Here is a 227185-nt window from a genome sequence, read left to right as displayed (position 1 = left end):
GGCAAGCTGCCTGTCACACCCGCGCTCTACTCTCTCCTGCGTTTACTGATCCGCTTCGGGAGAACTCCATGAGCAAGACCCTCGCCTTCGCCGCCCAGGCGCCACATACCCCGCTGGCCCCGGTGGAAATCCAGCGCCGCGCCGTCGGCCCGGACGATGTAGCCATCGACATTCTCTACTGCGGCGTCTGCCACTCCGATCTGCACACCGCGCGCAACGAGTGGAACAACACCCTCTACCCCTCGGTGCCGGGCCACGAGATCGTCGGCAAGGTCACGGCCGTCGGTAGCAACGTCACCAAATTCAAGGTCGGCGACGTTGCCGGCGTCGGCTGCATGGTCGACAGCTGCCGGCATTGCGCCTCCTGCGGCGAGAGCCTGGAGCAGTACTGCGAGAGCGGCTTCACCGGCACCTACAACGGTCCGGTGTTCGGCGGCGAGAACACCTTTGGTGGCTATTCCCAGCACATCGTGGTCGACCAACGCTTCGTCCTGCGCATCAGCCATACCGACAGCGCCCAGCTGGCCGCCGTAGCACCGCTGCTGTGCGCCGGCATCACTACCTATTCGCCGCTGCGCCAGTGGAATGTCGGCCCGGGGCAGAAGGTCGGCATCGTCGGCCTGGGTGGGCTCGGCCACATGGGCGTGAAGATCGCCGCAGCCATGGGCGCCCGCGTGGTGCTGTTCACCACCTCGCCGAACAAGCGCGAGGACGCCCTGCGCCTGGGCGCCAGCGAAGTGGTGGTGTCGAAGAATGCCGAGGAAATGGCCGCCCATGCCGGCAGCTTCGACTTCATCCTCAACACCGTGGCCGCACCGCACGACCTCAACCCCTTCCTCAACCTGCTCAAGCGCGACGCCACCCTGTGCCTGGTCGGCGCGCCGGACTCGCCGCACCCGCCGGCGGATGTGTTCGGGCTGATTTTCAAGCGCCGCCGCATCGCCGGCTCGCTGATCGGCGGCATCGCCGAGACCCAGGAGATGCTCGACTTCTGCGCCGCGCACAACATCGTCTCGGACATCGAGATGATCCCCATGCAGTCGATCAACCAGGCCTACGAGCGCATGCTCAAGAGCGATGTGAAGTACCGCTTCGTGATCGATATGGCCAAGCTCGGCCAATAACCTCACGCGCATGGAAAAGCCCGCCGATTGGCGGGCTTTTTTCTGGCCACTCAGACCAGCAGCAGGCCGATGGGGATCAACACCACTATCACGGCGACCAGGAACAGCAGCGAGATGCCAAAGGCCCGCCAGTTGGACAGGAACGGGCCACCGTGCCCCGCCACCGCATCGCCGAACAGGTTCTTGGCGTAGTAGTGCATGGTGAAGACCTGCGCGACAGTCATGCCGACGCCGCCAGCGCCCTCCGGCAGCCAGTAACCGACCAGCATGAACGCCACGAAGATACCGAGGCCCATGCCCCAGGCGCTGCGCACCTGCTCGCCGCGGCCAAAGGCGCGCAGGTTGTGGGCGATGATGAAGGCACCGGCCAGCGGCGTACCGAAGAAGGTCGCGATACCGACGGCGCTCATCCGGTAGAGCGCGCCGACGACGAGGTTCTCGCCGGCGAGCAACTCGGCATCGGGCGCGCGATAGGGATTGTCGTGATTGGCTTCCATGCGCATAGCTCCGGATCAGTGGGGGTCGAGGTAGAACGTATCGGCGTCCAGGTTGGCCGGGAAGCGCTGCCGATAGGCCGCCAGTTCGCAGGCCGACAGGCGCACGCGGAACACGCCGGCGGCATCGCCTGGTGCCAGCAGGGCTTCGCCCTGGAAGTCCAGCACCTGGCTGTCGCCACTGTAGGGATGGCCATTGCCGTCGCTGCCGATGCGGTTCACCGCGGCCACGTAGCACAGGTTCTCGATGGCCCGCGCCGGCAGCAGGCGGTTCCAGTGGTGGCGGCGCGAGCCCGGCCAGTTGGCGGTATAGAGCAGCAGATCAGTGTTCTGCGGGTCGCGGCTCCACACCGGGAAGCGCAGGTCGTAGCAGATCAGCGGACGCACCTGCCAACCCTTCACTTCCAGCAGTACCTGCTCCTCGCCGGCGCTGTAGTGCTTGTGCTCGCCGGCCATGCGGAACAGGTGACGCTTGTCGTAGTGGGCAAGCGAACCATCCGGGCGCGCCCACAGCAGGCGATTGCGGTAGCTGCCATCGGCGGCCTGGATGATCAGGCTGCCGGTGACTACCGCACCGATACGTTGGGCCTGCTCGCGCAGCCAGACCGTGGTCGGGCCATTCTCGGGCTCGGCCAGCTCGGCCGAGTGCATGGAGAAGCCGGTGCTGAACATTTCCGGCAGCACCACTAGGTCGGCGCCACGCGCCTGTTCCAGTAGCGGCTCGAAGCGCGCGCGGTTGGCAGCAGCGTCGTGCCAGTCCAGCTCGCTCTGGATCAGCGCCAGTTCGAGGTCGGGCAGCTGGCTCAAATCGCGCATAGTTTTTCCGCTGCCAGGCGCAGCGTCTCCTCGCGTTTGGCGAAGCAGAAGCGCACCAGGCGCATCTCGCTCGGGGCCTGCTGGTAGAACACCGACACCGGGATCGCCGCCACGCCGTGCTCGCGGGTCAGCCATTCGGCCATGGCCACGTCGTCCAGGTCCGGGCGGATCGCCGAGTAGTCGGCCAGCTGGAAGTAGGTGCCGGGCGCACGGGTAAAGCGGAAGCGCGAATCGGCCAGCAGATCGCAGAACAGGTCGCGCTTGGCCTGGTAGAAGGCCGGCAGCTCCTCGACGTGCTCGGGATTGGATGCCATGAAATCAGCCAGGGCGTGCTGCAGGGGGGTCACGCCGCAGAAGTTCACGTACTGGTGGATCTTGCGCAGCTCGGCGGTCAACGCCGGCGGCGCCACCACGTAGCCGGTCTTCCAGCCGGTGACGTGGTAGGTCTTGCCGAACGAGCTGACAACGAAGGCCCGCGTGTACAGCTCCTCGTGGGCCAGCACGCTGGCGTGGCGGGCGCCATCGAAGATCAGGTGCTCGTAGACCTCGTCGCTGATGATGTGGATATCGCGGCCGCGGATCAGCGCCGCCAGTTGGTCGAGGTCGGCCCGGCTAAGCAGCGCGCCACTGGGGTTGTGCGGCGAGTTGATGAAGATCAGGCGGGTACGTTCGGTGATGGTGTCAGCCAGGCGCTGCCAGTCCACGGCGAAGTCCGGCAGGGCCAGCGGCACATGCACGCAGCGGCCGCCGGCCAGCTCCACCGAGGGCTCGTAGCTGTCGTAGCAGGGGTCGAGGACGATGGCTTCGTCGCCCGGATGGATCAGCGCCTGCACCGCGCAGAAGATCGCTTCGGTAGCGCCGGGGGTGATGGTGATCTCGCTGTCGGCATCGCGCTGCACGCCGTAGCTGCGCGCGATCTTGGCCGCCACCTGCTGGCGCAGGCTCGGTAGGCCGGTCATCGGCGAGTACTGGTTGCGCCCCTCCAGCACATGGCGGGCCACGGCCTCACGCAGGGCCTGCGGGCCGTCGAAGTCGGGGAACCCCTGGGACAGGTTGATGGCGCCGACTTCCGCGGCGAGCTGGGACATGCGGGTGAAGATGGTGGTGCCGACATTGGGCAGCTTGCTGGCGAGCATCGGGACTTCCTGCTGGCATGGTGCGAGCCGCGAGGATAGCCGATGGCCCGCTCAGGATGCAGCAGCGGCACCAATGAAAAAGGCGCAGGTGCCGAAGCTGCTGCGCCTTTGTCTGGAACGCGCGTGAATCAGCGCTTCTTGTCCTTGCGCTTCTTCTCGGCCTTCTTGTGGTGGCTCATCAGGCGTTTCTTGCGGTTCACCTGGCGCTCGGTGAGCTTGTTCTTCTTGCCCTCGTAGGGGTTCTCGCCGCCTTTGTATTCGATGCGGATCGGCGTACCGACCAGCTTGAGCACGCGGCGGTAGGTGTTTTCCAGGTAGCGTGTGTAGGTCTTCGGTACCGAATCCACCTGGTTGCCGTGGATCACGATCAGCGGCGGGTTGGCACCACCGAGGTGGGCATAGCGCAGCTTGATGCGGCGGCCGTTGACGGTCGGCGGCTGGTGCTCCTGCACGCAGTCCTCGAGGATCTGCGTCAGGCGGTTGGTCGGCCAGCGGGTGACGGCAGCCTTGAAGGCGGTCTGTACCGACTTGTACAGGTGGCCGACGCCGGTGCCGTGCTTGGCGGAGATGAAGTGGATGTCCGCCCAGTCGACGAACATCAACCGGCGCTCCAGCTCGGTCTTTACGTAGTCCTTCTCGCCCTGCTCCATGCCGTCCCATTTGTTAAGGGCGATGACTAGCGCGCGGCCGGTCTCCAGCACGAAGCCGAGCAGGTTGAGGTCGTGTTCGACCACGCCCTCGCGGGCGTCCATCACGAAGACCACCACGTTGGCGTCCTGGATGGCCTGCAGGGTCTTGACCACCGAGAACTTCTCGACGGCCTCGAAGATCTTGCCGCGGCGGCGCACGCCGGCGGTGTCGATCAGGGTGTACTTCTCTTCATCGCGCTCGAACGGGATGTAGATGCTGTCGCGGGTGGTGCCGGCCTGGTCATAGACGATGACCCGCTCTTCGCCGAGCATGCGGTTGACCAGGGTCGACTTGCCGACGTTGGGGCGGCCGATGATGGCGATCTTGATGCCATCCTTCTCGCTCGGGCCAGGGATGCGCTTGGCTTCCTGGCCCTCGGCAACCACTTCTTCGACCTGGGGCTCCGCGCCCTCCTCGCCTTCGACCGGCTCTGGCTCGCCATCGTCACGCGGGAAGATGCCCAGCGCGGCTTCCAGCATCTGGCTGACGCCACGGCCGTGGGCAGCGGCGATCGGCATGGCGTCGCCCAGGCCCAGCGGGCTGAACTCGGCGCGAGCGATGTCCGGGTCGACGGTATCGACCTTGTTGGCGATCAGGAAGCGGCGCTTGTTCCGCTTGCGCAGGTGCTCGGCGATCATCTGGTCGGCAGCGGTCATGCCCGCGCGCGAGTCGACCATGAACAGCACGGCATCGGCTTCCTCGATGGCCTGCAGCGACTGCTCGGCCATCTTCGCATCGATGCCCTCCTCGTCGCCGGAGATGCCGCCGGTATCGATGACGATGTAGGTGCGCCCCTGCCACTTGGCCTCGCCGTACTGGCGATCACGGGTCAGGCCCGCGTATTCGGCCACGATGGCGTCGCGGGTCTTGGTCAGGCGGTTGAACAGCGTCGACTTGCCGACGTTGGGGCGGCCCACCAGGGCGATAACCGGAACCATTGGCTCCTCCTCAAAAACACAAAGGCCGCTGCCGTCGAGCGGCAGCGGCCGGACATTGCAGAACAGCTTAGCGGATGGTCAGACCAACCAGCTTACCGCTGTTGCCGTAGGCGTAGATCCAGTCACCGATCACCAGCGGGCGAACACGCACGCCGTCGCCGTCGATCTTCTCGCGACCGACGAAGTGACCGTCCACCTGGCTCAGCAGGTGCAGGTAGCCCTCGAAGTCACCGACCGCCACGTAGCTGGAGAACACCTCCGGCGCGGACAGCTGGCGGCGCAGCAGGGCATCGTTGTTCCACAGCGCGGAGTTGGAGCGCTCGTCGACGCTCTCCACGGCACCGTTGGCCTGGCTCACGTAGACGTTGCCGAAGCCCTGGGCCAGGCCCACGTAGCTGGAGGCATCACGGTTCCACAGCGGACGGCCGCTCTCGGCGTCGATCGCCGCGACCTTGCCCTGGTAGGAAACCACGTACAGGGTGCCACCGGAGAGCAGCAGGTTGCCGTCGATGTCGACCACGCGCTCCAGCTCGGAACGACCCTGCGGCACGGCCACGCGCTGTTCCCAGACCGGAATGCCGCGGCTGGCGTCCAGCGCCAGGACCTTGCCGGAAGACAGGCCAGCCATTACCAGGCGGTTGGTCATCACTGGGCTACTGGTACCACGCAGGGTCAACACGGCCGGGCTGTTCTCGTAGATCCAGCGCTGGGCGCCAGTCACGGCGTCGAAGCCGATCAGGCGGTCGTCCTGGGTCTGCACTACCACCACGTCACCGTTGGTGGCCGGGGCGGACAGCACTTCGCTGGTAACACGGGCGCGCCACTTCTCTTCGCCAGTGCTGGCGTCGAGGGCAATCACTTCACCTTTCAGGGTGCCGACCAGCACCAGGCCGTAGCCGGCGCCGACACCGCCGGATACCGGCAGGTCGAGATCCACTTCCCAGAACTTGTCGCCGGTCAGGCGATCCACTGCAACCACTTCGCCATCGGCGGCGGCGGCGTACAGGCGGTCGCCATCGGCGGCTGGGGTCAGCAGGTTATACAGCTCACCCTGGCCATCACCGACGGAGACGCTCCACTGCTTGTCCAGGGTCAGTTCTTCCTGGATGTCCGGCAGCTCGTTTGGCGGCAGTTCCTTCTTGCTGTTGCTGCTGCAACCCACGGCCATCACGGCCAGGGCCAGCACGGCGGCATTCTTCCAACGCATCACGTCAGGCATCCCCTTTCGCCAGGTCGTCGAGTTTCATCTGCAGGCCACCAACAGCGGCAGCTTCGTCCAGAGAGTCCTTGGCCTTCTGATAGGCCGCATGGGCCTCGTCGGCACGGCCGAGCTGCACCAGCAGGTCGCCCTTGAGTTCTTCGCGGCTAGCAGCCCAGGCCTTGTCGGTCTTGCCGTCGAGCAGCTTGAGACCTTCTTCGGCCTTGCCTTGCGCGGCCAGGACACGGGCCAGGCGCTGGCGGGCCAGCTCACCGATGGTGCTGTCGGCCGGCTTGTCCACCAGCGGCTTGAGCTCGGCGACCGCGTCGTCCAGCTTGCCGCTGTCCACCGCCAGCTTGGCGATGAACAGGCTGCCGTACTGGGCGTAGGCGCTACCCGGGAACTCGCCCTTCAGCTTGCCAGCCAGTTCGGTGACCTTGCCAGCATCCGGCTGGCCGGTGGGCGTCAGGGAAGTTTCCAGCAGCGCCTGGTACAGAGCGCCACCGCCCTGGGCCTGGTTCTTCTCATAGTGCTGCCAGGCCTGCCAGCCAAACACCAGGGCCAGCGCCAGGGCGCCGCCGGTCAGCAGGGGTTTGCCGTTGCGCTGCCACCAGTCCTTCAGCTGCGCAATCTGTTCTTCTTCGGTCATGCTCACCCCAATAACTCCTTAATTCGCTTTGTTCTCAGGCCTGCAGGCAGGCGGCCAGATGCGCCGGTAGTGCATCCCAGCCAATGGTCTCTTGCTGTGCGTCGTCGCGCAGGGACTTGCAACCTACCACGCGGGCAGCCAGTTCGTCCTCACCCAGAATCAGGGCGAAGCGCGCGCCGCTCTTGTCGGCCTTCTTGAACTGGCTCTTGAAGCTGCCACCGCCGGAATTCACCAGCAGGCGCACGCCAGGGATGGCGTCGCGCAGGCGCTCGGCCAGGCCCAGACCGGCCAGCTCGGCCGCCTCGCCGAAGGCGCACAGATACAGGTCTGCCGGACTGTTCAGCTCTTCCGGCAGCAGCCCCAGGGTTTCCAGCAGCAGGACCAGGCGCTCGACACCCATGGCGAAGCCGACACCCGGGGTCGGCTTGCCGCCGAACTGGGTGATCAGGCCGTCGTAGCGACCGCCGCCACAGACAGTGCCCTGGGAGCCCAGCTTGTCGGTGACCCACTCGAAGGCAGTGCGGCTGTAGTAATCCAGGCCGCGCACCAGCTTCTGGTTGATCTCGTAGCGAATGCCGACCGCGTCCAGGCGAGCCTTGAGGCCCTCGAAGTGCGCAACGGACTCGGCATCCAGGTAATCGTGCAGGCGCGGTGCATCGACCAGCAGCGCTTGGGTCTCGGCGATCTTGCTGTCGAGGATACGCAGCGGGTTGGTCGACATGCGACGCTGACTGTCTTCGTCGAGATGCTCGAAGCGCTCCTGCAGATAAGCCACCAGCGCCTCGCGATAGGCGCCGCGCGCCTCACTGGAGCCCAGGCTGTTGAGCTGCAGGGTCACGGCGTCGGTCAGGCCGAGCTTCTGCCACAGGCGTGCGGTGAGCACGATCAGCTCGGCATCGACGTCTGGGCCGGGCAGGTTGAAAACCTCCACGCCGATCTGGTGGAACTGGCGATAACGGCCCTTCTGCGGCTTCTCGTAGCGGAACATCGGGCCCGCGTACCAGAGTTTCTGCACCTGGCCGCCGCCGGTCATGCCGTGCTCGAGCACGGCGCGCACACAGCCCGCAGTACCTTCCGGACGCAGAGTCAGGGACTCCTCGTTACGGTCGAGGAAGGTGTACATCTCCTTGTCGACCACGTCGGTGCCCTCGCCGATACCGCGGGCGAACAGCTCGGTGTATTCGACGATGGGCAGGCGGATTTCCTTGTAGCCGTAGCCGTCAAGCAGGCTGACCAGGGTACTTTCCAGGTAGCGCCAGGCTGGCGTTTGCTCCGGCAGGATGTCGTTCATGCCACGAATGGCTTGCAGGGACTTGCTCACGAATATTCCTTGTCAGCCGCGGGCGATCACGGCCGCTTCGGCCTCGACCTTCTCGGCCGCCTTGCGGCGGATGAGCTTCTCCAGCTCGTCCACCAGATTGTCGTTGGTCAGCTTCGAGGCAGGTGCGCCGTCGATGTAGACCAGATTGTTGGGGGTGCCGCCAGTGAGGCCGATATGCGCCTCCTTGGCCTCACCCGGGCCATTGACCACGCAGCCGATCACGGCGACGTCGAGCGGCACCAGCAGGTCTTCGACCCGCGCCTCCAGCTCGTTCATGGTCTTGACCACATCGAAGTTCTGCCGCGAGCAGCTCGGGCAGGCGATGAAGTTGATGCCGCGCGAGCGCAGACGCAGAGACTTGAGGATGTCGAAACCGACCTTGATCTCCTCCACCGGATCGGCGGCCAGGGAGATGCGGATGGTGTCGCCGATACCATCGGCCAGCAGCATGCCCAGGCCGACCGCCGACTTGACGGTGCCCGAACGCAGGCCACCGGCCTCGGTGATACCAAGGTGCAGCGGCTGCTCGATCTGCTTGGCCAGCAGGCGGTAGGCCTCGACGGCCATGAACACGTCGGAGGCCTTCACGCTGACCTTGAAGTCGGGGAAGTTCAGACGGTCCAGATGCTCGACATGGCGCAGTGCGGACTCGACCAGCGCCTCGGGCGTCGGCTCACCGTATTTCTTCTGCAGGTCCTTCTCCAGCGAACCGGCGTTGACGCCGATGCGGATCGGGATGCCCTTGTCGCGCGCAGCCTCGACCACGGCCTTGACCCGGTCTTCGCGACCGATATTGCCCGGATTGATACGCAGGCAATCGACGCCCAGCTCGGCCACGCGCAGGGCGATCTGGTAGTCGAAGTGAATGTCTGCAACCAGCGGCAGGTTGACCAGACGCTTGATCTGGCCGAAGGCCTCAGCGGCCTCCATGGACGGTACCGAGACGCGCACGATATCGGCGCCGGCGGCTTCGAGGCGCTGGATCTGGTCGACGGTAGCGGCCACATCACAGGTCTCGGTGTTGGTCATGCTCTGCACGGCGATCGGCGCATCGCCGCCGACCGGAACCGAGCCGACCCAGATCTTGCGGGACAGGCGACGCTTGATGGGGGATTCGCAATGCATGTTCTGGCTCACTGCCCCAGTTTGAGGCGGGCGGTCTCACCGTGGGTGGAAGAAGCGACATCGACCGGCTGGCCATTGACCAGCACCACGGCACCGCGGGCGTAGCCCAGGCGCAGCTCCAGCGGAGCCTTGCCAACCAGTTCGACACTGTCACCACGGCGCTTGAGGGCGCTGAGCAGCACCTTGCCGTTGGCATCGGTCAGTTGGGTCCAGCAGTCGGCGGTGAACTGCAGATTGACCAGCGCCTCTCCCGCGGCGGGCGCCAGCGGAGTGGAAGCGACCGGTGCAGCCGGGGCGATGGTTTCCGCGGCAGGGGCGGCAGGCGGGACCGCCGGCGCAGTGGCTGGCGCGGGGCTGACCACAGGGGCCGCCGGGGCGACGGGTACTACGGTTTCGCTGGCAACGGGAGCCTGAGGAGCCTCGGCCTGCGGCGCACGCTCAACAGCGGAACCAGCCTCTTCGGGCTGCTGCGCCGGATCGGCCATCGGCGGCATTTCTTCGAGCGTCGCCTCGGCCTGAGCTTCGGCTACGGCCTGATCTTCCGGCTCGGCCAGGGGGTGAATCTCGGTGGTGCCATCAGCGCCCTCGACCTCGACGTGCTCGATACCGGCACCAGCCGTCTCGACACCCAGGCGCTGGCTCTGGCCTTGCCACCAGATGAAGCCGACACCACCCAGCGCGACCAGGGCAACCACGCTGAAGAGCTTCACCAGACTTTGCGATACCCGAGCTGGCTCCTCGATGCGGGCCAAGCTGGAAACGCTACTGCCGCTCGCGTCGGTACCGGTGTACTGGTCGAACTCGGTGACCAGTTGATCCGGGTCCATCGCCATCAGCTTGGCGTAGGCACGCACGTAGCCACGGGCAAAGGTGTGCCCCGGCAACTGATCGAATGCGCCTGCCTCAAGATTGCGCAGTGCCTGCGCCGTCAGGTTGAGCTGCACGGCCACATCGCTGAGCGCCAGGTTCTTGCTTTCGCGTACCTTGCGCAGCGTCTCTCCGGGGTTGGCCCGGTGCGCGGCTACAACTTCAGGATGCGAGGCTTTCATCACTGCTCCGACAGGTATTGCTGGTATTCCGGGGTACCCGGATAGAGGCGTTTCATCTGCAAGCCGAGGCTGGCAGCCTGGTCGCGGTCTTCGAAGATCTTGGAGAGGCGAATGCCCAGCAGCAGGCTCTGCGGAGTCTGCTTGGCATGTTTGCCATATTCCACGTAATAGCTACGGGCAGGCACATACTGCCCGCTATCGAATGACAGCTGCGCCATCTGCAGGAGCGCAATGGGGCGATTGCTGTTCATGCGCAGGGCCCGCTCGAAATAGGCCTTGGCCTGGTCGCGCTTCCCCATCTGCAGCGAGGTCAGCCCAAGGTTCTCGAATACTCTGGAGCGCTCAGGGTAGAGAGTGTCCTGAGACGCGACAGTGAACTGCTCCATGGCATCTGCGTAGCGTTTCTGCTCGTAGAGGAAGCCACCATAGTTGTTGTGCAGGCGAGCCTCGCCCCGGCTAAGAGAAATAGCCTTCTTATAGTGCTGGTCGGCGAGCCCCGGCTCCATCTCCTGCTGGAATACCAAGGCCAGCATCGCATGCGCATCAGAACTGGACGAATCCAGCTCAAGCGCCTTTTTCAGGGGCTCCTTGGCCTTCTCCGTGGCGCCTTGCTGAAGGTGCCCAAGCGCGAGCTGGATATAGGCATCACGCGCCGCATCTCGCCCTTTGTCCGTGCTTAGCGGATCGACCGACCCACCGATTCTCACACACCCTGCCAACAGGCAGACAAGAGACAGATAGAGCGCAGCGCGCAAGGTCATGGAGTTCCTCCCCTTCAGTTTCGGTTGGCAGCATCGCGAGGCTCTGCGGCCTCGCTGCCCAGCTGACGTACGGCGATATAACGCTCGCTGCGCCGGGTGCGGTCTTGCACCTGGCCGACCAGTTGCCCGCAGGCAGCGTCGATGTCGTCGCCACGCGTGGTGCGGACGGTGACGTTGAAGCCGGCCTTGTGCAGCAGGTCCTGGAAGCGACGGATGGCGTTGTTGCTCGGCCGTTCGTAACCGGAGAAGGGGAAGGGATTAAACGGAATCAGATTGATCTTGCAAGGAAAATCCTTGAGAAGTGCGATCATCTGCGCAGCGTGTTCCGGCTGGTCGTTGACGTCCTTGAGCAGGGTGTACTCGACGGTCAGGAAGCGCTTCTCGCCCAGACCCTCGATGTAGCGACGGCACGCCGCCAGCAGCACTTCCAGCGGATACTTCTTGTTGAGCGGCACCAACTGGTTGCGCAGCTCGTCGTTCGGTGCGTGCAGCGACAGGGCCAGGGACACGTCGGTGACGGTCGCCAGCTTATCGATCATGGGCACCACGCCAGAGGTGGACAGGGTCACCTTGCGCTTGGAAATGCCGTAGCCCAGGTCGTCCATCATGATCTGCATGGCCGGTACGACATTGTCGAAATTCAGCAGGGGCTCGCCCATGCCCATCATCACCACGTTGGTGATGGCTCGATCGATCTTGGCCGGAACGGTGCCGAAGGACTTATTGGCGATCCACACCTGGCCGATGATCTCTGCGGCAGTCAGGTCGCTGTTGAAGCCCTGTTTGCCGGTGGAACAGAAACTGCAATCCAGCGCACAGCCAGCCTGGGACGACACACAGAGGGTGCCACGGCCGCCTTGCGGGATGTACACGGTCTCGACGCAACTGCCGGACGCCACGCGAACCACCCACTTGCGGGTGCCGTCGCTGGAGATGTCCTGGCTGACGATCTCGGGACCGCAAATCTCGGCGCAGGCGCTGAGCTTTTCGCGCAGGGCCTTGCCGAGATTGCTCATGGCGTCGAAATTCTCGACGCCAAAATGGTGAATCCACTTCATGACCTGACCGGCACGGAAACGCTTTTCCCCGATGCTCTCGAAGAAGCTTTCCATCTCGGGCTGGGTCAGCCCCAGCAGGTTGGTCTTGGCTACATCAGTCATGGATTCACCCTCGCTGGTTCGCACTTAGCGAATGCGAGCGCACACCTCGGTGGCGGCGAAGAAGTACGCGATTTCGCGAGCGGCGGAAGCCTCGGAATCGGAACCGTGTACGGCGTTCTCGTCGATGGAAACGGCGAAGTCGGCGCGGATAGTGCCGGCAGCAGCTTCTTTCGGGTTGGTGGCGCCCATCAGCTCACGGTTCTTCAGGACGGCGTCTTCGCCTTCCAGAACCTGGACGATGACTGGACCGGAGGTCATGAAGGCAACCAGGTCCTTGAAGAAGCCGCGCTCGCTGTGCTCGGCGTAGAAGCCAGCAGCTTCGCGCTCGGACAGCTGAACCATTTTGGAAGCGACGACGCGCAGGCCGGCCTTCTCGAAACGGGTGGTGATTTCACCGATGACGTTCTTGGCAACGGCATCCGGCTTGATGATGGAGAAAGTACGTTGAACAGCCATTTGAAGCTCCAGAGTTAAAGCGAAAAATTAAACCCGCGAATTATACGCGGGTTAGAGGGAAATGCGTAGGGCGGCGCCCCGAGGGCGCCGCCACTCAGTCGAGTTCGTCGATCCAGGCCGCCTGAATGGCCTCCAGCACCTTCTCACCGCCACGCTGCGGATCGTCGGCGAAATCCGGCAGAGCCAGCACCCAGTTGTGCAGATCGACGAAATTGACGTAGCGCGGATCGATATCCGGCTTGCTATCGGCCAGTTCGATGGCAATATCCAGCACATCAGCCCACTTCAGACTCATGACAGCTCCTTGGATCAGTGCGGCGCCTCGGCGGCGTGGTTGAGCGAGTATTTCGGGATTTCCACGGTCAGGTCCTCGGTTCCGACGACCGCCTGGCAAGCCAGGCGCGACTGCGGCTCCAACCCCCAGGCCCGGTCGAGGAAGTCCTCTTCCAGCTCATCAGCCTCTTCCAGCGAGTCGAAACCCTCACGGATGATGCAGTGGCAGGTGGTGCAGGCACAGACACCGCCGCAGGCGCTTTCCATCTCGATGTGGTGTTCGTGGGCCAGCTCGAGAATGGAAGTACCCGGCTCGGCCTCTACAACCATGCCATCAGGACAGAACTTCTCGTGCGGCAGAAAAATGACCTGTGGCATCAGTTATCCTCGATTTCGTTGAGTCGGCGCCCGGACAGGGCAGCCTTGACGGTGGCATCCATCCGCCGGGCAGCAAAGGCGTCGGTGATCTGCGACAGGCGCTTGGTTTGCTGCTCGATGGCCTGGATGTCATCACCAGCAGTCAGGCTACGCAGCTCGTCCATGGCCGAGGAGATGACAACCCTCTCCTCCTCGCTCAGCAGACGCTCACCATCGACCCCCAGCGCCGCTTGCACAGCCTCGATCAGACGCTCGGCATCGACCTGCTGCTCGCGCAACGCGCGGGCCGCCTTGTCGCCACCGGCATTGCTGAACGAGTCCTGCAGCATACGGGTGATCTCACCATCAGTCAGGCCGTAGGACGGCTTGACCTGAATACTGGCCTCCACCCCGGAGCCCAGCTCGCGCGCGGCAACGCTGAGCAGGCCGTCGGCGTCGACCTGGAAGGTCACGCGAATCTTCGCCGCACCAGCGACCATGGGCGGAATGCCACGCAGCTCGAAGCGCGCCAGGGAGCGGCAGTCCTTGACCAGCTCGCGCTCGCCCTGCAGCACCTGGATAGCCATGGCGCTCTGGCCATCTTTATAGGTAGTGAAATCCTGGGCCCGCGCCACCGGGATAGTGGTGTTGCGCGGAATGACCTTCTCCATCAGCCCGCCCATGGTCTCCAGCCCCAGGGACAGCGGAATCACGTCAAGCAGCAACAGCTCCTCGCCATTGCCACGCTGATTGCCAGCCAAAGTGTCGGCCTGGATGGCGGCTCCGATGGCCACCACCTGATCCGGATCGATATCGGTCAGCGGCGCACGCCCGAACAGTTCACCCACCGCCTCGCGCACACGCGGCACGCGGGTGGAACCGCCGACCATGACCACCGCCTCGACCTCTTCGATCTCGATGTTCGCGTCGCGCACCGCACGACGGCAGGCCTTGAGGCTGCGCGCGATCATCGGCTCGATCAGCGCCTGGAACTGCGCACGAGTCAGCTCACCCGACCAGCCGTCATGAGTCAGCGCAACGGCCTCAGCCTCGGTCAGCGCCTCTTTCGCCGCACAGGCAGCCTGCAGCAGGCGGCGCTGGGCAGCCGGATCGAGATCATGGGACAGACCGGCCTGTTCGATGATCCAGCCGGCAATGGCATGGTCGAAATCATCACCACCCAGCGCGCTGTCGCCGCCGGTCGCCAGCACTTCGAACACGCCACGAGTCAGGCGCAGCACGGAAATATCGAAGGTACCGCCACCCAGGTCATAGATGGCCACGACACCCTCGGCGCCCTTGTCCAGGCCGTAAGCCACGGCGGCAGCGGTAGGCTCGTTGAGCAGGCGCAGCACGTTGAGATTGGCCAGGCGCGCCGCATCCTTGGTGGCCTGGCGCTGAGCGTCATCGAAATAGGCCGGCACGGTGATCACCGCCCCGACCAGCTCACCACCCAGCGACGCCTCTGCACGCTCGCGCAGGGCACGGAGAATTTCCGCAGACACCTCTACCGGGCTCTTGGCACCCTGCACCGTTTCGATGAACGGCATGTGCGACTCGCCCACAGCAAAGCGATACGGCAGCTGGTCACCGAGCTGTTTGACGTCCGCGACGCCACGCCCCATCAGGCGCTTGACCGACAATATGGTATTCAGCGGGTCCTGCGCAGCGGCAGCCTTGGCGGATGCGCCCACCTCGACGCGATCGGCGTGATAGCGCACCGCAGACGGCAGGATCACACCGCCCTCGGCATCGACCAGCGGCTCGGACAGACCACTGCGCACGGCAGCGACCAGCGAATTGGTGGTACCCAGGTCGATACCCACCGCCAGACGGCGTTGGTGGGGTTGCGGGCTCTGCCCGGGCTCGGCGATCTGCAGTAGGGCCATGGTGCTCTAGGTATCAGGCGCGCAGCGCGGAGCTGCGCCGGGTTAGTCGTCGAGGCGCTCTTCCAGATCGCGCACTTCGTGAGCCAGCTTGTCGAGGAACTGCATGCGACGCACCAGGCGCTCGGCCTCTTCGCGTCTTGCAGCATCGTTCCAGCAGGCGGAAAAACCTTGGTCCAGCTCATCCTGAGCCGCTTTCAGACGTTTCTTGAAGGTCGCCACGCCAGCCAGGTCGGCGCTGTCATGCAGGTCCTCCAGCTCCTCGCGCCAGCGCATCTGCTGAAGCAGGAACTCGGGATCCTGCACCGTCACTTCCAGCGGCAGCTCGCGACCACCCAGCGCCAGCAGGTAGAGCGCACGACGCGGCGCGCTCTTCAGGGTCTGGTAGGCCTCGTTGAGGCGCGCGGACTGCTCCAGCGCCAGGCGCTGTTCGCGCTCGCCGGCATCGGCGAAGCGATCCGGGTGCACGGCCTTGACCAGCTCGCGATAGCGCGCAGACAGCTGCGCCTGGTCTACACGAAACTCGGGCTGCAGCTCGAACAGGGCGAAATGACAGGGACTACCCACAACCAGCCTCAGACGTTGAAGCTCTCGCCGCAGCCGCATTCGCCGCGCACGTTGGGGTTGTTGAACTTGAAGCCCTCGTTGAGGCCTTCACGGACGAAGTCCAGCTCGGTGCCGTCGATATAGGCCAGGCTCTTCGGATCGATGATCACCTTGACCCCGAAGCTTTCGAACACCTGGTCTTCGGCAGCGACTTCATCGACGAACTCCAGCACATAGGCCAGGCCCGAGCAGCCGGTGGTGCGCACGCCAAGGCGAATGCCCTCGCCCTTGCCGCGCCCGTCGATGGAGCGTTGCACGTGGCGAGCGGCGGATTCAGTCATGGTGATGGCCATAGCGACTCCTCAGGGATCAGAGCAGACCTTTCTTCTGCTTGTAGTCGTGCACGGCAGCCTTGATGGCGTCTTCGGCGAGCACGGAGCAGTGAATCTTCACCGGCGGCAAGGCCAGTTCTTCGGCCAGCTGGGTGTTCTTGATCGACTCGGCCTCGTCCAGGGTCTTGCCCTTCATCCACTCGGTAGCGAGGGAGCTGGAGGCAATGGCCGAACCGCAGCCGTAGGTCTTGAACTTGGCGTCTTCGATAACGCCCTGGTCATTGACCTTGATCTGCAGACGCATCACGTCGCCGCACGCCGGAGCACCGACCATGCCGGTACCGACATTCGGATCCTCGGCATCCATCTTGCCGACGTTGCGCGGGTTTTCGTAATGGTCGATGACCTTTTCACTGTATGCCATGTTGCAAATCCTCTCTCATCAGGTGCCGCTCTACAGGCGACTCAAAAATCAATGTGCCTGCCATTCGACCTTGGAGATGTCGACACCTTCTTTGAACATGTCCCACAGCGGCGAAAGATCACGCAGCTTGTTCACCGCATCGGCCACTTTACTGGCCGCGTAATCGACTTCTTCCTCGGTGGTGAAGCGACCGAAGGTGAAACGGATCGAACTGTGCGCCAACTCGTCGTTGCGGCCCAGGGCGCGCAGCACGTAGGACGGCTCCAGCGACGCGGAGGTACAGGCGGAACCGGAGGAGACCGCCAGGTCCTTGAGCGCCATGATCAGCGACTCGCCTTCGACGTAGTTGAAGCTGAGGTTGAGGTTGTGCGGCACGCGCTGGGTCAGGCTGCCGTTGACGTACAGCTCTTCCATGCCTTCGAGCTGCTTGTAGAAGCGATCACGCAGGGCCAGTACGCGCTGATTTTCCTGCGCCATCTCAACCTTGGCGATGCGGAACGCCTCGCCCATGCCGACGCACTGGTGCGTGGCCAGGGTGCCGGAGCGCATGCCGCGCTCGTGGCCACCGCCATGGGTCTGGGCCTCCAGGCGCACGCGCGGCTTGCGGCGTACGTAAAGGGCGCCGACGCCTTTCGGGCCATAAGTCTTGTGCGCGGAGAAGGACATCAGGTCGACCTTCATCTTCTCCAGATCGATCTCCACCTTGCCGGTGGACTGGGCAGCATCGACATGGAACAGCACGCCGCGGGAGCGAGTCAGCTCACCGATGGCAGTGATGTCGTTGATGGTGCCGATCTCGTTGTTGACGTGCATGACCGACACCAGAATGGTGTCCTCACGCAGCGCGGCCTCGATCATGGCCGGAGTCACCAGACCATCTTCGCCCGGCTCGATGTAGGTCACTTCGAAGCCTTCGCGCTCCAGCTGGCGGGTGGTGTCCAGCACCGCCTTGTGCTCGATCTTCGAGGTGATGATGTGCTTGCCCTTGCTGCCATAGAAGTGCGCGACGCCCTTGATGGCCAAGTTGTCGGACTCGGTGGCACCGGAGGTCCAGACGATCTCGCGCGGGTCGGCATTGACCAGCTCGGCTACTTGGCGACGGGCGTTCTCGACCGCCTCTTCGGCCTTCCAGCCGAACACGTGGGAGCGCGATGCCGGGTTGCCAAAATTGCCATCCACCAGCAGGCACTCACTCATCTTCTGCGCCACGCGCGGGTCAACCGGAGTGGTGGCGGAGTAATCGAGGTAAATCGGCAATCTCATCAGGTATCTCCTATTCAGGCAGGCGCCCTGCTCACTCGATGGCGGACGCTTCGATCTTGTCCAGCTGCGGCATCCTGCCATTGCGGCGACGCTGATCCTGGCGCAGTGCAACTTCCTGCACTTCGCGCCGGGTCACCAGATCAGCCAGGCTGATGCCGCTAAGGAATTCGTGAATCTGCTGACTGAGGTCGCACCACAGATGGTGGGTCAGGCAGGTGTCACCAGAATGGCAATCGCCCATACCCTGGCAACGGGTGGCATCGACCGACTCGTTCACCGCGTCGATCACCTGGGCCACCTGGATCACTCGCATATCGCGCGACAGCTGATAGCCGCCGCCAGGGCCTCGCACGCTGCTAACCAGGTTGCCACGGCGCAACTTGGCGAACAGCTGCTCCAGATAGGACAGGGAAATGCCCTGCCGCTCGGAGATATCCGCCAGCGACACAGGCCCGCTCTGGGCATGCAGCGCCAGATCGAGCATGGCAGTGACGGCGTAGCGACCTTTGGTGGTCAGACGCATGGCATTCGCACCACGAGTGAGCTGAGTTGCCGCAAGTATCGCCTTTTCCGACTATTTAGGTCAACTATAAGACCGATTAAAACAGTCGGATTTAGGCTCAGTGCGGGGCGCGAATGATAGCAGACTATTTAGTAGTCAGGCAGCCGGCTTGTCGCCCTGCTCCTTGCAGACGTCGGCGAAATCCTCATCGCGCAGAGCAGGCAGGTCCTTGGCGCAATAATCGCTACCCAGCTCCTTCAGCGCCGAGCACATCCCTTCCAGCCGCCCATCCACTGCATGCAGATGGTCAAGCAACTGGCCAATGGCGCGCGCCACCGGGTCCGGCATGTCCTGACCGACGCCGTAGGCATCGAAGCCGAGCTTCTCCGCCATGGCCTGGCGCTTGGCCTCCTGCTCGTCATCGCTCTTGACGATGATCCGCCCCGGAATACCGACCACGGTCGCCCCCGGCGGCACTTCCTTGGTCACCACAGCGTTGGAGCCGACCTTGGCGCCAGCACCCACAGTGAACGGCCCGAGCACCTTGGCGCCGGCACCGACCACCACACCATCACCTAGCGTCGGGTGGCGCTTGCCCTTGTTCCAGCTCGTGCCACCCAGGGTCACGCCCTGATAGAGGGTGACGTCATCACCGATCTCGGCCGTCTCGCCAATGACGATGCCCATGCCGTGGTCAATAAAGAAACGGCGACCGATCTTCGCCCCTGGGTGAATCTCGATGCCAGTGAGCCAACGCCCGAAGTTCGACACCAGACGCGCCAGCCACTTCCAGCCACGACCCCACAGAGCATTAGCGACACGATGCAGCCACACGGCGTGCAGCCCCGGATAGCAGGTGACTACCTCGAAGGCATTGCGCGCCGCCGGATCACGATGGAATACGCTCTGGATATCTTCGCGCACACGCTCAAACATCGTCTTTTCTCCGCTTAGGGGACTCGCCGCGCGCCGCTTTCTGGGTCTCGGTCAGAATGCCGCGCAGGATGTTCATTTCCAGCTTGCTCACACCAGCGCGACCATACAGGCGCCGCAGGCGAGACATCAGGTGACGCGGACTGGCAGGGTCAAGAAAACCAATATCGACCAGCGTGCCCTCGAGGTGACCGTAGAACAGCTCGAGCTCATCCGTGGTCACCGGCTGAGTATTGAGCATCGCCGTGGTTTCCAGCTTGTTCATCTTGGTCGGCTGCCCTTCGGCCGCCAGCCAGGCCATACGCACCTCGTAGGCCAGCACCTGCACCGCAGCCGCCAGATTCAGCGAGCTGAAATCCGGATTGGACGGAATATGCACATGGAACTGGCAGCGCTGCAGCTCATCATTGGTCAGGCCGGCGTACTCCCGACCGAACACCAGCGCAACCTCGCCACCCTGCGCCACATGCTGCAGCGAGGTGGTCGCGCATTCGCGCGGGTCCAGCAGCGGCCAGGGAATGCGTCGATCGCGAGCACTGGTACCCAGCGCCACGCTACAACCGATCAGAGCCTCCTCCAGCGTCTTGACCACCACCGCATTATCGAGAATATCGGTAGCACCGGAGGCACGGGCAACCGCCTCACTGCTGGGGAAGTCTTCCGGATCGACCAGCACGAGACGCGACAGGCCCATGTTCTTCATGGCCCGCGCGGCACCGCCGATATTGCCGGGATGACTGGTGTTAACCAGGACGACGCGAATGTTCTGCAGCAACGCCAGCTCCGCTGAAAATGCGAAAAGGGCCATGAATGTTACAGAATGCCCCCGCACAGCGCCATGCACGGAAACAGCCTGGCTGCACAGAAAAAGCTAGTCTGCTAGAATGGCCGGCTTTCCTCTTTAACGACCCCAGGTAACCTTCCATGCAGCCCATGCTGAATATCGCGCTGCGCGCTGCGCGCAGTGCCGGCGAACTGATCATCCGCTCCGTCGAACGCCTGGACGTCATCTCGGTCAACGAGAAGGATGCCCACGACTACGTCAGCGAAGTCGATCGTGCCGCCGAGCAGACCATTATCCAGGCGCTGCAGAAGGCCTACCCGACCCACGGCTTCCTCGGCGAGGAAGGCGGCAGCATCGCCGGCACCGGCGAAGGCGCCGACTACCAGTGGATCATCGACCCGCTGGACGGCACCACCAACTTCCTGCGCGGCGTGCCGCACTTCGCCGTGAGCATCGCCTGCAAATACCGCGGCCGCCTGGAACACGCCGTGGTGCTCGATCCGGTGCGCCAGGAAGAGTTCACCGCCAGCCGCGGCCGTGGCGCCGCCGTCAACGGTCGTCGCATCCGCGTCAGCAACCGCAAGAGCCTGGACGGCGCGCTGCTCGGCACCGGCTTCCCATTCCGCAACGACCAAGTCGACAACCTGGACAACTATCTGGGCATGTTCCGTAGCCTGGTCGGCCAGACCGCCGGCATCCGCCGCGCTGGCGCCGCCAGCCTGGACCTGGCCTACGTCGCCTCCGGCCGCTATGACGCCTTCTGGGAGTTCGGCCTGTCTGAGTGGGACATGGCCGCTGGCGCCCTGCTGATCCAGGAAGCAGGCGGCCTGATCAGCGACTTCAATGGTGGCCACGACTTCCTCGAGAAGGGTCAGATCGTTGCCGGCAACACCAAGTGCTTCAAGGCCGTATTGACTGCCATCCAGCCGCACCTGGCGCCGTCGATGAAGCGCTGATCGCCAGCCAATGAAAAAGCCGCCCAAGGGCGGCTTTTTTGTTTCTGCCAGAATTACTGGGCGGCCTGCGTCAGCACCAGCTGACCTTCCTTGTTGACCGGGATCTGCGAGCCCGGATCACGATCCATGCGGACCTGGCCAACCTTGCCATCCAACTGGTACTTCACGTCGTAGCCAACCAGCTTCTCGCTGGTATCGGTCACGGTGTGGCAGCGAGTCTCGGTAGTGGTGTAGGTATCACGCTCCTGCATGCCCTCCTGCACCTTGTTACCGGCATAGCCACCACCGACGGCACCCGCCACGGTGGCTATCTTCTTGCCGTTGCCGCCACCAATCTGGTTGCCCAGCAGGCCGCCAGCCACGGCGCCGAGCACGGTACCGGCGATCTGATGCTGGTCCTTGACCGGCGCCTGACGAGTCACCGCCACGTCCTTGCAGACCTCACGCGGGGTCTTGATGGTTTCGTTGATCGGCTTTACGGCCAACACCTCGGCGTACTGGGGGCCGCCCACCAGGCTATAGGTGGCAACGGCGCCGCCGGCAGTTACGCCCACCGCACCCAGCACTGCACCTACGATCATTGATTTATTCATGGGGTCCTCCACAGACTTCGGTTGCCGGGCTTTCATGCCCTACTCCCTGCCTTGGATCGAATCGAACGAAGCGAGTTCCCGGCTCGCTACAGTCCCGACGCGACAAGTGCGACGAAGCGCACACCATTAAAGCAGGAAGCCCGGCACTGGGCCGGGCTTCTGACATTCGGAGGAGCGCCTCAGGGACGCTCGTCCACCTCTTCGGCGACCGCCGGCGGGATCAGATCCTCGCTGGTCAGGTTCAGCCAGATCAACACCACGTTGGCGATGTAGATCGACGAGTAGGTACCGGCCAGCACCCCAACGAACAGGGCGATGGAGAAGCCCCACAGGTTGTCACCGGCGAACACCAGCAGAGCGACGATCGCCAGCAGGGTCGAAACCGAGGTGGCGATGGTACGCAGCAGGGTCTGCGTGGTCGAGATGTTGATGTTCTCGATCAGGCTGGCCTTGCGCAGTACGCGGAAGTTCTCGCGCACCCGGTCGAATACCACGATGGTGTCGTTCAGCGAGTAGCCGATGATCGCCAGCACCGCCGCCAGCACCGTCAGGTCGAAGGTGATCTGGAAGAACGACAGGATGCCCATGGTCACAACCACGTCGTGCACCAGCGAGAGGATGGCACCGACGGCGAACTTCCACTGGAAGCGGAAGGCCACGTAGATCAGGATGCCGCCCAGGGCCAGCAGCATGCCCAGGCCGCCCTGGTCGCGCAGCTCCTCACCCACGGCCGGACCGACGAACTCGACCTTCTTAACCTGCAGCGAGCTGTCGCCACTGGCGGCCTTCAGCGCCGCCGCCACCTGGTTGCCGAGCTGCGGGTCATCGCCCTGCAGACGCACCACCACATCAGTGGTGGCGCCGAAGTTCTGCACCACAGCATCGGCGTAACCGGCTGCAGCCAGCTGCTCACGCACCTGACCGAGGTCGGCCGGCTTGTCGTAGCTCAGCTCGATCTGGCTGCCGCCAGTGAAGTCGAGACCGAAGTTGAGCCCCTTGAAGAACCAGCTGCCAAGGGCGACGAGGGTCAGGAGCATGGTCAGGGCAAACGCAAGATTGCGTATACCCATGAAGTTGATAGTTCCGAGTTTCATGACTGGCTGCCCCTTAGATCCACAGCTTCTTGAAGTCGCGACCGCCGAAGATCAGGTTGACCATCGCGCGGGTCACCATGATGGCGGTGAACATCGAAGTGACGATACCCAGCGACATGGTCACGGCGAAGCCCTTGACCGGGCCACTGCCCATGGCGAACAGGATGCCGCCGACCAGCAGGGTGGTCAGGTTGGCGTCGAGGATCGCCGAGTAGGCACGATCGAAGCCTTCGTGGATGGCGCGCTGCACCGACATACCGTTGGCGATTTCCTCGCGTATCCGCGAGAAGATCAGCACGTTGGCGTCCACCGCCATACCCATAGTCAACACGATACCGGCGATGCCCGGCAGGGTCAGCGTCGCACTCAGCGCGGACATCAGCGCCAGCAGCAGGACCATGTTGAAGGCCAGGGCCACGGTCGCCAGCACACCGAAGAAGCGGTAGATGGCGATGATGAAGATGGACACGAAGATCATGCCCCAGATCGACGCATCGATACCCTTGGCGATGTTGTCGGCACCCAGGCTCGGGCCGATGGTGCGTTCTTCGGCGAAGTACATCGGCGCTGCCAGGCCACCGGCACGCAGCAACAGGGCCAGTTCGGAGGACTCACCCTGGCCGTTCAGGCCGGTGATGCGGAACTGGCTACCCAGCGCGGACTGGATGGTCGCCAGGCTGATGATCTTCTTCTCTTCCTTGAAGGAGGGCACCGCCACTTCCTTCTCGACGCCGTCGACCATCTGCTTGACGTAGCGGGTCAGCGGCTTCTGCTCGATGAAGATCACCGCCATGCTGCGGCCGACGTTGTTGCGGGTGGCGCGATTCATCAGCTCGCCGCCATGGCCATCGAGGCGAATGTTCACCTGCGGACGACCATTCTCGTCATAGCTGGCCTGGGCATCGGTGACCTGGTCACCGGTGATGATCAGGCTGCGCTCCAGCGCCACGGCCGGACGGCCCGACTCGCGGAACTCGAAGGGTTCGGTGGAGGCACGCGCGGCATCCGGCTCGGCCTGCAGGCGGAACTCCAGGTTGGCGGTCTTGCCGAGGATACGCTTGGCTTCGGCAGTGTCCTGCACGCCCGGCAGCTCGACCACGATGCGGTTGGCGCCCTGGCGCTGTACCAGCGGCTCAGCCACGCCCAGCTCGTTGACCCGGTTACGTACGGTGGTCAGGTTCTGCTTGATCGAATATTCGCGGATTTCCGCGCGCTTGGCCTCGGTCAGCGCCAGACGCAGCACCTGCTGGTCGTTGCGACTCACGGTGGTCAGCGCAAAGTCGTTGAAGCTCTTGCGAATCAGGGCCTGGGCCTGCTCCAGCGACTCGCTGTCGGCGAAGCCCAGCTGAACGGCGCCGTCCTGTTGCGGCAGGCTGCGGTAGCGAATCCGCTCCTTGCGCAGCAGGCTCTTGATCTCGCTCTCGTAGACCTTCATGCGCGCGTCCATGGCCTTGTCCATGTCCACTTCCAACAGGAAGTGCACACCACCGGACAGGTCCAGGCCGAGCTTCATCGGGCCGGCGCCCAGGTTGCGCAGCCACTGCGGAGTGGTCGGCGCCAGGTTGAGGGCCACCACGTACTCGTCACCGAGCAGCTTGCGCACCAGCTCCTTGGCCGGCAGCTGATCTTCCTGCTTGGTCAGACGCAGCAGCGCACCCTGGCCCTGCTTCTCGCCAAGGTTGGCGGACTTCACCGCGATACCACCATCGGTCAGCGCCTTGCTGACGCGATCCAGATCGCCCTGACCGATCTCCAGCGCCGAGCTGGCACCAGTGATCTGGATGGCCGGATCGTCCGGATACAGGTTGGGTGCGGAATAGATGAAGCCGACCGTCAGTACAGCCAGGATCAGCAGGTACTTCCACAGAGGATATTTATTGAGCATGACGCCGCCCGTTATGACACGGGGCGCCTTAGGCGCCCCGTAATGGTGAACGAAGAATCGTTAGATGGACTTCAGAGTGCCCTTCGGCAGAGTCGCCGCGATGGCCTGCTTCTGGAACTTCAGCTCGACGTTGTCGGCGATCTCGACCACCACGAAGTCATCGGTGACCTTGGTGACCTTGCCGACGATGCCGCCGCTGGTCACGACCTCATCGCCCTTCTGCAGGCCGCCGAGCAGGCTCTTGTGCTCCTTGGCGCGCTTGGCCTGGGGACGCCAGATCATCAGATAGAAGATGACCAGGAAGCCGATCAGGAAAACCCACTCGAAACCGGTACCGGCAGGGCCGGCGGCAGCGGCCGGAGCGGCGGCGTCAGCGTAGGCGGCGGGAATCAGAAAGCTCATGGAAAACTCCTAGTTGCGAGGTCTTGAAACTGTTGTTGTCGGCGCCCGCTCGTAAGGCGGGCGTTGGCGGAAACTGGATCACCCTCTAGATGGGGTGCGACCGGCCGTTTTCAATCCCGTCAGGACTCCAGCGGCGGCGTCGGCAGGCCGCGCCGGGCGTAGAAGGCATCGACAAAGGCGGCCAATGTACCCTGTTGAATTGCCTCGCGCAAACCAGCCATCAGGCGCTGGTAATGGCGCAAGTTGTGGATGGTATTGAGCATGCTTCCCAGCATTTCGCCGCATTTATCCAGGTGATGCAGATAGGCGCGGGAGAAGTGCTTGCAGGTGTAGCAATCGCAGGCCGGATCCAGCGGCGAGTCGTCGAGCTTGTGCACGGCATTGCGGATCTTGATGACACCGGTGTCGGTGAACAGATGACCATTGCGTGCGTTGCGGGTCGGCATCACGCAGTCGAACATGTCCACCCCGCGGCGCACCCCCTCGACCAGGTCTTCCGGCTTGCCCACGCCCATCAGGTAGCGCGGCTTGTCGGCCGGCAGGTGCGGCGGCAGGAAGTCCAGCACGCGGATCATCTCTTCCTTCGGCTCGCCCACCGACAGGCCGCCGATGGCCAGGCCATCGAAGCCGATCTCCAGCAAGCCTTCCAGCGAGCGCAGGCGCAGCTCCTCGTGCATGCCGCCCTGGACGATGCCGAACAGCGCCGAGGGGTTACCCTCATGGGCATTCTTCGAGCGCTTGGCCCAGCGCAGCGACAGCTCCATGGAGCGCTTGGCCACATCGAAGTCGGCCGGGTACGGGGTGCACTCGTCGAAGATCATCACGATGTCCGAGCCCAGGTCGCGCTGGACCTGCATGGACTCTTCCGGGCCCATGAACACCTTGGCGCCGTCTACCGGCGAGGAGAAATACACGCCCTCCTCCTTGATCTTGCGCATGGCGCCCAGGCTGAACACCTGGAAGCCGCCGGAGTCGGTGAGGATCGGCCCCTGCCACTGCATGAAGTCGTGCAGATCACCGTGCTTTTTGATCACCTCGGTGCCCGGGCGCAGCCACAGGTGGAAGGTGTTGCCGAGGATGATCTGCGCGCCGATGTCACCGACATCGCGCGGCAGCATGCCCTTGACCGTGCCGTAGGTACCCACCGGCATGAAGGCCGGGGTCTCCACCACGCCGCGCGGGAAGGTCAGGCGGCCACGACGGGCACGGCCGTCGGTGGCCAGCAGCTCGAAGGACATATGGCTCATGGGGTCTCCTCGGGACCGCGCGGGGCGGGGTTGCGGGTGATGAACATGGCATCACCGTAGCTGAAGAAGCGGTAGCGCTGCTCCACGGCCGCGGCATAGGCGGCCATGGTCTGCGGATAACCGGCGAAAGCCGAGACCAGCATCAGCAGGGTCGACTCCGGCAGGTGGAAGTTGGTGACCAGGGCATCGACCACATGGAAGCGCTTGCCCGGGTAGAGAAAGATGTCGGTGTCGCCACTGAAGGCCTTCAGCTCACCCTCGCGGGCCGCGCTTTCCAGCGAACGCACACTGGTGGTGCCGACGGCGACCACTCGCCCGCCACGGGCGCGGCAGGCGGCAACGGCGTCGACCACGTCCTGGCCGACCTGCAGCCACTCGCGGTGCATGTGGTGATCTTCGATACGCTCGACCCGCACCGGCTGGAAGGTGCCGGCACCGACATGCAGGGTGACGAAGGCGGTCTCGATGCCCTTCTCGCGGATCGCCGCCAACAGCGCGTCGTCGAAATGCAGCCCGGCGGTCGGCGCGGCAACAGCACCGGCCTTGTCACGATCGGAATAGACGGTCTGGTAACGCTCGCGGTCGGCAGCCTCGTCGGCGCGGTCGATGTAGGGCGGCAGCGGCATGTGACCGACCCGATCCAGCAGCGGCAGCACTTCTTCGGCGAAACGCAGCTCGAACAGCGCGTCGTGACGGGCGACCATCTCGGCCTCGCCGCCACCTTCTATATGGATCAGCGAGCCCGGCTTGGGCGACTTGCTCGAACGCACGTGGGCCAGCACGCGATGGCTGTCCAGGACACGTTCGACCAGAATCTCCAGCTTGCCGCCGGAGGCCTTCTGGCCGAACAGGCGCGCCGGGATCACCCGGGTGTCGTTGAACACCATCAGATCGCCGGGACGCAGGTATCCGAGCAGGTCGGCGAACTGCCGGTGGGCCAGCGCACCGCTCTCGCCGTCCAGCACCAGCAGGCGGCTGGAACTGCGCTCGGCCAGCGGATGGCGGGCGATCAGGTCGTCGGGCAGGTCGAAATGGAAGTCGGCAACACGCATGGGGTCAGTCTCGCAGGGGGCGCAGAGCTTACCGGAAAGCGCGCGTGCGAGCCACGCGCGCCCCGATCACCGGCGCCGAAGCCATCTATCGGTGCGAGTCGTGCTTGTCCTGTTCCAGGGTTTCCAGCAGGGCGATCTGCATGCGCGAGTGCAGGCGGATCAACCAGCGCCAGAACAGGGTGATGGCCGCCACCGCCACCAGCGCGATCACCAGCAGCGCCTCGCCGGTCGGCAGGATGCTGGTGGACAGCGCGGCGAGCATCAGCATGATCACCGCCAGCGACAGCAACGGGATCAGCTCGGCAATCACCTTGCGTACCCGCACGGTGTGCCGGCCGGCCTTCTCCGGGCGCACGCCAAGCTCGGCGAGCAGCATGGCCAGAGCCTTGAGCTTGCGGTAGGCCGCCACCAGGAACGGCAGCGACAGCAGCAACGCGCCACCCCAGACCAACGCCTTCTGCACATTCGGCGCCCGCACCCAGGGCTCCAGGTAGGCCGCCAGCGGCGCGGCGAAGTAAGCGGCGCTGAGGAAGATCGCCACCACCAGAGCGATGTTCACCGCCACCTGCAGCAGGATGCGCCGGATCATGCTCAGCAGCATGACGTTCTGCCCCTGTGGCTGGATGCTGCGCAGCCAGTCGCCATACAGGCCGAAGACCCGCGAGATGCGCTCCGGCACCACACCGGCCAGCGCATTGGAGAAGGGGTCGGCGGCGCGGATCAGGTACGGCGTGGTCAGAGTAGTGATGGCCGACACGGCGACCGCCACCGGATAAAGGAAGTCGCTGGTGACCTGCAGGGTCATGCCCAGCGCGGCGATGATGAAAGAGAACTCGCCGATCTGCGACAGCCCCATGCCGACACGCAGCGAGGTGCGCCCGTCGTTGCCGGCGATGAAGGAGCCGAGGCTGCAGGACAGCACCTTGCCGACGATTACGGCAACGGTGATCACCAGGATCGGCACCGCGTACTCGACCAGCACATCCGGATCGATCAGCAGGCCGATGGCGACGAAGAAGATGGCGCTGAACATGTCGCGCACCGGCTCGATCAGCCGCTCGATCTGCGGCAGCTGGCGCGACTCGGCCATGATTGCGCCGATCAGGAACGCGCCCAGCACCATGCTGTATTCCAGCTTGACCACCAGCAGGCAGAAGCCGAAGCACAGGCCAAGCACCGTGACCAGCAACATCTCGTTGCTCTCGAACTTGGCGACATAGGCGAGGATGCGCGGCACCAGCAGGATGCCGATGACCAGCGCCACCACCATGAACAGCGACAGCTTGCCGACGGTGGCGAACACCTCGCCGGTTTCCACCGAGCCGCTGACGGCGATACCGGACAGCAGCGCGATGATGCCGATGCCGAGGATGTCCTCGACGATCAGCACGCCGAAGATCAGCTGGGCGAAGCGCTCGTTCTTCAGCTTCAGGTCGCTCAGCGCCTTGACGATGATGGTGGTCGAGGAGATCGCCAGGATGCCGCCGAGGAACAGCGAGTCCATCTTGCTCCAGCCGAAGAAGCTGCCGATCTCGTAGCCGATCCACAGCATCAGGGCGATCTCCAGCGCCGCCGCGATGAATGCCGTGGAGCCGACGTTGAACAGCTTGCGCAGGCTGAACTCGAGGCCGAGGAAGAACATCAGGAAGATCACCCCGAGCTCGGCGAGGATCTTGATCGTCTCCTCGTCATGGATCAGCCCGAAGGGCGGGGTGTGCGGCCCGATGATGAAGCCGGCGAGGATGTAGCCGAGCACTACCGGCTGGCGCATGCGATGGAACAACACGGTCACCACACCGGCGACCAGCATGATCACTGCCAGATCCTGAATGAAGCTGATGGCATGCATCGCGGCGTTCCCCTTCTACTGCGCAACCTCCCCCGCAGCGCCGCTACATCGGGCACCACGAAACCTGATGCCACAGCCTAACATCTTGATTTGCTGCGCTAATCGGCACGCAACTCAAAATTTGTAAGCACCGATGGCAAAGCCCGCGCGCAATTGACCGCAATTGGCCTCCTCCCTATACTGCGCGCCCATCGTGCCTCGGTGGCGGAATCGGTAGACGCGGCGGATTCAAAATCCGTTTTCGAAAGGAGTGAGAGTTCGAGTCTCTCCCGGGGCACCACGATATTTTTCCTCCCCCCAAAATTGCCTGCAAAGCCTCTGAAATCAGCTGTTTCAGAGGGGGTTGGCAAATTCATTTGAGTTAGCTAGAGTGGGTCAACTGTGTTTGCTTGGGTCGCCTTGAATCGTGACCTGATGCAGTAGATCCTAGATCCGCTACATCCCGCTCGACTTCTCTTACTCTCTGCAACCAGTTCCAGCCCTCTCGCGTCATAAGCTCGGGAGGCTGCCATCAACTCTAGTTTCAAGGAAATAAGACAATGTCGAATCGTCAAACCGGCACCGTCAAATGGTTCAACGACGAGAAGGGCTTCGGCTTCATCACCCCCGAGAGCGGTCCGGATCTGTTCGTGCACTTCCGCGCTATCGAAGGTAACGGCTTCAAGAGCCTGAAAGAAGGCCAGAAGGTTACCTTCGAAGCCGTGCAAGGCCAGAAAGGCATGCAAGCTGACAAGGTCCAGGTTCTGGGCTAATCGCTGCTGCTTCGAAAGAGCCCCTGATGGAAACATCAGGGGCTTTTTTATGCCCGCGCGCCAGAGACCTTACCTCTTTGCCCCGTAACAACACCTGGTCACACCCTGCGTTTTTGTGCCCACCGCCTCCACCCCGTACAATCGCGCGCAGTTTTCTTCCGCCGAGCCATCCATGCCCAAGCACCTACTGCGCCCCCAGGGCGACTTTCCCGCCGCCGGCCTGATCCGCCGCTTCGCCGCGATGTTCTACGACTTCCTGCTGTGCGTCGCCCTGCTGATGGTGGTCACCCTGCTGTACAAGATGGTGCAGATGGCCATCCTCGGCGAGGAGCAACTGCGCCAGATGTCCGATGCTGGGAAGCTGGATGGCGATCCCCTGCTCTCCACCCTATTGGTGATGTGCCTGTTCGGCTTCTTCGCCAAGTTCTGGACCCACAACGGCCAGACCCTCGGCATGCAGGTCTGGGGCCTGCGCATCCAGAACGCCGATGGCAGTGCCGTCACCCTGTGGCAGGCACTGCTGCGCTTCGTGGTGGCCATCGGCTCCTGGCTGTTCTGCGGCCTGGGCTTCTTCTGGGCCCTGTGGGACAAGCAGAAGCGCAGCTGGCACGACATCTATTCGGACAGCCAGGTCGTGCAGCTGCCGAAGAACATCCACAAGCAGGGCAAGTAAGGCTCAGTAGCCGGCCAATCCCGGCAGCAGTACGTTGACTGCCAGCCAGGCAGTAGCCAGGGCGCCGACCAGACAGAGCAGCGCGCCACCCGCCGCTTGCCAATAGAAGCCCCAGGCCAGCTCATCCTCGCCGCCATTCGACAGGATGAAGGGGTAGGACTCGCCGGGCTTGGCCAACTGGTGATGCACTGGCGCCTCGCCCCGCGCCAGCTGACGACGCTGGGCCTCGGCCCGCGCCGACTCGCGCATGCGCTCCCACTCCACCGGATCAAGCTGGCCATCGCCATTGCTGTCGAAGCGCTGCAGCATGCCGGCGAAATCGCTCTTCCACTCGCGCACTACCGCACCCTGTGCCAGCGTCAGATCGAACGCCTCGGCACCGCCGCGGGTGCGAAAATCGCCGATGGCATACAGCGGCTGCCCGACGTGCAGGCGCTCCTCGGTGTAGCGGTACTGGCTATTGGCCGAGAGCAGCATGCCGAGCAGCCCACCACCGCTGCTGAGTCCGCGCGGGTGACGCTCTCTGCCACTCCACACCTGGCGAGTGCTGGGCCGCACCTCGGCGCCACGCGGATTGATCAGGCACTCCCCCGTCGCATCCTTGAGGCGCACCAGCGCCTCGCTGGTGCCGCTCTCGACCACGTGCCAGCGGCGGTTCTTGCCGTCGCCGGAATACTCCTCGATCTTGAAGCGCCACCACAGGCAGGGCGTGCCGGTCAGCGGCGCCTGCTGCTGACCACCGGGCAACTCGTCCAGCACGCCGTACAGCTCGACGTAACCCTGGGCAGCGGAGCGAATCTTCGAGGTGGGCGTATTGAGCAGGAAGCGCGCCTCGGACAGGCGCTTGATGCACCACCAGCCACCGCCAGCACACGCGCCGACGCTGAAGGCCATGCTGATGGCCAGACCCGGAACATCCATCTCAGTTGAACAGCGACTTGAGGTCGACGTCGGCCTTCTCTTCCTCGCTGAACTGCAGCAGCTCGGCTTCCTTGAAAGCGAACATGCGCGCCAGGATCACATCGGGGAACTGCTCGATGCGCACGTTGTTCAGGTTGACCGCCTCGTTGTACAGCTCGCGGCGGTCGGCAATGGCGTTCTCCAGCCCGGAGATACGCTGCTGCAGATGCTGGAAGCTGTCGTTGGCCTTGAGGTCGGGATAGTTCTCGGCCAGGGCGAACAGCTGGCCGAGGCCGGCGCGCAGGCTGCTCTCGGCCTTGCCCAGGGCGCCCACGTCCTGCTGCTCGCGAGCACTGGCCACGGCGCTGCGTGCGGCGATCACCCGTTCCAGGGTGGTGCGCTCGTGCTGCATGTATTGCTTGCAGGTCTCTACCAGCTTGGGCAGCTCGTCGTGGCGCTGCTTGAGCAACACGTCGATGTTCGACCACGCCTTGCTCACCCCGTGCTTGAGGCGCACCAGGCCGTTGTAGAGAACCACCGCCCAGGCGGCAACGAGGAACAGCACGACAATCACGGCAACGGTGACAAGCATGGGACGACACTCCTTGTGAACTGCCGGCATTCTAGCGATAGCCCGCGCCGCGTCCACAAGGGCGACGAACGGAAATCGCCTTTGCATTTAATGAAAATCTTTCGCATCATTGGGCGGTTTTCCCGCCTTCCAACACTAGAAGCAAAGGACTCCGCCATGACTCGCATGCCCCTGGCCACCGCCAGCCTGCTGGCCCTCGCCATTTCCCTCGCCGGCTGCGGCGACGACAAGAAAGAGGCCGCCGCTCCGCAGGCCGCCGCTCCGGCCACTGCCACCGCTCCCGTAGCCGCTGCGGGCAAGATCGACGAAGCCGCCGCCAAGGCCGTGGTCAACCACTACGCCGAGCTGGCCTTCACCGTGTTCAGCGACGCAGCCAGCACCGGCAAGCAGCTGCAGACCGCCGTCGACGCCTTCCTCGCCAAGCCGAGCGAAGAGACCCTGAAAGCCGCCAAGGAAGCCTGGCTGGCCGCACGCGTACCCTACATGCAGACCGAAGTGTTCCGCTTCGGCAACGCCGTGGTCGACGACTGGGAAGGCCAGCTGAACGCCTGGCCGCTGGACGAAGGCCTGATCGACTACGTCGCCAAGGACTACCAGCACGCCCTGGGCAACCCGGGCGCCAGCGCCAACATCATCGCCAACACCACCATCCAGGTCGGCGAAGACAAGATCGACGTCACCGAGATCACCAGCGAGAAGCTGGCCGAGCTGAACGAGCTGGGCGGTTCCGAAGCCAACGTCGCCACCGGCTACCACGCCATCGAGTTCCTGCTCTGGGGCCAGGACCTGAACGGCACCGGCCCGGGCGCTGGTCAGCGTCCGTACACCGACTATCTGGTCGGCGACGGCGCCACCGGCGAGCACAACGAGCGTCGCCGCGCCTTCCTCAAGGCCGCCACCGACCTGCTGGTCAGCGACCTGGACGAGATGGTCGGCCAGTGGAAAGCCGGCGTTGCCGACAACTACCGCGCCAAGCTGGAGGCCGAGTCGGCCGAGAGCGGCCTGCGCAAGATGCTGTTCGGCATGGGCAGCCTGTCCCTCGGCGAGCTGGCTGGCGAGCGCATGAAGGTCGCCCTGGAAGCCAACTCCACCGAAGACGAGCACGACTGCTTCAGCGACAACACCCACAACTCGCACTTCTACAACGGCAAAGGCATCCGCAACGTCTACCTGGGCGAGTACAAGAAGGTCGACGGCACCACCCTGACCGGCCCGAGCCTGTCCTCGCTGGTCGCCAAGGCTGACGCCGCTGCCGACACCACCCTGAAGGCCGACCTGGAAGCCACCGAAGCCAAGCTGCAGGTGCTGGTCGACAGCGCCGAGAAGGACAACGTGCACTTCGACCAACTGATCGCCGCCGGCAACGCCGAAGGCCAGCAGAAGGTCCGTGACGCCATCGCCGCCCTGGTCAAGCAGACTGGTGCCATCGAGAAGGCCTCGGCCGTTCTGGGCATCAGCGACCTGAACCCGGACACCGCCGATCACCAGTTCTGATACCCGCAGAGCTGTCCAGGACGGGAGCGCCCACAAGGCGCTCCCGTTTTTTTATGCGCGGCCTTTGCTGGTAGCCGCCCTTCTGGCCGTCGCCAGGCGCTGCCAGATTGCCTCCGCCTATTCTTATCCCGCGACAATATGGTTCAGGCACAAACGCTAATTCCTCTTATTTGAACTCCCTTAGCCTGCTAAGATTGCCCGCCTTGTCCGGCTGTCCAGGCTTTATCGATGCCCTCCCCGCTGCGCCTCTGCCTCCTGCCGCTGGCCCTGCTCCTCTCGGCCTGCGAGCGCACGCCGGCGCCTGCCGAACCCGGCGAAGCGTTGTCCGGTGGCGCCACCACGGTAAGCCAGCGCGACCAGAACGCCTTCTCCCTGCCCTCCGCCAACCTCGCGCCATCGCGGCGCCTGGACTTCGCCGTGGGCAACAGCTTCTTCCGCAATCCCTGGGTGATCGCGCCGTCCACCACCACCGCGCGCGACGGCCTCGGCCCGCTGTTCAACACCAACGCCTGCCAGAACTGCCACATCAAGGACGGCCGCGGTCATCCGCCGGAAGCCAATGCCATCAGCGCGGCTTCTATGCTGGTGCGCCTGTCGGTGCCGGGTGACGACTCGCCGGCGCATGCCGAGCTGCGCCAGCGCCTGGGTGTGATACCCGAGCCGGTGTACGGCGGCCAGTTGCAGGACATGAGCAACCCCGGCGTGGCGCCCGAGGGCAAGGTGCGGGTCGAGTACGACAGCCAGTCGGTCACCCTCGCCGACGGCACGCAGGTGGAACTGCGCAAGCCGCGCCTGCTGATCAGCAACCTTGGCTACGGTGAGATGCAGGCGGACACCCTGTTCTCCGCGCGCATCGCCCCGCCGATGATCGGCCTGGGCCTGCTCGAGGCGATTCCCGAGGCGACGATCCTCGCCGCGACCGACCCCGAGGATCGCGACGGCGACGGCATCCGCGGCATGGCCAACCAGGTCTGGGACGACGCCCGTGGCGAGACCGTGCTCGGCCGCTTCGGCTGGAAGGCCGGCCAGCCCAACCTCAACCAGCAGAACGTGCATGCCTTCTCCAGCGACATGGGCCTGACCACCAGCCTGCTGCCGCATGACGAATGCACCGCGGCGCAGACCGACTGTCGCGCCATGCCGCATGGCGGCGAGCCCGAGGTCAGCGACAACATCCTGGCCAACGTGCTGTTCTACACCCGCAACCTGGCGGTGCCCGCGCGTCGTGGCGTCGACGATCTGGAAGTACGCCGCGGCAAGCAGCTGTTCAGCGATGCCGGCTGCGCCAAATGCCACACACCCAGCTTCGTCACCGCAGCCGATGCCGCCGAGCCGGAGCTGGCCAAGCAGACCATTCGCCCCTATACCGATATGCTGCTGCACGACATGGGCGAAGGCCTCGCCGATGGCCGCAGCGAATTCCAGGCCAGCGGCCGCCAGTGGCGCACCGCGCCGCTGTGGGGCATCGGCCTGACCGAGCGCGTCAACGGCCACACCCAGTTCCTGCATGACGGTCGCGCCCGCAACCTGCTGGAGGCCATTCTCTGGCACGGCGGTGAGGCGGAAAGCGCCAAGCAGGCCGTCGTCGAATTCGATGCCAGCGAGCGCGGCGCGCTGCTGGCCTTCCTGAACTCTCTCTGAGGAGCCCCTGCATGTTCCGACCCAAACTCCTGTTCACCAGCCTCGCCGCCCTCGCCCTCGGCGCCTGCGCCCCGCAGGACCCGCAGGCCCAGGTCACCGCCGCCCTGACCGAACAGGTGATCCTGCCGACCTACAACCGCTGGGTCGAAGCCGACCGCGCGCTGGCCAAGAGCGCCATCGCCTACTGCGCCGGGCAGATCGAACTGCAGCAGGCGCATGCCGACTTCTTCGCCGCGCAGAAGGCCTGGGCCGAACTGCAGCCGCTGCTGGTCGGACCGCTGGCCGAGGGCAACCAGGCCTGGCGCGTACAGTTCTGGCCGGACAAGAAGAACCTGGTGCAGCGCCAGGTCGAGCAACTGATCAAGGCCAACCCGGGTATCGATGCCACTGGCCTGGAGAAGGCCAGCGTCGTGGTGCAGGGCCTGACCGCCTACGAATACATCCTCTTCGATCCGCAGATCGACCAGACCGATGCAGCCACCCGTGAGCGCTACTGCCCGCTGCTGGAAGCCATCGGCGCACGCCAGCAGCACCTGGCCGAAGCCATCCTCGCCGGCTGGACGGCCAAGGACGGCATGGCCGAGCAGCTGAGCAAATTCCCCAACAACCGCTACGCCGAGTCCAAGGAGGCGATCGCCGAGCTGCTGCGCGTGCAGATCACCGCCATCGACACGCTGAAGAAGAAGCTCGGCGCACCGCTGGGCCGCCAGTCCAAGGGCATTCCCCAGCCGTACCAGGCCGAGGCCTGGCGCAGCGCCACGTCGCTGTCCAACGTCGGCGCCGTGCTGGCCAGCGCCGAGTCGCTGTGGCGCGGCAAGGACGGCAAGGGCCTGCGCGACCTGCTCGGCAGCGAGCACAAGGATCTCGCCTCCCGCGTCGACGCCGCCTATGCCGAGGCCATCCAGAAGCTGGAGGCCCTGGAGCCGCCGCTGGTCGAACTGCTCTCCACCAAGGACGGCGTGACCCAGGCCAACGACTTCTACGACAGTCTCAACCGACTGCATCGCCTGCAGGAAGGCGAGCTGGCCAAGGCGCTGAACGTCCAGCTCGGCTTCAACGCCAACGATGGTGACTAGCATGCTGCGCCGCCATGTCCTGGCGCTCGGCAGCACGCTGCTCGGCGCCCTCGCCCTGGGTGGCTGGAGTCTCAGCCGGCGCAGCGGCACGCCGCTGCTGCTGTCGGCGCGTGACGACAACAACGGCCAGCACTATGCGGTGGCCTACCGCCTGGACGGCGAGCAGGTGTTCGCCACGCGGGTTGCCCAGCGCTGCCACGACATCATCGAGCACCCGAGCCTGCCGCTGGCGTTCTACGTGGCGCGCCGCCCCGGCACCGAGAGCTACCTGATCGACCTGCGCGACGGTCGCCTGCTGCAGACCGTGACCGCGCAGCCCGACCGCCATTTCTATGGCCACGCCGCGATCCATAGGGATGGCGAGTGGCTCTACGCCACCGAGAACGACACCACCGACCCTGGCCGCGGCCTGCTCGGTGTGTACCGCTTCGACAACGAGCGACTGGTGCGCGAGGGCGAGCTGTCGACCCATGGCCTGGGCCCGCACCAGGTCAGCTGGATGCCCGATGGCGAAACCCTGATCGTCGCCAACGGCGGCATCCGCACCGAGGCCGAGAGCCGTGTCGAGATGAACCTCGACGCCATGGAACCAAGCCTGGTGCTGATGCGCCGCGACGGCACGCTGCTGTCCAAGGAAACCCTGCCGCAGCAGATGAACAGCGTCCGCCACCTGGCGGTCGCCGCCGACGGCACCATCGTCGCCGGCCAACAGTTCATGGGCGATAGCCACGAGCGCTCCGACCTGCTGGCGATCAAGCGCCCCGGCCAGGCCTTCGAGCCCTTCCCGCTCGGCGATGCGCAGTGGGCAGCGATGAGCCAGTACACCGCCAGCGTCGCCATCCATGACGAGCTGCGCTTGGTGGCCCTGACCGCGCCGCGCGGCAATCGCTTCTTCATCTGGGACCTGGACAGCGGCGCCGTGCGCCTCGATGCGCCCCTGCCCGACTGCGCCGGGGTTGGCGCGATCAAGGATGGCTTCGTGGTGACCTCCGGCCAGGGTCGCTGCCGCCGTTACGACTGCCGCGGCAGCGAGATCGCCATGCAACCCCTGCAACTGCCTGCCGCCTTCTGGGACAACCACCTGCACCTCGCCTGAGACCGTTTCCGCGCCGGGAACCCGACGCGGAAACGCAACTGCAACAAAAACGTCATCTACGGCGGGCAAACTGCCAAAGTTCCTGCGCTATCCGGCTGTCCCTCACGGCAGCCGGGGCCTGGAGCGAACTGACGGCTAAAGGCCATCGCGTCTCGGCCGACCTATACTGAACGGCACGTCACACGAGCTCGCCTCACGGCAGGCCTGTGCCCCGGTCCTGTGGCCGGAGATAGGGATATCCGCATTCCGGCGCCCCATGTGTGGGCTCCGAGGATTCACCACCTCAAGAGGCGCCTTCGCCATGTCCCTACAGAAGTCCCTGCGTGCGCAGATTCTCACCCTGCTCGGCGGCAGCCTGGCCCTGATCCTGGTCACTGCCCTGGCCTGCTTCAGCTTCCTTTCCAGCGGCATGCAGGCCTATCGCGGCCTGCTCGAGGGCCCCTTGCAGGCCGCCCGCCTGATCGACGCCGCCAACGTCGAGTTCAAGATCCAGGTGCAGGAATGGAAGAACGTCCTGCTGCGCGGCCAGGAGAGCGAGAACCTGAACAAGTACTGGGCCCAGTTCGAAGCCCAGGAACGCAAGGTGCAGGACATCCTCGGCGAGCTGTCCAAGGAGGCCGCAGACGATGCCGCGCTGAAGTCCAAGGTGGATCGCCTGCGCAGCGAGCACCAGACCCTCGGCGCCAACTACCGCAAGGGCCGCGACGCCTTCGTCGCCGCCGGCGGTGACGTCAAGGCCGGCGACGCTGCAGTCAAAGGCATCGACCGCGCCGCCAGCGAGCAGATGACCGCGCTGGTCGACCAGCTGCGCGAGCAGAGCCTGCAGCAGGCGGAGCTGATCAATGCCAGCGCCGAGCGCACCATCACCCTGGGTACCCTGGTGATGCTGGCCGCCAGCGTGGTGATCGGCCTGTTCAGCCTGTGGCTGGTCAACCGCCACCTGATCATCCCGATCCGCCACCTGATCAGCCATGTCGACCAGCTCAGCCACGGCCGCTTCGGCCAGCGCGTGGAAGTGGAGCGCAAGGACGAGCTGGGCCTGCTGGCCCGCGCCGCCAACACCCTGCGCGACTTTCTCGCCAGCACCACCGACAGCTTGCGTCTGAGCAGCGGCAACCTGGACACTGCCAGCGGCGAGCTGAACCAGATCGCCTCGCGCATGACCATGGGCATCAACGAGCAGTTCGAGCGTACCGACCAGGTCGCCACCGCCATGCACGAGATGTCCGCCACCGCCCAGGAAGTGGCGCGCCACGCCGCCGAGGCTGCACACGCCGCCGACGATGCCGACAACTCTGCGCGCCAGGGCGGCCGGGTGATGGAGTCGACCATCCAGACCATCACCGGCATGCGCGGCGAGATCGCCAACACCGCCGAGGTGATCCGTCGCCTGGAGGCCGACAGCGGCCGCATCGGCAAGGTGCTCGAAGTGATTCGCGGCATCGCCGAGCAGACCAACCTGCTGGCGCTCAACGCTGCCATCGAGGCGGCCCGCGCCGGCGAGCAGGGCCGCGGCTTCGCCGTGGTGGCCGACGAGGTCCGTACTCTGGCCCAGCGCACCGCCGAATCCACCGCAGAGATCCACCAGATCATCGACACCGTGCAGTCCGGCGCCATCAACGCCGTGCGTGCCATCGAAAGCGGGCAGAGCCGCAGCGAGGAAGGCGTGACCCAGGTGACCGAGGCCGGCGCCATGCTGGAGCGCATCACCGGCGCGGTGGAGGCCATCCGCGACATGAACCGGCAGATCGCCACCGCCGCCGAGGAGCAGACCTCGGTGGCCGAGGACATCTCGCGCAACCTCACCGAGATCACCGCCATCGCCAGCTCCAACCAGGAGAACGTCGAGCGCACCCAGGCGGCCAGCCACAACCTGCAGAGTCTGTCCGGCGAGCTGAGCCAGGTCACCCAGCGCCTCGGCGCCTGATCCTCGCCGAAATGGCACAGGGAGGTGCCGTTTCTGCCGCCATCTGTGTGGTTTTTCCCTCCGTTCCTTGCGCGATAATGCCGCGGCAAAGCTTTGTAAACGCCAAGCTTTTGACTTGATTATCGACTGGCACTAAGGTGCCTGCTTCGCCTATTCCAGGCTCTCTCTGCCTCGCCAAGGATTCGGAATATGTTGCTCCGCCGCATGCTCATCATGCTGGGCGTCGTGCTCGTCGTGGTGCTCGCCCTCGCCGCCTACAAAGGCTTCTCCATCTATCAGCAGATCCAGATGTTCTCGGCCCCGCAGCCGGCCATCAGCGTGTCTGCCGCCGTTGCCGAGGAGAAACCCTGGCAGAGCCGCCTGCCGGCCATCGGTACGCTCAAGGCCTTCCAGGGCGTCGACCTGACCACCGAGGTACAGGGCACGGTCAAGGAAGTGCTGTTCCAGTCCGGCGAGAAGGTCACCCTCGGCCAACCGCTGCTGCAACTGGACAGCGAAGTCGAACGCGCCATCCTCGCCACCGCCGAGGCCGTGCGTGCACTGGCCCGCGTAGAGTACGAGCGCGGCAAGAAGATCGCCGGCAAGCAGGCCATTTCCAAGAGCGAGTTCGACCGCCTCAACGCCGAACTGCTCAAGGCCGAGGCCAGCGTTTCCCAACTCAAGGCCGAACTGGACAAGAAACGCGTCCTCGCGCCCTTCGCCGGCACCATCGGCATCCGCCAGGTGGACACCGGCGACTACCTGAGCCCGGGCAACCCGTTCGCCACCCTGCAGGACCTGTCCAAGTTGTATGTCGACTTCTTCCTGCCCGAACAGGATTACCCGCAGCTGGCCATCGGCCAACGCGTGCGCATCAGCGTGGCGGCCTATCCGGGCGAGGTGTTCGAGGGCGAAGTCAACGCGCTCAACCCCAAGGTCGAGGAGACCACCCGCAACATCCAGGTTCGCGCCATGCTGCCGAACCCGGACCACAAGCTGCTGCCGGGCATGTTCGCCAACCTCCATGTGCTGCTGCCGGGCGAGAAGCTCCAGGTACTGGTCCCGGAAACCGCCATTACCTACACCCTGTATGGCAACTCGGTGTACGTAATCGGCGAGAAGAAGGACGACAAAGGCGCCGTAGTGAAGGACGACAAAGGCCAGGCCCAGTTGCAGGTCGAGCGGCGCTTCATCGAGACCGGCGAGCGCCGCGACGGCGTGGTCCTGGTACTCAAGGGCCTCAAGGCCGGCGAGCAGGTGGTCACCGCCGGCCAGCTCAAGCTGGATAACGGCTCCCACGTCACCATCGTCGATGACCAGTCGCTGACCAAGGACACCCAAGCCAGCGTCGAGCAATAAGGCCCGACGCCAAGGAACCCGCTATGGCTTTCACAGATCCCTTCATCCGGCGCCCGGTCCTGGCGACCGTGGTCAGCCTGCTGATCATCCTGCTGGGCTTCCAGGCCTTCAGCAAACTGGTGATCCGCCAGTACCCGCAGATGGAAAACGCCCTGATCACGGTGAGCACAGCCTATCCCGGCGCTAATGCCGAGACCATCCAGGGCTACATCACCCAGCCGCTGCAGCAGAGCCTGGCCAGTGCCGAGGGCATCGACTACATGACGTCGTCGAGCCAGCAGAACTTCTCCACCATCTCCATCTATGCGCGCATCGGGGCGGATACCGACCGCCTGTTCACCGAGCTGCTGGCTAAGGCCAACGAGGTGAAGAACCAGCTGCCGCAGGATGCCGAAGACCCGGTGCTGTCCAAGGAAGCGGCCGACGCCTCGGCGCTGATGTACGTCAGCTTCTACAGCGACGAGCTGTCCAACCCGCAGATCACCGACTACCTGTCGCGGGTGATCCAGCCCAAGCTGGCCACCCTGCCCGGCATGGCCGAAGCCGAGATCCTCGGCAACCAGGTATTCGCCATGCGCCTGTGGCTGGACCCGGTGAAGATGGCCGCCTACGGCATCACCGCGACCGATGTCACCAGCGCCGTGCAGCGCTACAACTTCCTCGCCGCCGCCGGCCAGGTGAAGGGCGAGTACGTCGTCACCAGCATCAACGCCACCACCGACCTCAAGTCGGCCGAGGCCTTCGGCGCCATTCCGGTGAAGACCAGCGGCGACAGCCGCGTGCTGGTACGTGACATCGCCCGGGTGGAAATGGGCGCGGAAAACTACGACTCGATCAGCTCGTTCGACGGCATCCCATCCGTCTACATCGCCATCAAGGGCACGCCCAGCGCCAACCCGCTGGATGTGATCAAGCACGTGCGCGCCGCCCTGCCGGAGCTGGAGGCGCAGCTGCCGCCGAACCTCAAGGTGTCCATCGCCTACGACGCCACCGAGTTCATCCGCGCCTCCATCGACGAGGTGGTGAAGACCCTGGCCGAGGCGGTGCTGATCGTCGTGGTCGTGGTGTTCCTGTTCCTCGGCGCGTTCCGCTCGGTGCTGATCCCGGTGATCACCATCCCGCTGTCGATGATCGGCGTGCTGTTCTTCATGCAGCTGATGGGCTACTCGATCAACCTGCTGACCCTGCTGGCGATGGTCCTGGCCATCGGCCTGGTGGTGGACGACGCCATCGTGGTGGTGGAGAACATCCACCGCCATATAGAAGAGGGCAAGACGCCGTTCGACGCTGCCATCGAGGGCGCCCGCGAGATCGCCGTGCCGGTGATCTCGATGACCATCACCCTGGCCGCGGTGTACGCCCCGATCGGCTTCCTCGAGGGCCTGACCGGCGCGCTGTTCAAGGAGTTCGCGCTGACCCTGGCCGGGGCGGTGATCATCTCCGGCGTGGTCGCCCTGACCCTGTCGCCGATGATGTGCTCGCGCCTGCTGCGCCACGAAGAGAACCCCACGGGCCTCGCGCACAAGCTGGACATGATCTTCGACCGCCTCAAGCGGCGCTACCAGAAGGCCCTGCATGGCACCCTCAACACCCGTCCGGTGGTGATCGTGTTCGGCGTGATCGTGCTGTGCCTGATTCCGGTGCTGCTGATGTTCAGCAAGAACGAACTGGCGCCGGACGAGGACCAGGGCATCGTGTTCCTGTTCGCCAACGCACCGCAGCCGACCAACCTGGACTACATGAACGCCTACACCGACCAGTTCGTGAAGATCTTCAAGGAGTTCCCCGAGTACTACTCGTCCTTCCAGATCAACGGCTTCGACGGCGTGCAGTCGGGTATCGGCGGCTTCCTGCTCAAGCCCTGGAGCGAGCGCGAGCGCACCCAGATGGAGCTGCTGCCGATCGTCCAGCATCGCCTCAACGACATCCCCGGCCTGCAGATCTTCGGCTTCAACCTGCCGTCGCTGCCGGGTACCGGTGAGGGCCTGCCGTTCCAGTTCATCGTCAACACGCCGAACGACTACGAGTCGCTGCTGCAGGTGGCCGAGCGCATCAAGGCGCGCGCGATGGAGTCGGGCAAGTTCGCCTTCCTCAACGTCGACCTGGCCTTCGACAAGCCCGAGGTGGTGGTCGACATCGACCGCGCCAAGGCTGCGCAGATGGGCGTTTCCATGCAGGACCTGGGGGCCACCCTGGCCATCCTGCTCGGCGAGGGCGAGGTCAACCGCTTCACCATCGACGGTCGCAGCTACAAGGTGATCGCCCAGGTCGAGCGCCCCTACCGCGACAACCCGGGCTGGCTGAGCAATTACCACGTGAAGAGCGAGAGCGGGCAGATGGTGCCGCTGGGCACGCTGATCAAGGTCAGCGACCGCGCGCGACCGACCAAGCTCAAGCAGTTCCAGCAGCTCAACGCGGCAACCATCGAGGGCGTACCGATCGTCAGCATGGGCGAGGCGGCGGACACCATCGCCCAGATCGCCCGCGAGGAAGCGCCGCGCGGCTTCACCTTCGACTACGCCGGCGCGACCCGCCAGTACGTGCAGGAAGGCAGCGCGCTGTACATCACCTTCGGCCTGGCCCTGGCGATCATCTTCCTGGTGCTGGCGGCGCAGTTCGAGAGCTTCCGCGACCCGCTGGTGATCCTGGTGACGGTGCCGCTGTCGATCTGCGGTGCGCTGATCCCGATCTTCCTCGGTTTCTCCAGCATGAACATCTACACCCAGGTGGGCCTGGTGACGCTGATCGGCCTGATCAGCAAGCACGGCATCCTGATCGTCGAGTTCGCCAACCAGCTGCGCCGCGACAAGGGCCTGTCGGTGCGCGAGGCGATCGAGGAAGCCGCGTCGATCCGCCTGCGCCCGGTGTTGATGACCACCGCGGCGATGGTGTTTGGCATGGTGCCGCTGATCCTCGCCACCGGTGCCGGTGCGGTGAGCCGCTTCGACATCGGCCTGGTGATCGCCACCGGCATGTCGATCGGCACCCTGTTCACCCTGTTCGTGCTGCCTTGCGTCTACACCCTGCTGGCCAGCCCGGACAAGGGACCGGCCACGGCACACGCAGTGGCGCACTGAGCCACCGGCAGAAACGAAAAGCCCCGCACATGCGGGGCTTTTTCTTGGAGCGGTGCAGGCCGGGTTACTGCTCGGCCTTCATCGCGTGGGACAGGCCGAACATCAGTAGCACCAGGTTGTCGCTGTCCGCTTCGACCGCATTGATGTTGGTGTGGCGGCTGGAGACAACCGGACACTGCTGCTCGGCACAGCTGACGGCATCCAGCACCTGCGGTGCGGGCTCCTGCCAGGCGGCGGCAGCCAGGGCCGTGACGCTCAGGGCACCGACGAGGAATAATCCTCTAGCGATTTCTAATTTCATTTCGATAACCCCTTGATAGCGCTGCCAAACGCCTGAAAATTAAAACTAGTCCAGACCACTCCTTGGCAACACCTGACCCGACGAGCGGCGAACCGCTGCGGGACGCGGCGCTCATCAGAGCGCCCATTGAAAACGAAGTTCCTCAGCCCAGCTGCGGCAACTCGCCGCCCCACTGCAGGGCGTAGCCCTGCAGCAGCTGTTGCCACTCGCCCTCGCCCCAGGGCGAATGCCGCCGTAGCTGACGCAGATCGTGCTGAGCGGCGCGCTTGCGACTGAAGCGGCGGCGGCTCTTCTCCAGATCGAGCAGCGCCACTTCCACACCCTCGGGCGTCACCTTCACGAACACGTGCTTGGCGTACAGACAGCCGTGCTGCCAACGACCCAGGTGCATCCGCGCCAGTGTCGCACCTATTTGTTGCAGTAATACGGCATGCTGCTCACCGCCACGATCGCCACCGGCGGCGTACCAGCTTTCGATATCGCTGAAACCTTCCAGCGCCTCGCTGACCAGCAGGCCACGCCAGCCCTCCTCGGCCTGGTAACTGGCGCCGCAGTAAATCAGCCGCGGCACGCGGATACCCAGGCGGCTCAGACCATCCAGCGCATCGCGCTCGCGTAGCACCGTAGGCCGACCAAATGGATGGGCCAGGCTGCGACACAGGTGCCCCACCTGGCGCTTGGCATACAACAGATGGCCCTCGGCGCTGTGCAAGCGCTGCACCCCGCTCTCCCCACCCCGGCGTTGATTGGGCGCTTCGACCCATTCACCTTGTAGCTGCCACCAGCGCTCAAACTGAGCGCCACCGGCAATTCCCGCGGAAGACAGCTGGAACAAAATCGACTCTCCAGAACCGAGTGCTCCCCACGTCCATGGCCCCGGCATGGTAACGCTGGGTAACACAGTGCTTCTGGCGACCGCAGATCGGTGCTGAATTCGGGCAAATGGCCGCCGGTTGCGCGGAGACTGCAAGAGCCGTACCCGCGCAACCGGCGTGCAAGACGCAATGTTCGACACGGCTAGCCCAGGCTCACCTGGAAGCGACAGCCGCGGGGCTCGGCATCGGACAGCTCGACGCTCCAGCCCTGGCTCTCGCAGATGCGCTGCACCAACGACAGGCCCAGGCCCAGGCCCTCGCCCCGCGCCGCGCCGCCGCGCACGAAGGGCTGGAACATGGCCTCGCGCTCGGCGGCAGGAATGCCCACGCCACTGTCCTCGACCATGAAACCCTGCTCACCGAGGCTGAGGATGATGTGCCCCTGTTCGGTGTAGTGCCAAGCATTGCGCAACAGGTTGCCCAGCACCGAGCGCAGCAAGGGACCGTTGTACAACCCGGTGCCGGCCTGCTGTGGCCGGTAGTCGAAGCGCAGGCCCTTGGCCTCGATGGATGGCCGCCACTGCTCGACCAGCGCATCGGCTACCTCGCGCAGGCTGGTCTGGCTGGCGATGCCTTCGTCCTGGCGCGAACGCGCCAGCAGCAGGAAGGTCTGCACCAGGCCACGCATCTCCTCGGTGGCGGCGACCATGCGCCGCACCCGGTCCCTGCCCCGCTCATCCAGGCCCGGGCTCTCCAGCAGCAGCTCGCAGGAGCTGGCGAGGACCATCAGCGGTGTGCGCAGCTCGTGGCTGACGTCGCTGGTGAACAGCCGCTCGCGCATCAGCGCCCGGCGCAGCAGCCCCAGGGTGGTATCGAAGGAGGCAGCCAACTGGCCGACCTCGTCGCCAGCATAGTCACGCGCCAGCTGCGGCGCCTCGTCGAGCAGCTGGTCCGGCTGGCGCACCTGGCGCGACAGGCGCACCACCGGCTCAATCACCTTGCGCGCCAGCAGCCAGCCGAGCAGACCGGACAGCGCCAGGCTGATCAGGAAGCCCACCAGCACCACGGCGAACAGCAGCTGCTCGCGCTCCTCGAAGCCGCTCTGGTCCTGCAGCAGCAGGTAGCGCCGACCGTCGACCAGCTCCATGAAGCCGTGGTAGGACACGTCGTCGCGGAACACCTCGTGGAAGCCTGGCGAGAGGTCGCTCAGGTTCGCCGGCAGGGCGAAGTCGTCGCGCCCGTCGCTGAAATAGAACAGCTGCCCTGGCTCCGGGACATGGCGCCAGTCGTCCATGCTCTCCATCTTCAGCAGGCGCCCGAGATCGCCGCCCAGCTCGCTGGAGATCAGGCGCTCCTCGACCTGGTGCACCGTCTCGACGATGCCGACGGCGAAGGTGCCGCCGACCAGCGCCGTCATCAACACGAAGGCGATGACGATGCGTCGCGACAGGCTCTGCTTAAACTCCATCTACGGGCTCCGCCAGGCGATAGCCAACGCCGTGCACGGTCTGCAGCAACGGCTTGTCGAAGGGCTTGTCGATCACCTGGCGCAACTGGTGCACATGGCTGCGCAGGCTGTCGCTGTCAGGGCAATCGTCGCCCCACAACGCCTCCTCCAGCACCTCGCGACGCACCACGTGCGGGCTCTTCTGCATCAGCAGGGCGAGCAGCTTGAGGCCGACCGGGTTGAGCTTGAGCGGCTTGCCGGCGCGGACGATCTCCAGAGTATCGAGGTCGTAGCACAAATCGCCGACTTCCAGCAGGCGCTTGCCGCCGCCCAGGCTGCGACGCAGCACCGCCTCGATGCGCGCGGCCAGTTCGGACAGCGCGAACGGCTTGACCAGGTAATCGTCGGCGCCGGCCTGGAAGCCCTGCAGGCGGTCATCCAGCTGGTCGCGCGCGGTCAGCATGATCACCGGGGTGTCACGCCGCGCCTCTTCGCGCAGGCGCTTGCACAGGGTGTAGCCGTCGATGCCCGGCAGCATGATGTCCAGCACCAGCAGGTCGTAATGCTCGGTGCTGGCCAGACGCAGGCCGGACAGCCCGTCCTGGGCGCAATCCACCGTGTAGCCCTTGATCTGCAGGTAGTCGGCCATATTGGTCAGGATGTCGCGATTGTCCTCGACCAGGAGGATGCGCATGAAAAGCTCCGTTTCGGCCCATGGCCGCTGAAAAGTGGCGCAACGATAACCCGTCAGCGCGCCGAATGACGCCAATTGACGGCTTTTTCACACCTTCTTCACCGGGCATCGACAAAGCCGTCGCCAGACTCCCCGGCGTCTTCAACTACCCGTGGAAACTAGCATGCGCCTGCACCGCACCGCGCCCCTGCGTTATCTGTCACTGCTGCTGGCCTGTTGGCTGACGGTGTTCCTCGCCACCCGTGGCGTACTGCTCGCCACGCACCTGCACGAAGCCGGTGGCATTGCACCCGGCGTGTTCGCCGTCGGCCTGCTGTATGACCTGGGCTTCCTCGCCTACGCCGCCCTGCCGCTGGGTCTCTACCTGCTGCTCTGCCCGCCGTCCCTGTGGCGCCGACCGGGCCACCGCCTGGGGCTGGGCCTGCTGCTGCTCGCCAGCCTGTTCCTCATGCTGTTCGTCGCCACCGCCGAGTGGCTGTTCTGGGACGAGTTCGGCGTGCGCTTCAACTTCATCGCCGTGGACTACCTGGTGTACTCCGACGAGGTGCTGAACAACCTGCTGGAGTCCTACCCCATCGGCCTGCTGCTGTCCTGCCTGGGCGTATTCGCCGCGCTGATCGCCCTGGCCCTGCACCGCCCGCTCACCGCGGCCCTGCTGGCACCACTGCCGAGCTGGCGCCAGCGTGGCATGGCCGTGGTCGGCCTGCTGCTGGCCGCCGGCCTGTCCCTCGCCCTGCTCGACCAGGACAATCCGCGCGGCCTGGGCGGCAACGCCTATCGCCACGAGCTGGCAAGCAATGGTCCGTACCAGTTCTTCGCCGCCTTCCGTAACAACGAGCTGGATTACCAACAGTTCTACAGCAGCCTGCCAGACCGGCAGGTCGCCCCCACCCTGCGCCGCGAGCTGGCCGAGCCGACCGCCACCTTCGTCGGCAGCGACCCGCTGGATGTGCGCCGGCAGATCGACAACCCCGGCACACCGCGCAAGCTGAACATCGTGCTGGTGACCATCGAGAGCCTGTCGGCCAAGTACCTGGGCAGCTTCGGCGACCCGCGCGGGCTGACCCCGAACCTCGACCAGCTGCGCCAGCAGAGCCTGTTCTTCAACAACTTCTACGCCACCGGCACCCGCACCGATCGCGGCCTGGAAGCCATCACCCTGGCGATTCCGCCAACGCCGGGGCGCTCCATCGTCAAACGCATCGGTCGCGAGAGTGGCTACGCCAGCCTTGGCCAGCAGCTCGCTGCCCAAGGCTACGACAGCGCCTTCGTCTATGGCGGGCGCGGCTACTTCGACAACATGAATGCCTTCTTCGCCGGCAATGGCTACCGGGTGGTCGACCAGAGCAGCGTCGCGGACAGCGACATCCACTTCAAGAACGCCTGGGGCATGGCCGACGAAGACCTCTACGCCCAGGCCATCAGGCTGGCCGACGCCGACCACGCCGCCGGCAAGCCTTTCCTGCTGCAGCTGATGACCACCTCCAACCACAGGCCCTACACCTACCCGGACGGGCGTATCGACATTCTCTCCGGCGAAGGCCGCGAGGGCGCGGTGAAGTACACCGACCACGCCATCGGCCAGTTCCTCACCGCAGCACGCGCCAAACCCTGGTTCGACGACACCCTGTTCGTCTTCGTCGCCGATCACTGCGCCGGCAGCGCCGGCATGGAGGACCTGCCGGTGGCCAACTATCACATCCCGCTGTACATCTATGCGCCCAAGTGGCTGCAACCGCGCGAAGACGGCCAGCTGGCCAGCCAGATCGACCTGGCGCCGACCCTGCTCGGCCTGCTCAACCTGGATTACCAGTCGACCTTCTTCGGCCGCGATCTGCTCAAGCCCAACGCCGCGCCGCCGCGCGTGCTGATCGGCAACTACCAGCACCTCGGCCTGTTCGACGGCAACGACCTGGCCATCCTCAGCCCGCGCCAGCACCTGCGCCGCCACGACGATGCCCTGCACACCAGCCGCGAATCCTCGGTCGACAGCCAGGACCCGCTGCTGCAGCGCGACATCGCCTACTACCAGGCCGCCAGCCATGACTTCCAGAGCCGCCTGCTGGGTTGGCGCGGGCCGCGTGGCGAGCTGGAGGTCGGCCAGCAATGAGTGCCTCTCCCTCCTTCGATCGCCGCTGGTGGTATGGCATCCCCTTGGCGCTGCTCGCCATCCTCCTGCTGTTCGAACCGAGCCGCCTGGACTTCGCCGTCGCCGACCTGTTCTACGTCAACGGCCTGGGCTTCATCGGTCGACACAACGACTTCCTTGAGGACGTGCTGCACGACCGCGCCAAGCAACTGGTCATCGCCGTCGGCGTGCTGGCGCTGGTCGGCTTCCTGCTCAGCCTGCTGCCGGGCCGCCTGCGCCCGCTGCGCCGCACGCTGGGTTACCTGGTGCTGGCCATGGGGCTGTCCACCGGCATCATCACCCCGCTGAAGAAGGCCACGCAGATGCACTGCCCCTGGAGCCTGGAACAGTACGGCGGCGTCGAGCACTTCTCGCCGCTGCTCGGCCCGCGCGCCGAACCAGTGGAGAAACCCGGCAGCTGCTGGCCCGGTGGGCATGCCGCGGCCGGTTTCGCCCTGTTCGCGCTGTTCTTCGCCCTGCGTGACCGTCACCCGCGCAGCGCCAGGACGGCGCTGATCGCCGCCATCAGCCTGGGCACCCTGTTCTCGCTGGTGCGCATGGCCCAGGGCGCACACTTCCTCTCGCACAACCTGTGGACGGCGGCGCTGTGCTGGCTGGTCTGCCTCGGCCTGTATGACTGGCTTCTGTATCGCCCGCAAACCGTCGCGGAGCCCAACGCAGTCGGCGCTCACCACTGAATCGCGGCCATGAAAAAGCCCCGCACTAGGCGGGGCTTTTTAGTACAGCTCGGGAGCCGGTCGGCTTACATCATGCCGCCCATGCCGCCCATGCCGCCCATGTCCGGCATGGCCGGAGCAGCCTTGTCTTCCGGAACATCGGCGACCATGGCTTCGGTGGTGATCATCAGGCTGCCGATGGAAGCAGCGGCCTGCAGCGCGGAACGGGTGACTTTGGCCGGATCGAGAATACCCATCTCGATCATGTCGCCGTACACGCCGGTAGCAGCGTTGTAGCCGTAGTTGCCGGAACCTTGCTTGACCTTGTCGACCACGACGCTCGGCTCGTCACCGGCGTTGGCCACGATCTGACGCAGCGGCGCTTCAACGGCGCGACGCAGCAGGGCGATACCGACGTTCTGGTCGTCGTTGTCGCCTTTCAGGCCTTCGATGGCCAGCAGGGCACGGACCAGAGCCACGCCACCGCCAGGTACCACGCCTTCTTCGACGGCTGCGCGGGTAGCGTGCAGGGCGTCTTCAACGCGGGCTTTCTTCTCTTTCATCTCGACTTCGGTACCGGCACCGACCTTGATCACGGCAACACCGCCAGCCAGCTTGGCCAGACGCTCTTGCAGCTTCTCTTTGTCGTAGTCGGAGGAAGTGTCTTCGACCTGCTTGCGGATCTGCGCAACGCGGGCTTCGATGTCAGCCTGCTGGCCAGCACCGTCGATGATGGTGGTGTTTTCCTTGCTCAGCTGAACGCGCTTGGCGTTACCCAGGTGCTCCAGGGTGGCGCTTTCCAGGCTCAGACCGACTTCTTCGGAAATCACGGTACCGCCGGTGAGGATGGCGATGTCCTGCAGCATGGCCTTGCGACGGTCGCCGAAGCCCGGAGCCTTGACGGCTGCGACTTTGACGATGCCACGCATGTTGTTGACGACCAGGGTAGCCAGGGCTTCGCCTTCGACGTCTTCAGCCACGATCAGCAGCGGACGGCCGGACTTGGCAACGGCTTCCAGAACCGGCAGCAGTTCGCGGATGTTGGAGATCTTCTTGTCGACCAGCAGCAGCAGCGGGCCGTCGAGCTCGGCCACCATGGTGTCCGGCTTGTTGATGAAGTACGGGGACAGGTAGCCGCGGTCGAACTGCATGCCTTCTACGACGGACAGTTCGTTTTCCAGGCCGGAGCCTTCTTCAACGGTGATCACGCCTTCTTTACCAACTTTTTCCATGGCTTCGGCAATGATGTTGCCGATGGAGTCGTCGGAGTTGGCGGAGATGGTGCCGACCTGAGCGATGGCCTTGGTGTCGGTGCACGGCTTGGACAGCTCTTTCAGCTGGGCAACGATGGCGATGGTCGCCTTGTCGATACCGCGCTTCAGGTCCATCGGGTTCATGCCGGCAGCAACGGCCTTCAGGCCTTCGCTGACGATGGCCTGGGCCAGAACGGTAGCGGTGGTGGTGCCGTCACCGGCAGCGTCGTTGGCCTTGGAGGCAACGTCTTTCACCAGCTGGGCGCCCATGTTCTCGAACTTGTCTTTCAGCTCGATCTCTTTGGCAACGGACACGCCGTCCTTGGTGATCAGCGGAGCGCCGAAGCTGCGGTCCAGGACCACGTTACGGCCTTTCGGGCCGAGGGTGGCTTTGACGGCGTCGGCCAGGACGTTGACACCAACCAGCATTTTCTTGCGAGCGGAATCGCCGAATTTGACTTCTTTAGCAGCCATTTTGCTTGTTCCTCAATTCTGTAGGTTTAGACGGAGATCGCTTCGAATCAGGCTTCGATGACGGCGAGGATTTCGTGCTCGCCCATCACCAGCAGGTCTTCGCCGTCGACCTTGACGGTGTTGCTGCCGCTGTACGGGCCGAACACCACTTTGTCACCGACCTTGACGGCCAGGGCGCGGACTTCGCCGTTGTCCAGAACCTTGCCAGCGCCAACAGCGACGATCACGCCCTGGTTCGGCTTCTCGGCGGCCGAGCCTGGCAGCACGATGCCACCAGCGGTCTTGGTCTCTTCTTCGCTGCGACGGATTACAACGCGGTCGTGCAGAGGACGAAGCTTCATTGTCGATCTCTCCTGATAGTTGTTTTCACTGGCCGGCGACTGCGCCGGCGGGGTTAGGCAATGTCCGGTCGGGGCCGGGTCGCGGCACGCCTGGGCGAGCCGCGCGAGTCTGTTCTGCCGTTGGCAGAAACCTTGCGGTGAAGGCTAGATAGGGGCGCCCAAGGGCATTTCAAGGGCGGGCTGTGAATTTTTTTACACAGCAGGGCAATCCGCGGAAATCCTCACAGGCCAGGCCCGAAGGGGCGGCCCGTGAGGCGACAGGCCTGCAGCAGCGCCTCAATCGCGGCGCTGGTACTCGCCCTCGATCACATGCGGATGGGTCTGGCCGGCGCGGGCCGCCGGGTCGTCGAAGAAGGCACGCTGGCGTTCCGCCTGCTCCTGGGCGCGGCGCTGCAGCTTGCCGATCAGCAGGCGGCGGGTGAAGGGAATCAGGCACAGCAGGCCGAACACGTCGCTGATGAAGCCGGGCAACAGCAGCAGGCCGCCGCCGACGGCGATCAGCAGGCCCTCGAACATTTCCTGCTCGGGCATCTCGCCCCGCGCCAGCTTCTCGCGGGCACGCCAGGCGGTGGCCACGCCGGCCACGCGCAGCAGGATGCTGCCTAGCACCGCGGTACCGATCACCAGCAGCAGCGTCGGCAGCACGCCGATGGCGCTGCCGACCTGGATCAGTACGGCCAGCTCGACGATGGGGAACAGCAGGAACAGGAATAGAAAAGCGCGCATTGCGAATGTCCTTGGCGGAAGAACGGCTTCCGATACCGATGAAGTATGGGGCCTGCGGCTTAATTCAAGCTGAAGCCTGCTCGACGGTCGGCCAGACCTCGGCGCGAGCCAGCAATACCAGGGCCTGGCGCACCGCGCCGGGGTTGTTACAGGATGTTGGAAACGCCAGCCAGTACAGGCCCTTGCCGATGCGCAGATGGAAGCCTTCGCTGTCGATGCCGGCCAGCTGCGCCGGTTCGTGCTCCGGCAGGTTGGCCAGCTGCACGTAGTGGGCGATCGCCGAGGCATGGTCGTCGTTCATGTGCTCGACCATGCTGCGCTCGGGCTCGCCGGCATGCGGGTTGGCCAGGTTGACTCCCTGCAGCCAGTGGATGGCGCCGAAGCCCCCGATGAAGCGCCAACGCACGGGCTCGAGCACCCAGAAGTCGAAGTCGTGGGCGCTGTGGTAGTCGCGCGAATCAGGGAAATAGCGGTAGTAGCGCTCGGCCGAGGCCTCGATGGCTGCAGATTCTTCCAGCTGGCGGGCTTCGGCCAGCAAGGTCAGGCGCCCGGCGGCCTGGACGTCCTCGGCGCCGCGCTCACCGACCAGCAGCGAGCACTTGGCATCCTTCTGCAGATTGTGGGTGTGCTGGGCGATGCGGCTGATCAAAATCAGCGGCCAGCCCTGCTCGTCCAGGCAGTAAGGCACCACCGATCCGAAAGGGAAGCCCGGCATGCTCTTGGAGTGGGTGGAAAGCACCCCGCGGTATTCCTTGAGCAACAATTCTCGGGCATGCTTCTCGGCTGTCATGCTCAATTTATGACTCCTCGCTAAGAATTCGTCGAAAACGAAACGAACAGGCGCCCAGCGCCAGCGGGGCAATCTTCAAGACCTTCGAGGAGCAGTGTTATGGAACTCAAAGACAAAGTCATCATCATCACCGGCGGTTGCCAGGGCCTGGGCCGCGCCATGGGCGAATACCTGGCCGCCAAGGGCGCCAAGCTGGCGCTGGTCGACCTGAACCAGGAGAAGCTGGATGACGCCGTAGCCGCCTGCAAGGCCGCCGGTGGCGACGCCCGCGCTTACCTGTGCAACGTGGCCAACGAAGAGCAGGTGACCCACATGGTCGCCCAGGTGGCCGCGGACTTCGGCGCCATCAACGGCCTGGTCAACAATGCCGGTATCCTGCGCGACGGCCTGACCATCAAGGTCAAGGACGGCGAGATGACCAAGATGAGCCTGGCTCAGTGGCAGTCGGTGATCGACGTCAACCTGACCGGCGTGTTCCTCTGCACCCGCGAAGTAGCAGCCAAGATGATCGAGCTGAAGAACCAGGGCGCGATCGTCAACATCTCCTCCATCTCCCGCGCCGGCAACATGGGCCAGGCCAACTACTCCGCGGCCAAGGCCGGCGTCGCCGCCGACACCGTGGTGTGGGCCAAGGAACTGGCGCGCTACGGCATTCGCGTAGCGGGCGTCGCACCAGGCTTCATCGAAACCGAGATGACCAGCGGCATGAAACCGGAAGCCCTGGAGAAGATGACCTCCGGCATCCCGCTGCGCCGCATGGGCAAGTCGACCGAGATCGCCCACTCCGTGGCTTACATCATGGAAAACGACTACTACACCGGTCGTATTCTCGAGCTCGACGGCGGCCTACGCCTGTAATCCGAGTGTCGCCTCACGGCGAGCTAGAGCCTTAGCGTCGCCAATAAAAAGCCCCGCATTGCGGGGCTTTTTTGTTTTCCATGGCGCGTTACTTCTTGCGCAGCTTGGCGCAATGATCCTCGGGCACATTGGCGGCGGTGTACCAGACATAGTCGGCACTGCCGGCGGCTGGTTCCTTGCCCACTTCGGCAAGGATCAGCACGGCATTGCCTTCACCCGCGCCGAGGTCGGTCAGGTGCAGCGGCACGCCCAGGTCCTTGCGTACGTGGAAGGCACCGGCCAGCAGCATGGCCGGTTGTGGCGCGGCGGCCAGGCGTTCGGCCATGCGCCGATCGCGTTGCTGCTGGACGGCAAGCATCGCGGGAATCTGGCTGTCTGGCAGCAGGCCGCAGTGGGACTCGCGGATATCTTCCTGCAGCTTTTCCTGCACCGCCGGCGCGGTAGACGCCGAGCCTTGCAGGACCGGGCGCGCCTGGTAGATCTGCATGATCTCGGCACGGTCCAGGTTGGCCGACAGCAACGGATAGGGCTGGCGCAGTTCGTACTGCACCAGCGCGCCGTACAGGCCCCAGTCCCAGTTCGGCAGCCAGGCCAGCGCGGCGAAGGTGTCGGCCGGCGCCTGCCCGGCCCGAGTCTCGGCTTGCGCCTGTTCGACCTTGGCCTGCTGGTTGGGGTTGAGCATCTCCATCAGCACGCTGCCCTGCGGGCGCTGCGCCGCCAGCTCGCGCGACAGCCACAGCTGCAGGGCATGGTGATCGGGGTTGTCGTGCTGCTCGCCGACCAGCACGCGCGGCGCCTTGGCCAGGCGTTCGACCAGTTGCTCCGGACTGATGCGCTCGCCGCTGGCCAGATCGACGATCTGACCCAACTGGGCATGCTCGCGCCCCTCGGGGGCGATGGGCGCGGGGGGCGGCAGCACGCCGCGGGACTGGCAGGCAGCCAGCAGAGACAGACAGCAAAGCAGAACAATACGCATGGGAAATTCCTGAAGGGTTCAGCGCGCCACGATCAGCGGATGGCCGCGTTCCGGGTGGCGCTGGATCAGTACGTCGAGGCCGAACACAGCACGCAGCGGCTCGGCCTGCAGCACCTCGTCGGGGCTGCCGAAGGCATGCGGGCGGCCGTCCTGCAGCAGCAGGATGCGGTCGCAGTAGCGCGCCGCCAGGTTGAGGTCATGCAGGATCACCAGCACCGCCGCGCCCTGGCTGGCGAAGTCGCGCACCGCCTGCAGGGTGGTGTGCTGGTGCAACGGATCGAGGGCCGAAGTCGGCTCGTCCAGCAGCAGTACCTGCCCTGCCCCGCCCGGCCACAGCTGCGCCAGCACCCGCGCCAGGTGCACGCGCTGGCGCTCGCCACCGGACAGGGCCAGGTAGCTGCGCCCGCGCAGGTGCTCGGCATCCGCCGCGCGCAGGGCCGCATCGACGATCTCGGCGTCACGGGCGCGGCCGGTATCGTGTGGCAGGCGGCCCATGGCGACCACATCGGCCACCGGGAAGGCGAAGCTCAGGGTCGAGCTCTGCGGCAGTACGGCCAGGCGCCGGGCGCGCTCCTGGCCGGACCAGTCGCCGAGGGCGCGGCCATCCAGGGTGACGTTGCCGCCGTCCGCATCCAGCTCGCCGCACAGGGCGCCAAGAAGAGTGCTCTTGCCGGCGCCGTTGGGGCCGAGCACACCGAGTACCTCGCCGGGTTGCAGGGCCAGGTCGACGCCTTCCAGCACGGTGGCGCCGCCACGGCGCACACTCAAGTCTTGCGCGCGCAACATCAGGCCCGCCCCCGCACCAGCAGATAAAGGAAGAACGGCGCGCCGATCAGCGCCGTGACGATACCGATTGGCAACTCCGCCGGCGCCAGCACCAGGCGGGCGACCAGGTCGGCCAGCAGCAGCAGGCTGGCACCAGCCAGCAGCGAGGCCGGCAGCAGCACGCGATGATCGGGCCCAACCAGCAGGCGCATCAGGTGCGGCACCACCAGGCCGATGAAGCCGATCAAACCGGCAGCCGCCACCGCGGCGCCGACACCCAGGGCAGTGCACAGCACCAGCTCCAGCTTGATCCGCTCGACGTTGAAGCCCAGGTGACGCGCCTCCGACTCGCCGAGCAGCAGCGCGTTGAGCGCCGAGGCCCGACGCGGCAGCCAGACCGCCACGCCCACGGTCACCAACAGCAGCGGCCACAGGCGCGGATAGCTGGCGCCATTGAGGCTGCCCAGGTTCCAGAAGGTCAGGCTGCGCAAAGTGGCGTCGTCGGCCAAGTAGGTGAACAGGCCGACGCCGGCACCGGACATGGCGGTCAGCGCCACGCCAGCAAGCAGCATGGTGGCGACGTTGGTCTGGCCGTCACGGCGGCCGAAGCGGTAGACCACGGCGGTCACGATCAGGCCGCCGGAGAAGGCGCAGATCGATAGCAGATAAGGCGCCAGTGCCGGCGGCAGGCCGCCGACCATGCTACCGCCGACGATGGCGATGGCCGCACCCAGCGCCGCACCGCCGGCGACACCGACCAGGCCGGGATCGGCCAGCGGGTTGCGGAACAGGCCCTGCATGGCCACGCCAGACAGTGCCAGCACGATGCCCACGCACAGCCCCAGCAGGCTGCGCGGCAGGCGAATCTGGCCGAGGATCAGCTCAGCCTGCTGCAGTCCCTCACCATCGATTGGCAGGCCCATGAGGCGCAGGGCGGCCAGCAGGGTGTCGCCCAGCGGCAGGCTCACCGGGCCGAGGGCCAGCGACAGCCAGAACGCGAGCAGCAGAAGAACGCCCATTGCCAACAGCAATGGGCGGGGTCGAAAAACAGGATTCATCGGTCGAGTTTGGCCGTCAGTGCTTGCTCGGAAGGATAAAAGGCCGCCGACAGCTCGGCCAGTCCCTCGGGCAGACGCGGGCCGAGACCACCGACCAGCAGGGTCGGGTCGAGGGTCAGCAGGCGGCCGTCACGCGCGGCGCTGGTCTGCTGCAGCACCGGGTTCTGCTGCAGCAGTGCCTTGCGCGCTTCCTCACCGTGCAGGCTGCGATCGGCGAAGATCACCACCTGCGGGTCCATGGCCAGCAGCGCCTCGTTGGAGATCGGCTTGTAGCCGCTGTGCTCGGTACGGCTCTCGCCACCGGCATGCTCGATCAGCCACACCGCCAGGCTGTCCTTGCCCGCCGCCATGACGTTGCTGCCGGCGTGGCCGAGCAGCATCAGCACGCGCGGCGGCGCCTGCCGCTTCTGCGCCTGGGCGACCCAGTCGGCCTGGCGCTGCAGGTCCTGGCGGTAGGCGGTCATCTGCTCGCGGGCCTGCTCGGGCGTGCCGAGCAGTTCGCCCAGACGCAGCACATTGCGCTCCAGGGTATCCAGGTCGGGCTTGGCCGACAGCGCCTCGATGCGGATGCCGGCGGCCTTGATCTGCTCGATCACCGGCGGCGGGCCCATCTCCTCGCTGCCGATCAGGATGTCCGGGCGCAGCGACAGCACGCCCTCGGCGGACAGCGCGCGCTGGTAGCCGATGCTCGGCAGCTTGCGCAGGCTCTGCGGGTGCAGACTGGTGGTGTCGACACCGACCAGCTTGCCTTCACCGCCCAGGCGCACCACCCACTCGCTCAGCGAGCCGCCGGAGCTGACCCAGCGTTGCGGCAGATCGGCCGCCGCCGCGGCATGGCTGAACACCAGGCTGCCGCACAGCAGAAGAAACTTGGACAGGCGCATCTCAGGCCTCCAGGGCGGCGATGGATTCGGCCAGTTCGCGCCACTCGACCAGCTCCGGCACGCCCGGCTTGCGCGCGCCGAACAGCTGCACGACCAGCTCGCCATCAGCATCGAAGGCCTCGTAGCTGGTGATGATGCCGTCGCTGCTGGGCTTGCGTACGCGCCACAGCTCGACCACGCCCGGGGTCTTCAGGTGCAGGTTGAATTCGGGGTCGAGCACGTTGAACCAGTCGCCCATCCAGCGCAGGTTGCTGACGGTGCCGGAGTGGATCTGAATGCAGTGCTGGTTGCCGACGAAGACCATGATCGGCACCTGGCGGGCGCCGGCCTCTTCCAGCAGCTTGGGCAGCTCGGCGGTGGCCAGCGGCTCGGCCCACTCGCGACCGGCCAGGCGCAGGGCCTGGGTACGGGCCACGTCGTGGCGCTTGAGCATGGCGAAGAAGTGGTGGGTGTCCTTCAGCTCGGCCCAGTCGGCGCGCAGAGCGGCGGTGTCCACCTCGGCATCGGCGCGCGGAGCCTTGCGTTCGGCCAGCGGCTGCAGGTCCAGCTCGGCGCTCTGCTCGGCGGCGCGGAAGCGCTCGACCAGCGGCGCCCAGGCCGCCTCCTCGCTCTTGGCGGTGAGATAGACCTTGTGCACGGCGGTGCCCTGGCGATCGAATATCTGAATGCTGCGCTGCACGCCGCGCTCGGTGTCTTCGGCGACGGCGAACACGCTGGCCCACTGGGTCATGAACAGGCGCAGGTCGATATCAGGGGAGACCACCAGGCCCATGGCGCCGTTGGCCATCACCGATACCTCGCGGTAGTAGCCCTTGCGCTCGTGCACGCAATGCTCGTTGCGGGTCAGCGCCATGATGTAGCCCAACTCACCCAGCGCCGGCAGCAGCTCGGCCCACTCGGTGCGCAGGCGCACGGCATCCACGCCCAGGCGGCTGGCAGTCAGCTCGGCCTCACTGACGCCCAGCTTGGCGGCAGCATCGCGGGCGCGCAGACCGGACTGTTCGGCGCGCAGGAGCTGCCAGCGCTGGTAAAGGGGGGACGTGGGCTGACTGAGATTGCTCATTGCGTTTCCTTGGGGCAGATACTGCTTATGTATTTATCTATGACGAATGACCCGGTGCGGGTCAGGAAAAATAGGCAAAGAAGCCTAACGCGAATGAATTTGAAAATCTAATTCCTTTGAGATTTATTTGCATTTGAGATTGAGTTTAATTACCTTCCCGCCGCCAAAACTAAATACACCGGCCAGAGAGCCACTCGCGGGAGTAATGCTATGTCCACCCCACCCTTCGCCTTGCGCCCATGGATGGCGCTGTTGCTGCTCAGCCCTTCGCTGGCATTCGCACAGACCACGGACAGCAACACCGAGCTCGCCCCGACCCAGGTCACCGGTAACGTCGTGCAGGAAGCGCTGCCGACCACCACCAAGACCGACGCCAAGACCCTGGAAGAGCGCCAGATCCGTAGCTTCGACGACCTAGGCCGCCGCGCCGAGCCGGGCGTGAACTACAGCCGCAGCAGCGAGAGCATCAACATTCGCGGCCTCGATCGCGACCGCGTGCTGACCACCATCGACGGCATCCGCGTGCCGTGGCTGACCGATGGTGCACGTAGCCAGGGTCCGACCGGTGGCGCTCAGGGCGGCCTGGACTCGATCGACTTCAACGGCCTGTCCTCGGTGGACATCGTGCGCGGCTCCAACTCCAGCGTGGTCGGCTCCGGCGCCCTGGGTGGCGCGGTCCAGCTGCACACTCTCAACCCCGAGGATCTGCTGGGCGAAGGCAAGGAATTCGGTAGCCTGGTCAAGACCGACTACGACAGCGCCGACAACAGCTGGGGCCTGAATGGCGCCCTCGCCGGCCGCTACCAGGACACCTCCTGGCTGCTGCAGGCTGGCCAGCGCCAGGGCCATGAGCTGGAAAGCGGCGGCAACCAAGACACCTACGGCACCAGCCGCACCGAGGCCAACCCGGCCGATACCGATCAACAGAGCCTGCTGGTCAAGCTGCAGCAGCGCTTCGACGGCGGCCACAAGGTCGGCTTCACCGGCGAGCTGTTCCAGCGCGAGAACGACATCGACACCCGCACCAACCAGGGCACCACTTACCTGCTCGGCGAGAACGGTACCGACGAACACGTCAAGCGCCAGCGTTTGTCGGTCGATTACGGCTTCCGCGCAGAAGACAGCAACGGCCTGATCGACAGCGCCAACGCCATCGCCTACTGGCAGAAACTGCGTCGTCATGACGACCAGAACGGCATTCGCACCGTCACCGACTCCCGCGCCGGGATTCCCGACTTCCTGTTCTTCGGCCTGCCAGGCAACCCGTACAAATACCCAGGCGGCGCATTCGGCCGTGACAACCAGATCGAGAAAGAGCTGTACGGCGTCTCTGGCGACGTCGGCAAGAGCTACGAGATCGCTGGCGTGCCGAATAAGCTGACCCTCGGCGGCGAGGTCTATCAGGTCAACACCGAGCAGGTCTCCGAGGGCTACGACAACTGCCCCGGCTTCACCATCGACCCGAGCCACCCAATGTACATGGGCCCTGCCGCCTGCGACTTCCTGCACACCAACCAGGCCGACATGCCCAAGGCCGAAGGCACCCAGTGGGCGCTGTTCGCCACCAACGAGATCGCCTTCGCCGACGGTCGCGTCAAGCTGACCCCGGGCCTGCGCTACGACCACTACAAGCAGGACCCGCAGGCCACCAGCGACTTCGACAACAACATCAACCCGGCCAACGATCAGACCCTGTCGTCGAGCAAGGACCACAAGCTGTCCGGCAGCCTGCTGGCCACCTGGCAGGTAGCCGAGAAGGCCATGCTCTACGCCCAGTGGGCACAGGGCTTCAAGGCTCCGGATGCGACCCAGCTGTACATGAACTACGGCGCCGAAGGCAGCTACCTGCGCCTGGGCAATGCCAACCTCAAGCCCGAGGAAAGCAACGGCTACGAGATCGGCGCACAACTGGGTGACAACAAGCTGGGCGGCTCGATCAGCCTGTTCGACAACCACTACAAGAATTTCATCGACGACGACGTGGTGATGGATGCCGCCGACCTGTCAGCCGTCGGCCTGAGCGCCGCCGACTACCCGATGGGCGTGACCCGCACCGAGAACCGCGCCAAGGTGCAGATCTACGGTGCCGAGCTCGCCGCCCACTGGGAGTTCGTACCGCACTGGAAGGTCTGGGGTTCCGTGGCCTGGGCCAACGGCGAAGACCTGCAGACCAACCAGCGCCTGAGCTCGGTCGCTCCGATCACCAGCCTGCTGGGTCTGAGCTACGAGCGTGACCAGTACGGTGCCGACCTGATGCTGCGCGCCGCCGCAGCACGCGACAAGGTCGAGAACGATGGCGACTTCGAGGCCCCTGGCTACGGCGTGGTCGACATGACCGGCTGGTGGCAGCCCGCAGAGCTGAAAGGGGTGAAGCTGCAGGCCGGCCTGTTCAACGCCCTCGACAAGAAGTACTGGAGCGCCCTCAACGTGCCCACCGGCAACCTGGTGCAGCCGGACGACTACTACAGCGAGGTCGGCCGCAACTTCCGCGTCTCCGCCTCCTGGCAGTACTGAGTTCAATTTCGCGCAAGGACGCGCGCCCTCTTCAACGCCTCGGATGCAGCGGTCGAAAGACCGGGCTCCGGGGCGTTTTCGTCTGCGCCAGAGTCTCGCGAGACCATCCGGCAAGCGCCCGGACCGTCACGAGGCCAGTCTGGTCTTGTGCCCAGGCGCCCAACTCAACAATAATAATTATCATTTGATTCAGAGAATGGATATCCCGTGAGCAGTTCCAATCTCGACGCCGTCTTTGTCGCCCAGCGCACCAGCCTGCTGCGCACCCTGGCGAGAATGGTGAAGAACCCCAGCATCGCCGAAGAGCTGGTCCAGGAGACCTACCTGCGGGTCGCGCGCACCTTGCTGCAGCGTCCGGTGGAGCATCTGGAGCCGTTCCTGTTCCAGACCGGCCGCAACCTCGCCCTCGATCATCTGCGCCACCTGCGCATGCAAGCGCGCACGCTGATGGACGATGTCTCGGACGAAGAGCTGCAGGCTGTGCCTTCCGGAGCCCCGTCCGCCGAAGAAAGCGTGCATGCCGAGCAACTGCTGGAACGCCTCGGCTCCACGGTCGAACGCCTGACCCCGCGCCAGCAGCAGATCTTCATCCTCAGCCGCCTGCATGGTTACGGCTACGCCGAGATCGCCGAACAGCTCGACGTCTCCCTGAGCACCGTGCAGAAGGAACTGAAGCTGATCATGGCCATCTGCATCGACGTGCTGGCGCGCCTGGAAACGCCGACGTGACAGGCTACCCATCCACCGAGCCCTGGACGACAATAGGCAACCCCGTCCCGAGGACTCCGGTGTGACCGCTCCCTCCCAGCCATCCGCAGCCAATACCGAGAGCCTGTCCCAGGCGCTGGACTGGCTGATTCGCCTGGACGATGCGGATGCGGCCACCCGTAACGAATTCGAGACCTGGCTGTCGGCCAGCGAAGACAACGCGCGCGCCTACCGGCAGGCCAGCCAGATGTGGGGCTCACCGCTGCTGGATGTCGCCGCCTCGGGCCTGCAACAGGTCAACCAGCAGCGCCAGCTTCGCCGCCGCCGTGTAACCCGTCGCGCAGCATCCTCCGCGGCCGCCCTGCTGCTGTGCATCGCTGCCGTGTTGCAGAGTGATCTGCCCGAGCGCATGCAAGCCGACCACATCACCGCCGTGGGCCAGCGCCAGCACCTGCAACTGGCCGATGGTTCGCGCGTGCTGCTGAATACCGACACCGCGCTGGCCAGTCGCATGGACGACTATCACCGCAGTACCCGCCTGCTGTACGGCGAAGCCTACTTCGACGTGGCCCACGACCACAGCCGCCCGTTCGAGGTGGACGCCGGCCCGGTTCAGGTCAGTGTGCGCGGCACCGCATTCGCCGTGCGCTACCTCGACGACGAAGCCGAGGTCAGCGTGGAACGCGGCGAGGTCGCCCTGCGCACACCACGCAACGATGCCAGCGTCAGCCTCGGCGCCGGCGACAGCATTCGTGTCGGCCCGGATGGCTTCGGCCCTCGCCGCCACAACACCCAGAGCCAACCACAGCTGGCCTGGGTACAGGGCCGCCTGATGTTCGAGAACTGCCCGCTACGCGAGGTGCTCGCCGAGCTGCGCCGCTACTACCCGGGCTGGATCGTCAGCACCGACGAGCGTCTGGCCGACCTCAACGTCACCGGCAACTACCGCCTGGACGATCCCGTTGGCGCCATGCGCTCGCTGGCGCAAGTCACCTCCGCACAGCTGCACGAACTGCCGCGCGTACTGATCCTCGACTGACTCCTCTGCCCCGCCGCAAAGATTTTCGAAGTTTTTTTACGCGCTCCGCTGCGCTCGTTCGTTTCGTCAAATGCCAATGCTATTAATTCGCATTAATAGACGAATAACGACCAGAAGAGAGCTCCGATGACCGCCCCCTCCCGACGCTCCACCCTCGACCGCCTGCGTGCACCAGCAGCACTGTCGCTGATGACCCTGTCCATCGCCGTGGCCTTCGTACCGGCCACCCAGGCCGTGGCCGCCGAGACCAGCGCCCAAGCCGAGGCCGGCTTCAGCTTCGCCATCCAGAGCCAGCCACTGAACAGCGCACTCAACGCCTTCAGCGCGGTCACCGGATGGCAGGTTGGCCTGCAGGCGGATCTGGCCGAGAACGTCACCTCGCCGGGCGTCAGCGGTACTCTTCCGGCCGAACAGGCCCTGCGTCGCCTGCTCGCCGGCAGCGGCCTGGATTTCGTCCAGGTCAGCCCGAACAACGTCGTTCTGCAACGCATCACGCGTAGCGACGCGCTGGAGCTGCAACCGCAGACCATCACCGCCACCCTGCACGCCCGCGACATCGACGCAGTACCGGTCACCGTCAGCGTTCAGGACCGCGCCAGCCTCGACCGCAACAACGTCAACGACATCAAGGAACTGGTGCGCTACGAACCCGGCGTATCGGTCGGCGGCACCGGCCAGCGCTCTGGCACCAGCGGCTACAACATCCGCGGCATCGACGGTGACCGCGTGCTCACCCAGGTCGATGGCGTCGAGGTACCGGCCAGCTTCTTCTACGGCCCCTACGCCCAGACCCATCGCAACTACGTCGACCCGGAAATCGTCAAGCGCGTGGAGATCCTCCGCGGCCCAGCCTCGGCCCTGTATGGCAGCAATGCCATCGGCGGCGCGGTGAGCTACTTCACCCTGGATGCAGACGACATCATCAAGGAAGGCCGCGATGCCGGCGCGCGCCTGAAGACCGGCTACAGCTCTGCCGACGACAGCTGGCTCAACTCGGCCACCGTCGCCGGTCGCCATGAAGCCTTCGACGCCCTGCTGCACCTATCCCAGCGCAACGGTCACGAAACCGAGTCCTACGGTGGCCACGGCGGAACCGGCCTCGACCGCACCGAAGCCAACCCGGAAGACATGCGCGCCACCAACGTGCTGGCCAAGCTGGGCTGGAACTACAACGACAGCGATCGCCTGCAACTGACCTACGAGAAGTACAAGGACGACCGCGACACCGACCAGCTCAGCGCCGTCGGCGGCCCGTTCAACGCCCCCACCATCGGCGTGGGCCAGGGCTACTACCTCGCCCGCAGCGGCAACGACACCATCACCCGCGAGCGCTTCGGCCTGGAACACCGACTGGCGCTGGACAGCCCGCTGGCCGACAACCTGAAGTGGAGCCTGAACTACCAGATCGCCAAGACCGACCAGAGCACCCAGGAGCGCTACGCGCCCACCAACTTCTTCACCGGTGCGGTCAGCCGCGATGTGATGCGTTACCGCGAGACCGACTACAAGGATCGCCTGTGGGTGTTCGACGCGGTGCTGGACAAGGCCTTCAGCCTCGGCGAGACCGAGCACCTGCTGACCTACGGCCTCAACCTCAAGCACCAGGAAGTCACTGGCCTGCGTAGCGGCACGGCGTATTGCTACACCTCCGTCGGCACCTGCACCAACCTCGTCGGCCAGGTCAGCCCATCCGCCAGCGACAGCCTGACGCCGCAGAGCGACTTCCCCGATCCAACCGTGAAGACCTACGCCCTGTTCGCCCAGGACGAAATCCGCTGGAACCAGTGGACCTTCCTCCCCGGCCTGCGCTATGACCGCACCAGCCTCGAGCCCGAGCTGACCGAGGACTACCTGCGCAGCATCGGCACCAGCAGCTTCCGTCCGAGCGACGATACCCAGGACTGGCATCGCGTGTCGCCCAAGCTTGGCGTCACCTATGACTTCGACGACCACTACACCTGGTTCGGCCAGTACGCGGAAGGCTTCCGCACCCCGACCGCCAAGGAGATGTACGGCCGCTTCGAGAATACCTCGCTGGGCTACGTCGTCGAACCCAACCCGGACCTCGACCCGGAGAAGAGCCGCAGCCTGGAAACCGGCCTGCGCGGCAACTTCGAGGGTGGCAGCTTCGACGTGGCGGTGTTCTACAACCGCTACCGCGACTTCCTCGACAACGATGCCGTCGGCAGCAATGGCCGCCTGACCGTGTTCCAGAGCGAGAACATCGGCCGCGCCAGCATCCGCGGCATGGAGGTCAAGGGTCGCCTGGAGCTGGAACAGTTCGGCGCCTTCCCGGGCCTCTACACCCAGGGCTCCGTGGCCTATGCCCGCGGTCGCAACGACGAGACCGGCGAGCCGCTGAACAGCATCAACCCGCTGACCGGCGTATTCGGCCTGGGCTACGAGCAGGAGCGCTTCGGCAGCCTGCTGAGCTGGACCCTGGTCAAGCGCAAGACGCGCATCGACGAGGACGACTTCAACTCCCCGGACGGCAGCGGCAGCCAGTTCGCCACTCCGGGCTTCGGCATCCTCGACCTGTCCGGCTACTACAAGCTGAGCGACGACCTGACCGTCAACGCCGGCCTGTACAACCTGACCGACAAGCAGTACTGGCTGTGGGATGACGTGCGCGGCTACGACGGCGTCGGCGAAGCGGGTGTGACCGCTCCCGCCAACATGGACCGCCTGACCCAGCCCGGCCGTAACTTCTCCGTCAACCTGGTGTGGGACATCTGATCCACGCCTGAACGCCCCGCCCCGGCCGCTGCCCTAGCGCAGCGAACGGGGCGGGGCGTTGTCGTTTACGCGCTTTGCCCACCTCGTTCGTCACGTCTTCTGACACCCATATTGCAAGGACCCGGTTCCGATGAGCACCCTGCGTTCCCAGCGTCTAAATCAGGCCACCCACGCCCCTCATGCGCGTCTCGACAGCACCGTCAAGGCACAAGACCCGTTCTCCAGCCGCGAGAACTTCAGCCCGTTCGTCCAGGCCCAGTACCTGTTCCAGTCCGAACTGCAGGCGCTGTATCAGAACGATGAGCTGATCGCCATCTTCCCTGACCTCGCCGCCCGCTGCCGCGCCCGCCAGGCCGAAGCCGATCTCGGCGACCTCGGCGCCGCCGTGCCGGCTGCAGTAGAGGGCGCTCCTGCCGGCCTGTCGCGCGCCGAAGCCCTGGGCTGGCTGTTCGTCTCCGAAGGCTCCAAGCTGGGCGCCGCTTTCCTGATCAAGCGCGTCGCGGCACTGGGCCTGACCGAGACCTTCGGCGCCCGTCACCTGGGCGAACCGGAAGGCGGCCGCGCCGCGGGCTGGAAGCTGTTCACCCACACCCTCGACGCCCTGGAACTGAGCGAAGAAGAAGACCGCGCCGCAGAAGCCGGCGCCCTGGCCGCCTTCGAGCGCTTCGCCGACCTGCTGCAACACAGCTACGCCCAGGCCAAGGCCGCTTGAACCACGCCCCACGCTCGCGCCTGGTGCGCCTGCTCTATGCCCTGCTGGCCTACACCTCCCTCGGTGTAGGCCTGGTGGGGCTTGTGCTGCCTGGCCTGCCGACCACCGAGTTCGTGCTGCTTGCCGCCTGGGCCGCCTCACGCAGCTCGCCACGGCTCAGCCAGTGGCTGGAGAATCACCGTCTGTTCGGCCCGATCCTGGCCAACTGGCGTAACGGCCAGGCCATCGCCCGCCGCGCCAAGCTCGCCGCCAGCGCCTCGATGCTGATGGCCCTGGCAATCATGCTGATCACCCTGCCCCATGGTTACTGGCTGTATGCGGTGATCGCCGGCATGGCCATCGGCAACCTGTGGATCTGGTCGCGTCCCGACCGTACTGCCGAACCCTCTATATCCCTGCCAGCCACCACCGCCCGCCCCGACGTCTGAGCGCGACAGGCCGGCCACGCCTGCGGGATAATCCCGGCTCTGGCGTGGAGATACCCATGATTCATCTGTGCGCCCCGCATGAGCTGGCCGAAGGCCAGAGCCGGGGCTTTGTCGTTGCGGGGCGCAAAGTGCTGGCGGTACGCCGCGACGGCCGCGCCTACGTCTACCTGAACAGTTGCCCGCACCGCGGCCTGACCCTGGAGTGGCGCGCGGACGACTTCCTCGACGCCAGCGGCAGCCTGATCCAGTGCGCCCATCACGGCGCACTGTTCCTCATCGAGGATGGCGAATGCGTGACCGGCCCCTGCGCCGGCCAATCGCTGCAGGCGCTGAACTGCCGGGAAGACAGCCAGGGTCTGTGGGTCGAAACCTAGGTCAATACCTCGAGTCGCCGCACCAGGCGCACTTCCTGCGGGTTGATATCGACGCCGTAGGCCAATACCTCCATCCCCGCCGCACGCGCCTCACGCAGGCCCGCCGCATAGGCCGGGTCGATTTCCTCGGCGGCGCGCACCGCCTCGATGCCGGCCAGGTTCACGCAGTACAGCAGCACCGCGCGCACGCCCTGGCGCGCCAGCGCAGCCAGCTCGCGCAGGTGCTTGGCGCCACGCTCGGTCACCGCATCGGGAAAGGCGGCCACCGTGGAATCGGCGAAGCCCAGGGTGACGCTCTTGACCTCGAGGAACAGCGAGCCGCTCAGGTAGTCCAGGCGGAAGTCCGCACGGCTGCCTTCGCTGCCGTAAGCCACCTCGCGCTTGAGACCGGTGAAGCCGGCCAGCTCGGTGATGATGCCGGCACGTAGCGCCTCCTCCACCAGCCCATTGGCCCGCCCGGTGTTCAGGCAAGCCAGGCGCCCGTGCGGCGTCTCGCCCAGTTCCCAGGTGCCCGGCAGCTTGCGCTTGGGGTCGTTGGAACGGCTGAACCAGACCTGCCCGCCCTCGCTCAGGCAATTGAGCATCGAGCCGGTGTTCGGGCAGTGGATGGTCAGCGCCTCGCCACCGGCCGTCTCGATGTCGGCGAGGAAGCGCTTGTAGCGGCGCAGCAGGCGCCCCTCTTCCAGCGGCGGATCAAAGCGCATCGGGATTCCAGGTCTTCAGGCCACGGGCGATGCGCTCGACCGCCTGTTGCAGGCGCTCGACGTTCTGCGTGTAGGCGAAGCGCACATGGTGGCCCGCCAGGTGGCGACCGAAATCCAGGCCCGGGGTGAAGGCCACGTGCTCGGTCTCGATGAAGTGCCGGCAGAAGGCGAAGGCGTCGCCACCGAAGGCGGAGATGTCTGCATATAAATAGAAGGCGCCTTCCGGCTCCACGGCGATGCGGAAGCCCAGCTCGCGCAGGGCCGGCAACAGATAGTCGCGGCGGCGCTGGAACTCGTGGCGGCGCTCCTCGAAGATCGCCAGCGTGGCCGGCTCGAAACAGGCCAGGGCGGCATGCTGGGCCATCGAAGGCGCGCTGATGTAGAGGTTCTGCGCCAGCTTCTCCAGCTCCGGCACCGCGTGCTGCGGCGCAACCAGCCAGCCGAGGCGCCACCCGGTCATGCCGAAATATTTGGAGAAACTGTTGAGGACGAAGGCATCGTCGTCTACCTGCAACACGCTGGGCGCATCGCAGCCGTAGGTCAGGCCGTGGTAGATCTCATCCACCACCAGGTGGCCGCCGCGCTGCTTGAGCGTGCTCGACAGCGCCGCCAGCTCCTCCAGATGCAGCAGCGTACCGGTGGGGTTGGCCGGCGAGGCGACCAGGGCGCCGACGCTGTCGCCATCCCAGTGCCGTTCCACCAGCTGTGGCGTCAGTTGGTAGCGGCTCTCCGGGCCGACCGGTACCAGCTGCGCGGCACCCTCGACCAGGCGCAGGAAGTGGCGATTGCAGGGGTAGCCGGGGTCGGCCAGCAGCCAGTGCTTGCCCGGATCGACCAGCAGGCTGGAGGCCAGCAACAGCGCCCCAGAACCACCGGGAGTAATCAGGATGCGCTCGGGGTCGATATCCACACCATAGCGACTGGCGTAGAAACCGGAGATGGCCTGACGCAGCTGCGGAATGCCGCGCGCCGCCGTATAGCGGGTGTGCCCGGCGGCCAGCGCGGCCTGGCCCGCGCGCACGATGGGCTCGGCGGTGGTGAAGTCCGGCTCGCCGATCTCCAGATGGATCACGTCATGGCCGGCGGCCTGCAGCTCGTTGGCACGGGCCAGCAGGGCCATGACATGGAAAGGTTCGATGGCGCGACTGCGCGCACTGAAGGGCTGGGCCATTGGCCTTCCTTTATTCAGGAAAAGAGGGGATTCTAACCAACTGACCTGTAACCCCGTAACAAGCGAGACAACCGGGAGTAGCATCGCCGGAATCGATCTGGTAAGTTCGCCCGCTTGCAGCCGCAGGCCCGGTGCACTTGCCCGGCAAAGGAACAGATCCTGCGCAATGGATCAGAGAAAGTGAGAGGCGGTCATCCATGCCCACCAAAGCAAAACAGAACGGCAACCAGCTGATTCGTGGCTTCGAACCCTATAAAGAGAAAAAGGGCGAGGAGTACATGAGCGATCCGATGCGTGCTCACTTCACCAGCATCCTCAACAAGTGGAAGCTGGAGCTGATGCAGGAAGTGGATCGCACCGTGCACCACATGCAGGACGAAGCCGCCAACTTCCCGGATCCGGCCGACCGTGCCAGCCAGGAAGAAGAGTTCAGCCTGGAACTGCGCGCCCGTGATCGCGAGCGCAAGCTGATCAAGAAGATCGACGAGACCCTGCAACTGATCGAAGACAACGATTACGGCTGGTGCGACTCGTGTGGCGTGGAAATCGGCATCCGCCGTCTGGAAGCCCGCCCCACCGCGACCCTGTGCATCGACTGCAAGACCCTCGCGGAAATCAAAGAGAAGCAGCTCGGTTCCTGAGTTGCAGACGGGGCGCCAAGGCGCCCCGTTTCATTTTCGGCGACCGATAAGCGGACTGGCGCCGCACGCGCCCAGCCGATAGCCTCGCTGCAATGAACGACTCCCCCTACATCGGGCGCTTCGCCCCCACCCCCAGTGGCTACCTGCACTTCGGCTCGCTGGTGGCCGCCCTCGCCTCCTATCTGGATGCTCGCAGTGTCGGCGGCCAGTGGCTGCTGCGCATGGAAGACCTCGACCCGCCACGAGAAATGCCTGGCGCCCAAGACGCCATCCTGCACAGCCTGGAGACCTACGGTTTCGAGTGGGACGGCGAGCTGGTGCGGCAGAGCGCGCGCCACCACGAATACACCGCGCTGATCCGGCGCCTGTTCGAGCAGGGCCTAGCCTACGCCTGCACCTGCTCGCGCAAGCAGCTGGAGGGTTCGGGCGGCCTCTATCCGGGCACCTGCCGCAACGCCGGCCATCCCGACCATGACGCAGCTATTCGCCTGCGCGTGCCGGAGCTGGAATACCGTTTCACCGACCGAGTGCAGGGCGAATTCCGCCAGCACCTGGGCCGCGAGGTCGGCGACTTCGTCATCCGCCGTCGCGACGGCCTGTTCGCCTACCAACTGGCCGTGGTGCTGGACGACGCCTGGCAGGGTGTCACCGACGTGGTGCGCGGCGCCGACCTGCTCGACTCCACGCCTCGCCAGCTCTACCTGCAGGAGCTGCTCGGCCTGCCGCAGCCGCGCTACCTGCACGTGCCGCTGATCATCCAGCCGGACGGCCACAAGCTGGGCAAGAGCTACCGCTCGCCGCCGCTGCCGACCGACCAGGCGCCGCCGCTGCTGGTTCGCGCCCTGCGCGCCCTCGGCCAGCGCCCGCCGGCCGAGCTGGGCAACGCCAACCCACGCGAGGTACTGGCCTGGGGCATCGCCCACTGGGACGCCAGCAGCATCCCGCGCAGCCGCACCCTGGCCGAAGCGCAGTTGCGCTGAGGGCGCCGCGACCGCGAAAACGGCCAGCCGCACTCACCGATGGAGCCAGCGGCTTCCCCGCCATCGTGCGCTCCCGTACCATCCGGCCATCCCGTACGGACCCGACTTATGTACATCTACCGACTGGTACTGATCCTGGTGGTGGGCATCTACCTGTTCTCCCCCGCCATCATGGACTGGTGGATCGACCCCGATGGCGCCTGGTACAGGCCCTACCTGCTGTGGCTGATCCTCATCGTCGTCACCCTGATATTGCAGAGCCAGCGCGATGCCGACGAGCTTTGATCTCAGCCAGCTGATCCTGATCAGCTGCGCCTATCTCCTGTTGCTGTTCGGCGTGGCCTGGGTCAGCGAGAAGGGTCTGATCCCGCGCTGGGTAATCCGCCATCCGCTGACCTACACCCTGTCGCTGGGCGTGTATGCCAGCGCCTGGGCCTTCTATGGCACGGTGGGCCTGGCCTACCAGTACGGCTTCGGCTTCCTCGCCAGCTACCTGGGGGTAACCGGCGCCTTCCTCCTGGCGCCGGTGCTGCTCTACCCGATCCTGCGCGTCACCCGCACCTATCAGCTGTCGTCGCTGGCCGACCTGTTCGCCTTCCGCTTCCGCAGCACCTGGGCGGGCGTGCTCACCACGCTGTTCATGCTGGTCGGCGTGCTGCCGCTGCTGGCCCTGCAGATCCAGGCGGTGGCCGACTCCATCGGCATCCTCACCCGCGAGCCGCTGCAGTATCGCTTCGCCCTCGGCTACTGCGCGCTGATCACCCTGTTCACCATCCTCTTCGGCGCCCGCCATATCGCCACCCGCGAGAAGCACGAGGGCCTGGTGTTCGCCATCGCCTTCGAGTCGGTGGTCAAGCTGATCGCCCTCGGCGGCATCGGCCTGTACGCCCTGTACCAGGTGTTCGGCGGCCCTGCCGAGCTGGAACAGTGGCTGCTGCAGAACCAGCACGCCCTCAACGAACTGCACACACCGCTGCAGGAAGGCCCGTGGCGCACCCTGCTGCTGGTGTTCTTCGCCTCGGCCATCGTCATGCCGCACATGTACCACATGACCTTCACCGAGAACCTCAACCCGCGCGCCATCGTCAGCGCCAGCTGGGGCCTGCCGCTGCTCCTGCTGCTGATGAGTCTGTCGGTGCCGCTGATCCTCTGGGCCAGCCTGAAGATCGGCGCCACCACCAACCCGGAATACTTCACCCTGGGTCTGGGCCTGGCCATGGGCAATCGCGAACTGGCGCTGCTCGCCTACGTCGGCGGCCTATCGGCCTCCAGCGGCCTGATCATCGTCAGCACCCTGGCGCTGTCGGGCATGGCGCTGAACCACCTGGTGCTGCCGCTCTACCAGCCACCAGCGGAAGGCAACATCTACCGCTGGCTGAAGTGGACGCGTCGCGGCCTGATCCTCGCCATCATCGCCGCGGCCTACGGCTTCTACCTGTTACTCGGCGCCGAGCAGGACCTGGCCAACCTCGGCATCGTCGCCTTCGTTGCCACCCTGCAGTTCCTACCCGGCGTGCTCTCGGTGCTTTACTGGCCAACGGCCAACCACCGCGGCTTCATCGCCGGCCTGCTCGCCGGCATCGTGGTCTGGGCGCTGAGCATGCTGGTGCCACTGGTCAGCAACCTGCAGGGCGTGCACCTGCCGTGGTTCGACATCGTCTATGTGCTCGACGAAAACAGTTGGCACCTGGCCGCCGTCGGCTCGCTGGCTGCCAACGTGCTGGTATTCACCCTGGTCTCGCTGTTCACCGAGGCCAGCGACGAGGAAAAGAGCGCCGCCGAGGCCTGCACCGTGGACAACGTGCGCCGCCCGCAGCGCCGCGAGCTGCTGGCTGGCTCGCCGCAGGAATTCGCCGCCGAGCTGGCCAAGCCGCTCGGCGCGGTCACCGCACAGAAGGAGGTGGAGCGCGCCCTGCGCGATCTGCACCTGCCGTTCGACGAGCGCCGCCCCTACGCCCTGCGTCGCCTGCGCGACCGTCTCGAGGCCAACCTCTCGGGCCTGATGGGTCCCAGCGTGTCCCAGGACATCGTCGAGACCTTCCTGCCCTACAAGTCCGGCAGCGCGGCCTATGTCAGCGAGGACATCCACTTCATCGAGAGCCGCCTGGAGGACTACCAGTCGCGCCTCACCGGCCTGGCCGCCGAGCTCGACGCATTGCGCCGCTTCCACCGCCAGACCCTGCAGGAACTGCCGATGGGCGTGTGCTCCCTGGCCAAGGACCAGGAGGTGCTGATGTGGAACCGCGCGATGGAGGAACTCACCGGCATCAGCGCGCAGCGCGTGGTCGGCTCACGTCTGCAGAGCATCGAGGAACCCTGGCATGGCCTGCTGCAGGAGTTCATCGCCCAGGACGGCGAACACCTGCACAAGCAGCACCTGCAACTGGATGGCGAAGTGCGCTGGCTCAACCTGCACAAGGCTGCCATCGAAGAACCGCTGGCACCAGGTAACAGCGGCCTGGTGCTGCTGATGGAGGACGTGACCGAGACCCGCGTGCTGGAAGACCAACTGGTGCACTCCGAACGCCTGGCCAGCATCGGCCGCCTGGCCGCCGGGGTGGCCCACGAGATCGGCAACCCGGTCACCGGCATCGCCTGCCTGGCGCAGAACCTGCGCGAGGAGCGCGAAGGTGACGAAGAAGTCGACGAGATCAGCAACCAGATCCTCGACCAGACCAAGCGCATCTCGCGCATCGTCCAGTCGCTGATGAACTTCGCCCACGCTGGCCAGCAGGAGCGCGCCGAGTATCCGGTAAGCCTGGCCGACGTGGCACAGGACGCCATCGGCCTGCTGTCTCTGAACCGCAACAGCACCGAAGTGCAGTTCTTCAACCTGTGCGATCCGGAACACCTGGCCAAGGGTGATCCACAGCGCCTGGCCCAGGTGCTGATCAACCTGCTATCCAACGCCCGTGACGCCTCGCCGCCCGGCGGCGCTATCCGCGTGCGCAGCGAGACTGCGGAACACAGCGTCGAACTGATGGTCGAGGATGAAGGCACCGGTATTCCGCAGGCGATCATGGACCGCCTGTTCGAACCCTTCTTCACCACCAAGGATCCAGGCAAGGGCACCGGTTTGGGGCTCGCACTGGTCTATTCGATCGTGGAAGAGCATTATGGTCAGATCACCATCGACAGCCCGGCCGATCCGGAACGCCAACGCGGGACCCGATTCCGCGTTACTCTGCCGCGCTATGTCGAAGCGACGTCCGTAGCGACCTGAGTAGTGACCTAGAACCGCCCCAGGGCAGGTTCGGAGACCGTCGAGAGAGAATCAATGCCGCACATCCTCATCGTCGAAGACGAAACCATCATCCGCTCCGCCCTGCGCCGCCTACTGGAACGCAACCAGTATCAGGTCAGTGAGGCCGGTTCGGTGCAGGAGGCTCAGGAGCGCTACAGCATCCCGTCCTTCGACCTGGTTGTCAGCGACCTGCGCCTGCCCGGCGCCCCCGGTACCGAGCTGATCAAACTGGCCGAAGGCACGCCAGTGCTGATCATGACCAGCTATGCCAGCCTGCGCTCCGCGGTGGACTCGATGAAGATGGGCGCGGTGGACTACATCGCCAAGCCCTTCGACCATGACGAGATGCTCCAGGCAGTAGCGCGCATCCTGCGTGACAACCAGGAAGCACGGCGCAGCCCGCCGAGCGAGGCACCGAGCAAGTCCACCGGCAAGGCCGGAGCGGCCGCCGAGGGCGATATCGGCATCATCGGCTCCTGCGCCGCCATGCAGGACCTCTACAGCAAGATTCGCAAGGTCGCCCCCACCGACTCCAACGTGCTGGTGCAGGGCGAGTCCGGCACCGGCAAGGAGCTGGTCGCCCGCGCCCTGCACAACCTGTCCAAGCGCGCCAAGGCACCGCTGATCTCGGTGAACTGCGCGGCCATCCCGGAAACCCTGATCGAGTCCGAGCTGTTCGGCCACGAGAAGGGCGCCTTCACCGGCGCCAGTGCCGGCCGCGCCGGCCTGGTGGAAGCGGCCGACGGCGGTACCCTGTTCCTCGACGAGATCGGCGAGCTGCCACTGGAAGCCCAGGCGCGCCTGCTGCGCGTGCTGCAGGAAGGCGAGATTCGCCGGGTCGGCTCGGTGCAATCGCAGAAGGTCGATGTGCGCCTGATCGCCGCGACCCACCGCGACCTCAAGACCCTGGCCAAGACTGGCCAGTTCCGCGAAGACCTCTATTACCGCCTGCACGTCATCGCCCTCAAGCTGCCGCCGCTGCGTGAGCGCGGTGCCGACGTGGTGGAAATCGCCCAGTCCTTCCTCACCCGCCAATGCCAGCGCATGGGTCGCGAGAACCTGCGCTTCGCCCATGACGCCGAGCAGGCGATCCGCCATTATTCCTGGCCCGGCAACGTGCGCGAGCTGGAAAACGCCATCGAGCGCTCGGTGATCCTCTGCGAGGGCAACGAGATATCCGCCGAGCTGCTGGGCATCGATATCGAGCTGGATGACCTGGACGACGACTTCAGCGAGCAGCCCTCGCTGCAGGGCGCCAGCAACAGTCACGAGCCGACCGAAGACCTGTCGCTGGAAGACTACTTCCAGCACTTCGTACTCGAGCACCAGGACCACATGACCGAGACCGAGCTGGCACGCAAACTCGGCATCAGCCGCAAGTGCCTGTGGGAACGCCGCCAGCGCCTGGGCATCCCGCGGCGCAAGTCAGGGGCCGCTGCCGGCTCCTGAGAGCACCCGGGGTGACACTCGCGCGAAAGGCGAGTTCCCCACTGTTACCCCAAGCCAAACATCGCGTAACAAAAGCCGGGTTCATCGGTAACGAGAACCCGGCTTTTTTCTGCCCACAGGCAACACACTAAAACGCTAAACCCTTGAAAACAAAGGGATCGCAAAAACTGGCACGGGTTCTGCTTTATCTCTGGCACAACAACAATAAGAAAGCTCGACCTCAACAATAAAAACAATACAGAACGACTCCAGCACAACAAAAACAACAACGCGGAGGCGCAGCTAACTGATTCTTTTGGAGAGGATTTGCCTTTGGGGTTCGCCCCACGACCAGGCCGAGAATAATAAAAACTGCACTAAAGCAGTGCCTGCACTGGTTGGATCACGGAATGATCATGGCAGCATCAGCATCCAAAGCAATCCGTTTGCTACTGGTACCCGGTTTGGGATACCTAAAACGGGCCTACAACAAGAACAACAGGCCCGCTATAACAATAAAAACAAAGCACGCACCAATTTGGGGGGGAGCTTCGGCTCCCCCAGTAGCTTCAGTCCCCTCGTCATCCCCAGCCTGCCTTTACCATCCTTCCTGCTCCCAATGCTAGAATCCGCGCCAATCGTGCGGTTACCGGCATTTCCGGCCGCTTATCCCTGCAAACAGTGCCTCCCATGCTGAAAAAGCTGTTCAAGTCCCTCCGTTCGCCGCTTTCGCTCAAGCGCCAGCCCCGTCATCGCAGCACGCCGGAAGTGCTCGGCCCGCGTCAGCATTCGCTGCAGCGCGGCCAGTTCAGCCGTAACGCGGTAGGCGTAGTCGACCGCCTGCAGAAGGCCGGCTACCAGGCTTACCTGGTCGGCGGCTGCGTGCGCGACCTGCTGATCGGCGTGCAGCCCAAGGACTTCGACGTGGCCACCAGCGCCACGCCCGAGCAGGTACGCGCCGAGTTCCGCAATGCACGGGTGATCGGCCGCCGCTTCAAGCTGGCCCATGTGCACTTCGGTCGCGAAATCATCGAAGTCGCCACCTTCCGCAGCAACCACCCGCAGGGTGACGACGAGGAAGACAGCCACCTGTCCTCGCGCAACGAGAGCGGGCGCATCCTGCGCGACAACGTCTACGGCACCCAGGAGAGCGACGCCCAGCGCCGCGACTTCACCATCAACGCCCTGTACTTCGATGTCAGCGGCGAGCGCGTACTGGACTACGCGCATGGCGTGCACGACATTCGCAACCGCCTGATCCGCCTGATCGGCGATCCCGAGCAGCGCTATCTGGAAGACCCGGTGCGCATGCTTCGCGCGGTGCGCTTCGCCGCCAAGCTGGACTTCGAGATCGAGAAGCACAGCGCGGCGCCGATCCGCCGCCTGGCGCCGATGCTGCGCGACATTCCCGCCGCCCGCCTGTTCGAGGAAGTGCTCAAGCTGTTCCTCGCCGGCTACGCCGAACGCACCTTCGAACTGCTGGTCGAGTACGACCTGTTCGCCCCGCTGTTCCCGGCCAGCGCCAAGGCGCTGGAGCGCGACCCGGAATACACCGGCGACCTGATCCGCCAGGCCCTGGCCAATACCGACGAGCGCATCGCCCTGGGCAAGCCGGTGACGCCCGCCTTCCTCTTCGCCGCCCTGCTCTGGCCTGCCATTCCGGTCCGTGCGGCGCAACTGCAGGCACGCGGCATGCCGCCGATCCCGGCCATGCAGGAAGCCGCACACGACCTGATCGTCGAGCAGTGCAAGCGCATCGCCATTCCCAAGCGTTTCACCATCCCGATTCGCGAGATCTGGGACATGCAGGAACGCCTGCCGCGCCGCAGCGGCAAACGCGCCGACCTGCTGCTGGAGAACCCGCGCTTCCGCGCCGGCTACGACTTCCTGCTGCTGCGCGAAGACGCCGGCGAGCAGACCGATGGCCTCGGCGACTGGTGGACCGACTACCAGGACGCTACCGATAGCGAGCGCCGCAGCATGATCCGCGACCTCGGCAATCGCCAGGAAGAAGATGGCGAAGGCGCACCGGCACGCAAGCGTCGTCGCGGCGGGCGCAACCGCCGTCGCGGCCCGCGCAGCGACGCACCCGCCGGCGAATAATGGAAAGGGTCTACATCGGCCTCGGCAGCAACCTGGCCGAGCCGCGCCAGCAGCTCGAGGCGGCGCTCGCCGCCATCGCCGCGCTGCCCAGCAGCCGGCTGGCCGCTACCTCCTCCCTCTATGCCAGCGATCCGCTGGGCCCACCCGACCAGCCGCGTTACGTCAACGCCGTGGCCGCACTGGACACCGAACTTGCGCCGTTGCAGCTGCTCGACGCCCTGCAGCGCATCGAGCTGGAACAGGGCCGCGTGCGTAAGGCCGAGCGCTGGGGCCCGCGCACCCTGGATCTGGACATCCTGCTGTTCGGCGACCGTCTGCTGGCCGAGGAGCGCCTAAGCGTGCCGCACTACCATATGCACGCGCGCGCCTTCGTGCTGTATCCGCTGGCGGAGATCGCTCCCGCTGATCTGCAGCTGCCTGACGGCCGCGACCTGCCGGCCCTGCTCGCCGCCTGCCCCTACGTCGGGCTGGAGCGCCTGCAGCGCTGATCGGGCGCCGCCGGTAACGCCGTAACAGCGCGGTAACACCCGTGATTGACTTCACGCCCCCCCATCTGGACTATAGGCGTCCCGTTGCCCCGAGGCGGTGCACAGAGCGCCGCCCAAGAGGCCGAGAGCAGGTGCCACAAGCGCCGGAATCCGGCCCGCTGATGAGGAATCTCCCATGCCTGATGTAACCGTAAGCACCCTGCTGGGCCTGAAGCAAAAGGGCGAGAAGATCGCCATGCTCACCGCCTATGACGCCACCTTCGCCCAGGCAGCCTGCCAGGCCGGTGTGGAAGTGCTGCTGGTGGGAGACTCGCTGGGCATGGTCCTGCAGGGCCACGACAGCACCCTGCCGGTGTCGCTGACCGACATGGCCTATCACACCGCCGCCGTGAAGCGCGGCAACCAGGGCGCGCTGATCCTCGCCGACCTGCCGTTCATGGCCTACGCCACCCTCGAGCAGACCTTCGCCAGCAGCGCCGCGCTGATGCAGGCCGGTGCGCACATGATCAAGCTGGAAGGCGCGGTCTGGCTGGCCGAGCCGCTCCGCCAGCTGGCCGAGCGTGGCGTGCCGGTGTGCGCCCACCTGGGCCTGACCCCGCAGGCGGTCAACGTCTTCGGTGGCTACAAGGTGCAGGGCCGTGGCGATGCCGCCGCCCGCCAGCTGCGCGCCGACGCCATGGCCCTGGAGCAGGCCGGCGCCGCCATGCTACTGCTCGAATGCGTGCCCAGCGAACTGGCCGCCGAAATCAGCCAGTCGGTGAAGATCCCGGTGATCGGCATCGGTGCCGGCCCGTCCACCGACGGCCAGGTGCTGGTAATGCACGACATGCTCGGCCTGTCCCTCACCGGCCGCGCACCGAAGTTCGTGAAGAACTTCATGCAGGACCAGCCGAACATCCAGGCCGCCTTCGCCGCCTACGTGCGTGCGGTGAAGGAAGTCAGCTTCCCCGCCGAGGAGCACGGTTTCTCCGCATGAACACCGTCAAGACCGTACTGGAACTGCGCGCCGCCGTTGCGCGCGCGCGTGGCGAGGGCAAACGCATCGCCTTCGTGCCGACCATGGGCAACCTGCACGAGGGCCACGTCGCTCTGGTGGAGAAGGCCGGCCAGCGCGCCGACTTCGTGGTCGCCAGCATCTTCGTCAACCCGCTGCAGTTCGGCCCTAACGAAGACCTGGCCAAGTACCCGCGCACCCTCGCCGCCGACCAGGAGAAACTGGTCGCCGCCGGTTGCCACCTGCTGTTCCATCCGGATGTCGAAGAGATGTACCCGCACGGCCAGGCCGGCCAGACCCGCGTCAGCGTGCCCGGCGTCTCCGAAGGCCTGTGTGGCGCCAGCCGCCCCGGCCACTTCGAGGGCGTTGCCACCGTGGTGAACAAGCTGTTCAACATGGTCCAGCCGGACATCGCCATCTTCGGCGAGAAGGACTTCCAGCAGCTGGCGGTGATCCGCACCCTGGTGCGTGACCTGAACATGCCGATCCAGATCATCGGCGAGCCGACCGTGCGCGCTGACGACGGCCTGGCCCTGTCCTCGCGCAACGGTTACCTGAGCGCCGAACAGCGCGCCCAGGCCCCTGCCCTGTATCGCACCCTGCAGCAACTGGCCGACGCGGTTCGCGCGGGCGAACGCAACTTCGTCCAGCTGGCCGAGACCGGCAAGGCCAGCCTGCTGAGCGCCGGCCTGCGCCCGGACTATCTGGAGGTCCGCGAGTCCCTGAGCCTGCGCGCAGCCACGGCCGAGGATCGCGAGTTGGTCATCCTGGCCGCCGCCTACCTCGGCACCACGCGCCTGATCGACAATCTGGCCTTCGAGCTGTAAGCCCCGCCGATCTTGAAGCCCCCCGGGGCTTCGGGCACACTCTGCCGCCCATTTTCCCAGGAGCCTCCGCCATGCAAGCCATCATGCTCAAGGCCAAGCTGCACCGCGCCATCGTCACCCACGCGGTGCTCGACTACGAAGGCTCCTGCGCCATCGACGGTGAGTGGCTGGACCTGTCCGGCATCCGCGAGTACGAACAGATCCAGATCTACAACGTGGACAACGGCGAGCGCTTCACCACCTACGCCATCCGTGGCGAGGAAGGCTCGAAGATCATCTCGGTCAATGGCGCCGCGGCGCACAAGGCCGGGGTCGGCCACCGCGTGATCATCTGCGCCTACGCCCACTACAGCGAGGCCGAGCTGGCCAACTTCCAGCCGCGCGTGCTGTACATGGGTGCCGATGGCGAGCTGAGCCATACCAGCAACGCGATTCCCGTGCAGGTCGCCTGATTCAGGCCTGTACCGCTAAACTCCAAGCCCGGAACCATCCGGGCTTTTTAATGCCCGAAACGCCGTACAACAAGGAACTCTCCGCCCATGGCGTACTACCAGCAACCGCTCGATGTCACCACCCTGAAGTCCTGGCAGGACCTGCGCCAGCATCGCCAGACCATGCAGGGTTTCAGCATGCGCGAGGCCTTCGCCGCCAACGCCCAGCGCTTCGAGCATTTCTCGATGAGCACCAGCGGCATCTTCCTCGACTACTCGAAGAACCTGCTCAGCGAAGAGACACGCGCCCTGCTGGTCGCCCTGGCGCGGGAAGCCGGTCTGCAGGACGCCATCGAGGCGCTGTTCAACGGTGATCAGCTGAATGCCTCCGAGGGCCGCCCGGCCCTGCACACCGCGCTGCGCCGGCCGATCGGCGACTGCGTCAAGGTCGACGGGGTCAACGTGATGCCGGACGTGCACCGCGTGCTCAACCAGATGACCGACATCGTCGGCCGCATCCACAGCAACCAGTGGCGCGGCTACAGCGAGAAGACCATCACCGACGTGGTCAACATCGGCATCGGTGGTTCCTTCCTCGGCCCGCAGCTGGTCTCCGAGGCCCTGCTGCCGTTCACCCAGAACGGTGTGCGCTGCCACTACCTGGCCAATATCGACGGCAGCGAATTCCACGATGTGACGGCCAAGCTGAATGCCGAGACCACCCTGTTCATCGTCTCGTCGAAATCCTTTGGCACCCTGGAGACCCTGAAGAACGCCCAGGCCGCGCGCTCCTGGTACCTGGCCCGTGGCGGCACCGAGGAGAAGCTGTACCGCCACTTCATCGCCGTTACCAGCAACAACCGGGCGGCCATCGAGTTCGGCATCCGCGAGAAGAACATCTTCCCCATGTGGGACTGGGTCGGCGGGCGCTACTCGCTGTGGTCGGCCATCGGCCTGCCGATCGCCCTGGCGGTGGGCATGTCCAACTTCAAGGAGCTGCTGTCCGGCGCCTACAGCATGGACACGCACTTCCGCACTGCGCCCTTCGAGAAGAACATGCCGGTGCTGCTGGCCCTGCTCGGTGTCTGGTACGGCAACTTCTGGGGCGCGCAGAGCCACGCCATCCTGCCGTACGACCACTACCTGCGGAACATCACCAAGCACCTGCAGCAGCTGGACATGGAGTCCAACGGCAAGAGCGTGCGCCAGGACGGCAGCCCGGTGAGCACCGAGACCGGTCCGGTGATCTGGGGCGGCGTCGGCTGCAACGGCCAGCACGCCTACCACCAGCTGCTGCACCAGGGCACCCCGCTGATCCCGGCGGACTTCATCGTGCCGGTGGTCAGCTACAACCCGGTGGCCGACCACCACCAGTGGCTGTACGCCAACTGCCTGTCGCAGAGCCAGGCGCTGATGCTCGGCAAGTGCCGCCAGGAGGCCGAGGCCGAGCTGCGCGGCATGGGCCTGGGCGAAGACGAGGTGCAGCGCCTGGCGCCGCACAAGGTGATCCCCGGCAACCGCCCGAGCAACACCCTGGTGCTGGAGCGCATCAGCCCCCGTCGCCTCGGCGCGCTGGTAGCGATGTACGAGCACAAGGTATTCGTGCAGAGCGTGATCTGGGGCATCAACGCCTTCGACCAGTGGGGCGTGGAGCTGGGCAAGGAACTCGGCAAGGGCGTCTACCAGCGCCTGACCGGCTGGGACCAGCCGCCGGCCGAGGATGCCTCGACCCAGGGCCTGATCGACTTCTTCCGCGGCCGTCACCGCGGCTGAGCCAGCGACGTCACCACAAACCCGGCCGCGTGCCGGGTTTGTGCATTCTGGGCCACGGCGAGGTCGGATATTGCACAGACAGGCTTGAACCAAGCAGATGCTTGGTCCACCCTGATGCCACTTCGGACCCACAATAACAAAGGCCCCGCCATGTTCGAGATCACCCGCCATGCCGTGCCCGACGCCGTGCGTCAACGCGCCCACCTGGACAACGAGGGCTATCAGCGCCTCTACCAGCAGTCCATCGATCAGCCAGAGGCCTTCTGGAGCGAGCAGGCCAAACAGTTCCTGCACTGGTTCAAGCCGTGGGAGCAGCTGCACCACAGCGACCTGGTGAAGGGCGAGGCGCAGTGGTTCAAGGGTGGCCAGCTCAACGTCGCCTACAACTGCATCGACCGCCACCTGGAAAAGCGCGGCGAACAGATCGCCATCATCTGGGAAGGTGACAATCCGGCCGAATCCGCCCACATCACCTACAACAAGCTGCACCACAACGTCAGCCGCCTGGCCAACGTGCTGAAGAGCCGCGGCGTGAAGAAGGGCGACCGGGTGTGCATCTACATGCCCATGGTGCCGGAGGCGGCCTACGCCATGCTGGCCTGCACCCGTATCGGCGCCATCCATTCGGTGGTGTTCGGCGGCTTCTCCCCGGACGCCCTGCGCGACCGCATCCTCGATGCCGACTGCCGCACCGTGATCACCGCCGACGAAGGAGTGCGCGGTGGCAAGTACATCCCGCTGAAGAACAACGTCGACAAGGCCCTGCAGAGCTGCCCGAACGTCAGCACCGTGCTGGTGGTCGAGCGCACCCAGGGCGAGATCGCCTGGACCCCCGGCCGCGACCTCTGGTACCACCAGGCCCTCAAGGAAGCCAGCGCCGACTGCCCGGCCGAGCCGATGGACGCCGAGGACCCGCTGTTCATCCTCTACACCTCGGGCAGCACCGGCAAACCCAAGGGCGTGCTGCACACCACCGGCGGCTACCTGCTGGGCGCGGCGATGACCCACAAGTACGTGTTCGACTACCACGAGGGCGACATCTACTGGTGCACCGCCGACGTCGGCTGGGTTACCGGGCACAGCTACATCGTCTACGGCCCGCTGGCCAACGGCGCGGTCACCCTGATGTTCGAGGGCGTGCCCAACTACCCGGACGCCTCGCGCTTCTGGCAGGTGATCGACAAGCATCAGGTCAACATCTTCTACACCGCACCGACCGCCCTACGCGCGCTGATGCGCGAGGGCGAGGCCGCCGTGAAGGCCACCGACCGCTCCAGCCTGCGCCTGCTCGGCTCGGTGGGCGAGCCGATCAACCCGGAAGCCTGGGAGTGGTACTACAACGTGGTCGGCGAGCAGCGCTGCCCGATCGTCGACACCTGGTGGCAGACCGAGACCGGCTCGATCCTGATCACCCCGCTGCCCGGAGCCACGGACCTCAAGCCCGGCTCCGCCACACGACCGTTCTTCGGCGTTCAGCCGGTGCTGCTCGACGAGCAGGGCAAGGAGATCAGCGGCCCCGGTGCCGGCGTGCTGGCGATCAAGGCCAGCTGGCCGAGCCAGATCCGCAGCGTGTACGGCGACCACCAGCGGATGATCGACACCTACTTCAAGCCCTACCCCGGCTACTACTTCACCGGCGACGGTGCGCGCCGCGACGAGGACGGCTACTGGTGGATCACCGGACGTGTCGACGACGTGATCAACGTCTCCGGCCACCGCATCGGCACCGCCGAGGTGGAGAGCGCCCTGGTGCTGCACGACGCGGTGGCCGAAGCGGCCGTGGTCGGCTACCCGCATGACCTCAAGGGCCAGGGCATCTACGCCTTCGTCACCACCATGAAGGGCCTGGAGCCCTCCGACGAGCTGAAGAAGGAACTGCTGGCCCTGGTCGGCAAGGAGATCGGCAGCTTCGCCAAGCCGGAGATGATCCAGTGGGCACCGGGTCTGCCCAAGACCCGCTCGGGCAAGATCATGCGGCGCATCCTGCGCAAGATCGCCTGCAACGAGCTGGACAACATGGGCGATACCTCGACCCTGGCCGACCCGTCGGTGGTGGACAGCCTGATCGAGCAGCGCCTGAACCAGTAGAATCGCGGCACACTGCGGGAGCCGCCCGGCTCCCGCCCTCCCCTGCCGTAGAGCCGCCCCATGGAATTCCTCCGCCGCCGCATCGAAGCCCAGGTCCTCAGCCTCAGTGGCATCGCCCTCGGCCAGATCGACTTCAGCCAGCCCCAGGGCGACCCCGGCCTGTTCGGCCCCGACGCAGTGTGTTGGCGCGTGCACGGCGACTTCACCAGCATGATGGTCGGCGGCATCAGCGCACTGCTGCTGCAGGCCCTGCATCCGCTGGCGTTGTCCGGCGTGTGGGACCACTCGAATTTCCGCGAAGACCTGATCGGCCGCTTGCGCCGTACCGGCCAGTTCATCTCTGGCACCACCTTCGGCTCACGCCGCGATGCCGAGTGGCTGATCGACAAGGTGCGCACCATTCACCTCAAGGTGGTCGGCACCGCGCCGGACGGCCGCCCCTACGCGGCCAGCGACCCGGCACTGCTGACCTGGGTACACGTGGCCGAGGTATCGAGCTTCCTCGCCGCCCACCTGCACTATCGCAACCCGCAGCTCAGCGAGGCCGATCAGGATCGCTATTACGCCGAGGTGGCGCTGATCGCCGAACGCCTCGGTGCCGAGAACGTGCCGCGCTCGCGTGCCGAAATCGCCGCCTACCTCGATAACGTGCGCCCGCAGCTGCTGTGTGACGAGCGCTCGCGGGAGATCCTGCACATCCTGCAAAGCGCGCCGGCGCCCAGCGCCCTGGCCGTACCGGTGGGCAAGCTGCTGATGCAGGCCGGCTTCGACCTGCTGCCGGCCTGGGCCCAGGTCATGCTCGACACACCAATCGGCCCGGCCCGCAGCCAGGCCATCCGCGCCGGAGTAAACAGCTTGGCGCCCACGCTACGCTGGGCCGTGCGCGGCGGTGCCGTGCATCGTGCGCGCCAGCGTATGGGCCTGCCGCCGCGCGACTGAGCGGTCGGCTCCGGCACTGGCCGGGGTCGAATCGGCTATGCCACCATAGCGCCCCCGTCGCGCCCACCGTGCGCGCACCCGATTTCGAGGAGCCCGTCATGCAAGAAGTCGTCATCGTCGCCGCCACCCGCACCGCCATCGGCAGCTTCCAGGGCTCCCTGGCCAGCGTACCCGCCGTCGACCTGGGCGCCGCGGTGATCAAGCGCCTGCTGGAACAGACCGGCCTCAACGGCAGCGAAGTCGACGAGGTGATCCTCGGCCACGTGCTGACCGCCGGCGCCGGGCAGAACACAGCCCGCCAGGCCTCGATCAAGGCCGGCCTGCCGAACGCCGTACCGGCGCTGACCCTGAACAAGGTCTGCGGCTCCGGCCTCAAGGCCCTGCACCTGGGCGCCCAGGCGATTCGCTGCGGCGACGCCGAGGTGATCATCGCCGGCGGCATGGAGAACATGAGCCTGGCCCCCTACGTCATGCCCGCCGCCCGTACCGGCCAGCGCATGGGCCACGGCAAGCTGGTCGACACCATGATCCAGGACGGCCTGTGGGACGCCTTCAACGACTACCACATGGGCATCACCGCCGAGAACCTGGTGGACAAGTACGCCATCAGCCGTGAAGAGCAGGACGCCTTCGCCGCCGCCTCGCAGCAGAAGGCCGTGGCCTCCATCGAGGCCGGTCGCTTCGCCGATGAAATCACCCCGATCCTGATCCCTTCGCGCAAAGGTGATCCGGTCAGCTTCGCCACCGATGAACAAGCCCGCGCCGGCACCACCGCCGAAGCCCTGGGCAAGCTCAAGCCGGCGTTCAAGAAGGACGGCAGCGTCACCGCCGGCAACGCCTCCAGCCTCAACGACGGCGCCGCTGCCGTGTTGCTGATGAGCGCCGACAAAGCCAAGGCCCTCGGCCTACCGGTGCTGGCCAAGATTGCCGCCTATGCCAACGCCGGCGTCGACCCGGCGATCATGGGCATCGGCCCGGTCTCGGCGACCAAACGCTGCCTGGAGAAAGCCGGCTGGCAGCTGGCCGACCTCGACCTGATCGAAGCCAACGAAGCCTTCGCTGCCCAGGCCCTGTCGGTCGGCAAGGAGCTGGGCTGGGATGCGGCCAAGGTCAACGTCAACGGCGGCGCCATCGCCCTCGGCCACCCCATCGGCGCCTCCGGCTGCCGCGTGCTGGTGACCCTGCTGCACGAGATGATCAAGCGCGATGCCAAGAAGGGCCTGACCACCCTGTGCATCGGTGGCGGTCAAGGCGTAGCCCTGGCGATCGAACGCGCCTGATCGCACTCGCAACGAGAGCAACGCCGGCCTAGAGCCGGCGATTTTCTTGGTAAACTGCGCGCCCTCCCGTTCCGAGACGCCGCCATGTCCTCTCTCGACCAGGCGCTCTCCGCCGCCCTCGATGCCCGCCAGCCACTGCTGGCCGAACTGCACCAGCAGCAGACCGACTGCTACCGGCTGTTCCATGGCAGCCAGGAAGGCGCACCCGGCCTCACCGTGGACCGCTACGGCCCGCAACTGATGGTGCAGAGCTTCCATCAGCCACTGCAGCTCGATGCGCTGCTCGATCTGCACACCGCCATCAACGAACGCCTCGGCCTCGACCTGCAGCTGGTTTACAACGACCGCTCCGGCGGCAACTCGCGCGTCGACCGCCGCGACCCGGTGTACCAGGCCACGCCCGAGGCGCTGGAGGACCAGATCGGCCAGGAATGGGGGCTCAACTACCGGGTACGCGGCCGCCATCCGGGCCAGGACCCGCTGCTGTTCCTCGATCTGCGCAACGCCCGCGGTTGGATCAAGGCCAACAGCGCCGGCAAGAGCGTGCTCAACCTGTTCGCCTACACCTGCGGCGTCGGCCTGTGCGCCGCGGCCGGTGGTGCGCGCGAGGTGCTCAACCTCGACTTCGCCGAGGGCAATCTGGCGGTGGGTCGCGAGAACGTGGCGCTCAATCCGGGACTGGCGATGGACTTCGTGCAGTCCGACTACTTCCCCGCCATCCGCCAACTGGCCGGGCTGCCCATTGCCTCCCGCCGCGGCCACAAGCTGCCCAGCTACCCGCGCCTGGAACAGCGCCAGTTCGACCTGGTATTGCTCGACCCGCCGGCCTGGGCCAAGAGCGCCTTCGGCACCGTCGACCTGCTGCGCGACTATCAGAGCCTGCTCAAGCCGGCGATCCTCGCCACCGCCGAGGACGGCGTGCTGATCTGCTGCAACAATCTGGCGAAGGTCGAACTGGAGGAATGGCGCAGCCAGGTGCTGCGCTGCGCCGAGAAGCTCGGCCGGCCGGTGCGCGACTGCGAGCAGTTGCTGCCGGCCACCGACTTCCCCTCGCGTGATGGCAAGCCGCCGCTGAAGACCCTGATCCTGCACTTCTAGATCCGGCACAACCCAGCGCAGGCTCTGCGTCGCGTCACAGCGCCACCCTGATGGCCCACAAAGCGGCGAGGCCCATGCCATACTCCAGACTCCTCAGTCTGGAAGAAGACGCTGCCCCATGCTCAAAGGATTGCAACGCATCGCCTACGCCGTAGCGATCGCACTCGGCCTCTACGCCCTGCTCGGCTTCCTGATTCTGCCCGGCATCGGCCAGCGCGTAGCCAACCAGCAGCTGAGCCAGCTGGCCACCGTGCCGGCGCGCCTGGACCGGGTAGAGCTCAATCCTTTCAGCCTGGAGCTGCAGCTCTGGGGCCTGCATATCGGCGAGCCGGCCAAGCCGCAGGTGGCCTTCCAGCGCCTGTACGCCAACCTGCAGCTCGACAGCCTGTGGAGCGGCGCCCTGCACCTGGCCGACGTGGAGCTGGAGAAAGCGCACACCGAGGTACTGTTCGCCAAGGACGGCAAGCTCAATCTGACCGACCTGTTCAAGCTGCCACCCAGCGAGCCTAGGCCTGCCCAAGAGGAGCCGAGCGAACCCTTCCCGCTGCGCATCAGCCGCATCGCCCTGATCGAGAACGGCCTGCACTTCGAGGACCTGCGCCCGAGCGAGCCGGTCGAGTTCGTCTACGACTCGCTGAACCTGGAGCTGAAGAACCTCAGCACCCTGCCCGACGACAGCGCCGACATGCAGTTGGTCGCCACCGGTCCCTATGGTGGGCGCATCGACTGGCACGGCCAGGTCGGCCTTACTCCGATCACCTCCAAGGGCCAATTGAAGGTCACCGACGGCCGCCTCAAGGGCGTCTGGCCCTACGTCCGCGACGCAGTGCCATTGGTGCTGGAAGACGGCGTACTCGACCTCAGCGCCGACTACTCGTTGAACCTGGCCAAGGGCACCGAGCTGCAACTGAGCAACGTCAGCGCCGCCCTCAGCAAGTTCGCCATCAAGAGTCCGGAAGACAAACCACTGGTGCGCCTGGAAAGCCTGGAAGTCGGCGAAACCAGCCTGGACCTGGCCAAGCAGCAGGTGGTGATCGGCAAGATCCGCAGTCACAAGCTGGAGACCTGGGCCGCCCGCGAGAAGGACGGCCAGCTGGACTGGCAGAAGCTGTTCGCCAGCCATAGCAAGCCGACACCAGCAGCAACCACGTCTGCTACAGAACCAGCGCCCAGCGCGGCTCCCGAAGCTACGGCTCCGGCGGTAAACGAGGGTGGCGCCGGCTCCACGCCCACACCAGCGGCTGCAGAGCAAGCCGAACCCGCGCCTGCGGATGGCCAACCACAAACCGTTAGTGCTGCGATCCCGGCAGAGCCGAAAACACCGGAAGAACCGGCCAAGCCCTGGCAGGTGCTGCTGCGCGATGTACAGCTGCGTGAGTACCAGATCCACCTGGCCGACCGCGCCGCAGGCGCCCAGGAGGTCAAGCTCGACCTGGCCCCGCTCAGTCTCGACATCAAGGACTTCGACAGCCTCGGCACCTCGCCCTTTGGCCTCAAGCTCGATACCGGCGTGAACAAGCGCGGCCAGATCAAGGCCGACGGCCAGGTCCAGCTGCAGCCGACCACCGCCAAACTGCAGCTGGTCACCCGCGACATCGACCTGCGCCTGGCGCAGTCCTACATCAGTCCCTTCGTCCGTCTGGAGCTGCGCAGTGGCCTGCTCGGCAGCGACCTGGCCGTGGACCTGAAGAGCGTCGATCCGCTGGCCTTCAGCATCGGCGGCCGCGCCGAGGTCAACCAGCTGCATACCCTGGATACCCTCAAGGACCGCGACTTCCTCAAGTGGCAGCAACTGGTGGTGGAAGGGCTGAACTACCAGCACGAGCAGGGCCTGGTGATCGACAAGATCAACCTGCAGCAACCCTATGCGCGCTTCGTCATCAACGAAGACCTGACCACCAACGTCAACGACCTGGTCATCGCCCAGCCCGCCGATCCCAAGGCCAAACCGGCTCCCGCCGGCAAGCAGCTGCCGATCCGCATCGGCGGAGTGAACATCAAGGATGGCTCGGCCAACTTCGCCGACTTCAGCCTGACCCCCAACTTCGCCACCGCCATCCAGCAACTCAATGGCCAGATCGGCACGCTGGACAACCAGAGCCCGAAAACCGCCAGCGTCGATATCAAAGGCAAGGTCGACAAGTACGCGCCGGTCACCATCAAGGGCGGGCTGACGCCGTTCGACCCGATGAACAGCCTGGATATCGCCACCAGTTTCAAGAACGTCGAGCTGACCACCCTCACCCCCTATTCCGGCAAATTCGCCGGCTACCGCATCCGCAAGGGGCGCCTGAACCTGGACCTGCACTACCAGATCGAGAAGGGCCAGCTGAACGCCGAGAACAAGCTGCTGCTGGAAGACCTGCAGCTGGGCGAGAAGGTCGACAGCAAGGACGCCGTGGATCTACCGATCCGCCTGGCCGTGGCCCTGCTCAAGGACACCAAGGGCAACATCGACATCCAGCTGCCGGTGCAGGGCAACCTCAACGACCCGCAGTTCAGCGTCATGCCCATCGTCTGGCAGACCATGCGCAACCTGGTACTGCGTGCCGCCCAGGCACCGTTCAAGTTCATCGCCGGCCTGGTCGGAGGTAGCAACGAAGACCTCAGCCAGGTGCAGTTCGCCGCCGGCAGCAGCGAACTGGACGGCGCCGCGCAGAAATCCCTGGATACCCTGGCTGCCGCACTCAAGGAACGCCCGGTACTGCGCCTGGAGGTCGAAGGCATGAGCGCCCAGGCCAGCGACGGCCCCCAGGTGGCCGCACAACGCCTGGAACGCGAATACCAGAGTACGCAATACAAGATCCTGCAGCGCAACGGCGATACGGTACCTGCCGAGCCAGAACAACTGGTGGTGGACGAGGATGACAAACCGGTACTGCTGGAGGGCATCTACCGGGCCCGTCTGAAGCAGCAGCCCCCGGCCGAATGGAAGGACCTGCCGGACGAGGAACGCACGGCGAAGATGCGCGACGCCGTGCTGCAGTCCTGGGGCAAGAGCGAACTGCTGCTGCGCCAACTCGGCCAGGCTCGAGCTGCCAGCATCAAGGATTACCTGGTCGAGCGTGGCGGCCTGGAAGACCAGCGTATCTACCTGCTTGATGTCAGCCTCAGTCAGGACCCGGCCGCCGCTCAAGTACCCACCGCGCTGCACCTAGGGAGCCTGTGATGATCCGGAGCATGTTGCCGCTCACCCTGATGCTACTCAGTGGCCTGACCGAGGCAGGCACCCTGCGCTGCGGCAGCAAGCTGGTCAACGAGGGCGATCGCGCCTTCGAGGTAGAGCGCAAATGCGGCGAGCCCGCTCACCGCGATCTGGTCGGCTATACCGGTGGCTACTCTGGAGGGCGAGAGCTGGTGATAGAGGAATGGGTATACGGGCCGAACAACGGCATGCTCAGCATCCTCACCTTTCAGGGCAACCGCCTGACACGCATCGAAACCAAACGCGCCGACTGACAAGCCAGGTCCCCTGGATATAGGCTGCCCCATGTGTCCCGTCCAACTGGCGCTTCGCGATGTACAAAACCACCCTTCTAACGCTTAGCCTGCTGCTGTCCGGCATGGCCGAGGCCAGCTCGACCCTGCGCTGCGGCAGCAGGTTGATCAGCACCCAGGATCTGGCCAGCGAAATCGAAGCCAAGTGTGGCGAACCAGCCAGTCGGGAGTTTCTGGGGTACCGGGAAGTGACCGATTACTATGGGACTGTGACTGAAGTAGCGATCGAAGAGTGGGTCTACGGACCGAAGAACGGCATGTATTATTTTCTTCGCCTGGAAGGCAACCGCCTGGTCAAGATCGAAAGTAAACGCGGCGACTAAATACACCAACAAGGAAGATCCTCCCATGAAAGGAAAACTGCTCCTCATCGGTAGCCTGCTGCTTGCCTGCTCTGCCAATGCGGCCTCGCTACGCTGCCCCAAGGGCATCGCCAGCACCGGCGACCGCGGTGTCGAAGTACTGAGCAAGTGCGGAGAACCGGTCAGCAAATCGGTGATCGGCTATGTCACCAGCCCCAGGCAGAACATCGAGGTCCCGCAAGAGGAATGGATCTACACCCCCGAGGGAGGAATGCAGTACTTCCTACTGATCGAAGGCGGCGTTCTTACCCGCATCGATAGCAAACGAGGCAGCTAAGCATCGCCCTACTGCAATCAGTTGCAGCACAAAAAAGCCCCGCGATGCGGGGCTTTTTCTGATCCGAGAAGCTACAGCTTGCTGCTGAAGTCGCGCACTTCCTGTTGCGCCCGCTCCTTGGTCCAGCCGTAGCGCTCCTGGAGTTTACCCTCCAGATACTCGCTATGGCCTTCGACAATATCCATATCGTCATTGGTCAGGTTGCCCCAGCGCTCCTGGATACGACCGGAGAGCTGCTTCCACTTACCTTTGATCACATCGGAATTCATGAGTCCGTCTCCCTCTGAGGAGCTGCCGGCTCTAGGCCGGCAGCTCAGTGGGTCATTCGGTGGATTTCAGGCCGTCAGCGGACACCGCCGTCACGCCCTTGATGGCCTTGGCCTTCTCGACGGCCAGATCACGCTCGGCATCGGTCGGCACCACGCCAGACAGCGCGACTACGCCCTGGTTGGTTTCCACCTTGATGTCCAGGCCGCTGATACTGTCATCAGCCAGGAAGCTGGCCTTCACCTTGCTGGTGATCCAGGTATCGGTAACCGCCTCTTCTGCATTGTCGACGGTCTCGCTAGCAGCCAGCTGCATCGATTGCACGTTAGCCGGCGCAGTGAGTTCATCGGCGAAGGCCGCATTACTCAGCGGCAGGCTCATGGCGGCGGCAGTGAGGGTGGCAAGGGTCCACTTATTGAACTGCTGTTTCATGGCGATCTACTCCTGATTGCTTCTGACGTATCGGCAGCCAACTCCTGGCTGCGCTTGCACTAGGGATATCGCAAGCGCTGTGCCAGGCCAGGACAAAAAATAAAACCCTTAAATTTCAGCAAATTATAAAAATTCAGCATAAATCTCGGCATGCAGAATGCCGAGACTCGCAAAAGTAATCGTGCAGATTGCAATATCTACCCGCAGTACGAATCGCGACCGCCGCCGCGACGGCGAGATAAGCAACCGAGAAAATCCGGACAAAAAAAGAGGGCCCCTAAGGGCCCTCTTTCCTGCTGCGAGGCTGAGGCTTAAACGCCTGACGCCTTGGCAGCGGCAACGTCCTTGATGGACAGCTTGATGCGACCGCGGTTGTCGACGTCCAGTACCAGCACTTCGACTTCCTGACCTTCTTTCAGTACGTCGGTGACCTTCTCAACGCGAGCGTCGCTCAGCATGGAGATGTGCACCAGACCGTCCTTGCCCGGCAGGATGTTGACGAAGGCGCCGAAGTCGACGATGCGCTCGACCTTGCCGACGTAGATCTTGCCGATCTCGGCTTCCGCGGTGATACCCAGTACGCGCTGACGCGCGGCCTCAGCAGCTTCCTTGGTTTCGCCGAAGATCTTGATCGAGCCATCGTCTTCGATGTCGATCGAGGCCTTGGTCTCTTCGCAGATACCACGGATGGTGGCGCCGCCCTTGCCGATGACGTCGCGGATTTTGTCCTGGTCGATCTTCATCGCGATCATGGTCGGTGCGTTGGCCGACAGCTCGGTGCGCGACTGGGCGATAACCTGGTTCATCTGGCCGAGGATGTTCAGGCGAGCCTCCAGCGCCTGATTCAGGGCGATCTCCATGATCTCTTCGGTGATGCCCTGGATCTTGATGTCCATCTGCAGCGCGGTGACGCCATTGGCGGTACCGGCAACCTTGAAGTCCATGTCGCCCAGGTGGTCTTCGTCACCGAGGATGTCGGTCAGTACGGCGAACTTGTCGCCTTCCTTGACCAGACCCATGGCGATACCGGCAACCGGCGCCTTCATCGGCACGCCAGCGTCCATCAGGGCCAGGGAAGCGCCGCAGACCGAAGCCATGGAGGACGAACCGTTGGACTCGGTGATTTCCGAGACGATACGGATGGTGTACGGGAACTCGTCGGCAGCCGGCAGCATGGCGGCTACGCCACGACGAGCCAGACGACCGTGGCCGATTTCACGGCGACCGGTGGCGCCCATGCGACCACACTCACCGACCGAGTACGGCGGGAAGTTGTAGTGCAGCATGAAGGGGTCTTTCTTCTCGCCTTCCAGGGTGTCGAGCAGCTGCGCGTCACGGGCGGTACCGAGGGTGGCAACCACCAGGGCCTGGGTTTCACCACGGGTGAACAGGGCCGAGCCGTGGGTCTTGTCGAGCACGCCGACTTCGATGTTCAGGCCACGTACGGTGCGGGTGTCGCGACCGTCGATACGCGGTTTGCCGTTGACGATGTTCTCGCGCACGGTGCGGTATTCGATCAGGCCGAAGGCATCTTTGACTTCGCCGGAAGACGGCTGGCCTTCCTCGCCGGAGAACTTGGCAACGATCTGGTCGCGCAGCTCGTCCAGACGGTTGTAGCGGTCCTGCTTGATGGTGATGGTGTAGGCCTGGGAGATGGCCTCGCCGAACTCGGCCTTGATGGCGCTGAGCAGAGCGGTGTTCTCGGCCGGGGCAGTCCAGTTCCAGCGCGGCTTGCCGGTTTCGGCAGCCAGTTCGCCAACGGCCTTGATCACGGCCTGGAACTCGTCATGGGCGAACAGTACGGCGCCCAGCATCTGGTCTTCGGTCAGCTCTTTGGCTTCGGATTCAACCATCAGCACGGCGTCTTTGGTACCGGCCACGACCATGTCCAGGCTGGAAGCCTTGAGCTGCTCGTAGGTCGGGTTCAGCAGGTAGCCGGTTTCCGGGTGGAAGGCTACGCGAGCGGCGCCGATCGGGCCGTCGAACGGAATGCCGGAGATGGCCAGGGCGGCCGAGGTGCCGATCATCGCGGCGATGTCCGGATCGGTCTTCTTGCTGGTGGAGACCACGGTGCAGATGACCTGCACTTCGTTGAGGAAGCCTTCCGGGAACAGCGGACGGATCGGACGGTCGATCAGGCGCGAGGTCAGGGTCTCTTTCTCGGAAGGACGCGCTTCACGCTTGAAGAAGCCGCCAGGGATCTTGCCGGCAGCGTAGGTTTTTTCCTGGTAGTGCACGGACAGCGGGAAGAAACCCTTGCCCGGATCGGCTTGCTTGGCGCCAACCACGGTGCACAGCACGCTGACATCGTTATCCACGGTAACCAGGACGGCACCGGAGGCCTGACGGGCAATGCGCCCGGTTTCGAGGGTGACGGTCGACTGACCGAACTGGAACTTTTTAATAACCGGAGTCACGGTATTTTCCTTCTCTTTGTTGCCTTGGGGGAAACTGCTGCAACAGGGGCCTACTGCCCCTGAAACCTGTTCAGAACTCGGCTCGGTGGAACCGGTTTTTGAACGGGTTTCAAATTCCGCTCTGTAGAAAGCCAGAAGCTGGAAGGCCGAAGCCACGGGCCGGTATCAACCGACCTGCGACTCCGAGCTTCCAGCTTCTCACTTCAGGTGTACGTCTTAGCGACGCAGACCCAGGCGACCGATGAGGGCGCTGTAACGACTGGTGTCCTTACCCTTCAGGTAGTCCAGCAGCTTGCGGCGCTGGTTAACCATGCGGATCAGACCACGACGGGAGTGGTGATCTTTGCCGTTGGCCTTGAAGTGGTCCTGCAGCTTGTTGATGTTGGCGGTCAGCAGGGCAACCTGCACTTCCGGAGAACCGGTATCGCCTTCAGCTTGCTTGTAGTCGGTTACGATCTGGGCTTTTTCTTCAACGCTCAGTGCCATGATGGGCTCCTTGAGTGAACAGGCCGGGAACCAGTCCCGTGTTTTTAAAAGAGGTATGACCGTGCCTGCTGACAGCCACCCTCGTTTCGGTCCTGCGACCGAATCCTGGTCCCGGAGCCTAGCTCCGGGCCCTACCCGCGTCAGGCGCCGGTAGAGATCAATCGTTTCGGCGCGATGCGCCCGTCTTCGCTCATTTCACCGATGCCGATGAAGCGGCCATTGTGGTCGGTCACCCGAACCATGCCGAATTTCGGCGCCTCCGGTGCACGTACCGGCTGGCCATGCAGCCAGTAGTAGGCACTGTGCTCGGACAGCTGCAGCAGTGGCCAGTGCTCAAGGCCGCTGTCTACCGGCAGGAGGAACTGGTCCAGTGCCTCATTGCCGCCATCGGCGTGGGCCTTCTCCAGCGCCTCCAGACTCACCGTCTGGTCCAGCACGAAGGGTCCTGCCTGAGTCCGGCGCAGCTCGGCCACGTGGCCGCCGCAACCCAACTCACGTCCCAGGTCCTCGACCAGGGTACGGATGTAGGTCCCCTTGCTGCAGGCCACCGACAGACGCAGCTGTGCGTCGTCCAGGGCCAGCAATTCCAGGCGCGCGATAGTAACAGATCGCGCCTCGCGCTCCACTACTTCGCCGGCACGGGCCAGCTTGTACAGTGGCTGCCCGTCCTTCTTCAGGGCCGAGTACATCGGTGGTATCTGTTTGATTTCACCACGAAAACGCGGCAGCTGGGCCTCTACGTCATCCCGACCGACGGTCACCTCGCGGCGCTCGACGATTTCACCCTCGGCATCGCCGGTGGTGGTGGTCACGCCCAGCTGGGCGACGGTCTCGTAGCCTTTGTCGGCGTCCAGCAGGTACTGGGAGAACTTGGTGGCCTCGCCGAAGCACAGCGGCAGCACGCCGGTAGCCAGCGGATCTAGGCTGCCGGTGTGCCCGGCCTTCTCGGCATTGAGCAGCCAGCGCACCTTCTGCAGGGCCTGGTTGGAGCTCATGCCGCGAGGTTTGTCGAGAATCAGGATGCCGCTGACATTGCGACGAATGCGTTTAACCTGCGCCACTGTCAGTCTTCCTGGTGCTTGCTGTCTTCGGACACTGCTCGGTCAATCAAGGCCGACAAGTGGGTACCGCGCGAGACGCTTTCGTCATAGTGGAAGTGCAGTTGCGGCACGCTACGCAGCTTCATTGCCTTGCCCAGCAGCATACGCAGGTAGCCAGCGGCATCATTGAGCACGCGGACGTTCTGCTTGATCTTCTCAGCGTCATTCTCGCCCATCACGGTGATGAACACCTTGGCGTGGCCGACATCGCGACTGACATCCACGGCAGTGACGGTGACGAAGCCCAGGCGCGGGTCCTTGACCTCACGCGGGATCATTTGCGCCAGCTCACGCTGGATCTGGTCGCCGATACGCTGGGTACGACTATAAATTTTTGCCATTTTTTCCTACCTCACCTACTACCAACGGGGCTGCAGGCTCACAAGCGGCAAACGCCCGGCCGCGCTATTGCGGGGCCGGGCGTCCGGTGTTACAGGCCGTCCCTTACAGGGTACGAGCCACCTGGACCTTCTCGAACACTTCGATCTTGTCCCCGACCTTGACGTCGTTGTAGCTCTTCACGGCGATACCGCACTCCATGCCGTTACGCACTTCGCCGACGTCGTCCTTGAAGCGACGCAGGGATTCCAGCTCGCCTTCGAAGATCACCACGTCGTCACGCAGTACGCGGATCGGACGGTTACGGTGAACGGTACCCTCGATGACCATACAGCCAGCGACGGCGCCGAACTTCGGCGAACGGAACACGTCACGGACTTCGGCGGTGCCGAGGATGTTCTCGCGAACATCGCTGCCGAGCATACCGGTGAGCGCCTTCTTGACGTCTTCGATGATGTCGTAGATGACGTTGTAGTAACGCATGTCGATGCCTTCGGCCTCGACGATCTTGCGCGCACCGGCATCGGCACGCACGTTGAAGCCGAACAGCACGGCGTTGGAGGCCAGCGCCAGGTTGGCATCGGACTCGGTGATACCACCGACGCCGCCGCCGACCACGCGAACCTGCACTTCGTCGTTGCCCAGGCCGCTGAGCGAGCCTTGCAGAGCTTCCAGGGAACCACGGACGTCGGATTTGAGGACGATGTTGAGCGTCTTCTTCTCCTCCTGGCCCATGTTCTCGAAGATGTTCTCCAGCTTGCCGGCATGCGCACGGGCCAGTTTGACCTCGCGGAACTTGCCTTGACGGAACAGGGCCACTTCACGGGCCTTCTTCTCATCGGCAACCACGGTCATGTCGTCACCGGCATCCGGGGTGCCATCCAGGCCGAGAATCTCGACCGGAATCGACGGTCCGGCTTCCTTGATCGGCTTGCCGTTCTCGTCGAGCATGGCGCGCACGCGGCCATAGTTGACGCCGACCAGGACCATGTCGCCCTGACGCAGGGTACCGTCCTGAACCAGCACGGTAGCCACCGGGCCACGGCCCTTGTCCAGACGGGACTCGACCACCACGCCACGGCCAGGAGCCGACGGAGTGGCTTTCAGTTCGAGAACCTCGGCCTGCAGCAGTACGGCTTCCAGCAGTTCGTCGACGCCGGTACCGGCCTTGGCCGAAACGCCTACGAACGGAGCATCGCCGCCCCACTCTTCCGGGATCACATCCAGCGCGGCCAGGCCGTTCTTGATGTTGTCCGGGTTGGCGTCCGGCTTGTCCATCTTGTTGATCGCGACCACGATCGGCACGCCAGCTGCTTTCGCATGCTGTACGGCTTCCTGGGTCTGCGGCATCACGCCGTCGTCAGCCGCCACCACCAGGATGACGATGTCGGTGGCCCTGGCACCGCGAGCACGCATCTGGGTGAACGCAGCGTGGCCCGGGGTATCGAGGAAGGTGACCATGCCGCGGTCGGTTTCCACGTGGTAGGCACCGATGTGCTGGGTGATACCACCGGCTTCGCCAGCGGCTACCTTGGCACGACGGATGTAGTCGAGCAGCGAGGTCTTACCGTGGTCGACGTGACCCATGACGGTCACTACCGGCGCGCGGTGGAAGGCTTCACCTTCGAACTTCAGGGATTCGGCCAGTTGCTCTTCCAGAGCGTTGTCGCTGACCAGCTTGACCTTGTGGCCAAACTCTTCGGCGATCAGCTGGGCAGTTTCCTGGTCCAGCACCTGGTTGATGGTCACCGGGGTGCCCATCTTGAACATGAACTTGACCACTTCGGCGCCCTTGACTGCCATCTGGGCAGCCAGGTCACCAACGGTAATGGTCTCGCCGATTGCTACTTCGCGCACAATGGGTCCTGTCGGGCTCTGGAACCCGTGCTGGTTACGCTTCTTCGGCTTCATCCGGCCGCCGCGACCGCGGTAACCATCAACTTCTTCGTCTGTGCTGCGCGGAGCAACGCGCGGAGTCGGCGCCTTGTCCTTCGGAGAGGGACGGTGCTGGGCGTGCTTGCGATCACGACGCTCGTCGTCATCGCTACGGGCCGGCTTCTCTTTTTCCTTCTCGACGCGGCGCGGCTCTTCCTTCTTGCGCTCGGCACCAGCCGGCGCGGCCTCGGCAGCTACGGCAGCAGCCGGGGCCTCGCCTGCGGCAGGAGCAACGACGGCCAGAACGGCAGCGTCCTGTTGCTTGCGGGCGTCAACCTCGGCCTGCTTGCGTGCTTCTTCCTCGGCCTTCAGGCGTGCGGCCTCTTCGACAGCGCGCTGCTCTTCCAGCTCGCGCTGCTTCTCGGCCTCGATCTCGTCCGGGCTGCGCTTGACGTAGGTCTTCTTCTTGCGCACTTCCACGCTGATGGTCTTGCTACCGGCAACCTTCAGGGTGGTGGTGGTCTTGCGCTGCAGGGTGATCTTGCGCGGCTCTTCCAGCTTTTCGCCGTGGCTACCTTTCAGGTGCGCGAGCAGGGCCTGCTTTTCGTTGTCAGTTACCACTTGCTCGGCACTGGTGTGAGGCAAGCCTGCCTCACGCATCTGCTGCAGCAGGCGCTCCACTGGTGTATCGACCACTTGGGCCAGTTCTTTCACCGTGACTTGCGTCATGCATCTCTCTCCTCAGGCCGCAACCGCTTACTCGAACCAGTGGGCTCGGGCGGCCATGATCAGCTTGCCGGCACGCTCTTCGTCGATGCCGTCGATGTCGAGCAGGTCGTCAATCGACTGCTCGGCCAGATCTTCGCGGGTAACTACGCCACGCACTGCCAGTTCCTGAGCCAGGCCCTTGTCCATGCCGTCAAGCGACAGCAGGTCTTCGGCAGGCTGGGCGTCAGCCAGTTTCTCTTCAGTGGCAATGGCTTTGGTCAGCAGACGGTCCTTGGCACGAGCGCGCAGCTCGTTGACGATGTCCTCGTCGAAACCATCGATGCTGAGCATCTCTTCCATCGGTACGTAGGCGATTTCTTCCAGGCTGGTGAAGCCTTCCTCGACCAGTACCTGGGCCAGTTCTTCGTCCACATCGAGCTCGTCGACGAAGTTCTGCAGGATGTCGCCGGTCTCGGCTTGCTGCTTGGCCTGGATGTCCGCCTCGGTCATCACGTTCAGGGTCCAGCCGGTCAGCTGACTGGCCAGGCGAACGTTCTGGCCGCCACGACCGATGGCCTGGGCCAGGTTGTCTTCACCGACCGCGATGTCCATGGCATGGGCATCTTCGTCGACGATGATCGCTGCCACTTCGGCCGGAGCCATGGCGTTGATCACGAACTGGGCGACGTTCTCGTCCCACAGCACGATGTCCACACGCTCGCCACCGATTTCACCGGAGACGGCCTGGACGCGCGAACCGCGCATGCCGATGCAGGCGCCTTGCGGATCGATACGCTTGTCCTTGGAACGCACAGCGATCTTGGCGCGCGAACCCGGATCACGGGACGCAGCCATTACTTCGATCAGGCCTTCGGCGATTTCCGGCACTTCGATGGTGAACAGCTCGATCAGCATCTGCGGCGCAGTACGCGACAGGATCAGCTGCGGACCACGGTTCTCGGTGCGGATTTCCTTGAGCAGGGCGCGCATGCGCGCACCGACGCGGAAGGTTTCGCGCGGAATGATGTCTTCGCGGGCCAACAGAGCTTCGGCGTTGTTGCCGAGGTCGACGATCACGCTGTCGCGGGTGACCTTCTTCACGGTACCGGAGATGATCTCGCCCACGCGCTCGCGGTAGGCGTCGACCACCTGGGCGCGCTCGGCCTCGCGAACCTTCTGCACGATCACCTGCTTGGCGGTCTGCGCGGCGATACGACCGAACTCGATAGACTCGACCGGCTCCTCGACGAAATCGCCGACCTTGGCGCCAGGCTCACGCTCCTGAGCCTCTTCGACGGTCAGCTGGGCGGCCGGATTTTCCAGATCGTCTTCTGCAACGACTTCCCAGCGACGGAAAGTCTCGTAGTTGCCGCTCTGGCGGTTGATCGCCACGCGCAGCTCGACTTCGTCGTCAAAACGTTTCTTGGTCGCCGTCGCCAGAGCCAGCTCCAGCGCTTCGAAAATGACAGCCGCCGGTACACCTTTCTCGTTGGATACCGACTCTACAACCAGCAGTACTTCTTTACTCATCGTACGCCTCGCCTTTCGCAATCCATTGGATCCGCGGGATCCGCGTCTCAGTCAAAACGGGGAATAATGTTGGCCTTGTCGATCAGATCGATCGGCAACAGGAATTCGTGGTCATCCACCAGCACCACCACGTCCTGCTCCTCCACACCGCGAAGGAAGCCCTGGAAATTGCGTCGCCCCTCGAAGGGCGAGCGCAGCTTGATCTTCACCTGCTCACCGGCATGACTGGCGAACTGTTCGAGGGTGAACAGCGGCCTATCCATACCCGGCGAAGACACCTCAAGGGTGTATTCGCTGGTGATCGGATCCTCGACATCCAGCACCGCACTGACCTGACGACTCACCGCCTCGCAGTCGTCGACCAGGATGCCGTTGGCATGATCGATATACACGCGCAGCAGGGAATGCCGCCCCTGGGAAATGAACTCGACTCCCCAGCATTGGTAGCCGAGCGACTCGACTACCGGGGCCAACATGGCCTGCAACTGTTCCAGCTTGCTCGACACCCGAAGCCCTCCGCGCATGTCGTAGAAATAAAAAATGGGCGAAACGCCCATCCATCGTGCCACTCAGCAAATGCCGGCGGCGGACTTGTCCAGCTAGCAAAAAGCCCCTGAAAAGGGGCCTTTAACCTGGTTGCGGGGGCCGGACCTGAGCCAACGACCTTCGAGCCATGAGCCCGACGAGCTACCAGACTGCTCCACCCCGCGTCAAAGCTGGGCGAAGAGTATACGGGCCTAACCCAAGAGGGTCAACCGAACCCTAGGAAACGACAAGGCCCGCAAACTGCGGGCCTTGTCGAGATATGGTACCGAGGAGGGGACTCGAACCCCTACAGCCTATGGCCACTACCACCTCAAGGTAGCGTGTCTACCAATTCCACCACCTCGGCAAAGAGGGTATTACTTCTGCTCCGGAGCGGCCGGCACATCGGATTTTTCAACCGAGGAGCCTTGCTCTTGGAGCACCGGAACGTCTTCGACGGCCGGCTTCTGCTGCACTTCAAGTACCGCCGGATCTGGCAGACCTGCTTGCGTCAGATTATCAGCTTTTTCTTTAGCAAAGAAGGCTAAACCCAAGCTGGTAATGAAAAAAACCGCAGCGAGTATAGCAGTAAAGCGACTCAAAAAGGTAGCAGAACCTTGGCTACCGAAGACAGTTGCAGAAGCACCAGCACCAAAGGAGGCACCCGCGTCAGCACCCTTGCCCTGCTGCAGCAGAACCAGGCCGACGACACCGATGGCGCCCAGCAGATGTACGACGATTACGACTGTTTCCAGCATTTATCAGTTTCCTGCGGCGCGACAGATCGCACCAAACTCATCTGCATTCAAGGAGGCACCACCAATGAGCCCCCCATCGATATCCTGCATGCCGAACAACTCGACAGCATTGGCGGCCTTAACGCTGCCGCCGTACAGAATTCTCACGCCTCGCGCCACTTCGGCATTCTCGGCGGCCAGCTGCGCACGAATCGCAGCATGGACTTCCTGAGCCTGCTGAGGCGACGCCGTCAGCCCGGTACCAATGGCCCAGACCGGCTCGTACGCCACAACCGCCCGAGCGAAGGCACCAACACCCAGCTCTTCGATCACACTCCCCAACTGGGAGGAGACCACTTCCAGCGTCCTGCCCGCCTGACGCTGCTCGAGCGTCTCGCCAACACAAAGCACCGGAACCAAACCACAGGACTGAGCCGCTGCAAACTTGCGACTCACCTGCTCATCACGCTCACCGAGAATCAGGCGACGCTCCGAGTGGCCAACCAGCACCATGCTGCAACCCACATCAGCGAGCTGGCTCGGCGCAATCTCGCCGGTCAGCGCACCCTGCATCGGCTCTACCGCACAGTTCTGAGCACCGACAGCGATGGCCTTGCCTTCCAACCCCACCAACACCTGATTGATGTACAGGCAGGGCGGCATGACAGCAACTTCGACACCAGAAGGCAACGCCAATTGGCGCAAGCCCTTGATCAGCTCTGCGACGCTGGCGCGGGTACCGTGCATTTTCCAGTTACCAGCTACCAGGGGGCGACGCATGCCTGACCTCGTCGTTCAAAGTGGGCGCAGATGTTACCCAAGAGCTTATGCACTAGCAAGCCGAAATCAGGCGCAGACTTCAGTGACGACTTTGGCCAATTCCTCGGCATAGCCGCGAACCTGCGCCTCATCATCACCCTCGACCATTACCCGCACCAGCGGCTCGGTACCCGACTTACGCAGCAGCACGCGACCACGTCCCGCCATGAGATCGGTAACGCGCGCGCAAGCATCCTTTACCGCAACATGCTCAACCGGATCGACATCACCAGAGAAGCGCACATTGATCAGAACCTGCGGACACTTGCGCAATGCCAGGCGAGCCTCGGCCAGGGTCCTGTCGGCGCGCTTGAGCGCCATCAACACCTGCAATGCAGCAATGACCGCATCCCCCGTAGTGGTGTGCTGGCAGCACAAAAGATGCCCGGAATTCTCGCCCCCCAGCAACCAGCCGCGCTCCAGCAGCTCAGCCACCACATAGCGATCGCCGACCTTGGCACGCACAAACGGAATACCCAGCTCACCCAGGGCCAACTCGAGCCCCAGATTACTCATGAGAGTACCGACCACGCCGCCTTGCAGCTTGCCGCGCTCGTGCAGATCGCGCGCGATGATGTACAGCAGCTCATCGCCGTCGACCACCGCACCGGTGTGGTCGACCATCAGCACGCGATCGCCATCGCCATCGAAGGCGATGCCGAGGTCGGCCTGCTGCGCCAGCACTTCCGCCTGCAGAGCCTCGACATGGGTCGAGCCGCAGTTGTCGTTGATGTTCAAACCATTGGGCTGAGCAGCAATCACGGACACCTGCGCCCCCAGCTCACGAAACACACTGGGCGCCACCTTATAGGTAGCGCCGTGGGCGCAATCGAGCACCACTTTCAGGCCGGCGAAGCTGGTGTGATTGGGCACGCTGCCCTTGCAGAATTCGATGTAGCGACCGGCAGCGTCATTGATCCGGGTGACCTTACCGAGCTGCTCGGACTCCACAACCGTCATGGGCTGATCGAGCAGCTCCTCGATCATCAGCTCGATCTCGTCCGGCAGCTTGGTGCCCAGACCGGAGAAGAACTTGAAACCGTTGTCGTGATGCGGATTGTGCGAGGCACTGATGACGATACCTGCCTCAGCCTGGAAGGTGCGCGTCAGGTAGGCGATCGCAGGCGTCGGCATGGGACCGAGCAACATCACATCGGCACCAGCAGCCAGCAAGCCGGACTCCAGCGCGGACTCGAACATGTAGCCGGAGATGCGCGTGTCCTTGCCGATCAGGATTCGACATTTACCCTGCTTGCGGAAGGCCATACCGGCAGCCCAACCCAGCTTGAGAATGAACTCGGGAGTGATAGGAAACTGGCCAACACGGCCGCGGATACCATCGGTACCGAAATACTTTCTGCTCATAATCACTCCAATTTTCTTATTCGGCGGCCTGCACGGCAGCGATCATACGCACCGCATCAACCGTCTCGGCGACATCATGGACGCGCAGGATGCATGCCCCCTTCGCCACAGCCAAGGCAGCCAGGGCCAAGCCGCCAGGTAGACGCTCATACACCTCACGCCCCAGAACCTGACCGATCATGCTCTTGCGCGAGACGCCAACCAATAGCGGCCGCCCGAAAGCATGCAGCGCTTCCAGATGCTTGAACAGGCTCAGATTGTGGGCAAGCGTCTTGGCGAAACCAAAACCCGGATCAAGGATAATCCGCTCGGCAGCGATACCCGCCTCCTCGCATGCGCCGATGCGCTGTGCCAGGAACTCACACACCTCACCCACCACATCGGCGTAATGAGGATCATGCTGCATGGTGCCGGGCTCACCGAGCATATGCATCAGGCATACGGGTAGACCGCTGTCAGCCGCAGCCTCCAGAGCGCCCTCTCGCCGAAGCGCGCGCACATCATTGATCAGCCCCGCTCCTAGGCACGCGCCCTCGCGCATTACCGCAGGGGTCGAGGTATCCAGAGAAACAACCACATCCAACTCGGCCGCGATTGCCTCCACAACGGGAGCAACTCGCTCCAACTCCTCCACCGGCGAGACCGGGCGAGCACCAGGGCGAGTCGACTCGCCACCGACATCGATCAGCGTGGCGCCGGCAGCGACCATCTCAGCGGCGTGACGCAGCGCCGCATCGCGCGCCGCAAAACGACCACCGTCGGAAAACGAGTCGGGAGTTACGTTGAGAATGCCCATGACATGCGGCACGGAAAGGTCGAGAGCCCGACTGCCACAAGGCAGTCGGGCCGGGTATTGCGGAAACGTCATGAGTGAACCTTAGTGCTCGCCCGCTGGCCCACCAATTGGGGCTTCAGGACGCTCCACTTGCTCCTTCGGCGTCGGGGTACCGGAGCCCCCCTGCCAGTCACGCGGCTCACGCGGGGTGCGCCCCGCCATGATGTCGTCAATCTGTTCGGCATCGATGGTTTCGTACTTCATCAACGCATCGGCCATCATGTCCAGCTTGTCGCGATTCTCTTCCAGCAGACGTTTGGCGGTGCCGTAGCAACCATCGATGATGCTGCGCACTTCCTCGTCGATCGCCTTGGCAGTCTCACCGGACACATTGGCCTGCTGACTACCCGCACTACGACCGAGGAATACCTCGCCCTCCTCTTCCGCATACATCAGCGGACCGAGCCGCTCGGACAGCCCCCACTTGGTGACCATGTTTCGAGCCAGGCGGGTCGCACGCATGATGTCGTTGGACGCACCAGTGGTAACGCCATCGAAGCCAAGCGTCATCTCCTCAGCGATACGACCGCCGAACAGCGAGCAGATCTGACTGGTCAGGGCGCGCTTGGACAGGCTGTAGCGATCTTCTTCCGGCAGGAACATGGTGACGCCCAGGGCGCGGCCACGCGGAATGATGGAGACCTTGTAGACCGGGTCATGCTCAGGCACCAGTCGCCCGACGATGGCGTGACCCGCCTCGTGATAAGCGGTATTGAGCTTCTCCTTCTCGGACATGACCATCGATTTGCGCTCGGCGCCCATCATGATCTTGTCCTTGGCCAGCTCGAACTCTTTCATCTCCACCAGGCGCTTGCTGGCGCGAGCTGCGAACAGTGAAGCCTCGTTGACCAGGTTGGCCAGGTCGGCACCGGAGAAGCCCGGGGTACCGCGCGCGATCACTGCCGGCTCGACATTGTCGCCGATCGGCACCTTGCGCATATGCACCTTGAGGATCTGCTCGCGACCACGAATGTCCGGCAGACCAACCACCACTTGGCGGTCGAAACGACCTGGACGCAGCAGCGCCGGGTCCAGCACGTCAGGACGGTTGGTCGCGGCGATGACGATGATGCCATCGTTCATCTCGAAGCCATCCATCTCGACCAACAGTTGGTTGAGTGTCTGCTCACGCTCATCATGGCCGCCGCCCAAACCAGCGCCACGATGGCGACCAACGGCGTCGATCTCGTCGATGAAGATGATGCAGGGGGCATGCTTCTTGGCTTGCTCGAACATGTCGCGCACGCGGGAGGCGCCAACACCGACGAACATCTCGACGAAGTCGGAACCGGAAATAGTGAAGAACGGCACCTTGGCCTCACCTGCAATGGCCTTGGCCAGCAGGGTCTTACCGGTACCAGGCGGGCCGACCATCAGCACGCCGCGAGGAATACGGCCGCCGAGGCGCTGGAACTTGCCCGGATCACGCAGGAACTCGACCAGCTCACCAACCTCCTCCTTGGCCTCGTCGCAACCAGCGACGTCAGCCAGAGTGGTCTTGACCTGATCTTCGGAGAGCAGGCGCGCCTTTGACTTGCCGAAGCTCATCGGGCCGCCACGACCGCCGCCGCCACCCTGCATCTGGCGCATGAAGAACATGAACACGGCGATGATCACCAGGATCGGGAAGCTGGCTACCAGCAACTGGGTCCAGATGCTCTGGCGCTCCGGCTGCTTGCCGACGATCTCGACGTTGTTGTCGATCAGATCCTTGATCAGACCGCGATCCTCAATGGCCGGACGCACGGTTTCGAAGGTCGTGCCGTCAAGATTCTTGCCGCTGATGATGTAGCCATCGACCGTGACTTGCTTGACCTTGCCTTCCTGCACCTGCTGGATGAACTCGGAATAGTTCAGCTTGCCGGTGTCACTCGGGCTGGAGAAGTTATTCATCACAGTGACCAGGACGGCTGCGATGATCAGCCACAGGATCAGGTTCTTTGCCATGTCGTTCAATTCGCTACCCTCTGAAGCCAGCCTCGTCCTGAAACGCGCTTCGCATGACGGCTGGTGGATTACCAACCTAACTTACTACACAACCCCCACCCCAGGCAGGAGCCGTCTGTAACCCTTTATGAGACCCGGACCATCCGACCTAGCGATGCATCACCGGTTCCAGTCTAGGCACCAGGTCATCTATGGACCAGCGGGTATCGACCACAACCGACCGACAGACCTCACCCCATCCATATTGGGGCCAAATCTGAAATCACAAGGCCAAACCGATTATCGGTTTCCAAGCGAACCATCGAGCACCTGATGACGGAAGGCGACACACCATTCGAGCCAGCCCAACACCGCCCCTGCCTGCATGACAGGCGGCACGCCAAAGAAGCCATTCGATACCCCTGAAGTTACTGCGAGCTAGGCTTTGGACGAACCACCGAGAAGCCTCGCCCGAATAGAAACGGGCGTCTCCGAGCCAGCTCGGGTAAACTACGCCGTTTTTCGACCGGCGTACCGGCATCGGAATGGGCAATGGCTGAGGCCTGCCTACCGGAGCGGGACCGGCATTCATAGCAGCAGGGTCAGATTATGGCGCTTACCAACGAACAGAAGAAACACTTCAAATCCATCGGCCACCACCTGAAACCGGTACTTATCGTGGCCGAGAATGGCCTGACCGAAGGCGTGCTGGCCGAGCTGGAGCGCGCCCTCAACGATCATGAACTGATCAAGGTGCAGTTCCGCCTGACCGAGCGTGACGATCGCCGCGCGCTGATCGACGAACTGGCTGCCGCCGGCCGCTGCGAGCTGGTCCAGGTGATCGGCAAGATGGCTCTGATCTACCGCAAGAACCCCAAGCCGAACAAGAACCTGTCCAACATCCATCGCTATCAGGCCTGATAGCGATCGCCCCGCGCTAGCGCCGCTGCCCAGGCAGCGGCTGCATCACCAGCACCAGCCCGCACAGGGCCAGCACCAGATAGTTGAACAGCAGCCAGCGCTCGGCACCTGGCAGCCAGTGGCGCACGGCAAAAAATGCCACCGCCATGACCAGCACCATCAGCAGCATCTGACCGCGCAAGTCGCGCCACAGACTGCACAGCCCCTCGGCCTGAGCAAGCACCAAGCCCTGCACCAGTACGCAGAACGCAGCGAAGCCAACCAACAGCGGGCTGAGCGCAGCCTTGACCTCTTCGATCAGTAGCGGCGCCAAGCCCATCTTTTCCAGCGCCGGCAGCAGGACGAAGTGCAGCAGCCACAGGCCGCCGACCCAGAATGTCTGAGCCAGCTGCCAGCTGATCGCACCCGCCCGCAGCGGTTGGCGCTTAAATATGGCGGACTTCGACAATCTCGTACTCGACCAGGCCGCTGGGGGTCTTCACCGCCACCACGTCGCCTTCTTCCTTGCCCACCAGGGCGCGGGCGATGGGCGAGCTGACCGACAGTTTGCCGATCTTGATGTCGGCCTCGTCTTCGCCAACGATCTGATAGGTCACGCTCTCGTCGGTCTCGCAGTTGGCAATATCGACGGTGGTACCAAAGATCACCTTGCCAGTGTGGGCGATGGTGGTGACGTCGATCACTACTGCATGCTGCAGGCGGCCTTCGATATCACGGATACGCGCCTCGACCATGCCCTGCTGTTCGCGGGCCGCATGGTACTCGGCGTTTTCCTTGAGGTCGCCCAGCTCGCGCGCCTCGCCGATGTCCTGGCTGAGCTTGGGACGCACCACCTTGGTCAGGTGCGCCAGCTCGTCCTCCAGGGCGCGAGCGCCCTGGACAGTCATGGGGTACTTGTTCATGCCTTGATTCCTGCGTGCAGGTCCTGCAGGCGGCGCACGGTCTTCTCGGGACCGAATTTGAGCGCTTCGCAGATCGCCTGACCAGCCGCGATGGTGGTGGTGCAGTAGATCTTGTGCTGCAGGGCGTTACGACGGATGGAGTAGGAGTCAGCGATGGACTGACGGCCTTCGGTGGTGTTGATGATCAGGGTGACTTCGTCATTCTTGATCATGTCGACCACGTGTGGACGACCCTCGGTCACCTTGTTCACGCGACGCACCGGCAGGCCGGCAGCCTCGATCACCTTGGCGGTACCGGCGGTGGCAACCACTTCGAAGCCCAGACCGACCAGGTCGCGCGCGACCTCGACGGCCTGCGCCTTGTCGTCTTCGCGCACGCTGATGAAGGCGCAACCGGAGTTCGGCAGGATCTCGCTGGCGCCCAGCTGGGCCTTGGCGAAGGCCTCGCCGAAGCTGTCGCCGACACCCATCACTTCACCGGTGGACTTCATCTCCGGGCCGAGGATCGGGTCGACACCCGGGAACTTGGCGAACGGGAACACCGCTTCCTTGACGCTGAAGTACGGCGGAATCACTTCCTTGGCGTAACCAGCCTCGGCCAGCGACTTGCCAGCCATGACACGGGCCGCCACCTTGGCCAGCGACTCGCCGACACACTTGGAGACGAACGGCACGGTACGCGAGGCGCGCGGGTTCACTTCGATGACGTAGATGTCCTCGCCCTGCACGGCCATCTGCACGTTCATCAGACCGACCACACCGAGCTCCAGGGCCATTTTCTTGACCTGGTCACGGATCTCGTCCTGGATGTGCGCCGGCAGCGAGTACGGCGGCAGCGAGCAGGCGGAGTCACCGGAGTGCACGCCGGCCTGTTCGATGTGCTGCATGATCGCGCCAATCACCACGGTCTCACCGTCGCACACCGCGTCGATGTCGACTTCGATGGCGCAGTTGAGGAAACGGTCCAGCAGCACCGGGCTGTCGTTGGACACCTTCACCGCTTCGCGCATGTAGCGCTTGAGTTCTTCTTCCTGGTAGACGATCTCCATGGCACGGCCGCCCAGCACGTAGGACGGGCGCACGACCATCGGGTAGCCGATGGACTTGGACAGGGCCAGGGCTTCGTCTTCGCTGCGCGCGGTGGCGTTGGCCGGCTGGCGCAGGTTCAGGCGCTGCACCATCTGCTGGAAGCGCTCGCGGTCTTCGGCGCGGTCGATGGCGTCAGGCGAGGTACCGATGATCGGCACGCCAGCTTCTTCCAGGGCGCGACACAGTTTCAGCGGGGTCTGGCCGCCGTACTGCACGATCACGCCTTTCGGCTGCTCGACGCGGACGATTTCCAGCACGTCTTCCAGGGTTACCGGCTCGAAGTACAGGCGATCGGAGGTGTCGTAGTCGGTGGAGACGGTTTCCGGGTTGCAGTTGACCATGATGGTCTCGTAACCGTCTTCACGCATGGCCAGCGCCGCGTGTACGCAGCAGTAGTCGAACTCGATGCCCTGGCCGATACGGTTGGGACCGCCGCCGAGGATCATGATCTTGTCGCGACCGCTCGGGTTGGCCTCGCACTCTTCCTCGTAGGTCGAGTACATGTAGGCGGTGTCGGTGGCGAACTCGGCAGCGCAGGTGTCGACGCGCTTGTACACCGGCAGCACTTTCAGCTTGTGGCGGTGGCTGCGCAGGGTCTTCTCGGTCACACCCAGCAATTTGGCCAGGCGGATGTCGGAGAAGCCTTTGCGCTTGAGCTTGTACATCAGGTCGCGATCGATGGCCGACAGCGCCAGGGTCTTGATGCGCTCTTCGTCCTTGACCAGGTCTTCGATCTGCACCAGGAACCACTCGTCGATACGAGTCAGGTCGAACACTTCGGCAACGGTCTTGCCGGCGCGGAAGGCATCGGCCACGTACCAGACGCGGTCGGCGCTCGGCACGGTCAGCTCGCGACGCAGGGTGCTCTCGGCTTCCGGATCGTTCAGGTCGAGCTTCTCGTCGAAGCCGGCAACGCCGACTTCCAGGCCGCGCAGGGCTTTCTGCATGGACTCCTGGAAGGTGCGGCCGATGGCCATGACTTCACCCACGGACTTCATCTGGGTGGTCAGGCGGGCGTCGGCTTTCGGGAACTTCTCGAAGGCGAAACGCGGGATCTTGGTGACGACGTAGTCGATGGCCGGCTCGAACGAAGCCGGGGTACGGCCACCGGTGATGTCGTTCTGCAGCTCGTCGAGGGTGTAGCCGACGGCCAGCTTGGCGGCGATCTTGGCGATCGGGAAGCCGGTGGCCTTGGAGGCCAGGGCCGAGGAACGCGACACGCGCGGGTTCATCTCGATCACCACCATGCGGCCGGTGTTCGGGCAAATGCCGAACTGCACGTTGGAGCCGCCGGTTTCCACGCCGATCTCGCGCAGCACCGCCAAGGAGGCGTTACGCAGGATCTGGTATTCCTTGTCGGTCAGGGTCTGGGCCGGGGCCACGGTGATCGAGTCACCGGTGTGCACGCCCATCGGATCGAAGTTCTCGATGGAGCAGACGATGATGCAGTTGTCCTTCTTGTCGCGGACCACCTCCATCTCGTATTCCTTCCAGCCGATCAGCGATTCGTCGATCAGCAGCTCGCTGGTCGGCGACAGATCCAGGCCGCGGGCGCAGATTTCTTCGAATTCTTCACGGTTGTAGGCGATGCCGCCGCCGGTGCCACCCATAGTGAAGGACGGACGGATGATGCAGGGGAAGCCGACCTTCTCCAGCACGCCGTAGGCTTCTTCCATGTTGTGGGCGATGCCGGAAACCGGGCAGGCCAGGCCGATGTCTTTCATCGCCTTGTCGAAGCGCGAGCGGTCTTCGGCCTTGTCGATGGTGTCGGCGTTGGCACCGATCATCTCGACGCCGAATTTTTCCAGGATGCCGTGCTTTTCCAGGTCCAGGGCGCAGTTCAGCGCGGTCTGGCCACCCATGGTCGGCAGCAGCGCGTCCGGACGCTCCTTCTCGATGATCTTGGCCACGGTGGCCCACTTGATCGGCTCGATGTAGGTGGCGTCGGCCATGGCCGGGTCGGTCATGATGGTGGCCGGGTTGGAGTTCACCAAGATGACGCGGAAGCCTTCTTCCTTCAGGGCCTTGCAGGCCTGGGCGCCGGAATAGTCGAACTCGCAGGCCTGGCCGATGACGATGGGGCCGGCGCCGAGGATCAGGATGCTTTTGATGTCTGTACGTTTTGGCATGGTTCTTACTCGAATCCTTGGGTCAGTCGGCGTGGCTTAGCGGCGCTTGGCCATGGCTTCGATGAAGCGATCGAACAGCGGGGCGACGTCGTGCGGGCCTGGGCTGGCTTCCGGGTGCCCCTGGAAGCTGAAGGCCACTTTGTCGGTACGCTCGATGCCCTGCAGGGTGCCGTCGAACAGCGACTTGTGAGTGGCGCGCAGGTTGGCCGGCAGGCTAGGCTCGTCCACGGCGAAACCGTGGTTCTGGCTGGTGATCATCACCACGCCGGAATCCAGATCCTGGACCGGGTGGTTGGCGCCGTGGTGGCCGGTGCCCATCTTCACGGTCTTGGCGCCGGAGGCCAGGGCCAGCAGTTGGTGGCCGAGGCAGATGCCGAAGACCGGGATTTCGGTCTGCAGCACTTCCTTGATCGCAGCGATGGCGTAGTCGCACGGCTCGGGGTCGCCAGGGCCGTTGGAGAGGAACACGCCGTCCGGGTTCAGGGCCAGCACGTCGCTGGCCGGGGTCTGCGCCGGCACCACGGTGAGGCGGCAGCCGCGCTCGACCAGCATGCGCAGGATATTGACCTTGACGCCGTAGTCGTAGGCGACCACGTGGTAAGGCAGCTCGCTGGCAGCGATTTCCGGATGGCTGTCGTCTTTCAGGCTCCACACACTGGAGCGCCACTCGTAGCGCTCGGTGCAGCTGACCACCTTGGCCAGGTCCATGCCTTTCAGGCCGGGGAAGCTACGCGCCAGTTCCAGGGCATTTTCCTCGGTGGCGTCGTCGCCAGCCAGGATGCAGCCGTTCTGCGAACCCTTCTCGCGCAGGATGCGGGTCAGGCGACGGGTGTCGATACCGGCGATGGCAACGGTACCGTTCTCTTTCAGGTACTCGTCCAGCGGCTGCTTGTTGCGCCAGTTGCTGGAAGTCAGCGGCAGGTCGCGAATGATCAGACCGGCGGCCCACACGCGGTTGGACTCGGCGTCTTCCGGCGTGGTGCCGGTGTTGCCGATGTGCGGATAGGTCAGGGTGACAATCTGCTGGGCATAGGAAGGATCGGTGAGGATTTCCTGATAGCCGGTCATGGCGGTGTTGAACACCACTTCACCGATGGTATGGCCGTCGGCCCCGATTGCTTCACCGCGGAAAATGCTGCCGTCGGCAAGGGCGAGTATGGCTGGCTTAGTCAAGAAGACCTCCCTTAGATCTGGAACTTGCACAAACGCAGGTTGTAAAAAAGCGGGATGACGTATTGACCGTCACCCCGCTTCTTTATCTGATTCATTCTGCGTTACTTTTAGTGGACACACTAAAGCGGGAAGCTTACAGGAAAAGCCCTTTTCGGTCCACAGCTTGCATGGACCGTTCAGGCATTTCAGTTCAGCCCCAGCACATCCTGCATATCATAAAGACCGGCAGGCTGGCTCTGCAGCCACTGCGCCGCGCGCACAGCCCCCTTGGCGAAGGTCATGCGGCTGGAGGCCTTGTGGGTGATCTCCACGCGCTCGCCATCGGCAGCGAACAGCACGGTGTGATCGCCAACCACATCGCCGGCACGCACGGTGGCGAAACCGATGGTCTCGCGCTCGCGGGCACCGGTCTGACCCTCGCGACCGTAGACGGCGACTTTCTGCAGATCGCGACCCAGGGCATTGGCTACCACTTCGCCCATGCGCAGGGCAGTGCCGGACGGCGCATCGACCTTGTGCCGGTGGTGCGCTTCGAGAATCTCGATATCCACATCATCGCCCAGCACGCGCGCTGCGGTATCCAGCAGTTTCAGGCACAGATTGACGCCGACGCTGTAGTTGGCGGCGAAGACGATCGGGATCTGCTTGGCCGCCTCGCCCAGCAACTGCTTCTCCTCCGGCGAGAAGCCGGTGGTGCCGATGACCATGGCCTTGCCTGCCTGGCGGCAGACCTCCAGGTTCTTCAGGGTCGCCGAGGGGTGCGTGAAGTCGATCAGCACATCGAACTGATCCAGCACCGCGCTCAGGTCACCCGCCAGGGTCACGCCGATCTTGCCCAGCGCCGCCAGCTCGCCAGCATCGGCACCGATCAGACTGCTGTCCGGGCGATCCACCGCCGCGGTCAGCTGGGCGCCTTCCGCCTGGCCGACCGCCTCGATAAGGATCTTGCCCATGCGCCCGGCGGCGCCCATCACTGCAATACGTCGCATAGCCGATTCCTTAGATGTCGCCGAAGAAGCGCTTCATGCCGTCGAACCAGCCGCTGGCCTTGGGCGAGTGGGAACTGTCGCCTTCCAGCGACTTGCGGAACTCTTCCAGCAGCTCGCGCTGGCGCTTGTCCAGGTTGACCGGCGTTTCCACCGCCACCTTGCACAGCAGGTCGCCGGCACCACCGCCGCGCACCGGCGCCACACCCTTGCCACGCAGGCGGAACAGCTTGCCGGTCTGGGTGCCTTCCGGGATCTTCAATTTGACCCGGCCATCCAGGGTCGGCACTTCCAGCTCGCCGCCCAGCGCCGCGTCGGCGAAGCTGATCGGCACCTCGCAGTACAGGTGCTTGCCGTCACGCTGGAAGATCGGGTGCTCACGCACGTTGACCACCACATAGAGGTCGCCAGCCGGTCCGCCATGGGAGCCCGCTTCACCTTCGCCAGTCAGGCGGATGCGGTCGCCGGTATCGACGCCTGCCGGCACCTTGACCGACAGGGTCTTGCTCTCTTCCACGCGGCCCTGGCCGTGGCAGCTGCCACAGGGGTCGGTGATCATCTTGCCGCTGCCGTGGCAACGCGGGCAGGTCTGCTGCACCGAGAAGAAGCCTTGCTGCATGCGCACCTGGCCGATACCGCCGCAGGTGGTACAGGTCACCGGGCTGGCGCCCTTCTTGGCACCGCTGCCATCGCAGGTCTTGCAACCGACCAGGGTCGGCACGCGAATGGTCACGGTGGTGCCGCGCACCGCCTCCTCCAGGTCCAGCTCGAGGGTGTAGCGCAGATCCGAGCCGCGCTGAGCGCCGCCACGCGAGCCGCCACGACCGCCGCCGCCGAAGAAATCACTGAACACATCGCCGAAGATGTCGGAGAAGTTGGCGCCACCGAAGCCGCCGGCACCGCCGCCACCCATCTGCGGGTCGACGCCGGCGTGACCGTACTGGTCGTAGGCCGAGCGCTTGCCGGCATCGGAGAGCACTTCGTAGGCCTCGTTGGCCTCCTTGAATTTCTCTTCCGCGGCCTTGTCATCCGGGTTGCGGTCCGGGTGGTACTTCATCGCCAGGCGGCGATAGGCCTTCTTCAGGTCCGCCTCGCTGGCGCCGCGCTCCACACCGAGCACTTCGTAAAAGTCACGTTTGGCCATAAATCCTTAACACCTCTGATTCACAGGCTCCAGACACGCCAACGCGGGAGCAAGCCCCCGCGCGGAGAATCGCCAGCCGCATGAGCGGCTGGCTGGCACCTTAAGTAAGCGGGCTTACTTGTTGTCCTTGACCTCTTCGAACTCGGCGTCGACCACGTCGTCACCGGCGTCCTTGGCATCATCCGCGCCCTGGGCGGCAGCGCCCGGTTGCGGCTGCTCGGCGTACATCTTCTGCGCCAGCGGAGTGGTGGCCTCGGACAGGGCGTTGATCTTGGCCTCGATGGCCTCCTTGTCGTCGCCCTTCAGCGCAACTTCCAGCTCGCCGATGGCCTTCTCGATCGCCGCCTTCTCGTCGGCAGTGGCCTTGTCGCCCGCCTCGGTGATCATCTTGCGAGTGGCGTGGACCAGACCGTCGCCCTGGTTGCGGGCCGCGGCCAGCTCCTCGAACTTGCGGTCTTCCTCGGCGTTGGCCTCGGCATCACGTACCATGCGCTCGATCTCGTCGTCGGACAGACCGGAGTTGGCCTTGATCACGATGGACTGCTGCTTGCCGGTGGCCTTGTCTTTGGCGCCGACATGCAGGATGCCGTTGGCGTCGATGTCGAAGGTCACTTCGATCTGCGGCACGCCACGCGGAGCCGGCGGAATCTCGGCCAGGTCGAACTTGCCCAGCGACTTGTTCTGCGCGGCTTGCTTGCGCTCGCCCTGCAGCACGTGGATGGTCACGGCGCCCTGGTTGTCGTCGGCAGTCGAGAACACCTGCGACTTCTTGGTCGGGATGGTGGTGTTCTTCTCGATCAGCGCGGTCATCACGCCACCCATGGTTTCGATACCCAGGGTCAGCGGGGAAACGTCGAGCAGCAGTACGTCTTTCACGTCACCGGCCAGAACGGCGCCCTGGATCGCAGCACCGATGGCCACGGCTTCGTCCGGGTTGACGTCCTTGCGCGCTTCCTTGCCGAAGAACTCGGCAACTTTCTGTTGTACCAGCGGCATGCGGGTCTGGCCGCCGACCAGGATCACTTCGTCGATGCTGCCAACATCCAGACCGGAGTCCTTCAGCGCGATGCGGCACGGCTCGATGGTACGAGTCACCAGCTCTTCAACCAGGGCTTCCAGCTTGGCGCGGGAAATCTTCACGTTGAGGTGCTTCGGACCGGTCGCATCGGCAGTGATGTACGGCAGGTTGACGTCGGTCTGCTGCGCGGACGACAGCTCGATCTTGGCCTTCTCGGCAGCCTCTTTCAGACGTTGCATGGCCAGCGGATCGCCCTTCAGGTCGATGCCGGACTCTTTCTTGAATTCGTCGACGAGGTAGTCGATCAGGCGGATGTCGAAGTCCTCACCACCAAGGAAGGTGTCACCGTTGGTGGCCAGTACTTCGAACTGGTGCTCGCCATCGACTTCGGCGATCTCGATCACCGACACGTCGAAGGTACCGCCACCCAGGTCATAGACGATCACAGTGTGGTCGCCCTTGGCCTTGTCCATGCCGTAGGCCAGCGCAGCCGCGGTCGGCTCGTTGATGATGCGCTTGACCTCGAGACCGGCGATGCGGCCGGCGTCTTTGGTGGCCTGGCGCTGGCTGTCGTTGAAGTAGGCTGGAACGGTGATCACCGCCTCGGTCACTGGCTCGCCGAGGTAGTCTTCGGCGGTCTTCTTCATCTTCTTCAGCACTTCCGCAGAAATTTGCGGCGGTGCCATTTTCTGGCCCTTCACTTCCACCCAGGCGTCACCGTTGTCGGCCTTGGCGATCTTGTACGGGACCATCTTGATGTCTTTCTGCACGACGTCTTCATCGAAGCGACGGCCGATCAGGCGCTTCACCGCATACAGGGTGTTGTGCGGGTTGGTCACGGCCTGACGCTTGGCGGACTGGCCAGCGAGGATCTCGCCATCATTGGTGTAGGCGATGATCGACGGCGTGGTGCGCGCACCTTCGGCGTTTTCGATGACCTTGACGTTACCGTTTTCCAGAACTGCGACGCAGGAGTTGGTAGTCCCCAGGTCGATACCGATGATTTTGCCCATATTCTTTCTCCCGAAACTTTGGATTCTCCGCAGCCCTGCTTCAGTGGCTGCGGCAGCAAATAAACGCTTGATCTAACAGATGGGGCTGATCGCCCGGATTTCAAGCCTGCTCGTCGATGGACGGCGGCGGCGCGATCGGCGCCTTGCTCACCACGACCATGGCCGGGCGCAGCAGACGGCCGCTGAGCAGGTAGCCCTTCTGGAACACCTTGAGCACGGTATTCGGCTCGACATGGGTGCTCTCTTCCATCGCCATGGCCTGGTGGTGCTCCGGATTGAACGGCGTGCCGTGCGGATCGACCGCCTCGAGCTGGTAGCGCTTGAGGGTGTCATGGAACAGCTTGAGGGTCAGTTCCATGCCCTCGCGGATCGCCTTGCTCGACTCGTCGCTGGCACTGGTCAGTTCCAGGCCGCGCTCCAGGCTGTCGACTACCGGCAGCAGGTCGTTGGCGAATTTTTCCAGGGCGAACTTGTGCGCCTTCTCCACGTCCTGCTCAGCGCGACGACGCACGTTCTGCAGGTCGGCGGCCATGCGCAGGGATTGATCCTGGGCGGCGGCCAGCTGCTCTTCGAGGGTCTGCACACGGGCAGCCAGCTCGTCGCCAGCGGGCACTGCGCCTGCCAGTTGCTCTTCTGCGGTTGCCGTATCCAGGTTCTGTTCGTCTGCCATTGGGTCCTCCTGTGATTGCTTGGCGGGTTCTGGCCCGCGCTTCTGTTCGCCTATATGGGGGGCCGGACACAGGGTTTCAAGGGTTATTGCCGAGACGAAACAAAACACTGTATAAATAGCCAGCACAACTCTCTGGGAGCGCTCTCCATGCTGGTGCACCTGTCGATTCACAACTACGCCATCGTCGAACACCTCGACCTCGAACTGCAGCGCGGCATGTCGGTGATCACCGGCGAGACCGGCGCCGGCAAGTCGATCATGCTCGACGCTCTCGGCCTGGCCCTCGGCGACCGCGCCGACAGCGGCGTGGTGCGCCCCGGCAGCGACAAGGCCGACATCCTTGCCAGCTTCGACCTGGAAGACATCGCTGAGGCCCGCGCCTGGTTGGCCGAGCGCGACCTGGACAACGACGGCCCGTGCATCCTGCGCCGCGTCATCACCAGCGAGGGCCGCTCGCGCGGCTACATCAACGGCGCACCCTGCCCGCTCGGCGACCTCAAGGCCCTGGGCGAGCTGCTGATCGACATCCACAGTCAGCACGAGCACCAGTCACTGCTCAAACCCGACACCCACCGCCGCCTGCTCGACGAATACGCCGGCAGCCAGGAACTCGCGCGCCAGGTACAGCTGGCCGCCCAGCGCTGGCGCCAGACCCGCCAGGAACTGCAACGCCTGTCCTCCAGCGGCGACGAGCAACGCGCCCGCCACCAACTACTCAGCTACCAGCTGGAGGAGCTGGAGAACCTGGCCCTCGGCGACAACGAGCTGGAACAGCTGGAGCAGGAACACAAGGCCCTGAGCAACTCCGAGCAACTGCTCGGCGCCTGCCGCCAGGTGCTCGAGCTGTGCAGCGAGAGCGACGCCGGCAACGTACTGTCGGCGCTCACCGCCAGCCTCAACCGCCTCGGCGGCTTCGCCGACCAACCTGCCCTGGGCGAGGCCACCAACCTGCTGGCCAGCGCGCAGATCCAGGTGGAAGAAGCCGTCGGCGAACTGAATCGCTTCATCGACCATTTCGATGCCGACCCGCAGCGCCAGCAGTTCCTCGAGGAGCGCCTGGACGCCATCTACGGCCTGGCCCGCAAGCACCGCGTGCAGCCCTTCGAGCTGGCCGAGCTGCAGCAGCGCCTACTGGAAGAGCTGGAAGGCCTGAACGCCGACGACGAGGCCGTCGAGCGCCTCGGCGAGGAACTGGCCGCCTACTCCCGTCACTACCAAGAGAAAGCCGGCGAGCTGAGCGCCCTGCGTCAGCAGGCCGCTACCCGCCTGGCCGCCGCAGTGCAGGAAGAGATGCAGGCACTGGGCATGCCCGGCGGCCGCTTCAACATTGAATTAATGGCCGGCAGCAGCGATGAGCCGCAGCCCCAGGGCCTGGAGCAAGTGGAGTTTCTGGTCAGCGCCAACCCCGGCCAGCCATTGAAGTCCCTGGCCAAAGTGGCCTCCGGCGGCGAGCTGTCGCGCATCAGTCTGGCCATCCAGGTGATCACCGCGCAGACCTCGCGGGTGCCGACCCTCGTGTTCGACGAGGTCGACGTCGGCATCGGCGGCCCCACGGCCGAAGTGGTCGGTCAGTTATTGCGCCGTCTCGGCGAGCGCGGCCAGGTACTGACCGTGACCCACCTGCCGCAAGTCGCAGCCCAGGGCCACCAGCACCTGTTCGTGCACAAGGCACGCGGCAAAGACAGCACGCAGACCGCAGTGGCCAACCTGGCACCGGAAGGCCGCGTCGAGGAGATCGCGCGCATGCTCGGCGGCGTCGACCTGACCGAGGAGTCCCTGGCCCATGCTCGCAAGATGGTGACCAAGGCCCAGGCCTGAAACAGCGGCAATGAAAAAACGGCAGGACGACCGTTTTTCACGGCGAAGCCGCCCGAAGGATGGCGCACATGGATGTGCGCCATGAAAAAGGCGCCCCGCGAGGCGCCTTTTCTTTATCCAGTACTGGCTGCGCTTACTTCTTCTTGCGCACGTACAGCACCAGATTGTGATCGACCAGCTCGAAACCGTGCTGCTTGACGATTTCCTTCTGCAGCTTCTCGATCTCCGGATCGAAGAATTCGATCACCTCGCCGGAGTCCACGCAGACCATGTGGTCGTGGTGGCCGCCATCAGCCAGTTCGAATACGGCGTGGCCGCCATCGAAGTTGTGGCGCTCGACCAGGCCGGCTGCCTCGAACTGAGTCAGAACGCGGTAGACGGTGGCCAGGCCGACGTCTTCACCAGCCTCCATCAGGGCCTTGTACACGTCTTCGGCGCTCATGTGGCGCTGACCGGAAACGGTCGAGTCCAGCATCTGCAGAATCTTCACGCGCGGCAGGGTGACCTTCAGGCCAGCCTTGCGCAGTTCGTTGTTTTCAACCATGGTCGGCTTTCTCGTGCTTGCTGCTTCGCAGCTCCCGTTAATGCGGGTATGATCGGGGTTTAATTTGCCCAGCCAAGATAGTGGAAGTCACCCACCGATGCAAAACACCAAGCTCTTGCTGCCCAGCCTCACCCTCGTGGGTCTGTTCGCACTCGCCGGCTGTTCGTTTCCCGGGGTTTACAAAATCGACATCCAGCAGGGCAATGTCGTTACGCAGGACATGATAGACCAGTTGAAGCCTGGAATGACCCAGCGACAAGTGCGGTTTATCATGGGTAACCCGATGATCACTGATACTTTCCACGCCAAGCGCTGGGATTATCTGTACAGCATCCAGCCGGGCGGTCGTCAGCGTTATCAGGAACGCATCAGCCTGGAGTTCGACGGCAACGATCAGCTGATCGGTCTGGCCGGCGACTTCATGCCTGGCGTCAGCCGCGACCAGGAAATCCTCGGCGAAGACACCGGCACCACCACTCCGCAGAGCCAGCCGCAACCGCAGGCCGAAGAGCCAGCCAAGCCGGGCTCGCTGCTGGAGCAGATCCAGAACGAAGTCGACTCCGCCGAGCCGATTCCGGTTCCGATTCCGGAGCCGCTGGACCCGCAGCCGCAGTAAGTACGGCGCACAGAAAAAAGCCCGGCCAATGCCGGGCTTTTTCATGCCTGCGCGATCACTCGGTCTGCTGCGCCGCCCTGGCCTTGGCCGCTCGCGCCTTGCGCACTTCCTTGGGGTCAGCCAGTAGCGGCCGGTAGATTTCCACGCGCTCGCCAGCCTCCAGCACACGCTCTTCCGGCTTGGCCAGCACCTTGCCGAAAATCCCCAGCGCAGCGCCGGCCAGGTCGAGACCCGGAAAATGCTTGTCCATCGCCGAGCGCAGCGCCGCCTCGCGCGCAGTGGTGCCAGGCGGCACGCTCAGGCTCAGCAGCTTCTGCTCGCCAGCCAGGGCATACACCACCTCGACCACAATCTCAGCCATTGAGCTGCTTGGCCCGCTGGCAGAAGGCATCGACCATGGTGTTGGCAGCCTGGGTGAACAGCGGACCGAGCGTCGCCTTGACCAGCGCACCGGCGTAATCGAAGGTCAGGTCCAGGCTGATCTTGCAGGCCTTATCACCGAGAGCCTTGAACTCCCACAGACCATGCAGCTGGGAGAAGGGGCCGCTTTCGAGGCGCATCTCGATGGACTTGCCCGGCACCAACCGATTGCACGTGGTGAACTGCTGACTGACACCACCCTTGGCCACAGTCAGGGTCGCGCGCATCTCGCTCTCGCTGGCCTCCAGCACCTCGGACGCCGCGCACCAGGGCAGAAACTGCGGGTAGCTGGCCACATCGTTGACCAGGTTGTAGAGGGCCTGCGCCGGATAAGGCAACAGGGCCGAGCGTTGAATGCGGGTGCTCATCAGCCTTGGATTCCTGAACTGCTGCACCGGCCTGCCGGCGCCACGGAGCGCGCATTGTGCGGAATTCGACCTGCCCCCTCAAGCGCACCTGTCGCCACGGGCGCATCGACTCCCTATAATGCGCGCCCTATGGCCAAGCAGAAGAAACATCCCACCGGGACCATCGCGCTGAACAAAAAGGCGCTGCACGACTACTTCATCGAACACAAGTTCGAGGCCGGCCTGGTCCTGTCCGGCTGGGAAGTGAAGAGCCTGCGCGCCGGCAAGGCGCAGCTGGTAGACAGCTATATCCTGCTCAAAGATGACGAAGCCTGGCTGATGGGTTGCCACATCACCCCGCTTAAGACTGCCAGCACCCACGTCATCGCCGACCCGACACGCACCCGCAAGCTGCTGCTGAACAAGCGCGAGCTGGACAAGCTGTTCGGCTCGGTACAGCAGAAGGGCTACACCTGCGTGGCCCTGTCGATCTACTGGAAGGCGCACCTGATCAAGTGCGAGATCGCCCTGGCCAAGGGCAAGAAGGACTTCGACAAGCGTCATACCGAGAAAGAGCGGGACGCCGATCGCGAGGTCCAGCGTGCCATGCGCACCAAGGGCAAGGGCAACCAGGACGAGTAAGGGCGCCAAGGCGCCCTTTCTTCTGCCTGCTAGAAACCTCTGCGCTGCGACCTGGCCAACCGCTTGGCCTCTTGCTGCGCCTCCTCCAGCACTTCCTGCACATAGTGGATGTGGTGGTGCGACAGATCGCGCGCCTCCTCGGCGCGACGCCCGATGATCGCCTCGAACAGCGCCTGATGCTGCGCGCGCAGCTGGTCACGCGTCTCGCTGCGCTGCAGGTACATACCGCCGATATTGGTCACCACGTTGTGCTTGAGCAGGTCGAACAGGCCGCGAATGGTGTGCAGCAGCACGGCGTTGTGACTGGCCTCGGCGATGGCCAGGTGGAAGCGCGCATCGGCCGCGCCCTCCTCCGCCCGGCTGGCCTTGCTGTTCGGCGCATAGCAGCGCTGCAGCTCGTCGAAGGCGGCCTGCAAGCGCTCGTGGTCGACCGGCGTGGCGCGCTGCGCTGCATAGAAGGCGCAGGAGCCCTCCAGCGTGTGGCGGAACTCCAGCAGGTCCCGCTGCGCATCCGGATTGCTCTCCAGCAGGTGCAGCAGCGGATCGCTGAAGGTCGAGCCCAGCTCGGCCGCCACGTAGTTGCCGCCACCCTGGCGGCTGACCAGCAGCCCCTTGGCCACCAGCTTCTGGATCGCCTCGCGCAGCGACGGGCGTGACACGCCGAACTGCTCGGCCAGCATCCGCTCCGCTGGCAGGCGCTCGCCCGGCTTGAGCGTGCCCTCGAGGATCATCGACTCGAGCTGACTGACGATGTCGTCCGACAGGCGGCGCTGCCGCACCTGACCGAATGTCATACCACTTCCACCCTCACTTTCCGCACCTCGTGGCTACTGCCACGGCATTTGCCGGGCAGCCTAACCAGCCCCGCCCGACGTCACAAGCTATGCGACATGAGCACCCTACTCGACCAAAGTCGCAGGCGCACAAATTGACATGCCAAGAGCCAGGCTTTTACCCTGAGCGCCTGGCTTTGTAAATTGGTATTACCAATTATCTCAAGTCATCGAGTCGCTCGATCTGCCGCCGCCAGGCCAGAAGCCTGTCGATCACCGAGCGCAAGGCACCTCCAAAAACAACTAGGGAGCCACCCGCAATGCAAACCTGGCAACAGATCTATACCCCGCTCGGCAGCCTTGGCCTGTCGGCGCTCGCCGCACTGATCCCGATAATCTTCTTCTTCCTGGCCCTGGCCGTGTTCCGCCTCAAGGGCCACATCGCCGGCACCATCACCTTGGCACTGTCACTGCTGGTGGCGATCTTCGCCTTCGGCATGCCGGCTGAGAAAGCCTTCGCAGCAGCCGGCTACGGCTTCGCCTACGGCCTGTGGCCGATCGCCTGGATCATCGTCGCCGCGGTGTTTCTCTACAAACTCGCGGTCAAGAGCGGCCAGTTTGAGGTGATCCGCAGCTCGGTGCTGTCGATTACCGACGACCAGCGCCTGCAGGTGCTGCTGATCGGCTTCTCCTTCGGCGCCTTCCTCGAGGGCGCGGCCGGCTTCGGCGCGCCGGTGGCGATCACCGCCGCCCTGCTCGTCGGCCTCGGCTTCAACCCGCTGTACGCCGCCGGCCTATGCCTGATCGCCAACACCGCACCGGTGGCCTTCGGCGCCCTGGGCATCCCGATCACCGTGGCCGGTCAGGTCACCGGCATCGATGCGTTCAAGATTGGCGCCATGACTGGCCGCCAGCTGCCGCTGCTGTCGATCATCGTGCCGTTCTGGCTGGTGGCGATGATGGATGGCTGGAAAGGCGTGAAGGAAACCTGGCCGGCCGCGCTGGTCGCCGGTGGCAGCTTCGCCGTCACCCAGTACTTCACCTCCAACTTCATCGGCCCGGAACTGCCGGACATCACCTCGGCCCTGGTCAGCCTGATCAGCCTGACCCTGTTCCTCAAGGTCTGGAGCCCGCGTCGCGCCGAAGACAGCGAAGTGGTCGGCGTCTCCGGCGGCGGCGCCACCCTGGGCGGTTTCGGCGGCCAGAGCGGTGCCACCCCGTCGCCGTACAGCTTCGGTGAGATCCTCAAGGCCTGGTCGCCCTTCCTGGTGCTGACCGTGCTGGTCACCATCTGGACCCTCAAGCCGTTCAAGGCCCTGTTCGCCCCGGGCGGCGCACTGGAGAGCTTCGTCTTCCTGTTCGCCATCCCGCACCTGGACCAGCTGGTGATGAAGGTCGCGCCGATCGTTGCCGCTCCCACCGCCATCCCGGCCGTGTTCAAGCTGGACCCGATCTCCGCCACCGGCACTGCGATCTTCTTCTCGGCCCTGATCTCCATGCTGATCCTGAAGATCGATATCAAAACTGGTCTGACCACTTTCAAGGAAACCTTCATCGAGCTTAAGTGGCCGATCCTGTCGATCGGCATGGTGCTGGCCTTCGCCTTCGTCACCAACTTCTCCGGCATGTCCACCACCATGGCCCTGGTCCTGGCTGGCACCGGCTCGCTGTTCCCATTCTTCTCGCCGTTCCTCGGCTGGCTGGGCGTATTCCTGACCGGCTCGGACACCTCGTCCAACGCCCTGTTCGGCTCGCTGCAGGCCACCACCGCGCACCAGATCGGGGTCAACGACACCCTGCTGGTAGCGGCCAACACCAGCGGTGGCGTGACCGGCAAGATGATCTCGCCTCAATCCATCGCCGTGGCCTGCGCTGCCACCGGCATGGTCGGCAAGGAATCCGACCTGTTCCGCTTCACCCTCAAGCACAGCCTGATCTTCGCCACCTTCGTCGGCCTGATCACTCTGGTCCAGGCCTACTGGCTGACCGGCATGCTCGTGCATTGATGAGCGACCCGCCGGGCCGCGAGGCCCGGCATCTTCATTTCGGGAAACTGCCTCCATGATCATTTCCGCCTCCACCGACTACCGCGCCGCCGCGCAGCGCAAGCTGCCGCCGTTCCTGTTCCACTACATCGACGGCGGCGCGTACGCCGAGTACACGATGCGGCGCAACGTCGAGGACCTGGCCGGCATCGCCCTGCGGCAGCGCGTGCTGAAGAACATGTCCGAGCTGAGCCTGGAAACCGAGCTGTTCGGCGAGAAGCTGGCCATGCCGGTGGCCCTGGCCCCGGTCGGCCTGACCGGCATGTACGCCCGCCGCGGCGAGGTGCAGGCGGCAAAGGCGGCGGCGGCCAAGGGCATCCCCTTCACCCTGTCCACCGTCTCGGTCTGCCCGATCGAGGAAGTGGCACCAAGCATCGACCGGCCGATGTGGTTCCAGCTCTACGTGCTGAAGGACCGCGGCTTCATGCGCAACGCCCTGGAGCGGGCCAAGGCTGCCGGCGTCACCACTCTGGTGTTCACCGTCGACATGCCCACCCCCGGCGCGCGCTACCGCGACGCCCATTCCGGCATGAGCGGCCCGAACGCCGCCGCGCGGCGCATGCTGCAAGCCGTTACCCACCCGGCCTGGGCCTGGGACGTGGGCGTGCTGGGCAAGCCGCACGACCTCGGCAACATCTCCACCTACCGTGGCAACCCCACCGGCTTGGCCGACTACATCGGCTGGCTGGGGGCCAACTTCGACCCGTCGATCTCCTGGAAGGACCTGGAATGGATCCGTGAATTCTGGGACGGCCCGATGGTAATCAAAGGCATCCTCGACCCCGAAGACGCACGCGACGCCGTGAAATTCGGCGCCGACGGCATCGTCGTGTCCAACCACGGCGGCCGCCAGCTCGACGGCGTGCTGTCCAGCGCCCGCGCCCTGCCAGCCATCGCCGACGCGGTGAAGGGTGAGCTGAAGATCCTCGCCGACTCCGGCATCCGTACCGGCCTCGACGTGGTGCGCATGCTCGCCCTCGGCGCCGATGGCGTGATGCTCGGCCGCGCCTTCGTCTACGCCCTGGCCGCAGCCGGTGGTGCCGGCGTGAGCAACCTGCTCGACCTGTTCGAGAAGGAGATGCGCGTGGCCATGGTCCTGACCGGCGCCAAGTCGATCGCCGACATCAGCCGCGACTCGCTGGTGCGTGAACTGGGCGTCTGACGCCCAGCCCTCCGTGCCCTACCCGGGCGCGGAAACGCCGCCGGCGCACACATATGCCGGTGGCGCAGCCGGACTGGCCGATAGGTCCGCCGGTGTAGCCCACAATAAGATCCAGCGAGCCGCCACAAGCGGCCCGCACCTACCGTGAAACATGGAGCACGCATGAGCCTGCCCGCCGCCTTCCTCGCCGAAGTCCACCGTCTGATCCCGCGCGAGCGCCTGTTCGACGACCCACTGTCGACCCTGGCCTTCGGCACCGACGCCAGCTTCTACCGGCTGATTCCTAAGCTGGTCGTGCGGGTCGAATCCGAGGCCGAGGTGGTGCGCCTGCTCGAACTGGCCAGCACCCAGCGCGTGCCGGTGACCTTCCGCGCCGCCGGCACCAGCCTCTCTGGCCAGGCCATCAGCGACTCGGTGCTGATCGTCCTCGGCGACAGCTGGAACGGGCGCGACATCCGCGCGAACGGCGCGCAAATCCGCCTGCAGCCCGGTGTAATCGGCGCCCAGGCCAACGCCTGGCTGGCCCCACTGGGCCGCAAGATCGGCCCCGACCCGGCCTCGATCAACGCGGCGAAGATCGGCGGCATCGTCGCCAACAACTCCAGCGGCATGTGCTGCGGCACGGCGCAGAACACCTACAAGACCCTCGCCGGCCTGCGCGTGGTGCTGGCCGACGGTAGCGTGCTGGACAGCGAGGACGCTGCCAGCATCAAGGCATTCCGCCAGAGCCACGGCACGCTGCTCGACACCCTGGCCGAGCTGGGCCGGCAGACCCGCGCCAACACCGCGCTGGCCGACAAGATCCGCCACAAGTACCGGCTGAAGAACACCACCGGCTTCTCGCTCAATGCGCTGGTCGACTTCGACGAGCCGATCGACATCCTCAACCACCTGATGGTCGGCTCCGAGGGCACCCTGGGCTTTATCAGCGCGGTGACCTACGACACCGTGCCGGAGCACCCGCACAAGGCCAGCGCACTGATCGTCTTCCCCGACGTGGAGAGCTGCTGCCAGGCCGTGCCGCTGCTCAAACAGCAGCCGGTGTCCGCGGTGGAGTTGCTCGACCGCCGCAGCCTGCGCTCGGTGGAGAACATGAAGGGCATGCCCGAGTGGGTGCAGAGCCTGTCGAACGGCGCCTGCGCCCTGCTCATCGAATCGCGCGCCGCCAGCCAGTCGCTGCTGCATGAGCAGATCGGCCAGATCATGGCCGCCATCGCCCACTTCCCGGTGGAAAAGCAGGTCGACTTCAGCGAGGACCCGGCCGTCTACAACCAGCTGTGGAAGATCCGCAAGGAGACCTTCCCCGCCGTCGGCGCCGTGCGCCAGACCGGCACCACAGTGATCATCGAGGACGTCACCTTCCCGGTGGAGCGCCTGGCCGAGGGCGTCAACCGCCTGATCGAGCTGCTGGAGAAACACCGCTACGACGAGGCCATCCTGTTCGGCCACGCCCTGGAGGGCAACCTGCACTTCGTCTTCACCCAGGGCTTCGAAGATCCAGTCCAGGTCGCGCGTTATGAGTCCTTCATGCAGGACGTGGCGCAGCTGGTAGCGGTGGAGTTCGGCGGTGCGCTCAAGGCCGAGCACGGCACAGGGCGCAACATGGCGCCCTTCGTCGAGCTGGAGTGGGGCAGCGAGGCCTACCAGCTGATGTGGACCATCAAGCGCCTGCTCGACCCGCTGGGCATCCTCAACCCGGACGTGGTGCTGTCGGAAGATCCGCAGATCCACCTGAAGAACCTCAAACCGCTGCCGGCCGCCGACGAGATCGTCGACAAGTGCATCGAGTGCGGCTTCTGCGAGCCAGTGTGCCCGTCCAAGGGACTGACCCTGACGCCGCGCCAGCGCATCGTGATCTGGCGTGATATCCAGGCGCGCAAGCGCGCCGGCGTCGACACCACCGAACTGGAAGCCGCCTACCACTACCAGGGCGTGGACACCTGCGCCGCCACCGGCCTGTGCTCGCAGCGCTGCCCGGTAGGCATCAACACCGGCGACCTGGTGCGCAAACTGCGCGCCCGCGACGCCGAGCACGGACGCAGCGCCGACTGGCTGGCCGCGAACTTCCACCGCACCCTGCAGGGCGCACGGGTCATGCTGCACGTGGCCAACGGCGCGCGCATGCTGATGGGCGCACCGCTGCTGGGCAAGACCTCGGCCCTGCTGCACAAGGCCAGCGCCGGCCGCGTGCCGCAGTGGACGCCGGCCATGCCGCAACCGGTGCGCAACCTCGACCTGCCCACCTTCAGCGACGATGCGCGACCACGGGTGGTCTACCTCGCCGCCTGCATCTCGCGCGCCATGGGCCCGGCCTTCGCCGATGCCGAGCAGACGCCGCTGATCGACAAGACCCGTCGCCTGCTGGAAAAGGCCGGCTTCCAAGTGGTGTTCCCCGCAGACTCGGACAACCTCTGCTGCGGCCAGCCGTTCGCCTCCAAGGGCTACCCGGAACAGGCCGAACGCAAGAAGCAGGAGCTGGTCGATGCGCTGCTCAAGGCCAGCCGCGGCGGCCTCGACCCGATCTACTGCGACACCAGCCCCTGCACCCTGCGCCTGATCCAGGACGGCCTCGATTCACGGCTGCGCCTGCATGACCCGGTGAAGTTCATCCGCGAGCAGCTGTTCGAGCGCCTGGAATTCACCCCGCAGGACAAGCCGGTGGCGGTGCATGTCACCTGCTCCACCCAGCACCTGGGCGAGGCCCAGGGGCTGATCGACATCGCCCGCCGCTGCGCCAAGGAAGTGGTGATCCCCGAGGGCATCCACTGCTGCGGCTTCGCCGGCGACAAGGGCTTCACCACGCCGGAACTGAACGCCCACTCGCTGCGCTCGCTGAAGGACGCGGTACAGATCTGCGAGGAAGGCATCTCCACCAGTCGCACCTGCGAGATCGGCCTGTCGACCCACAGCGGCATCGACTACCACGGCTTGGTCTACCTGGTGGACCGGGTCACCCGCCCGCGTGCGCTAGCGCGTTGAGGCGATGCGAGAAAGGTGGAACCCTGCGGCGCGCGATCACGTCCACTGACTAGAGCCCGGCACACCGGGCTCCTGCCATCCCGGATGCGCTGGCCCGCCCGAGCGTCGTTCCATGCGGAACGCGCGGGCGCGGCATAGCCACCCGCTGCGCCGCTCAACCGGCCGGCAGGCTCCGGGCACGACTGGACGATAGAGGACCACCTCATGAAACGTACTGCCCTGCTCTTCACCTGCGCCCTGATGACCGCCCCGGCCTTCGCCAATGACCTGTGCACGGTCAATCTGCAGAAGCTGGACGACGCCGCCGCCACCATGGCGACCATGACCGACCCGCTCAAATCCCAGGTCGCCGACCTGCAGGCCAAGGCCAAGATGGACCAGGCCGCAGGCAAGACCGAGGACTGCGCCAGCAACGCCCAACAGGCGCTGATGCTGCTGGAGAAGGCCGAATCCGGTAACGGCGGCGCCTCCAACTGACGCGCCGGCGGAGCCCACGGGCTCCGCCCTGCCCGCTGCTACGGGCCGCCTATACTCAAGGCTCCCCCGCCCAGGAGCCTCCACCATGCGCCGCGCCACCCTCCTGCTCGCCGCCCTGCTGCTCAGCACCCCGCTCTATGCCATGCACTGCCCCCAAGACATGGCCAAGATCGATCAACTCCTGAAGACCGCCCCCCCCGCCGACCCCGAGGTACTGGCCGAAGTACAACGCCTGCGCGCCGAGGGCGAGCAGCTGCACAAGGCCGGCAACCACAGCGAATCGATGAAGGTGCTGGATGAAGCGCTGAACCTGCTGCAGGCCAGCGAGTAGCCTCAGGCGACCTCGCTGAGCAGCGACACGGCAATCTGCCGCAGCTGCTGCAGGTCCACCGGTTTCAGCAAGCAGGCCTGCGCGCCCTTGGCGCGGGCCTCGTCGAGCACGTCCTCGTCGGAGGCAGCGCTGACCACCAGCACCGGAACCTCGGCCAGGCGTGGATCGGCGCGCATGGCATCGAGGATCTCCAGGCCGCTGCCGTCCGGCAGGTCGAGGTCCAGCAGCACCAGCGCCGGCACCTGCTCGGACAGCAGCAACAGCGCCCGCCGCACCGAGCCCGCACCCGCCACCTCGGCGATACCACGCAGCCCTTCCTGCAACACGCGCAGGCAAGCCGGGTGGTCCTCGACGCACAGCACCTGGGCCAGCGCCTCCGGCACCGCGATCACGCCTGCCGCATCGGTGCGCTCGGCAGAAGCCGGCGCGGCTGCGCTCGGTAGTTCGATCCAGAAGCGGCTGCCCAGGCCCACGTCACTGGAGAAGCCCATCTCGCCGCCCATCAGCTCGGCCAGCTCACGGCACAGCACCAGGCCGATGCCGGTACCGGGAATGTTGGAGTTCTCCCGCCCCAGGCGCTGGAACGGCTGGAACAGCTGGGCCTGTTGCTCGGGGCTGAGCCCCGGCCCGGTGTCGTCGACCGACAGGCGCACGCCACCGGCGCGCACCTCGTAACCCAGGCGGATCATGCCCTGCGGGCTGTTGTACTTCACCGCGTTGGACAGCAGGTTGAGCACCACCTGGCGCAGGCGTCGTGGGTCGGCAAGGACGAACAGCGGCGGATGCGCCTCGGCCTGCAGCTGCAACTGCAGGCGGCGCTGCTGCACCTCGGGCTGGATCAGCTCGGCGCAGCCACGCAACAGCGGGCCGATATCCACCGGCTGCAGCTGCAGTTGCTGCTGGCGGCTCTCGATGCTGGAGAGGTCGAGGATGTCGTCCACCAGCGCGGTGAGGTGACGGCTGGCGTGCACGATCTCCCGCGCGTACTCGGCCTCCTGGTCGCGCTCGGCGCGCTCCTGGGTTTCCAGCTCGATCAGCTGGGCGAAGCCGTGGATGGCGTTGAGCGGCGTGCGCAGCTCGTGGCTCATGCTCGACAGGAAGCGGCTCTTGGCCTGGCTGGCGGCCTGGGCATCCAGGCTGGCACGGCGCAGCTCCTCCTGCACCTGCTTGAGGCGGGTGATGTCGACATGGGTGCCGGCGCCGCGCACCGCACGGCCGCGCTCGTCTCGCTCGATCACCTTGCCGCGGCTCAGCAGCCATACATAGCGACCCTGGGCATCGGCATAGCGGTACTCGGCCTCGAAGAAATCCTCGACGCTGTCGTCGGCCATGCTCAGGCGCAGATGGCGTATGCGCGGCAGATCGTCCGGGTGCACGCGCTGGTTGAATTCGGCGAAGGGCATACACTCGCCCGGCAGGCCGAAGCGCCGTACGAAACGCTCGCTGATGCGGATGCACAGGTCATGGGCATCCACCTCCCACAGGCTCTCGGTGGTGCTCTCGAGCACCAGCTCCAGGGTGCGCTGCACGTGCTGGCGGCTCTCCTCGGAGGCCTGCAGCTGCTGCCCCGCGTGCTGCACCTCGGTTGCCATCTCCGCCATCTCGGCGATCACCGTCGGCGGCGGCACCGGCTTGCGCTCGCCCACGCCGAGGCTGCGCATCATCCCGACGATACCGGCCATGGGCTCGGCCAGCTCGTTGCTCAGGCGCCGCGAGCGCAGCCACATCCAGGTGCCGAACAGCAGGTAGAAGAACGCCAGGCCGGCGATCAGCAGGTAACCGATGGTCTGGTACTGCGCGGCCAGACGGTTGGTCTCGCTGAAGATGTTGGCCTCGTCCACCACCAGCAGCAGGCGCCAGCCGGTCTGCGGAATCTCGCTCCAGGCCATCAGCTGGCCACGGCCGCCCAGCTGCACCTCGACCACCCCGTGGCGCTTGGCTGCCATGCCCTCGAGCAAAGGCTGAAGCCCTGCCTGGCGATTGAGCTTGAAGTCGGCCGGCTTGAGCACCTCGCGGCGCACTGCCTCGGCATAGGAGTAGCTGGTCAGCTCGCGCAGGCCGAAGTCCTTCTCCCCTGCCGCCGGCAACGCCATGATCGCGTTGTCGCCGCCCACCAGCAGCGCATAGCCCTGCCACGGCACCTGCAGGTTGCCGATCTCGTTGAGCATCTGGCCCACGGTTACATCCAGGCCGGCGACACCCTCGAGGAAGTTGTCGCGGTACACCGGGGCGATGGCCGACATCATCCAGCCCTGGCCGGCCGGGTCGAGATAAACCTCGGTCCACACCGTGCCACGCGCCGGGTTGTGCTCGCCGTCGGCCAGGTAATAGAAGTTGTACTGCGGGATGACCATGTCGTGCGGGTACTGCTGCAGCACGTCGAAGTATGGGTAGATGCGGTTGTAGCTGTCCCAGCTGTTGAAATAGACCGCAGCCACCAGCGGGTCGGCCTGACGGATCGAGCGCATCAACGGGTCGACCCGCGACAGGCGCAGGGCCTTGTCGCGGTCCTGGCTCTTGGTGGAGGAGGAATAGAAGGAGGCGGCGCGGCTGTCGTCGCTGCGGCTGTAATACACGCCTTCAGGGGTACTGGCGTGGCGCTCACGCTCCTGCTCGTCCGGCTCGTAGCGGTTGTCGCCCAGGGCCTCGGCCACTGCGTCGCGGTACACGCCAACCTGCGCCTCGATGGCGCGCAGGCGGCTGTCAATCACCTGCCCCTCGCGGCGCACGGCGCTGTCCAGGTCCTGCAATGCGCTGCTCTGCAGGTAGCCGACCTGCGACTCGCGAATGGATTCGTTGGTATAGAGGTAGACGCCGATCAGCACCGACTCCACCAGCACCAGTGGGATCAGCGCGCTCTGCAGGAATGCCCGCCAGATCCAGCGGCGCAGGGGCTTGAGCGGTGCGGGCGGCATCCAGGGCTCCTCGAATTCCAATCTGAAGAGAATGGCACAGGGCCAGTGAACAGCCAGCCCGAGCCGGCATTGTAGCGGCAGAACCGAGGTCGACGGTGGTGAACCTTTGCCGTACACTGCGCGTCCAACCTCGCAAGAGCGTTCTGGGGCCGATTAGGATTCGACGCCGGTAGCGAAACTTGAGGGGCATGCCGAGTAGGTGACAGTTCTCGTAAATCCGCTGCCACAACTTCATAGTTGCCAACGACGACAACTACGCTCTGGCCGCCTAAGGGCGCCAGCAGACCCTAGGGGATGCCTGTAAACCCGAAGATTTGGTCTGTCAGATAGAACAGGATCGCCGCCAAGCACGCTGCAGGTGTAACGGCTAAAACTTATGCAGCTCGCTCCAAGCACCCTGCCACTCGGGCGGCGCGGAGTTAACTCAGTAGAGATGGCTAAGCATGTAGAACCGATAGCGGAGAGCTGGCGGACGGGGGTTCAAATCCCCCCGGCTCCACCAAATAAACCCCTGATTTTCCTAGTGAAATTCAGGGGTTTTTCTTTGGGTGTCGAAAAAGTGTCGAACCGTGGCAGACCTCCGCCCCCGCAAGGTGATAGCCGCAGATGGCAGCAGCCATCCTGATCTATGCGGTATGCAGTCCTACCAGGGCAGCAGGTACCCGTCAGTCAATGCACCTGCTTCCGCTGCCGCCCGCTCGGCGTTGATGTGCAGCTTAAAACCGCAGTAAATAGACCAGTCGTCCAATAAACACCCTCGGCTATATAAAGCCATTGCGTTGTGGAGTGCTCGGGAGGATGGTGAAAGCTCATCTCATCCGAGCCCTGGTGGAATCCCTCTTCCCTTCGTTCGGGGCTGAGGACGCACATGAACGACGAACGCTTTCGTAGCGGGCTGAATATCGCCGGCTACTGCCTGACCCTGGCTAACGAAGACCTGCAGGACCTCTCCACGCACCCGTGCTCTCCCGCAACGACTGCAAGGCTGCTGCAGCTGCACGAGAGCATCGAAAACTGCGTAATGATCATTGAGTCGCTGAAGCACTACCTGGCGACCCCTCATCCGGTTCCCTCATCCGTAAGACCGCACATCCCCCATTGCCTCTAACTGCCATGAGTAACCTGAAAAATGAATTCATTCGACGAGAGTGCACGCTCCAAGCTCAATAGACAGATTGAGGCGTTCCTATCCGAAGGCGGCGAAATCACCGCAGTGCCGACAAGGAAATCAAATGGTATGGGCAGCACGCAAAAGGCTCAGTGGAATAAGCAAATCGTAGAGAAGCCCAAAAGCGCCACGTCAGATCAGTAGGCCATTGGGCCGAGTCTGACAGCATCCTGCAGATGATCGGGCGCGAGATGTGCGTAACGCATTGTCATAGCCAAGCTGGAGTGGCCCAAGATTTTCTGCAGGGTGAGGATGTTTCCGCCGTTCTGGATAAAGTGGCTCGCGAAGGTGTGCCGAAGCGAGTGAGCAGCCTGCCCTTTCGGTAGCTGAATCGTCGTTCTGGCCAACGCCCTACGAAACGAGGTGATGGCCGAATTGGGCTGGCCGTGTTGCTTCCAGTGGCGAACTATTTTGGCCTCCAACTCAACAGTGATCGGCACTGATCGCACCTTGCCGCTCTTGGTCCCGCTGAAGGTGATCACCGCATTTCGCAGCCCGGTCGGCTTCAGCTTCTCGGCCTCTGACCAGCGTGCACCAGTGGCCAGACAAATCAGTGTGATGATCTCGACGTGTGGGTTATCGCAGCCACTGCGGATGGTTTGCAGCAGCTCGGCAATCTGATCGTTCGTCAGCCAAGAAAGCTCTCGTTCCTGAATCTTGAGCGGTTTCACCAGGGCCAGCGGATTGGCGTATTCAATGACGCCCAAGCCCCGCAGCTCGTTGTAGACCGAGCGCAGATATCCCAGCTCATTGTTGAGCGTCTTGGGCGAAGTGCCCTCCCCTAGCCTGACGCGACGATCATGAGCGTAGGTCTGCGGGTCGAGCTTGGCGGCCTGGGGATTGCGCAGGCGCTTGGCGACCAAATCCAGCTTGGAACGGCGGCGTTCACCATCCCGCAACGAATGCCCGTGCAGATCAAACCATGCCGCGACCAGCTCGGTTAACCGGCGGGTGTCGGTCGGTTTGGGTGACCAGCTCGGGTTATCCACTACCTTGGCCCGGCAGGTCGCCTCAAAGCGCTGAGCCTCAGCCTTGGTTTTAAGCGTCTTGCGAAAACGCTTTCCCTTGATCGGCTCTACGTCGACCTTCCAACGGCCATCGGGCAATTGCTCAATGGCCATAGGTGAGAAGCCGATCAGTACAGGAAAAGCAGGTAGATAAACGCAGCGAAGATGAGAACCAAGAAAACGGCGTAGACAACCAGAAGAACATCACCCTTTCGAGAGCAATGCGGGCACTCGTAGGAGCCTCTAGGCGACACGCGGCCGCACTCCGGGCACCTTTGTTCATCAAACATTTCGGTGCCGCTCCACGCGATTGAAGGCTCATACTGCCCTACCCCATCGGATGTGTCGCTCCTCAAGTAGGTTCCGGATATGTTTGTAGAGGTCGAGCGTGGTCATATCCTTGGCGACGTAGTGGTCGCGGATCACCGGCCAGCATTCCCATTCGGTGAGCCGCTTAAACGCCTTTTTTGCGCCCACCCTTTCCCTTGCCAGCAAGCTGACGAAGTTGCCCAGGAACAGCTCCACGTTCTTGCCGGAGAAGCCACGAGCCGTCTTGTAATGGCGCTTGTAGTGGGTGTCTTCCAGCAGCGAATCAGCGGCGATATCGACTCGCACATCCTGACGAAGCAAGGTCCAGATGGCCTCATAGCGCCCAGGGCGGGCCTGTAGTCGGAACTGGCTCAGGCCGTAGCACCAGAGGCCGTCGAGGTGGCCAGCGAAGGCCGAGAAGGACCGAGTGTCGATCAGTGCGCCGGAGTGCACGTCTACGGAGCCGCTGGCGAATTGCTGGATCACCGAGTGGTGATAGCGCAGCTCGACACGCCAGACGTCTTGCTCCGGGCTGTAGTTGTCCGGGTCGCTCTCATCGAAGCTGTCACGACGACGCCAGACGCCTTCCCAATAGTCGAGTTTGTCAGTAGCGCGGGCCTGCTCGGTCTTGTTGTAGATACACAGCTGGATGCCACCGGCAGAGCCAAACATGGAGGTTTCGCCACGGCCATACACGCTGGCCTTGGTCGCCCAGGAAATCTCGTTGATGCCGGAAATGTCACGGTGCGCACGCGCCTTGCAGTGCATACGCGCCATCAGGTCAGACGGTGGTTGCCAGCCCTGAAGGTCCAGCGCCAGATGCACCGCGCACTGATTGACCTCAAGGTTGGTCATCACCTCATTGGCGTAGTAGTCCATCCGAGCTTGCAGACGGTCGGGACTCAGGTTGTCGATGGCATGGGGCGACACTTCGATTTTCAGGTGTGGGCCGATGGTGTCGAGCTTGGCGTTGAAGTTCTTCACCAGCAGGACGAAGCCCAGGTCAGCGTTCTGGAGTTTGTACTGGTAGCCGGAGTCACGACCGACGCGGCCGGAGTGCCAGCGCTGGCCAGCGAAATCGACAATGGCTCCAGGGGTCTCGAACAACGCCATGACTTCCGGGCGGATCAGCCCCCGGTAAAGCTGACGCACGGTGTCCACCCCGCAGCGCAGCAGACGAACTTTCGACAGGTCAGTGAGGATGGCGGTGTGGTCATCAAAGAAGAGCCTCCCAACCGGGGACTCGTTGAACTCCTGATCGACTCGCAGTTGGTCCTTTACGCTCATTTCTCTCACTCCAAATTGGTACGAATTGGAACTCGGTAATAGGGTTTATCTGACGTGTTACAGGGACGTCCCGCGCGCGCCTTTTGCGCATCGCTCGTCCCTCGCGCATGCGCGAAAAGGCGCCCAGGAACAGGCGCGGATCACCATAGGAAGCGGCCTTTCTCGTAGGGGATCTGCACCACCTTGATTCCGCCATCAGCCTGCTGCTGGCTCTCTAGGGGCTGTGTCGGTGGTGGCGTAGCAGGCTGCTTTGGCATGCCGTCTTGAGTGCTGCCCCGATCAGCGATCGCTGCATCGAAGTAACCGTGCTGCACGGTGTTGCGGCAGAAAGAGAACGAGGTCTTGTGCCACGTGCCTTGCTGGCTGAAGCACTCGCAGATGTAGGCTTTCTGCCCCGCTCGCACGACCTGATAGCGCTTTCGGTTGCGCTCGATATAGCCCTCATCCGAACTCATCACGCACGACAGTTTCGGGTAGGTCTTGGGCTTGGTCAGTTCGTCATAGATGGGGGCCGAGCTGGGTACATCAGGAATCCGCGGTGTGCGCAGAGCGATGTACTTGGCTGTCGTCATGGCCTCTTTGCCGGAAGCGTTGGCCACCGGGTTGATGAGGGAGCCGACCGAGCCTTTTACCTGATCAACCAGCCCTTTCTCTGACGTTGGCGCGCCCTGCTCAGCCGGCGTTGTTTCCTTGCCCAGCTCGTAGCGCTCGTAGGCGCGATAGACCATGAAGCCGGCCACGCCGATAACGGCCATCGCGAGCAGGAACTTGGTCGGGAGCTTGGTTTGAAAGTGGTGGCTGGCGTTGGCGCTGGTGTAGACGCCGAAGTACTTCTTATCGAGGCGAACGGTTTTCTTATCCGCATCCTTGAAGCTGCTCTTGATCTCGACCTTCTCGATCACTGCATCAGACTCGAAGCGGAGCAGCTGCTGAGACTTGAACACCCGCCAGTAGTGGACGTGACCATTGCACAGGCGGCGTAGGTGCACGTCGATGTACCGAGGGTCCTGGGTGACGAGGTGTACCTCGTGGCCGGAGTGCCGCATGGTCTCGAAGCGGGTGATGTGCTCAGGTGGCCGTGCTCGAGTATCACGGGCGCCGAACCAACCCTGAGCCTCATCCACCACGACGATGGAGTTGGGTGGCAGGTCAAACCACAGCTCAGGATCATCGAACTTGAACCAGCTGGCTTTCAGCAGCTCGGGTTTGAGGCCGTTGATGTTGTGGAAGTAGACCGGGCGGCCCTCATCGAACGCCTTCGCGTCGACCTCGCGAATGGTGTTGAGAGTTTTGCCGTGGCCGGGCTTACCAGTGCGGATATAGAGCATCGGGCGGCCTCCTTACGCTTCGATGGAGGTGCCGCCCGGCTTGCGCCAGACCTGTGCACGGCGGCTGTCCTGAGCCTTGTTCAACCCGGCAATCACCAGTCGCGTGGTGACGGCCGCGAGGAAGATGTTGATGGCTACATCAATCTTGGCCAGGCCGAGAATCTGCTGGATCACCAACGTGCTGGAGCCCATGCGCGAGGTCACGTAGGTGGTGACCTGTTCGAGAAGGACGTTGTAGCCCACGTAGGTGATGAAGCCGATGCCCAGCAGGCGAAGGACAAAGTTGATCAGCGGCTGCACGATCATGAAGATCAGCTGCACCGCCCAGAGCCATACAGGCATTACTCACCTCCTACAGCGCGGCCCACATACAGGGCATAGAAGACCGCAGCAGCCGCCACGATCAGGAAGGACAAGTCGCTGGCGAACTGGCACAGCGGCTCATAGGAAAGGGAGAAGGAGCGGCCACCCATCAGGGTCAGGCTGACTTGCTCGGCCTGGGGGCAACTGCTGGGAAGAAAACGAGTGCCTTCGCTGAACATGTCGCCCAGGTTGATCTCCTCGTCTTCCTCGGCCTTGTAGTCGGGGTTGTCGAGGAAGTCGGCGATGTCGTCTTTCTGGCCGGGGAAATCTAGGTCGGGGCCGTCACAGCGCAGGGCCTTTTGCATGCGCAGCTGAGCGCACTCAATGGCATCGCCGGTGCAGGTCAGCGCCTGATCGCAGTTCTCGCCAGTGACGGCACCCTCCCCACCATCACCGCCTCCATCACCACCGCCGTCACCGCCGCCACCATCGCCGGGATCAGTACCACCGCCCCCATCACCAGGATCAGTCGGGTCTGTCGGATCAGTGGGATCGGTCGGGTCCGTGGGATCAGTTGGGTCTGTCGGATCAGTACCGCCCGAACAGCCCTCAGCCGTTGGATTAGCTTCACAGGGATCGGGGGAGTCTGGCGGCGGTGGAACATCTGGGGGAGGCTCATTGGTGCCAGATGAGCAGCCATCGCCGGTCATCTGATAGGCGAGGTTGGCAAAGATGATTTCGTACTTGGGATCGGTGTCAGGTTCACCGAAGAAGTCTTGCCCGGTGCCGCCTGGGTCGGCATTACCAAGGCAACCATCGAAGCAATATTTCAGAGGCTGCTTGAACCCGAAAGGAACGAGCGTAGCGTCGTTATCCTTCTCCTGACGCCCAATAGGCCATGTCAGGCTTTCGCTACCTCCAGCCTCGCAGACGTTCGTCGTGATCTTGGCAACGACGCCACCGACCTCGCCTTGAACGTTGATGTAGTTACCGCTGGAGCTATACAAGCGCAGAGAACAGGTGAACCAGTTTCCCGCGTTTGAGACTGAGCCAACCTCTGTTTGCCCCGTGACGGAATAGGTTTCGCCCGACCTAGTAACCGAATCAAACGTGAGCGACTTACAGGCGTCTCCGGCGTTCTCAAAATACTCGCCGGTCAGCTCCAGGAAGTAGGAGGAACCTGCGTAGGCAGGTGCCACACGCAGAAGCGAGGCCAGTACCAGCAGCGCAGTGATGAGCAATCCACGCATGGCTACACCCGCCCAAAGAACAGCGCCGCCAGAGCGACGGTGGTAACGATCAGGACAAACCACTCTTGAGACATGACGTTGCTCCAGCTGGATAAGAAAACCCCGCCGGAGCGGGGTTGTTCTTGCCCGGCACGAGTCCGTGACGAGCTGGCTTACAGGGCGCGACGCATGTACTTGAAGGCCGCAGCGGCCACCAGCACACCGAACACGGCCCAACCGATGGTGCCGACGTCGGCACCGGCTTCATCGAGAGCGCCAGTGGCTTCGGCCGGGACAGCGGCGTACACCTGCTGGATGGACATGAGGCCGACAGCAGCGACGGCACCGAGGGAGCGTTTCAGGTTCTTCAGTTGTTTCATGGTCATTACCTCTTGAGTGCTTTCTTCAGGGCCAGGAAGCCGAACACCACGGCAAACAGGGTGATCACTTCGCCTTGCAGCTCGGCCACTTGGTCCCAGGTGAGTGCAGTCCCGTACAGGGCCTGCATTTCCTCTTGCGTGAGGCTGACCAGCGTCCCGGTGCAGATGGGTTCACCTGCTGCACCGACACTCCAGTCGCCTTCACACGCGAGGAAATTCATAGGGGGCTCAGGCAGCGCGGGCAGGCTTTAATCAGCGACCACAGGCGCTTCGGGGCGCAGTCGTGGCAGTGATTGCAGTAAATCCGGACCATCTGAGCCGCCCTCTAATCAGGACTTGGCGGCGTCAGCCGGGGTGGCCGGTTTGGCGCCCTGGGCTGGCTGCTGGGCTTGGCGTTGGCCTTGGTCGCGGGGCTTGGCCGACTCGATGTGCAGGGCGAGATTTTTGCCTTTGTTCTGGCCGCCACGGTCCACCTCGAAGGTGATGCGGACCATCTCCAGCGGCTCGAAGTGAGCGCCCGCGGCGAAGACCTCGTCGGCGTGATCGTCAGCGACTGCCATGCCGATGATGGAAAGGCCGTGCTCGGTCTTGCCGTCCGGCTCATCGCCATAGAAGACCTTCACGTATTTCGCGCCTTCCATTTCGGTTTTCTGGGTGCCCAGGAATGCGACTTCCATAGTGGAACGTGCCATGTGTGTGTTTCCTCGCTGTGGTGCGCCTGATTGCGCGGTTTGCCTTTCAGCAGGCCGAGCGAGTCCACACGGGCGAACTTTTCAGTTTTTCGCCCGAGGGGTTTCTCGGTTTGCCGGGGTTTTACAACTCGGCCAATGCGCGGGCCGTTATCGCGTCAAACACCAAGGGCCACGCCCTTGTTATCCCGTGTCGCCACCGTCGCCCGCGACTGGTGGACCAGTCCCGGACGCCGGAGGCGATCTGCTTGGCGGCGGATCGGTCGGGGCCGTGCAGGACTCGACTACCGATTGCATGGAGCGGGTGAAGATCTCCTCGAAGAACTCAGCCTCTTCAGTGAGCTGCCATGTGCTCAGACCGACACCGAGGGCGATGCCAATAAGCATGGGCGCCGACCACACACCCATGAGGGCAACGAAGTAGCGGGCCAAACGGAATGCGCTCATTGGCTCAGCCCTCCAACTCGAACGGCTCGCGGACTGGAACGAAGGGCGTTGGATTGCCCGAGTCGTAAATAACGTTCCAGTACTTCGGGGGCCGGGGCGGTGGCGTGTGTTTCGCGCAGATGAAAGCCGGTTTCGCCTTCCAAATTCCATCGACCTTGGCCACAGACACGGGGCGGCATTGGTCGCAGGGTGTGGACTGGGAGAGCACGGGAGCCGGTGCGCGACGGGACCAGCAGACAGAGCAGGAACAGTCCGCGGTGTGTGGTTGATGTAGGTAGCGGCTGAGGGTGGCCATAGCTCATGCCGTCCACTCCTGCTCCAACAGCCAGGAGCGATACAGAGCGCTATTCACCATGCGCCGCTTACCGACCTTAATGGTAGGGATGACGGCCTTCATAGCCCATGCGCGGGCCACACCATAGGCAACACCGTTGCGCTCAGCCCAGCTTTCGATGGTCTCAACGTCGCGCTGCAGGGCATGCAGCTTGGCGGGGTCAAGCTCTTCCAGTTCCATGCTCGTTCCGTCACTATTCGTGTCATTAATAGCAGATCTGTTAGTACTAAGTACTTAAGCACATAGTACACAAGACGGATTCAGAGTACATAGAACTAATGCGAAAATATTCCAATGAACGACACGATCACTGATAGAGCAATTCTATTGATAGAGACTGTCGGCCTCAGCGCTCTAGCAGAAACTGGAACGAAGGAATACTTCCGCTGGCAAAACATAAAACGGAAAAAAGCACGAGTTGGAGCTGAGGAAATTGAGCGGCTGGCAACAGTACTACCGCAGTACCGATGGTGGCTTGTAACAGGGGAAGTGATGCCCGATAAAGGGCAAATGAGTCCAACCCTCGATGAGATAAGTCCCGATTCGCCTATTCAGAGTGAAACATCACGATAGTTCGTGACGTGGCAGCAAGTTGATTTTCCTAGAAGCCAAGCAGGGCTGAATTAGATCAGGGACGACCAGTCATGAATAGCCACCTATCCTCCAACCATAAATTTCTTATTATTTGTCTAGTCCTTGGCGTATTAGCCATTGCTATGGCATCACTTCTTTCGGGTTATTTAGCAATCCTGGCTGCAGTTGTTTTCTGCCTAACTCTATTTATCCTACGGCATTTAGTAATGCCTCCAGGCTATGGTGCAAACAGAATACGTGCGCTAAGCCTTATTGGCGCATTTGGCATTGTGGCCTCATGGGGCGCATGGGCAAACATAGTTAACTCTGCAATTAAGTCCGTACTTTCTCAACCAGAGATCGCAGAGAAATTTCCTTGGGCCTCATCAATAAAAATAGATGGAGAACCTCCATTTATCGTATTGCTTTTTGTACTCGCATGCATCTGGATAGTTAATCACTACATGCAAGACAGGAGCATTGCAAGCGGGCACCCAAACCCTTTGGACGAAGATTTTCCCGAAGAAAGATTCCAGAGCAAGCTTGCATCATTCTGTTCAGCACTCAACAACCACTTAGTTCAAGTAGATCTCGAAAGCAATTGGAGTCCCGACTATTACACCGAGCTAGAAGTAGAAGTTGAGATCCTGTCCTCTCATCGATCGATATATAGAAAGAAGATAATGAACCTGCAAAGCGCAATCAGGGCCGATCGCGCATCGCAAGCCTTTCTAATCCTTGGAACACCAGGCGCGGGGAAAAGTGTTGCATTAAGAAAGCTCGCAAGAGACATGCTCAAAGAAGTAGGAAGCACAGGGCGCATACCAATTTACATAAATCTCCGCGAATGGGCACCCTCCAGCACGGCGCTATCGCCATCCGTCTCAGAACTAGAAAGGTTTGTTATTGAAAGCGTGAAAGCACGCGGAGACTTATTCACAGAGGACTTTGTCGATAGCTATTTTAAAAAGCTGTGGAGCAGCGGCCGCCTATTCTTTATCTTTGACTCATTTGATGAAATGCCACTGCTTTTAGACACAGACGAGAGCTCGGAAATAATAAACTCTCTGTCCGAGATGCTATTTCGTTTTATTTCAAGCCAAAATAACTCTCGCGGCGTTTTGGCATCAAGGGTATTCAGGCGCCCAACCCAATCTTACCTAGCACAAAAAGTCCTCGAGATACGCCCACTGTCAGAAACCAGCATTCATGAGGCTCTGGATAGATTTCCGGCATTTACCTCAGAACTGAAGAACTCTCTATTTAGAGACAGACTAGACTTAGTTCCCATTGCCAGAAACCCGTTCTTGATGGCCCTTCTTGGAGAGTGGGTCAATGAGCAACACACCCTCCCAGCCAATCAAGCTCAAATATACGAGAGCTATCTCTTAGCTCGTTTAGCAAAGTGCACCAGTAAGATTTCGTCTCGCGGGCTGACTGTCGAAGAAATCATGGAAGCTACAAAAGAAATTGCATGGTTTGTCTTCAACTCTCACAGCTATGGGCTAGAAGCACCTGTGAGAGTGATTAGCTCAAGCATTGGGCACTCAAATATCGAATCTGTTATTGAAATCCTTAGCTACGCTCGAATTGCAAGAGTAACCAAAGGAGAGTCGAGCTCCTTCGCCTTTGTGCATCGCCGATTCCTAGAATACTTTGTGACTATGCGACTGCTGGAGACACCAAGTGATGCCCCCATTGAGCATATCCCTACTGATTCTCGTGGGAGAGATGCTCTGGTCCTATATGCACAACTATGCTCCGACGAAGAAGCTCAACGATTAGGACTAATTTGCTGGAAAGAGATACAGGATAATTTCCGCAGCGACATAAATAGGTTGCGTGCCATTCATTGCCTCAGATTCCTTGTTGACGCATTCTTCTCACGCCGAAGCGCAATTAGTAGTTTTCAAACACCCCTTGGCAAACTAATACGACAACATGTGGAGAATGGCGACAACATCATACATGCCAAAATATGCCTGGAAGCTACAGGTCTATTGCCAGAATCAGAGTCCGTACCGATTTTAAACCTTGCTATTGAAGGAGAAGACTCTTGGCTTCAGGAGACATCATTTAGAGCATGTAGAAATCTCCCTAGACTTGAAAAAAATCTCGAATCAGGGATGATTTCTTATCTGGAGAGAATGCCTATTATTCAATTTTGGCGAACCAGGAGAATATTAAAGCTCGGACTTTCACTTTCGGACTCTTTACAGGGCGTAAAGAAAATAGCAGACATTCGCTCCTTCAACATTCAACTCTCAATACTGGCAACAATCGCTGCAGCAATAATCTCCCCAGAGACTTCTTATCTAAGCATGGGTGTAACTTTATTCATATTCTTCCTAGCAGCGCTTAGCAACCTTGTATCAGCATCATCTGTAACAATCATAAAAAAACAAGCTAGCTATGGCTTCTTCCCATTCTTTGCACCAACTCTCGCAGATGCACTAATATCCATATTCAGATTTGCGGCCCCAGGCCTATTCATGTGGAATGCAGCAATAAGACTCCTAGCACCAGCAGAATACAAAAGCGCACCATATTATGGAGAGTCATTTTTTGATGGGATAGGCTGGGGCCTTCCAGAGCTCGACGCCTTGCCGCTAATATTAATATCAATAGCTATCCTAGATTGGCTATTGATAGCCAGAGCATTCCGAGGCATCTTAAGAGCCGTATCTAGCATCAAGATCGCTCTCGAAATATGTGCATACATAGCAGTCGGAATTACAGGCCTACTCTTGGTCGCCTCATTTGTTGAATACATTAAAGGCGGGATTATATACAAAGTAATCGGCGGCTTTTTTGTGGTAGCCTTAATTCTACTAATAATAGGCTATGTGTTTTTAATTATAGGCCTAGCCCGAGACTACACTAAAGACTTCCTCCTAGTTAGATCAATACACTTCTCAAGCTCAACAACAAGAGCTGAGATAGCGAAAAAAATGGCAGCTCTACGCACCACTCATGGCAAATCCTTATACGTATCTAAGTTAGAGAAAATGAGGGTAATTGCCGTTGGGGACTGGCCATCTGACTTCAAGCTTACAGTGGGCGGAGGGGCTGCTTTATCTGCCTTAGCTCGACTAGAAGAAAAATGGCTACGCTTAGATAGGTAAGCAATCACCAAAATTCACCATAGAAAGAACCTGATCCACGCCCTCTTATCCACCTCAACTGATAGGGCAAGTGTCGAAATAATCGAGCAAGAATGCTACGAAATGAGCCCATCAGCGCAGTGTGAACCTCGTAATGAACCTGTTTAGGTCATAACGCAACGGGAAATACTGGGTTCAAATCCCTAGCTCTATTTCTTGAGGCAACACTAGGGAAAAGCGCACCTTAGCCATGCTGAATGCCTCTGATAAGCCTCTGCTGCGGAAGTAGTGGTGATTCGTCACCTTAGGGAGTAGCGTCGAAAGCAGTAGTCGCCGCTTCCGCAGGAGGCGAATCATGGTTACCGAACCCGTCATCTATTCAGACTACAAGCACCACTACGGTTATGACGTAGCCGTCGAGGTTACGGGGCCGATCAAGTCGAATCCCGTCGACCCGAGCGATAACCGCTCCCACTACGTGGCCAAATATTCGATCTACTTCAATGGCGAGGAGCTTCTTGACTCAGAGGTGTGGCTTCAGCAGCACTTTCAGACCAAGGACGCCGCGATGCTGGAGGCGTTTGTACTGGGCCGCCATGCGGCGGACCTGCTCCGGTAGATCAAGCTTTGCCCTGAAGGAACGGCGCTGAGGCTGTGTTTAGGCATACGCGAGTACCGCGATGCGCTTCTCGATCAGCACCAAGGTAGTGCTCATGCCGTAGGCAATCCCGCTCTCTGCATCGTCGCCTAGCGGGCCCGGCGGCACTGTTGCACCGGCCTCCCGCAGTTGGGTCGCAATCTGCTGCAGCTCGCTAGCTGCGTCGCAACCAAAGGGGGATACCTCGGCCATATGGATGAGCTGCTGGAGGATGAACTGGAGTCCATGCTCGGTGTTGCCCATCTCTTCGACTTGTGTGAGCTCCAGGGCCAGCCGTAGGCCACTTATGTCGCTGCGATACGGGGTTCGCATCTGAGTGCCCTCCGGCAGGTGTGGACGTTAGACATCGCGGGTCGGCTGTTAAGTCCACAAAAGGCGAGGCGGCGACCGGAGGTATCAGATTGGTAGAACACTGCTGACTGCGGACAGTCTTCCGCAGACAACCTGGAGTTTCCTATGGCTACCTTCAAAGAGCGCAGTCGCAGATTTGCCAAGGCAGCTTCTGCCGCCTGGGCAGACCTCGACCAATACCTGAGTACCGACCCAGACCTCACCACCCCTGAAGTGAGGGAGCGTATGTTCCAGCTCGAGTCCGTGGCTCAGCAGGCGCATGATGACTACTTCGAAAGCGTGGATTCTGAGCAGGGGAAAAGTTCCAACGCGTGAGCTTGCGCACCGACGGTGACGCGGCAACGGCTAGGGAGGGCCACATCTCAAGGAGATGCAACATGGTTTGCCCTGTGTGTGGAACAACCGAGGCGCAGGTGTGGAAAGAGCCTGGCCGCAATGCCATCGACTGTACCGAATGTGGCCATTACACCATCAGCGGGAGCGTGCTAGCGGTACGCGATGCCAACGGGTACAAGTTCGACGTAGAACAAACCAGGGCCTGGCTGGATGGCCGAAGAAAGTTTCAGGACCCACCGCTGATTACCACCCAGTCGGTGTGCTGGGCGGCCTGATCAGTTCTGCATGTGTCGAAAAGGTGTCGAATTCACTGGGCCGGATAGCTACATAGTGAGAGGACGGGGAGCACCTAAACCACAGATTGCGGAGGTTTACGCCGCAATGGAACGCAAAAAACCGGGTTCAAATCCCCCCGGCTCCACCAAACAGGCCCTTGGAAATCGACAGGTTTTCAGGGGCTTTTTCTTTGCTGGTCAAAAAACAATCTAACCGTGGTAGACTCCCGGCCCCGCAAGGTGATAAGCGCAGATGGCAGCCGCCATCCTGATCTATGCGGTATGCAGTCCTACCAGGACATGGCAGGTATCCGGAACACCGTTCCACTTGAGCGCACGCTCTGCTTTCTTGAGATCAGAAGCAGATTCGCTGCGCAGCACTGATACAAGCCGACTCTCCCTCCTGCAGTTCCTTGTTCTCCAAGGTTCATGCAGCTGTTCTGCTCGATCTCAATCGTCCCTACTGGCGTCACCTCCTGTCGAGACAACAACCTGCCGGAACATCGGTCTGCGAACGCATGCCTGGATTTCCGGTCATAAAACACGCGCGCTCAAGCAAAACGCCGGCGCGCCCGACACGAGTAATTCTTATGAACACACCTATTATCTGCCGCACCTATCGGCAACCCGTCAGCCAATGCGCCTGCTTCCGTTGCCGCCCACTTGGAGCTGATGTACAGCTCAAATCCTCGGCAAACAGACCAGTCGCCCATTAAATGCCCCCGCGCTATCAACTCATTGCACCAGGGGATATGCGAGAGGATGGCGAAAGCTCCGGCTCTGTTGGAATCCCTCTTCCCGGCGTTAGGGACTGGCTAGGCAGATGAACAAAGCCTCGGTGAAGTAATGACTCAGGCAAGAGCCTTAGAGATTCCACGCCAGATCACTAACACCAACAGAGCGAACCTCACTGCATCGCGCTGACTTTTATCTGGCCAAAGCGGAGTAGCCCAAGATTATGGGCTGGTTCCAACGCGCTGAATGAAGCGTCTGCCGAAAGGCACACTCAGCCTGTTGTCTCGGCATTCCGGCCAGTTTGGCGGCGTGTCTCGCCCTCAGAACAAGCCCATTTGCCGATCAATCATCGCTGCGAAGTCATCCCCCACAAACGGCAGGATCGCATCCGCCACCGGCTGTAGCTGACGCGTCAGGTAGTGTTCGTAGTCGATGGCCGAGCTGCGGGTTTCCAGAGGTTCGGGGCCGGCGGTGGTGATCAGGTAGCTGATCCAGCCGCCGCGCTGGTACTGGCGTGGGCGACCGAGGCGATCGTTGTGGTCGTCGGCCAGGCGCGCGGCGCGTACGTGGGGTGGGACGTTGCGTTCGTAGTCGCTGAGTTTGCGGCGCAGGCGTTTGCGGTAGATCAGCAGCTCGTCCAGCTCGCCAGCCAGGGTACGCCGCACGTAGTCGCGGATGTATTCCTGGTGCGGCTTGCGTTCGAAGATCAGGCGGTACAGCTCCTGCTGGAAGCGCTGGGCCAGCGGCGACCAGTCGGTGCGCACCGTTTCCAGTCCCTTGAACACCATCTCCTCGTGACCATCGGCGCGCTGCACCAGGCCGGCGTAGCGCTTCTTGCTGCCCTCTTCCGCGCCGCGCACGGTGGGCATCAGGAAGCGCCGGTAGTGGCTCTCGTACTGCAGTTCCAGCGCGCTCTCCAGGCCCATCTCGTCGCGCAGGTGCTCGCGCCACCACTGGTTGACCTTCGCCACCAGCGCGCGGCCGATGCGCGCGGCAGCCTCCTCGTCGTGCTCGTGGCCGAGCCAGACGAAAGTGGAGTCGGTGTCGCCGTAGATCACCTTGTAGCCCTCGGCCTCGATCAGCTCGCGGGTACGCTTCATGATGGCGTGGCCGCGCAGGGTGATGGACGAGGCCAGGCGGGTGTCGAAGAAGCGGCAGCCACTGGAGCCGAGCACGCCGTAGAAGGCGTTCATGATGATCTTCAGCGCCTGCGACAGCGGTGCATTGCCCTCGCGCTTGGCCGCCTCGCGGCCCTGCCAGACGCGCTCGACGATGTCCGGCAGGCAATGCCGGGTACGCGAGAAGCGCGCCTCACGAAAGCCCGCCACCGAATGCTCGTCGTCCGGCTCGCGCAGCCCCTCGATCAGGCCCACCGGGTCGATCAGGAAGGTGCGGATGATCGAGGGGTACAGGCTCTTGTAGTCGAGCACCAGCACCGACTCGTAGAGCCCCGGGCGAGAATCCATGACGAAGCCGCCAGGGCTGGCCTGGGGCATCTTCTCGCCGAGGTTTGGCGCGACGAAGCCCATGCGGTGCATAGGCGGCAGATACAGGTGGGTGAAGGCCGCCACCGAGCCGCCACTGCGGTCCGCCGGCAGGCCGGTGGTGGCGGCGCGCTCCAGCAGGAAGTCGATCAGCCGGGTGTGGGCGAAGATGCGCGTGACCAGCTCGCAGTCCTTGAGGTTGTAGCGGGCCAGGGCCGGCTTGTCCTCGGCGAACATGCGGTTGATCTCGTCCATCCGCTCATAGGGCGTGTCGATCGCCTTGCCCTCGCCGAGCAGGGTCTGCGACACGCTCTCCAGGCTGAACGGGGTGAAGTTCCAGGTGGCCGAACGCAGCGCCTCGATGCCGTCGATGATCAGGCGGCCGGCGGCTGCGGCGAAGTAGTGGTTGTGGCTGGCGTGTTCGCGCCACTCCATCACCTCGCCGCCGCGACCGAACAGCAGCGGAACCTTGAGGTCGACGGAATGGCGCTGCAGCACGCGCAGGTCGAACTGCACCAGGTTCCAGCCGATGATGGCGTCCGGGTCATGCTCGGCCAGCCAGGCGTTGAGACGCTGCAGCAGCTCGGCGCGGCTGCTGCAGTAGGCCAGGTCGAAGTCCACCTCGGGGGCGACTTCCGGCCGCTCGCCGAGCATATACACCTGACGCTGGCCGCAGCCCTCCAGGGCGATGGAGTACAGCTCGCCGCGCTCGCTGGTCTCGATGTCCAGCGATACCAGGCGCAGCTTGGGCCGGTAGTCCTCGGCCGGCTTGAGGCGGCCGTCGAGCAGTACGCCGCCCTCACCCGGCGTGCCGGCGAACCACACCGGCGCGGTGATGAAGCGTTCCATGAGGAAGCGCTCCGGCGGGCGGATATCGGCCTCGTAGACGTCTACTCCGGCCTTGCGCAGCTGCTTGTCGAGCTTGATCAGCTGGCGATGGGAGTTGCAGTACAGGCCGAGCACCGGTCGCTGGCGGAAGTCGCGCAGGCCCAGCGGACGCAGCTCCACGCCGCGTTCGCCACGCAGCTGCGCCTCGGCACGCTCGCGCTGCACGGCGGGAACGAAGGCCACCGAGGGCTGGTGCGCCAGGCGCAGCAGGCGCGGGCCGGCGTCGCTGGCCAGCCAGAATTCGACCTCGGTGCCGGCCGGCGTGTCGCGCCAGTGACGGGTCAGGACGAAGCCCTGTTGCAGATCCACGCAGTTGTCCCGGAAAACTGTACTCGGCGTGATTCTACCGGGCACGGCGCCGCTCCGGGCTCAGATCTCGACTTGGGTACCCAGCTCGATCACCCGGTTCACCGGCAGCTGGAAGTAACTCATGCTGCTGTTGGCGTTCTTCTGCAGGAAGGCGAACAGGCGCTCGCGCCAGGGCATCATGCCGAAGCGCTTGGTCGGGATCACCGTCTCGCGGCTGAGGAAGTAGGTGGTGCGCATCGGCGCGAAATCCAGGCCCTCGACGCTGCACAGGCGCAGCGCCTGCGGCACGTTGGGCTCCTCCATGAAGCCGAAGTGCAGCAGCACGCGGTAGAAACCGTCGCCGTAACAGGCGACCTCGAATCGCTGTCCCTCCGCCACCCGCGGCGTGTCCTCGCTGAGCACGGTGAGCAGCACCACCTGCTCGTGCAGCACCTTGTTGTGCAGCAGGTTGTGCAGCAGCGCGTGGGGCACGGCGTCCGGCCGCGCGCTGAGGAAGATGGCGGTGCCCTCGACCCGGTGCGGCGGCTGCAGGCGGATGCTGTCGAGGAAGCCCTGCAGCGGCAGCGAGGTCTCGTCCAGGCGCTCGAACAGCATCTGCTTGCCGCGCTTCCAGGTGGTCATCAGCACGAACAGGGCGATCCCCGCCACCACCGGGAAGGCGCCGCCCTGGAACACCTTGGGCACGTTGGCGCTGAAGAACAGCACGTCCACCAGCAGCAGGCCGAGCAGCACCGGCAGCACCAGCCAGCGCGGCATGCGCCACAGCAGGAGCATCACCGCGGCCACCAGCAGGGTGTCGATCAGCATGGTGGTGGTCACCGCCACGCCGTAGGCGGCGGCCAGCGCGCCGGAGGAGCCGAAGCCGATCACCAGCAGCACTACGGCCACCATTAGCGCCCAGTTGACCACGCCGATGTAGATCTGCCCCTGGGCCGCGCTGGAGGTGTGCTGCACCTGCATGCGCGGGATGTAGCCGAGCTGGATGGCCTGGTGGCTGAGCGAGAAGGCGCCGGAGATCACCGCCTGGGAGGCGATGATGGTGGCCAGCGTGGCCAGGCCGATCATCGGCAGCAGCGCCCAGGACGGCGCCAGCAGGTAGAACGGATTGCGCGCGGCCGCGGGGTTCTCCAGCAACAGCGCGCCCTGGCCGAAGTAGTTGAGCACCAGGCCGGGCAGCACCAGAGCGAACCAGGCGCGGGTGATCGGCTTGCGGCCGAAGTGGCCCATGTCGGCGTACAGCGCCTCGGCACCGGTCAGCGCCAGCACCACGGCGCCGAGGATGGTCACGCCGATGCCCGGGTGGCTGATGAAGAAGTTCACCGCCCACCAGGGGTTGAGCGCCTGCAGCACCTCCGGGCGCTGGACGATGCCGTGTATGCCGAGCACGCCCAGCACCACGAACCACAGCACCATCACCGGGCCGAACAGGATGCCGATGCGCGCGGTGCCGTGCTTCTGGATCAGGAACAGGCCGATCAGCAGCACCACGGTGACCGGCACCACCCAGTGGCTGAGGCCCGGCAGCGCCACCTCCAGGCCCTCGACTGCGGAGAGCACCGAGATGGCTGGGGTGATCATGCTGTCGCCGTAGAACAGCGCGGTGCCGAACAGGCCGAGCAGCACCAGTACTGAACTCAGCCGCGGGTATCCGGCGGTGGCGCGACGGGCCAGGGCGGTGAGCGCCATCACCCCGCCCTCGCCGCCGTTGTCGGCGCGCAGGATGCACAGCACGTACTTGAGCGAGACCACCCAGAGCAGCGACCAGAGGATCAGCGAGAGGATGCCGAGCACGCCGGCCTGGTCGACGCGCACGCCGTAGTGGCCGGCGAAGACTTCCTTGAGGGTGTACAGCGGGCTGGTGCCGATATCGCCGTAGACCACACCGATGGCGGCCACCAGCAGGCCGAAGGATGACGCATGGCTACGGGAAACCCCGTCCAACTCCGCGATGTTGGAACTCAACGACGCACCTCAGGAGAGCAGCGGCGCCGGGCGCCACGATGAAAGGCGAATGGTGCGGACGGGCAGACCCTCCAGCGAACCACTTCAGGGCGTCAATTCTCGCCTGGCGGCCAGGGCCTGGCCGTTAAGAATGCGTAAAGAATGCCCGCCGGCGCCGACCGGAAACGGCTACAGCAGCGACTGCTGGCGCGCCGGGGTGATTACGCCTTCCAGCTCCAGCAGCGCCTGCTTGCGGTGCAGGCCGCCGGCATAGCCGGTGAGGCTGCCGTTGGCGCCGATGATGCGGTGGCAGGGCACTATGATGGCGATGGGGTTGACCGCATTGGCGCGGCCCACGGCGCGTGCCGAGGTGTTGCGGTCCAGCTTCAGGGCCAAGGCGCCGTAGGTCATGGTGGTGCCGTAGGGGACCTGCCGCAGGTGCTTCCAGGCCTCGTGCAGGAAGGCATTGCCCAGCGGCGCCAGGGCCAGCTCGAATTCGCAGCGCTGGCCGGCGAAGTATTCCTCCAGCTGCCGTGCCACCGGTGCCACCAGCGCGGCCTCGCGCTGCAACTGGTAGCCGCGCCAGATCAGCGGCTCGTGCACCTCGTCGTCGAGGAATTCCAGGCGCTGCAAGGCACCCTGGGCGTCCACCAGGGCGATCATCACGCCGAGCGGGGTATCGATCAGGTCGCCGCGAACCGGCGTCGGTGCTGTCATGGAGCTCTCCTCGAGTGCGCTGCCGACTATCGCGCCAGCGGCCCGCTCGATCAAGGCAGCGCTGTCCGAGAACGGCTAAACGGACTTCGGTCACATATCCGACATACGGTCTTAACCGTTTCGCTTGCCGGGTCGACTTCTAGCTGCATACCCGTCGTTTCAGGAAGTCCTCCATGACCCGCTGGCTCGCCAACCTCAACGTCAGTCGCAAGCTCACCCTGGGCTTCGCCCTGGTCCTGCTGCTGACCACCCTGATCACCCTCATCAGCTGGATCAGCGCCGACAAGATCATCGCGCGCAGCACCAAGCTCAGCGAGATCGCCGAGCTCAATCTGCTGACCAAGGAGCTGCGCATCGCCCGCCTGAGCTACCAGGCCGACCGCGATCAGGAGAGCCGCGACGAGGCACTGGCCGCGCTGCGCACGCTGCAGGAACAGCAACAGGAGCTGTCCCATCAGCTGAGCGACCCGTACGACCTCGACCTGCTGCGCCAGCAGAGCGAGCACGCCACCCGCTACCAGCGCCTGTTCGAACAGCTGGTGGGCACGGTGGACAACCGCGCCGCTGCCCATCGCGACCTGACCGCCCGCGCCGAACGCATCGGCCAGGGCCTCGACCAGTTGATGGACCAGCTGACCCAGGGCGGCGGTGAGGTGCTCGAGGAACAGCGCCTGCCGCTGCTACGCGAGATCAGCGCTGCCTCCCTGCAGGTGCAGGCCGCCCGCCGTCTGGTGCTGAGCTACATCGGCCGCGAGGACAGCCAGGCCGAAGCCGCCGCCAGCAAGGCGGTGGCCGACGTCGCGACACTGCTCAACGGCCACAGCCAGAACATGCCGGCCAGCTTCCAGGACGAGCTGAGCATGTCTACCGAGGAGATCAAGAACTACTCGGCCAGCCTGCAGCAGTTCACCCGCGAGCTGAACACCAGCCTCGACCTGCGCAAGCAGATGGTCGAGATCGGCAACCAGCTGGAATCGCTCAGCGGCCAGCTGAGCACCAGCCAGATGGACAAGCGCAGCAAGGAAACCGCCAGCAGCCGCACCCTGATGATTGGTGCCGCCGTGTTCGCCCTGCTGCTGGGCAGCGCCGCTGCCGTCGCCATCACCCGCCTGATCGTGCAGCCGCTGCGCGACACCCTGCGCGCCGCCGAACGCATCGCCGCCGGCGACCTCAGCCAGGACCTGCGCGTCAACCGCGTGGACGAGCTCGGCCAGCTGCAGCGCAGCATGCAGGACATGACCCTGAGCCTGCGCGAGCTGATAGGCCATATCCGCGACAGCGTCACGCAGATCGCCAGCGCCGCCGAGGAGCTGTCCGCGGTCACCGAGCAGACCAGCGCCGGCGTCACCAGCCAGAAGGACGAGACCGACCAGGTCGCCACCGCGATGAACGAGATGACGGCCACCGTGCAGGAAGTGGCGCGCAATGCCGAACAGGCCTCGCACGCGGCCAACGACGCCGACCGCCAGGCCAAGGAAGGCGAGACCGCGGTCAATGACGCGGTGCAGCAGATGGACCGCCTGGCCGGCGAAGTGCAGCGCTCCAGCGAGGCGGTCAACCACCTGCGCAACGAGAGCGACAAGATCGGCAGCGTGCTCGACGTGATCAAGGCGGTGGCCGAACAGACCAACCTGCTGGCGCTCAACGCAGCCATCGAGGCAGCCCGTGCCGGCGAGGCCGGGCGCGGCTTCGCGGTGGTCGCCGACGAGGTACGCGGCCTGGCCCAGCGCACGCAGAAATCCACCGAAGAGATCGAGGCGCTGATCGGCAGCCTGCAGCAAGGCAGCCAGCAGGCCGCCGGCCTGATGGACAGCAGCCGCACCCTGACCGAGGCCACCGTCGACCTGACCCGCCGCGCCGGCAGCCGCCTGGGTGAGATCGCCGACGCGGTCTCCGCCATCCAGGCGATGAACCAGCAAATCGCCGCGGCCGCCGAGGAACAGACCGCCGTGGCCGAGGAGATCAACCGTAGCGTGATCAACGTGCGCGATATCTCCGAGCAGACCGCCGCCGCCAGCGAGGAAACCGCCGCCTCCAGCACCGAGCTGGCGCGCCTGGGCAACGACCTGCAGATCCTGGTCAGCCGCTTCCGTACCTGACGCACGCGGGCTGAACGCAACGCGGGGCCGGTCGGTCCCAATCCGAAACGTCCCGCTTCGGAGGTTGCCGTGCTAGCCCGTGCCGGCCTGTTCGCCCTGTTCGCCCTGCTCGTCACCGCTCTCCCGGCCCAGGCCGGGGAGCCGTTGCGCATCGTGCAGCTGCAGCGCTGCGGCGCGCTCTTCGACGCTTCCGCGCAGTACTGCCTGCGCGCCACTGGCCTGGAGCAAGGCGAGCTGCGCGTGCACCTGGGCCAGGCCAAACTCGAACCCTCCGCCATCCAACGCGACGGCCAGACCCTGCGCCTGAATCCGCCGGATGGGCCCAGCGCCGCGCTGTGGCTGCAGCAGGGCGAACGACGCAGCAACCCGGTGTGGCTGTCGCGCGGCAGCAGCCAGGTGCTGGCCGCCGGCCCGGACGAGGTGGCGAAGAACATGGACGGCCTGACCACCTACCTGGACCTGGTCAGCCTGCTGATCGAGGAGAAGCACGACGGGCGCAAGGAGGCCGAGCGCCTGGCCGAGAGCTACGGTGCCAAGGTGGTCGGCGCCATACCGCCGCTGAACATCTACCAGCTGCGCCTGCCGGCCAAGGACCTGGTGCAGCGCGATGCGCTGATCCTGCGCCTGGGCAGCGAGGCCAGCGTGGACGCGGTGATCGTCGAGGAATCCGCCCCGGAGAAGGGCGAAGAAGGCGAACGCACCGACGTGCCGCAGCAGCCGAGCGACGACGAGTGGGCAGCCAATCGCTTCGCCGACGCAGTGAACTACTACCGGCGACGCATCCCCGCCAAACAGGCGCCGATCGACACCAAGCCGGTGCGCATCGGCGTGATCGAGCGCAACGTCGACTTCGACGCCGCGGACTTCACCGACCACCTCGGCGGCTGCACACCGGACCAGCGCACCTGCCTCTACGCCCGCGACTCGGACAAGCCCGACAACCACGGCAGCAGCGTGGCCGGCATCCTCGCCGCCCATCCGCAACGCGGTGGCAACAGCGGCTTCCTGCAGGCATTGGATGGCGCCGGGCCGGGCTTCGAGGTCATCGTCGAGCGCAACTCCGACGCCGGCATCACCGCCAACGTGGCCGCCTCGGTCAACTTGGTCGAGGACGGCGTGCGGGTGCTCAACTGGAGCTGGGGCATCCACCGGGTCGGGGCGAAGAACGTCGAGGGCGACGAGGTCGATTCGCTGATCCGCTCGGGCCTGGCCATGAGCGGCTACGAGGAGCTGCTGGAGGAATTCTTCCTGTGGCTGCGCCGCGAGCACCCGGACGTGGTGGTGATCAACTCGGCCGGCAACGGCGCGGCTTTCTCCGGCACCGACGAATACCGCCTGCCCTCCTCCTTCATCACCGACCAGCTGCTGGTGGTCGGCGGCCACCAGCGCAGCCAGAAGAAGGACGTGGCGGTGGACGACCCCGAATACGTGATCAAGCGCAGCTCGTCGAACATCGACATGCGCGTGGACATCACCGCCTCGGCCTGCACCCGCGCCTCCACCCTGCGCGCCGGCGAGCGCGGCGAGGTGCACTGCGGCACCTCCTATGCCACGCCGATGGTGGCCGGCGTGGTGGCAGCCATGCTGTCGATCAACCCCGAGCTGCAGCCGGACCAGCTGCGCATGCTGCTACGGCGCAGCGCCATGACCATCGGCGGCGACTACGACTTCGAACCCATGGATGCCGAGGACCTGACCGCGCCGATCCTGCCGTCCGAGCGCAAGTACCAGCTGGACGATGAAGACGTGGGCCGTTCCGCGCGCCTGGACATGCAGAAGGCCCTGGACCTGGCCGTGCAGAGTCGCGAGCGGGTGCGCTGAGGGCAAAAAAAAGCCCGCCGGGGGAGGGGCGGGCATGGGTGGACGGGATGAGGAGGCCGTCCAAAGCGCCATCTCAGGCGCGGAGCAATTCGGGTAGAGGATCAGTGCAGGCGAATATCGCGCTGGCAACGCTGGCTGGCGGCACTCGCCAGGTCACGCGAGACGAAGGGGCCCTGCTGCGGTACACCATCCACCACCACATACCAGCAGGCCATGTGGCCTTCGGCACGCAAGGGTTGCGGTACGGCACTGCCGACCATGGACATGATGTCGATACGGGGCATCGCGTGATCTCCTCTGAACGTGTGACCACTCTAGTGAGCCGGGGGTTCAGGCGGAAATCGCTAGTCTCGATAGTGGCCATGTGCGCGACCGATAACGGCCGCCAGGCTCACGCGGACGGGGCGCCGTGGCGCGCGCCGCTGGCCTGCACGATGCGCTGCGCCGGCACGCGCAGCTGGGCGAGCAGGTATTCGGCGAACTCCGGCGTGTAGCCCTGGCCGGCCACCGCATGAGCCATGCAGGTCAGCCAGGCCTCGGCCTGGGCATTGCCGATCGGCCACTGCGCGTGGAAGCTGGGGATGCCGATGGAGCCGTACTTCTCGGCGAACAGGCGCGGGCCGCCGAGCCAGCCGCTGAGGAAGCAGGTCAGCTTGTCGCGCGCCAGCTCCAGGTTCTCGGCGTGCATGGCGCGCACCTCGGCGGCCTCGGGCAGCTCGTCCATGTAGCGATAGAAGTCGTCGACCAGGCGGCGCAGCCCGTCCAGGCCGCCGGCAGCCCGATAGGAAGCATCGCCCTCACCAAAACGCTCGCCCATGCATCTGCCCTCGCGGAAAAGGCCGGCATTCTAGCGCCGCGCCGGCCAGCCAACATTGCTGCTCGTCAGTACGGCGATGCGCCGTCTCGCAGACGAATCATGGCAATTGCGGGTCGCTTCCATGACCTTATCGGCTGCGGCATCCGGTGTACTCTGTGACTATCAAGTCACGGGACTCACCTATGGCCCTCAGCACCTTCGACCTGTTCAAGATCGGCATCGGCCCGTCCAGCTCGCACACGGTCGGGCCGATGCGCGCCGCCGCGCGCTTCGTCGAGGGCCTGCGCCGCGAGGACCTGTTCGACGCCACCGCCAGCCTCAAGGTCGAGCTGTATGGCTCGCTCGGCGCCACCGGCAAGGGTCACGGCAGCGACAAGGCAGTGCTACTGGGGCTGGAGGGCGAGCAGCCGGACAGCGTCGACACCGCCACCATCGACGGCCGCCTGGCCGCCATGCGCGCCAGCGGCGAGCTGCAACTGGGTGGCGACAAGCCGATCCGCTTCGTCGAGAAGGAACACCTGGCGATGATCAGGAAGCCGCTCGACTATCACCCCAACGGCATGATCTTCCGCGCCTTCGACGCCGCCGGCCTGCAGATCCGCTCGCGCGAGTACTACTCGGTAGGCGGCGGCTTCGTGGTCGATGAAGAAGCCGCCGGCGCCGACCGCATCGTCGAGGACAAGACCGCCCTCGCCTACCCGTTCAAGACCGCCAAGGAGCTGCTCGCCCAGTGCGCCGAGCACGGCCTGTCGATCAGCCAGCTGATGCTGGCCAACGAAGCTGCCTGGCGCCCGGAAGCCGAGACACGCACCGGCCTGCTCGCCATCTGGCAGGTAATGCAGGACTGCGTCACTGCCGGCTGCCGCAACGAGGGCATCATGCCTGGCGGCCTCAAGGTGCGCCGGCGCGCCGCCGCCCTGCACCGCCAGCTCAGCCAGAACCCCGAGGCAAGCCTGCGCGACCCGCTGACGGTGATGGACTGGGTCAACCTCTACGCCCTGGCAGTGAACGAGGAAAACGCCAGCGGCGGCCGCGTGGTCACCGCCCCCACCAACGGCGCGGCCGGCATCGTGCCGGCGGTGCTGCATTACTACCGGCGCTTCGTGCCCGGCGCCTCGGACGACGGTGTGGTGCGGTTCCTGCTCACCGCCGCGGCCATCGGCATCCTGTACAAGGAGAACGCCTCGATCTCCGGTGCCGAGGTCGGCTGTCAGGGCGAGGTCGGCGTGGCCTGTTCGATGGCTGCCGGCGCCCTGTGCGAGGTGCTCGGCGGCAGCATTCAGCAGGTGGAGAACGCCGCCGAGATAGGCATGGAGCACAACCTCGGCCTGACCTGCGACCCGGTCGGCGGCCTGGTCCAGGTACCGTGCATCGAACGCAATGCCATGGGCTCGGTGAAGGCGATCAACGCCGCGCGCATGGCCCTGCGCGGCGACGGCCAGCACTTCATCTCGCTGGACCGGGTGATCCGCACCATGCGCGAGACCGGCGCGGACATGAAGAGCAAGTACAAGGAAACCGCCCGTGGCGGCCTGGCGGTGAACATCATCGAGTGCTGACGGCCGCTAGCCCTCGCTGCGCCCTGACGACTGACGGTCGCGCGCGTAGCGGCGGCTGAGCGGAAACACCGGCAGCCAGCCCTCGCGCCGGCAGGTCCACAGCTCGTAGGTCGGCTGCAGCTGGTCCGGCGCATCCAGCGAACCCAGGCTCACCTCCACCTCATCCCCCGTGCGCGCGAACACCGGCGAGCCGCAGCGCGGGCAGAAGTGCCGGCCTGCGTAGACACGGGTCTCGCCCTCGATACTAACCGCCTCTTCGGCGAATATCGCCGTGGCATGGAACAGCGCGCCGTGCTGCTTGCGGCAGTCCAGGCAATGACAGATGCCGGTGCGATAGGGCTGCCCCAGCGCCACCAGCCGCACGTCGCCGCACAGGCAACCACCCGTGAACCTGTCCATACCCACCTCCTCCGCAGCCCACTCTTACCCATGCTGACCATGCCCGGCGGCGAGCATTCAGATCGGCGCCGGCAGCAGGATGAAGCATAGGGTGCAGCGAGGAGCGTGGAGGGCCGCGGCAATGCCCTCGCCACCTTTAGCGGCGAAGTCTGAAGACGAAATATCAGCACCCGGCCGGCGGCAGAATGACGCAAAGAGTTGAAATGCGAATGATTCGCGAATAATGTGCGCGCTCTCGCCGTGTCCGCGCATGGCGTTCAGGCCTCTCGCTGCGGAGCGCGCCATGCCGCCACATGAAGATTCGTTCGTCTCTCTCGACCTGCTGTACGGGGCGCATCACGGCTGGCTGCAAGGCTGGCTGCGGCGCTCGGTCGGCTGCTCGCATCAGGCGGCGGACCTGGCGCAAGACACCTTCGTGCGCCTGCTGGTGCGCGGCCGCCCCGTCAGCAACCAGGCGCCGCGCGCGCTGCTGGCGCGCATCGCCCGTGGTCTGGTGATCGACCACTGGCGCCGCGATGCCCTGGAGCGCGCCTACCTCGAGGCGCTGGCGCAGCTGCCCGAGGCCAGCCATCCCTCGCCGGAGGTACGCCACGAGGCATTGCAGTGCCTGGAGCGTATCGCCCAGTTGCTCGACGGCCTCAAGCCCCAGGTGCGCGAGGCCTTCCTGCTGTATCAGCTGGGCGGCCTGAACCACGCCCAGGTGGCGGCTCAACTGGGCGTCTCCAGCCGCACCGCCGAGCGGCATGTGGCCAGCGCCCTGCTGCACTGCTATCGCGCCTGCTTCGAGGCGACGTCATGAGCCGCCAGGAACGCCTGCCAACCCTGCCGGATTCCATCGTGCGCACCGCCATCGACTGGCAGATGCGCCTGCGCGCGGGCGCCGGCAATGCCGAGCTGCAACGGCAGTGGCAGGAATGGCTGCACCACGACGCCCGCCACCAGCTGGCGTGGCAACGCCTGCAGCAGATGGGCGGGCTGTTCCAGTCCGGCCAGCTGCCTGCCGCGCAGGCCATTCCCCTGCTGCACCGGGCGGAAACCGACCTCGGCCGCCGGCGCAGCCTCAAGCTGCTCGGCCTCGGCCTGGCCGTCGGTGGCAGCGGCCTGCTGGCCACCCAGGTGCCACGCACCTGGCACGCCGACTTCACCACCCGCACCGGCGAGCGCCGCCAGGTAGCACTCGCCGGTGATGCCGAAGCCCTGCTCAACACCGGCAGCGCGCTGGATGTGGTGGACGGCGAGTTGCGCCTGCGCGCCGGCGAAGTCCTGGTCCAGGGCAGCGACTGGCGCGTGCGTTGCCGCTTCGCCAGCTGCGCCGGGCGCGATGCCAGCGTGCTGCTGCGCGAGCACGACGGCTACAGCGAGATCCGCGTGCAGCGCGGCGCGGCGCTGGTTGCCATCGGCAAGCAGCAACAGCGCCTGCAAGCGGGCGAAGGCCTGGCCATCTCGGCCGCCGGCACACGCGTGCTGGGCCAGGGCCCGCTCGACCCGTTCGGCTGGACCCGCGGCCTGCTGGTGGTCAACGACATCCGCCTGGCCGACTTCCTCGCCGAGGCCGGGCGCTATCGCCATGGCTGGCTGGGTTGCGAGCAGACGGTGGCCGACCTGCGCCTGTCCGGCGTGTTCCACCTCGACGAACCCACGGCGATGCTGAACAACATCAGCTACCTGCTGCCGGTCCGGGTGGTCGAGCGCACCCGCTGGTGGGTACGCGTGGTGGCGGCCTAGGTCGAATTCCAGCGCACGAAAATTTTCTGTCGGACTTTTGCGTCTCATCCGGTTTGAGGGGATCACTCCCTCATTGGACATCGTCATGCGCTCTGCCAGCTCCGCGTCATTCCAGTTCCGTCCCCGCTCCCTGCCCGTCGCCATCTGCCTGGCGCTGACGCTGAACGCCGGCCTGGCGGCTTTGCCGGCACAGGCCGCCACGCCGGCGCAGGCGGCAGTCGCCCCGAGCATCGCGGCCGGGCCGCTGGGCCAGGCGCTGAGCACCTTCGCCGAGCGCGCCGGCATCACCCTGTCTTATTCGCCGGACCAGGTGCGTGACCTCAGCAGCCCTGGCCTGGCCGGCGGCGGCTCGGTGGAAGACGGCCTGGCGGCACTGCTGGCCGGCAGCGGCCTGGTCGCGCACAAGACGCCGACCGGCTACGTGGTGCTGCCGAGCAAGAGCGGCTCGAGCCTGCAGCTCGACGACACCGACATCGAGGCCAGCGCCACGCAGAGCGCCTTCGAGCCGGCCAACGGCTACTTCGCCAGCAACGCCAGCAGCGCGACCAAGACCGACCGGCCGATCCTGGAAACCGCACAGAGCATCAGCGTGGTCACCGCCGAGCAGATCGCCGACCGCAACGTCGACCGCGTGCAGGATGCCGTCGCCTACAGCGCCGGCGTACGCGTCGGCAGCTCGGGCCTCGACCCGCGCTTCGACACCATCAGCGTGCGCGGCTTCGACACCACCATGTCCGCCGACTTCCTCGACGGCCTGCGCCAGCCCTACAACGGCTGGCTGTCAATCTACGGCACCGAGGCCTACACCCTGGAGCGCATCGAAGTGCTGAAGGGGCCGTCCTCGGTGCTCTACGGGCAGATCAGCCCCGGCGGCATGGTCAACCGGGTGAGCAAGCGCCCGAGCCTGCTGGCGAAGAATCAGGTCGAGATCCAGGGCGGCAACTACGACCACCAGCAGGGCCAGTTCGACGTCGGCGGCAAGCTGGATGACGACGGCAATGTGCTGTTCCGCACCGTGGGCGTGTACCGCGACGCGGAGAACTACATCGAGCAGTTGAACAACGATGTACGCCTGATCGCGCCGTCGCTGAGCTGGCAGATCGACCCGGACACCAGCCTGACCCTGCTCGCCCAGTACCAGGAGCGCGAGACCGCCGCCTCGCCGATGCTCTATCAGGACGGTGACCACCTCACCGACTTCTGGCAGGGCGACGAGTACTTCGACAAGCTCGAGCAGCGCCAGTGGACCGTCGGCTACGAGTTCGAGCACGCCTTCAACGACACCTTCAGCCTGCAGCAGAACCTGCGCTACGGACAGATCGACACCACCAACCAGTACCTGCAGCCCGACGGCAACATCAGCAATGGCGTGATGGATCGCTACGCGGTCGGCGTCTACGAGAACATGGACTCGGTGACCACCGACACCCGCCTGGTCAGCCGCTTCGCCACCGGCGCGCTGCAGCACACCCTGCTCAGCGGCGTGGACTACGCCTGGTTCGACAGCTCGGTGCTGTACGCCATGGGTCCGGCGCCATCGATCGACATGAACGCACCGGACTACCACCAGCCGGTGAGCAAGCCGACCGACCCGCTGGCCGACCAGGATGGCCTGACCCAGCGCACCGGCGCCTACCTGCAGGACCAGATCGAGCTCAACCGCTGGCGCCTTTCCGCCGGCCTGCGCCGCGACTGGGTGCACGTGCGCAACGATGACAACCTGAGCGGCATCAACAGCAAGACCAACGACTCCGCCACCACCTACCAGCTCGGCGCGCTGTACCTGTTCGACAACGGCCTGGCGCCCTACGCCAGCTACGCCGAGTCGTTCCTGCCGCAGAGCGGCACCAACGCCGGCGGCGCGCTGAAACCGACCGAGGGCAAGCAGTACGAGGTCGGCCTCAAGTACCAGCCGCCGGGCAGCAGCGCGCTGTTCACCGCCTCGCTCTACCACCTGACCCAGGAAAACGTGACCACCCGCGATCCCTACGATCCGCTCAATACCGTGCAGACCGGCGAGCAGGTCTCCCGCGGCCTGGAGCTGGAGGCCGTCGCCGACCTCAGCGAACGCATGCACCTGACCGCCAGCTACACCTACAACGACCCGGAGATCACCAAGAGCAACGATGGTGACGAGGGCAACGATCCGAAGGACGTGCCGCGCCACCTGGCCTCGCTGTGGCTGGACTACAACCTGCCGTTCGGCCTGGGCTTCGGCGCCGGCGCGCGCTACACCGGCAGCGTGTATGGCGACGACGCCAACAGCATGAAGAACGAGGACTACACCCTGTTCGACGCCGGCGTGCACTACGACTTCGCCGGCGGCCTGGACGGCGTACGCCTGGCCGTCAACGCACGCAACCTGACCGACAAGCAGTACATCAACTGCCAGGACGGTTACTGCTACCGCGGCGAGGCGCGCAGCGTGGTCACCAGCCTGAGCTACAGCTGGTGAATGCGCTGAGCTGGCTGCGCCAGGCAACGCTGGCGCTGGGCCTGCTGCTGGGCGGCTTTGCCGCCGCCCACGCCGACCAGGTCAACCTGGACGGCAGCGAGCAGTGGCTGATGAAGAGCGCCGAGGGCCGCGACTACCGGATCATGGTCAGCCTGCCGGAGGGCGACGTGCCCTGGACCGGCGGCTACCCGGTGATCTACCTGCTAGACGGCAACGCCTACTTCCCGGCCTTCCACGCCGCCAAGCGCGCGCAGGACCGCTGGCGTTCCTCCATCGTGGTCGCCATCGGCTACCCGAGCGATACGCCGCTGGACTTCAACCGCCGCGCCTTCGACCTGTCACCGCCACAAGAGCCTGCGCGCAACAATCCGCCGCAGGGCGGCCAGGACCTGTTCCTCGACTTCATCGAGCAGCGCCTGATGCCCAAAGTGAACGAGCGCTTCAAGGTCGACCAGGACCAGGTCAGCCTGGTCGGTCACTCGTTCGGCGGCATGTTCGGCATCTATGCGCTGTTCACCCGCCCGCAACTGTTCCAGCACGTGGTGGCGATTAGCCCGAGCCTGTGGTGGCGCGATCGTTATCTGCTGGCGCATGAGAAGGCGTTCACCGAGCAGGCGCACGCCGGCAAGCTGGATCTGACCCATCGCAGCCTGTCGATGTGGGTCGGCGACCGCGAGATGCCGCAGGAGATCCAGGACGTGCGCTCGCTGCAGCTGCGCCTGGAACAGCTCTCGCAGTATGGGCTGCGCAGCGACTTCCAACTGGAGCGCGGTGAGGACCACATGTCGATCCCCTTCCGCGTCATCACCCGGGTCCTGGAAGAACTGCTCAGCACCCGACGCTTCTGATCTGCCTATCACGGCTGCCACCCGGCAGCCGTGCCCTTCTCTACTTCATTGACGCAGGCGATAGCCGGTCTTGAAGATCCAGCTCACCACCAGCACGCAGGCCAGCAGGAAGCCGAGGATCATGCCGATGCTCAGGCCGAGGTTGACGTCGGCAACGCCGAAGAAGGCCCAGCGGAACGCGCTGATCAGGTAGACCACCGGGTTGAACAGGGTCAGCTTCTGCCACAGCTCCGGCAGCATGCTGATCGAGTAGAAGCTGCCGCCGAGGAAGGCCAGCGGCGTGACGATCAGCGCGGGCACCACCTGCAGTTTTTCCCAGCCGTCGGCCCACACGCCGATGATGAAGCCGAACAGGCAGAAGGTGATCGCCGTCAGTACCAGGAAGACCAGCGCCCAGACCGGATGCGCCACCTCGAAATCGACGAACAGGCGCGAGGTGGCGAAGATGATCAGGCCGAGAATGATCGACTTGGTCGCTGCCGCGCCGACATAGCCGACCAGGATCTCGAAGAACGACACCGGCGCCGACAGCAGCTCGTAGATGGTCCCCGAGTACTTCGGCATATAGATACCGAACGAGGCGTTGCCGATGCTCTCGGTGAGCAGCGCCAGCATGATCAGGCCGGGCACGATGAAGGCGCCGTAGCTGACGCCGTGCACCTCGGTCATGCTCGAACCAATGGCCGAGCCGAACACCACGAAGTACAGCGAGGTGCTGATCACCGGGGTGGCGATGCTCTGCAGCAGGGTGCGCCAGGTGCGGTGCAGCTCGAACAGGTAGATGGACTTGATGGCGTAGAGGTTCATACGCGCTCCTTTTCGTGCACCAGGCTGACGAAGATGTCTTCCAGCGAGCTCTCGCTGGACTGCAGGTCCTTGAAGTCGATGCCGTGCTGGGCCAGGTCCTTGAGCAGCTCGGCGATGCCGGTGTGCTCGCGCTGGGCGTCGAAGGTGTAGACCAGGGCGTGGCCCTCGTCCGTCAGCTCCAGGCCGTGGCTGGCCAGCTCGGCCGGCACGCAGGACAGCGGGTGCTTGAGCTGCAGGGTCAGCTGCTTCTTGCCGAGCTTGTGCATCAGCACGTGCTTGTCCTCCACCAGGATGATCTCGCCCTTGCGGATCACCCCGATGCGGTCGGCCATCTCCTCGGCTTCCTCGATGTAGTGGGTGGTGAGGATGATGGTCACGCCGCGCTCGCGCAGGCGGCGCACCATGTTCCACATGTCGCGGCGCAGCTCCACGTCCACGCCCGCGGTGGGCTCATCGAGGAACAGGATCGACGGCTCGTGGGACAGCGCCTTGGCGATCATCACCCGGCGCTTCATGCCGCCGGACAACTCAAAAATCTTGGCGTCGCGCTTGTCCCACAGCGACAGGTCCTTGAGCAGTTGTTCGAGGTACTGCGGGTCGGGCTTTTTGCCGAACAGGCCGCGGCTGAACTTGACGGTGGCCCAGACGGTTTCGAACACGTCGTTGACCAGCTCCTGCGGCACCAGGCCGATGGCCGAGCGCGCGGCGCGGTAGTCGGCCTTGATGTCGTGGCCGGCCACGCGCACCTGGCCCGCGCCCGGATTGACGATGCCGCAGATGATGCTGATCAGGGTGGTCTTGCCGGCGCCGTTGGGCCCCAGCAGGGCGAAGATCTCGCCCTGGCGAATGTTCAGGTTGATGTTGCTCAGCGCCGGATGGCCGGACTTGTAGGTCTTGCTCAGGTTCTCGACGGAAATCACCGATTCCACGGTTACTCCTTAGCAGGCTGTTGAAACGTTGACGAGGCCGGCTGGCCTAGGCAAAAACAGCCGAAAAAGCGCAGTTTACGAGCAGTAAATGAGCATTTTGAGGCTGTTTTTAACAACGGCCAGACAACGCAGGTAGTTTTCAACAACCTGCTAGCCAGGCAGTAATGGGCAAAGGCTGGATTGTACGCCGATCAGCTCTCCTCCACCCGCATGCGCAGCTGTTGCAGGCCCTGCTCGAAGTCGCCGCCGACCCGCCCATCCACATCGCAGACCAGCGAGATGGCCTTGCCGATGAAGCCGTTGCGGCCGGTCATGCTCCAGTTCACCCGGGTGCCGGCGCCCTCCGACGTGAAACGGAATTCGGCCAAGCTGGTGGCGCGAAACGGCTCGATGAACTCCAGCAGCACCTGCACCCGTTCGCCCGGCACGCTGTCGACGATGGTCGCACTGCCGACGCCCACGTCCTTGTTGCCCACCCAGCGCTGGATGGCACCGACGCCCTGCTCCGGGCCCTCGTAGTCCACCTTCATCGCCGGGTCGCGCTTGGCCCAGGGCGACCAGTGCGGCCACTGGTGGAAGTCCTCAATCTGCGCCTGCAGCGCGGCGGGTGGCGCCTGGATCAGCGCCGAGCGCTCGACGCGGAACTCAGCCGGGCGCGTGGCGATAAACACAGCCAGCCCGGCGACCAGCAGGGCGACGACGATCAGAATGCTCATGCTTCCGGTCCTTGCGATGGGGGTGGGAGGGCCGTCCATAAACGGCCTTGTCGGACTCAGGGCTGCAGTTCGAACAGCGCCTGGCCACTCTCCGGGTCGAAGGGGGCGGAGAAGTGGTCATGCACGATGCGCCACTGCCCGCCGATGCGCCGATAACCCTGGGTCACGCGCATCCAGCAGTTGTGCGTGTTGCCTTCGTTGTCGGTGCCGCCACAGTGGCAGAGGAAGTGGCCGAAACCGACATCGCCCTCGCCCCACTGCTGCAGCTGGTGCACCTCGAAGGTCATCGGCCCCTGGCACATCTCCAGGCAGTTCTTCCAGTGCGCCTTGTAGACCTCGCGACCCTTGAACTGCAGCTGCAGGATGGCATCGAAGGCGACCAGGTCATCGGCGTAGTGGCCGAGGATGGCGTCGACGTCGCGAGCCTGGTTGGCCTTCTCCCAGCTGTCGGTCAGGGCTTTCAGTTCGCTCTGTACATTGCTCATGGCTTCGCTCCTCGCGCTCAGGCGCAGCAATCGTGTTTGGTGGGTTTGGCGCCGTCGTACTGGTCGTGCAGGCGCACCCAGTTCAGGCCCTTGCCTTCGAGGTTGGCCATGCCGTCCCAACCCTCGCCACGGCCGAAGGGCGTGAGGTCGAGGAAGTGGTGGGCGCTCATCAGGATGTCCAGGCCGCGAGCGTAGGTGGAATAGGTGTGGAACACCCGCTCGCCATCACGCAGGAACACGCTGGCGCCGGGCAGCTCGCCCTTGACCATGTCCAGCTGACCCATGCGTTTGAGTTCGGCTTCGTCCTGGTAGTTGTACTCGACCGGCGCCTGGCTGGCGTCGATGGTGACGTGGAAGTCGTAGTTGAAACGGCTGCCGAACGAGGAGTACCAAGGCAGCTTCCAGCCCATGCGCTGCTTGAAGGCCTCCAGCTCCGCCAGCGGCGCGTTAGAAACCAGCACCAGGTTGGTGTCGCGGGCATGCAGGTGGGCCGGGTGGCCGATGTTGTCGGTGAGGAAGGAGCAGCCGGGGCAGCCCTCACCTTTGTCGCGGTGGAACATGAAGTGGTAGACGATCAACTGACGGCGCCCGGCGAACAGCTCGGCCAGGCCGACCTCGCCCTCGGGGCCGGTGAATCGGTAGTCGGCCGTGACCTCCACCATCGGCAGCGCGCGGCGCTGCACGTTGAGTGCATCGAGCTGGTGGGTCAGTGCCTTCTCCTGTTCCAGCAGCTGGCGACGTGCGACCAGCCACTCCTCGTGACTGGCGACTTTCGGGTATTCAGGATTCATCGTTGTTCCTCCTCGTGGCGGCGCGGCGGCAGCCGAGCCACAGGCCGATGCCGCCAGCACCGGCGACGCTGGCGCCGCCCACAGCCAGGGCGGCCAGACAGAACGGGCACACGACTTCAGCCCTCGATTTGCAGCTGGCGCACCGGCCGCACTTCGACGCTGCCGACCCGCGCGGCGGGAATGCCGCCAGCGATCTGCAGCGCCTCGTTGAGGTCACGCGCCTCGATCAGGTAGAAGCCGGCCAGCTGCTCCTTGGTCTCGGCGAAGGGACCGTCGGTGATGCTCAGCTTGCCGCCGCGCACGCGCACGGTGGTGGCGGTGGCGACCGGCTCCAGCGGTTCGGCGGCGAGCATGCGGCCGCTCTGCTGCACGGTCTGCGCGTAGTCCAGGCACTCCGCATCACGCGGACTGTCTGGCGAGTCGTGCAGGACTTTCTCGTCGCTGTAGATCAGGCACAGGTATTTCATCGCGTTCCTCCCTGGCAGCGGTTTTCGCTGCTGTCATCCTCTGGTCGAGCGGCACTCTGGCAATTCGACAGGGCCGCGCAAAAAAATTTCAGGCGCCCGGCAGCTCGGCCAGACGGCGCTCGAGAAACTGCCGGTCGGCGCCCTGCTGGCTCAGCTGCAGGGCACGCTGGTAGGCACTGCGCGCCTCGCCCCAGCGGCCCAGGCGGCGATTGAGATCGGCGCGGGCGGCGTGGGCCAGGTGGTAGTCGCCCAGCTCGCCGCGTTCGAGTATGGCCTCCACCTGGCGCAGGCCGGCCTCGGCACCGTCGCGCATGGCCAGGGCCACGGCGCGGTTGAGTTCGATCACCGGCGAGGGCGCGGCATCCTGCAGCACGTCGTACAGGCCGACGATCTGCGCCCAGTCGGTAGCCTCGACGCTCCGCGCCTCGGCATGCACGGCGGCGATGGCGGCCTGCAGGCAGTAGGGGCCGATCTCGCCAGAGGCGAAGGCGGCCTGGATCTGCGCCTCGCCCTCGGCGATCAGCTCGCGGTCCCACAGGCTGCGATCCTGCTCCTCCAGCAGCACCGGCTGGCCTTCGGCATCGCTGCGGGCGGCTCGGCGCGACTCCTGCAGCAGCATCAGCGCCAGCAGGCCGCGCACCTCCGACTCGGGCAACAGTTCGAGCAGCAGGCGACCGAGGCGGATGGCCTCGGCAGAAAGATGCTGACGGGTCAGGCTCTCACCGCTGCTGGCGAAGTAACCCTCGTTGAACACCAGGTAGACCACCCGCAGTACCACCTCCAGGCGCTCGGGCAGCTCGCGCCGGCCCGGCACCTCATAAGGAATGCGCGCGTCGCGGATCTTGTTCTTGGCCCGCACGATGCGCTGGGCGATGGTCGGCGGCGTGGCGAGGAAGGCGCTGGCGATTTCCTCGGTAGTGAGGTCGCAGACTTCGCGCAGGGTCAGTGCCACCTGGGCATCGGCAGCCAGAGCCGGGTGGCAGCAGGTGAAGATCAGGCGCAGGCGGTCATCTTCCAGATGCTCGCCATCCCAGGCCTCGCCCCCAGCGGGCTCCTCGACATCGTCGAGGGCCTGGAAGCGCGCCTGGCGGCGCAGCTGGTCGATGGCCTTGAAGCGCCCGGCCGAGACCAGCCAGGCCCGCGGGTTGGCCGGCACGCCCTGCTCCGGCCACTGCTCCATGGCCGCGCGAAAGGCTTCGTGCAGGGCCTCCTCGGCCAGGTCGAAATCGCCCAGCAGGCGAATCAGGGTAGCCAGCACCCGGCGCGATTCCTCGCGGTACAGGCGCGTCAGCAACGCCTCGCTATTCAGATCCATCTGCGCCCTCGTCGTGGTGATTGCCTGACTGAGCCTACCCATGGATCGGGCCGACGACCACCGGATCGACCGGCGGTCGCGGCCCTATAAATGCAAAACCCCGCCGGAGGGCGGGGTTTGTCAGAAGCAGCGAAGCGTTACTGCGGCTGGGCCTGGGTCTGAATCGCCAGTACCGACTCACCGGAGTGGCGATGCAGTTGCGGCATCAGCGAACCGATGACCATACCCGCCAGGCTGAACAGCAGGCCGGCCAGTTGCGGCGGCCAGAAGGCGGCGTCGGTCAGGGTGTATTCCAGGTAGCCCCAGGAGCCCAGGCCCATGGCCATGGCCAGCAGTGCGCCCTGGGTGGTGGCGCGCTTCCAGAACAGGCCGGCGAACAGCGGCAGCACGGCGGCGACCAGGGTCACCTTGTAGGCGTTGCCGACCATCTCGTAGATGCTGGAATCCGAGTACAGGGCGAAGGTCATGGTCGCGGCGGTCATCGCCAGCACGCTGCAGCGCATGGCCAGCAGGGCCTGGCGGTCGTTGCGCAGCGGCAGGAAGCGCTTGAGCACGTTCTCGGTGAAGGTCACCGACGGCGCCAGCAGGGTGCCGGAAGCGGTGGACATGATCGCCGACAGCACCGCGCCGAAGAACATGATCTGGGCGAACAGCGGGGTGTTCTCCAGGATCAGGCGCGGCAGGATCATCTGCGAGTCTTCGGCCAGCCAGTGCTGGACCATCTGCGGGTCGATGATCGAGGCGGAGTAGGCCAGGAAGATCGGCAGCATGCAGAAGCACAGGTAGAAGCAGGCGCCGGTCATCGAGGCGCGCGCGGCGATGTTCTCGGTCTTGGCCGACATCACGCGGGCATACACGTCCTGCTGCGGGATGGAGCCGAACATCATGGTCACCGCGGCGCCGATGAAGGCGACGATGTCCTTGGTCGAGGTGCCGTGCAGGAAGGTGAACTTGCCTTCGCTGGCTGCCTTGGCGATCACCACTTCCGGGCCGCCGGCCATGCCGCCGACCAGCCAGGTCAGGTAGAACAGGCCGATGACGATGATGATCATCTGCAGGAAGTCGGTCATCGCTACCGACCACATGCCGCCGAACAGGGTGTGCAGCAGGACGATGAAGGTGCCGATCAGCATGCCTTCGGTGGTGCTCAGGGCGCCGTCGGAGAGCACGCTGAACACCACGCCCAGTGCGGTCAGCTGCGCCGCAACCCAGCCGAGGTAGGAGGCGATGATCACCAGGCTGGTGAGCAGCTCGACATTCGGGCCGAAGCGCTTGCGGAAGAAGTCGCCGATGGTCAGCAGGTTCATGCGGTACAGCGGACGGGCGAATACCAGGCCGACCAGCATCAGGCAGCCGAAGGAGCCGAACGGGTCTTCGATGATCCCGGCGAAACCTTCTTCTAGGAAGGTGGCGGGAATGCCCAGCACCGCCTCGGAGCCGAACCAGGTGGCGAATACCATCGCCACTACCAGGGGGAAGGTCATGCTGCGCCCACCAGAGGCGAAGTCCGTGGAGTTCTTCACTCGGGTGGCGGCATAGAAGCCGACGGCGATAGTGACCAGCAGGTAGAGCGCAACGAACCAGATCAGCATTGTTACCCCGTCCAGATACATCTGTCCGCGCGGCGGTCTTGGTGCAAGGCAGCGGCCGGCGAACAACAGGTGTGGTGTTTTGTTATTGACCTCGTGCTATCGCGGGCGGGGTTGGAAACCGGGCCTGCGACGCGGTGGCGCAGTCTGGCAAAATCGTAAAATATGTCAAACAAAAATGACGAAATGCCTGCACATTTCAGCCGAAGCGTAGTGCCTAACGAAGATAACCCCCTGAGAAACCTTGATTTCCGCCGCCGAAATCCACCGAAACAGTTTTATATTTTTGACACCATCCTTGCTAACGCTGCCAGCCTGCAACCCGCGCCCTAGCCGCCGCGCCTTGTAACAGCCAGTTACGCCCGGCGAATACTCACGGCTTGAGCCTGACGCCCTCCTCCGGGATACTGCACGCCGATTTGCGCACCGCCGACCTGCCATACTGCGGATGCGCGCAGCGGCCAACGGACTGCCTTCAGAAGAGAGACGGGGAGCCATCGTCTGATGATGAAAAGAAGCGACTGGATCTGGACCGTCATAGGTTTGGCCGCAGTCGTATTTTCCTGCTATCTGCTCTACAAGGAGATTCGCACTATCTCCCTGGATGAGCTGTCCGACAGCCTGCACGCCATTCGCTCACACAACTGGCTGCTGGCAGCCGGAGCGACGCTGGGTGCCTACTTCGCCCTCGCCTGGTACGACCGCATCGCGATTGCCCACCTGGGCAAGAAGATCTCCTGGTGGTTCATCACCCTCTGTTCCTTCACCACCTACGCCCTGGCCCACAACATTGGCGCCTCGGTGTTCTCCGGTGCCGTGGTGCGTTACCGCGCCTACACCAGCAAGGGCCTGATACCCGCAGAGATCGGCGTACTGATCGTGTTCTGCTCCTTCACCTTCGCCCTTGGTGTGCTGTTCTCCGGCGGCGCGGTGCTGCTCTGCCAGCCTGATCTGATCAAGCGCGTCGTCGATGTCGGCCCCTGGATCTCGATGACCATCGGCCTGTTCCTGCTCGGCCTGGTGGCGCTCTACGTGCTCGGTTCCTGGCGCCAGTTCAAGCCGTGGAAGTGGGGCAAGCTGCACGTCGAATACCCGCGCCTGGGCATCGTTGCGCGCCAGTTGCTGGCGGGCCCGCTGGAGCTGGCCTGCGCCGCGGCGATCATCTATTTCGCCCTGCCGGCCGAAGGCAATCCGGGCTATCTCGTCGTGCTCGGCGTGTTCCTCGCTTCCTTCTCCCTGGCCCTGCTGTCCCACGCCCCTGGCGGCCTCGGCGTGCTGGAAGTGACCTTCCTCGCGGCGATGCCGGAGCTGCCCAAGGTCGACGTGCTGGCCGCACTGATCGTGTTCCGCGCCTTCTACCTGCTGCTGCCGTTCGCCCTGTCGCTGCTGGTGGTGGTGGGCTTCGAATGGAGCCAGTGGAGCCAGAAGCGCCTGAGGCGCAACTGAGGTGAACATGGTCGAGCCCGGCATGCACAGCATCGAGCGTATCTACCCGCCGGATCTCGACCCCGACAACCCTGCCGACCAGGCCACCCTGCGCATCCATATGGAGCGCTACGAGTTCGCCGCCAGCCACCTGAGTGGCAGCCGCGTACTGGACATGGCCTGCGGCTGTGGCTACGGCACCGCCCTGCTGGCCGAGCGCCATCCGGACAAGCAGGTGACCGGCGTCGATATCGACCCCGCCGCCATTGCCTACGCCCAGAGCCACTATCGCCTGCCCAACCTGCAGTACGTCTGCGCCGACGCCGAGTCCTTCTCCAGCGAGCTGGGCTTCGACAACATCGTCAGCCTGGAGACCATCGAGCACCTGCCGCGCCCGCAGCATCTGATCGCCAACTATGCGCGCCTGCTGGCCAGCGGCGGCCGGGTGATCGCCTCGGTGCCGATCACCCCGACCCTGGATGGCAACCCGCATCACCTGCACGACTTCAGCCGGCGTTCGTTCCTCGCCCTGTTCCGCCGCCACCAGTTGCGCCCTGCGGTGCAGGAACTGGAGCAGATCCAGCACTGGCAGTTCCGCGGCCTGTTCTCGAAACGCCCGGACCACGCCAAGCAGCATCGCTCGGAAGGTGTCGGCAACGCGGTGCTCGACTACTACCGCCGGCATCCCACCTACCTGCTGGCGCGCCTCGCGGCGATGCTCCGCTACGGTTTCAGCAACCGCTACCTGACCTGCCTGTTCACCGCCAAGTAGCCCGCCCTAGAGCCTTGCGCGCCATACATTACTGGCGTCGATGGCCACCATCAGGACGTTCGACTTCTGTCTCGGCGCAGCGTGAGTACCCTTTGCTCCGTAGCCACTTTCCGCCCCCTCGAGGAGCCCGAGATGAAAAAGCAACTGATCGCCAGCCTGATCCTGTCCACCCTGGCCGGCGCCGCCTTCGCCCTACCGGGCAACGAGCAACCGCCGCTGACCGAGCAACGCACCAGCCAGAAGCCCGTCAGCCTGTTCGAGCTGAGCAAGACCCGCCACGACCAGCAGCCCTTCGCGGCCAAGGCCGAGCACAGCCATCAGCTGTTCGCCAAGGGCCAGCAGCGCAAGCCGCACAAGCCGCGCGGCTGATGACAGGCACCACCCGAAGCCCGGCAGACGCCGGGCTTTTTATTGCGCCGGCGACTGCGGCGGCAGGCGGTAGATCCAGATGCGCTTGAGCACACCGGCGAACTGGGCGGACAGCCAGCCGGTGTTGTAGACCTGGCCATAACGCGCGGCGATCTCGCGCACCCGCGGCGCCAGTTCGGCGTAACGCCGCGCCGGCAGGTCGGGGAACAGGTGGTGTTCGATCTGGTGGCTGAGGTTGCCGGTGAGGATGTGGAACAGCTTGCCGCCCTGCAGGTTGCTCGAGCCACGCAGCTGGCGCAGGTACCAGTGGCCGCGACTCTCGCCCACCACCGACTCCTTGGCGAACACCGCGGCACGCTCGGTGAAGTGGCCGCAGAAGATCACCAGGAAGGTCCACAGGTTGCGCAGCAGGTTGGCCAGCGCATTGCCGGCCAGCACGGCCAGGGCATTGGCGCCGATAGCCAGGGCCAGCAGCGGGAACAGGGCGTAGTCCTTGAGCCACTGGCGCAGCAGCTTGAGGCCGAACTGGCGCACCAGCGGGCGCACCTCATCACCGCTGATGCGGCCCTTGTACCACTTGTCCAGGCGCAGATGCTGGATGGCCACGGCGTACTGGAACAGCAGCGCCTGCAGCGTCACCCACAGCGGCTGCCAGCGGTAGAACGGCTTCCAGCGCTGCTCCGGGAACAGCCGCAGCAGGCCATAGCCGACGTCGTCATCCATGCCGATGACGTTGGTCCAAGTGTGGTGCAGGTGGTTGTGCGTGTGCCGCCAGAAATCGCCCGGCCCGACTATGTCCCACTCGTAGCGGCGCCCGCTCAGCTCGGGGTCGTTCATCCAGTCGTACTGGCCGTGCATGACGTTGTGGCCCAGCTCCATGTTCTCGAGGATCTTGCCCAGGCCCAGCAGCAGGCTGCCGAGTAACCAGGTCGGCGGGAACCAGCCGAGCATCAGCAGCGCGCGGCCGCTCCAGCAGCACAGGCGCACCACGCTGCGCACCCGGCGGATATAGCGCGCATCGGCCTCGCCGAGGTCGGCCAGGGTCTCGCGGCGCAGCGCTTCGAGTTCACCGGCGAAAGACTCAAGTTCGGCAGGGGTCAGTTCACGGTCCAGTCGCATCGTCATTTTCCTAGAGATCGATTTGCACATCGCCCAGCGGCGCACTGACGCACAGGCGGATCGGCTGGCCCGGTTCGGCGAAGGTCGTGCCGCTGCGCAGGTCGCGCACCGCACCGCCGAGCAGCAAACAGGTACAGCTGGCGCAGATGCCCTGACGGCAACCGTGGGCCGGGCGCAGACCGCTGTCCTCGGCCTGCTCCAGCAGGCTGCGATTGCTGTCGCCAGTAACCTGCAGGCGACTACGCGCGAAGGCCAGGCGCACCGGCTGACCCGGCTCGCTCAGGCGCTGCAGCGGGCTGAAGGACTCGGCCTGCAGGGCGCCACCCCAACTGTTGCGTACCGCCTCGACGAAACCGGCGGGGCCGCAGGTCAGCAGCTCGAAGCCGCTCATGCCCAGCAGATGCTCCGCCTGGAAGCGCCCGCCGACGGCGCCGGGAACCGGCGGCTGACCGGTCAGCAACCAGCGTACCTGCAGATTGGGATGACGCAGCATCAGCTGCTGCAGCTCCTCCTGATAGGCGCGCTGGCCGGCCTCGCGCACGTAGTGCAACAGCGTCACCGGCACCGCATAACCCGCGGCCAGCGCCTCGCGCAGCAACCCGAGCAGCGCGGTGATGCCGCTGCCGGCGGCCAGCAGGCCGACGCCGGCGCCCGGTTGCGGCCACTGCAGCTCGCCCTCGGCCTGGCCCAACTCCAGCAGCGCACCTATCGGCAGATGATCGAGGATGCGATTGGACAGCCGCCCACCCGGCTGGCGGCGAATGCCCAGCTCGACCAGGCCGTCGCCCCCGACCCGGGTCAGGCTGTAGCTGCGCCCATGGCGCACGCCGTCCAGCTCCAGGTACAGCTGCACGTGCTGGCCGGCAAGCCAGCCCCGCGCGTTGCCGTTGCAGCGCAGGCGCACGGCGAGCAGATCGTCACTGACCCACTCGCGCCCAACCACCCGAGCGAACACCCGGTTCAGGCGCCAGGCCGGGTGCAGCCAGGCCAGCACGGCATCGACTTCCGCCTCGCGCAGCCAGCCACGCGCCGCCAGGGCGCGCAGCGGACGCAGCAGAAACGACAATCTGCGCACGAGGCGCATGGGCAAGAGAGACATCGATGACATCCAGTGAACAAGTGTTCACAGAATGGCAAAGCCATTCATTTCAGTCAACAGTCGTTCACTGAACGTCATTCGACTCCGACAAAACGCATTTGCTAGAGTGCGCCGCATTCCTTCGACCACCCGAACACCATGTCCCCACGCGCCGAACAGAAACAGCAGACCCGCCAGGCCCTGATGGATGCCGCTCGCAGCCTGATGGACAGTGGGCGCGGCTTCGGCAGCCTGAGCCTGCGCGAAGTCAGCCGCACCGCGGGCATCGTGCCCACCGGCTTCTATCGGCACTTCCAGGACATGGACGAACTGGGCCTGACCCTGGTCGCCGAGGTCGACGCCACCTTCCGCAGCACCCTGCGCGAGGTACGTCGCAGCCAGTTCGAGATGGGCAGCATCATCGAAGCCAGCGCGCGCATCTTCCTCGACGCGGTGAACGACAACCGCAGCCAGTTCCTCTTCCTCGCCCGCGAGCAGTACGGCGGCTCGCAGCCGGTGCGCCAGGCCATCGGCCGCCTGCGCCAGCAGATCACCGACGACCTGGCCGCCGACCTCAAGCTGATGAACCGCACGCCGCACCTGGACGACGCCGCGCTGGACGTGGCCTCCGACCTGGTGGTGAAGACCGTGTTCGCCACCCTGCCCGAGCTGATCGACCCGCCCGCCGCGGCACTGCCGGCGCACCTCACCCCCGAAGCCAAGATGACCCAGCAGCTGCGCTTCATCTTCATCGGCGCCAAGCACTGGCGTGGCCTGGGGCATGGTCGCGATTAAGCGCACCACAACGCGGCATATAAAAATCAAAAGCACCAAAACAAGGCATCGATAAGCCCCAATTTCTGGCATATCACCGCCAATCGTGGGGCCAGACAGGCTTGGCAAGGGCCTTGCTCTACCGACAGGACCAATCCTGGCCGGAAGCCCAACATGCTGGTGATCCATCACCGCCTAGAACCCCAGCCCTACTGGGACGAAGAACTGCACCTGACCTTCGACGCCCGCAGCAAGAGCCGCCTGCGCTGCTTCAGCGCGGCCGGCGAGGACGTCGGCCTGTTTCTCGAACGCGGCCAGGGGCCGCTACACGACGGCGACTGCCTGCGTGCCGAGGACGGGCGCATCGTCCGCGTGGTCGCCCGTCCCGAGCCGCTGCTGCACGTCACCTGCGAATCCAGCTTCGAGCTGATGCGCGCCGCCTACCACCTGGGTAACCGCCACGTCGCCCTGCAGATCGGCGACGGCTGGCTGCGCCTGCTCGACGACCACGTGCTCAGGGCCATGCTCGACCAGCTCGGCGCCAACACCTGCACGGTCGAGTCCGCCTTCCAGCCCGAACACGGCGCCTACGGCGGCGGCCATCACCATTCCCACCATGGCGATGCCGAGTTCAACTACGGCCCGCGCCTGCACCAGTTCGGCGTGCGCCTGTGAACAAGGCCTGGGCCCTCCTCAGGCTGGCCAGCCCGCAGCTGCCGATCGGTGGCTACAGCTATTCCCAGGGCCTGGAGATGGCCGTCGACCAGGGCCTGGTGCATGACCCGATCAGCGCCCGCCACTGGATCGCCGATCAGTTGCTGCTCAACCTGGCGCGCTTCGAGGCACCGCTGCTGCTCGCCCACTGCCGCGCCGCGATCGAGGGCGACTGGCCGGCCCTTGGGGAGCTTGCCGAGCAGCATCGCGCCAGCCGCGAGACCCGCGAGCTGGCACTGGAAAGCCGGCAGATGGGCTATTCGCTGCGCCAACTGCTCGAAGGCCTGCCGGAGCTCGATGACGCGGCACGTGAATTCCTCGCCGCCCAGCCGGAGGTCGGCCTGGCGCCGGCCTGGGCCCTGGCCGCTCGTGCCTGGTCGATCAGTGCCGACGAGGCCCTGGCCGCCTGGCTGTGGGGCTGGCTGGAGAACCAGCTGGCAGTGCTGATGAAGACCCTGCCGCTCGGCCAGCAGGCCGCCCAGCGCCTGACCTCGGAGCTGCTGCCGCTGCTCGAGCAGGCGCAACAGGAGGCGCAGATCGCCGAACCCGAACACTGGGGCAGCGCCGCTTTCGGCCTGACCCTGGCCAGCATGGCGCACGAGCGCCAGTACAGCCGTTTATTCCGCTCATGAAACAAGGAAACCTGCCATGAACAGCCAACCTCTGCGCGTCGGTATCGGCGGCCCGGTCGGGTCCGGCAAGACCGCCCTGACCCTGGCCCTGTGCCAGGCCCTGCGCGAGCGCTACAACATCGCCGTGGTCACCAACGACATCTACACCCAGGAAGACGCCCAGTTCCTAGTGCGCAACGAGGCCCTGGCGCCCGAGCGCATCATCGGCGTGGAGACCGGCGGCTGCCCGCACACGGCGATCCGCGAGGACGCCTCGATCAACCTGGAGGCGGTCGACCAGCTCAACCGGCGTTTCCCAGGCCTCGACCTGATCATCGTCGAATCCGGCGGCGACAACCTTTCCGCCACCTTCAGCCCGGAACTGTCGGACCTGACCCTGTACGTGATCGACGTGTCCGCCGGCGACAAGCTGCCGCGCAAGGGCGGCCCCGGCATCTGCAAGTCCGACCTGCTGGTGATCAACAAGGTCGACCTGGCGCCCATGGTCGGCGCCTCGCTGGAAGTGATGGATCGCGACGCACGCAAGATGCGCGGCGACAAGCCCTTCGTCTTCAGCAACCAGAAAGTCGGCCAGGGTCTGGACCAGATCATCGCCTTCATCGAACGCCACGGCATGCTCGGCGCCGCCTAAGGAGAATTTCATGCAACTGCGCAAAACCCTGTTCGCCATCGCCCTGTTCCTCAGCCCGGCGCTGGCTTTCGCCCACGCCGGACACGACCACTCCGGGCTGATGTCCGGTGTCGCCCACCCCATCACCGGCCTCGATCACCTCCTGGCGATGCTCGCCGTCGGCCTGTGGGCCGCACAGCAGAGCGGCGCCGCGCGCTGGGCGCTGCCGCTGACCTTCGTCGCGACCATGCTGCTGGGCGGTCTGCTCGGTTTCACTGGCGTACAGATTCCGCTGATGGAAACCGGCATCGCCGGCTCGGTGCTGGCCTTCGGTCTACTGGTAGCCGTTGCCGCTCGCCTGCCGATGGCCCTGGCGCTGGGCCTGACCGCGCTGTTCGCCCTCACCCACGGCGTGGCCCACGGCCTGGAACTGCCTGACCTGGCCAGCCCCTGGGGCTATGCCGCTGGCTTCGTCGCCGCCACTGCAGCGCTGCACGGCCTGGGCTATGTGGCCGTGCGCTACCTGCCGCGCGTCGCGGCTCCGCTGGTACGCATCGCCGGGGCCGCCTCGGCCGGCGCCGGCGTCTGGCTGCTGGCCAGCTGAGACACCGCTCACGGGCGTGCCCGGCACGCCCTTGCTAGACTGGCAGGGACCCTGTTTACGGTTCCTGCCATGCTCCCCGCACGTGTCGTCCGCCCTCTGCTGGGCCTGTTCATGCTGTGCTCCACGCTCGTCAGCGGCGCGGATTCGGACAAGCCCGAGGTGTTCTGGAACATGAGCGCCTGGCCGGGCCTGATCAACATGCGTGACGGCCACCCGGACGACGGCATCATCGTCGACCTGCTGCGGCAGATGACCGAGCGCCTGCCGCAGTACCGCCACAGCTATCGCCTGAACAACCTCACCCGCGGCCTGGAGCAGCTCAAACGTGAGCCGCTCAGCTGCTTCCTGCCGACCTTCCCCACGCCTGAGCGCGACCGCCACGGCTACTACGTCGGCCTGTTTGTCGCCACGCCTCACCAACTGATAGTGCGCACCGCTGATGTGGCACGTTTCGCGCCCCAGGGCGGCGAGGTATCGCTGCGCGAGATCCTGCGCGACAAGCAGCTGCGTGGCGGCCTGGTGCGCGACCGCAGCTATGGCCCGGTACTCGATCCGCTGCTGCAGGCCCCCGATGCCCTACCGCAACTGCAGCGCATCCAGACCAGCAGCGCCGGCACCAACCTCTACGGCATGCTCGAACACCAGCGCATCGACTACATCCTCGATTACGCGGAAGTGCTGCAGTACGTGCAGCGCGAGCAGGGTGTCGCCCAGGAGCTGAGTCTGCTGCCGCTGGTCGAGGCCAGCTCGCCCTATCTCAGCGGCATCTACTGCAGCAAGAACGCCGAAGGTGCAGAGCTGGTACGCCGCCTCGACCAGGTGGCGCGCCAGCCTGACTTCATCGCGCTGTTCATCGAAGCGCAGAAGGCCTATATCCCGGCACCGACCCTGCAGCACTACCAGGCCTGGCTGGAGCGCTTCTTCGCCGAGCGGCCGTACAAGGACCTGACTTCGCTGCCGCACTGACGGGGCGATGGCTATGAGCGCCATCGAAACAATCAACCGGCCAAGCCCGCACCGGCAACCTAGTCTGACGGCTCAACTCACGGAGAGCCGACCATGCCCATCCACGACTTCGTCCGCACCCTGCTTGCCGCCTATGCCGCGGGCGCCAGTGGCAGCTTCCCGCAAGAGCTCGCCTGACCGATCGGACAGGGTTACCCTGTGCTCCCTTTTGTTCACGGGAGCACCCTGCATGAGCCTGAAGTCCGTCTGCGTGTTCTGTGGCGCCAGCCCCGGCGCCCGGCCGATCTACCATGAAGCCGCGGCCAACCTCGGCCGCAGCCTGGCCGAGCGCGGCCTGACCCTGGTCTACGGCGGTGGTGCGGTCGGCCTGATGGGCGTGGTCGCCGATGCCGCTCTGGCCGCTGGCGGCGAGGTGATCGGCATCATCCCGCAGAGCCTGGAGCGCGCCGAGATCGGCCACAAAGGTCTGACCCGCCTGGAAGTGGTGGATGGCATGCACGCGCGCAAGGCGCGCATGGCCGAGCTGGCCGATGCCTTCATCGCCCTGCCCGGCGGCCTGGGTACCCTGGAAGAACTGTTCGAGGTATGGACCTGGGGCCAACTCGGCTACCACGCCAAACCGCTGGGCCTGCTCGAAGTGGACGGTTTCTACTCGCGCCTGACCGACTTCCTCGACCACCTGGTGGCCGAGCGCTTCGTCCGTGAACAGCACCGCTCCATCCTGCAGGTCAGCGAATCGCCAGCGGCGCTGCTCGAACTGATGAACGACTGGCAGCCCACGGCCGCGCCCAAGTGGGTCGACCGCGAGCCGAAGTAGTCGGACTCAGCCCGACTGCTGGACGATGACCGTCTGCGCCGGCATGGGCGCCGGGAAGCCGGCCTCGCTAAGAGCGTCCTTGAGCGTCTTGTTGGTGTCGAAATACACCTGCCAGTAGTGGTCGGTGTGGCAGTACGGGCGCACCGCCAGCACCGGGCCGACCAGGTTGAACTCGAGGATCTCCACGTCTACCGCCGGCTCGACCAGCACGTTGTCCAGCGCCGCGATGCGCTGCTTGAGCAGTGCCACCGCGGCCTTCCAGTCGGCTGCCCCGGACAGCTGCGCGGTCAGGTCGACGCGGCGGAAGGCGTTGTGCGAGTAGTTCTGGATCGTGTCGCTGAAGATCTTGTTGTTGCCCACCAGGGTCAGCACGTTGTCCGGCGTGTTCAGCGCGGTGACGAACAAGCCGATCTCGGTGACCGTGCCGGTCACCCCGCCCGCGGTGATGAAGTCACCGACCTTGAACGGCCGTAGCACGATGATGAAACCGCCCGCCGCGAGGTTGGCCAGCAACCCGGACCAGGCCATGCCGATGGCCAGGCCAACTGCGGCGATCAGCGCGGCGAAGGTGGTGGTCTGTACCCCGAAGTAGCCGAGGATGCCGATCACCAGCAGGATGTTCAGGGTGACGGTGACGAAGTTGCCCAGGTAGCGCAGCACAGTCGGGTCGACCTTCTGCTTGCCCAGGGCCTTCTGCAGCAGACTGACGGCGAAGCCGATCAGCCAGCGGCCGACCACCCAGAAGGCGATTGCGGCCAGGATCTTCACCGCGAATTCGGCGCCGTACTGCGCCACCACGTCCATCAACTGGTTGACCTTGGTGGTGCCCACCGTGATCAGTTCTTGTCCCTCTTCCATGGCGCTTCCCCATATGCGGTGAATGACTGGAAGAACGCTAGCACGCCGCCAGCGGAACGCTGGCCCGGCGAGCCGGCAAGGCACTTGGCCATCTTCTACACTGCATAGGCGCCCCTCTCCCCGGTTTCGCTCCATGCGCCCGCTCCTGGTGTTGCTCGCAGTTCTGCTTCCCCTGGCTCCGGGCATCGCCGCCGGTGCTGACGTGCTGCGCCTGCTCACCTGGCCCGGCTATGCGGACGCCGACCTGGTGGCCGAGTTCGAACAGCGCCACAACGTGAAAGTGGAAGTCACCCTGGTCGGCAGCGACGACCTGATGCGGGAAAAGCTAAGCACCAACAACGGCGCAGACTATGACCTGATCACCGCCAATACCGCGGAGATCGAGCACTATACCCAGCAGAACCTGCTGCAGCCCCTGCAGCCACCGCGCATCCCCAACACCGCGCGCCAGCTCTGGCGCTTCCGCGACTACCCGAAGATTCCCGGCATCAGCGTCGCCGGCAAGGTCTATGCGATTCCCTATACCTATTCAGAAATCGGCCTGATCTACGACCGCACCCAGCTGAGCAGCCCGCCGCAGTCCATCACCAGCCTGTGGGACCCGCAGCTGCAGGGTCGGGTGCTGGCCTTCAACGGCAGCAGCCACAACTTCTCCCTGGCCAGCCAGGCCCGCGGACGCGACCCGTTCAAGATCAGCGATGACGATTTCCCCCAGCTCACCGAGCAACTGATCGCCCTGCGCCGCAACGTACTGACCTTCTATTCGCAACCCGAGGAGGCCGCCAGCCTATTCAAGGAGCATCACATCGCCCTGCTGCTGGCCAACTACGGGCGCCAGCAGCTCAAGCAGCTGCGCGACGCCGGTGCCGACGTCGGCTACGTGATCCCCCGCGAGGGCGCGCTGGCCTGGCTGGATTGCTGGGCGATCAGCCGCGGCGCGCGCGACGTGGCGCTGGCCGAGGCGTGGATCGACTTCACCCTGGAGGCGCCAATGAGCCGCGCCCTGGTCGAGCGCCAGGGCCTGTCCAACACCGTGCAGGAGCCGGAAAGCCTGGACGTGCCCGGCCGCCTGATCTGGCTGCGCCCGGTCGAGGACGCCGAGCGCCGCACGCGCCTGTGGGAACGCATCCTGTCCGGCGAACGCCCGCCGCTGGTGGAGACGCCATGAAGATCGGCATCGCCTTCAAGCTCGGCTGCCTGCTGACGCTGTTCGGCGTGCTGGTCTGCGGCCTCACCGGTTATTACTCCTACAGCAGCAGCCGGGCCATGCTGCTGAAAGCCGCCGAGCGCGACCTGCTCACCGCCACCCAGGTGCTCGGCCGCAACCTGCGCGGCACCATCGACGGCGTGGCGCGCGATGCCCTGTTGCTGGCCAAGGTGACACAGGCCCGCCAGCTGGCAATCCTCAACGACGATGCCCGCCGGCACAGCGAGCGCGACCTGGTCGAGCTGTTCCGCGCGCAGATGCAGGTACACCCGGAATACATGCAGATTCGCCTGATCAGCGCCGCCGGCCACGGCCTGGAACAGGTGCGGGTCGACCGCGACGGCCAGCGCCTGCTCAACATCGGCGGCCTCAAGCTGCAGGAGAAGGGCCACTACGCCTACGTGTTCGAGACCCTGAACCTACCACCGGGCGAGGTGCGCCTGTCGCCCATCGTCATCAACCACGAACTGGGCGCGCACTCCGGCCTGGGCAAGCCGACCCTGCACGTCTCCACCCCGGTGGCCGGCCTGGACGGCAAGCTGTACGGGGTGATGGTGATCAACATCGACCTCGACCAGCTGTTCGACCAGCTCAAGAGCGACCTGCCCGGTTATTACCAGATCTACCTGAGCAACCGCTGGGGCGACCTGCTGATCCACCCCGACCAGCGCCGTACCTTCGGCTTCGACCAGGGCAGGCGCATCTTCCTGCAGGAGGAATTCCCCGACGTCACCCAGCTGCTCGAAGGCGGCAAGCTGGACAGCCTGGTCAGCCATGCCGAGCAGCGGCAGAACGCCCTGGTCGCCGCTTTCGTCCGCCTCGGCGTCAACGCCAGCACGCCGGAGCGCTTCATCGTCCTCGGCCTGGCCCTGCCGGAGAGCCACGTGCTGGCCGAAACCTCGCGCCTCGGCCAGCGCATCATCCAGGTCGTGCTGCTGTCGAGCCTGCTGGCCCTGGCCATCGCCGTGTTCGGCTCGCGGGCCATGACCCGCTCGCTGAAGAGCATCACCCTGGCCGTGCAGCAGTTCGCCCAGGAACGCCGCATCAGCCCGCTGCCGACCCAGCGCAAGGACGAACTCGGCCAGCTGGCCCGCAGCTTCGCACGCATGCAGGAGGAGATCGTCGACCAGCTGGACGAGCTCAACCAGCGCCGCGATGCCCTGGAGCACCTGGCCCGCCACGACCCGCTGACCGGCCTGCCCAACCGCCGGGTGTTCTTCGAGCGCCTGGAGCATGCCCTGGCCAGCGCACGGCGCAGCGCCAAGCCGCTGGCCGTGCTGTTCGTCGACCTCGACCACTTCAAGGAACTCAACGACAACCTCGGCCACGGCGTCGGCGATCGCGTGCTGCAGGCGGTGGCCAACCTGCTGCGCTCGGCCACCCGCGAGAGCGACACGGTGGCGCGCCTGGGCGGCGACGAGTTCGTCATCCTCATCGAGCAACTGGACGATCCGCATCAGGTGATTGCCGTGCTGCAGAAGCTGCACGAGCGCTTCCAGCTGCCCATGCGCCTGGAGGGCCGCGACGTGCAGGTACAGGCCAGCATGGGCGTCAGCCTGTTCCCGCGCGACGGCGACGACGTCGAATCGCTGCTGCAGCAGGCCGACCGCGCCATGTACGCGGCCAAGAACTCGGGGCGCAATACCTACAGCTATGAGGCCAAGAACCCGTACTGAGTTAGATGGGGTGAAACCTCCGGCGTTTTCGCGACGTCTATGCTTTCGCTATCGCAACCTCTCTCGATCTGGAGACTCCGGTGCTTCCATTGCTGGTCTGTGACGACTCGACCATGGCGCGCAAGCAGCTGATCCGCGCCCTGCCCCCCGACTGGCCGGTGTCCATCACCCAGGCCGCCCATGGCGAAGAAGCCATGGCCGCGATCCGCCAGGGCCTGGGCCAGGTGGTGCTGCTGGACCTGACCATGCCGGTGATGGACGGCTATCAGGTGCTGGCCAAGGTCCTCGAAGAAGGCCACGACTGCCGCATTCTGGTGGTCTCCGGCGACGTGCAGGACGAGGCGCGACGCCGCGTCACCGAACTGGGCGCCCTCGCCTTCATCCGCAAACCGGCGCCGGCTGAGGAACTGCGCAGCATCCTCGACGAGCTCGGCCTGCTGCAGCTCACCGTGGAAACGGATGCTGAGGCGCATGCTGCCGCAGCCGCGCCCGCCCCGGCCGCCCCAGTAGATGCCAAGGTCGGTTTCCGTGATGCCCTGCGCGAGGTCAGCAACGTCGCCATGGGTCGCGCCGCCGCGCTGCTGGCGGAGGAGCTGGGCGTGTTCGTGCAGTTGCCGATCCCGGCGGTGAATCTGTTCGAGGCCAGCGAGCTGCACATGGCCCTGGCCGACGCCAACCGTGGCGAACAGCTGAGCGCGGTGTGCCAGGGCTTCGTCGGCGAGGCCATCGCCGGCGAGGCGCTGCTGCTGTTCCACGACTCGCAGGTCGCCGACATCGCCCACCTGCTCGGCCTGCGCCCGGGCAGCGATATCGCCACCTCGGAGATGCTCCTCGACCTCGCCAGCGTGCTGATCGGCGCCTGCCTGTCGGGCATCGCCGAGCAGCTCGACATCCGCTTCTCCCAGGGCCACCCGCAACTGCTCGGCCAGCACGCGCGCAGCATCGACGAACTGATCCAGTTCAACGGCGCGCGCTGGCGCAAGACCCTGGCGGTGGAGATCAGCTATGGCCTGGAGGACCACGCGGTGAACTTCGACCTGCTGATCCTGTTCACCGAGAACTCGGTGCCCCGGCTGACCGCCAAGATTCAGTACCTGATGGAGTAAGCCATGCCCAGCGAAGCCCAGATCGACCTGCGCGAACTGCACTGGCTGCTCGACATCGTCCAGTGCCTGGACGTCGGCGTGCTGGTGATGGACCGCAACTTCCACGTCGAGGTGTGGAACAGCTTCATGGAGAACCACTCGGGCCTCGGCGCCGACCAGGTGCAGGGCCGCAGCCTGTTCCAGCTGTTCCCCGAGATCGACCGCACCTGGCTGGAGCGCAAGGTCGGCACCGTGCTGCGCTTGGGCACGCGGGCCTTCAGCCTGTGGCAGCAGCGCCCCTACCTGCTGCGCTTCGAGACCTACCGGCCGATCACCGGCCAGGCCGACTTCATGTACCAGAACCTGACCATCCTGCCGCTGGCCGCCACCGGTGGCGAGGTGCAGCACGTGTGCCTGGTGATCTACGACATGACCGAGGCCGCCGAGGCGCAGCTGCGCCAGACCAGCGAGCAGTAGAAAAGCCTGCGCCGGCCCTGAGCGGTCGGCGCGGCGGCGTCACTTCTTCTTCGGTCGCGGCTTCTCGCCGAACTTGGGCACCGCGCGCACGGCCTTGGCCTTGGGCTTGTCGTCGTCGGCCTCGAACCAGTTGCCCATGTGGATCTTGCCCTTGCCGGCACCGGGAATCACCTTGACCTTGGGCTTCTTCGGTTTCTTCAGCACCGCGCCGCCGGGGGCGGTCTGCGGCACCCGGTGATCCGGCACAAAGCCCGGTTCGTCCTCGCGACGGATGATCTGGCCGATCAGCGTCTCGATGGCCGCCAGCAGCTCCACCTCGTCGGCGCAGACCAGCGATACCGCCTCACCGGTGGCGCCGGCGCGGCCGGTACGGCCGATGCGGTGCACATAGTCCTCGGCGACGATCGGCAGGTCGAGGTTGACCACCCGCGGCAGCTCGCTGATGTCCAGGCCACGCGCGGCCACGTCGGTGGCAGCCAGCACGCGGACTTCACCGGCCTTGAAGCGCTGCAGCGCGCGCAGGCGCGAGGGCTGCGGCTTGTCGCCGTGGATCGAGTCGGCGGAGATGCCCTCGGCCAGCAGCAGCTGCTCCAGTTCATCGACGCCCTTGCGGGTCTTGGCGAACACCAGCAGCTGGTCCCAGCCGCGCTCGCGGTACAGGTGCAGCAGCAGCTCGCTCTTGCGCTTCTTGTCCACCGTCACCAGCCACTGCTTGACGCTCTTGGCCGCCGCGTTGCGCGGGCTGACCTCGATGGACAGCGGATCGCGCAGCAGCTCCTTGGCCATCAGGCGGATCGCGTCGGAGAAGGTGGCGGAGAACAGCAGGGTCTGGCGCTTGCGCGGCAGCGCGCTGAACAGCTCGTCCAGCTCCTTGGCGAAGCCGAGGTCGAGCATGCGGTCGGCCTCGTCCAGCACCAGCGCCTGCAGCTGGTCGAAGCGCACCGCGTTCTGCCGGTACAGGTCGAGCAGGCGGCCAGGGGTGGCCACCAGCAGGTCGATGCCCTTGCGCAGCTTCATCATCTGCGGGTTGATGCTGACCCCGCCGTACACCGTGTAGGTGCGCAGCGGCAGGTTCTGCCCGTACTGCTGCACGGCCTGCGCCACCTGCTCGGCCAGCTCGCGGGTCGGCACCAGCACCAGCGCGCGCACCGAGTTGGCCGCTACCTGCGAGCCTTCCATGGTCAGCTTCTGCAGCAGCGGCAGGGCGAAGCCGGCAGTCTTGCCGGTGCCGGTCTGCGCCGCGGCGAGCACGTCGCGCCCCTTGAGCACGGCGGGAATGGCCTGCTTCTGCACCGGCGTGGGCTCGCGGTAGTCGAGCGCCTCCAGGGTACGCAGCAGGGGTTCGATCAGGCCGAGGGGTTCGAAGGACATGGCGGAGCAACCAGAAACGGAAAGACGCAAGTTTAACCGTTCGCCTCAGAACCTGTTCAAAGTCTCGCGAGCTAGAGCCAGGCTAGGCAAAAACAAGCGAAGAAGCGCAGTTTACGAGCGGTAAATGAGCATTCTGAGCTTGTTTTTAACAACGCATGGCCGACGCGCAGCAGGCTTTGGGCAGGTTCACAGTCGTGCTCGACCACCACGCGCAATCCGTCATCACCGGCCTGCGCGCGCAGGCGAATCGCCGCCGGGTCCTGCAGCACGCAGTCGGCGATGGCCGGTTCCAGCTCGGTACGCACCCGTCGCGCCAGGGCACGGGCGCCATAGCGTGCATCGTGGGCGCGGCACAGCCACTCCACCGCGCCCTCCTCCAGCCACAGCGAGCGGCCCTGGCGGCCCAGGCGCTGATTGAGCTTGGTCAGCTCGATCTCCAGCAGCGCCTCCAACCAGTCGTCGTCGAGGCTCTGGAAGTCGAGGATGCGGTCGATGCGGTTGAGGAACTCCGGGTCGAAGCTGTGCGTGAGCGCCCGCTCGCGCTCGCCGGCCTCGTCGGCGCGCAGGCCCAGCCAGCTGCGCCAGCCGCGGGCGAAGCGCTCGCGCAGGCGCTGCACCGGTTGGGCGCCGACATTGCTGGTCATGAAGATCAGGCTGTTGCGGAAATCCAGGGTACGGCTGCCGGCAGTCAGGGTCAGGCGGCCGTTCTCCAGCACGCCGAGCAGGCTGCGCAGCACCTCGGGGCTGGCCTTCTCCAGCTCGTCGAACAGCACGATGCCGGGGCGGCCGAAAGTGCCGGCGATGGCCTCGGCATCGAACAGCGTGGTGCCCTCCTTGCTGCCGACATAGCCCGGCGGCGCGCCGGTCAGCGCGGCGGCGTAGTGCTCCTGGGCCAGGGTGTGCATGTCGATACGGCAGAAGGCGTCGGCGCGACCATGAATGGCCTGGGCCAGCAGGCGCACCACCTCGGTCTTGCCGACACCGGTGGGGCCCATGAACAGGTTGACCGACAGCGGCCGCTCGCGCTCGCCGATGTCGGCCTTGACCACCTTGAGCAGCGCCTCGACCTGCTCCAACACCGCATCCTGGCCGACGATGCGCTCGCGCAGCAAAGCCATGACCTTGCCCGGCTCGAACAGGAAGCGCGATTGCAGGGTGGCCGGCGCCGCCTCGGCCAGGCGCTGGCGGTTGTGTTCGAGCAGGTCGTTGGCGAAGGGCATGGCTCAGCCTGCGACCTTTTCCTTGCCGGGGTGCGGCAGCTCGCCCACCGGGCAGTCGGCCACGCCGATGGTCGAGCGGGTCAGCTTCTCCACGTCCTCCTGGGCCTTCTGCGCATCCAGCACCCAGGTGCGGTAGAACTCGAACGGGCAGTCGGCCACGCCCTTGTCGCCGTCGCCGGAGTTGTACACGCCGGTGTAGCCACGGTGCAGCAGCTTGAACAAGTGGTTCTGCGACTGGTCGTTGGCCCGTGCGTCGCGGATCTGCGACACCGACAGCTGGGCGTACTGGATGCCCATCTCTTCCTCGCCGCACTCGCCGAGGGTGCGGCCGTCGAAGCCGATCAACGCGGAGTGGCCGAAGTAGCTGTACACGCCGTCAAAGCCGGTGGCGTTGGCCACCGCCACGTAGCAGTTATTGGCCCAGGCCATGGTCTTGGCCATCAGCACCTGCTGGTCCTTGGCCGGGTACATGTAGCCCTGGCAGCGCACGATCAGCTCGGCGCCCTTCATCGCACAGTCGCGCCAGATTTCCGGGTAGTTGCCGTCGTCGCAGATGATCAGGCTGATCTTCATGCCCTTGGGGCCTTCGGAGACATAGGTGCGGTCGCCCGGATACCAGCCCTCGATCGGGCACCAGGGGATGCACTTGCGGTACTTCTGCACGATCTCGCCCTGGTCGTTGATCAGGATGAGGGTGTTGTACGGCGCCTTGTGCGGGTGCTCCTCGTGGCGCTCGCCGGTGAGCGAGAAGATGCCCCAGGTCTTCGCCTCGCGGCAGGCGGCGGAGAAGATCGCGGTCTCCTCGCCAGGCACCGTGGCGGCGGTGGCCATCATCTCGTCCTTGTCGTACATGATGCCCATGGTGCTGTACTCGGGGAACACCACCAGGTCCATGCCTGGCAGGCCGAGCTTCATGCCCTTGATCATCTCGGCGATCTTGCGCGCGTTGTCGAGCACTTCGGCCTTGCTGTGCAGGCGCGGCATCTTGTAGTTGACGACGGCGACGCCGACGGTATCGGGGCTGCTGGAAATATCGCCGTGACGCATGACGGAACTCCTGTGTTGAGGCTGGAAACTAGTGGCTGATCATCCACGGCCGCGCCGAGGGGCTGGCCTTGAGACCGTGGGGGTTGGCCTTGGTCCGCTCGACCGGCTTGCTCGGGCCGCAGCAGCTGCAGCCGGCCGGGTGCTTGCGGTTGGCCTTGTACTCTTCGAGGGTCTGCGGCGCGTGGCGCGAGCGCTCATTGGTCTCATGCACACGGCGCTGGCTACCGGGCATGGTGGCCAGGCCCGGAGCGCTGAGGATCACCCGCTCGCTGGCGGTCTCGCAGTAGGGGCAGGCGCAGGGCGTGTCGCGCTCGGCCATCGGTCGCAGCACGGTGAAGTCGCCGCACTGCGGGCAGTCGTATTCGTAGATCGGCATATCGACCTCCTGGGAAGCGGAGCGCACGGCGCACGCGGCGCCGTGCGCGGATGCATCACTTGTCGTAGGCGATGGGCATGTCGATGCTGCCGTCCAGGTACTTGGTCGGGCCGCTCGCGCTGGGGTTGATGTCGAACTCGAAGATGTCGGTCGGCAGCCACAGGGTGGCGCAGGCGTTGGGGATGTCGACCACGCCGCTGATGTGCCCCTGCACCGGCGCCGAGCCGAGCAGCGAGTAGCCCTGGGCCGGCGAGTAGCCGAACTTGGTCAGGTAGTTGATGGCGTTGAGGCAGGCCTGCTGGTAGGCCAGGTTCACGTCCAGGTAGTGCTGCTTGCCGGCGTCGTCGACCGAGATGCCTTCGAAGATCAGGAAGTTGTTGTAGGTCGGCACGATCGGGCTGGGTTTGAAGATCGGGTTCTTGATGCCGTACTTGGCCATGCCGCCCTTGATCAACTCGACCTTCATGTGCACCCAGCCGGCCATCTCGATGGCGCCGCAGAAGGTGATCTCGCCGTCGCCCTGGCTGAAGTGCAGGTCGCCCACCGACAGGCCGGCGCCGTCGACATAGACCGGGAAGAAGATCTTCGAGCCGCGCGACAGGTCCTTGATGTCGCAGTTGCCGCCATGCTCACGCGGCGGCACGGTGCGCGCGCCGGTGGCGGCGGCCATGTCGCGTGCGGCACCGGTCATCTTGCCCATGTGCGCGGTGCTGGCGAACGGCGGGTTGGCCAGCGGCGGCACGCGGGTCGGGTTGGTGTCGATCAGTTCCTGCTCGCGGCGGTTCCACTCGGCGAGCATCTTGGGGTCCGGCAGGCAGCCGATCAGGCCGGGGTGGATCAAACCGGCGAAGCGCACGCCGGGGATGTGCCGGCTCTTGGTGAACATGCCCTCGAAGTCCCAGATCGACTTCTGCGCGGACGGGAAGTAATCGGTGAGGAAGCCGCCGCCGTTGTTCTTCGAGAAGAAGCCGTTGAAGCCCCACTGCGACTCGGCCTTGGCGCCGATATCGAGCAGCTCGACGACCAGCAGGTCGCCCGGCTGGGCGCCATGCACACCCACCGGGCCGGACAGGTAGTGCACGGTGGACAGGTCGACGTCGCGCACGTCGCTGGCGTCGTCGTCGTTCTTGATCGCGCCGCCGGTCCAGTCATAGGTTTCCAGGATGAAGTCGTCGCCCGGCTTGACCCAGCAGGCCATCGGGATGTCCGGGTGCCAGCGGTTGTGGACTTGTTCGTTCTCGGTGGCGGCCTGGTTGAGGTCGACCTTGATCAGGGTGTCGGTCATGGCAGTGCTCCTGGGACCTGTGGTGGGTGCCTGGCGCATTGATGCGCCGGGGTACGGTGGCCAGTCTCGGGGAGCGCAGCGAGAGCGAAAATACGTTGGATGACGTATGCGTGGCGCCAGCAACGGCGCGGCTTGCGGCGGCTTTGTGCAGACACGAAAAAGCGGCCGGCGCATGGAGAACACGCCGGCCGTAAACAGGTGAAGCGTTGCCCTCCCCCGGCCGGGAGAGGATTTGAAATCACACCGAGAGGTAGCGGCTGATGGTCGCCTCGTCGACCTTGTCGCGCGCCTCCTCGATGACGAACTTGCCCTTCTCGATGACCAGGAAGCGGTCGGCGATTTCCATGGTGAAGGACAGCACCTGCTCGGAGACGATGATGGTCAGGTCACGCAGGTTGCGGATCTCCTTCAAGGTGCGGGCGATGTCCTTGATGATCGACGGCTGGATGCCCTCGGTCGGCTCGTCGAGCAGCAGCACCTTGGGGTTGGTGGCCAGCGCGCGGGCGATGGCCAGCTGTTGCTGCTGGCCGCCGGAGAGGTTGCCGCCCTTGCGGTGGCGCATCTCCTGCAGCACCGGGAACAGCGCGTAGAGGTCGTCCGGCACCTTGCCCTTGGCCGACGCCGGCAGGCCGGTCTGGATGTTCTCCAGCACGGTCATGCTGGGGAAGATCATCCGCCCCTGCGGCACGTAGGCGATGCCGGCCTCGACGCGCTGGTGGGTCTCCAGTTTGGAGATGTCCTGGCCGTCGACGCTGATCTGCCCGCCCCACTGCGGCAGCACGCCCATCAGGCTCTTGAACAGGGTGGTCTTGCCCATGCCGTTGCGGCCCATCACCGCGACGATTTCCTTCTTCGCCACGTCGAGGTTGAGTTCGTGGAGGATCTGGCTCTGGCCGTAGCCGGAGACGAGGTTGTTGATCTGGAACATGCTGGACTCCTTGACCCGGGGCTCAGTGCCCCAGGTACACCTCGATGACCTTGGGATTGCTCTGCACCGCGTCCATGCTGCCCTCGGCCAGCACCTTGCCCTGGTGCAGCACGGTGACCTTGTGCGCGATGCTCTTGACGAACTCCATGTCGTGCTCGATGACCAGCACCGAGCGGCCCTGGCTGATGCGTTTGAGCAGCTCGGCGGTGGCCACCCGCTCACTGACGCTCATGCCGGCCACCGGCTCGTCGAGCATCAGCAACTGCGGGTCCTGCATCAGCAGCATGCCGATCTCCAGCCACTGCTTCTGGCCATGCGAGAGCAGGTCGGCCTGCATGTGCAGGTGCTCGCCGAGCATGATCTCGGTCGCCACCTGCTCGACCCGCTCGATCACCGCCTGCGAGCGCTTGAAGAACAGAGCGCCGAACACCTTGCGCCCGGCCGGGTAGGACATTTCCAGGTTCTCGAACACCGTGAGGTTCTCGTAGATCGACGGGTTCTGGAACTTGCGCCCGACGCCGGCGCGGACGATGTCGAACTCACGCATCTTGGTCAGCTCGCGGTTCTCGAACTGGATGCTGCCGGCGGTGGCCTTGGTCTTGCCGCAGATCAGGTCGAGCACCGTGGTCTTGCCGGCGCCGTTGGGGCCGATGACCACGCGCACCTCGTTGCGGTCGATGTACAGGTTGAGGTCGTCGACCGCCTTGAAGCCGTCAAAGGACACGGTCAGGCCCTCGATGGCCAGCACCGGTTTGGGCATCTGGAAGCCAGCGGGATTGGGGCTCATGGGGTGGTCTCCAGTTCGGGAGTGGGTGCGGCCTTGGCGACCGGTTTGGCCACCGGCTCGGTCTTCACCGGCGCCTTGGCCTTCGGCTTGAGGCGCGCCAGCCAGCGTTTGCCGTGGCTGTCCCACAGGCCGGCGAGGCCGTTGGGGAAGTACATGACCACGGCAATGAACAGGCCGCCCATCAGGTACAGCCACAGCTCGGGGAAGCTCTCGGAGAAGTAGGTCTTGCCGAAGTTGACCAGCAGCGCGCCGTACACCGCGCCGAGCAGCGACAGGCGCCCGCCGACGGCGGCGAAGATGACCATCTCGATCGACGGCACGATGCCGACGAAGCTCGGCGACATGAAGCCGACCTGCAGGGTGAACATCGCCCCGCCGATGGCGGCGAAGGCGGCGCCGACGCAGAACACGAAGATCTTGAAGCTGGCCACGTCGTAGCCGGAGAAGCGCACGCGTTCCTCCTTGTCGCGCATGGCCAGCAGCAGGCGACCGAGCTTCGAGGCGATGATGAAGCGCGCCAGCAGGATGCAGCCGAACAGCAGGAAGGCGCTGACGAAGTACAGGATCAGCTTGGCCTCGTCGGTGCGGATGTCCCAGCCCATCAGGGTCTTCAGGTCGGTGATGCCGTTGACCCCGCCGGTGTAGCCCTGCTGGCCGATGATCAGCACGGTGAGGATCAGCGCGATGGCCTGGGTGACGATGGAGAAGTACACGTCACCGACGCGGCGCTTGAACATGGTCAGGCCGATCACCAGGGCCAGCAGCACCGGCACCGCGATCACCGCCAGCACGGTGAAACCGAAGCTGTGGAACGGCTGCCAGAGCATCGGCAGCTCAGTGATCTGGTTCCAGTCCATGAAGTCCGGGATGCCGGGTGTGGACTGGATCTTGGTGCTTTCCGGGTCGGATGCCTCGAGCTTGAGGAACATCGCCATGCAGTAGCCGCCAAGGCCGAAGAAGATGCCCTGGCCGAGGCTGAGGATGCCGCCGTAGCCCCAGCACAGCACCAGGCCGACGGCGACGAAGGCGTAGGTCAGGTACTTGCCGACCATGTTCAGGCGGAAGGCGTCGAGCAGCAGCGGGAACACCACCAGGATCAGCACGGCGAGCACCGCCATGCCGATGGCGCCCTGCTTGCCGCCCAGGAGTTTGTCGAGAGTCGGGTTCATGGGCGGCTCCTCACTTACGAACCTTGATGGAGAACAGGCCCTGCGGGCGCATCATCAGAATCAGGATCACCGCCGACAGGGTCAGCACCTTGGCCATCGAGCCGCTCATGAAGAACTCCATGATCGACTGGGCCTGGGCGATGGAGAACGCCGAGGCGATGGTGCCGAACAGGCTGGCCGCGCCACCGAAGACCACCACCAGGAAGGTGTCGACGATGTACAGCGAACCGGCAGTCGGGCCGGTGGAACCTATGGTGGTGAAGGCCGCGCCAGCCACGCCGGCCACGCCACAGCCGAGGGCGAAGGTCATGCGGTCGACGCGTTTGGTGTTGATGCCCACCGCGCGGCTCATCACCCGGTTCTGCATGGTGGCGCGCACCTGCAGGCCCCAGCGCGAGCGGTACAGCATCAGGAAGATGGTCGCGGTGAGGAGGATGGTCAGGCCCATGACGAACAGGCCGTTACGCGGGATGTCGATGGTCTCGGTAGGGTTCCACGAACCCATCAGCCACTCCGGCAGGGTGGCGCTGACCTCGCGCGCACCGAAGATCGAGCGAAACGCCTGCTGCATCACCAGGGACAGACCCCAGGTGGCCAGCAGGGTATCCAGCGGACGCTGGTACAGCTTGCTGATCATCGCCCACTCCACCAGCCAGCCGATGGCGCCGGCGATGAGGAAGGACAGGGCGATGGCGAAGAAGAAGTAATAGGGCCCGAAGGCCGGGGCGTACTGTTCGGTCAGCGAGGACACCACGAAGGTGGTGTAGGCGCCGATGGTGAGGAACTCGCCGTGGGCCATGTTGATCACGCCCATCTGGCCGAAGATGATCGCCAGCCCCAGAGCCATCAGCAGCAGGACGCAGAACACGGACAAGCCGTTGAAGCCCTGCATGGCCGCGATGGCACCAAATTCCGATAGCCATTCCATGTTGATGGTCTCCTGGCGGAAGAATGCGGGAGCCCCTCCCCCGCTGGGCGGGAGAGGGGTTCGGTTGGCTTACTGGTAGCCTTTCGGGAAGGGGTTCGGCTCGATCAGACCGGACTCGTAGACCACCTTGAACTGACCGTCTTTCTGCACTTGGCCGATGCGGGTCTTGCTCCACAGGTGATGGTTGTCGTGCACCTTCACGTAGCTTTCCGGCGCGCTGTTGAGCTCGATGCCCGGCGAGGCGGCGGCGACCTTGTCGACGTCGAAGCTGCCGGCCTTCTCGACGGCGGCCTTCCACAGCCACGGGCCGAGGTAGGCAGCCTGGGTCACGTCACCGATGACCGCGTCCTTGCCGTACTTGGCCTTGAAGGCCTCGACGAAGGCGGCGTTGTTCGGGTTGTCCAGGCTCTGGAAGTACTTCATGGAGGCGTAGAAGCCTTCCATGTTCTCGCCGCCGATGCCGAGCAGTTCGTCCTCGGTGACCGACAGGGTCAGCACGTTCTGCTTGGCGGCGGTGACGCCGGCGGCCTTCATCTGCTTGTAGAAGGCGACGTTGGAGCCACCGACCACGGCGGTGAACACCACGTCAGGCTTCTTCAGCTTGACCTTGTTGATCAGCGAGCCGAACTGGGTGTTGCCCAGCGGGTAGTACTCCTCGCCCACCACCTTGCCGCCGAGCACGTTCTCGATGTGCTTGCGGGCGATCTTCATCGAGGTACGCGGCCAGATGTAGTCGGAGCCGATCAGGTAGAAGGTCTTGGCGCCCTTCTCCTTGGCGATCCAGTCGAGGCCGGCGAGGATCTGCTGGGTCGCTTCCTGGCCGGTGTAGATGACGTTCTTCGACTGCTCCAGGCCCTCGTAGAAGGTCGGGTAGTAGAGCAGGCCGTTTTCCTTCTCGAACACCGGCAGCACGGCCTTGCGCGAGGCCGAGGTCCAGCAGCCGAACACGGCGGCGACCTTGTCGCCCACCAGCAGCTTCTTGGCCTTCTCGGCGAAGGTCGGCCAGTCGGAGGCGCCGTCTTCCTGGATTACCTTGATCTGCCGGCCGAGGATGCCGCCGGAGGCGTTGATCTGTTCGATGGCCAGGCGCTCGGCCTGGATCGAGCCGGTTTCCGAGATGGCCATGGTGCCGGTGGCCGAGTGCAGCTGGCCGACGGTCACTTCAGTGTCGGTCACGGCCAGGCCGGTGGTGTTGGCGCTGTCAGCCATGACGCCCTGGCTGAACACGCTGGCGGCCAGCAGCGAGAGCGCGGCGGCGCCCAGCGCCAGCCGGCGGGGTAGAAGTCGGGTCGGTTGTGCATCCATCGTCGTGCTCCTCGTGCGGTTGGGTCGTTGCCGGCCTGTCTGCGCAGGTCTGCTCCGGGTTCGCCGCAAGAATGCGGGCGCCCCTCCCGCCGGGGTATACGCAGCATGACGTAAGCGCATACGTCATCTGACGTACAGCGCCGCAGCACCAGCATGGTGCACTCTCGGGCCCGAGCAGGAAGCCAGACAGAAGCCCGGGCGCGTCAGCGCGGGCGCGAGAGCCGGGGCATGGAAGTTGCTATTTCCCCGGTGCCCTCCCCCGTTCAGGAGCGATTCCGTGCAACCCACCGGTACCCAGCGCATCGTCAAGATCCGCCGCGACTACAACAGCTGGGTCGCCGACGAGACCATGGAGGACTACGCCCTGCGCTTCACCCCGCGGGCGTTCCGCAAGTGGTCGGAGCTGCGCATCGCCAACACCGCCCTGGGCGCCGTGTCGTTCCTCGCTCTGGAGGCCATCGGCGGCGCCCTGGCGCTGTCCTACGGCTTCACCAACACCCTGTGGGCGATCCTCGCGGTGAGCCTGGTGATCTTCCTCACCGGCCTGCCGATCAGCTACTACGCGGCGCGCTACGGCGTGGACATGGACCTGCTGACCCGCGGCGCCGGCTTTGGCTACATCGGCTCGACCATCACCTCGCTGATCTACGCCAGCTTCACCTTCCTGTTCTTCGCCCTGGAAGCGGCGATCATGGCCCTGGCCCTGGAGCTGTACTTCGACATCCCGCTGGCGCTGGCCTACGTGATCTGTTCGGTGATCATCATTCCCCTGGTGGCCTATGGCATCACCCTGATCAACCGCCTGCAGACCTGGACCCAGCCGGTGTGGCTGGTGCTGCTGTTCCTGCCCTACATCTTCGTCATCGCCAAGAACCCCGAGGCGATCGGCGACTGGACCAGCTTCGCCGGGCGCGAGGGCGAGGCCGGCAGCTTCAACCTGCTGCACTTCGGCGCCGCCTGCACCGTGGCCCTGGCCCTGGTCACGCAGATCGGCGAGCAGGTCGACTACCTGCGCTTCCTGCCGGAGAAGACCGCGCACAACCGCAAGCGCTGGTGGGCCGCGCTGCTCATGGCCGGGCCCGGCTGGATCATCCCCGGCGCGCTGAAGATGCTCGCCGGCGCCTTCCTCGCCTTCCTCGCCCTGCAGCACGAGATCCCCATCGAGCGCGCCGCCGAGCCGACGCAGATGTACCTGGTGGCCTTCCACTACGTATTCGCCTCGCCGCAGTGGGCACTCGGCGCCATGGTGCTGTTCGTCATCGTCAGCCAGGTGAAGATCAACCTGACCAACGCCTACGCCGGCTCCCTGGCCTGGTCCAACTTCTTCGCCCGCGTCACCCACAGCCATCCGGGGCGCGTGGTGTGGCTGGTGTTCAACGTGGCCATCGCCCTGATGCTGATGGAGCTGGGCGTGTTCGAGGCGATCGAGGAAGTGCTCGGCCTCTACGCCAACATCGCCATCGCCTGGATCGGCGCGCTGGTGGCCGACCTGGTGATCAACAAGCCGCTCGGCCTGTCGCCGCGCTACATCGAGTTCAAGCGCGCGCACCTGTACGACATCAACCCGGTCGGCGTCGGCGCCATGCTGTTCGCCTCGCTGCTCTCGGTGCTGGCCCACTTCGGCCTGTTTGGCGCCCTGGCCCAGGCCGCCTCGCCGCTGGTGGCGCTGTTCTCCGCCTTCCTCTGCGCGCCGCTGCTGGCCTGGCTCACCGGCGGACGCTTCTACATCGCCCGCACCAGCACCGCGGCGCTGATCCACCCGCCGACCGCGACCCACGCCGGCCGCTGCGGCCTGTGCAACAACGCCTTCGAGAGCGAGGACATGGCCTTCTGCCCAGCCTACAGCACGCCGATCTGCTCGTTGTGCTGCTCGCTGGACGCGCGCTGCGGCGACGCCTGCAAACCCCACGCGCGGCTGAGCCGGCAAGTCGACGCGCTGCTGCACTGGCTGCTGCCCTGGGCCAGCATCCCGCGCCTGCACAGCCGCCTGGCGCAGTACCTGGGCTTCCTCGCCCTGCTGGTGCTGATGCTGTTCGGCGCCCTGGCGCTGATCTACAGCCAGGTCTCCCACGGCCTGGTGCCGCACTCGCCGGAGGTGCAGCAGACGCTGTACCAGGCCTTCCTCAAGGCCTTCCTCACCCTCTCGCTGTTCGCCGGCATGCTCGCCTGGTGGATCGTCCTGACCCGCGAGAGCCGCCAGGTGGCGCAGCAGGAGTCGGACCGCCAAACCCTGCTGCTGATGCAGGAGATCGAGGCCCACGGCAAGACCGACGAAGCGCTGCAGAAGGCCAAGGTGCTAGCCGAGAGTGCCAACGCGGCGAAGAGCCGCTACGTCACCGGCCTGTCCCACGAGCTGCGCACGCCGCTCAACAGCATCCTCGGCTACACGCAGATCCTGCAGCGCGACGCGGCCATGCCGGAGCGCCACCACGACGCCCTGGCCACCATCTACCGCAGCGGCTCGCACCTGCTGTCGCTGATCGACGGCCTGCTCGACGTAGCCAAGATCGAGGCCGGCAAGCTGCACCTGGAGCTCTCGGAAATCGCCCTGCCCGAATTCGTCGGCCAGCTCGAGCGGATGTTTGCTCCACAGGCCGCCGAGAAGGGCCTGGCCTTCCGCCTGGAGACGGCCGGACGGATTCCTTCGGTGGTGCGCGGCGACGAGAAGCGCGTGCGGCAGATCCTGATCAACCTGCTCGGCAACGCCGTGCGCTTCACCGAGCAGGGCGAGGTGCGCCTGCGCGTCAGCTACCTGCGCGAGACCGCCTGCTTCGAGATCGTCGACACCGGTATCGGCATCGACCCGCAACAGATCGAGCGCATCTTCCAGCCCTTCGAGCGCGGCGACCTGATGCGCCAGGACAACGGCGTCGGCCTCGGCCTGACCATCACCCGCATGCTCACCGCGCTGATGGGCGGCGAGCTGTCGGTGCACAGCGAGCCGGGCAAGGGCACGCGCTTCCAGGTGCGCCTGTTCCTCTCCGAGGTGCGCGCGCCGCAGGCAGTGGTGCACGTGGCACACGACATCATCGGCTACCAGGGGCCGCGGCGCCTGGTGCTGGTGGTGGACGACCACCTGGAACACCGCCGCGTGCTGGCCGGCATGCTCGAGCCGCTGGGCTTTCGCGTCGAGCAGGCGGCCAGCGGCCAGGAGGCGATCCGCCAGGCCGCACTGCTCAGCCCCGACCTGATCCTCATGGACCTGTCGATGCCGCAGATGGACGGCTTCGAGACCAGCCGCCTGATCCGCCGCAACGCGCTGTGCCAGGCGCCGATCATCGTCATCTCGGCGAATGCCTTCGCCGACGATCGCGAACGCAGCATCGCCGCCTACTGCAATGACTACCTGGCCAAGCCGGTGCACACCCCGGCGTTGCTCGAACGCATCCAGCAGCAGCTCGACCTGCAGTGGCTGCACCGCGTCGCCGAGCCGGAGCCAGCGCAGCCGCAGGTCGAGGCGCTGCCCAGCGCCAGCGAGCTGGCCGAGCTGCGCGAGCTGGCGGCGCTCGGCTACATGCGAGGCATCCAGGACAAGCTGGACGCCATCGAGCAGCAGACGCCGGCCTGCGCCACCTTCACCAAACGCCTGCGGGCCCTGGCCAAGGGCTTCCGCCTGGATGAACTCAACCGCCAACTCAAGGAGGCCGAACATGAATGCAGCCACGCAGCTTGCTGAGCGCGGCACGGTGCTGATCGTCGACGACACGCCGGACAACCTCGCCCTGCTCTCCGACGCCCTCGACGCCCAGGGCTATATGGTGCTGGTGGCGCTGGACGGCCAGAGCGCACTGAACCGCATCCAGCGCCGGCGCCCGGACCTGATCCTGCTCGACGCGATGATGCCCGGCCTGGACGGCTTCGAGACCTGCCGCAGGATCAAGGCCGAGCCGGACAGCGCCGATATCCCGGTGCTGTTCATGACTGCGCTGACCGACAGCGAGCACGTGGTGGAAGGCTTCGCCGCCGGCGGCAGCGACTACGTGACCAAGCCGATCCACACCGACGAGGTGCTGGCGCGGGTCGCCGCCCACCTGCGCACCGCGCGCACTCTGCAGTCGGCACGCGCCGCCGCGCAGCCGGTGGACCTGACCCTGAGCAACGAGCCGACCTTCGAGACTCTCTCGGCGCGCTTCCAGCTCACCGAGCGCGAGGTGGAAGTGCTGCGCTGGGTGGCCTGCGGCAAGACCAACCGCGACATCGGCGACATCCTCGGCCTGTCGCCGCGCACGGTGAACAAGCACCTGGAGCACGTCTACGTGAAGCTCGGCGTGGAAACCCGCACCGCCGCCGCGGCGGTGGCCATCTCCGCCAGCGTGGCGCGCTAAAAACTCAGCCCTTGCCGCCCTTCTGCATCTGCCGCAGCAGCGGCGCGCACTGGCTGGGCTCGTCGCCACCACTGGGCGCCACCAGCGCCAGCAGGCCGGCCGCCGGCGCCACCGCCACGCCCAGCGCCACCAGGCCGACGCCACGCAGCGCCAGCGGTGTGGCCTGCACCCCAGCGCTGGGTTGCTTGAAGGTGCCACGCACATACAGCGGCGAGCGCAGCGAGAAGATGCGCAGGCCCTTGCTTGCCGGAGTGACATCGAAATCCAGCTTCTCGCTGGCGAAGTTGGCGCTGCCGTCGACACGGATCACCGAGTTCTCGGTATCGACCACGAACAGCCGCGTGCTCATCAGGCCCTGCTTGATGCCGAGGTCGGCGGCGGCGCAGTTGATAGTCACCTCGTCGTCGCCGAACAGCTTGCCGACCAGGTAGTTACCGACGTTGAGCCCGGCGATCTCCAGCAGGCCACGGCTCACCGCGCCATCGTTGATCAGCATCTTCAGCTCGCCGTTGGCAGTGCCGAGCAGGGCCGCCACCGAGTTGCCGGTGCCGCTCAGCTTGGCATCGCCATTCAGCGCACCGAGGCTGGTCTGCATCGGCGCGAAGGTGGGGAACAGCTGCTTCAGCTTGAGCTCGCGCGCGCTCAGGCGCACCTGGCCCTGCATCGGCGTGACGGCGCCATTCAAGCGGATCTGCGCATCCAGGCTGCCGCCGGCCATGCCGAAACGCAGCGGTTCCAGGCTGAGCTGGCCGTCATTGAGCACCACGTGGGTGTCCAGATCGTTGATCGGCAACTGCTCGGAGTGAACGATGCGCTTGCCGGTGAAGCGCACGTCGGCATCCATGCTGCGCCAGCGCTCGGTGCGGAACTGCTCCACCGGCAGCACCTTGTTCGCCGGCTGGCTGGCGGCAGCGCCACGCTCCTGCTTCTCGGCGTTGGAATCGGCACCGATCAGCGGCGCCAGGTCGGCGAACAGCAGCTGGTTGGAGGTGAGCTGGCCGGACAGCTTGGGCCGCGGCTGGCGCGCGACGAAGGTCAGGTCGCCGTGAATGTCGCTGTCGCCGATGCGGCCGTTGAAGTCCCGGTAACGGAAGCTGGCACCACCGGCATCGCGCAGGTCGGCCTGCAGGCGGCCATCGGTGGCATAGGGCGGCGTGTCCGGCAGTGTCACGCCGGTCAGCGGGTAGAGCTGGCTGAGGCTGGCACCGGCCAGGCGCAGGCGCAGGTCGAGGGCGCCCAGGCGTTGCGGATCGGTGAGGCTGCCGGCAACGCGAATGCGCGTGGCGCCCACGCGTACATCGGCCTGCAGCGGGAACGGCAGGTTGGCGCTGTGCAACGCCAGCAGGCCGCCGACCTTGCCGCTACCACTCACCGCCTGGCCCTGGAAGCGCCCCTTGGCGCGCCAGGCGAAGGCGTAGTCCTGGGCCGCTGCGTGCTCCTCGGCCAGGCGCTGGGCGGCACTTTCACCGACGATCTGGGCAAAGGGAATGGGCGCACCGAGCGGATCGATCTGCGCCTCGAGGCGGGTCTTGGAGACCTGGTCATCGAGGCTGACCACTCCCTGGTCAAAGCCGATGGTGCCAATGTCCAGAGTCCATGGGCTCGGTTCGTCAGCCGCCTCGGGTTGCTGGCTGCCGAGGTCGAAGGTCCAGTTGGCGCGGCCATCGGCCAGGCGCTGCAGGTTGGCGAACGGCGCACCGAGCTCGATGCGCGGGATGCTCACGGTCTTCCACAGCAGCGGCAGCGGCGCCAGGCGGAAGCGCACCCGGTCCAGGCTGACGAAGGTATCGCCCTCGGCCCACTCCGGATTGCCCAGCACCAGCTGCTCGGCGGCGAAGTGCGGCCACGGCAGCCAGGCACGCCAGCCACCCTCCTCCGGCTCGCGCTGCCACACCACGCTGAGGTTGCCCTCGATGGCGAACGGCCGGTTCAGCGCCGCCGAGACCTTCTCGTTGATGGTCGGTCGCAGCAGGTTCCAATCGAACAGCACGAGGAACAGCCACAACCCCGCCACCACCAGCAGCGACACGGCGAACGCCCCACTCAACCACTTGCGTAACCGCACCCTCACCTCCGGCGTACTTCATAGCTCGTTGCTGTTTCGACTGACGAAACGCGGGAATGCTCCCCAACTGGCGCACTCGAATGAAATACCCGATGCTGACCGCCCCGGATGCGGACACCACCATGCAGCTGATCGACACCCACACCCACCTGGATTTCCCCGACTTCGACGCCGACCGCAGCGAGCTGCTGGCGCGCAGCCGCGGCCTGGGCGTGGAGCGGCTGGTGGTGCTCGGCGTGTACCGCGACAACTGGCAGCGCCTGTGGGAGCTGTGCCAGCAGGAGGAGGGTCTGTACGCCGCCTTCGGCCTGCACCCGGTCTATCTAGAGCAGCATAGCCCCGAGCATCTGGGCGAATTGCGCGACTGGCTGCAACGCCTGGCCGGGCACCCGAAGCTGTGCGCGGTGGGCGAGTTCGGCCTGGATTACTACGTGGAAACCCTGGACCGCGAGCGCCAGCAGGCGCTGTTCGAGGCGCAGTTGAAGCTGGCTGGCGAATTCGAGCTGCCGGTTCTGCTGCATGTGCGCCGCGCCCATGCCGCCACCATCGCCACGCTCAAGCGCCTCAAGCCGGCACGCGGCGGGGTGATCCACGCCTTCGCCGGCAGCTACGAGGAGGCCCGCGAGTACATCCGCCTGGGCTTCAAGCTGGGCCTGGGCGGCGCGCCGACCTGGCCGCAGGCGCTGCGCCTGCGCAAGGTGATCCCGCGCCTGCCGCTGGAAGCCATCGTGCTGGAGACCGACGCGCCGGACATGGCCCCGGCCATGTATCCCGGCCTGCGCAACAGCCCGGAACACCTGCCGGACATCTGCACGGCGCTGGCCGAGCTGCGCGGCGTGACGCCCGAGGAGCTGGCCAGCACCAGCAGCCGCAACGCCGCCGAGCTGTTCGGCTGGTCGCTCTGACGACCACAGAAACGACGAGGCCCGCCAATGGGCGGGCCTCGTTATTGCGGGGCTGACGATCAGACGCGGAAGGCGCTGATCAGCTCCTTGAGGCGGGCGACCTGATCAGACAGCTGACGGCTGGCCTGCTCGGTCTGCACCGCACCTTCGGCGGTACGCTCACCGGCCTGGTTGATCTCGACGATGTTCATGTCGATATCGTGGGCCACGGCGGTCTGCTGCTCGGCGGCAGCGGCGATCTGCTGGTTCTGGTCGACGATCATGCCGACCGCGCCGAGGATGTTCTCCAGCGCCATCTGCACCTGGCTGGATTGCGTCACGGTGCTCTCGACCATCTGGTGGCTGCCGTTCATGGCGGTCACGGTCGCGCCCACGCCACTCTGCAGACGACCAATCATCTGCTCGATCTCCTCGGTGGACTGGTGGGTACGCTTGGCCAGGTTGCGCACCTCGTCGGCGACCACGGCAAAGCCGCGGCCCTGCTCACCGGCGCGCGCCGCCTCGATGGCCGCGTTGAGCGCCAGCAGGTTGGTCTGCCCGGCGATGCCCTTGATCACGTCCAGTACCTGGCTGATCGAGGCGCTATCGGCGGCGAGCTGGTTGATCACGCCCACCGACTGATCGATCTCGCTGGCCAGGCGCTGGATGCTGCCGACCTGCGACTCGACCATGGCGCGACCGCTGACGGTCTCGTCGTTGACGCTTTGCGCGCTGCCCACGGCGGCTGCGGCGCTGCGCGCCACTTCCTGGGCAGTGGCGGACATCTGGTTCATCGCCGTGGCAACCTGCTCGATCTGGCCGCGCTGGGCGGTCACCGCCTGGCTGCTCTCGCCGGAGACCAGCTCGACGCGATCGGCCTGACGCTCGACTTCCTTCACGGTCTGGCCAACCAGCTCGATCAGGTCGCGAATCTTCGCCACGGTGCCGTTGAACACCTCGCCCAGCTCACCCAGCTCGTCCTGGCTGCGCACGTTGACGCGCACGGTCATGTCGCCGCCGGCTACCTGGCCGAGGGTCTTGCCGAAGCCCTTGAGGGTGGTGCGAGTGGAGACGTAGAAGCCGCCGTAGAGGTAGCCGATGGCGAGGAACAGGCCGACCAGGGCGACCACCAGCAACACCATCTGGGTGCGCTTCTCGCCCAGGCGCTGGCTCAGGTCATGATCGAGGAAGCCGAGAATGGCGTCGTTGAACTGGTAGGTCTTGTCGATGGCCGTGCTCAGCTGGTCGAAATAGCCCTGCCAGGGCGCGTCCAGGCTGTCGGCCATGAGCAGTTGCTCTTCCAGCACCCCGCTGATCTCGGTCAGGGTGGCGCGGCTGGCCTCGGCCAGGCTGCCCAGCTCGCTCTTGGCCCGCGGGCTATCCGCCAGGGCGCTCTGGATCTTGAAGCCGTACTCGGCGTGACGCTTCTCCAGATCGGCCAGCAGCTCGTCGAGCTTGGTGCTGTCGGCGGAGCCGAGGATGCCCTGGCCCAGCGAATAGGAGCCCAGGGCGCGGCCCTTGCTCAGGGTCTTGGTGATCGGCGGGGTGACGGTGGTCAGCAGCTCGGTCATCTGCCGCACAGTCGTGTCGCTGTCCTGGCTGAGGCCCGACTGGCTGGCGACGAACTTGATGAACACCTCGGCGTTATCCAGCGCCTTGACCACCAGGCCGGCCTTGCTGCGCAGGGACGATTCGGCCGCCACGGCATCCATGGCCGACTTGACGGAGTCGCGCTGGGCATTGAATTCCTCAATCTTCTGCGCGTCTTCGCTGGGTGATTCGAGGCTGGCGAGGATATCGCCGATGCTCTTCTCCAGCGGCGCGATCATGGCAGCCAGCTTGTCCGATTCACCGGACTGGCCGAGCACGGCATTGATCTCGTAAAGATCGTTCAGGCGCTCCAGTTCCTGACGCATCTTTTGGCTGCTCTTGAGCAATTCCAGGCTCTGCAGCTCGGTGCGGGTATCGACGAAAGCGTCGTAGGACTCGCGCACGAGGAAGTAGTTGGTCACCAGCATGGGGAGGAAGAACAGCACGCTGATCAGGCTGAACTTCATGCCGAAGCTCATCCGGTTCATCAATGCGATGGCAGGGTACAACACGCTATTCACTAGACGTCTCCTGTTGCCATTATTGTTTTATGCCAGCCGGGAGCGGGCTGGTCGATTGAACGGCAAGGTGTCGTTGTTTTCTGATTACTCGTGGGAATGGCCTTTTGCCAGGCCTGGTTCCCCCACAGCCTGTATACCGGATATCGGCTCAGCCCTGTGTAACTTAAGGTTAAGAATGCGCATGTCACTTCGCCTCGGTATTGATCTAGGTGGGACAAAGACCGAAATAATCGCGCTCGATGGTTCCGACGAGCGGTTGCGTCGGCGCCTGCCCACGCCCCAGGACGACTACCAGGCCAGCCTGCACAACATGGTGCGCCTGGTGCTCGAGGCGGAAGCCGAACTGGGCAGCCAGGGCAGCCTCGGCGTGGGCATTCCCGGTACGCGTTCGCCGGACCACGGTCGGATCAAGAACGCCAACTCCACCTACCTGATCGGCCAGGACCTGCAGGGCGATCTGCAGCGCCTGCTGCAACGCCCGGTACGCTTGGGCAACGATGCCGACTGCTTCACCCTGTCCGAGGCCAGCGACGGGGCCGGCGCCGGCGCAGCCAGCGTGTTCGGGGTGATCCTCGGTACCGGCGTGGGCGGCGGCATCGTCATCCACGGCCGCCTCCTCTCCGGCCCCAATGCGATTGCCGGCGAATGGGGGCACAACGCCCTGCCCTGGCGCACCCCGGCGGACGGACCGGCGCGACGCTGCTACTGCGGGCTGGAGGATTGCATCGAGACCTTCCTCAGCGGCCCGTCCTGGGCAGCGCGCAGCGATCTGGGCCTGAGCGCGGCCGCATTGGCCGATGCGGCGCGCCAGGGCGAGCCGGCCGCCGACGAGGCGCTGAACACCTATTGTGAGCAGCTGGCCCGGGCGCTGGCCTCGGTGATCAACGTGATCGACCCGGAGGTGATAGTGCTGGGCGGCGGTCTGTCGAACATCCCCGCACTCTATGAGCGGGTGCCGCCGCTGCTGGTCCGCCATGTGTTCTCGGATCGGGTCAACACGCGTCTGGTGCAGGCCCGCTATGGCGACTCCAGCGGTGTGCGGGGCGCCGCCTGGCTATGGCCGGAAACGCCCGCGGGCTGACCTAGAGCAGCAGAATCCACACGGCGAAGGCGGCGTACCAGAGCACGGCGGAGCGGATCAGCAGCTGCCACAGCTCGTCCAGGCTGTTGGCCCCGGACTCACCCGGCTGAGGCTCAGCCAACTCGCTGGCAGCTCGCCCGGCATTCGCGACCAGGCGCGCGGCAGGCAGGTCCCAGGCCAGCAGGTCATGCAGCACTGCACGACTGACGGCGGCGAAATTACCCACCAGGGCGAAGCTGGCGGCGAGCACTCGCACCGGCAGCCAGTCGAAGGCATGGCGCAGCTGCGCCGCCCGCTCGGCCACGGCAGGCTGCCCATGCTCGGAACTCAGCGCCAGCAGGCGGTAAGCCAGGGCCGGCAGCGGCCCGAGCAGGGCGTACCAGAAGATCACTGCGAAGAAACCCTGGTAGGCCTGCCACAGCTCGTAGTCCTGCACCCGCTCGAGCAGCTCCGCCTCGCCATCGGCAGCGACGCCGAGGTCACGCTCGGCCACATGCAGGGCGGCCTGGTCATCACCACGGCGCCAGGCGTCACGGAACGGCCCCAGAGCTGCCAGCACATCACCACGCCCCAGGCTGTAGACCAGCACCAACAGATGCACCGGGAGAGCCAGCCAGCCGTAGGCCAGTGGTTCGAGGATCAACAGCGCCAGGCCGAGCAGCGCCACCGGCAGCAGCACGGCGAGCGCCAGCGCGCGCCAGGGCGAGCCCCCTTCGCTACGCGCCAGCCATTGCAACCAGGGACCATCCTGCTGAATGCGCTGGCGCCCGGAGGAGAGTTTCTCGACCCAGAGCACCAGCAGCAGAACCAGGAAATTCATCTTTTGCTCTCCTCGCCTTGCAGGGCGCCACGCAGGCGCGCCCAATCGAAACAGGGGCCCGGATCGGTCTTGCGCCCCGGGGCGATGTCGCTATGGCCGCAGATGCGCTCGACGCTCATCTGAGGATAGGCGCGCAGCAGCTCGCGGGTCAGCACCGTCAGGGCCTGATACTGGGCATCGGTGAAGGGTAGGTCGTCGGTACCTTCCAGCTCGATCCCCACGGAAAAGTCATTGCAGCCCTCGCGCCCGGCGAAGCTCGACACGCCGGCATGCCAGGCGCGCTGGTTACAGGAAACGAACTGGGTGACGCCGCCATCGCGCTCGATCAGAAAGTGCGCGGAGACGGTCAGCTGGGCGATGCCGGCGAAATAGGGATGCTCGTCGATCGGCAGGCAGTTCTGGAAGAACTGCTGCACCTTGCCGGTGGCGAACTGCCCCGGCGGCAGGCTGATGTTGTGGATCACCAGCAGGGAAACCTCCCCCTGCGGGCGCTCGTTGAAGTTCGGCGAAGGGCAGTGACGGGCTCCATCACACCAGCCGCTGGCAGGGTCCAGCCGCATTGCAGGCTCCTTGAAGACTGGCGCCACTCTAGCAGAAGTGCAGAAACGAAAACGCCCGGCACAAGGCCGGGCGCTTTCATTCTGCGAGGGGCTCAGGCGCCCTTGAGTTTGCGCAGGTTGCCGATCACCGACTCCAGCGCGCGGTCGAACAGCAGCGCGTCGTCGAGCAGGCGGATGGCACCGCGGCGGAACTCCACGGCCAGGCCCATGCGGGTCTTCTCCATCACCTTCATGCCGGTACGGTTGACGAAGATGTACTTGCCGGTCGGCTTGATGATGGCCGCCAGCTTGCCACGCAGCTTGTGCTCCTCGTCTTCCTGGATCTCCACCCAGCTGCCGACACGCAGGCTGTCGACGTGCTGCAGGGCCTCGTCGTCATCCGGCAGGCTGGCCTCTGGCTCCTGCTGGCGACTCTCGCCCGGCGCCAGCAGGACGATTTCCTCGACCACCTCGACCATGGCCGGTGCATCGACCTCCGCCTCGAGCTCCTGCGGCGGCAGCTCCAGCAACGCCACCTCGCCAAACTCTGGCGCGGACTCGGCCAGGAACTCGGCAGGCTGTTCCTCGACCGGCTCGACCACTTCGCGCTTGAAGCGCTGGAAGGCCTGGACGTGTACCGCTTCGAGCTTGCTGAAGAACTCGCTGGTGATGAACGGATCGATCGCCGCGCTGGTCAGGCCATCGCGCAGCGACTTGAGCAGGCTCGGCACCAACTCCAGCAGGCGCAGGCGATCTTCTGGCGACTCGTGCAGCTCGACGCTCCACACCAGGTCATCCATCACCGCCAGCGCGGCGTTCCACTCGGCAGACTCGGCACCATGCTTGAGGCTGGTCAGCTGCAGCACCTTGCTCCAGCCCTCCTGCAGCAGGCGCACGACCACCTCGGGCAGGGTCTTGCCGAGCAGTCGCGAGTTCAGCGCCTGCTCTACCTGCTGGCGAGCCAGCTCGGCCTTGGCACGGCCTTCTTCGGCGTCGCGGGTGCGCTGCTCGAGCAGCTCGCTGCGACGCTTCTCGTCACCGGTGAAGGCGATGAACTCAGCGAGTACGTCGGAGAAGATCGCCGGGTCATCGGTGAAATCGTTGAGCAGACGCTGCACCACCTGCTCGATACGCTGATACAGAGCATCACGCTGCTCGTCACCCTGGGCGTTCCAGCCGAGCGCCGCGGCGGCGATCTCGTTGAGCAGACGGCGCGCCGGGTGGCTGCCGCGGCTGAAGAAGGTCTTGTCCAGCACCGCGACCTTGAGCATCGGGATCTGCAGACGGCCGATCAGAGCCTTGAGCGAATCCGGCAGGGTGCGGTCATCGAGGATGAACTCGAAGAGCATGGCAACCAGGTTGATCACATCCTCGTCGACTTCGCCAACCACACGGGACTTGCCACTCTTGGCACTGGCGCGGGCCAGCAGGCCTTCCAGTTGATTGCGCAGGTCGTAGTCGTCGCTGACCTGCTGGCTTGCCACCGGGAAATGCTGCTGCATGTGCGAGAGCAGGCGCATCAGGTCGTTGCTGGAGATCGGCACCGCGTCGACCGGGACCTCGCGGCGCGGCATCGCCGTGCTGCCGCGCACCTGGGACAGCAGTTCCTGCAGGGCGCCAAAGACCTCCTGCACGTTTTCGTCGGCATAACCGGCAGGCTGAGCCTCGGCAGCATCGCCACGGGCGGTACGCGCTCCGGGCTGGGGACGCCCAGGCTGACGGCGCACAGGCGGCGCAGATTTCAGTTCCGGCAGCACGCCGGCCTCGACCAACTGCTGATTGGCATTGGCGTACAGCTGGTCCAGGTCGCCCAGCACATACTTCTCGAACAGTTTGAGGATGATCAGTTTGACGCGGATCTCCACGCCCAGCCCTTCGCAGGCCGACATGAACTGCTCGCAGAGCACGCGCGGACCCAAGGGGTTGGTCTTGTCCTCAAGCTTCTTGCTGATCATCGCGTTGAGACGCGTGGTCAAGTGACCGAGGGCAACGCCGTCACGGTTCACCACGCGGGAAACCATGGCATCCAGCGCCACCGACTCCTCGAGCACATCGTCCTGAACCAGCGACAGACTCTCGAAGGAAACAGTACCCAGCTGCGGTGCCGGGCTGCCGATTTCGTATTGATTGAGGGTGGAGAAGCTCTCGAAGACTTTCTGCAGGAAGCCGCGCTCGATGCTCTTGCGCTTCAGGCGCAGGTCGCGCATCGCCTCGAAAAAGGCGTTCTGCTCGGCGTTGCTGGACGCGCGATCAGCCATCTCGAACAGGGTATCGTCCGCATTGTCGAACAGCCCCTGGAGGGCCAGCTTGAGCTGCTGGGCAGCCTTGTCGCGCACCTGGGTGAGGGCCACGGGAAGCCTTCCTGCCGGCGAAGTTGGCGATTGCTCGGGGGCGACCTTGTTCAGGTGCACCACTTTCGCGTCGGTCTTCATTATGAGTCTCCCGCAGACTGCTTGATCAGAACAGGCTGCATACGATCAGCTGGGCGTCATCCGCAGCGCCAAGGACATGGCGTCAAAAATTACGGTAGACCTGAGTATAGGGGGATGCGAAGCATGACCAAATACCCCCTGTCGCATACATGACCCAGATCACAGAGCGCGGAGATCGAAGTTACGAACGGTCGTCATAGGGCGACCACCTCCGCTTAGTGGTCTAGCAGAAAGCCTCGGGAGGCACTGCACCAAACGTCGGCTATCCCTATAATCGCGCCACCTGCCTTTAGGAGGCCCCGATGCCCAACCTGATCCTCGCCAATCTCGGCGCCGAAATCGAAGCCAATGTACGCACTGCCCTTCGCGAGGACATCGGTAGCGGCGACATCACTGCGCAGCTGATCCCCACCGAACGCCTGGCCAACGCCACCGTCATCACCCGCGAAGCCGCAGTGATCTGTGGGACAGCATGGGTGGACGCTGTGTTCCGTCAGCTCGATCCTCGCGTGGCAGTGCACTGGCAGGTAGCCGACGGTGAGAACGTGCAGCCCAACCAGCCGCTGTTCCATCTGGAAGGCCCGGCCCGCGCCCTGCTCAGCGGAGAACGCAGTGCCCTGAACTTCCTGCAGAGCCTGTCAGCCGTCGCCACCCGCTGCCGCCACTACGCTGACCTGGTGGCAGACACCTCGGTGAAACTGCTCGACACCCGCAAGACCCTGCCCGGCCTGCGCCTGGCGCAGAAGTACGCGGTTACCCAGGGCGGCTGCCACAACCACCGCATCGGCCTGTACGACGCCTTCCTTATCAAGGAAAACCACATCGCCGCCTGCGGCGGCATCGCTCAGGCCATCACTGCCGCCCACGGCATCGCCCCCGGCAAGCCGGTGGAGATCGAAGTGGAAAGTCTGGAAGAACTACAGCAGGCACTCAACGCCGGCGCCGACATCGTCATGCTCGACGAACTGAGCCTGGACGACATGCGCACCGCCGTAGCCCTCACCGCCGGCCGCGCCAAACTGGAAGCCTCCGGCGGTATCAACGAAACAACCTTGCGCACCATCGCCGAAACCGGCGTCGACTACATCTCCATCGGCAACCTGACCAAGGACATCAAGGCCATCGACCTGTCGATGCGACTGAGCCTGTAACTAGACAAGCGCCAGAAAAACAAAGCCCCGCCAAATGCGGGGCTTTGTTTTATATGGTGCCGGAGACAGGAATCGAACCTGCGACCTTCGCGTTACGAGTGCGCTGCTCTACCAACTGAGCTACACCGGCGCGGCCAACCTTATAGCAACCTCTTCTATCGCAACTCAAGAGCTGCAGGTTGCGGGCTCGGCCACAGGCGCTCGCGATATCGGCGAGCCGCAGCCTCCACGGTATTGAAGCTTACCCAGGCAAGAGCATAGGACAACACGCCCCCGATACAGAAAACCACAGCCCAATGCAGGCGACACTGCACCAGATAAAGCATGATCGGGTAATGGAAGAGATAGAGGCCATATGACAATTTGCCAATATGGGTCACCAGCCGCCCCGCAAACAGCGCCTGTTTTCCAAGCAAAATGGAAACGATCAATAGAGCGGTACCAATCTCCGCGAGCGGGACAAACAGAGCGAGATGAAGCTCATCCGACTGAGGCGAGATCAAGGCAACGGCCAATGACAGCCAACCCAATTTCGCCATCCACGCATTACCGCCAACTTCTTTCTGCTGCCTCCACCAGGCAGCAAGCGCAGCCCCTAGGACCAACCCTCCAGCATGCAAATCCGGGCGGTAATAGGCTAGGCCGCCCGGAGCACCCATGCCGTAAAGGCACCAAATCCGCCACGCACAAAGCAGGACATACAGTCCCAGCAAAGCCAGCCAAAGCGTGCTCCTACTCAACAGTCTGAAAACAGCAAGCAACACCAGTGGCCAGACCAGGTAGAACTGCTCTTCAAGCCCAAGCGACCAACCATGCAGCAACTTCTCCGGCGCATATCCCGCAGCAGCGGCCAAATTGGCCACATACAACAAGACAGCCAGTACATCTCGCAAATGAAAGAAGTACTCCGGCCAAAGCAGCGGCGCAAACAACGAATAGAGAAAAAGCATCAATAACAGCGCTGGCGTTAAACGCCAGGCCCGCCTCAGATAGAAGCGTTTTAACCCAATCGTTCCGCTGCGATCCTGCTCATCCAACAGCAACGAGGTAATCAGAAAACCGCTAAGAACCAGGAACAGATCGACGCCAACATTGCCACCTGGCAACCCCGGTACTTTTGAATGGAAGAACAGTACCAGCAGGATGGCCAACGCCCTCAGACCATCCAACCCAGCAACGTAGTGCATATCTCTTAGGCCCGTGCTGCCTCACCCACCACGCTATCGAACAACTCCTCAAGGGAATTGAGCGGATGGATATTCAGCAGAACTCCTTGCATGGCCTCAATCTGCGCCAGCACCTCAGGCAATGCGGAACGAGACAGCAGGCCCTTCCAAACCTGCCCGGCATCGCGCTCGAAGCCCGGCAATCCAGCGTCACCCAGATAGCGAATGACCATATCGCCCTGGCTCGCCAACAGCTCGGCAACACCCTGCTGGGCCTTTACCTTGCCACGATCGATCATCACGAAATAGTCCGCCAAACGTTCCACGTCATGCAGGATATGCGTACAGAAGAACAGGGTCCCCCCCGCCAGACGATATTCCTGCATCAGGTCCGCTACCTGGCGCCGCCCAACCGGGTCCAGGCCAGACATAGGCTCATCTAGCACCAATAGTTTGGGCTCAATGGCAAAAGCATGAGCCAGCGCAGTTCGCTGCGTCATCCCCTTGGAAAGATTGCGAATGCGCTTGTCTGCCGCGTAGGCAATGCCCAGCTTCTCAAGCCAATGCTCCGTGCGCCGAGCATTCTCGGCACCACGAACGCCATGCAAGCGCAGACCGCTGCTGACCACCTCGCGCGGGGTAAGTTGCTCATACAGATAGGGGTTTTCCGGCACATAGCCCACACCCAGACGCGAAGCGGCATTGTCTGCCGGCAGCCCCATCAAGCGCGCGTCACCAGCGTCTGCCCGCAGAGCGCCGAACAGAATTTTGATGGTGGTGCTCTTACCCGCTCCATTCTGCCCGATGAAGCCGACCGACTGCCCCAGCTCCACGGAGAAACTCACATCATCGAGCGCCTTGATAGCCTTGCCCTTGAGCTTGAAGGCCTTGTGCAGACCAGTAACCTCGATTGCCTTCATTGCGAATCCCGTCGAACAACATGATCGGCCAGCTGCGGCTGGCCCTCTTTATCCAAGCCATATCCAATTTTCAGCGGATCTTGCGGCAACTGCTGCAGTCCGGCGTAGCCCAGTAGCTGCTCCAGCTCCTGAGCCGCTCTACCGTTGCGAGACCGATATTCCGCGGCGGCATCGCGCAGTGCGGCCAACCCTGCCAGGCGTTGCATGCGAGCCTGCAACAAGGCACGAAAATTCTCATCGCCGCTCTGCTCACGCATTGCCTGCAATATCCCCATCGCATCCCGAGGGTCATCGCCACGTTCATACCAAGCCGCAGCCATGCTACGCAGTGCCGGCGCATTACGCGGATGGCGCTGCGCCGCCACCTCGGCCCAATGCCCAGCCCGAGCCATATCGTGCTCGAAGTACATGGCATTGAAGGCGTAGTAGAAAGCGGGCCACATATCCCAGTTACGAGCCTGAGCCGCATTCAGCAGCACAAACTGCCCCGCCTCAACCTGGCCGTTCCAGGGCAGGATCGCCGCGCCGAGGTAGTAGTTGTCCTCATGCCAAGGGTTAAAGCGAGCTGCATCCACCTGCAACTGCCCTTGAATCCGATAGGTCTCACCCTCGGTCACCTTCGCATCCACCATCAGGCTACGAAAGACATTGGTATTGGCCGCCAGGAAGGGGTCACCCCCCGAATATGCCAGCTGCACCAGCAGCGGCAGACGAACTCTGAGCAGTTCGCTCTGCACCTCCAGCCGCTGATTCTCACGCTGCACATACCCAGCCCCGGCAAATACTCCCCATGCCAAAGCCACAAACAGCAGGCCACGCCAGAGATTCATGTGAAATTGCGCCGCTGGAAGATCAAGCTGGCCAAGCCCAGCATGATGCCCGCAAACCCAAGGGCATTGATCACCGCCAGTCCCAGCGCAGACCAAGGCACCGGCAGGTCATACAGCGCCAACGGGCGCCAATCTAGCCGCGACAGGTCCGGTAGCCAGACATAGGAGTACTCCAGCACGGGGCCGAACAGCGAGACATGCAGAGGATCGGAGCGCGAACCATGCAGAAAGTCCAACGCCGGCCCCAGCCCTCGCGCGGCCAAGCCGAAAGCAAAGCCCAGCAGCAATGGCAGAAAAGGAGTAGTGGACAAGCTAGCCAGGAACAGCGCGAAGCTGCAGACCACCAGCGCATCCAGCCAGATGGATAGAAGCACCAGCAGGTACTTGCCTCTCAGATCCACGGGCTGGAACTGCGTATATTCAAACTCACGCTGCAGCGATAACCAAAGAAGGCCGCCGATCACGACCAAGGCCAGCAAGGCCAGCAAGGCCACAGTAATGAAGCGTGACAGTAGGTATTGCCAGCGAGTAATGGGATAGGCGAGTACGAAGTAGACCGTCTTGCGCTCGATATCGCGGGCAAACAGATCCTGAACCCAGAGCAGAACCAGAATCAGCATGGCGAAGCGCAGGCCACTGAGCCCGACATCCAGCGCTACTGTAGTCGGTTGGCGCCCAGAAAACCCTGAAGCCAAAAGGCTGACCGCCAGTACCAGCCCGGCCACCATCAAGAGTACTCGCAGTCCGACGCCGCGAATGCCTGCCTTGACTCCCAGCAACACCAACTCGCCCATCCCACCCCCCTAAAATCTCTAGACAAAAAAAGACAGGCCACTAGGGCCTGTCTTTTATGACCACAATCACTTACAGCTCGCGGTTGCAACCATTTGCATTATCGAGATCGATCTGACCTTCTCCTACTTGCGCAGCGGCGAGATCAGCACCGTCCTCTTTTTTAATCGAAGCGCCGCATTGCGAGATGCTGCCGCCGACCGAGGAGCCGGTGAAGACGTTGTAGCCCTTGTTGGAGCCAGAAATAACACCAAAACGGTTGGCTGCGGCATCATCGACTGCACCGAGCACCACGTTGGCCGAAATGGTGAAGTCGAAATCGTTCTTCACGAAACCATCGCGAGCAGCAATCGCGGTCATAGTGCCGGCTTGCGCCAGGTTGATGGAGCGACCCAGCGGTGCAACTTCGTTGTATCCGTCTTCCAGATCCAGATCCAGACGTTCGGTACCAGAGCTGGCAGCGAAAGCGTTAGAGCTCATCAGACCGGCAACAGCCAGGGAAGCAACAATAAACTTTTTCATTCTAGGTTCCCTTCTCTATCAGTTCGAGTTGGCGATGGCGCCGGTCAGGATATTGCGGGCGTCGGACTGAGCCGATTTGTCATAGCCCTTGGCCTGGTAGTCCTGGAACTGCGGAATGGCAACAGCAGCGAGGATGCCGATGATCGCAACCACGATCATCAGCTCGATGAGGGTAAAGCCCTTCTGAACTTTCTTCGACATTTTCGATGGTCTCCTAGTGACTACTTTAACGAAGCCTGTTGCTCCGCTTGTAGATGGCTAATACAAAGTGCATGCCAACATCTTACGAGCCTTACTCTGCAGGCCTCATGCGTGTCGCGCCGTGCCAACGCGCCCATAATCGGCCCATAACTGACAATTAGCGTCACACAACCTCCCGTCAGTGGCAGCCCTCCTGCTTCTCGGTTATAAGTTTGGTCATTTACCACCAAGCCAACAGCCCATGACCAATACTCCCGTTCTGACAGGCCTCGCACGGCAACTGGTTCTCGCCGAACTGATAGACGAGGCGACCGCCAGCCGCGCCGCTCAACAGGCCCAACGCAACCAGATCCCCCTGGTCAGCTATCTGGTACAGAACAAGCTGGTAAGCGGCAAAGCCCTAGCCAGTCAGGCAGCCGAGCAGTTTGGCGTGCCCTACTTCGATCTCGGCTCGCTGGACAAAGAACAACAGCCTCGGGATCTGATCAGCGAAAAGCTGGCACGTCAGCACCGAGCGATTCCCCTCTGGAGGCGCGGCAACAAACTCTACATCGGCATGTCGGACCCAACACTGCAGCAGGCAGTGACCGACATCCAGTTCAGTACAGGCCTGAATACCGAGCTGGTACTGGTCGAGGATGATCGCCTGGACGCCGCCATCGATCGCTACTTCGAAAGCGACAACAAGGCGATGGAGGGGCTTGGCGATATCGACCTTGAGGATGGTCTCGAGATCGAGAGCGGCGCAACCGATCAGGACGACGGCCCTACAACGGATGCCGACGATGCTCCGGTGGTGAAGTTCGTCAACAAGATGCTCCTGGATGCCATCAAGGGCGGCTCGTCGGACCTGCACTTCGAGCCTTACGAAAAAATCTACCGGGTACGCTTCCGCACCGACGGCGTCCTCCACGAGGTCGCCAAGCCCCCCATCCAGTTGGCCTCGCGCATTTCGGCACGCCTCAAGGTGATGGCGAGCATGGACATCTCCGAAAGAAGAAAGCCTCAGGATGGGCGCATCAAGATGCGCATATCGAAGACCAAGTCCATCGACTTCCGCGTCAACACCTGCCCCACTCTCTGGGGCGAGAAGATCGTGATGCGGATTCTCGACCCCACGAGCGCCCAGATGGGTATCGATGCGTTGGGCTACGAAGAGAATCAGCGCCAGCTGTATATGGATGCACTGGCCAAACCACAGGGCATGATCCTGGTGACCGGCCCCACCGGCTCCGGCAAAACCGTATCGCTCTACACCGGTCTGAATATCCTCAACACCGTGGACGTCAACATCTCCACTGCGGAAGACCCGGTGGAAATCAACCTTGAAGGTATCAACCAGGTCAACGTTAACCCCAAACAGGGCATGGACTTCGCCCAGGCGCTACGTGCATTCCTGCGCCAAGATCCGGACGTGATCATGGTTGGTGAGATTCGCGACCTTGAAACTGCATCCATCGCCGTCAAGGCCGCGCAAACAGGCCACATGGTGATGTCCACACTGCACACCAACAGTGCCTCGGAAACCCTGACCCGCCTGCGCAATATGGGCGTTCCCTCGTTCAACATCGCTACATCAGTAAACCTGATCATCGCCCAGCGCCTAGCACGTAAGCTCTGCAACAGCTGTAAGAAGGAAGTGACAGTCCCTCCCGAGACCCAGGCCGCTGAAGGTTTCCCCGCTGACAAGGTGGGCACCCTCAAGCTCTTCGGTCCAGTTGGTTGCGAGCACTGTAAAGGCGGTTACAAGGGACGCGTGGGGATTTATGAAGTAGTTAAAATCACGCCCGCACTGCAAAGAATTATCATGGAGGAAGGTAACTCCATCGATATTGCCGAGCAGATGCGCAAAGACGGCTTCAACGACCTGCGCACCTCCGGACTGCTAAAGGCCATGAATGGCCTTACCAGTCTTGAGGAAATCAACCGCGTAACCAAGGATTAAAAAAATGGCGGAGAAAGCGCTCAAGACCACTACCTTCCAGTGGGAAGGCAAGGACAAGAGAGGCAACAAGCTCAAGGGCGAAGTGTCCAGTACAGCCATGCCTCTGGTGCGCGCGCAGCTACGCTCGCAAGGCATCATCGTCGACAAGGTTAAAAAGAAGCCGAAACCGCTGTTCGGCGGTGGTGGCAAAAAGATCAAGCCGATGGACATCGCCCTGTTCACCCGGCAAATGGCAACGATGCTGGGGGCCGGCGTTCCTCTCCTGCAGTCCTTCGACATCATCTCCGAAGGCTGTGAAAACCCTAACGTCCGCACCCTCATCGAAAACGTGAAGCAGGAAGTAGCTGCCGGTAACAGCCTGGCCAACTCCTTGAGAAAATTCCCGCTCTATTTCGATGATCTTTATTGCAACCTGGTCGACTCTGGCGAGCAATCCGGCGCCTTGGAGCAGTTGCTAGATCGAGTCGCCACCTATAAAGAAAAGACAGAGGCACTCAAAGCCAAGATCAAAAAAGCAATGACCTACCCAATCTCGGTAGTTGTCGTTGCAGTGATCGTTACAGCAATCCTGCTCATCAAAGTCGTCCCGACTTTCCAAGGCGTATTTGCCGGTTTTGGCGCAGAGCTTCCCGCATTCACGCTAATGGTAATCAGCCTCTCCGAGTTCATGCAGAAGTGGTGGTTCCTAATCCTCCTCGCAATCATTGGCTCCATCTTCGGGTTCAAAGCCATACATAGGCGCAGCGAGAAATTCCGCGACGGGCTTGATCGGACAATGCTCAAGCTCCCCATTTTTGGCGGCATCCTCTACAAGGCAGTTGTCGCACGCTTCGGTCGCACCCTGGCAACGACCTTCGCGGCCGGCGTACCGCTGGTTGACGCCCTGGATTCGGTTGCAGGCGCCACAGGCAACGTGGTTTTCCGCAACGCCGTGAACAAGGTAAAGCAGGATGTTTCGACAGGTATGCAGTTGAACTTCTCAATGCGTACCACCGGCGTTTTCCCTGCCATGGCCATTCAGATGACAGCCATCGGCGAGGAATCTGGCGCCCTGGACGAGATGCTGGACAAGGTTGCCTCCTACTACGAGGCCGAGGTCGACAACGCAGTAGACAACCTCACGACACTCCTTGAGCCACTGATCATGGCGGTTCTGGGCATTCTCGTTGGTGGCCTGATTATCGCGATGTACCTTCCGATCTTCAGCCTCGGCGGCGTTATTGGATAATGACCCTAGTTGAATTCATGGCCGGCAATTTGCCGGCCTTTGTTTTGTGCTCTGCCGTATTGGGCCTGCTCATCGGCAGCTTCCTCAACGTCGTCATCTATCGCCTACCAGTGATGATGCAACGTGACTGGCGCCAACAGGCACGGGAGATTCTCGAGCTGCCAGAAGAGCCCAACCAGGGCACCTTCAACCTGGTGCTGCCGAACTCCTGCTGCCCCAATTGCGGCCATCAGATTCGCCCCTGGGAGAACATCCCGGTAGTCAGCTACCTGTTCCTGCGCGGCAAATGCGCCGGGTGCAAGGCGCCGATCAGCATGCGCTACCCGCTGGTGGAGCTGGCCTGCGGCCTGCTCTCCGGCTACGTGGCGTACCACTTCGGCTTTGGCTGGCAGGCAGCCGGTGTACTGGTGCTGACCTGGGGCCTGCTGGCAATGAGCATGATCGACTGCGATCACCAGCTGCTGCCGGACGCCCTGGTGCTGCCGCTGCTCTGGCTCGGCTTGATCGTCAACCAGTTCGGCCTGTTCGCCAGCCTGGAAGATGCCTTGTGGGGTGCGATTGCCGGCTACCTGAGCCTGTGGTCGGTGTACTGGCTGTTCAAGCTGCTGACCGGCAAGGAAGGCATGGGTTACGGCGACTTCAAGCTGTTGGCCATGCTCGGCGCGTGGGGCGGCTGGCAGATCCTGCCACTGACCATCCTGCTGTCGTCGCTGGTCGGCGCAGTGCTCGGCGTCATCATGCTACGTCTGCGCGACCAGGCCACCAGCACGCCCATCCCCTTTGGTCCGTACCTGGCCATTGCTGGCTGGATTGCATTGCTCTGGGGTGATCAAATAACCGGGACCTATCTGCAGTTCGCCGGTTTTAGATGAGCAAACCCTGGATTCTCGGCCTCACCGGAGGCATAGGCAGCGGCAAGAGTGCCGCTGCCCAGCATTTCATTGATCTCGGCGTGCATCTGGTGGATGCCGACCATGCCGCCCGCTGGGTGGTCGAGCCGGGACGCCCTGCCCTGGCGAAGATTGCCGAGCGCTTCAGCGATCAAGTACTACAGGCCGATGGCAGCCTGGACCGCGCCGCCCTGCGCCAGCTGGTGTTTCAGGACGAAGCCCAGCGTCGCTGGCTGGAAGGCCTGCTGCATCCGCTGATCTTCCAGGAGATCAACCAGCACCTGGCCCGAGCCGAATCACCTTACGCCATCCTGGTCTCACCTCTGCTGATCGAGTCCGGGCAGCACAAGATGACCCAGCGCGTGCTGGTGCTCGATGCCCCAGAGCATCTGCAACTCGAGCGCAGCATGAGCCGCGACGGTGCCAGCGAAGAGCAGATTCGCGCCATCCTAAAGGCCCAGGCCAGTCGCGAAGAGCGCCTGCGCCATGCCGACGACGTGCTGGTCAACGACCGCGACCTGGCCTGGCTGCAGAGCGAAGTCGAACGCCTGCACCACTTCTACCTGACCCTGAACGGAGGCCAAGCATGAGCAGCACCGTCGAATGCCCGACCTGCGGCGCCCCCGTCGAATGGGGCCCACAGAGCCCCAACCGGCCCTTCTGCAGCGAACGCTGCAAGCTGATCGACCTCGGTGCATGGGCCTCGGAGGCCCATGTCATCCCCGGCGACTCGCTGGAAGACTCACCCTTCTCCGAAGACCTGCCACCCCGCGAACACTGAGTCAGGGGCGCATGAAGGCGTAGTCACGCTCCGGGTCCAGGTTGTCGGCGAGAAATTGCAGCTCCTGGGCCAGGTCGGCCACCTCGCGCTCCAGCCGATTCAGCTCCACCGCCTCGCTGAGCAACGCGCGCAGACTGAGCAACGGGTCGAACCCCTGCTCCTGCGCCCGCCCCAGACTAGCCTCCAGTTCCTGCCGCGCCCACTGATGCACACCCATGCTGATGCCCTCCTGGATTTGCTCCAGCATGAGCGTTGCCAGCCATGAACCCTTGATCTGGATCAGCCGCAACCACGGGATAGACGGCGCTTATGGGCGCCTATCCGTGTCGCTGTCCTTCCATGGCGCCGAGAGGTAGCGGGTGCGATTGAAGGTCTCCAGCCAGTCCGGATAGAACACCACCAGCCCGGTGACCAACATGCCGTTGATGAAGGCCTCAGGGAACATCACCAACCACAGGTAACCGACGAAATCCTCCAGCCACGGCGGCATGACGTAGAGGCCGTCGTGCCAGAGCAGCATCAGCCCACCGAGCAGGCAGACCAGCGCCGTCAGCGCCGCAGGAAAGAAGCCGCAGCAGAAGATGTAGACGAACAGATTGCGCGGCTGGCGGCGCTCCACCTGCACGGCGAAGAACTCGGCAATGGCCACCGGAATCGCCACCAGCAACAAGCCATTGACGCCCAGCGCCGCCAGCTCCTGACGACCGAAGGCCAGCAGCCCGAGTTGGGCGGCGAAGCCGCCGAGCAGCGCCAGAGGCCAGTCCAGCAACAGTGTCACGGCGGTCATGCCGATGAAGTGGAAGGACAGGCCGGAGGCAAAATCGCGCCGCACCAGCCACAACAGGAACAACGCCAGGACCGTACCGAACAGCAGATGCTGACGACGCTGGTCGCTGAACAGTTCGACCCAGGGCGTACGCCATACCGCCCACAGCAGAATCACGGCATACAGCACCCACCCCAGCCAAAGGCTGAGCGGCTGCAACAGGTCGGCGACGATCAACGCCCCAGCCCCGCCAGCGCCGTGCGCAACTCACCTGCCTGGGTGAAACTGCGCTGTTCCTGCAGGCGGCCGGCGTCCAGTTGCAGCCAGAGCAGCTCGGCCTTTTCCCCCGGATAACGTGACGCCACGCGCCCGGTACGGTCGAGGATCACTCGGTAGCCGTAGTCGCGCATCGCCGGAACGGCAAACAGGCTGGCGATCGGCCCAGGCATGCCACTGATATCGGCGAGGAAGACCACACGCTGTTGCTCCAGATAGCCAGGCTCCATGCCGCTCAACGCCTGCTGCACCAGATCGGCGGCGTCCATTCCACGCGCCACCAGCAATACCTGCAGATTGTCGTCGAGGGTATAGGCCTGGTCGTGCTGATCCAGCAGCGTCCAGGGCGCCAGCTGATCACCGCGCTCGAGCGCCGCGGCAACGCCCAGCCAGGCGCATAACAGGGGCAGCAGCCACCAGCGCAATTGCTTCATGCTCATTCGCTCCTCGTGGAAAACACGTCGATATCCTCACGCTCGCCCCAGCCAACCTGAGCGCACCAGAAGGCCAACGCTTCAGGCGCATCGCGCAGCACGAAGACATGCGACTTGTGCACACCCAGCTCCGCAAGGCGAGCTAGCGCCTCATCGAGCAGGGCGCGGGCCAGTCCCTGCCGGCGCCAGGGCCCATCGACCAGCAGATGCTGCAGGTAGCCGCGACGCCCGTCGTGCCCGACCAGCAGGCTGGCGACAATTTCCCCTTCGCTCTCGACCAGCAAGCTCAGCCCCGGGTTCCGCGCCAGATAACGGCAGAACGGCTCGTACTGATCCTCAGCGCGCAGCTGGATGCCCGGCGTGCGCTGCCACAGCGCGAGCAAAGCGGCGTGATCGTCAGGGATGATGGCGCGGATCTGCATGGCGGCTCCTCGGCAGGCGGGCGCAGTTTACACCGGCCGGTCGGCAGCGGCTTTTACGCTATGCTGCGGCCATGGACGACTCCGACTACCTGCGCCTGCTGACACGCCAGGCGGAACAGGCCAATGACTTCCTCTCCAACGCCCGTAAATGGGAACGTGAGCGCTGGGTCTGCCAGCGCCTGCTGACGGCGCTCAACCTGCGGCATCGCCAGGACGAGTTCAGCTCCGGCCAGGAACCGCCCGATGTGCTGTTCCGCGATGCCAACTTCGAGGTGTTCTTCGTCCTCGACAAGGGCCGCCGCCTCAACGATGAATGGAAGGAAGAGCTGCAGCGCAGGCGCAGCGCCCTCTCCCTCAGCCAGCTGCTGCGCCGCGAGGCGCGCCCGCGGCGCATCCCGGCCGTGGAGCTGCAGGCGCGGCTGGGGCCAACCCTGCGCAAGAAGGCGCACAACTATCGCGAGCGCGACCTCGACCCGAGCGAACTGGACCTGCTCGCCTATGTCAGCCTCAAACGCGACGTGCTCGATCTCAACAGCCCGTTTCCGCCACCGGGTGAATACCTGCGCCAGGGCTGGCGCTCGCTGTCGCTGGTCGGCCCCAGCTATGCGCGGGTGCTGTTCGCCCACCGCGACGCACCGGACTTTCTGCGCCACAACCTGGGTCGTACCGTGCTGTTCGATGTCGGTATCGCCCTGTGATTCCACTACCGGAGTTGCTCGCCAACGTGCCGCAACGTGGCCGCGTACGCTGGCTCGGCGTGCGCCCGTTGGCGCGCGAAGTCATGCTCGAACTGCAGGCCGTGGAGGCCAGACGCGAAGCAGGCCTGACTGGCGACCACGCCCGCCCCGGGCCGCGCAACGCCCGCCAGGTGACGCTGATCCAGTGGGAACACCTGGCCGTGATCAGAGCCCTGATCGGACGCGAACTGGGCCCGGCCGACCTGCGCCGCAACATCGCCGTCAGCGACATCAATCTGTTCAGCCTCAAGGGCCGGCGCTTTCGCATCGGCCAGGCACTGCTGGAAACCACCGGCTGGTGCCAACCCTGCGCTCGCCTTGAGGAGCGGCTCGGCCCCGGTACCTTCCAGGCCATGCGCGGTCATGGCGGCATCACCGCACGCGTGATCGAGGGCGGCGTCATTCGCCTGGACGACGAAGTACGCGTTGAGCAGGCCTGACCGCCAAGTCTAGAATGAAGGCATTCTTCGAGAGGATCGCCATGTCCAGTCGCCTCAGCCCGGAAGACCAGCAACGCGTCGAGCAGTACCTCAGCGCTCCGCAGCATCAGGTGGAACGCAAGCCGTTCCGCCCCTGGCGTCTTCTCTGGATGGTCATCGCAGTGACCATCGGACTCGGCCTTCTCTCCCGCCTGCTTGCCGGACTGGTGCTATGAGCTGCCTCGCGCTCGCCCAGCCGGGCCTACCGATTTCCTTAAGCCTTGTGAGATATCCCCATGACTCATCGCATCGTGATCGTCGGCGGCGGCGCCGGCGGCCTGGAGCTTGCTACCCGCCTGGGTAGAACCCTGGGCAAGCGCAAGCAGGCCAGCATCGTGCTGGTCGACGCCAACCTCACCCACATCTGGAAACCGCTGCTGCACGAAGTCGCTGCTGGCTCGCTGAACTCCTCCGAGGACGAGCTGAACTACGTAGCCCAGGGCAAATGGAACCACTTCGAGTTCCAGCTCGGGCGCATGAGCGGCCTCGACCGGGCGCGCAAGATGATCCGCCTGGCCGCCACCCTCGACGAAGACGGCGGTGAACTGCTGCCCGAGCGCGAACTGGCCTACGACAGCCTGGTGATCGCCGTCGGCAGTACCACCAACGACTTCGGCACCGCCGGCGCCGCCGAGCACTGCATCTTCCTCGACACACGCGAGCAGGCCGAACGCTTCCACCGGCAGATGCTCAGCCACTACCTGCGTGCCCATGCCGGCAAGAATGACGACGGCCGCATCAGCGTGGCCATCGTCGGCGCTGGCGCCACTGGCGTGGAGCTGGCCGCCGAGCTGCACCACGCCGCCCACGAACTGGCCGCCTACGGCCTGGATCGCATCCAGCCACAGAACATGCGCATCACCCTGATCGAGGCCGGCCCGCGCGTACTGCCAGCGCTGCCGGAGCGCATCAGCGGCCCGGTACACAAGACTCTGGAGAAACTCGGCGTCACCGTGCTCACCGGCACTGCGGTCAGCCAGGTGACCGCCGAGGCCCTGCACACCGCCCAGGGCATGGAAGTACCTGCCAGCCTCAAGGTGTGGGCCGCCGGCATCCGCGCGCCAGGCTTCCTCAAGGACCTGGACGGCCTGGAGAGCAACCGCATCAACCAGCTGCAGGTACGCCCGACGCTGCAGACCACGCTGGACGACAACATCTTCGCCTTTGGCGACTGCGCGGCCTGCCCGCTCGGCGACGGCAGCGAGCGCACCGTGCCGCCACGCGCCCAGGCCGCTCACCAGCAGGCCTCGCTGCTGGCCAAGTCGCTCAAGCTGCGCCTGAACGGCCAGCCATTGCCGGAGTTCCACTACCGCGACTATGGCTCGCTGATCTCGCTGTCGCGCTTCTCGGCGGTCGGCAACCTGATGGGCAACCTGATGGGCAGCGTCAAGCTGGAGGGCTGGCTGGCGCGGATGTTCTACGTCTCGCTGTACCGCATGCACCAGATGGCCCTGTATGGTGTGCTGCGCACCGCCCTGCTGATGCTCGGCGACCGCATCGGCCGCAGCACCGAGCCGCGCCTGAAGCTGCACTAAGCGCATGAGGGGCGGTTCGCCGCCCCTTCCCGCATCGCCAGCTTTCTTACAGGCAACAAAAAGCCCGCACTAGGCGGGCTTCTCGTTTAAATGATGGTGGGTCGTGTAGGATTCGAACCTACGACCAATTGGTTAAAAGCCAACTGCTCTACCGACT

216 protein-coding genes, 4 tRNA genes, 1 other RNA gene and 1 pseudogene are annotated in these 227185 nt (G+C 64.5%); 93 read left to right on the top strand and 129 right to left on the bottom strand.

Going from position 1 to position 227185, the window contains the following annotated elements:
• Positions 1-68 precede the first annotated feature (68 nt).
• On the top strand, positions 69-1124 hold the full coding sequence (locus PTT45_RS18350; RefSeq protein WP_273815232.1) for an NAD(P)-dependent alcohol dehydrogenase: 1056 nt from the start codon (positions 69-71) through the stop codon (positions 1122-1124).
• Positions 1125-1174: 50 nt separating this feature from the next.
• On the opposite strand, the gene PTT45_RS18345 is transcribed toward PTT45_RS18350, so the two are convergent.
• The 22 genes from PTT45_RS18345 to trmJ form a co-directional block, all read right to left on the bottom strand.
• Positions 1175-1621 (bottom strand): hypothetical protein, encoded by a 447-nt coding sequence (locus tag PTT45_RS18345; protein WP_273815231.1) that lies wholly within the window; start codon positions 1619-1621, stop codon positions 1175-1177.
• A 15-nt stretch (positions 1622-1636) separates the two neighbouring features.
• Positions 1637-2434 (bottom strand): amidohydrolase, encoded by a 798-nt coding sequence (locus tag PTT45_RS18340; protein WP_273815230.1) that lies wholly within the window; start codon positions 2432-2434, stop codon positions 1637-1639.
• On the bottom strand, positions 2422-3570 hold the full coding sequence (locus tag PTT45_RS18335) for a pyridoxal phosphate-dependent aminotransferase (RefSeq protein WP_273815228.1): 1149 nt from the start codon (positions 3568-3570) through the stop codon (positions 2422-2424). Before PTT45_RS18335 ends, PTT45_RS18340 begins: the two co-directional genes overlap by 13 nt.
• Before the next feature lie 128 nt (positions 3571-3698).
• Positions 3699-5198 carry a ribosome biogenesis GTPase Der gene (der, locus tag PTT45_RS18330; RefSeq protein WP_273815226.1) on the bottom strand — a complete coding sequence of 500 codons (1500 nt, stop codon included), beginning with the start codon at positions 5196-5198 and terminating at the stop codon, positions 3699-3701.
• Between the two features lie 67 nt (positions 5199-5265).
• On the bottom strand, positions 5266-6417 hold the full coding sequence (gene bamB / locus PTT45_RS18325; protein ID WP_043308680.1) for an outer membrane protein assembly factor BamB: 1152 nt from the start codon (positions 6415-6417) through the stop codon (positions 5266-5268).
• Positions 6410-7051, bottom strand: a complete 642-nt coding sequence (locus PTT45_RS18320; RefSeq protein ID WP_273815223.1) for a YfgM family protein — start codon at positions 7049-7051, stop codon at positions 6410-6412. The genes bamB and PTT45_RS18320 overlap by 8 nt, the downstream gene beginning before the upstream one ends.
• A gap of 28 nt (positions 7052-7079) precedes the next feature.
• Entirely contained in the window at positions 7080-8366 is a 1287-nt protein-coding gene (gene hisS, locus PTT45_RS18315; RefSeq protein WP_273815221.1) for a histidine--tRNA ligase, read from the bottom strand.
• Between the two features lie 12 nt (positions 8367-8378).
• Positions 8379-9491 (bottom strand): flavodoxin-dependent (E)-4-hydroxy-3-methylbut-2-enyl-diphosphate synthase, encoded by a 1113-nt coding sequence (gene ispG, locus PTT45_RS18310; RefSeq protein ID WP_273815220.1) that lies wholly within the window; start codon positions 9489-9491, stop codon positions 8379-8381.
• An 8-nt stretch (positions 9492-9499) separates the two neighbouring features.
• Positions 9500-10540, bottom strand: a complete 1041-nt coding sequence (locus tag PTT45_RS18305) for a RodZ domain-containing protein (RefSeq protein ID WP_273815219.1) — start codon at positions 10538-10540, stop codon at positions 9500-9502.
• Positions 10540-11301, bottom strand: coding sequence for a type IV pilus biogenesis/stability protein PilW (gene pilW, locus PTT45_RS18300; RefSeq protein ID WP_273815217.1), 762 nt, complete (start codon positions 11299-11301; stop codon positions 10540-10542). Before pilW ends, PTT45_RS18305 begins: the two co-directional genes overlap by 1 nt.
• A 14-nt stretch (positions 11302-11315) precedes the next feature.
• Complete coding sequence (rlmN, locus tag PTT45_RS18295; RefSeq protein WP_273815215.1) at positions 11316-12461, bottom strand: 23S rRNA (adenine(2503)-C(2))-methyltransferase RlmN; 1146 nt, start codon at positions 12459-12461, stop codon at positions 11316-11318.
• 24 nt (positions 12462-12485) lie between these two features.
• Positions 12486-12917: a nucleoside-diphosphate kinase gene (gene ndk / locus PTT45_RS18290; RefSeq protein ID WP_090442892.1), complete on the bottom strand. Its 432-nt coding sequence runs from the start codon at positions 12915-12917 to the stop codon at positions 12486-12488.
• A 94-nt stretch (positions 12918-13011) separates the two neighbouring features.
• Positions 13012-13212 (bottom strand): Fe-S cluster assembly protein IscX, encoded by a 201-nt coding sequence (iscX, locus tag PTT45_RS18285; RefSeq protein WP_273815212.1) that lies wholly within the window; start codon positions 13210-13212, stop codon positions 13012-13014.
• A gap of 14 nt (positions 13213-13226) precedes the next feature.
• The gene (gene fdx / locus PTT45_RS18280; RefSeq protein WP_273815209.1) at positions 13227-13568 is read right to left on the bottom strand and encodes an ISC system 2Fe-2S type ferredoxin; all 342 of its coding nucleotides are present in this window, start codon (positions 13566-13568) and stop codon (positions 13227-13229) included.
• Entirely contained in the window at positions 13568-15436 is a 1869-nt protein-coding gene (hscA, locus tag PTT45_RS18275; RefSeq protein ID WP_273815208.1) for a Fe-S protein assembly chaperone HscA, read from the bottom strand. The genes fdx and hscA overlap by 1 nt, the downstream gene beginning before the upstream one ends.
• A 42-nt stretch (positions 15437-15478) precedes the next feature.
• Entirely contained in the window at positions 15479-16000 is a 522-nt protein-coding gene (gene hscB, locus PTT45_RS18270) for a co-chaperone HscB (protein WP_273815207.1), read from the bottom strand.
• Between the two features lie 8 nt (positions 16001-16008).
• The gene (gene iscA, locus PTT45_RS18265; RefSeq protein ID WP_192318379.1) at positions 16009-16332 is read right to left on the bottom strand and encodes an iron-sulfur cluster assembly protein IscA; all 324 of its coding nucleotides are present in this window, start codon (positions 16330-16332) and stop codon (positions 16009-16011) included.
• A 16-nt stretch (positions 16333-16348) separates the two neighbouring features.
• Positions 16349-16735: a Fe-S cluster assembly scaffold IscU gene (gene iscU / locus PTT45_RS18260; protein ID WP_273815204.1), complete on the bottom strand. Its 387-nt coding sequence runs from the start codon at positions 16733-16735 to the stop codon at positions 16349-16351.
• 48 nt (positions 16736-16783) lie between these two features.
• Positions 16784-17998: an IscS subfamily cysteine desulfurase gene (locus PTT45_RS18255; protein ID WP_273815202.1), complete on the bottom strand. Its 1215-nt coding sequence runs from the start codon at positions 17996-17998 to the stop codon at positions 16784-16786.
• Between the two features lie 31 nt (positions 17999-18029).
• On the bottom strand, positions 18030-18521 hold the full coding sequence (gene iscR, locus PTT45_RS18250; protein ID WP_273815200.1) for a Fe-S cluster assembly transcriptional regulator IscR: 492 nt from the start codon (positions 18519-18521) through the stop codon (positions 18030-18032).
• A 135-nt stretch (positions 18522-18656) separates the two neighbouring features.
• Positions 18657-19436, bottom strand: coding sequence for a serine O-acetyltransferase (cysE, locus tag PTT45_RS18245; protein WP_273815198.1), 780 nt, complete (start codon positions 19434-19436; stop codon positions 18657-18659).
• Positions 19429-20208 (bottom strand): tRNA (cytosine(32)/uridine(32)-2'-O)-methyltransferase TrmJ, encoded by a 780-nt coding sequence (gene trmJ, locus PTT45_RS18240; RefSeq protein ID WP_273815197.1) that lies wholly within the window; start codon positions 20206-20208, stop codon positions 19429-19431. The genes cysE and trmJ overlap by 8 nt, the downstream gene beginning before the upstream one ends.
• A gap of 149 nt (positions 20209-20357) precedes the next feature.
• On the opposite strand from trmJ, the gene suhB reads away from it, so the two are divergent.
• A complete protein-coding gene (gene suhB / locus PTT45_RS18235) occupies positions 20358-21173 on the top strand; it encodes a type III secretion system regulator SuhB (protein ID WP_273815196.1) in 816 nt (271 codons plus the stop codon).
• A gap of 53 nt (positions 21174-21226) precedes the next feature.
• On the opposite strand, the gene PTT45_RS18230 is transcribed toward suhB, so the two are convergent.
• The 7 genes from PTT45_RS18230 to PTT45_RS18200 all read right to left on the bottom strand — a co-directional run bounded on the left by PTT45_RS18230 (position 21227) and on the right by PTT45_RS18200 (position 29295).
• Positions 21227-21766, bottom strand: coding sequence for a glycine zipper 2TM domain-containing protein (locus PTT45_RS18230; protein WP_273815194.1), 540 nt, complete (start codon positions 21764-21766; stop codon positions 21227-21229).
• A 179-nt stretch (positions 21767-21945) separates the two neighbouring features.
• Positions 21946-22860, bottom strand: coding sequence for a protein translocase subunit SecF (gene secF / locus PTT45_RS18225; RefSeq protein WP_273815192.1), 915 nt, complete (start codon positions 22858-22860; stop codon positions 21946-21948).
• A 13-nt stretch (positions 22861-22873) separates the two neighbouring features.
• Positions 22874-24745 (bottom strand): protein translocase subunit SecD, encoded by a 1872-nt coding sequence (gene secD, locus PTT45_RS18220; protein ID WP_273815191.1) that lies wholly within the window; start codon positions 24743-24745, stop codon positions 22874-22876.
• Between the two features lie 60 nt (positions 24746-24805).
• Positions 24806-25147 carry a preprotein translocase subunit YajC gene (gene yajC / locus PTT45_RS18215; RefSeq protein ID WP_273815190.1) on the bottom strand — a complete coding sequence of 114 codons (342 nt, stop codon included), beginning with the start codon at positions 25145-25147 and terminating at the stop codon, positions 24806-24808.
• Positions 25148-25266: 119 nt separating this feature from the next.
• Positions 25267-26385 carry a tRNA guanosine(34) transglycosylase Tgt gene (gene tgt / locus PTT45_RS18210; protein WP_273815279.1) on the bottom strand — a complete coding sequence of 373 codons (1119 nt, stop codon included), beginning with the start codon at positions 26383-26385 and terminating at the stop codon, positions 25267-25269.
• A gap of 5 nt (positions 26386-26390) precedes the next feature.
• Entirely contained in the window at positions 26391-27446 is a 1056-nt protein-coding gene (gene queA / locus PTT45_RS18205; RefSeq protein ID WP_273815189.1) for a tRNA preQ1(34) S-adenosylmethionine ribosyltransferase-isomerase QueA, read from the bottom strand.
• A gap of 85 nt (positions 27447-27531) precedes the next feature.
• Positions 27532-29295 (bottom strand): cation:proton antiporter, encoded by a 1764-nt coding sequence (locus PTT45_RS18200; protein WP_273815187.1) that lies wholly within the window; start codon positions 29293-29295, stop codon positions 27532-27534.
• A gap of 195 nt (positions 29296-29490) precedes the next feature.
• Between PTT45_RS18200 and PTT45_RS18195 the strand changes: the two genes are divergently transcribed.
• The 3 genes from PTT45_RS18195 to PTT45_RS18185 all read left to right on the top strand — a co-directional run bounded on the left by PTT45_RS18195 (position 29491) and on the right by PTT45_RS18185 (position 30720).
• Positions 29491-29575: transfer RNA gene (locus tag PTT45_RS18195), tRNA-Leu, on the top strand.
• Between the two features lie 259 nt (positions 29576-29834).
• Positions 29835-30047: a cold-shock protein gene (locus PTT45_RS18190; protein WP_160082300.1), complete on the top strand. Its 213-nt coding sequence runs from the start codon at positions 29835-29837 to the stop codon at positions 30045-30047.
• A 172-nt stretch (positions 30048-30219) separates the two neighbouring features.
• Positions 30220-30720, top strand: a complete 501-nt coding sequence (locus PTT45_RS18185) for an RDD family protein (protein WP_273815184.1) — start codon at positions 30220-30222, stop codon at positions 30718-30720.
• A gap of 3 nt (positions 30721-30723) precedes the next feature.
• On the opposite strand, the gene PTT45_RS18180 is transcribed toward PTT45_RS18185, so the two are convergent.
• Both PTT45_RS18180 and PTT45_RS18175 read right to left on the bottom strand, forming a co-directional pair.
• Positions 30724-31641 (bottom strand): GIDE domain-containing protein, encoded by a 918-nt coding sequence (locus tag PTT45_RS18180; protein ID WP_273815182.1) that lies wholly within the window; start codon positions 31639-31641, stop codon positions 30724-30726.
• Position 31642: 1 nt separating this feature from the next.
• Complete coding sequence (locus PTT45_RS18175) at positions 31643-32212, bottom strand: LemA family protein (protein WP_273815180.1); 570 nt, start codon at positions 32210-32212, stop codon at positions 31643-31645.
• A 156-nt stretch (positions 32213-32368) separates the two neighbouring features.
• Between PTT45_RS18175 and PTT45_RS18170 the strand changes: the two genes are divergently transcribed.
• From PTT45_RS18170 to PTT45_RS18140, 7 genes are all read left to right on the top strand, one after another.
• Positions 32369-33706, top strand: coding sequence for an imelysin family protein (locus PTT45_RS18170; protein ID WP_273815179.1), 1338 nt, complete (start codon positions 32369-32371; stop codon positions 33704-33706).
• A gap of 228 nt (positions 33707-33934) precedes the next feature.
• Complete coding sequence (locus PTT45_RS18165) at positions 33935-35347, top strand: di-heme oxidoreductase family protein (RefSeq protein WP_273815178.1); 1413 nt, start codon at positions 33935-33937, stop codon at positions 35345-35347.
• A gap of 11 nt (positions 35348-35358) precedes the next feature.
• Complete coding sequence (locus PTT45_RS18160) at positions 35359-36423, top strand: imelysin family protein (RefSeq protein WP_273815177.1); 1065 nt, start codon at positions 35359-35361, stop codon at positions 36421-36423.
• 1 nt (position 36424) lies between these two features.
• On the top strand, positions 36425-37519 hold the full coding sequence (locus tag PTT45_RS18155) for a DUF1513 domain-containing protein (RefSeq protein WP_273815176.1): 1095 nt from the start codon (positions 36425-36427) through the stop codon (positions 37517-37519).
• Between the two features lie 301 nt (positions 37520-37820).
• A complete protein-coding gene (locus PTT45_RS18150) occupies positions 37821-39446 on the top strand; it encodes a methyl-accepting chemotaxis protein (RefSeq protein WP_273815174.1) in 1626 nt (541 codons plus the stop codon).
• 189 nt (positions 39447-39635) lie between these two features.
• Entirely contained in the window at positions 39636-40784 is a 1149-nt protein-coding gene (locus tag PTT45_RS18145) for an efflux RND transporter periplasmic adaptor subunit (protein WP_273815172.1), read from the top strand.
• Positions 40785-40807: 23 nt separating this feature from the next.
• The gene (locus PTT45_RS18140) at positions 40808-43861 is read left to right on the top strand and encodes a multidrug efflux RND transporter permease subunit (protein WP_273815171.1); all 3054 of its coding nucleotides are present in this window, start codon (positions 40808-40810) and stop codon (positions 43859-43861) included.
• 64 nt (positions 43862-43925) lie between these two features.
• On the opposite strand, the gene PTT45_RS18135 is transcribed toward PTT45_RS18140, so the two are convergent.
• From PTT45_RS18135 to PTT45_RS18120, 4 genes are all read right to left on the bottom strand, one after another.
• A complete protein-coding gene (locus PTT45_RS18135; protein ID WP_273815169.1) occupies positions 43926-44162 on the bottom strand; it encodes a hypothetical protein in 237 nt (78 codons plus the stop codon).
• 142 nt (positions 44163-44304) lie between these two features.
• Positions 44305-45045 carry a lipopolysaccharide kinase InaA family protein gene (locus tag PTT45_RS18130; protein WP_273815168.1) on the bottom strand — a complete coding sequence of 247 codons (741 nt, stop codon included), beginning with the start codon at positions 45043-45045 and terminating at the stop codon, positions 44305-44307.
• 134 nt (positions 45046-45179) lie between these two features.
• Positions 45180-46445, bottom strand: coding sequence for a sensor histidine kinase (locus PTT45_RS18125; RefSeq protein WP_273815166.1), 1266 nt, complete (start codon positions 46443-46445; stop codon positions 45180-45182).
• Complete coding sequence (locus tag PTT45_RS18120; protein WP_273815164.1) at positions 46435-47118, bottom strand: response regulator transcription factor; 684 nt, start codon at positions 47116-47118, stop codon at positions 46435-46437. The genes PTT45_RS18125 and PTT45_RS18120 overlap by 11 nt, the downstream gene beginning before the upstream one ends.
• Before the next feature lie 163 nt (positions 47119-47281).
• Here PTT45_RS18120 and PTT45_RS18115 point away from each other — a divergent pair, with 163 nt between their 5' ends.
• Positions 47282-49228, top strand: a complete 1947-nt coding sequence (locus PTT45_RS18115; RefSeq protein ID WP_273815162.1) for an LTA synthase family protein — start codon at positions 47282-47284, stop codon at positions 49226-49228.
• Positions 49225-49944, top strand: a complete 720-nt coding sequence (locus PTT45_RS18110) for a phosphatase PAP2 family protein (RefSeq protein WP_273815161.1) — start codon at positions 49225-49227, stop codon at positions 49942-49944. Before PTT45_RS18115 ends, PTT45_RS18110 begins: the two co-directional genes overlap by 4 nt.
• Before the next feature lie 65 nt (positions 49945-50009).
• On the opposite strand, the gene groL is transcribed toward PTT45_RS18110, so the two are convergent.
• The 4 genes from groL to PTT45_RS18090 form a co-directional block, all read right to left on the bottom strand.
• A complete protein-coding gene (groL, locus tag PTT45_RS18105; RefSeq protein WP_043308750.1) occupies positions 50010-51650 on the bottom strand; it encodes a chaperonin GroEL in 1641 nt (546 codons plus the stop codon).
• 47 nt (positions 51651-51697) lie between these two features.
• Positions 51698-51991, bottom strand: coding sequence for a co-chaperone GroES (locus PTT45_RS18100; RefSeq protein WP_043308752.1), 294 nt, complete (start codon positions 51989-51991; stop codon positions 51698-51700).
• Positions 51992-52267: 276 nt separating this feature from the next.
• Positions 52268-52717, bottom strand: coding sequence for an FxsA family protein (locus PTT45_RS18095; RefSeq protein WP_273815159.1), 450 nt, complete (start codon positions 52715-52717; stop codon positions 52268-52270).
• Between the two features lie 64 nt (positions 52718-52781).
• The gene (locus tag PTT45_RS18090) at positions 52782-53513 is read right to left on the bottom strand and encodes a HugZ family pyridoxamine 5'-phosphate oxidase (protein ID WP_273815157.1); all 732 of its coding nucleotides are present in this window, start codon (positions 53511-53513) and stop codon (positions 52782-52784) included.
• 93 nt (positions 53514-53606) lie between these two features.
• Here PTT45_RS18090 and PTT45_RS18085 point away from each other — a divergent pair, with 93 nt between their 5' ends.
• The gene (locus tag PTT45_RS18085) at positions 53607-54365 is read left to right on the top strand and encodes an SDR family oxidoreductase (protein WP_273815155.1); all 759 of its coding nucleotides are present in this window, start codon (positions 53607-53609) and stop codon (positions 54363-54365) included.
• 88 nt (positions 54366-54453) lie between these two features.
• Here PTT45_RS18085 and PTT45_RS18080 read toward each other — a convergent pair whose 3' ends face one another.
• Genes PTT45_RS18080 through PTT45_RS18060 form a run of 5 tightly spaced genes read right to left on the bottom strand, consistent with a single transcriptional unit; the run spans position 54454 to position 59111 of the window.
• Positions 54454-55341, bottom strand: a complete 888-nt coding sequence (locus tag PTT45_RS18080) for a ChaN family lipoprotein (RefSeq protein ID WP_273815152.1) — start codon at positions 55339-55341, stop codon at positions 54454-54456.
• An 18-nt stretch (positions 55342-55359) separates the two neighbouring features.
• Positions 55360-56127, bottom strand: coding sequence for a heme ABC transporter ATP-binding protein (locus PTT45_RS18075; RefSeq protein ID WP_273815150.1), 768 nt, complete (start codon positions 56125-56127; stop codon positions 55360-55362).
• The gene (locus PTT45_RS18070; protein WP_273815277.1) at positions 56127-57110 is read right to left on the bottom strand and encodes a FecCD family ABC transporter permease; all 984 of its coding nucleotides are present in this window, start codon (positions 57108-57110) and stop codon (positions 56127-56129) included. The genes PTT45_RS18075 and PTT45_RS18070 overlap by 1 nt, the downstream gene beginning before the upstream one ends.
• 50 nt (positions 57111-57160) lie before the next feature.
• Complete coding sequence (locus PTT45_RS18065) at positions 57161-58048, bottom strand: heme/hemin ABC transporter substrate-binding protein (RefSeq protein WP_273815149.1); 888 nt, start codon at positions 58046-58048, stop codon at positions 57161-57163.
• A gap of 1 nt (position 58049) precedes the next feature.
• On the bottom strand, positions 58050-59111 hold the full coding sequence (locus PTT45_RS18060; RefSeq protein WP_273815147.1) for a hemin-degrading factor: 1062 nt from the start codon (positions 59109-59111) through the stop codon (positions 58050-58052).
• Positions 59112-59321: 210 nt separating this feature from the next.
• Between PTT45_RS18060 and PTT45_RS18055 the strand changes: the two genes are divergently transcribed.
• The 7 genes from PTT45_RS18055 to PTT45_RS18025 all read left to right on the top strand — a co-directional run bounded on the left by PTT45_RS18055 (position 59322) and on the right by PTT45_RS18025 (position 67622).
• A complete protein-coding gene (locus tag PTT45_RS18055; RefSeq protein ID WP_273815146.1) occupies positions 59322-61625 on the top strand; it encodes a TonB-dependent hemoglobin/transferrin/lactoferrin family receptor in 2304 nt (767 codons plus the stop codon).
• Positions 61626-61832: 207 nt separating this feature from the next.
• Positions 61833-62354, top strand: coding sequence for an RNA polymerase sigma factor (locus PTT45_RS18050; protein ID WP_273815144.1), 522 nt, complete (start codon positions 61833-61835; stop codon positions 62352-62354).
• A 61-nt stretch (positions 62355-62415) separates the two neighbouring features.
• The gene (locus PTT45_RS18045) at positions 62416-63372 is read left to right on the top strand and encodes a FecR family protein (RefSeq protein ID WP_273815142.1); all 957 of its coding nucleotides are present in this window, start codon (positions 62416-62418) and stop codon (positions 63370-63372) included.
• 126 nt (positions 63373-63498) lie between these two features.
• Complete coding sequence (locus PTT45_RS18040; protein WP_273815140.1) at positions 63499-66108, top strand: TonB-dependent receptor; 2610 nt, start codon at positions 63499-63501, stop codon at positions 66106-66108.
• A 130-nt stretch (positions 66109-66238) separates the two neighbouring features.
• Positions 66239-66820 (top strand): biliverdin-producing heme oxygenase, encoded by a 582-nt coding sequence (locus PTT45_RS18035; RefSeq protein WP_273815138.1) that lies wholly within the window; start codon positions 66239-66241, stop codon positions 66818-66820.
• Positions 66817-67248 (top strand): YbaN family protein, encoded by a 432-nt coding sequence (locus PTT45_RS18030; protein WP_273815136.1) that lies wholly within the window; start codon positions 66817-66819, stop codon positions 67246-67248. Before PTT45_RS18035 ends, PTT45_RS18030 begins: the two co-directional genes overlap by 4 nt.
• A gap of 56 nt (positions 67249-67304) precedes the next feature.
• Positions 67305-67622 carry a Rieske (2Fe-2S) protein gene (locus tag PTT45_RS18025; RefSeq protein WP_273815134.1) on the top strand — a complete coding sequence of 106 codons (318 nt, stop codon included), beginning with the start codon at positions 67305-67307 and terminating at the stop codon, positions 67620-67622.
• Here PTT45_RS18025 and sfsA read toward each other — a convergent pair.
• Both sfsA and PTT45_RS18015 read right to left on the bottom strand, forming a co-directional pair.
• The gene (gene sfsA / locus PTT45_RS18020) at positions 67619-68326 is read right to left on the bottom strand and encodes a DNA/RNA nuclease SfsA (protein ID WP_273815133.1); all 708 of its coding nucleotides are present in this window, start codon (positions 68324-68326) and stop codon (positions 67619-67621) included. The genes PTT45_RS18025 and sfsA overlap by 4 nt on opposite strands.
• Positions 68316-69497, bottom strand: a complete 1182-nt coding sequence (locus PTT45_RS18015) for a pyridoxal phosphate-dependent aminotransferase (RefSeq protein WP_273815131.1) — start codon at positions 69495-69497, stop codon at positions 68316-68318. The genes sfsA and PTT45_RS18015 overlap by 11 nt, the downstream gene beginning before the upstream one ends.
• Before the next feature lie 197 nt (positions 69498-69694).
• On the opposite strand from PTT45_RS18015, the gene dksA reads away from it, so the two are divergent.
• The 19 genes from dksA to PTT45_RS17920 all read left to right on the top strand — a co-directional run bounded on the left by dksA (position 69695) and on the right by PTT45_RS17920 (position 91948).
• Positions 69695-70138, top strand: coding sequence for an RNA polymerase-binding protein DksA (gene dksA, locus PTT45_RS18010; protein ID WP_273815129.1), 444 nt, complete (start codon positions 69695-69697; stop codon positions 70136-70138).
• A gap of 92 nt (positions 70139-70230) precedes the next feature.
• Entirely contained in the window at positions 70231-71118 is an 888-nt protein-coding gene (gene gluQRS / locus PTT45_RS18005; RefSeq protein ID WP_273815127.1) for a tRNA glutamyl-Q(34) synthetase GluQRS, read from the top strand.
• Between the two features lie 108 nt (positions 71119-71226).
• On the top strand, positions 71227-71403 hold the full coding sequence (locus PTT45_RS18000; RefSeq protein WP_043308774.1) for a hypothetical protein: 177 nt from the start codon (positions 71227-71229) through the stop codon (positions 71401-71403).
• Positions 71387-74341: a sensor histidine kinase gene (locus PTT45_RS17995; protein WP_273815124.1), complete on the top strand. Its 2955-nt coding sequence runs from the start codon at positions 71387-71389 to the stop codon at positions 74339-74341. Before PTT45_RS18000 ends, PTT45_RS17995 begins: the two co-directional genes overlap by 17 nt.
• A gap of 54 nt (positions 74342-74395) precedes the next feature.
• A complete protein-coding gene (locus PTT45_RS17990) occupies positions 74396-75811 on the top strand; it encodes a sigma-54-dependent transcriptional regulator (protein ID WP_273815122.1) in 1416 nt (471 codons plus the stop codon).
• Positions 75812-76480: 669 nt separating this feature from the next.
• Complete coding sequence (locus tag PTT45_RS17985) at positions 76481-77893, top strand: polynucleotide adenylyltransferase PcnB (RefSeq protein WP_273815121.1); 1413 nt, start codon at positions 76481-76483, stop codon at positions 77891-77893.
• A complete protein-coding gene (gene folK / locus PTT45_RS17980) occupies positions 77893-78381 on the top strand; it encodes a 2-amino-4-hydroxy-6-hydroxymethyldihydropteridine diphosphokinase (RefSeq protein ID WP_273815120.1) in 489 nt (162 codons plus the stop codon). Before PTT45_RS17985 ends, folK begins: the two co-directional genes overlap by 1 nt.
• Before the next feature lie 175 nt (positions 78382-78556).
• Positions 78557-79357, top strand: a complete 801-nt coding sequence (gene panB, locus PTT45_RS17975; RefSeq protein ID WP_273815118.1) for a 3-methyl-2-oxobutanoate hydroxymethyltransferase — start codon at positions 78557-78559, stop codon at positions 79355-79357.
• Positions 79354-80202, top strand: coding sequence for a pantoate--beta-alanine ligase (gene panC / locus PTT45_RS17970; RefSeq protein ID WP_273815116.1), 849 nt, complete (start codon positions 79354-79356; stop codon positions 80200-80202). Before panB ends, panC begins: the two co-directional genes overlap by 4 nt.
• A 71-nt stretch (positions 80203-80273) precedes the next feature.
• On the top strand, positions 80274-80654 hold the full coding sequence (gene panD, locus PTT45_RS17965; RefSeq protein WP_273815114.1) for an aspartate 1-decarboxylase: 381 nt from the start codon (positions 80274-80276) through the stop codon (positions 80652-80654).
• Positions 80655-80741: 87 nt separating this feature from the next.
• The gene (gene pgi / locus PTT45_RS17960) at positions 80742-82406 is read left to right on the top strand and encodes a glucose-6-phosphate isomerase (RefSeq protein ID WP_273815113.1); all 1665 of its coding nucleotides are present in this window, start codon (positions 80742-80744) and stop codon (positions 82404-82406) included.
• 150 nt (positions 82407-82556) lie between these two features.
• Complete coding sequence (gene acs, locus PTT45_RS17955; RefSeq protein WP_273815111.1) at positions 82557-84494, top strand: acetate--CoA ligase; 1938 nt, start codon at positions 82557-82559, stop codon at positions 84492-84494.
• A 60-nt stretch (positions 84495-84554) separates the two neighbouring features.
• Positions 84555-85433, top strand: coding sequence for an oxygenase MpaB family protein (locus tag PTT45_RS17950; protein ID WP_273815109.1), 879 nt, complete (start codon positions 84555-84557; stop codon positions 85431-85433).
• Between the two features lie 98 nt (positions 85434-85531).
• Positions 85532-86713: an acetyl-CoA C-acetyltransferase gene (locus tag PTT45_RS17945; protein ID WP_273815108.1), complete on the top strand. Its 1182-nt coding sequence runs from the start codon at positions 85532-85534 to the stop codon at positions 86711-86713.
• Positions 86714-86797: 84 nt separating this feature from the next.
• Positions 86798-87811, top strand: coding sequence for a class I SAM-dependent rRNA methyltransferase (locus PTT45_RS17940; protein WP_273815106.1), 1014 nt, complete (start codon positions 86798-86800; stop codon positions 87809-87811).
• A 118-nt stretch (positions 87812-87929) separates the two neighbouring features.
• A complete protein-coding gene (locus tag PTT45_RS17935; protein ID WP_273815104.1) occupies positions 87930-90980 on the top strand; it encodes a DUF748 domain-containing protein in 3051 nt (1016 codons plus the stop codon).
• Positions 90980-91270, top strand: a complete 291-nt coding sequence (locus PTT45_RS17930) for a DUF2845 domain-containing protein (RefSeq protein WP_273815103.1) — start codon at positions 90980-90982, stop codon at positions 91268-91270. Before PTT45_RS17935 ends, PTT45_RS17930 begins: the two co-directional genes overlap by 1 nt.
• Positions 91271-91329: 59 nt before the next feature.
• Entirely contained in the window at positions 91330-91632 is a 303-nt protein-coding gene (locus tag PTT45_RS17925) for a DUF2845 domain-containing protein (RefSeq protein ID WP_273815101.1), read from the top strand.
• Positions 91633-91657: 25 nt separating this feature from the next.
• Positions 91658-91948, top strand: a complete 291-nt coding sequence (locus PTT45_RS17920) for a DUF2845 domain-containing protein (RefSeq protein ID WP_273815100.1) — start codon at positions 91658-91660, stop codon at positions 91946-91948.
• A 71-nt stretch (positions 91949-92019) separates the two neighbouring features.
• Here PTT45_RS17920 and PTT45_RS17915 read toward each other — a convergent pair whose 3' ends face one another.
• The 16 genes from PTT45_RS17915 to ftsH all read right to left on the bottom strand — a co-directional run bounded on the left by PTT45_RS17915 (position 92020) and on the right by ftsH (position 107330).
• Positions 92020-92217, bottom strand: coding sequence for a CsbD family protein (locus PTT45_RS17915; protein WP_192321988.1), 198 nt, complete (start codon positions 92215-92217; stop codon positions 92020-92022).
• Between the two features lie 52 nt (positions 92218-92269).
• A complete protein-coding gene (locus tag PTT45_RS17910; protein WP_273815099.1) occupies positions 92270-92647 on the bottom strand; it encodes a BON domain-containing protein in 378 nt (125 codons plus the stop codon).
• 311 nt (positions 92648-92958) lie between these two features.
• Positions 92959-95064 carry a polyribonucleotide nucleotidyltransferase gene (gene pnp, locus PTT45_RS17905; protein WP_273815097.1) on the bottom strand — a complete coding sequence of 702 codons (2106 nt, stop codon included), beginning with the start codon at positions 95062-95064 and terminating at the stop codon, positions 92959-92961.
• A 216-nt stretch (positions 95065-95280) separates the two neighbouring features.
• Positions 95281-95550, bottom strand: a complete 270-nt coding sequence (rpsO, locus tag PTT45_RS17900; protein WP_043308798.1) for a 30S ribosomal protein S15 — start codon at positions 95548-95550, stop codon at positions 95281-95283.
• A 140-nt stretch (positions 95551-95690) separates the two neighbouring features.
• Positions 95691-96611: a tRNA pseudouridine(55) synthase TruB gene (gene truB / locus PTT45_RS17895; RefSeq protein WP_273815095.1), complete on the bottom strand. Its 921-nt coding sequence runs from the start codon at positions 96609-96611 to the stop codon at positions 95691-95693.
• A gap of 2 nt (positions 96612-96613) precedes the next feature.
• Entirely contained in the window at positions 96614-96991 is a 378-nt protein-coding gene (rbfA, locus tag PTT45_RS17890) for a 30S ribosome-binding factor RbfA (protein ID WP_273815093.1), read from the bottom strand.
• Positions 96992-97094: 103 nt separating this feature from the next.
• Positions 97095-99593 (bottom strand): translation initiation factor IF-2, encoded by a 2499-nt coding sequence (gene infB, locus PTT45_RS17885; RefSeq protein ID WP_273815091.1) that lies wholly within the window; start codon positions 99591-99593, stop codon positions 97095-97097.
• Between the two features lie 27 nt (positions 99594-99620).
• On the bottom strand, positions 99621-101102 hold the full coding sequence (gene nusA / locus PTT45_RS17880; RefSeq protein ID WP_273815090.1) for a transcription termination factor NusA: 1482 nt from the start codon (positions 101100-101102) through the stop codon (positions 99621-99623).
• 47 nt (positions 101103-101149) lie between these two features.
• The gene (gene rimP / locus PTT45_RS17875; protein WP_273815088.1) at positions 101150-101608 is read right to left on the bottom strand and encodes a ribosome maturation factor RimP; all 459 of its coding nucleotides are present in this window, start codon (positions 101606-101608) and stop codon (positions 101150-101152) included.
• A gap of 127 nt (positions 101609-101735) precedes the next feature.
• A tRNA-Met gene (locus tag PTT45_RS17870) sits at positions 101736-101812 on the bottom strand.
• Positions 101813-101908: 96 nt separating this feature from the next.
• Positions 101909-101994 (bottom strand) — tRNA-Leu (locus PTT45_RS17865).
• A 10-nt stretch (positions 101995-102004) separates the two neighbouring features.
• A complete protein-coding gene (gene secG / locus PTT45_RS17860) occupies positions 102005-102385 on the bottom strand; it encodes a preprotein translocase subunit SecG (protein WP_273815087.1) in 381 nt (126 codons plus the stop codon).
• A gap of 3 nt (positions 102386-102388) precedes the next feature.
• Positions 102389-103144 (bottom strand): triose-phosphate isomerase, encoded by a 756-nt coding sequence (gene tpiA, locus PTT45_RS17855; protein WP_273815085.1) that lies wholly within the window; start codon positions 103142-103144, stop codon positions 102389-102391.
• 66 nt (positions 103145-103210) lie between these two features.
• The gene (gene glmM, locus PTT45_RS17850; protein ID WP_273815084.1) at positions 103211-104548 is read right to left on the bottom strand and encodes a phosphoglucosamine mutase; all 1338 of its coding nucleotides are present in this window, start codon (positions 104546-104548) and stop codon (positions 103211-103213) included.
• 16 nt (positions 104549-104564) lie between these two features.
• Entirely contained in the window at positions 104565-105416 is an 852-nt protein-coding gene (gene folP, locus PTT45_RS17845) for a dihydropteroate synthase (protein ID WP_273815082.1), read from the bottom strand.
• Positions 105417-105425: 9 nt separating this feature from the next.
• On the bottom strand, positions 105426-107330 hold the full coding sequence (gene ftsH / locus PTT45_RS17840) for an ATP-dependent zinc metalloprotease FtsH (RefSeq protein WP_273815080.1): 1905 nt from the start codon (positions 107328-107330) through the stop codon (positions 105426-105428).
• Positions 107331-107918: 588 nt separating this feature from the next.
• Here ftsH and yhbY point away from each other — a divergent pair.
• Positions 107919-108230 carry a ribosome assembly RNA-binding protein YhbY gene (gene yhbY, locus PTT45_RS17835; protein ID WP_043308809.1) on the top strand — a complete coding sequence of 104 codons (312 nt, stop codon included), beginning with the start codon at positions 107919-107921 and terminating at the stop codon, positions 108228-108230.
• A gap of 16 nt (positions 108231-108246) precedes the next feature.
• On the opposite strand, the gene PTT45_RS17830 is transcribed toward yhbY, so the two are convergent.
• From PTT45_RS17830 to grpE, 8 genes are all read right to left on the bottom strand, one after another.
• Entirely contained in the window at positions 108247-108645 is a 399-nt protein-coding gene (locus PTT45_RS17830; protein ID WP_273815276.1) for a DUF4149 domain-containing protein, read from the bottom strand.
• Between the two features lie 10 nt (positions 108646-108655).
• Positions 108656-109132 carry a transcription elongation factor GreA gene (greA, locus tag PTT45_RS17825; RefSeq protein ID WP_273815077.1) on the bottom strand — a complete coding sequence of 159 codons (477 nt, stop codon included), beginning with the start codon at positions 109130-109132 and terminating at the stop codon, positions 108656-108658.
• A complete protein-coding gene (carB, locus tag PTT45_RS17820) occupies positions 109129-112350 on the bottom strand; it encodes a carbamoyl-phosphate synthase large subunit (protein WP_273815076.1) in 3222 nt (1073 codons plus the stop codon). The genes greA and carB overlap by 4 nt, the downstream gene beginning before the upstream one ends.
• Before the next feature lie 36 nt (positions 112351-112386).
• Positions 112387-113523, bottom strand: coding sequence for a glutamine-hydrolyzing carbamoyl-phosphate synthase small subunit (gene carA / locus PTT45_RS17815; protein ID WP_273815075.1), 1137 nt, complete (start codon positions 113521-113523; stop codon positions 112387-112389).
• Between the two features lie 185 nt (positions 113524-113708).
• Positions 113709-114512, bottom strand: a complete 804-nt coding sequence (gene dapB, locus PTT45_RS17810) for a 4-hydroxy-tetrahydrodipicolinate reductase (protein WP_273815072.1) — start codon at positions 114510-114512, stop codon at positions 113709-113711.
• A 10-nt stretch (positions 114513-114522) separates the two neighbouring features.
• Positions 114523-115653 (bottom strand): molecular chaperone DnaJ, encoded by a 1131-nt coding sequence (gene dnaJ, locus PTT45_RS17805; protein ID WP_273815070.1) that lies wholly within the window; start codon positions 115651-115653, stop codon positions 114523-114525.
• A gap of 114 nt (positions 115654-115767) precedes the next feature.
• Entirely contained in the window at positions 115768-117684 is a 1917-nt protein-coding gene (gene dnaK / locus PTT45_RS17800) for a molecular chaperone DnaK (protein ID WP_043308815.1), read from the bottom strand.
• 100 nt (positions 117685-117784) lie between these two features.
• Positions 117785-118408: a nucleotide exchange factor GrpE gene (grpE, locus tag PTT45_RS17795; protein WP_273815274.1), complete on the bottom strand. Its 624-nt coding sequence runs from the start codon at positions 118406-118408 to the stop codon at positions 117785-117787.
• 93 nt (positions 118409-118501) lie between these two features.
• Between grpE and recN the strand changes: the two genes are divergently transcribed.
• A complete protein-coding gene (gene recN / locus PTT45_RS17790) occupies positions 118502-120172 on the top strand; it encodes a DNA repair protein RecN (RefSeq protein WP_273815067.1) in 1671 nt (556 codons plus the stop codon).
• Between the two features lie 133 nt (positions 120173-120305).
• Here the strand turns inward: recN and fur are convergent, their stop codons facing one another.
• Positions 120306-120716, bottom strand: a complete 411-nt coding sequence (gene fur / locus PTT45_RS17785; protein ID WP_043308818.1) for a ferric iron uptake transcriptional regulator — start codon at positions 120714-120716, stop codon at positions 120306-120308.
• 97 nt (positions 120717-120813) lie between these two features.
• Here fur and PTT45_RS17780 point away from each other — a divergent pair, with 97 nt between their 5' ends.
• Positions 120814-121332, top strand: coding sequence for an outer membrane protein assembly factor BamE (locus PTT45_RS17780; RefSeq protein ID WP_273815065.1), 519 nt, complete (start codon positions 120814-120816; stop codon positions 121330-121332).
• Positions 121333-121387: 55 nt separating this feature from the next.
• On the opposite strand, the gene PTT45_RS17775 is transcribed toward PTT45_RS17780, so the two are convergent.
• The gene (locus PTT45_RS17775; RefSeq protein WP_273815064.1) at positions 121388-121693 is read right to left on the bottom strand and encodes an RnfH family protein; all 306 of its coding nucleotides are present in this window, start codon (positions 121691-121693) and stop codon (positions 121388-121390) included.
• Positions 121686-122120 carry a type II toxin-antitoxin system RatA family toxin gene (locus tag PTT45_RS17770; RefSeq protein ID WP_273815063.1) on the bottom strand — a complete coding sequence of 145 codons (435 nt, stop codon included), beginning with the start codon at positions 122118-122120 and terminating at the stop codon, positions 121686-121688. Before PTT45_RS17770 ends, PTT45_RS17775 begins: the two co-directional genes overlap by 8 nt.
• Positions 122121-122249: 129 nt before the next feature.
• Here PTT45_RS17770 and smpB point away from each other — a divergent pair, with 129 nt between their 5' ends.
• Positions 122250-122741, top strand: a complete 492-nt coding sequence (smpB, locus tag PTT45_RS17765) for an SsrA-binding protein SmpB (RefSeq protein WP_273815062.1) — start codon at positions 122250-122252, stop codon at positions 122739-122741.
• Between the two features lie 29 nt (positions 122742-122770).
• Here the strand turns inward: smpB and PTT45_RS17760 are convergent, their stop codons facing one another.
• Positions 122771-123535, bottom strand: coding sequence for an FCD domain-containing protein (locus PTT45_RS17760; protein ID WP_273815061.1), 765 nt, complete (start codon positions 123533-123535; stop codon positions 122771-122773).
• A 299-nt stretch (positions 123536-123834) separates the two neighbouring features.
• On the opposite strand from PTT45_RS17760, the gene PTT45_RS17755 reads away from it, so the two are divergent.
• The 5 genes from PTT45_RS17755 to PTT45_RS17735 all read left to right on the top strand — a co-directional run bounded on the left by PTT45_RS17755 (position 123835) and on the right by PTT45_RS17735 (position 130508).
• Positions 123835-125520, top strand: coding sequence for a lactate permease LctP family transporter (locus PTT45_RS17755; protein WP_273815060.1), 1686 nt, complete (start codon positions 123835-123837; stop codon positions 125518-125520).
• Positions 125521-125575: 55 nt separating this feature from the next.
• A complete protein-coding gene (gene lldD / locus PTT45_RS17750; protein WP_273815058.1) occupies positions 125576-126721 on the top strand; it encodes an FMN-dependent L-lactate dehydrogenase LldD in 1146 nt (381 codons plus the stop codon).
• 162 nt (positions 126722-126883) lie between these two features.
• Positions 126884-129700: an FAD-binding and (Fe-S)-binding domain-containing protein gene (locus PTT45_RS17745; protein WP_273815056.1), complete on the top strand. Its 2817-nt coding sequence runs from the start codon at positions 126884-126886 to the stop codon at positions 129698-129700.
• Positions 129701-129904: 204 nt separating this feature from the next.
• The gene (locus PTT45_RS17740) at positions 129905-130177 is read left to right on the top strand and encodes a hypothetical protein (RefSeq protein WP_273815054.1); all 273 of its coding nucleotides are present in this window, start codon (positions 129905-129907) and stop codon (positions 130175-130177) included.
• An 85-nt stretch (positions 130178-130262) separates the two neighbouring features.
• Positions 130263-130508, top strand: a complete 246-nt coding sequence (locus PTT45_RS17735; protein ID WP_273815053.1) for a hypothetical protein — start codon at positions 130263-130265, stop codon at positions 130506-130508.
• A gap of 2 nt (positions 130509-130510) precedes the next feature.
• Here the strand turns inward: PTT45_RS17735 and PTT45_RS17730 are convergent, their stop codons facing one another.
• A complete protein-coding gene (locus PTT45_RS17730) occupies positions 130511-133423 on the bottom strand; it encodes a hybrid sensor histidine kinase/response regulator (protein ID WP_273815051.1) in 2913 nt (970 codons plus the stop codon).
• Between the two features lie 145 nt (positions 133424-133568).
• Between PTT45_RS17730 and ssrA the strand changes: the two genes are divergently transcribed.
• The 3 genes from ssrA to PTT45_RS22425 all read left to right on the top strand — a co-directional run bounded on the left by ssrA (position 133569) and on the right by PTT45_RS22425 (position 134735).
• Positions 133569-133925: a transfer-messenger RNA gene (ssrA, locus tag PTT45_RS17725) on the top strand.
• Positions 133926-134291: 366 nt separating this feature from the next.
• Positions 134292-134531 (top strand): hypothetical protein, encoded by a 240-nt coding sequence (locus tag PTT45_RS17720; protein ID WP_273815050.1) that lies wholly within the window; start codon positions 134292-134294, stop codon positions 134529-134531.
• A 21-nt stretch (positions 134532-134552) separates the two neighbouring features.
• Entirely contained in the window at positions 134553-134735 is a 183-nt protein-coding gene (locus PTT45_RS22425; protein WP_443218208.1) for a hypothetical protein, read from the top strand.
• Here the strand turns inward: PTT45_RS22425 and PTT45_RS17715 are convergent.
• From PTT45_RS17715 to PTT45_RS17670, 10 genes are all read right to left on the bottom strand, one after another.
• Positions 134729-135712: a phage integrase gene (locus PTT45_RS17715; RefSeq protein WP_273815048.1), complete on the bottom strand. Its 984-nt coding sequence runs from the start codon at positions 135710-135712 to the stop codon at positions 134729-134731. The genes PTT45_RS22425 and PTT45_RS17715 overlap by 7 nt on opposite strands.
• Positions 135713-135916: 204 nt before the next feature.
• Positions 135917-137194: a hypothetical protein gene (locus PTT45_RS17710; protein ID WP_273815046.1), complete on the bottom strand. Its 1278-nt coding sequence runs from the start codon at positions 137192-137194 to the stop codon at positions 135917-135919.
• A gap of 140 nt (positions 137195-137334) precedes the next feature.
• Positions 137335-138522 carry a zonular occludens toxin domain-containing protein gene (locus PTT45_RS17705; protein WP_273815044.1) on the bottom strand — a complete coding sequence of 396 codons (1188 nt, stop codon included), beginning with the start codon at positions 138520-138522 and terminating at the stop codon, positions 137335-137337.
• Between the two features lie 12 nt (positions 138523-138534).
• Complete coding sequence (locus tag PTT45_RS17700) at positions 138535-138864, bottom strand: DUF2523 family protein (RefSeq protein WP_273815042.1); 330 nt, start codon at positions 138862-138864, stop codon at positions 138535-138537.
• Complete coding sequence (locus tag PTT45_RS17695) at positions 138864-140075, bottom strand: virulence factor TspB C-terminal domain-related protein (RefSeq protein WP_273815040.1); 1212 nt, start codon at positions 140073-140075, stop codon at positions 138864-138866. Before PTT45_RS17695 ends, PTT45_RS17700 begins: the two co-directional genes overlap by 1 nt.
• A 152-nt stretch (positions 140076-140227) precedes the next feature.
• Complete coding sequence (locus PTT45_RS17690; RefSeq protein WP_273815038.1) at positions 140228-140434, bottom strand: major capsid protein; 207 nt, start codon at positions 140432-140434, stop codon at positions 140228-140230.
• Between the two features lie 5 nt (positions 140435-140439).
• Positions 140440-140655, bottom strand: a complete 216-nt coding sequence (locus PTT45_RS17685) for a hypothetical protein (protein WP_273815036.1) — start codon at positions 140653-140655, stop codon at positions 140440-140442.
• 108 nt (positions 140656-140763) lie between these two features.
• Entirely contained in the window at positions 140764-141126 is a 363-nt protein-coding gene (locus PTT45_RS17680; RefSeq protein ID WP_273815035.1) for a hypothetical protein, read from the bottom strand.
• Positions 141127-141574: 448 nt separating this feature from the next.
• Positions 141575-141865 (bottom strand): lysogeny maintenance protein PflM, encoded by a 291-nt coding sequence (gene pflM, locus PTT45_RS17675; RefSeq protein ID WP_273815034.1) that lies wholly within the window; start codon positions 141863-141865, stop codon positions 141575-141577.
• 3 nt (positions 141866-141868) lie between these two features.
• Positions 141869-142084: a DNA-binding protein gene (locus tag PTT45_RS17670; protein ID WP_273815032.1), complete on the bottom strand. Its 216-nt coding sequence runs from the start codon at positions 142082-142084 to the stop codon at positions 141869-141871.
• Positions 142085-142198: 114 nt separating this feature from the next.
• Between PTT45_RS17670 and PTT45_RS17665 the strand changes: the two genes are divergently transcribed.
• From PTT45_RS17665 to PTT45_RS17655, 3 genes are all read left to right on the top strand, one after another.
• Positions 142199-142477, top strand: a complete 279-nt coding sequence (locus PTT45_RS17665) for a DNA-binding protein (protein WP_273815031.1) — start codon at positions 142199-142201, stop codon at positions 142475-142477.
• A gap of 71 nt (positions 142478-142548) precedes the next feature.
• Positions 142549-145602 carry an NACHT domain-containing protein gene (locus PTT45_RS17660; RefSeq protein WP_273815029.1) on the top strand — a complete coding sequence of 1018 codons (3054 nt, stop codon included), beginning with the start codon at positions 142549-142551 and terminating at the stop codon, positions 145600-145602.
• Positions 145603-145936: 334 nt separating this feature from the next.
• Positions 145937-146200, top strand: coding sequence for a hypothetical protein (locus tag PTT45_RS17655; RefSeq protein ID WP_273815028.1), 264 nt, complete (start codon positions 145937-145939; stop codon positions 146198-146200).
• Positions 146201-146239: 39 nt separating this feature from the next.
• Here PTT45_RS17655 and PTT45_RS17650 read toward each other — a convergent pair whose 3' ends face one another.
• Positions 146240-146551 carry a hypothetical protein gene (locus PTT45_RS17650; protein WP_273815027.1) on the bottom strand — a complete coding sequence of 104 codons (312 nt, stop codon included), beginning with the start codon at positions 146549-146551 and terminating at the stop codon, positions 146240-146242.
• Positions 146552-146695: 144 nt separating this feature from the next.
• On the opposite strand from PTT45_RS17650, the gene PTT45_RS17645 reads away from it, so the two are divergent.
• Entirely contained in the window at positions 146696-146905 is a 210-nt protein-coding gene (locus PTT45_RS17645; protein ID WP_273815026.1) for a hypothetical protein, read from the top strand.
• Between the two features lie 1351 nt (positions 146906-148256).
• Here PTT45_RS17645 and PTT45_RS17640 read toward each other — a convergent pair.
• From PTT45_RS17640 to PTT45_RS17630, 3 genes are all read right to left on the bottom strand, one after another.
• Positions 148257-150617 (bottom strand): DNA polymerase II, encoded by a 2361-nt coding sequence (locus PTT45_RS17640; RefSeq protein ID WP_273815025.1) that lies wholly within the window; start codon positions 150615-150617, stop codon positions 148257-148259.
• Positions 150618-150677: 60 nt separating this feature from the next.
• A complete protein-coding gene (locus PTT45_RS17635) occupies positions 150678-152579 on the bottom strand; it encodes a potassium transporter Kup (protein WP_443218207.1) in 1902 nt (633 codons plus the stop codon).
• Positions 152580-152747: 168 nt separating this feature from the next.
• Positions 152748-153275 carry a methylated-DNA--[protein]-cysteine S-methyltransferase gene (locus tag PTT45_RS17630; protein ID WP_273815024.1) on the bottom strand — a complete coding sequence of 176 codons (528 nt, stop codon included), beginning with the start codon at positions 153273-153275 and terminating at the stop codon, positions 152748-152750.
• Between the two features lie 173 nt (positions 153276-153448).
• Between PTT45_RS17630 and PTT45_RS22420 the strand changes: the two are divergent.
• The 3 genes and pseudogenes from PTT45_RS22420 to PTT45_RS17620 form a co-directional block, all read left to right on the top strand.
• Positions 153449-154519: pseudogene (locus tag PTT45_RS22420) on the top strand (methyl-accepting chemotaxis protein); the annotation flags it as partial.
• Complete coding sequence (locus tag PTT45_RS22415) at positions 154502-155374, top strand: methyl-accepting chemotaxis protein (RefSeq protein WP_443218213.1); 873 nt, start codon at positions 154502-154504, stop codon at positions 155372-155374. The pseudogene PTT45_RS22420 and the gene PTT45_RS22415, both read left to right, overlap by 18 nt.
• A gap of 69 nt (positions 155375-155443) precedes the next feature.
• A complete protein-coding gene (locus PTT45_RS17620; protein ID WP_443218206.1) occupies positions 155444-157195 on the top strand; it encodes a S8/S53 family peptidase in 1752 nt (583 codons plus the stop codon).
• Between the two features lie 101 nt (positions 157196-157296).
• Here the strand turns inward: PTT45_RS17620 and PTT45_RS17615 are convergent, their stop codons facing one another.
• Both PTT45_RS17615 and PTT45_RS17610 read right to left on the bottom strand, forming a co-directional pair.
• Positions 157297-157479, bottom strand: coding sequence for a hypothetical protein (locus tag PTT45_RS17615; RefSeq protein ID WP_273815022.1), 183 nt, complete (start codon positions 157477-157479; stop codon positions 157297-157299).
• Between the two features lie 107 nt (positions 157480-157586).
• Positions 157587-158012 carry a group II truncated hemoglobin gene (locus PTT45_RS17610; protein ID WP_273815021.1) on the bottom strand — a complete coding sequence of 142 codons (426 nt, stop codon included), beginning with the start codon at positions 158010-158012 and terminating at the stop codon, positions 157587-157589.
• A 182-nt stretch (positions 158013-158194) separates the two neighbouring features.
• Here PTT45_RS17610 and PTT45_RS17605 point away from each other — a divergent pair, with 182 nt between their 5' ends.
• Positions 158195-159571 (top strand): L-serine ammonia-lyase, encoded by a 1377-nt coding sequence (locus PTT45_RS17605; RefSeq protein ID WP_273815019.1) that lies wholly within the window; start codon positions 158195-158197, stop codon positions 159569-159571.
• 6 nt (positions 159572-159577) lie between these two features.
• On the opposite strand, the gene PTT45_RS17600 is transcribed toward PTT45_RS17605, so the two are convergent.
• A complete protein-coding gene (locus tag PTT45_RS17600; RefSeq protein WP_273815018.1) occupies positions 159578-159970 on the bottom strand; it encodes a GFA family protein in 393 nt (130 codons plus the stop codon).
• 283 nt (positions 159971-160253) lie between these two features.
• On the opposite strand from PTT45_RS17600, the gene PTT45_RS17595 reads away from it, so the two are divergent.
• The 4 genes from PTT45_RS17595 to PTT45_RS17580 all read left to right on the top strand — a co-directional run bounded on the left by PTT45_RS17595 (position 160254) and on the right by PTT45_RS17580 (position 164998).
• Positions 160254-160769, top strand: coding sequence for a sigma-70 family RNA polymerase sigma factor (locus PTT45_RS17595; RefSeq protein WP_273815016.1), 516 nt, complete (start codon positions 160254-160256; stop codon positions 160767-160769).
• The gene (locus PTT45_RS17590; protein ID WP_273815015.1) at positions 160766-161695 is read left to right on the top strand and encodes a DUF4880 domain-containing protein; all 930 of its coding nucleotides are present in this window, start codon (positions 160766-160768) and stop codon (positions 161693-161695) included. Before PTT45_RS17595 ends, PTT45_RS17590 begins: the two co-directional genes overlap by 4 nt.
• Positions 161696-161780: 85 nt before the next feature.
• Positions 161781-164150: a TonB-dependent siderophore receptor gene (locus tag PTT45_RS17585; protein WP_273815014.1), complete on the top strand. Its 2370-nt coding sequence runs from the start codon at positions 161781-161783 to the stop codon at positions 164148-164150.
• Positions 164147-164998, top strand: coding sequence for an alpha/beta hydrolase (locus tag PTT45_RS17580; RefSeq protein ID WP_273815012.1), 852 nt, complete (start codon positions 164147-164149; stop codon positions 164996-164998). The genes PTT45_RS17585 and PTT45_RS17580 overlap by 4 nt, the downstream gene beginning before the upstream one ends.
• A gap of 45 nt (positions 164999-165043) precedes the next feature.
• Here PTT45_RS17580 and PTT45_RS17575 read toward each other — a convergent pair whose 3' ends face one another.
• From PTT45_RS17575 to PTT45_RS17540, 8 genes are all read right to left on the bottom strand, one after another.
• Positions 165044-165805: an ABC transporter permease gene (locus tag PTT45_RS17575; protein ID WP_273815011.1), complete on the bottom strand. Its 762-nt coding sequence runs from the start codon at positions 165803-165805 to the stop codon at positions 165044-165046.
• On the bottom strand, positions 165802-166734 hold the full coding sequence (locus PTT45_RS17570; protein WP_273815010.1) for an ABC transporter ATP-binding protein: 933 nt from the start codon (positions 166732-166734) through the stop codon (positions 165802-165804). Before PTT45_RS17570 ends, PTT45_RS17575 begins: the two co-directional genes overlap by 4 nt.
• 191 nt (positions 166735-166925) lie before the next feature.
• On the bottom strand, positions 166926-167450 hold the full coding sequence (locus tag PTT45_RS17565) for an SRPBCC family protein (RefSeq protein WP_273815009.1): 525 nt from the start codon (positions 167448-167450) through the stop codon (positions 166926-166928).
• Positions 167451-167506: 56 nt separating this feature from the next.
• The gene (locus PTT45_RS17560; protein ID WP_273815008.1) at positions 167507-167935 is read right to left on the bottom strand and encodes a YybH family protein; all 429 of its coding nucleotides are present in this window, start codon (positions 167933-167935) and stop codon (positions 167507-167509) included.
• 17 nt (positions 167936-167952) lie between these two features.
• Entirely contained in the window at positions 167953-168726 is a 774-nt protein-coding gene (locus tag PTT45_RS17555; RefSeq protein WP_273815007.1) for a DUF899 domain-containing protein, read from the bottom strand.
• A 116-nt stretch (positions 168727-168842) separates the two neighbouring features.
• A complete protein-coding gene (locus tag PTT45_RS17550; RefSeq protein ID WP_273815005.1) occupies positions 168843-169193 on the bottom strand; it encodes a YciI family protein in 351 nt (116 codons plus the stop codon).
• 88 nt (positions 169194-169281) lie between these two features.
• The gene (locus PTT45_RS17545; RefSeq protein ID WP_273815003.1) at positions 169282-170508 is read right to left on the bottom strand and encodes an RNA polymerase sigma factor; all 1227 of its coding nucleotides are present in this window, start codon (positions 170506-170508) and stop codon (positions 169282-169284) included.
• A gap of 137 nt (positions 170509-170645) precedes the next feature.
• A complete protein-coding gene (locus PTT45_RS17540) occupies positions 170646-172100 on the bottom strand; it encodes a sodium:solute symporter family protein (protein WP_273815002.1) in 1455 nt (484 codons plus the stop codon).
• Between the two features lie 501 nt (positions 172101-172601).
• On the opposite strand from PTT45_RS17540, the gene PTT45_RS17535 reads away from it, so the two are divergent.
• From PTT45_RS17535 to PTT45_RS17525, 3 genes are all read left to right on the top strand, one after another.
• Positions 172602-173543 (top strand): lysylphosphatidylglycerol synthase transmembrane domain-containing protein, encoded by a 942-nt coding sequence (locus PTT45_RS17535; protein WP_273815001.1) that lies wholly within the window; start codon positions 172602-172604, stop codon positions 173541-173543.
• A gap of 7 nt (positions 173544-173550) precedes the next feature.
• Positions 173551-174294 carry a class I SAM-dependent methyltransferase gene (locus PTT45_RS17530; RefSeq protein WP_273815271.1) on the top strand — a complete coding sequence of 248 codons (744 nt, stop codon included), beginning with the start codon at positions 173551-173553 and terminating at the stop codon, positions 174292-174294.
• 132 nt (positions 174295-174426) lie between these two features.
• The gene (locus tag PTT45_RS17525; protein WP_273815000.1) at positions 174427-174663 is read left to right on the top strand and encodes a hypothetical protein; all 237 of its coding nucleotides are present in this window, start codon (positions 174427-174429) and stop codon (positions 174661-174663) included.
• Between the two features lie 39 nt (positions 174664-174702).
• Here PTT45_RS17525 and PTT45_RS17520 read toward each other — a convergent pair whose 3' ends face one another.
• Positions 174703-175788 carry a fatty acid desaturase family protein gene (locus PTT45_RS17520; RefSeq protein ID WP_443218205.1) on the bottom strand — a complete coding sequence of 362 codons (1086 nt, stop codon included), beginning with the start codon at positions 175786-175788 and terminating at the stop codon, positions 174703-174705.
• A 4-nt stretch (positions 175789-175792) separates the two neighbouring features.
• On the bottom strand, positions 175793-176881 hold the full coding sequence (locus PTT45_RS17515) for a flavin reductase family protein (protein ID WP_273814999.1): 1089 nt from the start codon (positions 176879-176881) through the stop codon (positions 175793-175795).
• A gap of 138 nt (positions 176882-177019) precedes the next feature.
• Here PTT45_RS17515 and fabR point away from each other — a divergent pair, with 138 nt between their 5' ends.
• The 7 genes from fabR to PTT45_RS17480 all read left to right on the top strand — a co-directional run bounded on the left by fabR (position 177020) and on the right by PTT45_RS17480 (position 181977).
• Entirely contained in the window at positions 177020-177655 is a 636-nt protein-coding gene (fabR, locus tag PTT45_RS17510; protein WP_273814998.1) for an HTH-type transcriptional repressor FabR, read from the top strand.
• A gap of 153 nt (positions 177656-177808) precedes the next feature.
• Positions 177809-178309 carry an urease accessory protein UreE gene (gene ureE / locus PTT45_RS17505; protein ID WP_273814996.1) on the top strand — a complete coding sequence of 167 codons (501 nt, stop codon included), beginning with the start codon at positions 177809-177811 and terminating at the stop codon, positions 178307-178309.
• Positions 178306-178980 carry an urease accessory protein UreF gene (locus tag PTT45_RS17500; protein WP_273814995.1) on the top strand — a complete coding sequence of 225 codons (675 nt, stop codon included), beginning with the start codon at positions 178306-178308 and terminating at the stop codon, positions 178978-178980. Before ureE ends, PTT45_RS17500 begins: the two co-directional genes overlap by 4 nt.
• Positions 178981-178996: 16 nt before the next feature.
• Positions 178997-179611, top strand: a complete 615-nt coding sequence (gene ureG, locus PTT45_RS17495) for an urease accessory protein UreG (protein WP_043308856.1) — start codon at positions 178997-178999, stop codon at positions 179609-179611.
• Between the two features lie 10 nt (positions 179612-179621).
• The gene (locus PTT45_RS17490; protein WP_273814993.1) at positions 179622-180194 is read left to right on the top strand and encodes a HupE/UreJ family protein; all 573 of its coding nucleotides are present in this window, start codon (positions 179622-179624) and stop codon (positions 180192-180194) included.
• A 69-nt stretch (positions 180195-180263) separates the two neighbouring features.
• Positions 180264-181160 carry a hypothetical protein gene (locus tag PTT45_RS17485; protein ID WP_273814991.1) on the top strand — a complete coding sequence of 299 codons (897 nt, stop codon included), beginning with the start codon at positions 180264-180266 and terminating at the stop codon, positions 181158-181160.
• 229 nt (positions 181161-181389) lie between these two features.
• Positions 181390-181977: a TIGR00730 family Rossman fold protein gene (locus PTT45_RS17480; RefSeq protein ID WP_273814990.1), complete on the top strand. Its 588-nt coding sequence runs from the start codon at positions 181390-181392 to the stop codon at positions 181975-181977.
• Between the two features lie 6 nt (positions 181978-181983).
• Here PTT45_RS17480 and PTT45_RS17475 read toward each other — a convergent pair whose 3' ends face one another.
• Positions 181984-182835 carry a mechanosensitive ion channel family protein gene (locus tag PTT45_RS17475; RefSeq protein ID WP_273814988.1) on the bottom strand — a complete coding sequence of 284 codons (852 nt, stop codon included), beginning with the start codon at positions 182833-182835 and terminating at the stop codon, positions 181984-181986.
• Positions 182836-182968: 133 nt separating this feature from the next.
• On the opposite strand from PTT45_RS17475, the gene PTT45_RS17470 reads away from it, so the two are divergent.
• From PTT45_RS17470 to PTT45_RS17455, 4 genes are all read left to right on the top strand, one after another.
• On the top strand, positions 182969-184003 hold the full coding sequence (locus PTT45_RS17470) for an extracellular solute-binding protein (protein ID WP_273814985.1): 1035 nt from the start codon (positions 182969-182971) through the stop codon (positions 184001-184003).
• The gene (locus PTT45_RS17465; protein ID WP_273814983.1) at positions 184000-185718 is read left to right on the top strand and encodes a diguanylate cyclase domain-containing protein; all 1719 of its coding nucleotides are present in this window, start codon (positions 184000-184002) and stop codon (positions 185716-185718) included. The genes PTT45_RS17470 and PTT45_RS17465 overlap by 4 nt, the downstream gene beginning before the upstream one ends.
• Before the next feature lie 80 nt (positions 185719-185798).
• A complete protein-coding gene (locus PTT45_RS17460; protein ID WP_273814981.1) occupies positions 185799-186824 on the top strand; it encodes a response regulator in 1026 nt (341 codons plus the stop codon).
• A 3-nt stretch (positions 186825-186827) separates the two neighbouring features.
• Positions 186828-187280, top strand: coding sequence for a PAS domain-containing protein (locus PTT45_RS17455; protein ID WP_273814979.1), 453 nt, complete (start codon positions 186828-186830; stop codon positions 187278-187280).
• A 39-nt stretch (positions 187281-187319) separates the two neighbouring features.
• Here the strand turns inward: PTT45_RS17455 and PTT45_RS17450 are convergent, their stop codons facing one another.
• The 10 genes from PTT45_RS17450 to urtA form a co-directional block, all read right to left on the bottom strand.
• Positions 187320-188651 carry a DEAD/DEAH box helicase gene (locus PTT45_RS17450; protein WP_273814978.1) on the bottom strand — a complete coding sequence of 444 codons (1332 nt, stop codon included), beginning with the start codon at positions 188649-188651 and terminating at the stop codon, positions 187320-187322.
• Between the two features lie 71 nt (positions 188652-188722).
• Positions 188723-189871, bottom strand: coding sequence for an AAA family ATPase (locus tag PTT45_RS17445; protein WP_273814977.1), 1149 nt, complete (start codon positions 189869-189871; stop codon positions 188723-188725).
• Positions 189872-189874: 3 nt separating this feature from the next.
• Entirely contained in the window at positions 189875-190918 is a 1044-nt protein-coding gene (locus PTT45_RS17440; protein WP_273814976.1) for an aliphatic amidase, read from the bottom strand.
• A gap of 28 nt (positions 190919-190946) precedes the next feature.
• Entirely contained in the window at positions 190947-191294 is a 348-nt protein-coding gene (locus tag PTT45_RS17435; RefSeq protein WP_273814974.1) for an FmdB family zinc ribbon protein, read from the bottom strand.
• Positions 191295-191349: 55 nt separating this feature from the next.
• Positions 191350-192579 carry a formamidase gene (gene fmdA, locus PTT45_RS17430; RefSeq protein ID WP_192315330.1) on the bottom strand — a complete coding sequence of 410 codons (1230 nt, stop codon included), beginning with the start codon at positions 192577-192579 and terminating at the stop codon, positions 191350-191352.
• 238 nt (positions 192580-192817) lie between these two features.
• Positions 192818-193507, bottom strand: coding sequence for an urea ABC transporter ATP-binding subunit UrtE (gene urtE / locus PTT45_RS17425; protein WP_192315328.1), 690 nt, complete (start codon positions 193505-193507; stop codon positions 192818-192820).
• Between the two features lie 22 nt (positions 193508-193529).
• Positions 193530-194294 (bottom strand): urea ABC transporter ATP-binding protein UrtD, encoded by a 765-nt coding sequence (urtD, locus tag PTT45_RS17420; protein WP_137970933.1) that lies wholly within the window; start codon positions 194292-194294, stop codon positions 193530-193532.
• Positions 194291-195463 carry an urea ABC transporter permease subunit UrtC gene (gene urtC / locus PTT45_RS17415; protein ID WP_273814969.1) on the bottom strand — a complete coding sequence of 391 codons (1173 nt, stop codon included), beginning with the start codon at positions 195461-195463 and terminating at the stop codon, positions 194291-194293. The genes urtD and urtC overlap by 4 nt, the downstream gene beginning before the upstream one ends.
• A gap of 10 nt (positions 195464-195473) precedes the next feature.
• On the bottom strand, positions 195474-196391 hold the full coding sequence (gene urtB / locus PTT45_RS17410) for an urea ABC transporter permease subunit UrtB (protein WP_273814967.1): 918 nt from the start codon (positions 196389-196391) through the stop codon (positions 195474-195476).
• Positions 196392-196460: 69 nt separating this feature from the next.
• Positions 196461-197696 carry an urea ABC transporter substrate-binding protein gene (urtA, locus tag PTT45_RS17405; protein WP_043308874.1) on the bottom strand — a complete coding sequence of 412 codons (1236 nt, stop codon included), beginning with the start codon at positions 197694-197696 and terminating at the stop codon, positions 196461-196463.
• Between the two features lie 277 nt (positions 197697-197973).
• Here urtA and PTT45_RS17400 point away from each other — a divergent pair, with 277 nt between their 5' ends.
• Complete coding sequence (locus tag PTT45_RS17400) at positions 197974-201372, top strand: ATP-binding protein (protein WP_273814965.1); 3399 nt, start codon at positions 197974-197976, stop codon at positions 201370-201372.
• Positions 201347-202021, top strand: coding sequence for a response regulator (locus PTT45_RS17395; protein WP_043308876.1), 675 nt, complete (start codon positions 201347-201349; stop codon positions 202019-202021). The genes PTT45_RS17400 and PTT45_RS17395 overlap by 26 nt, the downstream gene beginning before the upstream one ends.
• A gap of 4 nt (positions 202022-202025) precedes the next feature.
• On the opposite strand, the gene PTT45_RS17390 is transcribed toward PTT45_RS17395, so the two are convergent.
• Positions 202026-204068 (bottom strand): AsmA family protein, encoded by a 2043-nt coding sequence (locus PTT45_RS17390; protein WP_443218212.1) that lies wholly within the window; start codon positions 204066-204068, stop codon positions 202026-202028.
• 140 nt (positions 204069-204208) lie between these two features.
• Here PTT45_RS17390 and PTT45_RS17385 point away from each other — a divergent pair, with 140 nt between their 5' ends.
• Positions 204209-204991 (top strand): TatD family hydrolase, encoded by a 783-nt coding sequence (locus PTT45_RS17385; RefSeq protein ID WP_273815267.1) that lies wholly within the window; start codon positions 204209-204211, stop codon positions 204989-204991.
• A gap of 59 nt (positions 204992-205050) precedes the next feature.
• Here PTT45_RS17385 and PTT45_RS22410 read toward each other — a convergent pair whose 3' ends face one another.
• A complete protein-coding gene (locus PTT45_RS22410) occupies positions 205051-205755 on the bottom strand; it encodes a methyl-accepting chemotaxis protein (RefSeq protein WP_443218211.1) in 705 nt (234 codons plus the stop codon).
• Between the two features lie 1507 nt (positions 205756-207262).
• Between PTT45_RS22410 and PTT45_RS17375 the strand changes: the two genes are divergently transcribed.
• On the top strand, positions 207263-208162 hold the full coding sequence (locus PTT45_RS17375; protein ID WP_273814960.1) for an ROK family protein: 900 nt from the start codon (positions 207263-207265) through the stop codon (positions 208160-208162).
• Position 208163: 1 nt separating this feature from the next.
• Here the strand turns inward: PTT45_RS17375 and ampE are convergent, their stop codons facing one another.
• The 3 genes from ampE to PTT45_RS17360 all read right to left on the bottom strand — a co-directional run bounded on the left by ampE (position 208164) and on the right by PTT45_RS17360 (position 211953).
• Positions 208164-208982 carry a regulatory signaling modulator protein AmpE gene (gene ampE, locus PTT45_RS17370; RefSeq protein ID WP_273814958.1) on the bottom strand — a complete coding sequence of 273 codons (819 nt, stop codon included), beginning with the start codon at positions 208980-208982 and terminating at the stop codon, positions 208164-208166.
• A complete protein-coding gene (ampD, locus tag PTT45_RS17365; protein WP_273814956.1) occupies positions 208979-209542 on the bottom strand; it encodes a 1,6-anhydro-N-acetylmuramyl-L-alanine amidase AmpD in 564 nt (187 codons plus the stop codon). Before ampD ends, ampE begins: the two co-directional genes overlap by 4 nt.
• A gap of 92 nt (positions 209543-209634) precedes the next feature.
• Entirely contained in the window at positions 209635-211953 is a 2319-nt protein-coding gene (locus PTT45_RS17360) for a DUF1631 domain-containing protein (protein WP_273814955.1), read from the bottom strand.
• Positions 211954-212255: 302 nt separating this feature from the next.
• Between PTT45_RS17360 and nadC the strand changes: the two genes are divergently transcribed.
• Positions 212256-213104: a carboxylating nicotinate-nucleotide diphosphorylase gene (gene nadC, locus PTT45_RS17355; RefSeq protein ID WP_273814954.1), complete on the top strand. Its 849-nt coding sequence runs from the start codon at positions 212256-212258 to the stop codon at positions 213102-213104.
• 54 nt (positions 213105-213158) lie between these two features.
• Here nadC and PTT45_RS17350 read toward each other — a convergent pair.
• The 7 genes from PTT45_RS17350 to PTT45_RS17320 form a co-directional block, all read right to left on the bottom strand.
• Positions 213159-213234: transfer RNA gene (locus PTT45_RS17350), tRNA-Thr, on the bottom strand.
• Positions 213235-213259: 25 nt separating this feature from the next.
• A complete protein-coding gene (locus PTT45_RS17345; protein WP_273814952.1) occupies positions 213260-214291 on the bottom strand; it encodes an acyltransferase family protein in 1032 nt (343 codons plus the stop codon).
• A gap of 5 nt (positions 214292-214296) precedes the next feature.
• The gene (locus PTT45_RS17340; protein ID WP_273814950.1) at positions 214297-215190 is read right to left on the bottom strand and encodes an ABC transporter ATP-binding protein; all 894 of its coding nucleotides are present in this window, start codon (positions 215188-215190) and stop codon (positions 214297-214299) included.
• Positions 215187-216020 carry a hypothetical protein gene (locus PTT45_RS17335; RefSeq protein ID WP_273814948.1) on the bottom strand — a complete coding sequence of 278 codons (834 nt, stop codon included), beginning with the start codon at positions 216018-216020 and terminating at the stop codon, positions 215187-215189. The genes PTT45_RS17340 and PTT45_RS17335 overlap by 4 nt, the downstream gene beginning before the upstream one ends.
• Positions 216017-216814, bottom strand: coding sequence for an ABC transporter permease (locus tag PTT45_RS17330; protein WP_273814946.1), 798 nt, complete (start codon positions 216812-216814; stop codon positions 216017-216019). Before PTT45_RS17330 ends, PTT45_RS17335 begins: the two co-directional genes overlap by 4 nt.
• A 70-nt stretch (positions 216815-216884) precedes the next feature.
• Positions 216885-217334: a hypothetical protein gene (locus PTT45_RS17325; RefSeq protein WP_273814944.1), complete on the bottom strand. Its 450-nt coding sequence runs from the start codon at positions 217332-217334 to the stop codon at positions 216885-216887.
• A gap of 18 nt (positions 217335-217352) precedes the next feature.
• Positions 217353-217535 carry a type IV pilin protein gene (locus PTT45_RS17320; RefSeq protein WP_110680823.1) on the bottom strand — a complete coding sequence of 61 codons (183 nt, stop codon included), beginning with the start codon at positions 217533-217535 and terminating at the stop codon, positions 217353-217355.
• Between the two features lie 241 nt (positions 217536-217776).
• Here PTT45_RS17320 and pilB point away from each other — a divergent pair, with 241 nt between their 5' ends.
• The 5 genes from pilB to yacG are packed head-to-tail and all read left to right on the top strand — an operon-like array spanning position 217777 to position 222379.
• Positions 217777-219480 (top strand): type IV-A pilus assembly ATPase PilB, encoded by a 1704-nt coding sequence (pilB, locus tag PTT45_RS17315; RefSeq protein ID WP_273814942.1) that lies wholly within the window; start codon positions 217777-217779, stop codon positions 219478-219480.
• A 4-nt stretch (positions 219481-219484) separates the two neighbouring features.
• The gene (locus PTT45_RS17310) at positions 219485-220708 is read left to right on the top strand and encodes a type II secretion system F family protein (protein ID WP_273814940.1); all 1224 of its coding nucleotides are present in this window, start codon (positions 219485-219487) and stop codon (positions 220706-220708) included.
• Positions 220708-221580 (top strand): prepilin peptidase, encoded by an 873-nt coding sequence (locus tag PTT45_RS17305; RefSeq protein ID WP_273814939.1) that lies wholly within the window; start codon positions 220708-220710, stop codon positions 221578-221580. The genes PTT45_RS17310 and PTT45_RS17305 overlap by 1 nt, the downstream gene beginning before the upstream one ends.
• Positions 221577-222188 (top strand): dephospho-CoA kinase, encoded by a 612-nt coding sequence (gene coaE, locus PTT45_RS17300; protein WP_273814937.1) that lies wholly within the window; start codon positions 221577-221579, stop codon positions 222186-222188. Before PTT45_RS17305 ends, coaE begins: the two co-directional genes overlap by 4 nt.
• Positions 222185-222379 carry a DNA gyrase inhibitor YacG gene (yacG, locus tag PTT45_RS17295; protein WP_273814935.1) on the top strand — a complete coding sequence of 65 codons (195 nt, stop codon included), beginning with the start codon at positions 222185-222187 and terminating at the stop codon, positions 222377-222379. The genes coaE and yacG overlap by 4 nt, the downstream gene beginning before the upstream one ends.
• Before the next feature lies 1 nt (position 222380).
• On the opposite strand, the gene PTT45_RS17290 is transcribed toward yacG, so the two are convergent.
• The 4 genes from PTT45_RS17290 to PTT45_RS17275 form a co-directional block, all read right to left on the bottom strand.
• The gene (locus PTT45_RS17290; RefSeq protein WP_043309051.1) at positions 222381-222596 is read right to left on the bottom strand and encodes a hypothetical protein; all 216 of its coding nucleotides are present in this window, start codon (positions 222594-222596) and stop codon (positions 222381-222383) included.
• Between the two features lie 90 nt (positions 222597-222686).
• Positions 222687-223382, bottom strand: a complete 696-nt coding sequence (locus tag PTT45_RS17285) for an energy-coupling factor ABC transporter permease (RefSeq protein WP_273814934.1) — start codon at positions 223380-223382, stop codon at positions 222687-222689.
• Positions 223379-223855 carry an FAD/FMN-containing dehydrogenase gene (locus tag PTT45_RS17280; protein WP_273814933.1) on the bottom strand — a complete coding sequence of 159 codons (477 nt, stop codon included), beginning with the start codon at positions 223853-223855 and terminating at the stop codon, positions 223379-223381. The genes PTT45_RS17285 and PTT45_RS17280 overlap by 4 nt, the downstream gene beginning before the upstream one ends.
• A 2-nt stretch (positions 223856-223857) precedes the next feature.
• A complete protein-coding gene (locus PTT45_RS17275) occupies positions 223858-224277 on the bottom strand; it encodes a GNAT family N-acetyltransferase (protein WP_273814932.1) in 420 nt (139 codons plus the stop codon).
• 71 nt (positions 224278-224348) lie between these two features.
• Here PTT45_RS17275 and PTT45_RS17270 point away from each other — a divergent pair, with 71 nt between their 5' ends.
• The 4 genes from PTT45_RS17270 to PTT45_RS17255 are packed head-to-tail and all read left to right on the top strand — an operon-like array spanning position 224349 to position 227028.
• Complete coding sequence (locus PTT45_RS17270; RefSeq protein WP_273814931.1) at positions 224349-224975, top strand: DUF1780 domain-containing protein; 627 nt, start codon at positions 224349-224351, stop codon at positions 224973-224975.
• Positions 224972-225454 (top strand): MOSC domain-containing protein, encoded by a 483-nt coding sequence (locus tag PTT45_RS17265; protein ID WP_273814929.1) that lies wholly within the window; start codon positions 224972-224974, stop codon positions 225452-225454. Before PTT45_RS17270 ends, PTT45_RS17265 begins: the two co-directional genes overlap by 4 nt.
• 41 nt (positions 225455-225495) lie before the next feature.
• Positions 225496-225669 carry a DUF3094 domain-containing protein gene (locus PTT45_RS17260; RefSeq protein WP_273814927.1) on the top strand — a complete coding sequence of 58 codons (174 nt, stop codon included), beginning with the start codon at positions 225496-225498 and terminating at the stop codon, positions 225667-225669.
• A 60-nt stretch (positions 225670-225729) separates the two neighbouring features.
• On the top strand, positions 225730-227028 hold the full coding sequence (locus tag PTT45_RS17255; protein WP_273814925.1) for an NAD(P)/FAD-dependent oxidoreductase: 1299 nt from the start codon (positions 225730-225732) through the stop codon (positions 227026-227028).
• Positions 227029-227185: the final 157 nt, after the last annotated feature.

This window comes from Pseudomonas sp. Gutcm_11s (assembly GCF_028649395.1).
Taxonomy (GTDB): domain Bacteria; phylum Pseudomonadota; class Gammaproteobacteria; order Pseudomonadales; family Pseudomonadaceae; genus Aquipseudomonas.
Note: the sequence above shows the minus strand (reverse complement) of the source record. Positions and strands in the feature narration are given on the sequence as shown.

Coding starts and splice junctions, on each gene's coding strand:
- PTT45_RS17985 (WP_273815121.1), top strand. CDS start 76,481: ATGCTGAAAAAGCTGTTCAAGTCCCTCCGTTCGCCGCTTTCGCTCAAG.
- PTT45_RS17740 (WP_273815054.1), top strand. CDS start 129,905: ATGAAACGTACTGCCCTGCTCTTCACCTGCGCCCTGATGACCGCCCCG.
- pflM (WP_273815034.1), bottom strand. CDS start 141,865: ATGGCCACCCTCAGCCGCTACCTACATCAACCACACACCGCGGACTGT.
- PTT45_RS17480 (WP_273814990.1), top strand. CDS start 181,390: ATGAGCCTGAAGTCCGTCTGCGTGTTCTGTGGCGCCAGCCCCGGCGCC.
- dapB (WP_273815072.1), bottom strand. CDS start 114,512: ATGCGACGTATTGCAGTGATGGGCGCCGCCGGGCGCATGGGCAAGATC.
- coaE (WP_273814937.1), top strand. CDS start 221,577: ATGAGCAAACCCTGGATTCTCGGCCTCACCGGAGGCATAGGCAGCGGC.
- pilW (WP_273815217.1), bottom strand. CDS start 11,301: ATGACCTTGCGCGCTGCGCTCTATCTGTCTCTTGTCTGCCTGTTGGCA.
- PTT45_RS17515 (WP_273814999.1), bottom strand. CDS start 176,881: ATGTCTCTCTTGCCCATGCGCCTCGTGCGCAGATTGTCGTTTCTGCTG.
- PTT45_RS17660 (WP_273815029.1), top strand. CDS start 142,549: ATGAATAGCCACCTATCCTCCAACCATAAATTTCTTATTATTTGTCTA.
- carB (WP_273815076.1), bottom strand. CDS start 112,350: ATGCCAAAACGTACAGACATCAAAAGCATCCTGATCCTCGGCGCCGGC.
- PTT45_RS17450 (WP_273814978.1), bottom strand. CDS start 188,651: ATGTCCTTCGAACCCCTCGGCCTGATCGAACCCCTGCTGCGTACCCTG.
- PTT45_RS17520 (WP_443218205.1), bottom strand. CDS start 175,788: ATGACGATGCGACTGGACCGTGAACTGACCCCTGCCGAACTTGAGTCT.
- PTT45_RS17385 (WP_273815267.1), top strand. CDS start 204,209: ATGCAGCTGATCGACACCCACACCCACCTGGATTTCCCCGACTTCGAC.
- fdx (WP_273815209.1), bottom strand. CDS start 13,568: ATGCCACAGGTCATTTTTCTGCCGCACGAGAAGTTCTGTCCTGATGGC.
- PTT45_RS17555 (WP_273815007.1), bottom strand. CDS start 168,726: ATGAATCCTGAATACCCGAAAGTCGCCAGTCACGAGGAGTGGCTGGTC.
- PTT45_RS17340 (WP_273814950.1), bottom strand. CDS start 215,190: ATGAAGGCAATCGAGGTTACTGGTCTGCACAAGGCCTTCAAGCTCAAG.
- nadC (WP_273814954.1), top strand. CDS start 212,256: ATGCCCAACCTGATCCTCGCCAATCTCGGCGCCGAAATCGAAGCCAAT.
- PTT45_RS18130 (WP_273815168.1), bottom strand. CDS start 45,045: ATGCCGGGGCCATGGACGTGGGGAGCACTCGGTTCTGGAGAGTCGATT.
- secF (WP_273815192.1), bottom strand. CDS start 22,860: ATGAAACTCGGAACTATCAACTTCATGGGTATACGCAATCTTGCGTTT.
- PTT45_RS17305 (WP_273814939.1), top strand. CDS start 220,708: ATGACCCTAGTTGAATTCATGGCCGGCAATTTGCCGGCCTTTGTTTTG.
- panC (WP_273815116.1), top strand. CDS start 79,354: ATGAACACCGTCAAGACCGTACTGGAACTGCGCGCCGCCGTTGCGCGC.
- greA (WP_273815077.1), bottom strand. CDS start 109,132: ATGAACAAGTACCCCATGACTGTCCAGGGCGCTCGCGCCCTGGAGGAC.
- PTT45_RS18015 (WP_273815131.1), bottom strand. CDS start 69,497: ATGGCCCAGCCCTTCAGTGCGCGCAGTCGCGCCATCGAACCTTTCCAT.
- PTT45_RS17335 (WP_273814948.1), bottom strand. CDS start 216,020: ATGAATCTCTGGCGTGGCCTGCTGTTTGTGGCTTTGGCATGGGGAGTA.
- nusA (WP_273815090.1), bottom strand. CDS start 101,102: ATGAGTAAAGAAGTACTGCTGGTTGTAGAGTCGGTATCCAACGAGAAA.
- PTT45_RS17690 (WP_273815038.1), bottom strand. CDS start 140,434: ATGAAACAACTGAAGAACCTGAAACGCTCCCTCGGTGCCGTCGCTGCT.
- PTT45_RS17715 (WP_273815048.1), bottom strand. CDS start 135,712: ATGGCCATTGAGCAATTGCCCGATGGCCGTTGGAAGGTCGACGTAGAG.
- PTT45_RS18150 (WP_273815174.1), top strand. CDS start 37,821: ATGTCCCTACAGAAGTCCCTGCGTGCGCAGATTCTCACCCTGCTCGGC.
- PTT45_RS17770 (WP_273815063.1), bottom strand. CDS start 122,120: ATGAGCACCCGCATTCAACGCTCGGCCCTGTTGCCTTATCCGGCGCAG.
- PTT45_RS17685 (WP_273815036.1), bottom strand. CDS start 140,655: ATGAATTTCCTCGCGTGTGAAGGCGACTGGAGTGTCGGTGCAGCAGGT.
- lldD (WP_273815058.1), top strand. CDS start 125,576: ATGATCATTTCCGCCTCCACCGACTACCGCGCCGCCGCGCAGCGCAAG.
- rbfA (WP_273815093.1), bottom strand. CDS start 96,991: ATGGCAAAAATTTATAGTCGTACCCAGCGTATCGGCGACCAGATCCAG.
- PTT45_RS18165 (WP_273815178.1), top strand. CDS start 33,935: ATGCCCTCCCCGCTGCGCCTCTGCCTCCTGCCGCTGGCCCTGCTCCTC.
- infB (WP_273815091.1), bottom strand. CDS start 99,593: ATGACGCAAGTCACGGTGAAAGAACTGGCCCAAGTGGTCGATACACCA.
- PTT45_RS18185 (WP_273815184.1), top strand. CDS start 30,220: ATGCCCAAGCACCTACTGCGCCCCCAGGGCGACTTTCCCGCCGCCGGC.
- PTT45_RS17930 (WP_273815103.1), top strand. CDS start 90,980: ATGATCCGGAGCATGTTGCCGCTCACCCTGATGCTACTCAGTGGCCTG.
- PTT45_RS17490 (WP_273814993.1), top strand. CDS start 179,622: ATGCAACTGCGCAAAACCCTGTTCGCCATCGCCCTGTTCCTCAGCCCG.
- PTT45_RS18230 (WP_273815194.1), bottom strand. CDS start 21,766: ATGAATAAATCAATGATCGTAGGTGCAGTGCTGGGTGCGGTGGGCGTA.
- PTT45_RS17915 (WP_192321988.1), bottom strand. CDS start 92,217: ATGAATTCCGATGTGATCAAAGGTAAGTGGAAGCAGCTCTCCGGTCGT.
- iscA (WP_192318379.1), bottom strand. CDS start 16,332: ATGGCCATCACCATGACTGAATCCGCCGCTCGCCACGTGCAACGCTCC.
- urtC (WP_273814969.1), bottom strand. CDS start 195,463: ATGAACCCGACTCTCGACAAACTCCTGGGCGGCAAGCAGGGCGCCATC.
- tgt (WP_273815279.1), bottom strand. CDS start 26,385: ATGTCCTTCGAGCTGCTGGCCACCGACGGCCGTGCCCGTCGTGGCCGC.
- PTT45_RS17545 (WP_273815003.1), bottom strand. CDS start 170,508: ATGGATCTGAATAGCGAGGCGTTGCTGACGCGCCTGTACCGCGAGGAA.
- dnaJ (WP_273815070.1), bottom strand. CDS start 115,653: ATGGCCAAACGTGACTTTTACGAAGTGCTCGGTGTGGAGCGCGGCGCC.
- urtD (WP_137970933.1), bottom strand. CDS start 194,294: ATGAGCCCCAATCCCGCTGGCTTCCAGATGCCCAAACCGGTGCTGGCC.
- PTT45_RS18180 (WP_273815182.1), bottom strand. CDS start 31,641: ATGGATGTTCCGGGTCTGGCCATCAGCATGGCCTTCAGCGTCGGCGCG.
- PTT45_RS17990 (WP_273815122.1), top strand. CDS start 74,396: ATGCCGCACATCCTCATCGTCGAAGACGAAACCATCATCCGCTCCGCC.
- panD (WP_273815114.1), top strand. CDS start 80,274: ATGCAAGCCATCATGCTCAAGGCCAAGCTGCACCGCGCCATCGTCACC.
- folK (WP_273815120.1), top strand. CDS start 77,893: ATGGAAAGGGTCTACATCGGCCTCGGCAGCAACCTGGCCGAGCCGCGC.
- PTT45_RS18200 (WP_273815187.1), bottom strand. CDS start 29,295: ATGCATGCCATCAGCTTCATTCAGGATCTGGCAGTGATCATGCTGGTC.
- PTT45_RS17650 (WP_273815027.1), bottom strand. CDS start 146,551: ATGCGAACCCCGTATCGCAGCGACATAAGTGGCCTACGGCTGGCCCTG.
- PTT45_RS18145 (WP_273815172.1), top strand. CDS start 39,636: ATGTTGCTCCGCCGCATGCTCATCATGCTGGGCGTCGTGCTCGTCGTG.
- suhB (WP_273815196.1), top strand. CDS start 20,358: ATGCAGCCCATGCTGAATATCGCGCTGCGCGCTGCGCGCAGTGCCGGC.
- PTT45_RS18025 (WP_273815134.1), top strand. CDS start 67,305: ATGATTCATCTGTGCGCCCCGCATGAGCTGGCCGAAGGCCAGAGCCGG.
- PTT45_RS17710 (WP_273815046.1), bottom strand. CDS start 137,194: ATGAGCGTAAAGGACCAACTGCGAGTCGATCAGGAGTTCAACGAGTCC.
- PTT45_RS17565 (WP_273815009.1), bottom strand. CDS start 167,450: ATGAGCATTCTGATCGTCGTCGCCCTGCTGGTCGCCGGGCTGGCTGTG.
- PTT45_RS17345 (WP_273814952.1), bottom strand. CDS start 214,291: ATGCACTACGTTGCTGGGTTGGATGGTCTGAGGGCGTTGGCCATCCTG.
- PTT45_RS17940 (WP_273815106.1), top strand. CDS start 86,798: ATGTCCTCTCTCGACCAGGCGCTCTCCGCCGCCCTCGATGCCCGCCAG.
- PTT45_RS17705 (WP_273815044.1), bottom strand. CDS start 138,522: ATGCTCTATATCCGCACTGGTAAGCCCGGCCACGGCAAAACTCTCAAC.
- PTT45_RS17455 (WP_273814979.1), top strand. CDS start 186,828: ATGCCCAGCGAAGCCCAGATCGACCTGCGCGAACTGCACTGGCTGCTC.
- iscR (WP_273815200.1), bottom strand. CDS start 18,521: ATGCGTCTGACCACCAAAGGTCGCTACGCCGTCACTGCCATGCTCGAT.
- PTT45_RS18060 (WP_273815147.1), bottom strand. CDS start 59,111: ATGAGCAATCTCAGTCAGCCCACGTCCCCCCTTTACCAGCGCTGGCAG.
- fur (WP_043308818.1), bottom strand. CDS start 120,716: ATGGTTGAAAACAACGAACTGCGCAAGGCTGGCCTGAAGGTCACCCTG.
- PTT45_RS17760 (WP_273815061.1), bottom strand. CDS start 123,535: ATGACATTCGGTCAGGTGCGGCAGCGCCGCCTGTCGGACGACATCGTC.
- PTT45_RS17435 (WP_273814974.1), bottom strand. CDS start 191,294: ATGCCGATCTACGAATACGACTGCCCGCAGTGCGGCGACTTCACCGTG.
- PTT45_RS17655 (WP_273815028.1), top strand. CDS start 145,937: ATGGTTACCGAACCCGTCATCTATTCAGACTACAAGCACCACTACGGT.
- gluQRS (WP_273815127.1), top strand. CDS start 70,231: ATGAACGACTCCCCCTACATCGGGCGCTTCGCCCCCACCCCCAGTGGC.
- PTT45_RS18170 (WP_273815179.1), top strand. CDS start 32,369: ATGACTCGCATGCCCCTGGCCACCGCCAGCCTGCTGGCCCTCGCCATT.
- PTT45_RS17275 (WP_273814932.1), bottom strand. CDS start 224,277: ATGCAGATCCGCGCCATCATCCCTGACGATCACGCCGCTTTGCTCGCG.
- PTT45_RS17920 (WP_273815100.1), top strand. CDS start 91,658: ATGAAAGGAAAACTGCTCCTCATCGGTAGCCTGCTGCTTGCCTGCTCT.
- PTT45_RS17605 (WP_273815019.1), top strand. CDS start 158,195: ATGGCCCTCAGCACCTTCGACCTGTTCAAGATCGGCATCGGCCCGTCC.
- pgi (WP_273815113.1), top strand. CDS start 80,742: ATGGCGTACTACCAGCAACCGCTCGATGTCACCACCCTGAAGTCCTGG.
- rlmN (WP_273815215.1), bottom strand. CDS start 12,461: ATGACTGATGTAGCCAAGACCAACCTGCTGGGGCTGACCCAGCCCGAG.
- cysE (WP_273815198.1), bottom strand. CDS start 19,436: ATGTTTGAGCGTGTGCGCGAAGATATCCAGAGCGTATTCCATCGTGAT.
- PTT45_RS17550 (WP_273815005.1), bottom strand. CDS start 169,193: ATGAAATACCTGTGCCTGATCTACAGCGACGAGAAAGTCCTGCACGAC.
- glmM (WP_273815084.1), bottom strand. CDS start 104,548: ATGAGCAGAAAGTATTTCGGTACCGATGGTATCCGCGGCCGTGTTGGC.
- PTT45_RS18110 (WP_273815161.1), top strand. CDS start 49,225: ATGAGTGCCTCTCCCTCCTTCGATCGCCGCTGGTGGTATGGCATCCCC.
- PTT45_RS17775 (WP_273815064.1), bottom strand. CDS start 121,693: ATGGCTGAGATTGTGGTCGAGGTGGTGTATGCCCTGGCTGGCGAGCAG.
- PTT45_RS17755 (WP_273815060.1), top strand. CDS start 123,835: ATGCAAACCTGGCAACAGATCTATACCCCGCTCGGCAGCCTTGGCCTG.
- PTT45_RS18350 (WP_273815232.1), top strand. CDS start 69: ATGAGCAAGACCCTCGCCTTCGCCGCCCAGGCGCCACATACCCCGCTG.
- PTT45_RS18345 (WP_273815231.1), bottom strand. CDS start 1,621: ATGGAAGCCAATCACGACAATCCCTATCGCGCGCCCGATGCCGAGTTG.
- queA (WP_273815189.1), bottom strand. CDS start 27,446: ATGCGTGTTGCCGACTTCCATTTCGACCTGCCCGACGACCTGATCGCC.
- PTT45_RS17280 (WP_273814933.1), bottom strand. CDS start 223,855: ATGAAGCAATTGCGCTGGTGGCTGCTGCCCCTGTTATGCGCCTGGCTG.
- PTT45_RS17485 (WP_273814991.1), top strand. CDS start 180,264: ATGCTCCCCGCACGTGTCGTCCGCCCTCTGCTGGGCCTGTTCATGCTG.
- PTT45_RS17700 (WP_273815042.1), bottom strand. CDS start 138,864: ATGCCTGTATGGCTCTGGGCGGTGCAGCTGATCTTCATGATCGTGCAG.
- PTT45_RS17680 (WP_273815035.1), bottom strand. CDS start 141,126: ATGGCACGTTCCACTATGGAAGTCGCATTCCTGGGCACCCAGAAAACC.
- PTT45_RS17530 (WP_273815271.1), top strand. CDS start 173,551: ATGGTCGAGCCCGGCATGCACAGCATCGAGCGTATCTACCCGCCGGAT.
- bamB (WP_043308680.1), bottom strand. CDS start 6,417: ATGCCTGACGTGATGCGTTGGAAGAATGCCGCCGTGCTGGCCCTGGCC.
- yhbY (WP_043308809.1), top strand. CDS start 107,919: ATGGCGCTTACCAACGAACAGAAGAAACACTTCAAATCCATCGGCCAC.
- PTT45_RS17735 (WP_273815053.1), top strand. CDS start 130,263: ATGCGCCGCGCCACCCTCCTGCTCGCCGCCCTGCTGCTCAGCACCCCG.
- ampE (WP_273814958.1), bottom strand. CDS start 208,982: ATGAATTTCCTGGTTCTGCTGCTGGTGCTCTGGGTCGAGAAACTCTCC.
- ureG (WP_043308856.1), top strand. CDS start 178,997: ATGAACAGCCAACCTCTGCGCGTCGGTATCGGCGGCCCGGTCGGGTCC.
- PTT45_RS17645 (WP_273815026.1), top strand. CDS start 146,696: ATGGCTACCTTCAAAGAGCGCAGTCGCAGATTTGCCAAGGCAGCTTCT.
- sfsA (WP_273815133.1), bottom strand. CDS start 68,326: ATGCGCTTTGATCCGCCGCTGGAAGAGGGGCGCCTGCTGCGCCGCTAC.
- fabR (WP_273814998.1), top strand. CDS start 177,020: ATGTCCCCACGCGCCGAACAGAAACAGCAGACCCGCCAGGCCCTGATG.
- urtE (WP_192315328.1), bottom strand. CDS start 193,507: ATGTTCCAGATCAACAACCTCGTCTCCGGCTACGGCCAGAGCCAGATC.
- PTT45_RS18160 (WP_273815177.1), top strand. CDS start 35,359: ATGTTCCGACCCAAACTCCTGTTCACCAGCCTCGCCGCCCTCGCCCTC.
- PTT45_RS18255 (WP_273815202.1), bottom strand. CDS start 17,998: ATGAGATTGCCGATTTACCTCGATTACTCCGCCACCACTCCGGTTGAC.
- PTT45_RS17330 (WP_273814946.1), bottom strand. CDS start 216,814: ATGGGCGAGTTGGTGTTGCTGGGAGTCAAGGCAGGCATTCGCGGCGTC.
- PTT45_RS18335 (WP_273815228.1), bottom strand. CDS start 3,570: ATGCTCGCCAGCAAGCTGCCCAATGTCGGCACCACCATCTTCACCCGC.
- PTT45_RS17320 (WP_110680823.1), bottom strand. CDS start 217,535: ATGTCGAAGAAAGTTCAGAAGGGCTTTACCCTCATCGAGCTGATGATC.
- PTT45_RS18075 (WP_273815150.1), bottom strand. CDS start 56,127: ATGTTGCGCGCGCAAGACTTGAGTGTGCGCCGTGGCGGCGCCACCGTG.
- PTT45_RS22425 (WP_443218208.1), top strand. CDS start 134,553: ATGAATTCATTCGACGAGAGTGCACGCTCCAAGCTCAATAGACAGATT.
- groL (WP_043308750.1), bottom strand. CDS start 51,650: ATGGCTGCTAAAGAAGTCAAATTCGGCGATTCCGCTCGCAAGAAAATG.
- iscX (WP_273815212.1), bottom strand. CDS start 13,212: ATGAGTCTGAAGTGGGCTGATGTGCTGGATATTGCCATCGAACTGGCC.
- dksA (WP_273815129.1), top strand. CDS start 69,695: ATGCCCACCAAAGCAAAACAGAACGGCAACCAGCTGATTCGTGGCTTC.
- PTT45_RS17615 (WP_273815022.1), bottom strand. CDS start 157,479: ATGCCCCGTATCGACATCATGTCCATGGTCGGCAGTGCCGTACCGCAA.
- folP (WP_273815082.1), bottom strand. CDS start 105,416: ATGACGTTTCCGCAATACCCGGCCCGACTGCCTTGTGGCAGTCGGGCT.
- PTT45_RS17595 (WP_273815016.1), top strand. CDS start 160,254: ATGCCGCCACATGAAGATTCGTTCGTCTCTCTCGACCTGCTGTACGGG.
- PTT45_RS17535 (WP_273815001.1), top strand. CDS start 172,602: ATGATGAAAAGAAGCGACTGGATCTGGACCGTCATAGGTTTGGCCGCA.
- PTT45_RS17375 (WP_273814960.1), top strand. CDS start 207,263: ATGTCACTTCGCCTCGGTATTGATCTAGGTGGGACAAAGACCGAAATA.
- secD (WP_273815191.1), bottom strand. CDS start 24,745: ATGCTCAATAAATATCCTCTGTGGAAGTACCTGCTGATCCTGGCTGTA.
- PTT45_RS17470 (WP_273814985.1), top strand. CDS start 182,969: ATGCGCCCGCTCCTGGTGTTGCTCGCAGTTCTGCTTCCCCTGGCTCCG.
- PTT45_RS18055 (WP_273815146.1), top strand. CDS start 59,322: ATGTCCACCCCACCCTTCGCCTTGCGCCCATGGATGGCGCTGTTGCTG.
- PTT45_RS18100 (WP_043308752.1), bottom strand. CDS start 51,991: ATGAAGCTTCGTCCTCTGCACGACCGCGTTGTAATCCGTCGCAGCGAA.
- PTT45_RS17665 (WP_273815031.1), top strand. CDS start 142,199: ATGAACGACACGATCACTGATAGAGCAATTCTATTGATAGAGACTGTC.
- PTT45_RS17630 (WP_273815024.1), bottom strand. CDS start 153,275: ATGACAGCACCGACGCCGGTTCGCGGCGACCTGATCGATACCCCGCTC.
- PTT45_RS18155 (WP_273815176.1), top strand. CDS start 36,425: ATGCTGCGCCGCCATGTCCTGGCGCTCGGCAGCACGCTGCTCGGCGCC.
- PTT45_RS17590 (WP_273815015.1), top strand. CDS start 160,766: ATGAGCCGCCAGGAACGCCTGCCAACCCTGCCGGATTCCATCGTGCGC.
- PTT45_RS17540 (WP_273815002.1), bottom strand. CDS start 172,100: ATGCTGATCTGGTTCGTTGCGCTCTACCTGCTGGTCACTATCGCCGTC.
- PTT45_RS18115 (WP_273815162.1), top strand. CDS start 47,282: ATGCGCCTGCACCGCACCGCGCCCCTGCGTTATCTGTCACTGCTGCTG.
- PTT45_RS17935 (WP_273815104.1), top strand. CDS start 87,930: ATGCTCAAAGGATTGCAACGCATCGCCTACGCCGTAGCGATCGCACTC.
- PTT45_RS17290 (WP_043309051.1), bottom strand. CDS start 222,596: ATGGGTGTGCATCAGTGGGCGCGGCAGGAACTGGAGGCTAGTCTGGGG.
- PTT45_RS17910 (WP_273815099.1), bottom strand. CDS start 92,647: ATGAAACAGCAGTTCAATAAGTGGACCCTTGCCACCCTCACTGCCGCC.
- urtB (WP_273814967.1), bottom strand. CDS start 196,391: ATGGAATGGCTATCGGAATTTGGTGCCATCGCGGCCATGCAGGGCTTC.
- recN (WP_273815067.1), top strand. CDS start 118,502: ATGCTGGTGCACCTGTCGATTCACAACTACGCCATCGTCGAACACCTC.
- PTT45_RS18175 (WP_273815180.1), bottom strand. CDS start 32,212: ATGCTTGTCACCGTTGCCGTGATTGTCGTGCTGTTCCTCGTTGCCGCC.
- PTT45_RS18135 (WP_273815169.1), bottom strand. CDS start 44,162: ATGAAATTAGAAATCGCTAGAGGATTATTCCTCGTCGGTGCCCTGAGC.
- PTT45_RS17475 (WP_273814988.1), bottom strand. CDS start 182,835: ATGGAAGAGGGACAAGAACTGATCACGGTGGGCACCACCAAGGTCAAC.
- PTT45_RS18095 (WP_273815159.1), bottom strand. CDS start 52,717: ATGCGCGCTTTTCTATTCCTGTTCCTGCTGTTCCCCATCGTCGAGCTG.
- smpB (WP_273815062.1), top strand. CDS start 122,250: ATGGCCAAGCAGAAGAAACATCCCACCGGGACCATCGCGCTGAACAAA.
- PTT45_RS17270 (WP_273814931.1), top strand. CDS start 224,349: ATGGACGACTCCGACTACCTGCGCCTGCTGACACGCCAGGCGGAACAG.
- PTT45_RS17720 (WP_273815050.1), top strand. CDS start 134,292: ATGAACGACGAACGCTTTCGTAGCGGGCTGAATATCGCCGGCTACTGC.
- PTT45_RS17995 (WP_273815124.1), top strand. CDS start 71,387: ATGCCGACGAGCTTTGATCTCAGCCAGCTGATCCTGATCAGCTGCGCC.
- tpiA (WP_273815085.1), bottom strand. CDS start 103,144: ATGCGTCGCCCCCTGGTAGCTGGTAACTGGAAAATGCACGGTACCCGC.
- der (WP_273815226.1), bottom strand. CDS start 5,198: ATGGTTCCGGTTATCGCCCTGGTGGGCCGCCCCAACGTCGGCAAGTCG.
- PTT45_RS17945 (WP_273815108.1), top strand. CDS start 85,532: ATGCAAGAAGTCGTCATCGTCGCCGCCACCCGCACCGCCATCGGCAGC.
- PTT45_RS17310 (WP_273814940.1), top strand. CDS start 219,485: ATGGCGGAGAAAGCGCTCAAGACCACTACCTTCCAGTGGGAAGGCAAG.
- PTT45_RS17610 (WP_273815021.1), bottom strand. CDS start 158,012: ATGGGCGAGCGTTTTGGTGAGGGCGATGCTTCCTATCGGGCTGCCGGC.
- PTT45_RS18120 (WP_273815164.1), bottom strand. CDS start 47,118: ATGCGCATCCTCCTGGTCGAGGACAATCGCGACATCCTGACCAATATG.
- PTT45_RS17600 (WP_273815018.1), bottom strand. CDS start 159,970: ATGGACAGGTTCACGGGTGGTTGCCTGTGCGGCGACGTGCGGCTGGTG.
- PTT45_RS18305 (WP_273815219.1), bottom strand. CDS start 10,540: ATGAAAGCCTCGCATCCTGAAGTTGTAGCCGCGCACCGGGCCAACCCC.
- PTT45_RS17575 (WP_273815011.1), bottom strand. CDS start 165,805: ATGAACCTCTACGCCATCAAGTCCATCTACCTGTTCGAGCTGCACCGC.
- PTT45_RS17255 (WP_273814925.1), top strand. CDS start 225,730: ATGACTCATCGCATCGTGATCGTCGGCGGCGGCGCCGGCGGCCTGGAG.
- PTT45_RS18125 (WP_273815166.1), bottom strand. CDS start 46,445: ATGGAGTTTAAGCAGAGCCTGTCGCGACGCATCGTCATCGCCTTCGTG.
- iscU (WP_273815204.1), bottom strand. CDS start 16,735: ATGGCATACAGTGAAAAGGTCATCGACCATTACGAAAACCCGCGCAAC.
- PTT45_RS18190 (WP_160082300.1), top strand. CDS start 29,835: ATGTCGAATCGTCAAACCGGCACCGTCAAATGGTTCAACGACGAGAAG.
- PTT45_RS17360 (WP_273814955.1), bottom strand. CDS start 211,953: ATGAAGACCGACGCGAAAGTGGTGCACCTGAACAAGGTCGCCCCCGAG.
- PTT45_RS17525 (WP_273815000.1), top strand. CDS start 174,427: ATGAAAAAGCAACTGATCGCCAGCCTGATCCTGTCCACCCTGGCCGGC.
- PTT45_RS22410 (WP_443218211.1), bottom strand. CDS start 205,755: ATGTCCGCCACTGCCCAGGAAGTGGCGCGCAGCGCCGCAGCCGCCGTG.
- PTT45_RS18080 (WP_273815152.1), bottom strand. CDS start 55,341: ATGCGTATTGTTCTGCTTTGCTGTCTGTCTCTGCTGGCTGCCTGCCAG.
- PTT45_RS17670 (WP_273815032.1), bottom strand. CDS start 142,084: ATGGAACTGGAAGAGCTTGACCCCGCCAAGCTGCATGCCCTGCAGCGC.
- PTT45_RS17325 (WP_273814944.1), bottom strand. CDS start 217,334: ATGAAAAAGTTTATTGTTGCTTCCCTGGCTGTTGCCGGTCTGATGAGC.
- rpsO (WP_043308798.1), bottom strand. CDS start 95,550: ATGGCACTGAGCGTTGAAGAAAAAGCCCAGATCGTAACCGACTACAAG.
- PTT45_RS18085 (WP_273815155.1), top strand. CDS start 53,607: ATGGAACTCAAAGACAAAGTCATCATCATCACCGGCGGTTGCCAGGGC.
- PTT45_RS17925 (WP_273815101.1), top strand. CDS start 91,330: ATGTACAAAACCACCCTTCTAACGCTTAGCCTGCTGCTGTCCGGCATG.
- pilB (WP_273814942.1), top strand. CDS start 217,777: ATGACCAATACTCCCGTTCTGACAGGCCTCGCACGGCAACTGGTTCTC.
- PTT45_RS17465 (WP_273814983.1), top strand. CDS start 184,000: ATGAAGATCGGCATCGCCTTCAAGCTCGGCTGCCTGCTGACGCTGTTC.
- ndk (WP_090442892.1), bottom strand. CDS start 12,917: ATGGCTGTTCAACGTACTTTCTCCATCATCAAGCCGGATGCCGTTGCC.
- PTT45_RS18340 (WP_273815230.1), bottom strand. CDS start 2,434: ATGCGCGATTTGAGCCAGCTGCCCGACCTCGAACTGGCGCTGATCCAG.
- yajC (WP_273815190.1), bottom strand. CDS start 25,147: ATGAGCTTTCTGATTCCCGCCGCCTACGCTGACGCCGCCGCTCCGGCC.
- ureE (WP_273814996.1), top strand. CDS start 177,809: ATGCTGGTGATCCATCACCGCCTAGAACCCCAGCCCTACTGGGACGAA.
- PTT45_RS17745 (WP_273815056.1), top strand. CDS start 126,884: ATGAGCCTGCCCGCCGCCTTCCTCGCCGAAGTCCACCGTCTGATCCCG.
- PTT45_RS18065 (WP_273815149.1), bottom strand. CDS start 58,048: ATGCGCCTGTCCAAGTTTCTTCTGCTGTGCGGCAGCCTGGTGTTCAGC.
- ampD (WP_273814956.1), bottom strand. CDS start 209,542: ATGCGGCTGGACCCTGCCAGCGGCTGGTGTGATGGAGCCCGTCACTGC.
- PTT45_RS17695 (WP_273815040.1), bottom strand. CDS start 140,075: ATGCGTGGATTGCTCATCACTGCGCTGCTGGTACTGGCCTCGCTTCTG.
- ftsH (WP_273815080.1), bottom strand. CDS start 107,330: ATGGCAAAGAACCTGATCCTGTGGCTGATCATCGCAGCCGTCCTGGTC.
- PTT45_RS17445 (WP_273814977.1), bottom strand. CDS start 189,871: ATGCCCTTCGCCAACGACCTGCTCGAACACAACCGCCAGCGCCTGGCC.
- fmdA (WP_192315330.1), bottom strand. CDS start 192,579: ATGACCGACACCCTGATCAAGGTCGACCTCAACCAGGCCGCCACCGAG.
- PTT45_RS18040 (WP_273815140.1), top strand. CDS start 63,499: ATGACCGCCCCCTCCCGACGCTCCACCCTCGACCGCCTGCGTGCACCA.
- panB (WP_273815118.1), top strand. CDS start 78,557: ATGCCTGATGTAACCGTAAGCACCCTGCTGGGCCTGAAGCAAAAGGGC.
- PTT45_RS18000 (WP_043308774.1), top strand. CDS start 71,227: ATGTACATCTACCGACTGGTACTGATCCTGGTGGTGGGCATCTACCTG.
- PTT45_RS17730 (WP_273815051.1), bottom strand. CDS start 133,423: ATGCCGCCCGCACCGCTCAAGCCCCTGCGCCGCTGGATCTGGCGGGCA.
- PTT45_RS17560 (WP_273815008.1), bottom strand. CDS start 167,935: ATGAGCAATGTACAGAGCGAACTGAAAGCCCTGACCGACAGCTGGGAG.
- hscA (WP_273815208.1), bottom strand. CDS start 15,436: ATGGCCCTACTGCAGATCGCCGAGCCCGGGCAGAGCCCGCAACCCCAC.
- PTT45_RS17950 (WP_273815109.1), top strand. CDS start 84,555: ATGGAATTCCTCCGCCGCCGCATCGAAGCCCAGGTCCTCAGCCTCAGT.
- PTT45_RS18035 (WP_273815138.1), top strand. CDS start 66,239: ATGAGCACCCTGCGTTCCCAGCGTCTAAATCAGGCCACCCACGCCCCT.
- ispG (WP_273815220.1), bottom strand. CDS start 9,491: ATGCATTGCGAATCCCCCATCAAGCGTCGCCTGTCCCGCAAGATCTGG.
- PTT45_RS17440 (WP_273814976.1), bottom strand. CDS start 190,918: ATGCGTCACGGCGATATTTCCAGCAGCCCCGATACCGTCGGCGTCGCC.
- PTT45_RS17585 (WP_273815014.1), top strand. CDS start 161,781: ATGCGCTCTGCCAGCTCCGCGTCATTCCAGTTCCGTCCCCGCTCCCTG.
- PTT45_RS17395 (WP_043308876.1), top strand. CDS start 201,347: ATGAATGCAGCCACGCAGCTTGCTGAGCGCGGCACGGTGCTGATCGTC.
- PTT45_RS17260 (WP_273814927.1), top strand. CDS start 225,496: ATGTCCAGTCGCCTCAGCCCGGAAGACCAGCAACGCGTCGAGCAGTAC.
- PTT45_RS22415 (WP_443218213.1), top strand. CDS start 154,502: ATGCAGGACATGACCCTGAGCCTGCGCGAGCTGATAGGCCATATCCGC.
- yacG (WP_273814935.1), top strand. CDS start 222,185: ATGAGCAGCACCGTCGAATGCCCGACCTGCGGCGCCCCCGTCGAATGG.
- secG (WP_273815087.1), bottom strand. CDS start 102,385: ATGCTGGAAACAGTCGTAATCGTCGTACATCTGCTGGGCGCCATCGGT.
- PTT45_RS17780 (WP_273815065.1), top strand. CDS start 120,814: ATGCAAAACACCAAGCTCTTGCTGCCCAGCCTCACCCTCGTGGGTCTG.
- PTT45_RS18140 (WP_273815171.1), top strand. CDS start 40,808: ATGGCTTTCACAGATCCCTTCATCCGGCGCCCGGTCCTGGCGACCGTG.
- acs (WP_273815111.1), top strand. CDS start 82,557: ATGTTCGAGATCACCCGCCATGCCGTGCCCGACGCCGTGCGTCAACGC.
- urtA (WP_043308874.1), bottom strand. CDS start 197,696: ATGGATGCACAACCGACCCGACTTCTACCCCGCCGGCTGGCGCTGGGC.
- dnaK (WP_043308815.1), bottom strand. CDS start 117,684: ATGGGCAAAATCATCGGTATCGACCTGGGGACTACCAACTCCTGCGTC.